The sequence below is a fragment of the Paenibacillus assamensis DSM 18201 genome (genome assembly GCF_000422445.1).
In the GTDB taxonomy this organism is placed as follows: Bacteria; Bacillota; Bacilli; order Paenibacillales; family Paenibacillaceae; genus Paenibacillus_B; species Paenibacillus_B assamensis.
Genome location: NZ_KE383837.1, coordinates 1 through 230,686, shown reverse-complemented (window position 1 = coordinate 230,686; position 230,686 = coordinate 1). Strand labels below are relative to the sequence as shown.

Here is a 230,686-nt window from a genome sequence, read left to right as displayed (position 1 = left end):
AGCTGCTCGTGCGTATATGATTTTCCAAGCGCTGGGTAGCCATGGTGAAGTTGTGAAGACCACACCTCCTGCTCATGAGATTGAACAGGAAAATTTCGACACCGGCTTCTCTATTTTCTTTGTGTCAGGCTCTGGTGTCGAGCAAGTAAAGAAAGATATTGCTTCTATTTCCGAGGTAGAATCAGTTGAAATCCAGTTGCTCACGATTGAAGATGTGAAGAACTGGAATGACATGAAAGATGCTGAGTCGCAAGCGAAGCAAGAAGTAGCTGCAGCGTCGGCTGAAGTTGCGGCAAACAGTGCCGTAGCAGAAAGCCCTGCTGATAAGTCCACAGATGAACAGAAGGCTAATCGTTCGACTCAGTCGGGTAGCAGTGGGAATAAAGCTGTACAAAATCGTACCATTCGTGTAGATATTGAGCGTTTAGATGTGTTGATGAACTTGCTCAGTGAAATGCTTATCGATCGTGCGCGCTTGGAGGATCTTGCAGTAGACATTAAACGTACGGATCTAACAGAGACGGTCGAGCATCTTGCTCGCATAAGCACTGACTTGCAAAGTATCGTATTGAAGCTGCGTATGGTTCCGATTGATGTTGTATTTAACCGCTTCCCACGTATGATTCGTGACTTAGCACGCTCATTGAACAAAAAGGTAGACTTTGTCATTACAGGAGCGGATACAGAGCTGGATCGTACAGTGATTGATGAGATTGGAGATCCGCTTGTTCACTTGCTTCGTAATGCTATCGACCATGGTATCGAATCCATTCAAGATCGTGTGGCAGCTGGAAAGCCAGAAACAGGAACTTTGAATTTACGTGCCTATCATAGCGGAAATCACGTGTTTATTGAGATTCAAGAAGATGGTAAAGGTATAAACCGTGAAGCCGTTCTGAAGAAAGCAATCAATAACGGGTTAATTGATGCAGATAAAGCAGCGAACATGACAGATGAACAGGTGTACCAGCTTCTGTTTGCCTCTGGGTTTAGTACAGCAGAGCAAGTTTCAGATATTTCAGGACGTGGTGTAGGACTAGATGTTGTAAAAACTAAAATTACTTCACTCGGTGGACATGTTGTTGTGCAGTCCAAGCCGGGTCAAGGAACAACGTTTATTGTTCAGCTTCCATTGACGCTGTCTATCTTGTCGGCAATGCTGTTCCGTCTAGGTGATGAGAAGTATGCGATTCCATTAACTTCTATTGTTGAGACAGGATTAGTTCGTAAAGAAGAGATAAGACGCGTGCATGGCGGGATGCGCATGATTGATTATCGTCAAGGTGTCATTCCTTTATTGTCTTTGAGCTCTATGTTTGGTTGTTCTGGGTATTCTGACTTTGAGGAAGATGAAGTGGAAATTATTATTATCCGTAAAGGTGATAGTGTGGCAGCTCTTGCTGTGGATGACTTTATTGGACAAAGTGAGATTGTACTTAAACCACTTGGAAACTATTTAAAATCTGTACAGGGCATTTCTGGTGCAACGATATTAGGAGATGGCCAAGTCGCACTTATCGTAGATCCTAACGCACTACTCAAATAAGCAAGGAGGAATCATGATGGCAGAAGAGATAAAAGTAGTCGTCTTTAAGCTAGCACACGAAGAGTATGGTATAGAGGTAGAGAAAGTAAAAACAATTGAGCGGATGATGCCGATTACACGTGTTCCGAAAACATTCACCTTTATCAAGGGTGTTGTTAACTTGCGAGGCGTAGTTGTCCCAGTTATGGATTTGCGTGGTCGCTTTGGTCTTCCCGAAGCAGATTACGATGATCAGACTCGTATCATTATTGTGAACTCACATGAAATGGAAGTCGGATTTATTGTAGACGGTGCAAGTGATGTCATCGATATGAATGCAGAGCAGATTGAGGCTCCACCAGAAGTAGTTGGCGGGGTAAAAGCGAAATATTTGCGCGGCGTAGCCAAAATTAACGATCAACGTTTGCTCATCATGCTGAATTTGGCTGAAGTGTTGAATCGAGATGAAATTATTAAGTTAGAAGAGCTAGAGGCTTAATTACGTGCAACTTTACGAGAGCCTAGGCGAATTTAAGCTGGATGTATTGAAAGAAATCGGGAATATTGGTGCCGGGAACGCCGCCACGGCCCTTTCCCGACTTCTGAATCGTCCAGTAGATATGCAAGTTCCAAAAGTAAGAGTGCTGCCTTTTGAATGCATTGCAGATGAAGTAGGCGGTCCTGAGCAAGTCGTAATTGCCATTTATTTTCGCGTCGAGGGAGAGGTTCCTGGACATCTCTTCTTTATTTTTGAGCAAGAGCCTGCAAAAAGATTGCTTTCTTATCTAGTGAATATGAACGACAACAAGGATTTGGACTTCTGTGATATGGAGATCTCAGCTCTTTCCGAAATCGGAAACATTTTAGCCGGGTCGTATCTATCATCTTTAGCTGACTTTACGAAACTAGCCATGAGTCCGACAGTTCCTCAGCTGGCGATTGACATGGCAGGTGCTGTTCTTAACTATGGACTGATTCAATATGGTGAAATGGGAGATAGCGCATTGCTGATCGATACAAAGTTTCTTGAAGGTTGCGAAGAGATACAAGGAACGTTCTTCCTGATCCCAGATCCAGACTCCTTTTCTAAAATATTTACAGCATTGGGAGTGCCGATCGAATGATAGAAGAGTCCACCGTAGTAAAAGTCGGAATGGCTGATCTTAATGTTTGCCGAGAAGGTTCTTTGCGCACCACGGGACTTGGCTCATGTGTCGGATTGACCTTGTACGATTCCATTAGCAAAGTAACCGGAATGGCCCATGTTATGCTGCCTTCATCTGAAATTGCTAGAGAAGGCAAGCTGAATATGGCCAAATATGCAGATACAGCGATTCCAGAATTAATTCGCCTTATGCAGGAGCAAGGTGCGATCGTCAATAGATTAAAAGCTAAAATGGCTGGTGGGGCTCAAATGTTTGCTTTTTCTTCCAATAACGATATGATGCGGATTGGTCCGAGAAATGTGGAATCCTGCAAGCAAGTTCTCGATCATTTCTCTATTCCCATCATTGGTGAGGATACAGGCGGCAATTATGGCCGTACCATTGAAATTCGCTGTGAGGATGGTATTTTGAATATTCGCAGTGTACAAAAAGGAACGAAGGAAATTTAACATGGCTGGATCATTACGTTGGAATATTGTTGGCGGAATAATAGGCTTCCTTATAACAACCTTTGCTGCTTCGATGACAAATCCTTTGTCAACGAGCATCGTTCGTGGGGTAATCGGTGGTGTAATATGGTTTGGACTAGTCTTCGGGTTTCGTTGGATTGCACAAATGCTGCTGCGGGGAAGTGATCAAGGCGATCATAATGTTCAGGCGATGGAACGTTCATCAGATACGGCACGTGGACAAAATATCGATTACACAACACCAGATGAGCAAAACATTCATGCAATTTTAACATCTTCACCAGTTGAAAGCAGTTCTTCGACGGCACATTCAGACCAAGCTGTGGAGTTTACACCGATGAACCCACCTAAGCTAGTCACTAAGCCGCCGCTTAATGACGAACAATTGGCTCAAGCCGTTCGTCACCTGACACAAAAGTAAGGAGGCTGAATGTCGGTGAGCGTGCAAAAAATAACCCAATGTTCGCATTATGAGTTATGGCAAGCGTGGAAAGAGCGCGATAATGTAGATGCAAAAAAACAGCTCATAGAGTTGTATTTGCCTATTGTGGATTTTGTATCTAATCGAATGGCTGCAGGATTGCCGCGAAGTGTATCTAAAGACGATCTTGCCAGCAATGGGGTAATGGGCTTAATAGATGCTATTGAGAAGTTTGATTACAGCCGCGGGCTTCAGTTTGAAACATATGCATCTTGGAGGGTACGTGGAGCAATCTTGGATGGCCTACGCTCAGGAGATTGGGTTCCCCGCTCTGTTAGAGAAAAGGCTAAAAAGATTGAGGAAGCTTATCAACACCTTGAACAAAAATATTTACGTACGGTAACAGAAGAAGAAGTGAGCGATTATTTAAATATATCTGGACAGGATTTTCATACGATGCTTCAGGATGTTTCTGTCATGTCTCTTTGTTCATTGGAAGACCCGATCCGCGAGGAAGATTCTGAAATGCGAATCTCTTTGTTGGTTGATGAAAAGGCTAAAAATCCTGAGTTTAAAGTGAATGAACATTATTTGCATCAATGCCTTGTTGAAGGAATTGATAGATTGACAGAAAAAGAGCGTACGGTTGTGTCTCTCTTTTATTATGAAGACTTATCTCTAAGTGAAATTGCAGAGGTTATGAGCCTATCACCTTCGCGGATTTCACAATTACACTCGAAAGCTATCATGCGATTGCGTTCGGTACTTGATAAGCATAAGACTATGCTGCTAGAATCGTAGCGTACGTATGTCATTTGGAATATATGTATAGATAAGTTTACATAGGATACAATTAGTTCGCTAAATATATGGAAAGGGGAACGACTATGAGCACCGTGGATATGTTGGCGCAATATATGGACGTGACTTTGTCTGAAGATAAAATGAGCGCATATGTGCATGTTTTGAAGCAGGATGACCCTCTTGAATGTACGGTAGATGATGTAATTATTTATCTCCGGAGTCATCAGGTGAAATACGGCATCAATATGGAAGTGCTTCGCGAGATCGTTTCCCAGCCTGAACTGTATGCAAAAACGTCAACGTTGGTTGCGAGCGGAAAATTGCCGGTTCCAGGAAAAGACGGCAGCATCAGAGTTCTAATTAATGTTGAGGAAGGGGACTCACGTCCCCTGGAGCAAGAAGACGGTTCAGTAAATCTTAAAGAACTCAAACAGCTGCAAAATGTAGCGAAAGGTCAAAGAATAGCCGAGTTGGTCCCACCTCTTGCCGGGATTCCAGGAATGGATGTTACAGGTGAAGTTGTAGATGGGAAAATGGGTAAAGAGGCTCGTTTCAAGATTGGTAAAAACGTTGTTGTCGTTGAAGAGGATTGTGCTATGTATGCCGCAATTGACGGTCTCATAAGCAAGACAGATGGCGACAAGATGAATGTGTTTCCTGTATTTGAGGTCAATGGAGACGTTGATTATCGGACAGGAAACATTGACTTTATCGGAACCGTTGTCATTCGTGGGAACGTGTTGACTGGTTTCAAAGTTAAAGCAGCAGGTGATATTCGTGTCTATGGTGGCGTGGAAGGTGCTGTGCTGGAGTCGCAAGGATCTGTTGAGGTATCAGGCGGTATTATTGCAGGAAATAAGGGGAGTGTTAATGCGAATCACACGATTAAATGCTCTTTTATTCAGGAAGCGAACGTAACTGCTGGATTGGACGTAATAGTATCTCAAAGCATTATGCATGCTCAAGTTAGAGCGGGGCGTGGTGTCTTCTGCAAAGGGATGAAAGGTCTTATCGTTGGCGGACTGATTCAAGCTGGTGAACGGGTGGAAGCTCGCACGATAGGCAATACGATGTCTACAGTAACGACGATCGAAGTTGGAGTACTGCCTGATTTGCGAAACGAGCTGAACCAGTTGCGTGCGAATCTGAAAGTATGCTCAGACAATCTTGAGAAAACAGAGAAAGCATTGCGTATACTTGATCAGCTTGCATCAGTCGGACAGCTAACAGATGAAAAGCTTGTTATGCGCATTAAGCTTAATGCAACAAGGAAGCAAGCTACACAAGAAAAATTAAATATTCGGGACCGAATACTTGAAATTGAAAGAAAGCTTGAGGAAACAAATGTGTCTCTCGTACATGTCACACAAACGATATATGGGGGATCCAAAATCGTTATAGGACGTTATACACGATACGTTAAAGATGCTTGTAAGCGCGCTACATTCCAAATTGTAGATGGGGAAGTTGGCATGTCCTCCATGTAAGCAGCAAACAATTGAGGTGAGGTTATGAATCTAAAACCCGTTGAATTGCAGGTGGCAATACCGCGTACACAAGAAGTGTCAACGATTCAGAACCAGATGCAGCATCGTCCTGGTACTGAGCAATCTATGCTCAATCATCATGCTGCTAAGCAGATTGAAATATCTCGCCAGCGAGGGGAAGAAGTGGATGCAACGGCGGATGGTCGTATTCGTGATGATGGACAAAATGGAGCACATAAAGGGGACGATAAGTCTAGGCAGCAGCGTTCTGCCAGCCAAAGCGAGAATCAGGCTGAAACGATTGCAGCTGAGCACCCTTACAAAGGGAAACATATTGATTTTTCGGTTTGAACACAACGCCGCTGCTCTATGATGAGTTTGCGGCGTTATAGTTATAATAAAGGTATTTTCGGCGGATTTAGAGGAGGACACTAATGGAACAGCCATGGATTTATCTCGTACTATTAGGGGCAGTTATTATGCTCGTTGGCTGGAAAAAACCTGCTCGCAGCAGCGATGAAGCACAGTTCTCCAAAAATGTGGAAGCAACATTGGAACATTTCATTCACGAAGTTGGTGAAGAGAATGAAAAAGTGCTTGCTGTAGTTGAACAGTTGAAGAAAGAAAATGATTTGCGATTTAACGCTGTTCGTCACCGTATGGATGCACTAGAAGCTTCATTGTCTCAGGCTGAAGAGCGTGCATGGCATGCGGAGCAAACACTTGCTCAATTTCGTCGTGAACAAACATCGCTGCCACCTGTGAGTACAACTGAAAATTTGTCTTATACTACAAATGCAGCTATTGATAGTGAACAGGTAGTTTTGGCACCAGAACACGATATGGCAAGTGAACGTGAAGCGAATCAACTCCAAACAGCACATCACTCGATTCGCAGCCGCTATGAACAATTGTTTGCACTTGTAGATGAGGGGAAGTCCAATCAACAGATTGCTGATGAGTTACAAATGAATCGCGGTGAAGTCGAGCTTATCCGCCAGCTGAGTCAACAGGAGAGTGAGCGGCGTGTTTAAGGATCGTACCTTTTTAATCGGTTTAGGAGCAGGTGTCATCATTGGTGCACTATTGCTACAGATTATGTTGGTTGGGCAAACCGTGAGTACAGAATTGACAGAGCAGCAGCTTGTACGAGAAGCGGATCGCCAAGGATATGACCTTGTGCCTAAAGGTCCAGTGCTTCCTTCTGAAAAAAATGCCAATCATTCTGATAAAGGCGAAGCTGCTAACAAATTAACCAGTAAGAACCAAGGAGAGTCCACGAACTCCAATCAAGTCAAGTCTGGTTCTAATGCTGACAAAAACAAAGCAGAGGGTAATACGATAAGTGTGTTCATACCAGCAAAGTCTACTTCCGATGATATTTCCAAATTGTTGGAGACAGCTGGGGTCGTTAAAGATGCTACTGCTTTTCAACAATTTTTGCAGCAGGAGAAAAAGGCTCGAAGTTTGCGTACTGGCAAGTTTCAATTTATACTTCCTATGACAGAGCAAGAAGTATTGAAAACATTATTGAAAGCTCCGAATGGTTAGTTTAAATAGATGATAGATGTAAAGTGAAAATGGTTGCAACGTTATACACAATATGATATATTAATTGACGGTGTTAAAACACACGCCGATTAATTTTGGCAAGGGTGCTTTCTGTCGTGGGAAACTGTGCGGGAAGTCTTGTCAGAAGATGACATTGGCGGAGGAAAACGAACCAATTAGGAGGTGTAGTGAAGATGGCAGTTATCTCCATGAAACAGCTTTTGGAAGCTGGCGTACATTTCGGTCACCAGACTCGTCGCTGGAACCCAAAGATGGACAGATATATCTTCACAGAACGTAACGGTATTTATATCATTGACTTGCAAAAGACAGTGAAAAAAGTCGAGGAAGCTTACAACTTTGTAAAATCCCTTGCAGCTGACGGCGGCACAGTGTTGTTCGTTGGTACTAAGAAACAAGCACAAGATTCCGTTAAAGAAGAAGCGGCTCGTGCTGGTCAATACTTCATCAACCAACGTTGGTTGGGTGGTACATTGACTAACTTCCAAACTATTCAAAAACGTGTTGATCGTTTGAAGAAGCTTGAGGCTATGGAAGAGGACGGTACTTTCGCAGTACTTCCTAAGAAAGAAGTTATCTTGCTCCGCAAGGAGAAAGATCGTCTTGAGAAATTCTTGGGCGGTATCAAGCACATGAAACAATTGCCTAGCGCATTGTTCGTAATCGACCCACGTAAAGAGCGTATTGCTGTTGCAGAAGCTCGCAAATTGGGTATCCCAATCGTAGGTATCGTTGATACTAACTGCGATCCGGATGAAATCGACTACGTTATCCCTGGTAACGACGATGCAATCCGTGCTGTTAAATTGTTGACTGCTAAAATGGCTGATGCAATTATCGAAGCTAACCAAGGCGAAGAAACAACAGCTTAAGCATAAGAATTGGATGAACAAAGGGTGGTTGAAAGGTGATTCACCTCTCGCCGCCCTTTTTTTAAAGGGAATCGAACTCTAGGTCTTCGTTACATAACGAAGCTAATATTGTGTTGGAGGTAACTAACATGGCAGTAAATGCGAGTGCAGTAAAAGAACTACGTGAGAAAACAGGCGCTGGTATGCTTGATTGCAAAAAAGCGTTGGAAGAAGCTAATGGTGATATCGCAAGAGCAAGCGAAATCCTTCGTGAAAAAGGATTGGCTGCTGCAGCTAAAAAAGGCGATCGTATCGCTACAGAGGGTGTAGTACAATCTTACATCCATGCTAACGGTCGTATCGGCGTATTGGTTGAAATCAACTGTGAAACTGATTTCGTTGCAATGACAGATCAGTTCCAAGCTTTCGCAAAAGACATCGCAATGCATATCGCAGCTTCTGCTCCGAAGTTCGTTCGTCGTGAAGAAGTATCTGCTGATGAGATTGAGAAAGAAAGAGAAATCTTGAAAGCTCAAGCACTTAACGAAGGCAAGCCTGAAAAAATCGTTGAGAAAATGGTTGAAGGCCGCATCAGCAAGTACTACGAAGAGTTCTGCTTGATGGAGCAATCCTTCATTAAAGATCCAGACAAAACAATCGAAGATCTTCTTAAAGAAAAAATCGCTACAATCGGCGAAAACATTTCTATCCGTCGCTTCGTTCGTTACGAACTTGGTGAAGGTTTGGAGAAAAAACAAGATAACTTTGTTGAAGAGGTTATGGCACAAGCTAATATGTAATTTTCGTTCGAAAATACATGGCAAGCAAGCCTTAAGGCTATCAACAGGCACGCTGAAAAGTTGGGACACATTGTGTTCCTTCTTTTTTAGCGGTCGTTATGGAAAGTGGAGGGTATACATTGAAGCAACCGGTTTATAAACGCATCGTATTGAAAGTTAGCGGTGAGTCGTTGGCAGGCCAGGCTGGATATGGCATCGAATCGGATATGATCAATTCTATCGCTGAGCAAGTGAAAGAGGTTGTTGAGCTTGGCATAGAAGTAGCTATCGTCTGCGGCGGTGGAAACATTTGGCGTGGAATTGCAGGAAGCGAGAAAGGCATTGATCGTGGCACAGCAGACTATATGGGTATGCTTGCAACTGTAATGAATTCTCTAGCTTTGCAGGATGCATTAGAGCAAATTGGCGTGCCTACACGTGTTCAAACATCGATTGCTATGCAGCAAATTGCTGAGCCGTATATTCGTCGTCGTGCCATTCGTCACTTGGAGAAGGGTCGAGTGGTTATTTTTGCGTCAGGTACAGGAAACCCGTTCTTCTCGACGGATACGACTGCAGCTCTACGTGCTGCGGAGATCGAAGCAGATGTCATCCTAATGGCTAAAAACAAAGTGGATGGCGTATACTCAGCAGATCCATTTAAGGATGCAACAGCAGAAAAATTCGATCAGTTGACTTACTTGGAAGTGTTAAACCGAAATCTTGGTGTTATGGACTCAACAGCTACTTCTCTGTGTATGGACAATGATCTTCAACTTGTTGTGTTTAATATCACAGAAAATGGTAACATTAAGCGAGTCGTGCTCGGTGAGAAGATCGGTACTATTGTAAAAGGGAGTGTAGACTAATGCCGCAAGCAGTTAAGAAAAATGCAGAAGAGCGTATGGAAAAAGCGATTGGTGCACTCAAACGTGAACTGTCATCACTTCGTGCAGGTCGCGCAACTCCAGCTTTGCTTGATCGTATTCAAGTTGAATATTACGGTGCAATGACGCCTGTTAATCAGCTTGCTAACCTCAATACACCAGATGCTCGTACGTTGATGATTCAGCCATGGGATAAATCTTCTATTGGTGCGATTGAGAAAGCAATTTTGAAGTCCGATCTTGGATTAACTCCAGCGAATGATGGACAAATGATTCGTATTACAATTCCTGCTCTAACAGAAGAGCGCCGTTTGGAGCTTGTAAAGCAAACGAAGAAATATGGTGAAGAAGCTAAAGTAGCTGTTCGCAATATTCGTCGTGATGCGAACGATGATATCAAGAAGATGGAGAAGACAGATATTTCTGAAGATGAGTCTCGTCGCCATCAAGATGATGTTCAAAAGCTTACAGACAAGTACATAGTCGAAGTTGACAAAGTACTTGCTGCAAAAGAAAAAGAAATTCTGGAAGTGTAACGTTCTAGACAACAGTGACTTGATACCCCTCCACACGGTGGGGTTTATTGTCTTTTTATTCGAACCCGACAGTCATAAGGGCTTCGACGTCAGTATGTTATCACCGGGTTGGAGGAGACGGAATGATTAAGCGATTCCAAGCGTGGTTGAAGCGACGCGAAACTAGCCATAAGCCTTTGCACGTTTCTAAAGACAATGTCCCAGAACATGTAGCCATTATTATGGATGGCAATGGACGCTGGGCGAAGCGCCGTGGATTGCCTCGCGTTGCTGGCCATCATACCGGCATGAAGGCTGTCAAACATGTTACGATAGCTGCAAATGAGTTGGGTATCAAAGTACTTACGATGTATGCATTTTCAACAGAGAATTGGAAAAGGCCGAAGGATGAAGTTGAGTTTCTAATGAAACTGCCTCAAGAATTTTTGGCCGTTGAACTAGATGAGTTAATCAAAGAAAACGTTCAAGTTCGGATGATGGGACATCGGGAACAGTTGCCTGAACATACACGCAAACCCTTAGAAGAAGCAATTGAACGGACGAAGCACAACACTGGCCTTATTCTTAATTTCGCTTTAAATTATGGCGGACAGCGTGAATTGGTTGAAGGTGTTCGTGAAATCGCAGCTGATGTATTAGCAGGGCGAGTACAAGTGGACCAGATCGATGAGCAGATGATTTCTGCGCATCTTTTAACCAATAATTTGCCTAATCCTGATTTGCTTATTAGGACGAGCGGAGAAATGCGTCTGAGTAACTTTATGTTGTGGCAGTTGGCATATAGTGAATTTTGGTTTACTGATGTGCTATGGCCAGACTTTACTGGGGAACACTTGAAGGAAGCGGTAGCCGAATACCAAAATCGTCATAGGCGGTATGGCGGACTACAATAAGTTGGAGGACGAGTCTATATGAAACAGCGCATCATGACGGGAGTAATCGCCGGATCGTTCTTTGCAGTGCTGGTTTACATTGGTAGCTTACCTTATGAAGGATTGCTTATCGCCCTGGCGTTAATTGGATTTTACGAATATGCTCGAATGCTTCATAAGCAGCCGTTTGATTTGATATCACTCTTAGGATATGGTTTAGTTTTATTGCTAACCGTCCCATGGTCTCGCTGGGGGATCGAACTTACCTGGTCACCGGATATGATTTTGTGGCTGTTTATGTTTATCGCATTATCTATCACGGTCATTAGTAAAAATCGCATTACGATCCAAAATGCTGCTGTCGTATGGTTCGGAGCATTTTATGTTGGTTTTGGATTTAAATATATGATCGTGATTCGAAATGAAATAGAGCACGGATTGTTTTGGACGATACTGCTATTTGCTGCAGTTTGGGCTTCCGATATTGGTGCTTATTTTGTAGGTAAAGCGATAGGCAAGCATAAATTATGGCCGGCTATTAGCCCTAACAAAACAATTGAAGGTGCTCTTGGAGGCGTGCTTGTATCTATAATTGTATGCTTGATTGGTGCTTTCGTGAACCCAGACATGATGTCGATTACGCAAGCAGTAATGGTTGGCTTGACCGTTTCTCTTGCGGGCCAAATGGGTGATTTGATCCAGTCGGCATACAAGCGAGTACAAGGGGTTAAAGATTCTGGGAATTTACTTCCAGGACATGGTGGTGTACTTGATCGTTGTGACAGTTGGTTAATCGTATTCCCATTTGCGTACTTCATAGGTGTTGTTTATTAATAAACAACACAACATCATTTATAACGCGGCAACATAATGAATAGAGGTGTTTCATGAAACGGATCGCTCTACTAGGTTCCACAGGTTCGGTTGGAACTCAAACGTTAGATGTGGTAGCGCAGCACCCTGAGCAATTTCAAATCGAAGCAATGGCTGCTGGGCGGAACATTGATTTGCTATTGCAGCAAGTGAAGCAATTTCGTCCAAAGCTAGTATCGGTACAGGACAAGGCAACTGCTGATGCGATTCGGATTCATCTGCCAGAAGGAACGGCACTGACATATGGTGATGAAGGTCTAATCGAGGTAGCTTCTGTTGCTGAAGCGGACACGGTTGTTACCGCAGTGGTAGGAAGCATCGGATTGAAGTCTACGTTAGCTGCTATTGAACAAGGCAAACAGATCGGTTTGGCTAACAAGGAAACACTTGTCACAGCTGGACATCTTGTCACAGCGGCGGCTCGCAAGCATAATGTAGCTTTGTTACCGATTGACAGTGAACATTCAGCTATATTCCAATGCCTAAACGGAGAATCCATGCGTCATTTGCGCTCGATTACGTTGACAGCATCGGGAGGTAGCTTCCGAGATAAAGGAAGAGAAGAACTTAAAGATGTAACCGTAGAGCAAGCATTGAACCATCCTAACTGGTCTATGGGTGCTAAAATTACAATAGATTCTGCTACAATGGCGAATAAAGGTCTAGAAGTCATTGAGGCACACTGGTTATTCGACATTCCTTATGAGCAAATTCAAGTACTCATTCATCCAGAAAGCATTATTCATTCTTTCGTTGAATATGTCGACGGTTCCGTTATTGCGCAGCTTGGGCTGCCTGACATGCGCGTACCTATCCAATATGCATTGACATATCCCGAACGGCTTGAGCTGAAGGGTCCGTCACTAAGCTTGGCTGAGATTGGAAAGCTTCATTTCCGTGAAATGGACATGGGGCGTTATCCGATGGTTCGTTATGCGTATGAGAGTGGACAAGCAGGCGGTACGGCAACGACCGTGTTTAATGCTGCTAATGAGGTTGCGGTAAGTCGCTTCCTCAAAGGGGAGATTGGTTTTCTGGATATTGAACGCATTGTAGAGAAAGTACTGTCCAATCATCAAGTCCATGCCGAGCCTTCCTTAGCTGAAATTGAAGATGCTGATGGAAGAGCAAGAGCTATTGCGGCTAGCTTGCCTCCAGTCGAATAACTTGCATACCATTCTAGGACAATGGATTCTCTTGTGCGATGATGGAGAATAATGATAATGTATAGGTTATACGCGTCCCGCAACGCTAAAGGAGGATGTTACGCTTGCAAATGGTGCAGATAGTACTGTCTTCAGTACTCGTTTTTTTCATCATCGTAACGATACATGAGTGGGGTCATTTCATATTTGCGAAGCGTGCTGGTATTCTTGTGCGGGAGTTTGCAATTGGTTTTGGACCCAAAATTTTTGCATACAAGAAGGGTGAAACTCGCTATACGCTAAGACTGCTTCCAATTGGAGGTTATGTCCGAATGGCTGGCGAAGATCCCGAAGTTGTAGAAATTCAGCCAGGACAAACGATTGCGATTCGCATCAGTGATGGACAGGTAAAGAAGCTGTATGCTGATCAACTCGATATGAGGAAAAATGTTATTCGAGGTGAGATTGTTAGCATTGATTTAGAGCATAACCTAAATCTTACGCTAGCGGTTGATGGCGAACAGCATACGTATCAGGTACATCCGCAAGCACTTATCGTAGCACGTAATCAGGACACTCAAATTGCTCCCCGCAATCGCCAGTTTGGCGGCAAGACCGTAGGTCAGCGTGCGTTAGCCATTTTTGGCGGACCATTAATGAACTTCATTCTTGCGTTTTTCTTGTTTGCTGCCCATATTTTGATGGTAGGCATCCCATTGGAAAATCCGACTTACGTCAAAGTAGGTAATATCAAAGAAGATATGCCTGCTGCTAAAGCAAATATCCAAGAAGGCGATATCATTGAGAAGATTAATGGCGTCGCAATTGGTGGAAATGCTGAGAAGCTTGTGAAAATGACAGCTGAATCAGAAGGTAAGCCGATGACGTGGAGCGTATTACGAGGAACTGAGCGTTTTGAAGTGACATTGACTCCTGTAAAATTAGAGGGGCATGAGGGTGGAAAAGTCGGTATTTCACCTATTCTTCCAACTCGTTCGCCTTCGTTTACAGAGACGTTCCAGCATGCTGGGACTTCCATGGTTAATATGACGAAGTTAATATTCGATGGTTTCAAACAGTTAATATTCGGGCAATTCAAGCTCGATGACTTAGGTGGACCTGTAAGAACATTCGAAATAACAGGTCAAGTTGCCAAACAAGGAATTGAACAACTTACATTATGGACAGCCATACTAAGTTTGTACTTGGGTATATTCAATCTTCTTCCAATTCCTGCATTGGACGGAAGTCGTCTCGTGTTTATTGGAGTTGAGGCATTGAGAGGCAAGCCAATTGATCCGAACCGTGAAAGTATGGTTCACTTTGTCGGCTTTGCGATGCTTATGATGCTTATACTGGTTGTTACTTATAATGATATATTACGACTATTTAAAAGCTAATATTTGTGACGTCATTGGCGGGACTACATCGGTTTACTAAATCATTATTTATTTTCCGATCATAGTACATGATGTACCTCGCTAATGCACAGATTCAGGAGGAACTTATCCGTTATGTCTAAGGAGAAGCAGTTCGTATCGGAAATTACACCACAGCAAGAAGATTTCTCTCGCTGGTATATTGATGTTATTAAAAAAGCAGAGCTGATGGACTACTCCCCAGTTCGCGGTTGTATCGTATTTCGTCCAGATGGATTCGAGATTTGGGAACATATTCGTGAGGAATTGGATCGTCGTTTTAAGGAGACAGGTCACCGCAACGCTTACTTCCCGATGTTCATTCCTGAGAGCTTCTTCCAAAAAGAGAAGGAGCACGTAGAAGGGTTTAATCCAGAGCTGCCATGGGTTACGGAAGCAGGCGGAGAGAAGCTTGAAGAGCGTCTTGCCATTCGTCCTACATCTGAAACGATGATTGGTCATATGTACTCCAAGTGGATTCAATCTTATCGTGATCTACCAGTACTTATTAACCAATGGGCGAATGTTGTTCGTTGGGAGAAGCGCACATTGCCGTTCCTTCGTACAAGTGAATTTTTGTGGCAAGAAGGCCATACGGCACATGAAACGGAAGAAGAAGCGCGTCATGAGACGATGCAAATGCTTCAAATTTATAAAGAATTTGTTGAAGACTACTTGGCGATTCCCGTAATCGTTGGTCAGAAAACACCTTCTGAGAAATTCGCGGGTGCAGTAGATACGTATTCGATTGAAGCGATGATGAAGGACGGACGTGCTGTACAAGCAGGTACTTCTCATTACTTGGGAACAAACTTTGCTGTCGCATTTGATATTCAATACCTTGGCCGTGAAAATACGATGGAATACGTGCACACTACATCTTGGGGCGTAAGTACACGACTTATTGGCTCTATGATTATGGTGCATGGTGATGATCGTGGATTGGTATTGCCTCCTAAGGTTGCACCAACACAAGTGGTTATTATTCCAATCGGTCCAGCGAAGTTGCGTGATCAAGTAGTAAGTCGTGCAGATGAGTTGTTTGCTGAGTTGAAGTCAGCAGGGGTTCGTGTTCGTATGGACGATCGTTCCGACGTGTCACCTGGTTGGAAGTTCAATGAATACGAAATGCGTGGTGTTCCGGTTCGTCTTGAAATTGGCCCTCGTGATATGGAAAATGGTGTATGTGTACTCGTTTCCCGTGTTACAGGTGAGAAGCGAATCGTTGAGCAATCGAAGCTGACGGAAGAAGTGCAGAAGATGTTGAATGACGTTCATGGTGAAATGTTCAATCGTGCACTAGAGTTCCGTCAAGAGAACTTCTATTCTGTGAATACAATTGATGAAATGAAAGCTTCCATGGAAGAGAAACGTGGCTTCACATTGGCTGGATGGTGTGGTTCTGACGCTTGTGAGAATCAAGTCAAGGAAGAAACAGGTGCTACTAGCCGTAACATTCCATTTACAGTAGATGAGCATAAGTCTTCCTGTCTAGTTTGTGGAGAGAAGGCTAAACATACCGTTGTATTTGCACGCGCATATTAATTACAATACTAATAGTTGATAAAGATGAAATGGCTTTCGATGCGGGAGCATCCCTCGGCAATCCGAATGATGACTCCTAGCGAAAGCCATTTCTGTTCTATAGATTAGACAGGAGGTGGACTTCATGACGGATCGTAGACAACGTTTTGAGCTGCTAATGAAGCAAGCCGAACTGCCGCCCGAACTTATCCAAACCTTTTTTCAAGATGGACATATAGATCGTGTAGAAACTAGCCGTTCGAATCGGGAATGGACGATCCACATCGAAAAGTCAACGGTCGTACCACCAGAAGCGTACCGAACATTTTGTTTGAAAATCCAAGATAAAATGTCTCATATCGCGAAGATAAGAATCATTTTTCACTATGAAGAAGTGGTTTCTTATCAAGAAGTGGTTGAATCCTATTGGCAGCTATTCATGGAGTGGGTGAAGCGTGAGGTTGCTTCTGTGAACGGATGGCTGCACAGGGCGCATATCGAAGTTGAGTCTGATCTTCTTCGGATATTATTAGCCGAAGAAACTTCATTGGAATTGGCTAAGAAGAAGCAAATTGATGAATACGTCAAGCGCTTCTACGATACGTATTTCTCACGCCAATTGCGTGTACAGCTTCAGATTGGACAGCAGGATAAAGAAGTGGTCCAAGAATTCCAAGCGAAGCTGGTTGAAGAAGAACGGAAAGCTGTTCAGCGTATGATGGAAGAAGCTGCATTGGAGTCTGTCGATCAAGCAGCTGAACCAGGGGTTGTGCCTGATCGTCTGCAATTCGGCTATGAAGTGAAAGATCAACCAATGCCCATCATGGACGTACAAGATGAAGAGAAGCGTGTCACCCTTCAAGGTATGGTATTCGGTTTGGAAACGAAGGAACTGCGGAATGGTAATACGTTATTTACCTACAATGTAACTGACTTTTCAGATTCCATGCTCATCAAGATGTTTGCTAAGTCAAAAGAAGATGTACTTAAGCTCAGTCTTTTATCTAACGGAAAATGGGTTAAAGTTCGTGGTCGCGTCGAGTATGACCGTTTTATGATGACACCAGAGCTTGTTATGCTGGCGTCTGATTTGCAAGAAGTAACTGCTCCTCCAGAACGTCAAGATAACGCAGAGGAGAAGCGGGTAGAATTCCATTTGCACACAACGATGAGTACGATGGATGCTGTTACTTCGATAGATAGCTATGTGAAGCAAGCTGCTAAGTGGGGACACAAAGCAATTGCTGTAACGGATCATGGCAATGTTCAATGTTATCCTGAAGCCGCTAAGGCTGCGAAAAAGCATGGTGTCAAAGTGATCTACGGTTTGGAAGCAAATGTGGTCAATGATAACACGGAAGTCGTAATGAATGCAGAGCCTCGCAGCTTAAAAGATGCAACCTATGTAGTGTTTGATATTGAGACAACGGGTCTTTCGGTATCGAATAACAAAATAATCGAGATCGCGGCAGTAAAAATGCAGGACGGTAAAGAAATCGATCGCTATGCTTCCTTCGTTAATCCGCATGAACGTATTCCATACAACATCCAGCAATTGACGAATATTACGGATGATATGGTGCAGGACGCTCCTGAAGTGGATGAAGTCCTGAAGCAATTCGTGGCGTTTGTGGAGGACGACATCCTTGTCGCTCATAATGCTCGATTTGATATGGGCTTTGTACAGCATAATTTGAAACAGCTAGGGATGGCTGAACTGTCTAATCCTGTATTGGATACACTTGAGTTAGCAAGATTGATTCACCCAACACTCAAAAATCATCGTCTCAATACGTTGGCAGACAAGTATAAAGTATCGCTTGAAAATCATCATCGTGCGATCGATGATACGATTGCATTGTCAGGTGTATTAGTCGGATTACTGCATGATGCGCATTCGATTCGCGGAATTGAGATGTTGGATCGTCTGAATGATTATGTTGGTCAAAATTTAAAAAATACACGTCCATTCCATTGCAGCATTTATGCATTGAACGACGTGGGTAGAAAAAATTTGTACAAGCTTGTTTCGTCATCACATACGGAGTACTTCCATCGTGTAGCATGTATTCCAAAGCGTAAACTTATTGAACATCGTGAAGGGCTGCTTATAATTTCTGGCTGCGAGAAAGGCGAGTTCTTTGAGGCTGTGCTGAACAAGTCCCGAGAAGAAGCTGAAGAAATTGCGCAATTTTACGATGTGCTGGAAATTCAACCACTCACAATGTACATGCATCTTGTAGATAAGGGGCTTGTAGGTGCGCCTTCTGATATTGAGCAGGCGATACGTAAAGTATGTGATATTGGAGATAAGTTCGGTAAGCCAGTTATAGCGACTGGTAACGTTCATTATTTGAATCCACGGGACAAAATGTTCCGTGATATTACGATCCATGGTATTACTGGCTTTAGTCCGCTCAAAGACCAAAAGAAACCGGACGCACACTTCCGTACGACGACAGAAATGCTGAAGGAATTTGAGTTCCTCGGTGCTGATGTGGCAAAGCGAGTTGTAATAACGAATCCGAATGAATTGGCAGATCGATTTGAAGCATTGAAGCTGTTCCCTGATGAGTTGTTTACGCCAATTATTGATGGTGCAGATGAAGAAATGCGCAATACTTGCTATGAGACAGCAAAAAGTATATATGGTGAGCCTGTACCGGAAATTGTCGTAGCACGACTTGAGAAGGAACTTGAACCGATTATTAAATTTGGTTTCTCCGCGAACTATTTGATCTCGGAGCGACTTGTAAAAAAATCAAATGCAGATGGTTACTTGGTTGGTTCCCGTGGTTCCGTAGGTTCATCAGTCGTTGCGACATTCCTGGGTATCTCTGAAGTTAACCCACTGCCACCACATTATGTATGCCCTAATGCCGAATGCAAGCATAGCGAATGGATTACAGATGGCAGCGTGCCAAGTGGCTTTGATTTGCCTGATAAGGAATGTCCGAACTGCAGCAGTCGTATGAAAGGTGAAGGACAGGATATTCCGTTCGAAACGTTCCTTGGATTTAAGGGAGATAAAGTTCCCGATATCGATTTGAACTTCTCTGGTGAATACCAACCAATTGCTCATAATTACACGAAAGAGCTGTTTGGTGAGAAAAGTGTATTCCGAGCAGGTACGATCGGTACGGTCGCAGAGAAAACGGCATTTGGTTTCGCGAAAAAATACGAAGAGGATTACCATAAAAAATGGCGCGGTGCAGAAGTAGCTCGGCTTGCATCGGGTTGTACGGGTGTAAAACGTAGTACAGGTCAGCATCCGGGCGGTATCGTTGTTGTGCCAGACTATATGGAAGTTGAAGATATTACACCTGTTCAATTTCCTGCAGATGATCAAAATGCGGAATGGAAGACTACGCATTTCGATTATCACGCTTTCGATGCCAACTTGCTGAAACTTGATATTCTTGGTCACGATGATCCGACCATGATGCGGATGCTGCAAGATTTGACTGGATTTGATCCGACCAAAATCCCGATGAATGACCCGAAAGTAATGAGCCTGTTCAACTCAACGAAAGCGCTTGGTGTTGAGCCTGATCAAATACGTACACCGGTTGCGACATATGGTATACCTGAGATGGGAACGCGATTCGTTCGCCAAATGCTTGTCGAATGTCAACCGAGTTCTTTTGCCGATTTGCTGCAAATATCAGGTTTATCCCATGGTACAGGGGTATGGCTAGGAAATGCTCAGGAACTTATTAAAAGCGGTATATGTACGATCAAGACCGTGATCGGTTGTCGTGATGAGATTATGCTGTTCCTTATCTACAAAGCGGGCATGGATGCAAGTCTAGCCTTTAAGATTACGGAGAATGTACGTAAAGGTAAGGGACTTTCGGAAGATTGGATTAACGAGATGAAGCGCTGCAATGTACCACAGTGGTATATTGATTCTTGTTTAAAAATCCAGTACATGTTCCCGAAAGCCCACGCGGCTGCCTATGTTATTTCAGCAGTGCGCTGTGCCTACTACAAGCTGTATCATCCGATCGAGTTCTACGCCACGTATTTCACGGTTCGTGCGGAAGACTTTGATATTGAGCTGCTTTGCCAAGGCTATGAGGCCATCAACCGTAAAATTGATGAAATCGAAGCGAAAGGCTTCCAAGCACTTCCGAAAGAGAAGAACATGCTTCCTGTTTTGGAAATGGCTTTGGAGATGACGGCTCGTGGTTTGAGCTTTAAGTCCCTTGATCTTTATCGATCAGATGCAACGATGTTCTTAGTGGATGGGGATTCGCTAATTCCACCATTCTCTGCGATGCAGGGTATCGGTGAGAACGCGGCACGCAACATTGCGGCTGCGCGTGAAGGTGATGAGTTCTTGTCCATCGAAGATTTTCAACAGCGGTCGAAAGCGTCAAAAACGATTATTGAGCTGTTAACACAGATGGGCTGCTTCCGCGGATTGCCTGAGACGAACCAGCTGTCGCTGTTCTGACACATTGCTTTTTCGTGATTGTTTATGCTATAATTCTTTTGGTAATCATGTGGATACAGCCGTTGAGAAGAGTGGGGAAACCCACTCTTTCATATTTACATCCGGTCTTTTTTTGATGATATGCCAATTTGTGTTAACAATTGGATAGGTATTGTGATGTGAATGAAACGGAGTTAACCATATATTTGAAAAAGACATACCTAGTGTAACGGAGGTACAAAGCTTGAGCACACCGAACATCAAATCGGTAGTAGAAAACATGTTGCAACCTTATTTGGATGAGCATCAGTTCGAGTTAGTTGACATTGAATATGTCAAAGAAGGAAGCAGTTGGTTCCTGCGAGTGTTTGTGGACAAGGATGGCGGGATCGATATTGAGGACTGCGGTCGCATTAGTGAATATTTGAGTCTGCAATTGGATGATAATGACCCAATTACAGATGCTTACTTCCTAGAAGTATCTTCTCCTGGCGCAGAACGTCCGTTGAAGAAGCCGAAGGACTATGAGAAGTCGATTGGCAAGCATGTCTTCGTGACTACATATGAGCCTGTTCAAGGCCTTAAAGAGTTTGAAGGTACGCTTGTATCCTATGATGGAGAAACAGTCGTCGTACGAGTTGGCAAGAAAGAATATGAATTGTCTACATCCAAAGTAGCCAGCGCTCGTTTGGCTATTGTGTTCTAAGATTAATATGTAATTTTCTTTACGTACATGAGTACATGATGAAGCCGTTTCGCGGCTGAAAGGGGGAGCTTACCGCATGAGTATTGATTTTATTGAAGCGTTGGCAGAGATTGAGCACGAAAAAGGAATTGCCAAAGAAATATTGATTGATGCGATTGAAGCTGCTTTGATCTCCAGCTACAAGCGCAATTTTAATGCAGCACAAAATGTTCGTGTGGATATTAATCGTACAACGGGTGTAATCAAAGTATATGCCCGTAAGACGGTCGTAGATGAGGTTATGGACCCTCGACACGAAATTTCGCTGCATGCATCCCGTGAAGTGAATCCGAACTACCAGATTGATGACGTCTGTGAGATTGAAGTGACCCCACGCGAGTTCGGTCGTATTGCAGCACAGACGGCTAAGCAAGTTGTAACACAGCGTATTCGTGAAGCAGAACGCGGACTCATTTATCATGCGTTCGTTGATCGTGCTGAAGATATCGTAACAGGTATCGTGCAGCGTCAAGATACGCGCAACGTATTTATTGATTTGGGCAAGGTGGAAGCTGTTCTTCCTCTGAACGAAATGATGCCGAACGAGAAGTTCAAACACGGTGATCGTGTTAAAGCATACATTACGAAAGTAGAGAACACTACAAAAGGTCCTCAAATTATTTTGTCCCGTACGCATCCAGGATTGCTCAAGCGTCTGTTTGAGTTAGAAGTTCCTGAAATCTTCGAAGGTGTGGTAGAGATTAAGTCTGTTGCGCGCGAAGCGGGTCAACGTTCTAAGATTGCGGTTTATTCCCGTAATCCAGAAGTAGACCCTGTAGGCTCCTGTGTTGGACCTAAAGGTACACGCGTACAAACGATCGTGAACGAACTTCGCGGTGAAAAAATCGATATCGTTCGCTGGTCTGAGGATGTAGAGGAGTACGTAGCGAACTCGCTTAGCCCTTCTAAGGTAGTAGAAGTTGATGTACGAGAAGTTGAGAAGATGGCACGTGTAATCGTCCCTGATTACCAATTGTCGCTTGCAATCGGCATCAAGGGTCAAAATGCTCGTCTTGCAGCTAAGCTAACAGGCTGGAAGATCGACATTAAGAGCGAGTCCCAAATTGGCGAAGTTATTGCTGCTGAGTTGGAAGCCGAAGATCTTGCGAATGAGCAAGAGCGTTTGGCTGCTGAACAAGGCTTCGAGCCAACGGAGTCGTTTGAACAAGAAGAAGCTCTAAATGAGAGCGATGAAGAGATTACAGAAACTCAGCAGACACAAGAGTAATTCTTGTAAACAAGTTCTCATTGTACGCTGAAGGGCAAGGGGGTTCAGTCATGAAACCGAGAAAAGTACCGCTGCGCAAATGCGTTGCTTGTCAGCAAATGATGCCCAAAAAGGAGCTTATCCGCGTTGTCAAGACTCCCCAAGATGAGGTTCAAATCGACTTGACAGGCAAGAAGTCAGGGCGGGGTGCTTACTTATGTGGAAAGCTAGCTTGCTTCAAGCTGGCACATAAGTCAAAAGCTCTTGACCGTGCGCTTAAGCAAGCGGTGCACGCTGATATATATCAACAATTGGCGCAGGATTTCATCCGCGTCGAAGATGATTTTCTCGCTAACAAGGAGCGAGATGAAAATGAAGAATAGAGTCCTGTCTCAACTTGGCTTGGCGCAACGTGCTGGCAAGCTAGTATCCGGAGACGACATTGTGTTTAAAGCAATACGAAATAGTCAGGCTCGATTAGTATTCGTTGCAGGTGATGCATCTGAGAACACAAAGAAAAAGTTCAAAGATAAATGCAGTACCTACAATGTTCCACTTGTTATTGGATTTACCCGAGATGAGCTTGGAGAAAGTATAGGTAAACTAGACCGAGTGATATTGGGGGTAACCGACAAGGGCTTCGCGAGCTTGATGCATAACGGGCTGATAACTATGTCGGAGGTGGAGTATATTGGTGAAACAAGGGAAGGACAATAAGGAAAAGTTAAGAGTTTACGAATATGCAAAATCAATCAACATGAGTAGTAAAGAAATTATTACGATTCTTAAACGACTTAATTATCCTGTAAACAATCATATGAGTGTAATGGAGACTGATGCTGTGGGTAAAGTAGAGCAACATTTCAAAGACGTAAAGGCAAATGCACAAGCTAAGAACGAAGGAACACCGGCTAAGCCACAAGGTGAAGCACAAGTAAGCCAATCTGCTGGAGCGGCTTCTGAGGCGCCACGTGGTGGCGAACAACAGCGCGAGCGCACTGGCGGACAGCGCAGTGAAGGTTCCCGTTCTCATGAAGGACGTCCAGCGCGTGATGGTCAACAAGGAGGACGCCCGTTCAATCGTGAAGGTGGCGACCGTCCTCGTGGCGACCGTCCACAAGGTCAAGGCCGTCCACAAGGCCAAGGTGGATATAACAGCGGTGGTCAAGGCCGTCCGCAAGGTCAAGGACGCCCGCAAGGCCAAGGTGGATATAACAGTGGTGGTCAAGGCCGTCCGCAAGGTCAAGGACGCCCGCAAGGCCAAGGTGGATATAACAGTGGTGGTCAAGGTCGTCCGCAAGGTCAAGGACGCCCGCAAGGCCAAGGTGGATATAACAGCGGTGGTCAAGGTCGTCCGCAAGGTGGAGGTCAAGGTGGTCAAGGCGGATTCCGTGGTGGCCAACAAGATCGTCGTCCGGGTGGTGCACCAGGCGGTAACCGTGGTCCAGCAGCACCTGCTCCAGCTCGTGCAACAGTGGATAAGCCGCAACCGGCTCGCATGAACCAAAATCCCAAAGGCAATCGTTTCAACGAGCAAGATGATCGTCGTGGCGGTGCTGGCAAGAAGACTCAAGGATTTAATCGCTTTGATGATAATCGCAATCGCGGTCCTAGAGGCAAAGGCAGAGGCAAAGGCCGTAATGATAAAAAGGTTGAAGTTCGCGAGAAGATCGATAACACACCTAAGAAAATTATTGTGCGCGGCACAATGACGGTTGGGGATCTAGCTAAACTTCTTCACAAGGATGCTTCTGAAGTAATTAAGAAGCTACTACTTATGGGCGTTATGGCGACGATTAACCAAGAGGTTGATTTGGATACAATCCAGCTTATCGCTGAAGAGTTCAAAGTTGAAGTTGAATTGAAACTTCCTGTACAGGAAGATCCGTTTGAAGAGCAAGAAGAAGCAGACGAGGAAGCGAAGCTTCAATCTCGTCCACCAGTTGTAACAATCATGGGTCACGTTGACCACGGTAAAACAACGCTTCTTGATGCGATCCGCAAAACAAATGTAACAGGCGGCGAGGCTGGCGGTATTACGCAGCATATCGGTGCTTATCAAGTAGAGATTAACAATAAGAAAATTACATTCCTTGATACGCCAGGTCACGAAGCGTTTACGCTTATGCGTGCACGTGGTGCACAAGTTACGGATATTACGATTATCGTTGTTGCAGCTGATGACGGTGTAATGCCTCAGACAGTAGAGGCAATTAGCCACGCGAAGGCTGCTGGCGTTCCAATTATCGTAGCGGTTAACAAAATTGATAAGCCAGCTGCTGACGTAGATCGCGTCAAAACAGAATTAATGGCATACGAGCTTGTAGCCGAAGAGTACGGTGGAGATACTATCTTCGTTAATGTATCTGCTAAACAACGTACTGGCCTAGAAGATTTGCTTGAGATGATTCTTCTTGTATCTGAAGTAAATGACTTCAAAGCTAACCCAGACAAATTGGCTCGCGGTACAGTTATCGAAGCAGAGCTTGACAAAGGTCGCGGTTCTGTAGCACGTATTCTTGTACAAAGCGGTACACTTAAAGTCGGTGATGCATTCGTTGCAGGCACATGCTTCGGACGCGTTCGTGCCATGGTTAATGACCGTGGTCGTCGACTCAAAGAAGCAGGTCCTTCCACGCCTGTAGAAATTACAGGTTTGACGGAAGTTCCACAGGCTGGCGATGTATTCATCGGATTCGAAGATGAGCGTAAAGCTCGTTCGATTGCAGAGAAGCGTTCCACTACACTTCGTGAGAGCCAATTGGGTGCAAACACGCGTGTTACGTTGGATGACTTGTTCAAGCATATCAAAGACGGTGAAATGAAAGAACTTAACGTGATTATTAAAGCTGACGTTCAAGGCTCTGTAGAGGCGCTTCGTGGTTCCTTGCAGAAGATTGAAGTTGAAGGCGTACGCGTTAAAATCATTCACTCCGGCGCAGGTGCGATTACAGAATCTGACATTATCTTGGCGACAGCATCTAATGCAATTGTCATCGGATTTAACGTCCGTCCTGACGCTCAAGCTCAATTGACTGCTGATCAAGAAAAAGTTGACGTGCGTATGCACCGCGTTATCTACACGATCGTTGAAGAAATTGAACAAGCGATGAAAGGTATGTTGGATCCTGAGTACAAAGAAGTTGTACTTGGTCATGCTGAAGTCCGCAACATGTTCAAGATTGGTAAAGTTGGTACAATTGCTGGTTGTATGGTTACTTCTGGTAAGATGGTTCGTAACGCAGAAGTGCGCGTCATTCGTGAAGGTATTGTTGTCTTCGAAGGCAAGTTGGACTCTTTGAAACGTTTCAAAGACGACGCGAAAGAAGTCGCACAAGGTTACGAATGTGGTATTATGTTCGATAAGTTCAATGACCTCAAAGAAGGCGACATTATCGAAAACTTCCAAATGGAAGCAGTTGAACGTAAGTAGGTATTAAATTAATTAAGCCCTCACAGAGAAAAAGAGGTGAAGTAAGATGGCAAAAGTTCGTACTGGTCGTGCGGGAGAGCAGATCAAGAAAGAATTGAGCATGCTTATCCAAACGGAGTTGAAAGATCCGCGTATTGGATTTCTAACAGTGACAGGTGTTGAAGTTACGAGTGACCTCTCGTTAGCTAAAGTATATTTGAGTGTACTTGGTGATGATGAGGCACGTGACAACTCACTTAAAGCATTGGAGAAGGCTAATGGATTCCTTCGTACTGAACTAGGCAAGCGAATTCGTTTCCGCCATACGCCTGAGCTTGTATTCAAGCTTGATTCTTCGATTGCATACGGCAGCAACATCGAGCGTCTCTTATCGGAGATTAAAGATGGAGATAAGCCTGATGAGCAATAAGGAAGCTGATTTCACTCAGGAACAATCACAAAATAACGGCAAAGTTCTGTCTTCTGCGAATAACCATTCGCAGGTAGATGGGGCTCTGCCGTCTTCCTATGCGCACGATCTTGATCGTGCGCTAACGTTTATTCAGGAACATGATCAATTTCTAGTCGTTGCACATGTAAATCCAGATGGAGATGCGATAAGTTCTACGGTCGCAATTGGGTGGTTGTTATCGCAATGGAATAAGTCATATACAATGGTCAACGCGAATGAAGTGCCGAATAAGCTGACGTTCTTGACTAGAGCAGATGAGATACAAATAGCGGAGGAAGGTCATCTGGATCAAACAGAACCATTTCAGGCGGTCATTTGTGTAGATTGTGCTGACTATGCAAGGATAGGTAGCATATCGAATTGGGTAGCGCCGAGTGCTAACATTTTGAATATCGATCATCATCCTACAAATGATCGTTATGGTGATGTTGCGCTTATTCGAGAAGACGCGGCAGCTACAGCAGAAATTTTATTTGATTTGTTCGTACGGGGCTCAGTTCCATTGTCAACTGAAATCGCAACCATTTTGTATACGGGGCTTTTGACCGATACAGGAGGCTTCCGCTATAGCAATACGACACCACATGTGATGGAAATTGCATCTAAGCTGCTTGCTTTCGGTGTGAAAGGGAACGTGATTGCTGAACGTTTGCTAGAAGCGATTTCGAAGCCGCAGATGGATTTGATTCAACGTGGTTTGAGCAGATTGAGCTATGCAGCCGATGAGCAAATTGCTTGGCTGTACATTACTCCAGAAGATATGCAGCAAACAGGTGCTTCTAACGAGGACCTGGAAGGATTAGTCAACTATCCGCGAAATATTGAAGGAGTAGAGGTTGGCTTGCTGTTTAAAGAAGTCGTGCCTGGAAGAGTCAAAGTGAGCATGCGTTCAGCAGGTGAGGTAAATGTAGCTGCGATTGCCCAAATATTCGATGGCGGCGGGCATGTTAAGGCTGCGGGGTGCACTGTGCATTTGCCGTTGGAAGAAGCAATTCAAGCAGTAGTAGAGCAGGTGAAACAAACGTTATGACACAATGGAACGGCGTGTTGTCGGTGTGGAAGCCAGAAGGATGGACTTCGCACGATGTAGTTGCAAAAGTACGAGGGATCTTAAAGGAGAAGCGTATTGGGCATACAGGTACGCTTGATCCGCAAGTAACAGGAGTTCTTCCGCTTTGTTTAGGCAGAGCAACGCGTATTGTAGAATATTTGCAAGAACAGCCAAAGCAATATGAAGCGGTCATTTGTTTTGGTAAAGCAACGGATACGGAAGATAGCACAGGTGAGATCACGGACACTGCTGATTGTTCTCATTTGACAGAATCTCAAATCCGTGAATCCATTCTTTCTTTTGTAGGTGAGATTGAGCAAACGCCTCCTATGTATTCTGCCGTTAAGGTGAATGGAAAGCGATTGTACGAGCTCGCTAGAGAAGGAAAGGTCGTTGAGCGTAAGTCGAGAAAAGCTACGATACATGATATTTCTATCCTTGAATGTCTAGGTGTTGGAACGAGTGAACCTACTGTTCGATTCCGTGTAACTTGTTCAAAAGGAACGTATATCCGTACGTTGTGTGTCGATATTGGGCGCTCGTTGCAAGTACCTTCTACGATGGGGAAGCTTGTACGTACATTATCTGCAGGACTTGAAGAGAAAGACAGCTTGACGATTGAACAAATTCAACATGCTGTGAGTGACGGTTCATTAGAAGAGCATTTGATTTCTATTGAAAAGGCTGTCTCCTTTATCCCTTCGATCCAAATCCAAAATGAGTATGCGTCTTATGCGACGCAAGGCAAGGGAATTCCTTTCCGCGCATGTTCGTTTACACCTTTGACGCAGCAGTTGTATCGATTGCATGATGAACAAGGAACGTTCTACGGATTATTTCAAGTTCCAGAAGGTCAGTTTGCATTACGGGCAGTAAAAGCATTTCTTCCATCCTAATAGGGTTGTAGTCTGCTAGTCATCAGATGTATAATGAGTACGGTTGGCTGATGTGTAACATAGCCCTTAATTGCTCGTATGCGTCCTGATGACGCTGAACTTGTGAATAGAGGAACAACCCCTAGAACTGGATGTAGGAGCTCGATGACATATGGAAACGATAGCTTTACAACATATATTGAATGATTCGGCTTGGCAGCTGCATTCACAGCCACAAGTTGTTGTGCTAGGGCACTTCGATGGACTTCATACCGGGCATATTCATGTAATAGAGCGTGGCCTTGCATATAGTCGAGAGCATAATATCCCACTTGGAGTTATGACGTTTCATCCTCATCCCAAATACGTATTTGGAAGACAAGGCTATGAACGATATTTAACTCCGCTTGCCGAGAAAGAGCGTCAGTTAGTGAAGCTTGGAGTCGATTTTATGTATGTCGTTAATTTCGATCTTGAGTTCGCACGTATTTCGCCTCAACAGTTTGTTGAAGCATTGTGCAAGCTGAAGGCTCAGCATGTCGTATGTGGATTTGACTATCGTTTTGGCTTCCAAGGTGTCGGTACAGCTGAATCGCTGCGTGAAATAGGAAAAGATTGTTTTTCTGTCGATATCGTTGAACCGTTTGATGATAAAGGACAAAAGGTGAGCAGTACCCGTATTCGCGCATGTCTAGATGATGGAGATATGGTTCAAGCCAATCACTTGCTTGGCCGTCCATATTCGATTACAGGTACGGTGGTGCACGGTGAAAAGCGGGGACGCACGATTGGATTTCCAACCGCTAACGTAGATCCGGCAGAGCCGTATTATATTCCGCGTTTAGGTGTGTATGCAGTACGTGTTCAAGTGCGTGGCGAAATGTATGATGGCGTGCTTAGCATAGGCTTGAAGCCTACTTTCCACAGTCATATACTAGCTCCGATTATTGAAGCTCATTTGTTTGACTTTGATGCGGATATTTATGATGAAACGTTGACCGTATCGCTGATTGCGTATTTGCGTTCAGAGAAGAAATTTAATGGTATACAGGAATTAATTGAGCAGATCACACGAGATGCTGAGGATGCACGTGCAGTGCTGCGAGGCTAATTGGCATGAAGCAGGTGCTCTGATTAGTGTCCTGAAATTGTTGAGTTTACTTTCTCTTATAATGATGCTATACTAATATCGTTGTCTACGGACAACACTTGTCCATTGCTTGGTTGCTTGATCTCACCATCGGTAACGAGGCTGTTGGAATACACTATGAATAATGAAATTGGAGGTGAATAGGATGGCATTGTCTCAAGAACGTAAGCAACAGCTTATCGAAGAGCACAAGACTCACGCTTCTGACACGGGTTCCCCGGAAGTTCAGATCGCTATCCTTACGCAAAACATCGTTAATTTGACTGATCACTTGCGTACGCACAAGAAAGATCATCATTCCCGTCGTGGTTTGTTGAAAATGGTTGGTCAACGCCGTAAGTTGTTGGCTTACTTGAAAAACAAAGATGTTAAGCGTTACAGCGCATTGATCGAGAAACTCGGTTTGCGTCGTTAATAGCTCTAACCCAAGCAGCCTGGTTGTATATCGCCGCCGTGAGCGGCATGCAACTGGGTTGCTTTTTATCGTATAGTCAAATTTATTTACATACCTATTTTTAGTTCTGACTGAATGAATGCTAGACAAGCTGAGATTTATCGTGTCTCTGGATGAGAGACGGTTTTTGCAGCGTAAAGCAGGAAATAATGTTACACGTACAGAATTGGAGTATGGTTATACATTAAGGAGGGATTCCATGCATCGCATCGAGATGGACCTCGGCGGAAGACCGCTTGTACTGGAGACAGGACAGTTGGCTAAGCAAGCTAACGCGGCGGTAACTGTTCGTTATGGCGACACAGTTGTATTGTGTACCGTCACAGCGTCCAAAGAACCGAAAGACCTAGATTTCTTCCCGCTAACGGTCAACTATGAAGAACGTTTATATTCAGTAGGTAAAATTCCTGGCGGATTTATTAAGCGTGAAGGAAGACCAAGTGAGAAAGCTATTTTGGCAAGCCGCCTCATTGATCGCCCGATTCGTCCATTGTTCCCGGAAGGATTCCGTAACGATGTTCAAATCGTCGATCTTGTGATGAGTGTGGATCAAGACTGCCCGCCTGAGATCGCAGCAATGATCGGTACTTCTGCTTCCTTGGCGATTTCTGATGTTCCGTTTAACGGTCCAATCGGAGGCGTTATCGTTGGTCGTATTGATGGTCAATTCATCATCAATCCTACGGTTGAGCAAGAAGAGAAGACTGATCTTCGTGTTGTTGTAGCGGGTACGAAAGACGCTATCATGATGGTAGAAGCTGAAGCAAATGAAGTACCTGAAGAAGTAATGCTTGAGGCTATTCTATTCGGTCACGATGAAATCAAGAACATTGTTGCTAAGATTGAAGAATTTGCAGCAATTTCAGGAAAAGAAAAGATCGAAGCGAAGCTTCATGCGGTTGATGAGGAAGTGAGCGCGGCAGTACGTGCATTCGCTCAATCTCGTCTAGTTGAAGCTATTCGCATTCAAGAGAAGCATGCTCGTCAAGATGCTATTGATGCTATTAACCAAGAAGCAGCTGAGCACTTTGAGCATCTCTATATAGAGCAACCTGAAAAAGTGGATGATGTTAAAGAGACATTGTACGATATCGTTAAAGAAGAAGTACGCCGTCTTATTACTCATGACAAAGTACGCCCAGATGGTCGTCAATTGAACGAGATCCGTCCAATTGAAAGCCAAGTAGGCTTGCTTCCACGTACACATGGATCAGGTCTATTCACACGTGGTCAAACACAAGCACTTAGCATTTGTACACTTGGAGCGCTTGGTGATGTGCAAATTCTTGATGGTGTTGGTACGGAAGAATCGAAGCGTTTCATGCACCACTATAACTTCCCGCCGTTCTCTGTTGGTGAAGCAAGACCGCTTCGCGCGCCAGGACGTCGTGAAATTGGACATGGTGCGTTGGGTGAGCGTGCATTGAGCAAAGTGATCCCGAACGAGGTTGATTTCCCATACACCATTCGTCTCGTTTCTGAGTGCCTTGAGTCCAACGGTTCCACATCTCAGGCTAGTATTTGCGCAAGTACATTGGCAATGATGGATGCTGGCGTACCGATCAAAGCTCCAGTGGCAGGTATTGCAATGGGTCTAATTAAAGATGGAGATCATTTCTCTATCTTGTCTGATATTCAAGGTATGGAAGATCACCTTGGCGATATGGACTTCAAAGTTGCAGGTACAGCTGAAGGTGTAACAGCGATTCAAATGGATATTAAGATTGACGGTATCAACCGCGATATCTTGTCTCAAGCGCTTGCACAAGCGAATGAAGGACGTATGTATATCCTTAGTAAAATGCTGGAAGCTATTCAGCAGCCGCGCGAATCATTGTCTCCGTATGCGCCTAAAATCTTGACGATGCAAATTAACCCAGATAAGATTCGTGATGTTATCGGCGCAGGCGGTAAAGTCGTTAACAAAATTATCGAAGAAACTGGCGTTAAGATTGATATCGAACAAGATGGCCGTATTTTCATTGCGTCTCCTAGCCAAGAAGCTAACGAACGTGCTCGTGATATTATTGAGGGTATCGTACGTGAAGTTGAAATCGGCGAAGTGTACACAGGTACGGTTAAACGTGTTGAGAAGTTCGGTGCTTTTGTTGAAGTACTTCCTAATAAAGAAGGTCTTGTTCACATTTCCCAACTTTCTACTGAGCGTGTGGCAAAAGTAGAAGATGTTGTGAACATCGGTGACAAGATCGAAGTTAAGGTTGTTGAAATCGATCAACAAGGACGCATTAACTTGTCCCGCAAAGTGTTGTTGGAACCAGCTAGTGAAGCAGGAACAGCAGTTGTTTCAAGCTCCAGTTCCCCAGCTGCTCGACCTCCACGCCCTGAAGGTGGTCGTAGACCGAATGGACAAGGCCCTCGTGGACCACGTCCAAACCAAGGCGACAATCGTTCAGATCGTTCGTAATATCATTTGCCTGTTAAATGAATTACTTAGTAAGAGCCAGATGAATCTGGCTCTTTTTTGTTTTCAGTAAAGTTTAAGGGAGGAAAGGTAGTAAAAACTATACATTTCGTTCACCCTATATGGATAGTTGTTTTGCTATATCGAATAGAACGTTCCAAAGATGCATAGAATGGAACGGATCCATATGGACAACCATCAAAGGGGTGACCGAGTTGAACGCAACGAAACAAAAGTGGATTGTTATCGGCTTTACTTGTATGATCGCTTGGATTATCGTAGATTCCACCGGTGCAAGTAAATATGTGACAGAGCATAAAGCTCGTCTAGTTAATAGCGATGCGTTTCAGATGAGCAGTAATTTAGATGAAATAGACGTAGACGAATTGCGTCAACGAATTAAAAAAGCGGCCGAGGAGCAGCGGGAAGCACCTATAAATGCCCGTGTAGATCGCGTATGGAAAGCTGTACCTGGTTATAACGGACTTGAAGTAGATGTGGAGACATCTTACGAACATAATAGGAAGCTACCGAAAGGTTCCCCATTAAAGCTTGTATATCGAGAAATGAAACCAGAAGTAACTTTGGCGGATTTACCTGTGGAGCCAATTTATAGAGGTAATGAAAATAAAGCGATGGTTGCGTTTATGATTAACGTAGCTTGGGGGAATGAACATATTGAGCCCATCTTGAAAACATTGAAAGAGCACAAAGTGAAGACAACTTTCTTTTTAGATGGCTCATGGGTTCGCCGTAACCCTGAACTGGCGAAGCGTCTAACGGAAGAAGGACATGAGATTGGCAATCATGCCTATACACATCCGAATATGGCACAGCTTAGTGAAGGTCGGCAGTATGTTGAAATGGAAAAGACAGAACGTGAAATAGAAAAGCAGCTCGGGAAGCGCAGCAATTGGTTTGCACCGCCTTCAGGCTCGTTTAACAGCCTTACCGTAAAGACGGCACAACAATTGAAGATGCGTACGGTGCTGTGGAGTGCGGATACGATTGACTGGAATACCCCAAATGAACCCAGTACAATTATTCAACGTGTAAGGCCTAAGTTGAAGCCTGGAGTGCTCGTGTTGATGCATCCGACAGCTGCGACAAGTCAAGCGCTGCCTACATTTATTCGTATGGCAAGAGAACAGAAGCTTGAGCCAGGTACCGTCAGTGAAGTGCTGTCTGAGAAGCGGGTTATTTCAAAAGCAAATCGGGAATAAGTTGAGGAGATAGCACTTTTTTGATAGGATAAGGAGTGCATTGAATTGAGTTAAGGAGGAGCTACTGTTGGAAAAAGTGCAGCTGCGAAACGGCCTGCGTGTCGTTTTAGAGAAAATTCCGACCTGCCGTTCAGTTTCGTTCGGCATCTGGGTGAAGACTGGATCGCGCAATGAGGATGAGACGACGAACGGTGTTTCTCATTTTATAGAACATATGTTATTTAAAGGTACAGAGCGATATGATGCAAAGTCTATTGCTGAAGCATTCGATGGAATAGGTGGACATGTAAATGCATTTACTTCCAAAGAATATACCTGTTACTACACGAAAGTGCTTGATGAGCATTTGCCGATTGCTGTAGATGTTCTTTCCGATATGTTTTTCCGGTCACAAATGGCTGAAGAGGAATTACATAAAGAAAGAAACGTGATTCTAGAGGAAATATCGATGTATGAAGACACGCCTGATGATCTTGTTCATGATTTGTTAACTCGTGCAGCGTATGGTTCCCATTCATTGGCTTATCCGATATTAGGTACGAGAGAGCGATTAGACGCAATGACTTCTGCTGATCTGAAGCACTATATGAATCAGCACTATACGATCGATAATACGGTTATAGCCGTTGCGGGAAATATTGATGATTCGATTATTGAATTGCTTGAGCGTCATTTTGGTGACTTCCAAGTTGAGGGTCAACCGTTAGCAGTGGAAGCACCAACGTTTAAGAGTGATTTGTTGTTCCACCAGAAGCAAACGGAGCAAAATCATATTTGCATGAGCTTGCCAGGTTGCTCGATGAATGATCCTAACTTGTACGCGATGGTGTTGCTGAATAACTTTATCGGCGGGGGAATGAGTTCACGATTGTTCCAAGAGATCCGTGAGAAGCGCGGTCTAGCTTATTCGGTTTATTCCTATCATTCTTCGCATATTGACAGTGGTTTGTTTACGGTTTACGCGGGAACAGCACCGAAGCAGACTAATGATGTGTTGGAACTTACGCTTGAAGTACTGCAAGATGTTATGGTTAAAGGTTTATCGGACGAAGAATTGCGTAAGGGCAAAGAACAGTTAAAAGGCAGTCTTATTTTAAGTTTGGAAAGTACGAGCAGCCGGATGACACGTCTAGGCAAAAATGAACTCATGCTAGGAAGACATTACACATTAGATGAAATTATCGCTCGCATTGAGGCAGTGACACAAGATGATGTGCGTGAGATTGTTAAGAACATGACATCTCAGCCATTTGCAGTGTCTATGGTAGGTAACAATGACGCAGCGATTGCAGCATTCAGGAGGGATAGTCTTGTCCAATAACAGTTACGAAGTTCAAATCAAAAAATTACCAGGCAATGAGGATATTCCTCTTCCACAGCAAATGTCAGAGCTTGCAGCGGGTTTTGATCTGCATGCAGCAGTAGAGGAATCAGTTGTATTAGCTCCGGGTGAGCGTATGCTTGTACCAACAGGATTTGCGATGGCTCTTCCGCCGCAATTGGAAGCACAAATTCGTCCGCGCAGCGGATTAGCATATAAAAATGGAATTACATGCCTGAATTCGCCTGGTACGATTGATGCGGACTATCGCGGAGAAGTAAAGGTGCTCATTATAAATCATGGTAAACAAGCGTTCAAGATTGAGCGAAACGAACGTATTGCGCAAATGGTTATTCAAGAAGTACCTCGCATAAAGCTTGTGGCTGTAGAGGAATTGTCCGATACAATCCGTGGTGAAGGCGGTTTTGGTCATACGGGTACGAAATAATGTGGCTATGCCCTCGTATATTTTATAACATGAATCAGACGACTGCTTCTTTGTGAAGCAGTCGTTTTTTGCATTTTGGAGTTGTTTGATTCTAAGCACCCTTTCTGGGCGCTAGCATATGATGTTTTAGATGTGCAAGCGGCAAGTTAGAAAGGAGTGATTCGCAACCATGTTGACCGGCGTTCATGTCGTGTTCTTAGGTGGCGATGCCAGACAGATCGAAGTCTTTCAGAAGCTGTCGGAGCTGGATGCAAGTGTGACACTAGTAGGATTTGACCAACTGTCAAATCCGTACCATGGCATTCAGCGCAAATCGCTATCTCTTGAGTTGTTGAGAGATACAGATGCATTGGTGCTGCCTGCGGTTGGTACGGATGAAGATGGCCGAGTGCACGCTATATTTACTTCTGAAGAATTAACATTAACTGAAGAAGATATCGCAGCGCTTCCTAAACATGCAGTTATATTTACAGGCATGGCTAAGCCATATTTAAGTAAACTGTGTGCGAAATATCGCATTACGTTGTTAGAATTATTCGAACGCGATGATGTCGCTATATACAACTCGATACCGACTGCTGAAGGTGCTGTCATGATGGCGATACAGCATACTGACATTACGATTCATGGTGCAGAAATAGTCGTGCTTGGATTGGGTAGAACAGGATTTACACTTGCACGTACGCTGCTTGGACTTGGTGCACGAGTAAAATTAGGAGTACGCAGACCAGAGCATTTCGCAAGAGGGGTAGAGATGGGATGCGAGCCGTTTTATTTGACTAATCTTGCGCAGCATGTGTCTCAAATCGACTTGCTTTTTAATACGATACCGACTATGATAGTCACAGCACAGGTCATATCTCAAATGCCAAACCGTGCTGTACTTATTGATTTGGCGTCGAAGCCAGGCGGCATTGATTTCCGATTCGCGGAAAAGCGCGGCATTAAGGCAATGCTTGCTCCAGGACTTCCCGGTATCGTTGCTCCCAAAACAGCTGGTCGTATTTTGGCGAACAGTATCAGCGAATTGCTGAATGAAGTGACGCGAAGTCGGGGGGATGGCCAATGAGTTTGGATTTTGCCGGAATTACCGTAGGCTATGCTTTGACGGGTTCACATTGTACTTTTGATGAAGTGATGCCCCAAATTCAACGATTCGTTGATCTTGGCGCACGAGTTATTCCGATTGTTTCGACTACTATATTAACGACAGATACACGATTTGGTACATCTAATCATTGGCAGAAACAGTTGAAAGATATTACTGGCAATGATATGATCACTACAATTGTTGAAGCGGAACCGCTTGGGCCATCCAAGCTGCTGGATGTGTTGGTGATCGCACCATGTACGGGCAATACGACTAGTCGATTGGCAAATGCTATCACGGACAGCCCTGTCCTTATGGCGGCTAAGGCGCAAATGCGCAATCAGAGGCCTTTAGTATTAGCGATATCGACCAATGATGGTTTGGGCTTGAATGCGGCGAACATTGCGAAATTGTTAGTAGCCAAACATATATATTTTGTACCTTATGGTCAAGACAATCCTGTTCAGAAGCCAAATTCTTTAGTGGCGCGGATGGAATTGATTCCTGAGGCGTGTGCAGCAGCACTGGAAGGTAAGCAACTGCAGCCGCTCATTATTGAGCGCTTTCAGTATACATGATAAGTCGCAAGGAGCGTGAAGACCCCGGTCCTCACGCTCCTTTGTGCTCCATATACGGAACAGAGGGGAGAAACAACAGATGTCGAATCAGAAGCAATTTAACGTTGCAGTAGTGGGTGCTACTGGAGCAGTAGGGGAACAGATCTTAAAGCTATTAGAACAACGCAAATTCCCGATCCGTAACTTGAAGCTGTTGTCTTCGGCTCGTTCAGCAGGCAAAACCGTTATATTTAACGGAGTAGAACACACGATTGAGGAAGCAAAGCCTGAGAGTTTTGAAGGTGTTGATTTTGCCTTGTTCAGTGCGGGAGGAGATGTAAGTCGTGCGTTGGCTCCGGCAGCTGTTGAGCGTGGTGCAGTGTGTATCGACAATACAAGCGCATATCGTATGGACCCAAATACACCGCTAGTCGTTCCAGAAGTGAACGCGGATGTTATTAAAGACCATAATGGAATTATTGCCAATCCAAACTGTTCGACAATTCAAATGGTAGCGGCACTTAAACCTCTCTATGATCGTTATGGTATTTCCCGCATTATCGTATCTACGTATCAGGCTGTTTCTGGCGCAGGTAGTCATGCGATTAATGAGATGCTACGTCAAACGAAAGAAGTATTGGAGGGACGTGAAGTCGAGGCAGATATTTTGCCAGTATCTTCACTGCCTGTTAAGCATCAAATAGCATTTAATGCAGTACCGCAAATTGATAAGTTTCAAGATAACGGCTTTACGTATGAAGAAATCAAGATGATTCAAGAAACGAAAAAGATTATGGGCGATGACGATATCCAAGTAACAGCAACATGTGTACGCATTCCTGTTGTCTATGGTCATTCGGAATCGGTATATGTGGAACTGAAGCAAGAGTTCGATATAAACGAAGTACGGCAACTGTTAAGTGATGCACCTGGAGTTACCCTCCAAGATGATATCGGAACGCAGACGTACCCGCTTGCGACAGATGCTGCTGGCAAGCTTGATGTGTTTGTGGGCCGTGTACGCCGTGATTTGTATCATCCATTAGCGTTAAATATGTGGATCGTATCTGATAACTTACTCAAAGGCGCTGCTTGGAATGCGGTTCAAATTGCAGAGCATTTGGCATCGGAGCGGCAGGAATAGGCAGGTTGCTCCTGCCTTTTTTGCGTGTTCTAATACGGTCAGTCATCTAGTTGGAGGAATGTTACATGCGTATTTTAGTTCAAAAATTCGGGGGAACCTCATTATCTACCCCTGAGGCAAGACAACGCGTTATTCATCATATACGGCGAGAACTGGAACAAGGCTATCGCCTTGCAGTTGTCGTGTCTGCGATGGGGCGTCGTGGTGAGCCATATGCAACGGATACCCTGCTTGAATGGACTGCGAACAACGGTAACGCATTGCCATCACGAGAGCAGGATTTATTGTTGTGCTGTGGTGAAATTATTTCAGCGACTACGTTGTGCAGTTTACTTCAGGCAGAAGGAATTGCATCAACTGTATTTACTGGTGCTCAAGCGGGCTTCAAGACTGACGGTCATCATGGTAATGCTCGTATTTTAGATGTAAAACCTGATCGGGTTCGTGAGGCGTTGGAAAACAATCAGGTTGCTATCGTTACGGGATTCCAGGGACAAACCGAGAACGGTGATTTTACAACGTTAGGCCGCGGAGGTAGTGATACATCTGCTACTGCGCTTGGAACGGCATTACGTGCTGAAATGGTTGATATTTATACAGATGTTAATGGAATTTTAACTGCAGATCCAAGAGTCGTTGAAGACGCGAAACCATTATCTGTAGTTAGTTATGCTGAAATATGCAACATGGCTCATCATGGCGCCAAAGTTATACATCCGCGTGCGGTTGAAATTGCTATGCAAGCGCGTATTCCTGTACGTGTGCGCAGTACGTTCTCCGATGAGGAAGGTACGCTTGTTACTCACCCTGAATGTTTTAATCAAGTACAGGATGGCATTGTTGATCGTTATGTAACGGGTATTGCATATGTAAGTAACGTTACTCAAATTACAGTTGAGGCTCAAGAAGGTGCGGTTGACCTTCAGCTTCATGTATTTAAGGCGATGGCACACAATCAGATCAGTGTTGATTTTATTAATGTTACCCCTTCTGGGGCGGTATATACGGTATTTGATACAGACGCACCAAAAGCACTTGAAGTGCTGCATGAAATGGGATATGCGCCAAAGTCCTTGTCTGGATGTGCGAAGGTTTCCGTTATTGGCGGCGGAATAAATGGTGTGCCTGGTATTATGGCTCATATCGTTGAAGCATTGACGAAACAAGAGATACAAATTCTTCAATCTGCGGATTCGAATACGACGATTTGGGTATTAGTGCGGAAAGAGGATATGGTTCGTGCTTTACGAGCATTGCATGCTAAGTTTGAACTTCATCGATAGGCAGATTTCATGTGCGCGATGACATAGATATATAGAAAATGAGAGGCTGAGGCTTTTTTATAAGGAGGTGTTCATTATGGATTTTGGCAGATTAATTACGGCTATGGTAACGCCATTCCATAATGATTTGACAATTGATTGGGAACAAACAGGCAAGCTTATAGACTATTTGATCGAGGAGCAGAAGTCAGATAGTCTAGTGGTAAGCGGCACAACAGGTGAATCCCCAACGTTAACCGATGAGGAAAAAGTACAATTATTCCAATTTGCTGTGAAGCATGCACGTGGACGCGCACGCATTATAGCAGGAACTGGATCCAACAATACAGCGCATTCCATACATCTGACACAGCAAGCAGAGGCAGCGGGAGTAGACGGAGTTCTGCTTGTCGTGCCTTATTATAATAAACCAAGTCAAGAAGGTATGTATCAGCATTTCAAAGCCATTGCGGGCGCAACAAAGCTCCCAGTTATGCTTTATAATGTACCTTCACGTACAGTGGCTAGCATGAGCGTAGATACAACATTGCGTTTGGCTAATGATGTCCCGAATATTGTAGCTACTAAAGAATGTGTATCTATTGACCAAATGGCTGAAATTGCTGCTAAGGCACCTGAGCAATTTAAGGTGTACAGTGGTGATGATATTGCGACATTACCAGGACTTAGTATTGGTATTTACGGTATTGTAAGTGTAGCAAGCCATGTCATCGGTTCTGAAATGAATCAGATGATTGAAGCATTTATTCAAGGTCGTAATCAAGAAGCACTCGAACGGAACAATAAGCTTACTCCTGTGTTCAAAGGATTATTTAGCTGTCCACATCCAGTTCCTAATCCAGTTGCAGTTAAATACGCATTGAATTTGCAAGGTATAGCAGTAGGTGGCGTGCGTTTACCGCTTGTGCAAGCAACGGAGCAGGAACAACAATTTATCAAGCAATTGCTGGATTCCAATCGCTCGTAAATATATATAATAAAAGAAAGCAGCCATGGCTGCTTTCTTTTTATTTTTTCCAACAGCAGTATACATAAAAATTGTGCCGTCAATTATCGATATAAGGAACGCGAAGCTGGGCATTACTTGATAGGATTCAGGGGATTCTATAGGCCAATAAAAACGCTTGCTTGTGTTTTTCTCACACGTTCATGTATAATGAGTTACAAGTGACTGGGTGCGGTATATTTTACAAAAGAAAGAAGTTCATTGGTGCGACGGCCAACTGAATATAGGAGGTTAAGATTGACATTGTCGAAGAAGAACAACTCGGATAAACTATTAATTTTTGCATTGGGCGGCGTGGGTGAAATCGGTAAGAACATGTACGCAGTTCAATATGGCAATGACATCGTCGTTATCGACGCAGGGTTGAAATTCCCTGAAGAAGATATGCTTGGAATTGATATTGTTATTCCAGACATTTCATATTTAACAGAGAATCGTGATAAAGTAAGAGGAATATTGATTACGCACGGACACGAAGACCATATTGGCGGCTTGCCATATGTATTGCGTCACTTGAACGTTCCTGTGTATGGTACTCGTCTAACACTTGGTCTTATCGAGAGCAAGCTTAGAGAAGCTAACCTTCTTGGAGAAACCAAACGCATCTTGATTACAGCTGATTCTGAAGTGCAGTTAGGATGCATGCGTGCGAGCTTCTTTAAAACGAATCACTCAATCCCAGACTCAGTTGGAGTATGTTTAGATACTCCTGAAGGGGCTGTTGTACATACGGGTGACTTCAAATTTGACCATACACCTGTTAATGAGCAATACGCTGATCTTCACCGAATGGCTGAAATTGGTAAAAAGGGTGTACTAGCCCTATTGTCAGACAGTACAAATGCTGAACGTCCAGGCTTTACGCCTTCAGAAAGCAGCGTTGGTGTTGAACTAGAAAATATCTTTAGCAAAGCTCAGCAGCGCGTCGTTGTTGCTACATTTGCTTCTAATATTCATCGTGTTCAACAAGTTATTGATGCTGCATATGCAACAAACCGCAAGCTGACGGTAGTAGGAAGAAGTATGGTGAACGTCGTCTCCATTGCTTCAGAGCTAGGCTATTTGCACATTCCTGACGGAATGCTCATTGAACCTGAAGAAGTAAACAAGATGTCTGCTGATCGTGTAGCCATTTTGTCGACAGGAAGCCAAGGAGAGCCGATGTCTGCACTGACGCGTATGGCGCGTTCTACGCATCGTAAAGTAGACATCCTTCCAGGTGACACAGTTGTAATCGCAGCAACGCCAATCCCAGGTAACGAGAAATATGTTGGTCGTACAGTTGATGAGCTGTTCCGACTAGGTGCAAATGTAATTTATGGCGGATCCATGTCTGGTGTTCACGTTTCTGGACACGGTAGCCAGGAAGAACTAAAGCTAATGATCAATTTGATGAAACCAAAGTACTTCATCCCAGTTCACGGTGAATATCGCATGCTTCGTCATCATGCTAAATTAGCAGAATCAGTTGGCATTGAACCAGAAAACATCTTTATTACAGATATTGGTGAAACAATTGAAATCCAGAATGGAGTTGCTCGTCGCGGCTCTAAAGTACCATCTGGCTATGTACTTATAGATGGTCTTGGAGTCGGAGATGTGGGTAATATTGTTCTGCGCGACCGCAAGCTGTTGTCACAAGACGGTATTCTCGTCGTCGTCGTTACATTAAGCAAGCAGGATGGTACAATTATGTCTGGTCCAGATATTATTTCACGTGGATTTGTTTATGTTCGTGAATCAGAGGGTCTACTCGATGAAGCGAATCGTATTGTTACATCCACGCTGCACCGTCTTATGAATGAGAACGTCAATGAGTGGGCTTCACTTAAAACGCATGTGAAAGATGCTCTTGGTCGTTTCTTATACGAACAAACACGGCGTCGTCCGATGATACTTCCAATCATTATGGAAGTATAATAATTGCTACAACTATTATATCGTGTGACCTTAGGTCGCGCTCATGTCACTGAATCCAGTCCTTTGCCTACCCGGCAAAGGACTTTTTTAGTTTTGTTCGCTTATAATTTCTACTTTTATCGTTTTTCCTAGGTAATTGTTATGCTTTTAGCACATTACTTCAACAAAACAATTATAAATATGCTGTATAACGATAAAGTGCTCTACGCAAGCTAAACGTGTATTCCCAGACTGGAGGGAGAAGCTTGACTAAAGCACAAGATTTTTCAAATAATAGCGAAAATGAAATGCAAGCTAATTTACATTTTCCATTTATGCATAGATGGAATTTGGATTCATTAGAAGGATGGCTGCGTCAGGATGAGCCGCCACAAGGATCACCACCAGAAGCACCTTTGAATAAAGAAGCTCCACCTGCTATCCAAACGATACAGCAACTCGGAACCGCATCGATTCCGAATCCGGGCGAATCCAATATATATTGTCTGAACATTATTGGTCAGATTGAAGGACATATTGTGCTTCCTCCTCAAAACAAAACGACTAAGTATGAACATATTATTCCGCAGCTTGTTGCAGCAGAACAAAATCCTAAAATTGAAGGTATTTTGATTATGCTGAATACGGTCGGAGGAGATGTTGAGGCAGGGTTAGCTATCGCAGAGATGATATCGTCATTGTCGAAACCAACGGTTACGCTTGTCCTAGGCGGTGGGCACAGCATTGGTGTTCCGATTGCAACGTCAGGGCAGGCATCCTTTATCGCAGAAACCGCGACAATGACTATACATCCGATTCGTCTGACAGGACTAGTTATCGGCGTGCCGCAAACATTTGAATATTTGGATAAAATGCAAGAGCGGGTCGTTCGATTTGTCGTTGCACACTCAAACATTTCAGATCAAACATTTAAAGAATTAATGTTTAAAACAGGAGAGCTGACTCGCGATATTGGAACAACGATTATTGGACCAGAAGCGGTAAAGCATGGGCTTATCGATGAAATTGGTGGGCTTGGTCAAGCGCTTAAGCGGTTGAATGAACTTATCGAAATGCGGAGGGTTCCTTCAGGTGAACAAACTACAGCTGTACAGACATTGGGAAATGACACGATGCCACCGCCAGTTCCTCCAACATTTATATAGGGGGGATGTTAATGACTCTATATACTGTAATACCTGAAGAAGAAATATTCAAAAACGAGTCTCAGGAGCAGGCACAGCAAATATTCCACGAAATGGTGTGGGAAGGGCGATTACTGCTTGTCCAACGCCTTAATGATGATTATGTTCGCGTAGAAAGAATTTTGCAGCCATGTGGGATACAAGACTTTTTACATCCTGCTTTTCAACCAGGGACTGTTCTACAAATAAATAATATGTAAAACTTCATTATAAATAGCGTAGATTGAAAAGAACGATTAAGCTTCGGTTGTTCATGATAACTACGCTATTTATAATGTCACCAGTCACCATATGATTATGAAGCAGATGACGGCGAACATAGTAAGAACGGTTGTTCTGTGATATAATGGCATGTGGAGGTGACAACAATTGGCCCGAAGAAAACGTAAGAAGCAGTCTTTAAGCAAGAGCTTGAAATTTGAAATATACGGTATATTGCTCATAACGAGCTCTGTCATTGCGCTTTCCGGCGGAGCAGCCTTCGGACGAGCGTTGTCCAAGCTGTTCGGATTACTGCTTGGAAAGTTTTATTTTGTAATACCGCTTGTCCTTATTTATGTAGGCTTAGCTGTGATGATCAAACGGCAATGGCCTGCTGGTTGGAGCGCAAGAAAGTCAGGATTGTTAATTATCCTTATCGGATTCACTATGATGAGCACGATGAGTGCAGTGGAAATGCGACTGCTTCCAGTAGCAGACGACATTAGCGCGGGAAGTATATTTCAAGCAATACATAACACGATGAAGGAAGAACTAATTACGGCTGCCGAAACAGGAACGGCTAGTGACATGTGGAACAAAGACATAAGCGGCGGGTATATAGGGGCAGCACTATATTGCCTCGTTTTTGCATTATTTGGGGCGTTAGGGACGAAGTTGTTAATAATCGTACTATTTATAATCGGCTTTATGCTGGCCACCCAATTATCGTATGTGGAGCTCGCTCAACTGATGCGCACGCAAATTAAAAAACTAATGAAGACGATACATAAGCAGCGCAAAGCGCGCATCAATGAGCGAAAAGTTCGTGAAGCTGAAGAAAAGAAGAGAGGCTCTGCTAAGAACGATAACATACCTGATTTCTCTGATGATGAAGATATCGAAGAATATGGCCCTCCACGTAAAGCATCTAAAACACCCGTGTTCTTTCAATTATTTGGCGACAGACGTAATGTCTCTAATGAGGAAGAGCTGATTGATGCGGATGATGAATGGTTAGACCGTTCGTTGAAACGAAAAGGTAAGCGTACGAAGGCCGATACTACGGTTGAAGCAGAATGGACGGATGTGTCCAACTTTGATGCGGACGCAGATGCACGTACTGTACGGAAAGGGCAGCATACAAGTACATCTGATCGTATGAGCACCGCCAATAACTCCATATTGGAAAATGAAGCGGAAGATCGTAACGGGCCATTGTTCCGAGACTTTATGTCTCCTGATTATGACGGTTGGAGCCCCGCTTCTGCTGACGAATATATAGGTACGCAAGATGATGTAGATGAAGATTGGAATATTGACCTAGATGCTGTGTCTGACGAGAACCAACATACAACAGCTGTGGTCGCTTCTACATCACCTTCATTGCCGCAGCTTCCAGCAGCAGGAGATGAAGGTTCTGCGGCATTAGATATAGTGGATGGTGTGCAGCAAAATAGTACTCCAACTGAAGAAGAGATTGTACTTCCAGTAAAACCACCCGTTAAGCCGTATAAATTGCCTAACTTCTCTTTACTGGCCAAACCACAAGGTGGCGGTAAAGGAGGAGAACAGGCCGACTTCATGCAAACTGCTCGTAAGCTTGAAGCTACATTGGAAAGTTTCAGCGTTCGAGCTAAGGTATTGGAAGTAGTTCGGGGACCTGCAGTTACTCGCTATGAAATTCAGCCTGACATCGGGGTTAAAGTAAGCCGTATTGTTAGCTTGTCTGACGATATTGCACTGGCGCTAGCCGCTAAAGATATTCGGATGGAAGCGCCTATCCCTGGTAAGTCTGCGATCGGTATTGAGGTGCCTAACAATGAAGTGTCTATCGTCACCATGCGCGAAGTTATGGAAACACCGACATTTGTAGATGCAAATTCGAATATAACGATTGCGCTAGGGCGCGATATATCAGGTGCTCCTATTATAGGCAATTTAGCACGAATGCCTCACTTGCTTGTTGCAGGTGCTACTGGATCAGGTAAGTCGGTTTGTATTAACGGGATTATCACAAGTATTTTGTACAAGGCCAAGCCTGACGAAGTTAAGTTCCTCATGATTGATCCAAAGATGGTTGAGTTAAATGTGTATAACGGCATTCCGCATTTGTTGGCTCCCGTCGTAACGGATCCTCGTCGCGCATCATTGGCGTTGAAGAAGATTGTAGTGGAAATGGAAAAGCGATATGAGCTATTTTCCAAATCTGGTACACGAAATATTGAGGGATACAACAATTTGGTTGGGGATGACAAAGAGAAATTCCTGCCTTACATCGTTGTTATTGTGGACGAGTTGGCTGATTTAATGATGGTTGCTGCAAATGATGTTGAAGATGCAATCTGTCGCTTAGCCCAAATGGCACGTGCAGCAGGTATTCATCTTATTATTGCGACGCAAAGACCTTCTGTTGACGTTATTACTGGCGTTATCAAAGCCAATATCCCGTCTCGTATTGCATTCGGTGTATCATCACAAGTGGATTCACGTACCATTCTTGATATGGCTGGTGCGGAGAAGCTTCTTGGTCGAGGGGATATGCTGTACCTTCCTATGGGCTCTTCCAAGCCACAACGGGTACAGGGCGCATTCTTATCTGATCAAGAAGTAGAATCTGTCGTGTCATTCTGTCGAGATCAAGGAACAGCGGAATACAATGATGATCTAGTACCGGAAATTGATGACCTTGCCTCATTTGATGGAGAACCGGTTGATGAATTGTTTGAGCAGGCTGTTACGATCGTGCTTGAAGGGCAGCAAGCGTCTGCGTCGCTATTGCAGCGCAGATTGCGAGTTGGATACAACCGTGCCAGCCGTCTTATTGAATCGATGCAGATGCAAGGTATTATTGGGCCTCCTGATGGAAGTCGTCCACGAGAAGTATTGATGACCTTGGAGCAATATCAACAGACAAAGATGTCTTCCTAAAAGACGTGTATAGAACATAATCCGTTATCTCATAATAAAGTTGCCAATACTGTCAAACCAAGAGCGAAAGAGGTAACGATGATGAGAAAACGGATAATCTGGATTACCGTCTGTATGGTATGCATCCTGTTCGGGGCTTATCAGTATACACATTTGTCAGATAGTACGGCTGCATTTAGTGGAGCCCAATTGCAATCTGGCTCTAGAGGACAAGACGTAACAGAGTTACAAGGACGACTTGCCTTTTTAGGATACTACTATGGCAAAGTAGACGGTGTGTTTGGAAGCAAGACGCAAGGTTCTGTAAAATGGTTTCAATCACAGTTCGGACTGAAGGTTGATGGAATTGTAGGTTCGAAGACACGTGCCAAATTAGTTAAGGCAACGAAAAATTGGAGTCCATCATCCAATACTGCAAAGCCGCCACAATCATCAACAGGAAAGCCTAAGTCCAAGCCAAGCGGTTCTAATAACCTAGGTTTAACTGAAAACGACTTGAAGTTGATGGCAAATGCGGTTTATGGAGAAGCACGCGGTGAGCCATATGAGGGGCAAGTAGCTGTAGCAGCAGTTATTATAAACCGCATCAAGTCACCGAGCTTTCCAAATACAGCATCAGGTGTCATTTTCCAGCCTCGTGCCTTTACAGCAGTTGCCGATGGTCAAATATATTTGACACCTAATGAAAAGGCGCGACAAGCTGTGCAAGATGCAGTGGATGGATGGGATCCTTCTGGCGGCTGTCTGTACTATTTTAATCCAGTAACAGCAACATCCAAATGGATATGGACGCGCCCTCAAGTTAAGACAATTGGCAAGCATATCTTTTGCATGTAGAATCGTGTCAATGATGCCCATGTAGATGAGATATCGAGATTTCGTTAGGGCTTGGGTACATTCATAAACATGAGCGCAGCAAGAGCTGCATGATAACGAAATAAACATACATTTCACGAGCGAAGAAGCGGTTGGCCTAACGGCACTGCTTCTTCCTTTTGTATAATTCGTTATTTAGAAGTAAGATATTGATAAGTTAACAACATGCATATACTGAGAGTAAGGATATAATGTAAAGCTAACAACTTGATGTAAGGACAATTAGCTGACAGAGAAAAGGAGATTGCCTATCGTGAAGGTTCGCCAACAAGCATTTGAACGAGGTGTTGTGAACGGTATTCGTATCCATGTAATGCCGAGTAAGCGATTCAAAACATTTGCCATCGGTGCCTATATCGGTATTCCCTTAAAGGAGGAGACGGTTACAGCTGTTGGCTTGACGCCATTCGTATTGAGACGCGGCACAACTTCTTTACCTGAAACGATCCAGTTCCGTGAACGATTAGATGAGCTATATGGAGCGGGATTTGGCTTTGATGTATATAAGCGTGGAAATTATCAAATTGTACAGTTTCGAATGGACATCATAAATGATGCATTTGTGAATACGACAAAACCGTTATTGGAGCAAGGTTTTCAATTTTTAGGTGAAGCCATTACAGCTCCTGTCGTGGAACAAGACAAGTTTCGGGATAAATATGTTCAAGAGGAAAAAGAGACGGTGCGCAAGCGCTTGGAGGCGATCGTAAACGATAAAATTCGTTATGCCCAAGAACGATGCCTAGAAGAGATGTGCAAGGATGAACCTTATCGTCTACATCCACTTGGCAGCCGTGATGAAGTGAAGAAGGTAGAGTCGAAGAGCTTGTATGATACGTATAAATGGTGGCTTGAGCATGCAAGCATCGATATTTATGTAATTGGCGACACGGATCTACTGACTGTACAATCGTATGTAGAAAAGTATTTTCAAGTGCATCGTACACAAGATGTAGCTTATATTCGATCATTGTCAATTCCGGGGACAGGTGAGCCTCGTTATGTTACAGACAGACTAGATGTTACACAAGGAAAGCTTAATATGGGGCTACGCACAACAATAACGTACCATGATGATAAATATCCTGCTGCGCTTTTATATAATGGAGTACTTGGCAGCTATCCACACTCCAAATTATTTATCAATGTGCGCGAGAAGAACAGTCTTGCTTACTATGCTTCATCTCGCTTCGATGGACATAAAGGTATTTGTACGATTCAGTCAGGCGTTGAATTTGACAAGATTGAAAAAGCTTCAACGATTATTCAAGAGCAGTTGGAAGTCATACGTCAGGGACGTATTGAGTCATTAGAGTTAAGTCAAACGAAAGCGATGATTGCTAATCAATTAAGAGAAATTGATGATTCTGCTTTTGAGATGATAAGCTTTGATTTCAATCGTGTGCTATCTGGAAGAGAAAGAACAACATCTAGCCTAATTGAGGAGTTAGGTGACGTTACTGCTGATGAGATACAGACGGCGGCAGCGACATTTCATCTCGATACGATTTATGTCTTACGCAATCGGGAGGAAAAGAAGTGATGAATAAGCGGGAGTACAATCGTATTCAAGAGACACTTTACTATGAGCGTATGGACAATGGCTTAGATGTTTATGTTTTACCAAAGCCAGGATTCCAGAAGACATATGCGACGTTTTCTACTCGATACGGTTCCATCGATAATCATTTCAAGGTAGAAGGTGAAGAGCCTGTTCGCGTACCAGATGGGATCGCACATTTTTTAGAACATAAAATGTTTGAGGAGCCTGAAGGAGATGTGTTCACTTCCTTCGCCCAGCAAGGCGCTTCTGCAAACGCCTTTACCACATTTGATCGGACGGTTTATTTATTTTCAGCTACGGATCAAATTGAGAAGAACATAACGACTTTGATTGATTTCGTTCAAAATCCTCATTTCAGCGTGGAAAGTGTGGAAAAGGAAAAAGGAATCATTGAACAAGAGATCAATATGTACCGCGATAATGCGGATTGGAGGGCGTACTTCGGACTTATAGAAGCGATGTACCAACGCTATCCGATCTATATTGATATCGCAGGTACGGTTGAATCTATCCAGGAAATTACGAGAGATACACTTCTACAGTGTTACCATACCTTCTATCACCCTTCCAATATGATGTTGTTCATTGTAGGTGGTGTGGAGCCAGAGCAGATGTTTGAGTTAGTGCGCAGCAATCAGGCAGCCAAGTCTTTCCCGAAACAAGGGGAAATTGAACGTTACTTTGATGAGGAGCCCCTCCAAGTGCGAACAGCTCGTAAAGTAACAAGCTTGCCTGTATCGATGCCGAAATGTTTGTTTGGGTGTAAAGAAGACCGTCCAGGCTTGGAAGGAAAGGCACTGCTAGAGCATGAACTGGCAACACGCATTATGTTGGATCTTATGCTGGGCAGCAGCACGAAGCTTTCCCAGTCGCTTTATGAAGAAGGGCTAACTTCAGATAATATAGGATACGAATATAATTGTGATACAAACGCTGCTTTTACGATCATTGGAGGAGAGACCAAAGATCCCGATGAGCTCATAGAGCGAGTCAAGGAAGCCATTGAAGCACAGAAAAAAGAAGGATTTTCTCATGAAGCATTCGAACGGACACGAAATAAGCGTATTGGAACCTATATGCGATTGCTAAATTCACCGGAATCGATTGCAAATGATTTCACAAAGCATACGTTTCGCGGGACTGATTTGTTTGATATACTGGATGTATACGAGCACTTAACGTTAGAACAAATCAATCAACGTTTACAAGATCATTTCAATTGGGAGCAGTTAGCTGTCTCCATTGTGGAACAGAAGACAGAACAATGATTCGGCAACAGCGACATAACATCTGGGCGTACTTCACCTATGCGGGAGTACGCCTTATGTATGTGGATATAGGGAGAAGGAGAACTGGATGATGAAGGCTTTATCAGAGACGACCGTTCTAATAACAGGTGGGAGTAGAGGAATAGGGGCTGCTACTGCTGAACGTTTCGCGGCAGAGGGAGCACGTATCGCAATACACTATCATCAGGCTCATGAGGCTGCAAATGAAGTGGCACGTCGTTGTATGGCAAGAGGCAGTGAAGTTTTGACGGTTGCAGCAGATATTCGTAGCAGAGAACAGCTGATGCGGATGAAAGAGCAGCTAGATATACATGGTTTTGCACCGGACATACTTGTTAATAATGCGGGCAGTTCCACATATGGTCTTTTTACGGATGTGACAGATGAAGAATGGGAGGACTGCATGTCCGTCAATCTCAAAGGTCCGTTCAGATGTACACAGCTTTTTGTGCCGCATATGATTCGTCAGCAGTATGGACGTATTATTAACGTGTCCTCGATATGGGGAGTGACAGGTGCATCTTGTGAGGTGCTGTATTCAACAGCCAAGGGCGGTGTTAACGCTTTTACAAAAGGACTTGCTAAGGAGCTTGCCCCGTCGGGTATTACGGTCAATGCGGTTGCTCCTGGAGCTGTTCAGACAGACATGCTATCTCACTTAGCGACAGAGGATAAGGCTGCGCTTGAGACCGAGATCCCTGCCGGCCGTTTAGGTACGCCACAGGAAATTGCTTCATTGATTTATTTTCTTTCCTTGCCTGAGTCCGCCTATATTAATGGGCAGATTATTAGTCCAAATGGTGGCTGGCTTACGTAATCGTTAGGACTTGATGGTGTCAATCACTGCTTCGGATTTAAGACAAGGAATCTTCATGACATGCATAAGATCTCGGGGTTCGCACATATTACAAATGCACAATGTTTTCCCCATTGATTTCATTGCAGGTCAGGAGGTATACAATATGTCATCTGTATTAGAAAACTTCGAATCGTGGAAGAAATTTCTTGGTGAGCGTGTTCAGCAGGCGAAGAAAGTAGGTCTCAGTGAGGATACCATTTCTAAACTCGCTTATGAGATTGGCTCCTTCTTGGATGAAAAAGTCGATCCTCAGAATGAACAAGAACGTGCGATCAAAGAACTATGGGACGTAGGAGATGAGCAAGAAAGAAAGACGATAGCCCGTCTAATGGTCAAGCTTGCTCAGCACAATCAATGACACAACTGAGCGGACAGAAGCGAAAAAAGCTATCTGGCCGCTCTTTTTCCACTGCCCCATGAATACGTGCTCACAATCTGTTATAATAAGGTCATTCTACCTTGAAGAGTAATATTTCATCTATAAATTATAATTTTCGTTAATTTTCGACAAGGTCTGTGGTATTTATGTCTCAATTATTGTAGAATGGAAGCGGATAACGCAGAATGGGGTTGTGTTATGGAGTATAAGCAGTGGTATATGGAGTATAAAATACATAAAAATCGTCCCGGTTTATTAGGTGATATAGCCTCCTTGCTCGGGATGTTGGAAGTCAATATATTGACGATAAATGGCGTTGAAGGCAAGACAAGAGGAATGCTGCTCCAGACGGATGACGATGAGAAGATTCAGCTTATGGGACAAATGATGAAGAAAGTAGACAATATCACCATTACTGCACTTCGACAGCCTAAGTTAGTTGATATTTTGGCTGTTCGTCATGGCCGCTATATTGAACGGGATTGCGATGATCGTAAGACATTTCGATTTACGCGTGATGAGCTAGGATTGCTTGTCGATTTTCTTGGTGAAATCTTCAAACGAGATGGTCATCAGGTTATAGGATTGCGTGGAATGCCGCGTGTGGGTAAGACGGAATCCATCATAGCTGGCAGTGTATGTGCGATGAAGCGTTGGACATTTGTGTCGTCCACATTGCTTAGGCAAACTGTGCGCAGCCAAATGTCTGAAGAGGAAAGTCAGCCGAATAATATATTCATTATCGACGGAATCGTGTCTACGATTCGTTCCAATGAGAAGCATGAATTACTTCTGCAAGAAGTTATGAATATGCCTTCGACGAAAGTAATCGAACATCCCGATATTTTTGTTCGGGAGACGCATTATGACTATGATCTTTTTGATTATATTATTGAGCTACGCAACACACCTGAAGAAGAAATTACGTATGAAACGTTTACGCTGAATTATAACGATTTATAATATATAAATAGGAATCATAACAAGCTCGGATATTATTAGATGTAGGAGGTGAGAATGTGTCAGAACTTGGGCAAATGCTTAAAAAAGCTCGACTCGAAAAAGGATTATCTTTAGATGACGTACAAGAAGCAACAAAGATTCGCAGACGATATTTGGAAGCAATCGAAGAGGGAGACTATAAGGTTCTTCCAGGTTCGTTTTATGTACGGGCGTTTGTAAAGACATATGCAGAAACGGTCGGATTGAACCCGGATGAAATTTTACAATATTATCGAAATACAATGCCGGTGGAAGAGCAGGAGCAGCCTGTCGAGCCGATGATTCGAAATAAGCGAAAAGTACAACATAGTGAAGGTTTTGGAAAATGGGCAACAACACTATTAATGTGGTCATTTGTCATATTAATACTGGTAATTCTCTATATTGTTGCGAATCAGGCTTCCAAAGGCGATGAATCGAAAAACATCGATAATACCAATGTTACAGACGAGTTTAAGAAGCCTGAAGAAAATACAGGAGATGCAGAAAATGGAAGCGGTGGCGCTACAGAGCCGACACCACCAACTGAACAAGAACCTGTAACTGAACCAGAGCAGTCGCAAGAGCCGCTGATTGTTCAGGAAAGTTCAACTTCACGTATGAATACGTACGTCGTAGCAGCACCTAGTGAACAGCCATTAAAGGTTGAAATTAAGGGTGTGGGCGGAGATAGTTGGCTTGGCGTGACTGAACGAGATGAGAATGGTAAGAAACTATTCTGGAATACGCTTGAAAATGGTAAGTCAGAAGTTGTTGATATGACAGAGCAAGGTGTTAATATTCGTACGGGACGAGCTGACCTTATTGAAATTATTGTGAATGGTCAAGTTCTTGATGACGGTGATAAAACGAGTTCGAAGACGATACGGGTTAGAGTAGTATCTGAGGAGGAAGCTAAGCAACTTCAAGAACAGGCAGGGACCAACAATACAGGGACAGCCAACGAGACACGATAGCTTTATGACGAACTGCTGATTTCTTACTGAATAGATGAATCGTCATTTTATGTTCCGTTTTGAAGCATATTTGATGTGGCTTCGGAAAGAATAGAACTGCGGCGAGTATTCTCATGAACAGTGAGGTGTCAATTATGGCGGTTAGTTGGATTGTAGCAGCTATTGGTGTTGTCGTCAGCTTGTTAGGGTATTATTTGACGCCTAGTGCATGGGGGTACGGGATTATGGGGTTCGGTCTAGCGCATGTTCTTCTAGGCATATTGGACATGTTCCGAGCACCTTCTCGTGCCCGATATTAACGCCGTACAATCGGATGAAAGCACCGGGGCATTCCTAACACGCAATTGCGCGCAGAGGGATGCCCTTGTGTTGTTATAGATAAAGAAATGAAAGTTAAGGAGGCATACATATGGCTGATTATTCATTTGATATTGTAAGTAAGACGGATTTGCAAGAAGTAAACAACGCCATTACGCAGGCTGAACGAGAAATTGCCACTCGATTTGATTTTAAAGGCAGTAAAAGTGCGATGACTTTAGAAAAAGAGGAACTCGTACTTGTATCAGATGATGATTATAAGTTAAAAAGTTTGATTGATATTTTAGAATCCAAGCTAATTAAGCGTGGAGTATCTATTAAAAACATGGATTTCGGCAAAGTTGAACCAGCTTCAGGTGGTACAGTACGTCAGCGTGTTCGTTTAAAACAAGGAATTGAACAAGATGTGTCTAAAAAGATTAATGTACTAATCCGTGATTCGAAGCTTAAGGTAAAAAGCCAGATTCAAGGTGATCAATTACGGGTAACAGGAAAAAATAAGGATGATCTTCAAGCTGTTATGAAATTGCTGCGTGAAGCAAATTTACCATTGGATTTGCAATTTACTAACTATCGCTAGCACTCCATAGATTTATTTCTTAGGTATATTTATTATATCATTTTTGAGATAGTGGCCATGAAGAGGAAGCATGCTTGTTTTGCATTTTGACTATATCATTTGCTCTGTATTATACTTATTAAGAAAACTTAATAATTACAGAGGTATATTACGATTCAAATAGAGGTATGTTTGAATTGTATTACCATAATGGGAGATGCATTTATGTCAGACAAGCATACAATCATGGCATTGAAACAATCGGTCATTACACATGCACATGAGCTTTACTTGGCCGGGGAGGGTGTTTAGTTGAATCTGGCTAACAAGATTACATTGGCGCGTATTTTTCTCGTTCCAATCATGATGTTCTTTTTACTGGTGAACGTTGATTATTTCCCGCCGATCCGCATAAACGAATTTTATATTACGTACAACCAAATAATTGCTGCGCTCATTTTCATTATTGCTGCGAGCACGGATGGTTTGGATGGATACATAGCGCGCAAGCGCAAAATGGTAACCAACCTAGGCAAACTGCTTGATCCACTGGCTGATAAGCTGCTTGTTGCAGCTGTTCTAATCTCACTTGTGGAAATGGGTAAATGTGATGCGTGGATTGCTGTTGTTATCATTAGTCGTGAATTTGCTGTAACTGGCTTGCGTCAAGTTGCTTTGCTTGAAGGCAGTGTTGTTGCTGCGAGTAAGTGGGGCAAATGGAAGACGGCTATCCAAATTACAGCTATCATTGCGATGTTGTTGAACAACTTCCCGTTTGCGTTTATTGGCTTCCCGTTTGATGTGATTGCAACATGGGCAGCAGCGCTGATTACGGTCTATTCAGGAATTGACTATTTTGTAAAGAATAAAAAAGTGCTGCGTCTCTCTTAGCACTGAAAGATTGGCAGCAGGCATAAGCTCAGTATATTTTGGGCAGCCTGCTGCCTTTGATATATGTGGGATAAATACAAGGTTCGTACCTATAAAATGATGGTGGTGGGCGTAAGATGAAAGCGGAGATGATAGCCGTAGGAACGGAATTGCTGCTCGGTCAGATCGTAAATACGAATGCACAGTTTTTATCGCAGCAGCTTGCCCTGTTGGGTATAGATGTGTATTACCAGACGGTTGTGGGAGATAATCCACATCGCATGAAAGAAGTCGTTGATACGGCACGAAAACGGGCGGATATCGTTATTTTAACAGGTGGGCTTGGGCCAACCATGGATGATATAACGAAGGAAGTTGTAGCGGAGCTGCTAGGACGAGATATAAGCACTCACAGACCGGGTTTAGAAAAAATTGAGAATATGTTCCGTGAGCGCGGTATTCATATGGTCGAGAGTAACAAGCGTCAGGCAGATTCAATTGAAGGGGCATTCCCACTGGACAATGAGGCAGGTCTTGCGATTGGCAACGCAGTTATTGCTGATGGTACTGTGTATTTGCTTCTGCCTGGACCGCCAAAAGAAATGAAGCCTATGTTTCTAAATGTTGCGGTTCCGTGGCTGAAGCAGCACGTGCTTCAGGATGAGCAAGCATTGTACACCCGTATGTTGAAATTTGCTGGTATTGGTGAATCAAACTTAGAAGAGCAATTGAAAGATTTGATAGCTGGACAGACAGATCCTACGATTGCTCCTTATGCAAAGGAAGGCGAAGTGTTGATTCGATTAGCGACGAAAAGTGATTCGCAAGATGAGGCTAATCGTAAATTGGATCAGTTAGAGTCGCTTATACGATCACGGTTGGAATCCTATATTTATGCAGTTGCGGATTTGCCTCTTGAGAGTATTGTTGTAGATTTGATGACTGCGCGTGGATTAACGTTGGCATCGGCTGAGAGCTGTACAGGTGGATTGTTTGCTGAAACGGTTACATCTGTTTCTGGGGTAAGCGCGATGTACCTCGGTGGAGTTGTCACCTATACGAACGAGATGAAGCATCAACTGTTAGGTATTCCAATGAACGTATTGGAAGGTGAGGGTGCTCCAGGTGCCATTAGTGAACAAACCGCAGCGTTGATGGCTGAGGGTGTGCTGGAGCGTACGAACGCGGACATGGCCATTTCGATTACAGGCGTTGCAGGGCCAACCGAATCCGAAGGGAAGCCTGTAGGGCTCGTATATATAGGCATTGCTGAACGTAATAAGAACACGGTAGTTGAACTTTTAAAAATAAATGGTAATCGAGAGATGGTTCGAGTCCGTGCTGTTAAAACAGTATTGCATCGATTGTGGAAAATGTTAAAGCAGTAGGATATTGATTAAAAGCCATCTATCTCGCGGCTAGGCGTGTGTTGTATGCGTGTGGTAGTTGGGGCGATGTACCGCTTGTTATTCGCTCTAAGTGATCGTATAATAGCTATACGTTCAAAAAGCGGAGGAACCGCAATGTGCCAGGTTTGTTGGTGCGTTGCGGTTTTTTGTATATTGACGCTTTCGCGCAATTTTAATAGTCTAATTGACTGTAGATTATATGGTTGAAGTTGGAAGGGGTGGGTAGAAAAAAACGAATGTATGTTCGAAAAAATGCTTGTGCATCGTCTCGAAAAAAGGTATGATAAGAGTACAAAATGAATGAAGGATGTGAGTGTGTGTCAGATCGCAAAGCAGCATTAGAGATGGCATTACGTCAAATAGAAAAGCAATTCGGTAAAGGTTCCATCATGAAGTTGGGCGAATCCAACCATATGCAGGTTGAGATTGTACCAAGTGGATCTTTAGCGTTGGATATAGCGCTCGGCACAGGTGGACTTCCTCGTGGGCGTATTGTTGAAGTGTACGGACCGGAATCTTCAGGTAAGACGACTGTTGCATTGCACGCGATTGCTGAAGTGCAGAAGACTGGCGGACAAGCTGCGTTTATCGATGCGGAGCATGCGCTTGACCCGTCCTATGCTAATAAGCTCGGTGTTAATATTGATGAACTGCTTCTGTCCCAGCCGGATACAGGGGAGCAGGCTCTAGAGATCGCGGAAGCGCTTGTTCGCAGTGGCGCTGTTGATATTATCGTTATCGACTCTGTTGCGGCACTTGTTCCTAAGGCTGAGATCGAGGGTGACATGGGTGATTCCCACGTTGGTCTTCAAGCTCGTCTTATGTCTCAAGCTCTTCGTAAGCTTTCTGGTGCGATTAGCAAGTCGAAGACGATTGCTATCTTCATTAACCAGTTGCGTGAGAAGGTTGGCGTTATGTTCGGTAATCCTGAGACAACTCCGGGTGGTCGTGCATTGAAGTTCTATTCTTCCGTACGTTTAGATGTTCGTCGCGTCGAGACGATCAAGCAAGGTAACGATATGGTTGGTAACCGTACACGAATCAAGGTTGTGAAGAACAAAGTAGCTCCTCCATTCAAGCAAGCGGATATCGATATTATGTACGGTGAAGGAATTTCCAGAGAAGGCAGCATCGTCGATATTGGAACTGAGATGGACATCGTTCAAAAGAGTGGTGCTTGGTATTCCTATGAGGGCGAACGTCTAGGTCAAGGTCGCGAAAATGCGAAGCAATTCTTGAAAGAGAATGTGGAGATGTCAGTCAAGATCGAGAACCTTATTCGTGAGGCTAGCAACTTAACTACGGTTATTCCTCCATCTTCTCAGGACGAAACTGATGAGGATGAAGAAGAATTGTTGGCGCTTGATGCTGAATAATTGGATGATGGACAAGCACCTTACCAGACGGTAGAGGTGCTTGTCTTTGTTGTAGTTGCCGCGTTATTTGTATGAGAAGCGCCTTCCTTATTGCGGTAGGTCACAAAATAGCCGATGAGGGGGATATAGATGCAGCAAGATGAGACGATAATAGTAAAAGTTCAGCTAGATGAAAAACAGCGCAATCGCTACGTCATTTTTTTTGAGCATGCTGCGCCAATTAATGTGCATGAAGATACGATGGTGAAGTATCGCCTTACGAAAGGCTCAGAGGTGTCCATTTCCTTTCTAGAGGAGATCATACGGGCGGATGAGCAGCACAAAGGCTATATACAGGCGTTGACCTATTTACAGCGCAAGCCTCGTACACGAATGGAAATGGCTAAGTATTTGCAGCAAAAAGAATACGATGATGAAACGATTCCAATCGTATTGGACCGATTGGAGCGTGAATGGCTTGTAGATGATGCTGCATATGCGGAGCAGTGGGCAGAGCAGCGAATTACTCGACATAGCAAAGGTAGTCGCTGGATTCGACAGGAGCTAAAGCAAAAAGGCGTGCATGAGAATCATATTCGCACAGCCATCGAGTCTATTGATCCTGAGCAGGAATGGGAAAGTGCAGTCGGAGCCGCTGCAAAGAAGTGGCGTCAAACGCGTGGTGAAACGTATATTCGTAAGAATAAAGTTGCAGCCTACTTAGCAAGAAGAGGTTTTTCAAGCGAAATGTCGCGTAAGGCAGCTCAACAGGTGGCTGATGAGTCAGTCAGAAACGATCAAGGTGAAGAGACTTGGTAAAAGAGAAGTTGAGCTTTGCTTGACAATATCTTTTCCTGAATAATAAAATGAACATGTATCTTTATTTTCACGAAATCAATTTCCCCTTCCAGAAGTTGATTTTAGCTGATTCATTTCGCCAATGTCATAGTTCCGATTGTCACTATGTAGGGGTGATGATCGTGTGTGCGAATGCATGCAATTTTGCCGACATCTTAGGGGTGCCGGTCGATCCATGAGTATGAATCAATTGAAACTGTAACAAAAACAAATGAAACCTGTCCCAAGCAGTGCTTGGAGTAACCAACGGGGAGGTGAGGCAATGAACGTCAACATTTGGCTCGCAATCGTTCTCGTTGTGGCTGCATTGTTCTTGGGGTTTGGAATCGGTTATCTGATTCGCAAATCGCTGGCGGAAGCGAAAATAACGAGTGCTGAGCATGCTGCGGAACAAATCGTGGATAACGCACGTAAGGAAGCGGAGGCACTAAAGAAAGAAACAGTGCTTGAAGCAAAAGACGATGTCCACAAAGTTCGCACCGAAGCGGAGAAAGATATCCGTGAACGCCGGAACGAAATTCAACGTCAAGAAAGACGAATCGTACAAAAAGAAGAGTCGTTGGATAAAAAGTTAGATTCGCTCGAACGTAAAGAGGAACAACTAGCTAACAAAGAGAAGCAGATTGAAGAGACACAAGAACAAGTTGAGCGCATCCATCAACAACAAGTTTCGGAATTGGAGCGCATATCGAATCTGTCCATGGAAGACGCTAGACAGATTATTTTGACGAATGTCGAGCAAGAAGTTCGTCATGAGACAGCACAAATGATTAAAGAAATCGAGCAGCAAGCTCGAGAAGAGGCGGACAAGCGCTCACGTAATATTATTACGCTAGCAATCCAGCGCTGTGCGGCTGACCATGTGGCTGAAACTACGGTATCTGTCGTTGCTTTGCCGAACGAAGAGATGAAAGGCCGTATTATCGGTCGTGAAGGACGTAACATTCGCGCATTGGAGACGCTTACGGGTATTGATCTAATTATCGACGATACTCCAGAAGCGGTTATCTTGTCTGGGTTCGATCCAATTCGTCGTGAGATTGCTCGAACATCACTTGAGAAGCTGGTTGCAGACGGACGTATTCACCCGGCACGTATCGAAGAGATGGTTGACAAATCACGTAAAGAAGTGGATGAACGTATTCGTGAATACGGTGAACAAGCTACATTTGAAGTGGGCGTGCATGGTTTGCATCCTGACTTAATTAAAATTCTTGGTCGCCTCAAATTCCGTACAAGCTATGGACAGAATGTACTTAAGCATTCCATGGAAGTTGCGTATCTAGCAGGGTTGATGGCTGGAGAGCTTGGTGAAGATGTAACTCTTGCTAAGCGTGCAGGCTTACTACACGATATCGGAAAAGCGTTAGATCACGAAGTAGAAGGATCTCACGTAGAGATCGGTGTAGAGCTGGCGAAAAAGTACAAAGAACATCCTGTCGTTATTAACAGTATTGCATCCCACCATGGTGATTGCGAAGCAACATCGATTATCGCAATGCTCGTTGCTGCTGCAGATGCATTGTCTGCTGCAAGACCGGGAGCTCGTCGCGAAACGCTTGAAACATACATCAAACGACTGGAGAAGCTTGAAGATATCTCTGAATCGTTCGAAGGTGTTGATAAATCGTACGCGATTCAAGCTGGACGTGAAGTTCGTGTCATGGTACAGCCTGAGAAGATTGATGATACGGAAGCGTATCGTCTTGCTCGCGAGATTACGAAAAAAATCGAGAGTGAACTGGATTATCCGGGGCACATTAAGGTTACAGTTATCCGCGAGACTCGAGCGGTGGAATACGCCAAATAATAATAGACGTATAGGACTTGGAGAAGTGGCCGCGTCGGCCACTTCTCCGTTTGTTAAGGAGGACTTGTTTCCGATGAAAGTATTGTTTATCGGTGATATTGTGGGCAACACAGGGCGCAAAGCAGTGAAGACGCTGCTTCCCGAGTTGAAGAGCAAATATAACCCACATATTATCATTGCGAATGCGGAAAATGCAGCAGGTGGGCGTGGTGTGACTGCTGCAATTATTAAAGAATTCGCCGATCTCGGTGTACATGGTTTTACGATGGGAAATCATACTTGGGATAACCGTGATATATTTGAATGGATTGATGAAGAGAAGCGTGTCGTTCGTCCGGCTAACTTCCCTCCAGGAACACCTGGAAGAGGAATGACGACGATTAAGGCGAATGGGAAAGAACTAGTCATTGTTAATCTTCAAGGGCGAACGTTCCTGCCTGCAATCGACTGCCCTTTCCGTACGGCAGACGAGTTGTTAGAGCGTGCAGGTAAGCAGTCCAAAGCGATTCTAGTCGATTTTCATGCTGAAGCGACTTCTGAGAAGATCGCAATGGGCTGGCATTTGGACGGCAGAGCATCTTTCGTTGTTGGTACACATACGCATGTGCAAACGAACGACGATACGATTTTACCGAATGGAACAGGCTATTTGACAGACTGCGGAATGGTAGGTTCCAAAGAAGGCGTACTTGGCATGGAGCGCGATGCGGTGCTTCGCAAGTTCAAGACCCAACTACCTGTTCGTTTCACAGTATGTGAAGGCAAATGGCATTTCCATGCTGTCCTTGTTGATATTGATGATTCAACAGGAAAAGCGGTGCGTATTGAAAAAATTCGTATCCGCGAAGACGAGTGGATTATGAGCTAGTATTATGAATATTTCGAGAACCTTGGCTGTATACATGCTATAAGCAGCTAAGGTTCTTTTTGTGCTTGCCCAAGTTAGTCGGAGGTTCTTCTTCGGTCAATTGGGGTATAGGGATATATTGGTGGTATTTTTAGCCTGTTTACGAATATGTTGTAATAGTGGAATCAACCATTATTCCCGAGGAGGTACTTTCATGGAAGTATTAAAAGTTTCAGCAAAATCCAATCCAAATTCGGTAGCTGGTGCGTTAGCAGGGGTTTTGCGTGAAAGGGGAGCGGCCGAACTGCAGGCGATTGGTGCAGGTGCTTTGAACCAAGCAATTAAGGCGGTCGCCATTGCACGGGGATTTGTTGCGCCTAGCGGTGTAGATTTGATTTGCATTCCGGCATTCACCGATATTGTCATTGATGGTGAGGATCGTACAGCAATCAAATTAATTGTAGAGCCAAGATAAGAGAGGATGTAGGCAACTAAGATGGAAACTGCGAAGAGAACGTACTAACCTGTTTACGCTGTAAGCAGGTTTTTTGCTGTATATTTTTGTAGAGGGAAACCTTGTATACATAGTTAGGCACAGCTTATATACACGAAGATGCCTAGATTACTGGAATAGGCTATAATGAAAGGCAGCGATAGGAGACAGATGGCAGAGACAGAAGGGATGAGAATCGCATGAAACATACAAAAATCATTGATTTCCATTGTGATGTACTTTATAAAATGCTTTATGAGAATAAGGTTAACTTTGAAAATGCAGAATTAATGGATATTACACTGCCACGATTGAAGAAAGGCCAAGTTGGCATGCAAGTATTTGCGCTTTTTTTAGAAGCAGCTCCTTTAATAGGACCTCCCCGGTTTGCCCAAGTGCTGCGTGCAATCGATTTGTTCCGTGAGCAGATTGCTGTATTGCCAGAAATGCATTGGGTGAAATGGAAGGAAGATTTGGAGATGCTAGAGCAGGATCGTTCATTGATCGGCTCTATTCTCTCTCTAGAAGGAGTAGATGCGTTAGAAGGGGACATGGTATATGTTCGTACACTGTTTGAACTAGGTGTACGGTTTATCGGCTTATCCTGGAATCATGCCAACTGGGCTGTAGATGGAGCAGGAGAACCACGTTCTGGCGGGTTTACGACAGAAGGGTGGCAGTTAGTTGATGAATGTGATCGATTAGGAATTGTGCTCGATGTGTCACATTTAAATGAACGTGCATTCTGGGAGTTGATGGACGGGACAACACGACCAGTTATTGCTTCGCATTCCAACTGCGCGTCTTTGCAGCCGCATCCTCGCAATCTGACAGATGATCAGATTCGTGCCATCATTGCACGGGACGGAAGAATAGGTGTGACTTATGTGCCGCTATTTGTCGCAGAAAAAGAACTTGTCACGATAGAGGACTTGCTAGGGCATATCGATCATATTATTCAATTAGGTGGAGAGAATCATCTGATGCTTGGCTCAGACTTTGATGGCATTGATGACAAAATTCAAAACTTAGAGCATGCCGAGCATCATCCAAACTTACTTGCGATGATTGAGCAGCGCTATGGCAGCGCAGTCATGAACAAAATTGCATATGAGAACGCAAATAGGTTCCTTAGAACTTATTTGCCGCAGCGGGTATAGCAAAATAATATTTTTTACCTATCACAACTTTGCATCGTACTTATCTCAAGGTGCTATGAGCGAAGATGGGAAAACGCTTGCCTTTTACTAAGACTGGACATAGAATGATTATGACTCAGGCCAATAAGCCATTGCCAACTATTTAATAGTTACAAGATGCGTAAATGATGTGTAACATGGATAGGCAGTATTTTCGAGTCACCTTAAAGGAGTGGGCGAGCTTGATTAGTCAATTGTCGTGGAAAATCGGGGGTCAGCAAGGGGAAGGTGTGGAAAGTACAGACCGGATCTTCTCTACTGCATTGAATCGTCTAGGTTATTACTTATACGGTTACCGACACTTTTCATCGCGTATTAAAGGCGGACATACCAACAATAAGATTCGTATTAGCACGAAGCCTATTCGTGCCATTTCAGATGATTTAGATATTCTCGTTGCTTTTGATCAAGAGTCCATTGATCTGAATGCACATGAACTGCATGATAACGGCGTTATCGTTGCAGATGCGAAGTTTAATCCAGTGGTACCTGAAGGTGTCACTGCAAGATTGTTTGCAGTACCAATTACAGCGATCGCTGAGGAACTTGGAACATCTCTTATGAAGAACATGGTAGCGTCTGGCGCGTCATGGGCTTTATTAGGCCTGCCTTTAGAAGTGTTCAATAGAGCGGTTGAAGAAGAGTTCGGGCGTAAAGGCGCAGCTGTTGTAGAGAAAAACATTGATGCAGTTCGTCGTGGGGCTGAGTTTGTACTAGAACAAGCGGGCGGTCCTTTGGATGAGTTTCAGTTAGAGCCTGCTGATGGTAAACAGAAGCTATTTATGATCGGTAACGATGCAATGGCACTTGGGTCATTGGCAGCAGGTTGCAGAATCATGTCTGCGTATCCAATCACACCGGCTTCTGAAGTTATGGAATATTTAATTAAAAAACTGCCGAAATTCGGTGGAACAGTTGTGCAGACAGAAGACGAAATTGCAGCAGCAACGATGGCTATCGGAGCTAACTATGCAGGTGTTCGTACGATGACGGCTTCTGCTGGACCGGGTCTTTCCCTGATGATGGAAGCTATCGGTTTAGCAGGTATGACAGAGACGCCGCTTGTTATTATAGACACACAGCGCGGAGGGCCAAGTACAGGCTTGCCAACGAAGCAGGAACAAAGTGACGTAAATGCGATGATCTATGGTACACATGGAGAGATTCCAAAGATTATTATTTCTCCAAGCTCCATTGAAGAGTGTTTCTACGACATGATCGAGGCATTCAACTTATCGGAGCAGTATCAATGTCCAGTTATCGTGTTAACTGACTTGCAGCTCTCCTTGGGCAAGCAATCTTGTGAAATGCTTGACTACAATCGTATTGTCATCAATCGTGGCAATTTAGTATCGGATGTGCCGCCGCTGGAGACGCATGCGCAGTTCAAACGTTACGAGTTTACGGAGGATGGCGTTTCACCTCGTGTTATTCCAGGTGAAAAAGGCGGACTTCATCACGTGACAGGTGTAGAGCATGATGAGATTGGACGTCCATCTGAGAGTTCAATCAACCGCAAGAAGATGATGGATAAGCGTCTTTCCAAGTTAGACAACTTGCAGATTACGAATGCGATTCATGTAGATGCGTCTTACGAAGAGCCAGAACTGCTTATCGTAGGAATGGGATCTACTGGCGGTACAATTGATGAGGCTCGTGTTCGACTTGAGCAAGATGGCATCAAAACGAACCATATTACGGTTCGGCAAATTTATCCGTTCCCGACAGAGCTGTTCAAGCCGTATGCGGAACGAGCAAGCCAAATTGTTGTTGTGGAAAATAACGCAACAGGCCAATTGGCGGATCAAATTAAGCTTAATGTAGGATGTTCGGAGAAAGTTCGTAATATGCTCAAGTACGACGGAACGCCGTTCCTACCAAGCGAAATCTATTCCCGAAGCAAGGAGTTGGTGTAAGATGGCAACGTTCAAAGAGTTTCGCAACAATGTGAAGCCGAACTGGTGCCCAGGCTGCGGTGATTTCTCGATTCAAGCAGCGATTCAACGCGCAGCGGCCAACGTAGGCTTGGAGCCTGAACAACTAGCTGTTATTTCAGGTATCGGCTGTTCAGGTCGTATTTCAGGATATGTGAATGCCTATGGATTCCATGGTATACACGGACGTGCATTGCCGATTGCACAAGGGGTAAAGCTTGCAAATCGTGATTTGACGGTTATCGCCTCTGGTGGTGATGGCGATGGATTTGCAATCGGTATGGGACATACCGTGCACGCGATTCGTCGTAATGTGAATATCACTTATATCGTTATGGATAATCAGATCTACGGGCTTACAAAGGGGCAAACTTCTCCGCGTAGTGCTGTAGGTTTCAAGACGAAGAGTACACCGGAAGGTTCGGTAGAGACAACGCTAGCACCATTGGAGATTGCATTGGCGGCTGGAGCGACATTTGTGGCTCAGTCGTTCTCAAGCGACCTGAAGCAGCTGACATCTTTAATCGAGCAAGGCATTAATCATGAAGGATTCTCTTTAATTAACGTGTTCAGTCCTTGTGTCACATTTAACAAAATTAATACGTATGACTGGTTTAAAGAGAACATCGTAAACTTGGCGACGGTGGAAGGCTACGATCCAACGAACCGAGTGATGGCTATGACGAAGCTGATGGAAACGAATGGAATGATTACAGGACTTATATATCAAGATACTTCCCGTCGTTCGTACGAGAACTTGGTACCTGGCTTCTCCCAAGAGTCTCTCGCACATCAGGATCTGACTTTGTCTCCGGATGATTTCAATAGCTTGCTTAAAGAATTTAAGTAATAATAAATAAATTCAATTAATTGTTAAAAAGGCATATGTCGAAAGATGTATGCTTTTTTTATTTTCATAGTATAATAAAAGTTGGTATATGAACTAGAGAGACAAGCGAGAGGTGGAAGAAACATGAAAACTGTACCAGTAGGCGTTTCCGGTCGTCATATTCATCTAACACAAGAGCACATTGAGGCACTATTTGGACCAGGTGCTCAACTAACAGAATTCAAAGCATTGTCCCAGCCAGGACAATTCGCAGCAGTAGAAACAGTAGAAGTTATCGGACCTAAAGGTTCCTTCAATACAGTACGTATTTTGGGACCAGCTCGTCCAGCATCCCAATTGGAAATTTCTCGTACGGATTCCTTCGCTTTGGGCGTAAAGGCACCTGTGCGTGAATCTGGCGCTATCGAAGATACACCAGGTATTACGCTTAAAGGCCCACATGGTGAAGTAGTATTGGACAAAGGGGTTATCGTTGCTGCTCGCCACATTCACTTCCATACATCTGATGCAGAGAAGTGGGGCATTCAAGATAAGCAGACGTTACGTGTACGCGTAGGCGGAGAGCGTGGCGTTGTATTTGAAAATGTACTTGCTCGTGTACATCCAACATTTGCATTGGACATGCATATCGATACAGATGAAGCGAATGCTGCTGGTGTTAAGAACGGCGATACAGCTGAAATCATCGACTAATAAGCATTTTAAACGGTCCCTAAGGGGCCGTTTTTTAATTTCCTGCAACGTCCTATCTTGGAATCGAATAGAAATCAATGGTATAATATTCTGGATTGTGTTTCGAACTCATTGTGAGAACAAATGAATGATGATTGTAGACAAAATTATAAATAAAAAAGGAGTGACCAAGAGGATGAGCAAGGGGAAGGATTACGCTAAGTATTTTGACTTTTCTCAGGCCAAAGTCATTTCAGAGGATGAGAACGGCAAGAAGATTCGTCTTCATGGCCGTGAAATTTATATTATGTCAGAACCGAATCAGCGTCAAGAAAAGCAGCGTGGTAAACAGGACATACAGGTGCATTATGAAGATGCGGTTCCTGAAAATCTGCGTGAGATTGGCAATGGTAAGCGCTACATCATTTATACGTTTGGCTGTCAGATGAATGAGCATGATTCAGAGACGATGAGTGGATTGCTCGAACAGATGGGTTATGAGAAGACAGAGGATCGCAAGGAAGCGGACATCATTTTATTAAATACATGTGCGATCCGTGAAAATGCTGAAGATAAAGTGTTTGGAGAATTAGGGCATCTCAAAACATTGAAGCTTGAGCGGCCTGGACTTATACTTGGGGTGTGCGGCTGCATGTCTCAAGAGGAAAATGTCGTGAACCGCATCATGAGTAAGCATCAATTTGTTGATATAATATTTGGAACTCATAATATACATCGTCTGCCGTTCCTCGTCCGTGATGCGCTGTTCAATAAAGAAATGGTTGTTGATGTATGGTCTAAGGAAGGCGACATTATCGAAAACCTACCTAAGAAGCGTTCGGGCATGCGAGGATGGGTCAATATTATGTACGGTTGTGATAAGTTCTGTACCTATTGTATCGTACCGTATACGCGAGGTAAGGAACGGAGCCGTCTGCCAGAGGATGTAATTGCAGAAGTTCGAGAGCTTGCACGTCAGGGCTATAAAGAAATTACATTGCTTGGTCAAAATGTAAATGCGTACGGGAAGGACTTCATTGATAGAACGTATACGTTTGGGCACCTTATGGATGAGATTCGTACGATTGATCTTCCGCGTATTCGTTTTACAACCTCCCATCCACGTGACTTCGATGACCATCTCATTGAAGTGTTGGCTAAGCAGGGGAATCTAGTGGAACATATTCATCTTCCTGTTCAATCGGGCAGCAGTGCAGTGTTGAAGAAGATGAGCCGTAAGTATACACGCGAGCATTATTTACAGCTTGTACATAAAATTAAGGCGGCCATTCCGAACGTATCGTTGACGACGGACATTATTGTAGGTTTCCCAGGCGAAACCGACGAGCATTTTGAAGAGACGATGTCGTTAATGAGGGAAGTGGAATTTGAACAGGCGTTTACGTTTATTTATTCGCCGCGTGAAGGAACACCAGCAGCTCAGATGGAAGACAACGTGCCTATGGAAGTGAAGAAGGAACGATTGCAGCGTCTAAATGCTTTAATGAAGGACTTTAGCCGCAAAGGCAATGAGAAATTGCTCGGTGAGACGGTAGAGGTGCTCGTTGAAAGTGAAAGTAAAAATAATGAACTCATCTTATCAGGCCGTACTCGTACCAATAGGCTCGTTCATTTTGCAGGTTCAGAAGAGCTGATTGGTCAGTTTGTACACGTGGAAGTGACAGATATTAAATCTTTCTATATAAAAGGCGAGCTTGTCACAGAAAAGATGCAGATGAGTTCTTAAAAATGATAACAGCATCAGGTACAATGAATAAGGAAGATTGTACCTGTAGATGGGGGAGATTGAGGTGTCACAGCAATCCAAAGAGAAACAGAGTCAGCTAACAGCAAAATCAGCATGTGGTGTGCCTAAGTTCGAAGCTGCTGAAGTGCTTGTGCGTGAAGATATTATGCAGAAGGCAAAACATTTGGCCGAGCTAATTTGCACGACAGAGGAAGTTAAACAGTATCAGGAAGCAGAGAAGTTGATTCAGAAGCATGAACAAGTACAGAAGACGATCGCGATGCTTAAAAAGAAGCAGAAAGAGATTGTTGCCTTTGAATCCTTCAACAATACAGCTATGGTCGAAAAGATTGAAGCTGAATTGGAATCATTGCAAGATGAGCTTGATAATGTTCCACTTGTCGTACAGTTCCAGCAAAGTCAAACGGACGTGAATTATTTGCTCCAGTTGATTATGGGCGTTATCCGTGACTCTGTTTCAGAAAAAATCAATGTAGAAGCAGGTCGTGCTGATGATCCTGAAAGCTGCAGTGACTAAGAAAAGGGCTTGCCGCGTATTGTGCGGTTAAATAGTTGCACGTGCGTAGTAAGACATATCTTTTAAAATAAGACGAACGAAGAAGCATGCCATCTCACCTATCGTAGTGAGCGGGATGCTTTTTTTTGTATATGCACAGAAATAAATATTTCATAGGCGAATTTATAAATATCCGCATAACATACAATTATAAAGGTCATCATCTAAGCTGCTATATGTATACTGCAAGCTACTTCAGCACGTCTTCTACAGGCGAATTCATTCAATCTGTCCCTCTATTCAATCGTAAAGATGATGACATGTTGTCTCTATTCAGATGTGAGAGGGAGGGACGAAGATGGATGTTTCAAGGCCTTGGCTGCAGCATTACCCAAGTGAAGTAGCACCCTCGTATGAATATCCCCAAATAAATGCAGGGCATATGCTTGTCCATGCGACAGAAACACATCCTGACCAGTATGCATGTTCATTTATGGGCTACAATCTTACCTATAAGAAACTGCTTAGCTCGGCGTATCAATTTGCAAATGGGCTGGAACAGCTAGGGGTAAGCAAGGGCGAGCGTGTAGCTATTATGCTTCCGAATTGTCCCCAGATGATGATTGCTTACTTCGGTACGCTCCTTTACGGGGCAATTGCGGTAATGACGAATCCGCTCTATAAGGAAGGGGAACTCACCCATCAGTTGAATGATGCAGGAGCGTCGGTACTTGTTACGTTAGACTTATTTATGGAGCGGGTGTCAAGAGTAAGAGAAAAAACATCTCTAAGAACGATAATCGTTGCTTCGATTGCCGAGTATTTGCCATTTCCCAAAAATATATTGTACCCATTAAAAATGAAGAAAGATGGTCAGTCTACCGTTGTACCGACTGGTGATGACATCTATCGCTTTAAACGCTGGCTGCGTACTTGCAGCTCTACGCCTGTCCTCGCTGAAGTAGATGCACAGGAAGATGTCGCTATCCTTCAGTATACAGGCGGCACGACAGGTATTGCTAAAGGCGTTATGCTGACGCACTATAATCTGGTGGCCAACACGGTGCAAAGCTCGCAGTGGTTTTATCGTGCTAAACGAGGCGAAGAAGTATTTTTGGCAGCGCTTCCTTGCTTCCATGTGTTCGGTTTAACGGTGCTGCTGCATCAATCGGTTTATAACGCAGGCAGGCTTATTTTATTGCCTAGGTTCGAAGTGAAACAAGTGCTCCAGCAAATTGAAAAATATAAGGTAACGATATTTCCAGGTGCGCCTGCGATGTACAATGCCATTATTCATGACGCTAATCATTCATCATATCAATTGCACACGATTCGAGCTTGTGTTAGTGGTGCATCTCCGCTGCCGCATGAGGTGCAGGAAAAGTTTGAACGAATGACAGGTGGACGGCTTATCGAAGGGTATGGATCAACCGAGACATCGCCTGTTAGCCATGCCAATAATATATGGGGGTATCGCAAATTAGGCTCCATTGGCATACCTTATCCCAATACAGATGCGATGATTGTAAATTCAGATACAGGAGAACAAGTTGAAATTGGGGAAATAGGGGAGGTTGTTGTCCGCGGCCCACAAGTGATGAAAGGGTATTGGAAACGGCCAGAAGATACAGCAGCTGTCTTAAAAGAAGGATGGTTCTACACGGGAGACTTAGGTAGAATGGATGAAGAGGGATTTTTCTATATCGTAGATCGTAAAAAAGATATGATTAATGCTAGTGGATTTAAAGTATACCCTCGTGAAGTTGAAGAAGTGTTATATGAACACCCATCGATTAAGGAAGCAGTTGTTATCGGTGTACCGGACGCCTATCGCGGAGAAACGGTAAAAGCATTTGTCATCTTGGATGACAAGGCGACGGGTGTAGATGAAGACGCGATTAAACAATGGTGTCGGGAGCGAATTGCTGTTTTTAAAGTTCCGCGGATTGTGGAGTTTCGAACGCAGCTTCCAAAAACGATGATCGGGAAAGTGCTGCGGCGTCAGTTAGTAGCAGAAGAGGCAGCTAGGAAGCAGCCTGAGGGTCCTTCTGAACCACCAAAGGATTGACGGTCATCTACATGCGTATAGATGCTATGGAGGTCTTTAAGCCTGGTTAGAAGCTGTGTACAGTAGGAGTGGACATTCAAGTTGATTGCAAGGGACTTCATAGGGTAATGTTTACTTAAAAGCAAACAAAAAATTTGTAGCCGTGTTTGCAGTCAATCGTTCATTGAATTGTAGTTACGGTTAGTAATGTGCGGTTGACTGTAAACGGAACTATCATCATAGGTTGGTAGCTCGTCATCTTGGCAAGGGGGATAATAGAATGGAACACCTAGACTATACGAATGAGAACGATAACAATAGCATGTTGGAGGGAAAGAACGGATCAGAGATGTTCATATCTCATGAAGATTGGGCTGCACTTGAAAGGAAGGCAGAGTCAACCTTTTGGGGGTTTCTCGGTTGTAAAGTTGTTTCGATAACAGAAGAAGAGACGGTTATTGGCTTGGAAGTAGGACCACATCATATGAATATGTTGGGCATTGTGAATGGTGGGGTGTCATCTTCACTGTTGGACAACTCGATGGGGATGATGGCTGGTGCATTGCGTCCGGACTACAATATGGTTACGAGCAACTTGAATATTCATTTTGTTGCTCCACTGAAAGGTCCTGTCATTACGACACATGCAAAAGTTTTGCATAGCAGCAAGCGAACGCTAACTTGTTATGCTGAGGTGCGTGAAGCAGACGGTACAGTAGGCGCAATAGGCACGGCTACGTTCCGCGGTATAAAGAAATAAGATTGACTTTTTAATCATATTTGTCATAATGGCTGTACAAGTTGGAAGCCTATGTAGAAATGGGGAGAAGAAACATGACAAAAGCGTTGATTGTCATTGATTATACAGTAGATTTCGTAGATGGTAAGCTGCCTTGTGGAGAGCCGGCTATTGCGATTGAAAAGCCGATTACAGAACTTGTAGAGCAATTTGTAGCCCAAGGGGACGAAGTAGTCATGGCAGTCGATATCCATGATGAGCAGGACCCTTACCACCCTGAGACCCAATTATTCCCTCCTCATAACATTAGAGGGACAAGCGGTCGAGACTTATATGGCAGCCTTATGGATGTGTATGAGCAGCATAAAAACCGCATTTATTGGATGGACAAAACTCGTTATAGTGCCTTTTGCGGGACAGACTTGGATATGAGATTAAGAGCTAGAGGCATTCAGGAAGTTCATTTAGCAGGAGTATGTACGGATATTTGTGTGCTTCATACTGCAATTGAAGCTTATAACTTAGGTTATAAGATCGTTGTTCATGAACGTGCAGTTGCTACCTTCAATGGACAAGCCCACGTATGGGCGTTAGAGCATTTCCGCAATTCGCTAGGTGCTACTACCATCAGCTAGCTTCGACGATAGACACAAAAGGATAGGAGTAGTGGTGCGCAATGAATCACTCAATGGCTTTACATACAGATAAATATCAAATCAATATGATGTATGCGCATTGGAAAAACGATACCCATAACCAGCACACGGTATTTGAAGCGTTCTTTCGCAAAATGCCATTTGGCAATGGCTATGCTGTATTTGCTGGTTTAGAGCGCATTATTGAATATATGGAGCAGCTTCGTTTTACAGATGACGATATTGCTTATTTGGGTGAACAGGAAGAGCAGTATGATGCAGCATTTTTGGAGGAATTAAGAAATTTCCGCTTTAATGGTCATATCGATGCTGTAAAAGAAGGGACACTCGTATTCGCTAACGAGCCGCTTGTACGTGTGGAAGGCCGTGTGTTTGAGACGCAGTTGATTGAGACGGCCTTGCTTAACTTTATGAATTTCCAAACGTTAATTGCTACAAAAGCTTCGCGGATTAAGCGAGTGGCTAAACATGATATTTTAATGGAATTCGGAACTCGTCGTGCACAAGAGGCAGATGCGTCCTTATGGGGAGCTAGAGCAGCTTATATAGCTGGTTTTCATGCGACATCGAACATGTTGGCAGGCAAGCGTTTCTCGATTCCTACAAAAGGTACGCATGCGCATGCTTGGGTCCAAAGTTTTACAAGTGAGCAGCAAGCTTTCGAATCATTCGCGAACGCACTTCCTGATCAAGTTACACTGCTGGTGGATACGTATGACACACTTCACAGTGGTATACCGAATGCGATCCAAATCGCGAAGCAATTGAGTGAAAAAGGTAAAAAGCTGCAGGGAATTCGATTAGATAGTGGAGATTTGGCATATTTGTCGATCGAAGCACGTAAAATGTTAGACGAGGCTGGCTTGTACGATGTACGTATTGTTGCCTCGAATGATTTGGATGAGTATACGATTGCAGACTTGAAGGAACAAGGGGCTCGGGTAGATAGCTGGGGCGTTGGTACACAGTTGATTACAGCAGCTGATCAGCCTTCTTTAGGTGGCGTGTACAAGCTTGTGGCGCGTGAGATTAATGGACGACTAGAGCCGACGATCAAAATTTCTGCTAATCCTGAAAAGGTTACTGCTCCGGGGAAAAAGGATGTATACCGTATTATTCATCCGAAGAAGCAAAAAGCGATTGCAGATTATGTGTGTTTGGCATCAGAGTCAGACGTAGAGCGTAAGCAGAAGCTGAAGTTGTTTGATCCGCTTCATCCATATATTCATAAATATGTGGATCAATATGAGGCGGAAAAGCTGCTGAAGCCGATTTATCGCTCGGGACAACTTGTGTATGAACGTCCACTGCTAGAGGAGATTCGTGCCTATCATGAGCAGCAGATCAATCTGTTCTGGCCGGAGCATTTGCGCAAAAAGAATCCTGAGCCATTTCATGTTGACTACAGCACGAAGGCTTGGCAGCTGAAACGAGATATGATAGAAATGTATGTGCAGGAAAAGGAAAAGCTTCGATTGATGCGACAAGAAGAATAGCTAATTGGAGAGAGGATGGGAAGGATGAACGGAAACGAAGCGTCAGTAACGACACGTAAGAGTGAAGTGTGGACTCCAGCACATGGGTTCACAGGTGGTATTGAGGGTCCAGCTTGTGACAGACAAGGCAATCTATACGCGGTTAATTATGCTCGTGAAGGGACGATCGGGCGTGTTACGCCTGACGGCTCAAGTTCTATCTTCCTAGAATTGCCGAATGGGAGTATCGCGAACGGTATTCGTTTCACCCGAGATGGACGGATGCTGATGGCGGACTACACGAAGCACAACATACTTCTTTATGATTTTGCATTTCAGAAACTATCTGTATTTGCGCATGAACCACGTATGAATCAACCGAATGATATTTGTATTACCGCGCATGATATTATCTTTGCAAGTGACCCAAAATGGGCGGATAACACTGGTCAGCTGTGGCGCATTATGCCGCATGGTCAGGTTACCTTGTTGGAAGCAGGCATGGGGACGACGAATGGAATAGAAGTTGGTCCGCAAGAAAATGTGCTGTACGTAAATGAATCTGTTCAACGCTGTATTTGGGCCTATGACTTAGCGGCAGATGGTTCGATTTCTAACAAGCGCTTGTTTGCTCAATTCAGTGATTTTGGACTAGATGGCATGCGCTGCGACATCGATGGAAACTTGTACGTTGCACGCTATGGAAAAGGTACAATTGCCATCCTCAATCCATCCGGTGTGTTGATTGAAGAAATTCAGCTGCATGGCAAAAATCCAACGAATGTAACGTTCGGTGGAGAAGATGGTCGTACTGTATATGTTACTGTACAGGATCAAGGCAATGTAGAGCGATTCCGAGCAGATCGCCCAGGCCGCTGTCGTCGCTTGTTTGGGCTTGTATAAGGGTAACATAGGATTTAAAAAGCAAAGAGCAGAGAGCCTCCTTACAATGGCTCTCTGCTCTTATTATTTCTCGGGAAAGCGCAAGAATAGTCATAAAGCGCTCTTCATCGCAAAAATAGACATATAATAGGCATGTTTATGCATGATGAAGCTGGACGATGTCGAAAGAGAAGAGGCTCATTATCTGCTCAGCCCTATTTAATTAGGGAAGACAGTATGAATCGCTTTTTTCAATACGTCTGCCGAGTGATGGAACTTTTCAAGTTCTTCTTGGTCCAGGTTCAGTTCTACGACTTGTTTAATACCTTCGCGTGAAATGACAGCTGGAACACCAATGTATACGTCATTCAATCCATATTGACCTTCCAGCAATGCAGATATCGACAAGATGCTGTTCTCATTGCGCAGGACGGCTGTCGTTAGACGTGCAAGTCCCATTGCGATACCATAGTAAGTAGCGCCTTTACGTTCAATAATATGATACGCTGCATCTCGTACATTTGTAAAAATTGTATTCAATGCATCTTGACTTGGCTTGCCATGAGCGTGTATATAATCTTTTAGGGGCTGACCACCGATATTGACATGGCTCCAAACAGGCAGCTCTGTGTCACCATGCTCACCCATAATATAAGCATGGACATTGCGTGGATCCACATTCAGTTCTGAACCAAGCTCAAATCGCAAGCGGGCACTGTCTAAGATCGTACCTGAGCCGATTACACGATGTGCAGGTAATCCTGAATATTTCCATGTCGCGTACGTAAGCACGTCAACGGGATTGGTAGCTACGATGAAAATACCATCAAATCCACTTTGCATAACAGCGGTTACGATAGACTTAAATATCGCCGCATTTTTCTCAATGAGATCAAGACGGGTTTCGCCAGGCGCTTGATTAGCACCTGCGGTAATGACTACGATATCGGCATCTTTGCAATCGGAATAATCACCAGCCCAAATGCGCATATTGCTCGAAAAGGACAAACCATGATTCAAGTCCATGGCATCGCCTTCAGCCTTTTTATGATTAACATCAATAATGACCAGTTCAGAAGCAGCTCCTTGGTTGAGCATGGCAAATGCATAGCTAGCGCCAACAAAACCAGAACCTATAAGAGCGACTTTAGCAACTTTATTTGTTGGATTCATCGGGTACACTCCTTTTATGTAATAGATTCAAACGATAGTGCTCTAACAATAACAAGTATAGCGGGTTTTATTTGCGACCCAATTATACAATAACCACTCCACAGGAAATTGATTCATTTTAAATGTTGAATAGGGGTGGGGGGTATGATATAATTCAAGTAAAGGTGGTGAATAGGAAGGCTATGACAGAAAAAGACCTAGAGCAAACAGCGGAAGATCAAACATCGTGTTGTTCAGCTGATACGGTGTGTGCTGGCCACCAAGAAGATGGAGTGCGTAAGAGCCATCATTCTGCAGAAACGAAACAAAAGCTTGTCCATCGCCTTAATCGAATTGAAGGTCAAGTACGAGGCGTTAAATCTATGATTGAGCGTGACGTGTATTGCGATCAGGTGCTGCATCAGATTGCCTCGATTCAGTCAGCGCTTAATTCCGTAGGTAAATTATTATTAGATGGTCACATCCGATCATGTGTCGTCGAACGACTTCAAGCTGGGGAAGAAGAAGTGATAACTGAGCTGCTCACGACCATGAATAAATTGATGAAGTAGACGACAATCATTATTTTGAGGAGGACAACACAATGAGTCAAGTAACTTGGAAAGTAGAAGGAATGTCTTGTGGTCATTGCAAGGCTGCTATTGAGAAAGCAGTAGCAAATGAAAAGGCGACAGCTGAAGTTTCTTTGGCAGATAAGCAAGTAACGATTACGTATGATGAATCAGTTGTTTCTTTGGATAAAGTTCGTGAAGCAATTGAAGATCAAGGATACGACGTTGTTTAACTTTCATAATAATGGATATCATTTAAGGAAGTATCGAATTTGATGATTGTGTATTTAGATTGATGCTTTATTATAGTAACGGATGACTCTCTACTCTGCTTTTCAGTGGGATGGGGCTCCATGCGGCTTGCTCTCGCTACAGTTTATATTTGCGGAGACAAGCCTTTTTTGTGCAGGCGGGCAGTAGACTCGTGGTGAGAAGGAATCGAATGAAGCGTTGAAAAATATGACTGAGGCAGTAGCAGCTGCATGTAAAAAACTTGCTGATGCATCTGCAAAACCTTCTTATTCATAACGTTCGCATTTATTAACTTGTTTGCCTTACCTAAAATAAATGCTATGATTATAAACCCGCCTGATAGCTGTAGGTGGGTTTATTGTTGTCCATAAGGCTTTAAATGATAGTGCTGCATTACTTTGAGATTCGTACTGCAAAGTTGCGCTGAGTCAGCGTAATGCTAATCTAGTATGATTGATTCCGATTTGAATCACATAATAAAGAACATACAGATTGACTACTTGCTTGCAGCGCAGAGGGCGTATACAATAAGGTACGGTTCCATCATTTTCGAGCGAGACAACAAATTAGGCAACGAGTGAGTATCTATTTTCAAATGAAACGTTTAATAAGGAGGTAGCTGTGAATTTGGGAGCACGCGTACTTAAGACAGGAATAGCAGTTACCTTAGCACTGTATATTAGTCAGTTATTGCATTTCCAATCTCCGGTCATAGCTGCTGTGGCAGCTATTTTTGCCATTCAGCCATCCATTTATCGCTCTTGGCGACATTTCCGTGAGCAGCTGCAAGCGAATACGCTTGGGGCGATTCTGGCGTTGTCAGCGGGAATGATCGTTTCTAATGAGCCATTTGCCATAGGGGTCGTTTGCATCGTTGTTATTGTCATTTGTCTGAAGATGAAGATGGAAGACACGATAGGTTTGACACTGGTTACGGTTATTGCCGTGATGGAAGCATCGAGTGAGTGGCAGTTCGCCCTAGATCGATTTTCACAAGTGTTAATTGGTATTGCTTGCGCTTGCCTGATTAACATTATTGTGATGCCTCCACGTCCAAAAGAGCAGTTTAACAATCAGATTCAATCTGTATTTAATCGTCTATCGCTGCTGCTTCGTACCGTCATTTCCGACGAGATGAAGGAGCAAGCATTCAAGGCGGAAAAGGATGAACTGGAGAAAGCTGTATCGACATTGACTGATAAATATAAGCTCTTTGAGGAAGAGACGAAGAAGCTTCACAAGCCTAAATATCGATATACGCGTCAACTGGTTGTATATAAGCAGCTCGTGCACACGCTTCGTACGGGCTTGGATGTGTTGGAATCGATCGACGAGCATTATTTTCAGTCACCACGGACAGAGGCAATCGATAAGCTTTTTGATGAGCATGTGGAAGCGTTAATGAAGGGACATGAATTTGTTCTTCTCAAGCTGCAGGACAAGGTAAAGCCGGAAAGTACCGAAATCGAAGACATGCAGCTTAAGATGGATGTGTTTCTAAATGATATGATCAAGCATAGTTCGGACGAAGAGGCTGGTATGCAGCGTTTAGCACTTGTAGCATCATCGATGTATCGGTATGGATTCCAAATCAGTCGTTTGGATCGACTCGTGGGGCATGTGGAGCCGACTCAGGCGAACAAGCCAATTCCTTCTTGGTGGAAAACTTGGTTCAAGAGTAAGGATAGTTAAAGAGGTAACCGAATCGTATTACTGGCAAGGGTCTCTGCTGTCCGTTGAACAGTTCAGAGATCCTTTTTTATTTTGCGTCGTGGATGATTGTAACTAAAATAAGGCAACATAGCGATGACATCATCTTGGAAGGAAGAGGGCTATGCAGACGGAGCGCTTTTACCAGCAGCGTCTAGATGAATGGGTGGAGGAAAGTCGGAAAGAAGCCTACAAAGGACGGGTTGCTGAATATATACCTGGCTTGGCCGCGGCTCCTCAGCATGCGTTAGGCATTGCACTATGGGGAACAGACGGGCAGTTTTTTCAATCCGGTGATACGGATTTACACTTTACGATGCAAAGCATATCGAAAGTATTTTCATTGCTGCTTGCATTGATGGATAGTGGAGAAAAGGCAGTATTTCAGAAGGTAGGTATGGAGCCCACAGGAGATGATTTTAACTCCATTTTGAAGCTGGAGCTTGTTGATCCTGGTAAACCGTTTAATCCATTTATTAATGCAGGAGCGATTGTAATTGCTTCACTTATTCATGGAGAGGGGCCAGATGAAAAGAGTGAAAGATTGCTGCAATTTATTCGACATTTGGCTCATGATAATCGGTTAGATTATAACGAGGCTGTATATGAATCTGAACGAGAAACGGCCCATCGCAATCGTTCTATCGCGTATTATTTGAAGGATAACGGTGTACTGGAAGATGACGTAGAAGAGACGTTGGAAGTGTACTTCCGCCAATGTTCGATCGTTGTAAATTGCAAGCAGTTAGCTCATATGGCGCTTGTGCTTGCTTCTGATGGCGTAGATCCTGTAACGAAGCAGCAAGTGATTCCACGTCGCTACATACAAATAGCTAAGTCATTTATGGTTACTTGCGGCATGTATAATGCGTCTGGTGAGTTTGCCATTGAAGTAGGACTCCCAGCGAAAAGCGGTGTGTCAGGAGGTATCTTGTCTGTTGTTCCTGGAAAATGGGGTATCGGTATCATCGGGCCTGCATTGAACAGTAAAGGGAACAGTGTGGCCGGCGTACAATTGCTGCGGTGCTTATCTAAGGATTGGGATTGGAGTATTTTCTAAACATACACGAGAGAACAATTACATTACATCAATCTGTATACTGCTTCTGCAAAAATAATAGCGGTAGTCCAAGTTTATTGGCCTACCGCTATTGTATTATCATTTTATTTCTTTTCACTTAACCATGCAGCCAATTGAGCAATCTCTTCATCTTTCAATTGCCCCTCAAAAGCAGGCATGCTGCCTTTACCGGCATGTATAAGCTTGTAAATAGCTTCCGTATCCATCTTGCTGCCTACTTTATTAAGAGGTAGACCAATTCCACCTTCCAAATTACCGCCATGACAAGACAAGCAGCTTTGCTTGTACAACGCTTCTGCTTGAGCAGCATCTAATGTGACCGCTGGCATCTCTGGTCCTTTCGGGCCGCCTTTAGCCAATGGCTCATCTGGATGGACAACCTTCTCCATCATAATGAAGACAGCGGTTGCAACAGCTGCTAGCAAAAGATAAGCCATAATCCATTTCTTAAGATGATTAACCATGAACATTCTCCTCCTGATATGCTTGTATAGGCTTACTTCAAAAAGTCTCGCAATGAATTGCTTTGTCATCTAAGGTGTGTGATATCATGCTGGATAAGTATGTAATCGAATCTCCTAATTTATAAATTAGGGATCCGCGGTACAAGATGATGATTAGAGCTATTGCTAACTAGTTAGGTAGATGTCAGCTCTAGTTAGAATCCTGTTGTATGGCTTGTGCACCTCATATAATAACGCGAATAGAAGTCAAATCTAGTTGTGTAGGAGAGAGAGACAGTTGCCTGCGTTAGCGTCTAGGAGGCGTTGATGTACCAAACCATTGTATCGTATACTTGCACCATACTAGAGTCTACAGAGTATGACATGTATAGAATGCAAGTGAATTGCTATATCAATAATATGGAAAAAGTAAGCCAACGAATATATAGTATCACAGCTTTATGAATAGTGACAAAGATTATATTACATAAGCAAGAAATTCAAGGGAGGAACAGCAATGATCCAAGTTGGGTTGGCAGGATGGGGCGATCATGATGAGTTGTACCCAATAGGGATGAAAAGCACTAGCAAGTTAGGTCGGTATCATGAACATTTTGCAGCGGTAGAGTGCGATAGCACCTTCTATGCCGTACCTTCGCAACAAGTTGTTCACAAATGGGTAGACCAGACTCCGCCTAATTTCCACTTTATAGTGAAAGCTTACCAAGGGATGACGGGTCATCGCAAGATGGATTCCGCATTTACATCGAATATTCACATGTTTGACACATTTAAGCAGGCAATTGCTCCTATGATAGAGGCTAATAAGCTTGCTTGTGTCTTATTTCAGTATCCCCCATGGTTTAAATGCGAACGTAACCATGTAGATATTTTACGGCGAACTCGTGCTTGGATGGGGGAAATACCTGTAGCGCTGGAATTCCGCCATCAAAGCTGGTTTCGAGGTGACATGCGAGAGAAGACGCTGGAGTTCATGCGTGAGGAGAATTGGATTCACAGCGTATGTGACGAACCCCAAGCGGGGGAAGGTTCCATTCCTGCGGTTATAGAGGGGACACATGCTGAGATGACGATGGTACGTATGCATGGACGGCATATAGCCGGATGGGTAAATGAGGCTAGCAGCGATAATTGGCGAGAAGTGCGGTACTTATACAATTATAATGTAGATGAGCTGCAAGAGTGGGTAGGGCATGTTCGACAGCTTGAGCAGCACGCTAAGCACGTCATTGTCATTTTTAATAACAATTCAGGTGGACATGCTGCGGGGAACGCGAAACAGTTTATGCAGTTGCTAGGACAGCAAGCAGCGCCGATGGCTCCACGGCAAATATCATTGTTTGATTAGTTCAGAAACAAAAACAAAAAGACAACCCTCTGCACGGAAGGAGTGGGGGCATCCCATGCAGAGAGTTGTTGATTAACTACATTTGCTCCGAATATTTGACGAGTTCGTCAACGAGCAAATTAGCGGAAATTATGTTACCTGAAAGATTCCAGATGACTTCATCAACTTTGAACGTTTTCTTGTTCTTAGCAACTTCTAGTTGTTGGAAGAGTGGGTCTTTCATCCATTCTTCTTGTTGTTTTGTTCCAAGCTTCTCTTCTGTGAAGTCAGCGTTGAAGTAGAACATGATGTCTCCGTCCATGTCAGCCATACGCTCTTTCGTTACAACTTCCATGAACTCATCTTTATCTTGTGCTGCTGGACGAGCGAATCCTAAGTCTTTCAAAATAACACCAGAGAATGTATCGTTCATGTAAATACGAACTTTTTCAGGTACGAAGCGTACCATGGATACTTTTGTGGACAATTTGTCGCCGATTTTTGTTTTTGCTTCAGCAACTTTATTATCGTATTTCTTCATTTCCTCTGCGCCTTTATCTATCAAGTTCAAAGCTTCAGCGTAAAGAGTGAAGTTTTGCTTCCAGTCACCTGCAAGATCCTCGGATACTACTGTAGGAGCCATTCCTTGTAATTGAGAATAAATTTTCTCATGACGAACTTTGTTTGCAATGATTAGGTCTGGTTTCAAGCTTGCGATTAGTTCCAAGTTAGGCTCGGATTCTTCACCTAGCTCAGTTACACCTTGCAATTGGTCTTTCAAGTGTGGGAACCATGTATCACCTAAACCTGATTTAACTGCACCAACAGGCTTTACTCCAAGTGCCAATGCAGCTTCAGTTGCTTCATTTGTAAGAACAACAATGTTTTTCGGTGTGCCTTTGATTTCAGCTTCACCCATAGCGTGTTTCACTTTACGCACTTCATCTGTTGTAGGCGTTTCTGTAGCTGCAGGAGCTTCTGTGCTCGTCTTAGGTGCAGCTGGAGTAGTCGTTCCACTGTCTTTTGCGCCGCAACCTGCTGCGATCAATGCAATCACGCAAGCTAACATGATAGGCAGAAAACGAAGTTTGAACTTAGATCTGTTTGACTGATTTGAAGACATGTTAATAACCCCTCCGATTGATGTATGTAGTCCCTCTTCTAAATGATAATGATTATCATTATCTCGTTACTTATTATCAGTTAAGTTGGGGAAGTTTGTCAATCATTATTTATAAACTTTTTATAATTGCTTTCGATTTTGAAGCAGCAAATAGATAAAGAACGGAGCTCCAAGCACTGCTGTAAATACGCCTGCTGGAATTTCTGTAGGCTGAAACAGCAGGCGGCCGATATAATCTGCACCGACTAATAGCATGGCGCCAATGCTAGCTGAGAGCGGAATGAGCCAGCCATGCATCGGCCCAATTAAGCTCCTTGCAATATGGGGTGCAATTAAGCCGACAAATGCAATTGGTCCAGACATCCCGACTGCGGAGCCAGCTAGTGCGACACTGATGAAGAGTATAAGCAGGCGATAGCGCTCAACGGATTGACCAACGCTGCTAGCTGTCGCATCACCTAGCACTTGTGTATTTAGATGACGGGTCATAAAAAAAGACAAGCTCATAAATACGACAAACCAGGGCAGCAGTGTCCATACATAATCCATCGAGAGACCATACACACTGCCTGTCATCCAAGTAATGATCTGCGTAGCTAAGAAGGATGGGCCTGCTAAAAGCATATACATCGTAATGGAACCAGCAGCTGTAGAAATACCTAATCCGATCAAGATGAGTCGATAAGGTGATATTCCATCTTTCCAAGCGAACAAATAAATGAGTACCGCTGTCACCAGCGCCCCGGATATCGCTACGAGCGGCAGCCAATGAATGCTTAACGAACCGCTTGTTAAGGTTATAAAAGTAACAGCAGCAGCAGAACCGCCGCCATTAACACCCAACAGTTCGGGAGAAGCAAGTGGATTGCGAATAACCGCTTGCAGCATGAGACCGGCAACGCCTAAGGATGCACCAATCATGAGAGCCATCAGCAGTCTAGGAAGACGCAGGTTCATAACGACCATTTCATATGTAGGATTGTCCACGCCTAATATAAGTACAGCAAATACATCTTTCATAGGAATGTACATGCTGCCAAAAGAGATGCTAGCTATTGAAAGCACAAACAAAGCGAGCATTGCAATAATCGTAATCATTAACCCGCGGGCATGAATTTGGAATGAGAAGCGGGAAGACTTTCCACGCAGTGTAATATACTTCATCGCAGTATTTTCCTCCTCGCAATTACAATTAGGAACGGTACGCCAAGGAATGCGGTAATAACGCCTACAGGTACATATTCACCGCCAAGTATGAAGCGGGATACCGTATCTGCCCCTACTAATAGAATAGCGCCAGCGATTGCGCAATAAGGGAATAACCAAGCATGATCTTGACCTACTAGAGAACGGCACATATGCGGAATCATCAAACCGATGAAAGCGATAGGGCCAGCCAAAGCAACTGAGCCGCCAGCAAGCAGAATGACCGTAAATAAACAGCAAAACTTGACGAACAACGTACGCTGTCCGAGTCCTTTAGCAACGTCATTGCCCATCGCCATAACATTTATGGCCCGAGCCAGCACAAAAGCTAGAATGAGACCGATAGCAATATAAGGAGCAATCGACGTCCAATGTGCCATCGTGCGTCCTGATACAGAGCCAGTTAGCCAAAATAAAGCTTGGTCCATCGTAAAATTGTCATATACCATAACACCAGAAGTAACTGAGGAAGCAAGTGCAGTAACAGCTGAGCCTGCCAGCGTAATGCGAATAGGCATATTGCCTTCCGATCCAATTGAGCCGATTGCCATTATAAATATAGCAATGACGGTAGCACCTATAAATGATACCCAAATCACTTCTTGTGTGCCCATATCGATCCGTAATAAGCTTATGGCTAGGACGATAAACATCGCCGAACCCGAGTTGATCCCGAGGAGTGAAGAATCAGCTAGTGGATTACGTGTCATCGCTTGCAAAATAGCCCCAGCTATTGCAGAAGAAGCGCCCACCGTGATCGCAATGAGCGTTGCGGGCAGTCGTACCGTTTGAATGAGCAAATGCTCTCTTGAGTTATCAAATGCTGTGAAAGAATTCCACATCGTTGCTAGTGTAAAGCGTTCCAAGCCAAACATCAGGCTGCATAGAGATGCTGAGCCGAGCAGGGCAATACCTAGCAGAAGGACGATCCATTTGGAGCGCGTGCTTGCCAAAATACTCATTATGAAATTCTCCTTTATAAAGTTAAAAAATTAGCAAAATTTATGGATAACATTCTCATTGTAAAAAGTCGGATCATTGCTGTCAATGAAATTGATTCTCAATATTAATGAGGAGGCTAAACAAAATGGAATTTCAGGATCAGGAGCTAGTTAAAGTTACTAGATTGAGGGCTAAATAAATAGTTGACGTTGGCCATACATCCTGATATTCTATTTAAATATATTTTAATAGTCCCTTGTATAAGTTCGCGAATAAGGCGTGGACGTTTCTACAATGCTACCGTAAAAAGCTTGGCTACAAGGAGATATCGATAAACCGTATTTATCTCGATCGTTGTACGACCGTTTGGCTGTATGGCAGCGTGTATATTGTTGTATTGAATCTCTTAGTGATCAAGCTTTGACCTTATTTCCGTTTTAGGATGGACAGGTCAGAGCTTTTTTTGTGCCGTTTTTTTAGAATAGCAATGGGTGCGAGGGGCATGATCGTAGAATAGCAATCATCAGGAGGCGCAGCATGAAATCATTTTTTGAGTTCGAGCAACGAGGGACGACGTATCGAAAGGAGATTATGGCAGGTGTGACAACCTTTTTGGCCATGGCCTACATTTTGGTTGTCAATCCACTTATTTTAAGCGATGCGGGTATGGATAGGGATGCTGTATTTACAGCGACTGCGTTGACTGCCATTTTCGGTTCACTGCTCATGGGTGTGTTGTCAAACTATCCAATCGGCGTTGCTTCCAGCATGGGGTTGAACTCATTCTTTACGTATTCTGTCGTGATTGGTATGGGCATTCCATGGCAAACGGCATTAACAGGTGTACTCGTATCGAGTGTCCTTTTTATTATTTTAAGTGTCATCAAAATTCGTGAAAAAATTATTAACGTCATTCCTGAAGATTTGAAATATGCCATTGCGAGTGGGATTGGATTTTTTGTTGCCTTTATGGGCTTGAAAAATGCGGGCATCATCGTAAGTAGTAAAGATACTTATGTTACGCTTGGCGATTTAGGTTCGCCACCCACGTTGTTGGCCTTGTTCGGCTTTATCGTAATGGTGGTTTTGCTTGTCCGCAATGTGCATGGAGGCATTTTCTACGGCATGGTCATTGCAACCGTAGTAGGGATGGTGTTCGGCATTATTGATATGCCTGAGCAAATTGTAGGCTCTATCCCGAGCTTGGCACCAACATTCGGTGTAGCATTCGATCAATTGTCAGCTACCTTTACTCCTGAGTTGCTAGTGGTTATCTTTACGTTCTTATTTGTAGGTTTCTTTGACACCGCGGGAACGTTGATTGCGATTTCGACGCAAGCAGGGTTTATGAAAAACAACCAAATTCCGAAAGCCGGTCATGCACTTGTTGCAGACTCCACAGCTTCGTTGTTTGGTGCTGTAGTTGGAACAACGACGACGGCTTCGTGTATTGAATCGTCAGCAGGTATTGCAGCGGGAGGACGTACCGGATTTACCTCGGTTGTTGTGGCAGGTTTGTTCACCTTGGCGCTGTTCTTCTCACCGCTATTGTCTATCGTTACGACAGAAGTTACAGCACCAGCACTTATCCTCGTAGGCGCGATGATGGCATCGCAAGCTCGCTTTATTAAATGGGAGAAGCTCGATGTTGTCATTCCAGCATTCGTTACGATTGTGGCCATGCCTCTTACATTTGGAGTGGCGACGGGTATCGCACTTGGTTTCATTTTATATACGGTTATTAAAATGGCTAAAGGTGAGTTTCGTTCTGTGCATCCGATTATGTACGTGCTGACGGTGATGTTTATCGCTTATATTGGCTATGTGGCTTAGAAATTAAATAAAGGTATTAGGGTTTGTAGCTATTGTACATTCATAGTAAGCTGCTCCATTCATCGGACATGATGAGTGGGGTGGCTTTTTTTTGGTTGTGTTTATGATTCATGCGGTCGATGAGTGAGGATTGAAACAGAAAGTTTCCAAGTTTATACTTAAAAAAGAAGCTGGTAGAATATTCTTTTGTGAGGTTGCAATCGTTTAATGGAGTTTTGGTATGGAAAGGGAGAGCGTTATGAATTTATCAAGTGGTCCAGATCCTCAGGAGCGGGTTAAGGCACTACGCATCAAAAATAATGTAAGATTGAGCATATTTTTCTTCATTATGTTTCTTATATTCTCAATCCTGATTATTCGACTCGCAGTCGTACAGTTTATTGAAGGTCCAGAATTAAGCAAAGCCGCAGTTCAGATCGGAACAAAGTCGCTCGACCTCGTCTCGATACGGGGAACGATCTATGATGCTGCTGAAAAAGAGATTGCTTATTCGCTGCCAACTCAGTCCTTGTATTTTCGAATGGAGAAAACCTATAAATCGGAGCAAGATGAAGAAGTCTTGAAGTTAGCTCAAGAAATCAAGACTGCATTCGATAAGAGCGGCATTCAGCAAAGTAAACCGATGACGCTGGAACAAATTATTTATGCGATGGATGTAAAGGGGAAGCGAACATTAGGTATTTACCCGCGGCAATTAAAAACCAATTTAACTAAGCAAGAAACGGCCTATTTTATGGAACATAGAAATGAATTCCCAATGCTAGAAGTAGTGGAAGAAAACATAAGGCAGTATGATACGACTCCAATCGCTCCTCAAGTTGTCGGTCATATGAAGAAATATAAAGGTATTTCCAATAACCTGGCACGCTATCCCTATTTTGAAAAGTTGGCTGTAGCAGAAGAAACGAAAAATAGTTATTTGGCCAGCGAAGAAGTTGGGGTTGCTGGACTAGAGTATATGTATGAATGGGCATTGAAAGGAAAGAATGGGGCGCGAGAATACCCGGTAGATGCTCAAAATCGGATAATCGGTGCGGGAAAAATAACGAAGCCTATACGTGGACATAACATCCATATGACGATTCATCCTGAAATTCAGAAACAAACACAGCAAGTAATGATTGATCATTTGAAGAAAATACGAAATTCATCCAATAAATATGAGTATGCACCGAATGCGATTACGGCTTATGCCGTAGCCATGGAAGTGGAAACGGGCAATATTGTTGCGATGGCGAACCATCCTCAGTATGATCCGAATATTTATCAGGAGGGGTTAAGTGAAGAAGAGTTTAAACAGTTGGGATCTAATAATTTAAATGGAACAGTACGTGAAGTTGCACAAGACTATGGGGATAAGAAGGAGAATTGGCGACATCCTTCCTCTCTATTATATTTGGGATCGACGATGAAGCCGCTTACAATTCTTATTGGTCTCAAGGAAGGGCTTATTTACCCAAATACTACTTATCCTGATACAGGAGTAACTTATATTGGACGTCATGGCAGGCAAACCCCAATTCATAATGCAAGTAGAAAAGCTAATGGTGTCGTAGATACGCGAGAAGCTTTAACGAAATCCTCCAATACATTTATGATAGAGAAGGTTGGAAATCCGCTGTATAAGAGATATGGCAAAGAAAAAGGTCTTAAAATATGGGATGACTATATGAAAGCATTTGGATTAGGACAGACAACAGGAAGCGGTTTCCCCGGAGAATCGCCTGGCATCAGCGATTATATGCAGGAAGGGCAGTCTGGTCAATCATCATTGGCTTACGCTTCCTTTGGCCAGCAAGGTAAATATACAGCATTGCAGCTGGCTCAATATACAGCTACGTTGGCGAATCGAGGCAAGCGGGTGAAGCCGCAGTTCGTATCTCATATAACAGATGCAAATAAAAAAGTAGTCAAACGTTATGGTAGAGAAGTGCTTAGTACGATTGAATTTGACGAAGCGCATTGGGACGTTATTGAAGATGCCATGTTGGCTGTAAGCGCACAGGGGTTCCAAGATGCACCTTATACAGTAGCAAGAAAGACGGGAACGTCTGAGCAGGACGTATACGGTGGCAAGCGTGTAGAAAATGCAGTGTTTATTGCTTATGCGCCTGTAGACAAGCCAAAGCTGGCAGTTGCGGTTGTCGTTCCAGAGGGTGGGTATGGAAGTTATGGAGCTGCTCCAATAGCAAGACAAATCTTTGATTCGTATCATAGCGTATATGGACTGAATAAATAAAATAGGATAATAGATGAAGAGAAGCCACAGGGGCAGGAGAATCCTGCTCTGCTGTGGCTTACAGAGAGTGAGTATTGTTGGTAATTCACTTAACGCTTATCCACTTGAGGCTATTATCTGCGTTTGCGTCTGAAGCCACAACATGGATTTGGATTGCAACCAGTTCCGATGCCGCCAACGCCAGGGCCTGGGTAGCCGCCATTCGGGAAACCGCCATTTCCGGGGAATCCAGGTCCTGGTGGCAATGTTGCACCGCCTACAGTTGTTTCGTTGTACGTCCAGATGTGTTTAGGAATGGGTACAGTGTGCACCTTATTAATAATTTCTACTGGATGGATAACAGGTACAACTTGTGGCTGGTAACAGTTATTAATTTGTTTGATAGGTGGACATACGATAGGCTTTACTTGCGGGTAACAATCATGGCGAGAAGACATACCAACAACTCCTTTTCAGTGATGATACAATATATGGATGATGCTTGTAGAAGGGTTGTTCGTTTGCCCCGATAGCTGCAGAGGTTTTGAAAAATGGGGAATATACCCTCACATAGTGAAAAAAATCACTAGAGACTTGATTATCGTTTGCAGATTCAGTATGATGATGAGTAATATTTTCTGGTAAAAGGTGGGATTGTCTTGTTCTCCATTAGACAAGGGTCAAACACGTTAGTAATTGTTCTCCATGAAATATATGGCCTTAATCGGCATATGGAGCATGTATGCAAACAATGGCATGACGCTGGGGTAGATGTGATATGTCTCGACCTTTTGAATCGTGAACCATTTGAAGCAGATCAAGAACAAGAAGCTTACCAATACTTCATGCAGCATGTCGGCTTTGAACGTCCAGTAGAAGAAGTGCTTAAAGTGGTATCGAGTTTGCGTCATGAATACAGTCAAATAGGTTTGGTCGGGTATAGTGTAGGGGCAACGATTGCATGGCGATGCAGCGCCGAAGGCAACATGGATCGTGTCATCGCGTATTATGGCTCGCGCATTCGAGATTACGTGGATCGCGTTCCTTTATGTCCCTCTTTACTTATATACGGTCAGGAAGAACCTTCATTTGATGTGGCAACGTTGGTATCTCAAGTACAGCAGCATCATACAGCGCATGTATATGTCTCCGAAGGCAGCCATGGATTTGCGAATCCATATGCAGTAACCTATAACCGAAGATCGGCAGAATTAGCTTGGGAACAAACAGAACGCTTCATGAATCAAGGACAGATTGGATAGACGGGCTAGCCAAAACGATGCAAATCAGTGTATATTGTGCATGTACGCCTGTCGTAGAGGCTGGAGATAGTGTGGTTCAACTGGAGGGATTCGACATGCAGCGATGGAAAAGCGATTGGACAAACGATGATTCTATATATCATTTTACGGGCTGGGATTTGGGCACATTAGCAAAATACGGAGGAATGCAGGAATTTCCTCTGCCTTGGAATTACGCTCATATCGTGATGCCCCGATTGCGTCAAGTAGACAGCTTGCTGGATATGGGGACAGGGGGGGGAGAGTTCCTTAGCAAATGCACACCGCTGCCTGCATGTACATATGCAACAGAAGGATATGAACCAAATGTTGAGGTGGCTAGAACGTTGTTGGGGCCGCTTGGGGTAAATGTTGTTCCGTTTAGTGACGACGAGCATATTCCAATTCCTTCTGAGCACTTTCAGATGATTATAAACCGTCATGATTCATTCAACGCTTCTGAAGTTGCTCGTATGCTTAAGAAGGGCGGAACATTCGTCACACAGCAGGCTGGTGGGCACAATGATTTGGAATTTAATGATTGGCTTGGAGCTCCCTATCCAGATTTTATTGATTGGAACTTGGATACAGCTGTGAACAATTTGAAGCAAGCTGGGTTAATTATTGAAGAAGCAATGGAAGTTGAGGTCAAGACCAGATTTTATGATATTCGAACGATTATTGCTTATCTTCAAGTTGTATCAGGGTGGCAAATTCCTGACTTCTCCGTCATTACGTATGAAAAAGAATTGCGCAAACTTGATGAGCGTCTAGTTATGGAACGCTATGTAGATACAACTTGCCATCGATTCCTAGTAATTGCCCGCAAACCTTAGTTCTTCATGAGTAAGCATAGGTATAATACTACCTTGATGTATACGTATTTACATCTTGTAAGTCAAAAGATCGAGTGAGGAGGTAGCTCCTCAATTCGATCTTTTTGTTGTTTTACAAGGGTTCCAAGTAACTTGATAGGCTTATTGGAATAATTTATAATACAAGCGAGGTACTAAAAAAACCATTATAGTTTTCTGATTTATATTAAGTGGCGATAAGGGGGAGTTTGATGCGTAAGCGAATTCTGGCATGTTGTTTGGATTTGTTAGCTGTGAGGGGGTTGAAGTTTACAACCGTTGAATTAGCAAATTCATTAGGTATAAGTAAGCGAACGCTGTATGAGCAATTTGAATCGAAAGAAGCGATCATTGCTTGCTTAGTGGATGATGCTATCGAAGAAGTTCATAAGCATGAATGCGAAATATATGCACGTGATGACTGGAATGCAGTACAGAAACTGTACGCGTTATTGTCCTTTGTTCCTAGTGGGCTTCTTATTGGCAATCCTCACGTGCTTGAAGATTTAAAGCGTTACGCGCCCATGCAATGGAACAAGGTGGATCAGTTGCTGCTTCATGAATGGTCAACGATTACAAAAGTGTTAGAGGACGGAATAGCATCAGGTGAGTTTCGGAGCGTACATGTACCTGCTATAGTACAGGCAATGCGTGGAGCCTCTGCAGCGATATTTGATCCGAGGGAAGCACAGCATGTTACTTTTTCATTGCATCAGGCCGTTGAGACAATGACAGATGTGTTTGTACAAGGATTGATACAAAAGGTGGATACGAAATGACCAGATCATCAGTTGCTTCACTAAAGGTAATGTGGATCTTATTTTGGATGACCGACGTAGGTTTTATTTTATATTGGACGAGCACAGCTTTTGGACTTATACCGCCTGAATATGCATATAACGACTATACTAATCCAATCCTCGTCGCTTGGAATTGGTCATTTGCGCCAATTGATATTGTTATTTCGGTAACAGGATTGATTAGCATTTATTTATGGAGAACGAAACGTCCGCAGTGGAGCATTTGGGCTCTCATATCGCTGGTCTTAACGAGCGCATCTGGGTTGATGGCCATTTCTTACTGGGCGATACGCGGCGAATTTGATCTGTTGTGGTGGCTACCCAATCTTTTCTTGCTGCTCTACCCGTTGTTGTTTGTGAGAAGTGTTGCCTTATCAGTGTCTGGAAATAAAACCCTCGCGCGACTATAATAGTAATACATGGTCTTAAGGAGGAAGAATCGGTGAAGAAATGGTTGTTCATATTTGTTGTAGCTTTGGCATTAGTAGGATGCACAGGGGATACAGATGATGTGCAAACGTCGCCATTAACATTCAGCATTTCTGACACGACTTTAGAGCCAGGAAATAATAAAGTAGGTTGGTTTTTTAATAAGCCAGTGGAGTATTTTTATAACAAAGTAATGAAGGTAGTCGCTACACATGAACGAACGGATCATTCCGTTGTCCTACTGGATGGCCATGGAATGGTGTACCATAGTCCTGATAATACGGCTGACAAAACCCTCGTGCCTTCGATGTTAAACTTGCCGGATACAGGCCGATGGAAACTCGATCTATATGTGAATGATATTTCATATGGTCATATTATGATTGATGTGGAGCAGCATGAGGAAAGAACTCTTCCAGTTGCTCAGCTTATTTGGGCCGATCGATATAAATGACGGGTGTGTTCATATAAATGGGAGTGCTGTTCTTGTTTGGGAATGCAGCAGGAATGGCTTTTTTCCATGTCATGCTAAGAAACTTTTGTGCGTGTGGTGCGTAGTGATTGACAGTGTATGGGCATTCTTATAAGCTCTAATTCGTTGGGTATGACTATAGCTTTTGAAATTCGACATGATTTGTATAATAATAGAGGGTGAGAAGCTAGCAACCTACCTAGTTGACCATGAACGAATAGAGACAACCTTCCCGATACGATAATGATATAGAAAGTAGAGGAGAACGATGCAGAATCAATGGATAGCCGATCGTTATGAAATAAATGGAGAAATTATGCAATCTGATGATGGAGTCTGGTACCGTGCGTTAGATACTTCTCTTAACCGTGAAGTGTTTATTTTGCTAATTCGTCCAGAGGCTAGATCGTATTCAGAGGCATTTCCGCAATTATTTAGCGAAGTAGGACATGTAAGCAATGAATCTTTTCTTCAAATATTAAATGCAGGTACGAATGAAGAGCAGCGTTATGTCGTATTCCATGCTCGTAAAGGAATGCCGATGTACCAATACGCAGAGCGCCATGCAGTTAAGCTGCAAAAGACGCTGCGCTGGGTACAAACAGCAGGTGAGCTGTTGCTTCAAGGTGAGCGTTCCGGGCTGCCTTCTTTCTCCGTAAGCTTCGATAATCTTTGGATTACGGATAACGATGAGATTCTTGTTATGAATTATTGGAAAGAGGCTGTAGGCAGTCGCACTGGTCCAGTTGGTCTGTCCCAGCTGTTGTATCAACTTTCTACTCTGCATGCATTAGCACCACGTCAGTATGATATATACGAAAGTCGCGTTCAATCTATATTGAAGCATGAGCTGCCAGCTCAACGTGACGCTGTGCTGGCACTAACGAAGCGTGTATATGAAAGTGATGTTGCAGTAAGTGAGTATGTACATACGCTCGAAGAGATACGTGAGCGTCCACATTCGCTTGTGAAGCCAGCAGCTCCTATTGCTCCTATCATAGAAGCGTATGAAGAGGTGAATGACGAGCGTCAGCCGTATACGGAACCGACTTCAGCATCTGCACCTTTAGCAGCTTCCGAACCGCCTGTGCCACTCAGTCGTACGAAGACTAATCATGAAACAAAAGTGGATCAACGCAGCAATCATTCGGCAGCTGAGTTGCGTAATAAAGTGAAAGCAGAAGAGTCTGCGTTGTCACCTGAAGAACGTTCCGCATTTGAGCATAAAGAATCTCGCAACGACCGCTTTAAGGTTGGCATTATGATAGCAGGAATTGCACTATTCTTTACGTTACTTGCAGGAGCCGTTATATGGGCGAACTCACTAACGAGTGACGATACGGTGGCAACTACGCCGTCTACCGAACAGCAGCTAGAACCAAATGAACCAGGTAGCGAAGAAACCGCACAGCCGGACAATTCTGCTAATAGGAATGAAACGAATGAGACAACAGATACACAAGAGCAAGATACGAATACATCGGATCCAAACAACGGCGGCACGACTGTACCGTCGGAGGAGACGGAAACGGTTCCCACACCTGACACCAATAATCAGGAACCACCTGTGGTACCAGATGTGAATCAGAACGAGCAGCCGACTACAGAAACCGATAACAATGGTGTTCAGCAGCCAGATCCTACAGTGCCTACAGATCCAAATAATCCGAATGGCGCTATCGTACCTCCAACAGGTGAGAATAATACTCCTTTGGATCCAAATCGTCCACAGCCAGAATTACCAGCTGAGGGTACAGCACCAAATCTAGTCGGATTGACACTGGAAGAGGCTGAACAGCTTACTAAAGAAGCAGGTCTCAAATATTCCTTCTTTAAAGAGAATCATGAAGGCGGTGAACCAAACACCATCTTCAAGCAGGAGCCAGAAGCGGGTGCTGCAGTGAAAAAAGGGGACCGCATTACGTTCTATGTTGTCCGCAAGGCTAATTAATCTTTTATGCTAGATGGACTTAACCTTGATGCGTTTACCGCATGGCTGCAGTCACTAGGTACATGGGCGATTGCAGCCAGCTTATTATTAAATATTGTGATCAGTGTGGCTGGGGTAATCCCTAGCATATGGCTAACAGGAGCGAATGTGATAGCTTTTGGCCCTGAGCTCGGATTTGCGGTCTCCTTGATAGGGGAGACATTGGGTGCTGTTTCGGCACTCATGTTGTATCGCCGGGGATTATCCCGTATTCCTGCGATACAACAACAGCGCTGGGCGTGGTTGCAGCGGCTTCATCAATATGGGAGGGTGAAGAGGGCTTGTCTTGTACTCGTTGCTCGATTCATTCCTTTGGTACCATCAGGTGTGGTTAATGCAATTGCGGCATTGTCAACGATGAGTATGTTAGACTTCACGTTAATGACGATTATAGGTAAAGCACCTTCGATATGGATAGAAGGCGTACTAGGCAAGGCGATGTACTCCAATAGTACCATATTTCACATTGTGCTAATTATGGTTATTATTGCCTTGATCGTTGGGTGGGTACGACGTAAACCATCTTAGTTCGAATATCAAAGATAGCACCGTTCGTACCCAATGATTTGAGTACGAACGGTGCTATTTTAGTTTGGAAATAAAAAAGCCAACAATGACGATTGCTAGCCCTGCCCATGTTTTCCATGTCGGTACTTCTTGCATAAACCAGTACCCTAGTGCAATGCAGACGACGATTTCAATACCTTTGGATGCAGTTAAGACGAACGTCAATTGTCCAATCGCTTTGTAGCCGAACTTGATCCCATAGCCGATCGCCAAGCTTGCTAGCCAGAACAAGGGGAGGACAGCAAGCTGATATTTTACAGTGGGCCATAAGGCAGGATCAATGTGTTTTGTTTGATAAGCAAATATCGCATTTACGATAAATAGCCCTGCCAATAAGCTGCTTACGCTGTAAATATAAAGCACAGAGACAACACTTCCTTTGCTTTTCCAAATTCATGGTCTGCATAGTTTCCCTAAGGAAACAAAGTGTTATGCAAGCAACTTGACTATGCCAGTCTATAGGCTAAGAAAGAAGGCGCGGAAATGTAATCGTAAATGTTGTACCTATGCTTTCATGACTCTGTACGTCAATAGTGGCTTGATGCATATCAACGAGTTTAGCTACGATAGCTAATCCTAAGCCGCTGCCACCGTATTGCCTAGAACGGGACTTCTCAACTCGATAGAAGCGTTCAAAGACGTAAGAGAGCTCGTCTGGTGGTATGCCTTGACCTGTATCGATGATCGTTATTCGAATCTGCTCCGTACCTGTTATTACACGGATCGATACATCTCCGGCCTTCGTATATCGTATGGCGTTGTCTAGTAAATTCAACATGATTTGTTCCAAGCGTACGGGATCTCCCCATATGTATGGATGCGGCTCGGCTGCAAACATTTGCAATTGAAGGCCTTTTTGCTCCGCCATATGCTGAACCTTTAATAAGGAACTTTGGCAAATGGTGTTCATGTCAACTTGCTCAGGCAACAAGCTGAACTGACCTTCTTCCATTTTTGTAAGATCAAATAAATCTTGAATGATACGATTAAGCCGCTTGGCTTCATCTGCAATGATCCCAATGTATTGCTGCTTTTCTTCCTCTGTCTCATACCACTCTTGCTGAATCACTTGTGCATAGCCTTCCAAATACGTTACAGGTGTCTTCAACTCATGAGAGATGTTAGCGATGAATTCGTTGCGCGAATCACGATATCTTTTGAGCTCTTCTGCCATATGATTGATTGCATGTGCTAAGCTTCCTACTTCATCGTCAGAGAGAACCTCTACACGCGTCTCTAGCTGTCCCTCAGCGATTGCACGAGTAGCATCAGCCATCTGGCGCATCGGCCTAGATATACGTCTAGAAAGCCAATAGATGATGCCTGCTGCTGCAGACATAATTGCAATGACGGCAAGATATAAAATTTGTCGATGACTTTGAAGCATTTCTTCTGTATCTGTAAGTGAGTTCAATATAACGATACTACCTTGTAGGCTGCCGTTCGTAATCATAGGGACACCAGTTATAGTGTAGCTCGTTTTATCGATTGTAATATTTTTTTCTAGTTGATTTCCTGCTTGTAGTGTTCGTATATATTCGTCTGTTAAAAAGACAGGATCGATCTCATGATGATGTTTGGATCTAGCTGTAACCTTACCTTGGCTATCGAGCACGAACAACGTAACACGAGTGAAATCTGCCATCGTTTCGAGGGCATCCATTTTTAGCGATGTATCGTTACTAATCATACTAACGAAATGGAGCGCGAGCTCGTTCATTTCTTTATGTTTCTGCTGATAGGTATGTGATACGACCAAGCGATCCATCAGCAAAGCTGTGGGCAGGAAGAGCAACAGAAAAACAGACATAATCGATATTCCTATTTTCAAATCAATTCTATTTCTCATCAGCGGTCCCTTTGGCATTGAAGCGGTATCCAATCCCCCATACCGTTTGAATAGGATTGTAGCCTAACTGAGCCTGCTCCATTTTCATTCTTACATTTTTCACATGGGTATCTACAGAACGAGAATCTCCGTCATAGTCTAATCCCCACAAATGTTCAATCATCGTCTCCCGATCGTAAACTCGTTGTGGGTGAGTGGCTAAAAGATGCAAGACATCATATTCTTTCGGTGTAAGTTCCATAGGTAGTCCATTTGCAATCACTTCACGGCTCTCTTCGTAAATGATGAGTTGGGGAAAATGCAATGCTTTGTGATGAACTTCTTGCGCTGCCAATTGGAAATGTGAGCGCCGCAGTAGGGCTGTTATTCTGGCGATGAGTTCATCAGGCTCGAAAGGCTTGGCTAAATAATCGTCAGCTCCGATGGATAGTCCGTTGACAATATCTTTCTTGTCTGAACGAGCAGTGAGCATGATGATAGGGATACTCATCGTCTGCCGTATACGTTGAACGACTTCCCAGCCATCTATATTTGGCATCATAATATCAACGATGACGAGATCGAATGATTGCTCTTTAAGCCTGTTTAGCGCATGTTCACCATCAGGACTTTCCTCAACGAAATAGCCATTTCTCTTCAAGTGAATCCGTACTAAATTGCGCATATTTGCTTCATCATCGACGATGAGGATTCGATAGGTTTGTAAAGAGGGGATCATCATTATTTATTATTTCCTCCTAGATATCAGCAAAAGCATTTATCTCATTCATTATATAATTGTACAAGTTGAAAACCAATCGAAACGATATAAAGCATTTTTATTTCCGCCTATTGGTGGTATCGCTATCCTAGTGGTTTGTTTAGTGATTGCCTTTATTGTTTACCTGTTGGGAGAATTTTTAAATGAAAAAATTGCTAAGTTGGAAGCAAAGAGAAGTGAACGACGGAATCATACATATTTGGTTATACCTCTATAACATAAAAGAAACCCATCAAGGGAGCATGCATGCGTCCACTTGATGGGTTGTTTCATTGTGACTACCAGTCCCAGATCAACGTCCACAGGGAACCGAAGATCGTGATAAGACTAACAACCACTGCATAAATGATATTGATGTAAAGCGTGTTTCTATCTTCTTTTGATTCGTTAACGTGCATGAACATGAATAACTGCACGGTAGCTTGAATGACAGCTGTAGAAACTAGAATGACCATGCCCATTGCATAGGACATATCTGTATACACAACTAGCAATGCGACTAACGTCAAGACGAGAGAGAAGATAAATCCCATCACGTGACCGATAGGGAACAGTCGTTTCATCATGATCACATCAGTCCTTTCAGATAGACGAAGCTGAAGATAAAGATCCAGACAACATCTAAGAAGTGCCAGTAAAGCGAGAAGATGAATGATTTATTCGCTGTTGTTTCATTCAAACCTTCACGTTTCAACTGGATCATGATCGCGATTCCCCATAGGAGACCAAATGTTACGTGAGCTCCGTGTGTACCGAGCAATACGAACAAGCTAGAAGCAAATGCACTCGTTTGAAGCGTCAAGCCTTCATGAACATAAGTGTAGAATTCATAAATCTCGATACCCAAGAACGCTGCACCAAGCAATAGAGTAATGCCCATGAACCACATCGTTGGTTTTATCAAACCTTGACGCATGGCGTGAATCGCTAGACCACAAGTGAAACTACTTGTTAATAGAATGAACGTTTCTGCCAAAACTGGCTCAAGTACGAAGACATCGGCAGCTGTAAGGCCAGATCCTGTACGCGTCCAGAGTGTGAAATACGTTAAGAACAAGGTAGCGAAAAGTACGATTTCCGCGCCTAAGAAAATCCAAAAGCCTGTTATACGGAAGCGGTTTTCTTCGTTCCGGTATTCAAGAGGCAATGAGTTGTCTATTTTCATACCGAATCACCTCCATAGGATTGTTCCGTTTTCTTCACTTCATCAACTGGAATATAGAAGCCATGATCACGCTCGAACGTACGCATTGCAAGCAAGATAAGAACCCCGATACCTGCTACAATGGCAGACTTCCACATGCTGAATACCATGAAGAATCCCCAGAAGAAGAAGATTGCGCCAAGAATAAACGGTTGACCGTTGTTGCTCGGCATATGAATTTTTTCTATCTTATCTTTGAAGAGAGAACGTTTCTCTTTCTTCGCGAAGTAGAAAGCATCAAGACGATCAACTTCAGGAACGACAGCAAAGTTGTAAACCGGTACTGGAATATGTGTTGCCCATTCCAACGTACGTCCTGCACCATCCCATACATCGCCTTTTGTCTCGCGTGGTGCGTGACGGAAGCTCCAGATGATGTTGTAGACCAACATAGCAAAACCAATCATCAGACCGACAGAACCAATTGTTGCAATTAAGTTCAGCGGACCGAAGCCTGTTTCAGCTGAATACGTGTATTGACGACGTGTCATACCGTCCAGACCCAAGAAGAAGAGTGGAAGGAACGTCACGTTGAATGAAATAGCAATTGTCCAGAACGCTGCTTTACCTTGACGCTCATCAAGCTTGAATCCAGCGATAAGCGGGAACCAGTAGTACATACCAGCGATAACCGCGAATACGGTACCTGGAATCAATACGTAATGGAAGTGAGCAACCAAGAACATCGTGTTGTGGTACTGATAGTCAGCACTTGCCATTGCAAGCATAACACCCGTTACGCCACCCAAAGTAAAGATAGGGATGAACGCTAATGAATACATCATTGGCGTCGTAAACACAATCTTACCTTTGCGTAATGTGAACAACCAGTTAAATATTTTAACACCTGTCGGAACAGCAATAAGCATCGTCGTAATAGAGAAGAAGCTGTTAACTGCTGCGCCTTGGCCCATTGTGTAGAAGTGATGGACCCAAACTAAGAATGACAAGAGAGAGATGACAGCCATACTTGCTACCATTGATTTGTAGCCGTATAGGTTCTTTCTAGAGAACGTAGAAATAATCTCACTGTAAATACCGAAAGCAGGAAGTATAACGATATATACTTCAGGATGTCCCCATACCCAGAACAAGTTAGCCCATAGCATATCCATACCGCCATTGGTCATCGTGAAGAACTGACTACCGAATAGGCGATCAAACATCATTAAAGCAAGTGCTACTGTTAATACAGGGAATGCGAATACGATGATGATACATGTAATAAGTGTAGACCAAGTAAACATTGGCATACGCATAAGCGTCATACCAGGTGCACGCATCTTCAAAATCGTTACGATGAAGTTGACACCTGTCATCAACGTACCAAGACCTGCAATCTGAAGTGCGATTGCGTAATAGTTATTACCTACACCTGGACTAAACTCTGTACTTGCTAGTGGGAAGTACGATGTCCAACCAGCATCAGGTGCTCCACCAACAACGAACGCGATATTATAAAGCATTGCACCGAAGAAGAACAACCAGAAGCTGACTGCGTTCAGACGCGGGAATGCTACGTCGCGTGCACCGATTTGCAACGGAATAACGACGTTCATAATACCGATAATAAATGGCATTGCCATGAATAGAATCATGATAATACCGTGTGCAGAGAATATTTCATTATAGTGCTGAGCGGTCAAGAATTTCATCTCTGGTGCTGCCAGCTGCATACGAAGCATCAGACCGTCAGCGCCACCGCGGAATAGCATGACAAGCGCGGAAATAATATACATAACGCCGATTTTTTTATGATCGACAGTTGTTAACCATTCTCTCCATAGATAGCCCCACTTCTTAAAGTAGGTCAAGCCAGCAACGATAGCGATGGAGACTAAGACGATACTTACAACGGCGCCAATAATTAAAGGATCGCCGTGCTTGAGTCCGTCAACGATAAACTTATCCCAATTCATTCCTGTTAACTCCTTTCGTGAAGTGATGGCTCTTAGTGGTTCGAATGATCCTCAACTTCGGTTTCTTCATTATGCTGCTCACCATGACCTTCATGGTGTTCATGATTGTCAGATTCATTCTCATCTTTTTGACCAGGTTTCTTGAAATGGCTAGAATGATCTTCTGGAGCTGGTCTAAATTCAAGATGCGTATTAGAGAAGGATTCACGTCCAACGAATTCAGTTTTGAGTAGTTGATCGTACTTTTCCTCTGTTAATGGAGGAGCCGTCTTCTTCACATCATTTACCCATTCATCGAATTCTCCTTGGCTCATTGCAAGAACTTCAAATTCCATTTTTGCGAATCCTTTACCGCTGAAGTTACTGTTCTTACCCATCATGGAACCTGGCGTATCAGCAACTAGGTTAAGCTTTGTTACCATGTCTGACATGGCATACTTCTGTCCGCCCAACTGAGGGATCCAGAAGCTTGTAATTGGACCGTAAGAATACAGTCTAAACTCAACATTTTGTCCGGTAGGAATGTTCAGGTAGTTAACCGTTTCAATCCCTTGTTCCGGATAGCTGAAGTGCCATTTGTAATTAGATGAAGCTGCGTAAACGATTAGCGGCTTTTGATTCTCGTAACCCGCTGGAGGTTTTTCAACAGCGATGGTAGATTTGACAGTTACGACCGACAAAATGGAAACGATAATAATCGGTATAAGTGTCCAAGTAATTTCAAGCTTTAAGCTACCTTCATCATGTGGTGGCTCATAGTCTGGACTGCTGTTACTTGCACGATATTTAACCAATATGATGGTGAACAGTGCAAAGACTACGACTAGAACTCCAGCCATCATGAGAACGGAGAAAATAATCGTTTCCGACAACAACGCCGCAGCTGGTCCTTTCGGATTCAGTACAAGTAGTTCACTCGTACAGCCGCTTAGAAGGAATGTTAACAGCGTCAAGATGACTAATAACGATCCTTTCTTTTTCATTAAGGTACCCCTTTCTGTTTGATGCATTTTGTTGATGCATGTTTGTCAATTTTGATGTGTAACCACATCTTCAATGAGAGAACGTTAACATTATCGATCACGAATAATGTTGACGATTGCCATGTGATAGTTGAGATAGACATCAATAACGTGGCGATTGTTCATAAGTTGTACGACTCTCATCAATATCTTCATCACTGATAATACATTCTAAAAGGTAAGTTGACGATGTTTTTACAGGAAAGACACCTAATTGTCACAATTTTTATTCAAAAAAACTCCATATTTCCGACAAATTCCTTATTTTAGATGTAAAATCTGTTAATTAGTATAAATAATGCACTTTCAAGAAATCGATATACAGATTTAGGAAGTGGTTTTACATAAAAGGAACAATTGTGTGATTTATTTTCCTACACGGAATCTACACAAATTAAGGGTATCGTAAAGAGCATAGTCTTGTTAGGAGGTAATGTCATGAAAGTACATCGTTCAACGAAAGCTGTAGCTATGCTTTTGTTCACTATTTTGTTTCTAAGTGCTTGCACATCCCAAAAAGAAGCACAGCCAACAAGTGAAGCAGGGAAGAGCGTGACTGAAGTCATAGCACCTTGGATTGCTACAAAAAATACAACGCGGATCAACTCTTCACATCCAGTGGAGTCCGCCGTACTCGTATCTAAAACATTGTGGCCTGCCACCGCAGACGATAATCGACCTGGCGCTGTCATCCTAGCTCCAATAGAACGGTGGGGGTCCGCGTTGGCCAGTTTGGATTTGGTTCATCATCCTAATAACGGACCACTGTTATATATGGATAAGAATGGTGTTCCCCAAGCTACTATTGATGAAATAAAGCGATTGAAGCCAATTGGTATTGGACAAGCTAAGGAGCAAATCATTGTTATTGGAGAGAGTTCACAGAAAGTAAAAGATCAATTAAGTACAGCAGGGTTTAAAGCTTCATATGTGTCAGGAAATGATGATGCTGAAATTGCGGCACAAATTGATACACTGTATACGAAAGCTTCAGGTTCACAGCCCAATAGTGTTATTGTAGGCTCACTGGATAATCCAGCGTATACCATTCCAGCGGGTAACTGGATTGCGCATATGCCCGAGCCACTGTTGTATGTAACAAAGAAAGAGATACCTCAAGCAACAGTAAAAGCATTGGAGAAGCGTAATGGCAAGGCAAATATATATATTATCGGACCTGAGTCTATTGTATCTGCTGACTTAGAGAAGAAATTGAAGCAGTATGGAACCGTAAAGCGAATCGCTGGTAAAAACCCAATTGAGAATTCTATTGCTTTTGCTAAATATAAAGATGAATCAACAGGCTTTGGCTGGGGAATTACGACACCGGGACACAACTTATCTTTTGTTCCTGCTGGCAATGATTTGTTGGCCATATCAGCAGCACCATTTTCTCATCTTGGGAAACATGCGCCGCTTATATGGACAGAGAAAGATAAGATGCCTAACTCGGTGATGGATTATGTCATGACGTTACAGCCTAAATATATGGAGACACCTACAGAAGGACCCTTTAATCATGCTTGGATTGTAGGGAATGAGAAGGATATCAGTCCTCAAGCGCAAGGGGAAATAGACAGCATGTTGGAGATTGTATCTGCAAGTGGTAAAGGACATGCTGACCATGGCAGCGCAGGATCAGAAAATACGTCTTCAAATAAAGATGAAGATGAGACTCCATCTGAAAATAACCATGGTGGTGCTCATCACTAATAATAGGATATAAGCGAGATTGGACAAGCTTTAAGCTCACCTGACATTGTTAGGTGGGCTTTTTATTATGCCCTGTGTAAGGTTCCAAATAGAGGTGAAGCAACTAGCTTTTAATATCTCGTTCCATAAATTGACTTGGGTTGGCAACCAGATTATGATATATTTTATAAGTTCTATTTCTGGATATTGATGGGAGAAGGTTGTGTGAATGAGGTGAAAAGATGGTAAATGAATCGAGATCTTGGTCGACGGTTCCAAGATATGCAAAGCGGTTCATGTGGGTTGTTACACTTGTTGTCGGACTTTTGTCTTCACTCATCGTACTTGGATACGGTGATTATTTTTATTTAGGCAATCCTGAGCGTCCAGATAACGATGACGTGAAATATTTGCATACTGCTCGAGTACTAATCAATGAAGGTGTGCTTTCTTACAACACGAGTGATCAACCTAGTACCTACATTATGCCTGGCATGCCTTTTGTCATTGCTGCTTTTATGCTTGTTTTCGGTCAAGGGGATGAAGTGGTCATTGCAATACGACTATTTCAATGCCTTTTGCAAGCACTATGTATTCCGTTTATTTTCTGGCTGGCTTATCGTGTATTTACCGTGCGAACAGCGTTAATTGCAATTGGAATTAGCGCTATTTATTTGCCTGATTACTTCGCATCAGGTGTTATTTTATCGGAGAGTGTCTTCCGTACCATCTTCCTTCTACTAATTATCGTCATGATGGTTGCGTTAGAGAAACGTCGTACAAGCTGGTATTTGCTCGTTGGCTTACTTGTAGCGATTGCTGCCTATTTTAAACCGCATTCAACGCTGCTGCCCGTTCTATTTTTATTGTTCTGGTGGAAACAGCGTTATACGTGGAAGGAAATGATGAAGTATACGGCAGCAATGGGGCTAGTGTTCGTCATTTTGTTGTCACCGTGGTGGATTCGCAACGTTGTTACGTTCGATAAATTCGTAGTATTTACGGAATCATCAGGGAATCCTTTTTTATTAGGAACATTTATTAATTTCCAAGAGCCTGATGCTGACTTTTACAAAGAGTACCCAGAACATAAAGATGTGCTTATGCTTGGATCTGATAATCAGTTGAAAGAAAGAGGATACGATATGCTTGCGTATCATTTGAAACATAATCCACTTCTTTTGCTCTACTGGTTCACGATAGGGAAAGTAGGGTCCCTGTATATCTTGGCCTATTATTGGAAGCCACTTCTGGGTATAGAAATGATAGTGGCACATATATTCCAAGTTATTTTGCTTATCATTGGCGTTTCAGGTGTAGGTATGACGCTAAGAAAGCTAAGGCAGTGGCCTAATGCGGGTATATTGCTCGCTTCACTGGGCTATTTCAGCTTTATCTATATTCCGTTCGTAGCATTTTCACGGTATGGATATCCGAATATGTTCCTGCTCATTATTTTTGCTGCGTTCTTCATCGACAGAATGTGGGCAGCTCAATATGAGAAAAAGATGAAGCAAAAGACACGACATCATTCTGTAAGTGGAGGTTCGTAGTATGAAAGTTCTCGTCATCATTCCTGCTTATAATGAAGAAGCAACGATACATCATGTCATCGATGAGCTTCGAAACTATATGCCCGAAGTAGATGTAGTTGTTATTAATGATGGTTCTACTGACCGTACAGCAGAAATTGCTGAGCGGGCAGGGGCTAAAGTGTTTACTGTTCCTTACAATGTAGGAATCGGGGGCGGTATGCAAATTGGCTATATGTATGCACATCGAATGAATTATGATTACGCCGTGCAGATGGATGCGGATGGTCAGCACTGTGCCTCAGATCTGCCCAAACTAATCGAACATGCTAAGCATCATGATCTTGTGATTGGCTCTCGATATGTGGAGGAGACTTCGTATCAATCATCAAAAATGCGAAGAATCGGCATGATCTTCTTTTCAAACATCATTACTTGGATTACCAAGCAGCGCATTACGGATACAACTAGTGGCTATCGCGTAGCAAACCGACGTGTCATTGCTTTGTATTCATCATACTACCCGACGGATTACCCTGAAGTGGAATCCATCGTTTATTTGAAACGAAAAGGCTGTCGAATTTCGGAGGTGTCAACGGAAATGCGTGCTCGTTTGGGCGGTAATTCTTCGATAACTCCATTACGCTCGGTCTACTACATGACAAAAGTAACGTTGGCTGTACTGATGACTGCGTTACGGTACGAGAGGTGATAGACCGATGAGTATTTATGTACTATCAATAGTAGTTTCCGTACTGTTTCTAATCGGAATATTAGAATTGGTGCGGCGTCAGAAGTTAAAAGAACAGTACTCATTACTATGGATTGGGTTTAGTGTGTTTCTGATTATCGTATCCATCGATGTGCGACTTATTGAGAACATATCGCTCTGGTTGGATGTAAAGTATGCGCCTGCTTTATTGTTTCTGTTTGGCTTGCTGTTCTGCTTTGCGCTTATAATTCATCTCACGGTTGTCATTACAAAGATGTCGAAGCAATTACTTCGATTGACGCAAGAGATTACCATATTGCGAGAACGAGGTGTGACGGAGCGCGATCATGATTAATTATTTAATTTTATTTGCCAATATTATATTACTCGTTACAGGTCAAATTTTGTTCAAGCTGGGAATTGAGAAGGCTGGAGGATTAGTTTGGAACAAAATCATAACTTCTTGGTATGTTATTGGCGGCTTGTCTCTGTACGGTATTGCTACAATTTTATGGTTTGTTGTGTTAAGTAGATTGCCGCTAAGTGTAGCATACCCGCTGCAAAGCATTTCTTATATACTCGGAATTGCAGCAGCCTTCTTTATTTTTAGTGAACCTGTATCACCAACAAAATGGGTTGGGGCGGTGGTTATTCTCATTGGCGTTTATTTGATAGCGAAGTAGCTGATTGATTATGTAATGGGAACAGCTTCATACTCGAACACAATTCCATACGGAATGTAGGAGAGGCCGCAGCTTACTTAAACTAGGAGTGAACGTATGACGTCTTTTTTTAGTATGGATTTTAAAACGAAACGAACATTATCGATTATGGCCTTATTTGTATTTTTATTATCGTCTTTCTTTGTACTGGCGCACCACAATTACTTCTTACTAGGTGATTTGCACAACCCTAACAATGATGACGTAAAATACTTACATAGCGCAAGAGTATTATTAAATGAAGGAACACTCGTATATAACTCTGGAAATGAGCCGTCTGCGTTTATTATGCCAGGAATTTCGATTATACTGGCGGGCTTTATGGCTGTATTCGGAGAAGGTGATGGGGCAATTATTGCTTTTCGTCTTTTTCAATGTATGCTGCAAGCCATATCGATATTTCTTATCTTCTTTATTGCACGCTATACGTTTAATACACGTACCGCATATATTGTCTGTGGTATTAGCATGTTTTACATGCCGGATTATTTCTCTTCAGGTGTTATTTTGTCCGAGACGATGTTCCGTACGGCATTGCTGCTGCTCGTGTGCATCATTATCGTAGCTGTAGAGTCTGGCAAGACATCTTCGTACATATGGATTGGAGTTATCGTTGCATTTCTGGCTTACTTTAAGCCGCATGCTACGCTTTATCCAGCTATATTACTTATTCTATGGTGGATGAACAAAGTGCATTGGCGGGATATGGTACGATATACATTCATAATAGCAGGTACCTATATGGTATTATTGGCGCCATGGTGGATACGCAACATGATTATATTTGACCGTTTCATCTTGTTTACCAATTCAGCAGGCAGCCCATTTTTGCTAGGCACTAGAATTAACTATCAATTGCCGCCAGCGGGCTTCTTCGATGCTTATCCACAATATGATCCGAAGACGATATTTGCAGGTTCAGATGGTTCAGCAGTAAGCAAAGGGTTGGACATTTTAAAATATGGATTTGTTTATGACACTTGGAATTATGTCCATTGGTATACGATCGGCAAGCTGCACAACTTGTACAATATCCCATACTATTGGCGCCCAATATGGCCAATTAGCCGTTCATTTATGAACGTGGCACAAGTGATATTGATGAGTATTAGTGTTATGGGTATGCTGTGGGCCTTCATTCGTATACCTTTCACAAGAATGCTGCCTGTACTGCTGACGTTCGCTTACTTTACTGCTATTTATATGCCGTTTGTGGCGTTCTCACGTTATGGATATCCTACCGTTATCTTCTTATTAATGTTTGCCGCTTTCTTTGTTGATCGACTCCTTGCAGTTGTGCGCAATAAGTAATGACAATACAAAGGAACATATGTAATAAAAAGGGGAAGAACCTTCTCATTCACAATCGATTTTGTGAGGGAAGGTTCTTTTTTTGAAGGTAATCACGTTTTTCGCGTTTTAAAGCAGGGGCCTTATAGGAGAGATATGATAGGTGCCGTTAGCACATGGGGAGAAGCTAACAGCTAGAGGTGAAGGCGTATTAAATAAGATGACAAGCTGCATAGTGGCCGTATCCATGATGGCGGAGGAGTGGCGTTTCTTCCCGGCACCTGGACTGTGCCAATGGACAGCGGGTATGGAACTTACAGCCTGCCGGCGGATTTACTGGGCTAGGTGGATCTCCCTGTAATACGATGCGTTCACGTTTCGCCCGTGGATCTGGAATAGGTACGGCAGATAGTAGTGCTTGTGTATAAGGGTGAAGAGGCCTGCTGAAGCATTCATCTCGTGGACCTAGCTCGACTAACGAGCCTAAGTACATTACCCCGACACGGTTGCACAGATGTTGAACGACACTTAAATCATGAGAGATGAATAAATAAGTTAAGCTGCGCTGTTCTTGCAGCTTGCGGAACAAATTAATGATTTGAGCCTGTATGGAAACATCAAGCGCGGAGAGTGGTTCATCCGCAACAACAAAATCAGGATTTAAAATAATCGCCCGGGCGATTCCGATACGTTGACGCTGACCACCGGAAAATTCATGCGGGTAGCGGTCCATATGGTAGCTGGACATGCCGCATAATGCCAGCACCTCTGCTACCCGTTCAGCAACCTCTTCCTGTGAACATAATCCGTGTTGGATTAATGCTTCTCCAATCGCGTCACCAATGCGAATCCGAGGATTTAAGGAACTGTACGGATCCTGAAAAATAAATTGCAGCTTCGGTCTCAATCGGCGCATATCTGACTTAGATAGCTCATGCAAATCTTGTCCTTGATATTGAACGGTACCATCAGTCTTATCACTTAGACGAAGCAGCGTTCTGCCAAGTGTACTTTTGCCGCTGCCTGATTCGCCAACTAATCCGAATGTATCGCCTTTATTTATAACAAAGCTCACATCGTCCACGGCTTTGACATGGCCGTTTGTACGCTGAAGCAGCCCTGTTTTCACAGGGAAATACTTTTTGAGCCGATCAACGACGATTAGCTGCTGCTGTGTGCTTGGTACCATCATGAGCCGCCTCCTTTTCAATCAGCCAGCACGCTAATTTATGACCTTCACCAACCGTTTGCAAATGTGGTCTGCTTGATCGGCATTTGCTAGTTGCATAATCGCATCGTTCATAAAAGGAGCAGTAATCCCCGATTTCCAGCGGATGAGGAACTTGGCCAGGAATCGAATACAATGTCTCTTTGTGACTGTGTAGAACGGGCTTGGAACGAAGCAAGCCTTGCGTATAAGGATGCTTCGGGTTATCGAATAGTTCAATGACGGGTGCTTGCTCTACGATCTTGCCAGCATACATGACGATGACATAGTCAGCCATCTCCGCGACAACGCCTAGATCATGTGTAATAAATATGATGGACGTACCATGCTCCTTTTTAATACGCCGCAGCAAATCAAGAATTTGGGCTTGAATCGTTACGTCTAGTGCAGTAGTAGGTTCATCTGCAATAAGCAGTTGAGGACGGCAAGCGATCGCCATCGCGATCATCATACGCTGGAGCATACCCCCACTTAATTCATGCGGATACGCATCGAGCATCGATTCTGGACGTGCAATGCCGACTGAACGAATCAGCTCAATGGCTTTTGTTATTGCTTCCTTTTTCTTCAAGCGCAAATGTTCCTGCAACGGTTCTATCAATTGTCTACCGATGGTCAAAACAGGATTAAATGAACTCATCGGCTCTTGAAAGATCATGCTCAATTGATTGCCACGAAGCCGACGTAGTTGTTGTTTGTTCAATTTGTTCAATGATTGATCGGCCAACCTGATATCACCTGTAACTTGACAACCCTCTGATTCTGCCAATAAACCCATTAGAGCAAGTGCAGTTACGCTTTTGCCGCATCCTGATTCTCCGACGATACATACCGTCTCGCCAGCTTTCACTTGAAAGCTAATATCGTCGACCGCTTTCACCGTTCCGCCAGCTGTAGGGAAGTGAACTTGCAGTTGCTTGACTTGCAGTAGTGCTTCATTTGCTAGTGCATGCTGTAAAGGGAGATTCATATCCACTACCGCCTTTCCTGCTTCGGATCAAGTGCATCTCTTAATCCGTCACCGAATAAATTGATGGCGATGACGGTGGCGAAGATCGCTAATCCTGGCGGAATCCAGAGCCATGGGCGTTTCTCAAAATCAATAAGTGTATTTGCTGCATCAATCATATTTCCCCAAGTAGGTGTGGGAGGCATGACACCAAGCCCGAAATAGCTGAGTGTTGACTCGCTAAGAATGGCGCCACCTGTACTTAATGTAGCTACAACAATAAGAAGCGGGAAAATATTTGGCAGCAAATGCGTGAAAAGCTTGCGTCGATCGTTTAGACCAAGTGCTTCCGCAGCTTGCATAAAGTCTCGTTCGCGTAAACTAAGCAATTCTCCGCGAACGAGGCGTGCTAAACCCGGCCATCCGACAACACTCAGCATTAGCATAACGATATATAGTCGATAGTCGGTAGGCACTTTCCATTCCGACAAGATGGCCCCAATAATGAATAGCAATGGCAAGTTTGGTATTGTCATTAGCAGATCGGCAATTCTCATAATGATTTGATCAACGATTCCCCGATAATAACTTGCGATGGCACCAAGTACAGTCCCAATGACTACGGATAGAATCATCGAAACAAGTCCAACAGTGAGCGATATTCTTCCTGCTTGCAGCAGCCTTGTTAATACGTCGCGGCCAAGATGATCGGTACCTAGCCAATGTGCAGCACTTGGTGCCTGATTCATAACAGCCAAGTTTACTTTCCCTGATGCATAGGGAGAAAACAGGGGAGCAATAAAGCATGCGGCAAACATCACGATAATAAAGATGAATCCGAGCATAGCCGTTCGATTGCGGCGCAGTTTTTGTATCGACTGCCGCCATAACGATGATCGTTCGATAATGGCAGTAGGTTGTGCAGGGGATATCGTTTGCTCAGGAGCAAGCTGTTCAATGGCTGTAGACATCTCTCATACTCCTTTCTATAGTCGTACTCGTGGATCAGCCAGTCTGTACAACAGGTCAGAAATAAAGGTTCCAATTACGGTAAGTATCGCAATTAACATCGTGAAGCCCATTAGCAGCGGATAATCACGCATCGTAAATGACTGCATGTACAATTGCCCGATGCCAGGCCAGTTGAAAATTTTCTCAATGACAATGGAACCACCGAACAGTGTTGGCAATTCAAATCCGATTAAAGTGATAGCTGGCAGCATAGCATTGCGCAGGGCATGGCGATACAATACGATTCGTTCTTTCAAGCCTTTAGCACGAGCTGTACGCACATAATCTTGTTTCATCGCCTCAAGCATATGAGAGCGGAAATAGCGGGTCAGTGACCCTGTTCCGAGCAACGTAACAATTAAGACGGGCAGGATCATATGCTCTGCTACTTCTATAATATAAGCCCAACCTTCCGCATTGCTTCCAGTCGTAATCATTCCTCCTGGAGGCAGTATGCCTGCATCAACGGCAAACAGCTTAATAAAAAAGAGCCCAATGAAGAACGAAGGAATCGACATGGCCGCAAATATAAAGATCGTGACGCTCTTGTCAAAAATAGAGTGGGACTTATAAGCACACAGCACGCCCGCTACAACCGCGATAAACCATGTAAGAAAGGTGGATGCGGCTGCGAGCAGGAAGGAGTTCCAAATGTAATGGTTAAACAGTGTCATAATTGGCTTCTGATGCTGTAAAGAATAACCAAAGTCGCCTTCCAGTACATTGCCAAGCCATGCTGTATATCGTTCGACGAGCGGCTTGTTAAACCCATAAATTTCACGCAGCTCTGCTTTGCGTTGTTCAGTCATATTCATATTGTTGTCAACGTAGTCACCAGGTGTTAGTGCATATAGAAAAAAGATAAGCATGGACGCACCTAACAGCGTCAGCAGCATATAGATGATTCGGCGTATGACGTAAGTGCTCATGAAGATGCCTCCTGTTAGTAAGGTAGGGACGGTACCGCTTAGGTATCCGTCCCATTCCTTTCTTATTCAATGCTTGTCAGCGGTAGGCTCGTTGCGATTCCGCGGTACGGATTCGGATCTAACCCTTTGATGCGAGAGTTGTAAGCGTATAGTAGCTTAGAATAGCTGTAGAAAATATAAGGCGGATCTTCATTCAGCTCTTGATACAGCTTTTTGTAAACTTCTTTTCGCTTTTCAATATCAAGTGTGCTGATGCCCTCTTTAATCAACTGATCGACTTTTGGATTAGAGTAGCCCTTAGCTTCTTCTGTCGTAAATCCAGATACGCCGCTATGTGGATCTAGAAGCATTGGGGTAGAGAAGGAAGCCAAGTCATAGTCGCCGCCATCTACTTTTGCGAGCAAAGCGTTAAAGTCGGCAAATTGTTCCGGTTCAAATTGGATGCCTATAGCAGAGTAGTTTTCTTTGGCGATCGCAATTAATGCATCAGATCCTTTGGATTTGGAAGAAAGATAGCGAATGACAAGCTTCTGGCCATCTTTTTCGCGTATGCCGTCACTGCCTTCTTTCCAGCCTGCTTCATCGAGCAGCGTTTTTGCTTTTTCAGCATCGTAATGGTATGGATTAATTCCTTCTTCCGTGTACGACCAAGAAGTAGGGGAAGTAGGAATATTAGCAACTTGTGCAGAACCTTGGGATACCCCTTCAACAATGGTTTTACGATCTAGTCCGTAGATGAGTGCTTGGCGAAGCTTTTTATCTTTGAAATACGGTTTCTTGTGGTTAATAGAAATGTAGCCGTAGGCGCTTGATGTGTTTAACTTGAGGTTGAGGAAGCCTAGTTTTTGCAGCTTATCTAAATTGTCTTGCGTAGCGGAAAACGCTGCATAATCCTGTTCTCCTGTTTCGATAAATTGGAATGCATCGCCTTCGGTTGTTTTGTAAATAAAGCGTTCGATCTTAGGTTTACCTTTGAAGAAGTGCTCATTGGCCGTGAAGCGAAGTTCTTGACCTGGTAAATGCTTATCCAGCTTGTATGGACCGGCGCCTACTGGCTTCGCGTGAAGCTCTCGAATGTATTCGAGACTGCCGAATTTGTAGTCTTTTCCGTAATAGGCTTTGGAAAGAACTTGGCCGCCTAATGTAAGCAGTGCCGTTGCATTGACTTCATCGGTTTCAATTTGAATCGTTTGCGGATCAATAACTTTAATACCAGCAACGGACGTAGCTTTTCCTTCTTTATAAGCTAAGCCGCCTTTAATATGGCTTGCAAAAATATCTGTTCCGCCATCATAGTTTTTGTCATGCAGGATGGTGAGTGTAAAGGCAACGTCTTCGGCAGTAAGTGGAGATCCGTCACTGAACTTCAAATCTTTATTTAAGTGGAATTTATACGTAAGCTGGTCTTTGGAAATCTCCCATTTATCAGCAAGGTAAGGTACGATTTTCCCATTCTCGTCAACCGTCACGAGTGGAGCAAACAGCACGGAAGCAACGTTTCCGTCATATCCACTTTGATGGAAATGGGGTGTGAAGGCACCGCTTGGTTCTGTCAGACCAGCAATAAAGGTGTCATTGCGCTTTTTTGCGGATTCCGGCAGCTTAGATGGGTCGGAGGCTTGAATAATACCAGTCCCCAGATCGGTCACTTTTGTACTCACTGCTGCTGATGTATTTGTTTGAGCAGTCGAGTTAGCAGTTCCGGCATTTGAATTGGCTGCCGCAGAAGGCGCTGAAGATGCGCTTGGCTTCGATTCATTAGATGTGCAAGCTGTGAACAGCATGGATGAAGCCAGCAGCACGATGAATAGGGATAGTACTTGTTTTTTCATAGGACATCCTCCTTTTGATGAACAACTCGTTCGTTGATGTTAGCAATGTTATTTTATTCCGATTGGAAAAGTCAACAATAGGCCGACATGTTGTTATTTTGCATAAAAGTAGCAACGTCAACTATTATGAAAGCGAATTCAATAATGAATGTGAACGATTTCCATCGGGTTGCTGAAGATGGCTTAGCTTCATTTCGGAAAGAACAATTGCAGCCAATATTCGGGGATATATAAAAGAGGCTATCTCCGAAGCCAATGTACATGACTTTGGGACAGCCTCTTTTCAATGAAAGATGCACAGGTGCAAATTCACGATGCCTAAGGTTGTGCGCTAATTGGCACAATTGTTGTACAGCTTACAGGAACACGAAGTAAATAACAGCTGCCAACACAATGCGATAAATTGCGAATGGAACGAGTTTAACACGATTGATAAGCTTCAAGAAGAAGCGAATCGAGATCAAAGCAAATATAAATGCGCTAATAAATCCAACGATGAAAAATGGAAGAGCGTCAATCGTGAAGTACTTCCAGTTCTTCAATAAGGACAATCCGCTCGCACCAAGCATAATCGGAATGGCCATAATAAAGGTGAAGTCAGAAGCAGCACGGTGGCTCATTCCTAGCAATACACCACCAGAAATTGTCGATCCAGAACGAGAGAAGCCAGGCCATAGGCCGAGACATTGGAACAATCCAGTTCCAAGTGCCTGCTTATACGTGATCTGGTCAACTGTTTCCGCAGAAGGTCGCTTCGGACGAGCATAGTCTGCAATAATCATCAATACAGCACCAATAACGAGTCCAATGAGTACCGTTTCAACCGAGAATAAATACTCATCAATGTAATCCTCGAACAATACGCCTAGCACACCAGCTGGGATTAAACCAACTAATACTTGAGCAAGCGTTAGTTTTGGTCCATTTTCTGCACCCGGCATATTTTTCTTCAAGCCGAGCAAGTTCAAGATCCGATCTTTAAATACGACTACAACGGCTAGAATCGAACCGAGCTGAATGACGACTTTGAAGGTATTCGCCACCGGCGGAGAGAATAACTCTTTAGAATGAAGTAAAAAGTCATCTACTAGTATCATGTGACCTGTAGATGAGACTGGGGCGAATTCCGTCAAGCCCTCTACAATGCCCAGTATAAATGCCACAAATAATTCCCACAAATTCAACAATGTCACGCTCCTACATCACGAGATAAAAGTTCACATAGGCACTATTATACTGTTTTTTTTACAGAAACGGTAGTGATAGAAAGGATAGCTAACAATTGTATGAGATTGGTAATGGAAGAGGGGGATAATACGGATAGTAGAGATTTTTTTCGGAATCTGAACAGAATTCGTGGACATTTGTCATTATAGCGCCTACAATGTTGCTAATGAATGATCATGTCGCAGTATGTTCTCTACAAAGGGGATGTCCTATGGAACAGATTATTGAAGTAAAACAACTTACGAAAGCGTTTACTTACTACAAGAAAGATACTGGTATTATCCACTCGTTTAAAAATCTTATTCACCGTAATACACTAACTAAAATGGCTGTTGATCATGTAAGTTTCTCTATCCGTCAAGGAGAAATGGTAGGGTTTCTTGGTCCAAATGGGGCAGGGAAGTCAACCACTTTGAAAATGCTTTCGGGTATTCTTCATCCAACTGGTGGCTCCGCAACGGTTATGGGTTATACTCCATGGAAACGACATAAAGACTTCAAACAGCAATTCTCCATCGTCATGGGACAAAAAAGTCAACTTTGGCCAGACCTTCCTGCAGCAGATTCCATCTACTTAAACAAATGCATTTACCAAGTTGAACAAGATAGTTATCAACGAACGCTAGACGAACTAACTGAAATGCTAGGTGTCCGAGATCTATTGCATGTTCAAGTTAGAAGATTATCGTTAGGTGAACGGATGAAATTGGAACTGATCGCATCCTTAATCCATCGTCCGAAGCTGCTCTTTTTGGACGAGCCAACGATTGGTCTTGATTTACTTGCTCAAAAAGCAATCCGGCAATTTTTACGACATTATAATGAACAAACGAATGCGACTATCATATTAACAAGCCACTATATGAAAGATATCGAAGATCTTTGTCCTAGAGTCATTCTGATCCAAGGTGGTCGTATCACATATGATGGAGAACTTCAGCAAGTTAACGCTGAATATGGTGATAAACGCATTATGAAACTACAATTCCATGAGCATGTTGAGGGAGCGAGACTGCTGCCATTTGGAAATGTACTGCATCATGATGGTACAACAGCAGTAATTGAATTAGATTCTGCCAATATTGCAGATTCTTCACGTCAGTTGTTGGAACTGCTGCCTGTCTCGGATATGCTAATCGCTGAGATCGGTGCTGAAGAAGGCATTGAGGCTTTATTTCAGAGGCAGTCATGAAAAATACCAACCAATATACTGTCATATTTCGCTTCGGCCTCCAGCATGCGTTGGAATATCGCTCGAACTTTTTTCTATCTCTCATTAGTGCATTCGTTCCAGCGGTCGTACAATATTATATTTGGTCTACTGTCTATCGGAGTTATAGCGATTCAACTTTGTTTGGCTATTCCTATGAGCAGATGATCGCCTATACCATTCTAGCGGCAGTAGTATCCAAACTTGTCATGACAAATATGGAGCATGCGGTATCCAATGATATTAAGACAGGGGGTTTGAATCGTTATTTGATTCAGCCAATCAGCTATTTTGGCTTTCGCCTTTGTCATTACTTCGGTCAGAAGCTGCTCTATATAATTGGCTTTATCGTCATTATTACGCTCATCCTCTTCGTTTCACCAGCATCCCGTCATCTAGAGCACGAGCCTGAACGAATCGTTATTTTTATCTTATCGATCGTCATGGCAATGGTTATTAGCTTCCTTCTTTCTTTCGCTGTTTCTGCCATTGCATTTTGGCTAGCTGACATATCCTATTTCTTCGTTGTAACGTCTTTAGTTATTAATATTGTCAGTGGAGGGATGTTTCCTCTTGAGTTATTTGGTGAAGGTTTCCGATCCGTTATATCCGTACTCCCGTTCTATTACATGATTTACTGGCCAGTAAATGTGTGGACAGGCATTATACCGGCTTCAGAGTTATGGCTAGGTTTGCTGATACAGCTAGTCTGGAGTGTGGTGTTGGGTGGTGTGGCTTATACAAGCTGGAAGCTGGGATTCAAGCGATATTTGGGTTTAGGAGGTTGAGCGATGATACATTGGTCAGAAGTGAAAAGGCATTTGCACATCCTCCGTCTTTTTGTCAAATACTCGCTAATGAGTCAAATGGAATATCGCTTTAACTTCATTACAGGCATTGTAGCTGAGGTTGCATTTCTTATTGCGAAGCTGTTATATGTATTACTCGTTTTCAAAACGAATCTTCATATTGATGGTTTGTCACCCGATGTGATATTGATGTTTTTGGGCGTTCATTTTGTTTTTACAGGTATTTATATGGGGTTCTTTTTTCAAAACTTCTTACTACTAGGCCAAACGATACGCGGCGGCGCACTTGATATGATGATGACCAAGCCTATATCGCTTCAGTTTCTAGTATCCTTACGACATATCGATTTAGGGATGGCATTTCCTAATGTAATAACAGGCATCGTGTTAATTACAAAAGGCTGGAATGCATCTTCTATAATGTGGACGTGGGAGACAGTGGTTGGCTTTATCGTCTTTTTGCTCGTCGGTGTTATATTGACCTATTGTCTTATGATCATTCCTTCGCTCTTGTCCTTTTGGTTACTAGACACAAGTGCAGCAGCCGAAATATCGTATGCGTTATGGGATGCCAACAATATGCCGGCTAGTCTTTACCATCGCGCTATTCAGCATATTGGAACATTCATACTGCCGTTTTTCTTGATTACAAACTATGGTCCATTGTTTGTATTGGGAAAGCTATCGGCGCTCCAGTTAATTTGGGCCTTGGCAGCACCGGTGTTGTTTTTCTTCCTTATTCGAACCGTTTGGAAATACGCACTTCGTCAATATAACAGTTCCAGCTTATAACTTGTCTAGTGAGCGACTAACCAATATGCAGCAGCATTTCGATGGAGGTGTATAGAAGGATGACGAGCTACATTGCAGAAAACCCTCTTCATTTGGTTAAGCCAGCTTCATCCATCGCACTGTGGTATGCCAACATGAATGATGACCAGAGGTGGAATACGAGCAAATATTTCCCTGTCTTACACGATCCCGTGCAAGCCAAGCTAGTCATTCAGCAGGAGCAGCAGTTGCTCTGGATTGCTGAGAGCGAAGATACAGTGTTGTTCCATCATCAGCCTGAAGATGAATTTGTAGCTTATGTTGAAATGGTGCGAGGACAAGGAACGCTGCCACATATTCAGATGTTGCATCTCGGAGAATCAGATTTCGACGCTGTACAGCATAGTCAGGATAAGGAGCTTATCCTTCTTCCTTTTCTATTAACGGAGCAAGTACGACAATGGTCACACGAGAAAGGCTGGAAGTTGCGCTATGACGATGCTGATTATGTTCGAAGGCTAAATGATAAATATCAGGTTCGGAGATTTGTCGAACAGAATGGCTTTGCTGTTACTAAGGGCTATTTTTGCCATACGCCTGAACAGTTAGAAGAAGCTTATCATATGATTCGAACGCAAGGATTTACTCAAGCGGTACTCAAATCCCCATACGGTTCATCTGGGAAAGGTTTATCTGTCATCGATAGCGAGTTGGCATTTCATAAGCTGCTTGCTTTTATTCGTAGGCGGGCTGCTGCGTTTGAGCTTTTGCTTGAGGCGTGGCACCCGATCAGACGTTCCTTGAATGCCCAAATTTCTATTCAGCCTAATGAAGTACATGTGCTGGCGATTACAGAGCAGCGCATTCAGGAGCGTGGAATCTACGTAGGCACGGACTATGCGCCGCAAATCTCAGCAGCACTGCGAGAAACTTATGAGAACGAAATGCTCAGATTAGGTCATCTGCTTCAGCAGCAAGGATATACAGGGGTAATTGGCGTAGATTCGATTGTTGATGAATTAGGAGATTTGTATCCGATAATCGAGATTAACGGCCGATTTACGCAAGTGACTTATTTGCTGCCATTTGTGGAGTCTCAACTTCATACGTATGCTTTTGTTGAAAGTCGATATATAAAGGTAGATGCCGAGCGTAAGTATACATTTTCCGAAATGAAAGCAGTACTTGATGAGGCACTTAAGCCGGATATTCGTCACCGCTACGTTATCTATACGTATGCTGCTTATCAACATGCTGAACGATGGCATTATAGAGTGTTCCTTCTGTTTTTGGGACAAGATGCTGATTCCTTTCATCAAATGATTGCTCGTTTTGAGCGGTTTACACTTGCTTCTGTGGAGGGAGTGGAAGGAAAATGAGTGCATTTGTTACGTTGTTAAGCGCAGCGAATTCCTTAGGTATTTATGTTCCAGCCAAGCTGCTCCAGCATCAGCTGCGAGCGAGAGGGCTGCAAGTTCAAATAGAAATGTTGGAGCAATTGTATCCAACGGTGACGCGTGACAGCATCCCTCGTTACCGCAAAGCTTTCCACCAAAGCTTTCGAGTCGCAAAGACAGGCTATCACTTGGCAAAAAATCTGGGCGATACGTTGGAGACTTCTAAAGTAGAGGTGTTGCTTTCTAAATGGAAGGATGAAGGCAGAAAGCATTTCATTGTGATGACGGGCTTTTGGATTCCTGTTATTGAGCGTTATAAGGAGATAATGAGTAACACGTCTTCTCTTACAATCCAATTGATACGACTTGATGCAGGAGAATCTGCCTCTTATGCCGTGCATAAAGGGCTCGGAGATGATTATCGCAATGTATGGATGTTCGAAGGGAATGAGAAGCAGCAGTTGTGCCGGCAGTTAATGGTAAGCAGTGAAGCACCATTACCATTTGAGTCGCGTGCTGATCGCTATACGATTCATGGTGGTGGGTGGGGAATTGGCACCTATCAAACGATAATCGATCCAGCACGCCAACAGCAGCTTGCATTAAATGTAATCGCTTACTATGTGGATGACATTCCTAATCATCGCGATCTTCATCGCTACTATATGATCGATCCGAAGTGGAATCCTTGGGACATCGACGAACATGGTGATCATCGTTTCCCACCATTTGCGGAAGTTAACGAGCAAGGGACTGTTGAGTTTGAATCAAGCAGCAGCCGCGCTTATCCCGAAGTATTCGATCTTATTCGCAACAGTCGTGCTGTTATTAGCAAGCCAGGTGGTGCGACTTTAGTAGACTCTTTATCTGCGGCAACGCCCATTATCATGTTGGAACCGTTCGGTAGCCATGAGGAAGCGAATATGAAACTATGGGAATCTGCAGGATTCGGCATTCGTTATGAGCAGTGGAAGGAAGCAGGGTTTTCAATTGATTTGTTAAGAGAATTGCATGACAACTTATTACGAGCACGCGAAAAGACGGTAGATGTTGTAGAAGAACTTATTGTCAGTTTACACGTACCAATAAACTAAATAATCCCCTGTCAGCGGCGTAAGATTAAGCAGCCATGAAAGGAGGTGAGGATGAAAGAGACTGCAATTCGGATGTGACGTAGTATCGTTCGTTGACTTGTCAGTAACATGTAGTTCAACCAACCTACTTTTATGATGAGGAGGAGATACGAGATGGCAATCCAGATAAACAAAGAAGGGATACCGTCTGTAATCAGCACGTCAACACCTCGATGGATATGGCTCCAATTGTTGGAAGCATGCAACTTGCGCTGCAAAATGTGTTATGAATGGGGCGATAATGGTGCTTATAAAGAAAGGCCAGTACTTGCTCAATTAGACATCAATGTTGTAAAGCAAATTATCGAGGATTGCAGTCACGCGAAGCCGTACTATGATTTGTTCGGTGGAGAGCCTTTAATGTACAAGCATTTTGATGAGGTGCTTGAAACGTTAAAGTTTTATGGCAGTCAGGTGGCCTTTCCTACCAATGGCACCTTGCTGGAAAAGAAAGCGGAGATGATTATCGAGCATGGGGCTCATCGTGTCTGGGTTTCTATGGATGGTCCAGAAGAAATCAATGATGCGCAGCGGGGCCCAGGTGTATTTAAGAAGGCTAGACGGGGCATTGAGAAATTATTTGACTTGAGGGAAGCGAAAGGCTTGGAGTTTCCTAAAGTAGGAATTATCTTCATCATTACCCCATTAACGTATATGCACGTTGAGCGGTTGTTCTTCGAGCACATTGACATTAAGAAGCTGGATCATATTAGTCTTGAATTCCAGTCCTTTATTACTCCTGAAGATCATGTGGAATACCGCAATATTTTGAAAAACAACTTCAATCTAGACACGAACGCGCAAGTTTCCAATGGATTCGTTCGTCCATTGTCTGAATTTAGTCAGATGGACAAGGCGGAGTTATCTCGCCAAGTACGAAATATCGAGCGCTACTGCCAAGAAAACGGTGTCTACTTCAATGCCTACCCTCAAAATATGACCGAGGATACGATCGACCTTTATTTCAGCGGCAACAGTCATGAATTGTCGCATGCGAAGAAGCGGTGTGAGTTTCCTTGGCTCAGCACGGAAATTAATGCGCGCGGCGATGTTACCTCTTGCCATGCTTTCTACGACCTTACTTTAGGAAATGTATATGAAGAGCGCCTTTTAGACATTTGGAAAGGGCCTCGCTACAAGGAGTATCGCAACTACTTGAAACGCAATTCGTTTCCGATTTGCCAAGCGTGCTGCTTGAATTTCAAAACGAAGACGGAGAAATAAGATGAGTAGTATACAGATCGATGGTGTCGGTGTTCTTCGTATTGGCGTGCTTGGATGTGCTCGGATCGTGGGGCGAGCGCTGATTCAACCTTTACGAAGTGTGCCTAATTTAACGGTTCATGGGATTGCTAGTCGTTCTCTTGAGCGTGCTCAGCAATTTGCTTCGAAGTATGTCATACCTCATGCGTACGGCAGTTATGAGCAGTTGTTAGCTTCACCAGATATCGATGTGGTCTATATTGCTTTGACCAATGAGCAGCATGTGGAGTGGGTAATACGTTCTTTGCAAGCAGGCAAGCATGTGCTGGTTGAGAAGCCAATGTGCCTGACGATGAAAGAGTATGACCGCATTGCAGCGGAACAATTACGAAGCGGTCTTTACGTATTGGAAGGTGTTATGATCCAACATCATCCATGGCAATCGACAGTGAAAAGGTTTGTTGATTCTGGTGAGTACGGTGAGCTGCATGCCGTGGGCATGAATCTCAGTGTTAGAGTGGAACGAGAGGGAACGGATGATTATCGTATGTATCCAGAGCAGGGCGGTGGAGCTTGGTATGATTTTGGTACGTACTGGCTTCAAACGCTTCAAGCTATTGTTGGATTGAATATGGCACAAGTTGAGGCTAGTTCTGATTTTGATGGGCCTAATCGTACAGATTGGACATTTCGAGCAAAGGCAACGTATGAAAATGGCTTGGAGGCTACTTTTAAAGGCTCGTTTGAGGAGCAATATGAGGCGAGTGTTGTGTTTCAATTCGAGCACTGCAAAGTTGTGCTGCAAGATATTTTCCGCCCAGGTATTGCGCCTTGTAAGCTGGCGATACATGTAGAGCGCATTGAAAGTGGAGAGGTTGAAAGCATAGCATTTGAGAAGCAGTCCTATTTTTCGAATCAATGGAAGTATTTTGGTGATGTCATTATAAACGGAATTACTAGTGATGCTTTCATTCAGACAGGTGAAAGAGTGAAGGTTCTCGAGCAGCTATATAAACAAGCTCGAATGCTATCAACGACAATCGTTATCGATTAGGAGGAGTCAAGATGAATGAGAAAATTATTACTATCTTAAGTGAAGTAAAAGAAGATCCATCACTATTGCAAACGCTGCAGCCAACTTCAGATATTGTAAATGACGCGGGTCTTGACTCTTTGCAGATGATTAACTTTATGCTAGCGATAGAAGACGAGTTTGATATCCAAATTGACTTTGATACGTTCGACTATGATCATTTATCGTCCATTGAAATTTTTTCAGCTTTCTTACGAGTATCAAAGGCGGCTCAACCACAGACCTAGAGAGATGGGCTGCTTATAATACGTAATCTTCGGAAGGAGGAAGACGGTGCAACCACGTACGCATGTCAAATTTGACCGAAATACGTTTCAAAATGTAAAACGAACGATTCGAAATATGTCGGTGTCTAGAAGAGCACAGCGGCATGATCCTACTTTTGCGCTGGATGTGCCAGATGATATCGGCATTAAGCTGAACAATGGCTGTAACTTACGCTGCAAGCATTGCTTTGAATGGAACAGTGATGGCTATCATCATGATATGTCACGAGAAGTGAAAAACGCAGAAATTGAGTTTGATTTGCTACGCCAATTGTTAAAGGATACGCAGCATCGGAGTTCACGCTTATTTCTATGGGGTGGTGAACCGCTGTTCTATACCAAATTTGAAGCACTAGCAGATTATTTAGCAGAAGATCCTCGTACGACTACGATTTGCACGAATGGATTGCTTATTAAAGATAAATTAGATTCGATCCTAAAAATATCAGAAGGCCTTACATTGCTGATCAGCCTTGAAGGATTTGAGGCAGAAAATGATGCGATTCGAGGTAGAGGAACGTTTCAAAAAGTCGTTGAGCAAATGAATATGCTGCTCGAATTGCAAAAAGCAGGCACGTATAAAGGCCGAATTTCGATCAGCTTGACGATTAACGATGCCATGATCGGGAAGTTGTATGACTTTATGGAATATTTTGAGTCACTAGGCATTGATACCGTATATTTTGTATTCCCTTGGTATATTCCAGAAGATGTTGCCAACAAAATGGATGATTACTATCGCGAGCGCTTCAATTGGCTTGAAGCGGCAAAAATGCAGCAGCGATATAGTTGGCATTCCTTCACATTCCGCGTGTCTGAAGCCAATATCGAGCCGCTGCAAGAAGAGATGAAGCGGATCAATGCGCGAGTGTGGGACAGTCGTATACGTTTCCAACCGGCACTTGAACCAGCAGAAGTGAGAGAATTTGTACTTGGTTCTGAAAAACCTGCCATGAAACGAACACAATGTTTATCCATTTCGAATCGCATCGACATTATGCCGGATGGCAAGGTCAATCCGTGCAAGTTCTTCCCTGAATTTACGCTTGGTGATTTGAGTAAAAATGATCTCCAAGATGTATTCCACAGTGATTCATTCCGACGTCACCGTGAAGTGCTGGGTGAAGGATTAACTCCTGTTTGCTCCCGTTGTGTCCTACTGTATAACCATGGTAGATAAACGGTTTGTCCAAGAGGAGGAGTTAGACGATGACAACCGAAACCGTTCATATTTCTGCGTGGTCTTTGTACCAACCTGATATTGTGCCCATCCGTAATGTGATACGGCAGGCAATAAGAGAGGGGTACGTCTTTACGAGGGACGAGGTGGACTTCAACAAAGAGGGTATATATACGGTTGCGATGGAGAATCATTTGACTCATCTTCAAATGATTGAGCGAGTAGTAGAGCCACTAATTGAAAGATGCAGACAAGAAGGGACTGCGATAGCGGAAATATGGTTCGCCCAAACTTCGATGGTTGCGTGGCATGATCGTAACTTTTTTAAATCAGTATTAGCACGGTGGGGGCTAGAGCATGTACCGATTTATGCATTAGAGGAGTATTCTTGCTCTAGCTTCCATTCGGTGCTCAAAAATGCAAAAATAATGCTTGAGCATGCTCCCAACCAAGCCATCCTATTTATCGGCTGTGATAAAGGAAGACATCCACTTGATTACGTAACGGATTATGTGTTCGTTGGCGATAGTTCTGCAGCCTGTCTGATTGAATACGGAAAAGGAACACATCAGCTTCTTGCCGTAGATTCGAAGCATGATAAAGTCATCTACGATAATGATGAAGAGAAGATTAAGCAGGCCTATCAATTGTACTATTTGCATATTAGGCAATTTATAATCCGAATGATTAAGCAGAACGGATTAAAGGTTGAAGATATTAAACTTGTACTTTGCAACAACATGCCCAACTTCGTATGGGAAACGGTGGCTCGGACTACAGGCATTCCACTCACTAAATTTTATAGACCTTCCTTGCATACTGGCTGCCACATGACGAATTCAGATGTTCTATTTAATTTAGAGCATGCTGTAACGCACGAAGCAATTGCTCCTGGAGACTATTATTTCTCTTTAACAACGGGGACGGGCGGAAGCTTCGGATGTGCGCTGCATCGGTATTGTCCACCCAATCATTCTGATGAGATGCAGGGGGATTACTAATGGTGCAAGAGCTTTCCTCACGTTTATTTCTAAGCGATCTTTCCATAAAGAAACCTAGTAGCTTTAAGACATTTGAGCAGTGCGACGAAGCGATGGAATACGAACTCGATAAGATGGCTAGTGAGAGGGAGCATTTGTTCCAAGCATCAGGGGTTCCGCCTTTATGGCCTCCAGCTGCGGACGGTCATATTCATGCGCATCATTCTAGTTCTAGCAATACAAGCGGATCTATGGTAGCAACGATAGCTGCCCCTGTTCTCGTACCAGCCTTTCATGAACAGCCGTACGATGCAATAGGTGAGGAGGCCGTTCAATCGGGGCGATATAATGACGCATCCTATTTGTGCTACTGTCATGAAACCGTTGTTCCAGCTATCATTTATATGCCTGGCTTTCAGCTTGCACAAGCGCTGGGGCATGCACGTACAGTTCCATTAGCGATTGGTCAGCATGGCAGTCTAGCATGTATTTTAGGTTTTCGATGGCTGGAACGCATGCTGCTGAATGATAACTCAAGTCACGCGGTGCTTGCGATTATTGACCAGACGGTCTATCCATTCAGCAGACGTCATTGGAATGGATATTTGAAAGCTGATCTGGCTATGTGGTGTCGTGTATCCTCGCAGGACGGTGAATTTGAAGTGCTGTCCTATGAGAGCAAGCCTGCTTATCTAGCAACCGATATGTTTGATTGGACAAGCGAAGATTACGACCAAGCTATTCATGGCTTAGTACAACAATTAGAATTGTCGATGAATCAGGGATTATATATGCAGTCGGATCTCCTAATTGTACAGCATGTCTCTTCAAAATGGATAAGCCAGGTTGAGCGTATAGCTGCACAAACAGGTATCTCTCTCTATCAGAGATCAGAATGGACAGAAGTGAACGGCCTTGGAAGTGATCCCTTTTTGACGCTTCAAGAAGCTGTTGCGATGGGTGTATTTGGACATGGTCAAACTGCTTTGCTCGTCTTTGCTAGTGTTGATTATGGAATAGGGCTCGTACGCATAAAAAGGAATATTGAAGCAACTGGCAATGAGTCGTAAATGTGTAGGTTCCATCACTCCTTATAGAGGGGCATGATAAATGAAACCTAATGGCAGCCATGGAATTCATAGTACAAGAGCTACAAAAGCTACAAGAGCTTATTTCAACCACAATGCGGCTAACCGCTTGTGGTTTTTTGTTGCTCATTCATACAAAATTATCTAATACAAAAATTACAATTTACAAAACTTTTGGACGTTTTATGCATCTAACAGGTATACTCATATTTATGTGTAAACGTGGATTCTAGATGGCAAGGTGATGTTAGTTATGTTAGTAGAGAGATGTAAGAGTATATCTATACTGACAAAATGAATCTCGAATTACATAACCGTGGAAAATAGATTATAAATTGGATGGTGGTAGCTGAGGACATGATTTATACAGACTGGCTATACTGGTTATTCGTACTTGCAACCGTAATTTTATTTTATGTTGTGCCTTATCGAGTAAGACCGTACATCTTATTCGCAGGTGGAGTTACATTTTATACGTATTATGCAGGCTCCTTTATATTCTTGCTTTTAAGTGAAGTCATGATAGCACTGCTGCTCATTTATTGGGCGAGTAAGAAGTCTAACAAATGGATATACCCAGCAGCTATTATAGGGACTGTCTTTGTACTAGGTTATTTTAAATATAGCGGCATGCTAATTGAAACCTTGCAGGAGCTATTTTCGTTTATGAATCAGCCGTTTCTACCATCGGTAGAACAATTGATTTTGCCCTTAGGTATTTCTTATTTCACATTTGAGTTAATTCATTATTTGGTGGAGCGCAAGCGAGGCAATCTTCCTGAACATAAGCCAATTGGATTGCTGGCGTTCATCTTCTTCTTCCCGACGATGGTAGCAGGTCCAATTAAGCAGTTCCAAGTATTCTTTCCGCAGTTGCAGGCTCGCTTCCAATGGGAGAATCTCCCGATTGGTATTGGGCGTATCGGAATTGGGTTATTTAAGAAACTTGTTCTAGCAGAGAGTATTAAGGTCCTAGCAGCACCTATTTATTCGGAGACTGGAATCGCACAGTCAGATCTGTCTACACTGTGGATTGCACTTGTTGCTTATACATTCGTCATTTATTTCGACTTCTCAGGGTATTCAGACATTGCGATCGGTACGGCTCGATTGTTCGGTATCGTGGTACCGGAGAACTTCCGAAACCCATATATGGCACGCAGCATTGCGGAATTTTGGAATCGTTGGCATATCTCGCTCGGGGCATGGTTGACACGTTATGTGTATTTCCCGCTTGGAGGCAGCCGAGTATCGCAGCCACGCGTGTACGTTAACTTGATGTGCACGATGACGGTATCAGGATTATGGCATGGTGCAGCATGGAACTTTGTCGTTTGGGGAATGTTCCACGGGGTCATGCTTTGTATTCATCGATTCTTTATCAAACAAGTTAAGCCCAAGTTCCCGCCTGTTCCAAAATGGTTGAAACCTGGGACTACCGTATTATCGATCGGGATTACGTTCTTTGGCGTCACGATAAGTAGGGTCTTTTTTGTTTTACCAATTTTAGCAGGATGGGATTTAACACTGCGGTTGTTCGGTTTTAAATAATCATTCTACATTTCGTTTGTTTGTTATGAAGTCACATGCTGTATATACAAGTAGAACACGTAAAACAATGGACTAAAGGAGTGAATGTTAAGAAATGGGTAACTTTTTTCCCTGGAAGTCGCTGTCGGTGTTGATGGTATCCATCGCAACGTTAGGTGTTGTTGGCATTAATCAGTGGGCAACGCCTATCGTCGAGGATATGCAAAAGGAAGTTGTGAGCCATGCGAAAAAGGAGCTGCGTGTACCTGCGTACGATTCTATCGTCTATATGCCGCTCTGGATCGAGCATTTAAAGGAGCAGCCTGATAATGGCCGACAAAAAGTTGGTGTGTTTGGCCCATCCACCGTATTTGGTACGACGGTGAAGGAAGGTAAAAATACGACTGCAGGTGTACTGCAGCTGCATATGAAAGATAAAACGGTTTATAATCTAGGACTTACAGGAGGCCGCTTCACGGAGACATACGCCATTCTTGCATCGATGATCGATGAGATTGATTATGTCGTCTATGAGGTGAACTATGGTATAGCTGTCGTTACTGAAAATGAGCCGGATGTTATGGTGTATCCGACGATGGTTAGTAAGCTTGGCCAAAGCATTCCTAAAGATTGGCTGGATGAATTTCCTGCTAAAAATAAAAGCTCTCTGCCGAGCGATGCGCATAACTGGATGACAGCAAATGTATTGAATAACTGGACGCTGTTCCATGATCGTGATGCGATTAGCTATAAGTTTTTAAAAACACGTACGCCGATGGAGAAACTTCGTCGGGAAGTGAAGAAGCAGCAGGATGCGAAAAAAGGGGTCAAACCTGAACCTGCTGTATCTCCGTATCGTGCCTATGATTCATTTAGCAATACTTATAAGGCAAAGGTGGATAAACATTTCAAGTCTCTCTATACATGGAAAAAACCATTTGACCCCAATAATAGCTTCGGCTTATTCATGATGGAGAAGACGTTGGATTTGCTTAAAGAAAATAATAAGAAAGCTGTCTTCTATTCAGCACCGCTGGACAAGTCGCTAATTACGAACCGCAAGCTGCTTGATTGGAAAGATTACAATAAAGTGATGGGTTCTTACAAAAAGCTGATTGAATCTCGTGGATATCCGTACATTGAATTCAACGGTGGTACGAATGTTGTAGACCATAAATACTATCACGATCCTTCGCATATGACGGATGCTGGTAATAAGCTGTTTGGCGAAATTCTATACAAGAGGTTGAAAACATATGGAATTACCAACAAGTAGTAGGGTAGAAAAGCATAAGACCAAATCATTGCCTTTAGGTCAACAGATAGCACGCTATTTGCTACTAGGACTTGTTACACTTGCTGGTGCTGCGACGATGATTATCGTTGTATTAGGTATATTGTTCTTCTCAGGCGAAACAACGGAATTTATTTATATGAATTTTTAGTAGATTGATTATAAATTAGTTGTCATTCAGAATGATTCAGAAAAGCTTGTGGCGTATAACGCTGCAAGCTTTTTTTGTTAATCAGTTATCGAGTCCATTCCATAATGCTTGGGGTAACATACGCTTCAATGAAGCTCGCACCAATAAGCAGAATTATCATAATAACCAACAATAAGCCGATTCTCGTACCTTCTCGTTTCCAATCAACACGCTGCTTAAGTTTAACGAAGCGGGCTGCCCATACTAGCGGCTTCAATCCTATTGCACCGGCTATCAACAGTGCAGGAATTTCTAATATGCCGTGAGGAAGTAATCCTGCCAAAATGGTTTCGACGGAGCTAAAGGAAGTGGCCAAGACGGAAATAAACCCGATCATAATTCCGTTAAATAGCAAAAACATAATGGTTGGAACGGATAGGAGAAGGCCGCTAGCAGCAATAATGAGTCCAGTTACGATATTGTTATAGGCTAGCGTATACCATTCAGGAAACTGTGGATTATAGTACGTTTTTGGATCGATATTGACATAGTTGCCAAGTGTAATGCCGAGCACCAAACCTGCTGCTAGAAACAAAGCAGCTAAAATAAACCGTTTCTTTTCTTCCTGCCATACTTGTTTAAGGTTGATTTTCATGCTGGTTTTCACCCCATGCTGTTATTTAATAATTACATTTACATAACTAAACATAAGTAAAAGTACACCTAAATCTATCAGGTGTACTCGTATACGGAATTAAAGAGCGATAGCAGTATCGATAAGACCGAAATTGATAAGTGTTTCTAAAAGTCCTCTAACGAACTCAAGCTGCGGAGGAAGAGCTCCTGTATTGATAAGGTTCTCGATAATTTCTTTTGCTACAGAAAGGTCAACACCAAGTAAAGAAGAAACATCAATCATCATAATTTTGCACCTCCTTTTCTGTGGAACTAACACCAATCTATGAGGACTCTACTAGATTGGTTCCAAATATAAGCAGCTCGTCCCATACATTTGGATATGTTGTCCATGTCATATTGGACAAGTATCAGCAACAAAGATGACGAGTGAAAGAACGGTTCTAATAGACGGGTTTCCCGTTTATTTTCATGTATCGAACATGAAGCAGTGGAGAAGTATGTATGAAATTGGCAGTGAAATTTCGGGGAATTTATGCTAATATCATTTTTGTTCACGTTAGAAGAACAAGTGTATTCCTACAAGAGACAAATTAATGATTTTTCCATGAATAGAACATGCTAAGGAGATACAGTTATGAAACGAATTGGACTTTTTATGCGCATTGTCATTGCTATAGCCCTTGGGATTGGGCTTGGGCTAGTTGCACCGGATTGGTTTATTCGCATCTTTGCTACCTTTAACAAAGTGTTTGGCAACTTTTTAAGCTTTATTATTCCACTTATTATTATTGGATTTATTATTCCTGGTATCGGGGAATTAGGGCGTGGAGCGGGGAAGTTAGTTGGGTTAACAGCGCTTGTTGTCTATATGTCAACAATTGTTGCAGGCTTCTTGGCTTATTTCGTTGCTGATGCAACGTTCCCGACGTTGCTCAGTTCCTCGAATGCTGCTCAAGCGAATCACAGCACGGGACAAGAGCTGTTGACGAGTTATTTTGAGATAGGAATGCCTCCTGTATTTGATATTATGACTGCCTTGCTGCTTGCTTTCTTGATCGGAATTGGTATTACGGCCGTTCAGGCAGATGGATTGATGAAAATATCGCTTGAATTGAAAGAGATTGTTGGTAAAGTTATTTCCACGATTATTGTACCGCTCTTGCCAATCCACATTGCAGGTATTTTTATGAATATGACGCAGGCGGGCGAAGTGGCGATGATTTTACAAGTATTTATTAAAGTGTTTGCCATTATTTTAGTGCTGCATTTGGTTATTCTCATCTTGCAATTTTCAGTTGCAGGGGCTCTAAATAAACGGAATCCGTTTCGCATGCTGCGTACAATGGTGCCGGCGTACTTTACAGCACTAGGTACGCAATCATCAGCAGCGACGATCCCGGTGACTTTAAAGCAGGTAAAAGAGCTGGGTACAGATGAAGAAGTCGCTGACTTTGTTGTTCCATTATGCGCAACGATTCATATTACTGGATCTACGATTACGTTGACATCAGTGTCTGCAGCAATTTTGCTCTTAAATGGACATACGCTTTCGCTTGAGGTGATGCTGCCATTCATTATGATGCTGGGCATCACAATGATTGCTGCTCCAAGTGTACCAGGCGGTGGGGTGATGGCTGCCTTAGGGCTATTTACATCCATGCTCGGATTTGATGATGCGATGATTAGTTTGGCGATTGCGTTGTATGTCGCACAGGATAGTTTCGGAACAGCAACGAATGTCACGGGTGACGGTGCAATTGCGCAAATTGTTCATTACTTTAAGAAAAAGAATAAATGAACAGCTCCTTCAAATTCATAAGGTAATTATTATCTAGTTATCGTGCACGTATTGCATGATAACTAGATTTTTTTATGTGAATGATAGAGCGGGGATGTTGACGGAAGGAATATTAATTACGTTTCATCACAACACTTTATACTGTTTTTGATGTGGCAGCAGTTGCTTCCGTATCCTGTTCATTTCTGGCTGTGCCTTTGTTCAGCATCATAATGCCGATAACGACCAGAAGTAAGGCAACCATTTTCAACATACTAATTTCTTCTTGAAAAAAAATAATACCGAGGATAACAGCAAGTGCAGTGCCAATCCCTGACCAAGTCGCATAGGCAGAAGAAAGCGGTATCGTTTTTAACGAGAAGCTCAAGAAAGTGAATGCCGCGAAATAACATACAGCAAACGCTAGTGTAGGATAGATGGCTGTAAATCCATTAGATAGTTTCAGCATCACAGTGCCCACAGCTTCTGTAATAATGGACAAAGATAAGTAAAAGATACCTCTCATAACTCGAACTCCTTACGTAAATAGCATTATTTTGTCATATTCAATAGTACAAGACCCGTTACAAGCAGTACGATGCCGATAACACCTGTACGGTTAATTCGCTCTTTAAAAAATAGGACGCCAACTAGTACGGTTAAAATGGTTCCAAGTCCACTCCAAGTAGCATATACAGGGCCCAGTGGTAGAAACTGTAGTACGTTAGAAAGCAGGTAAAAGCAAAGTCCATAACCGACGACTACGCCTGTGACAGGCAGCACTCGTGTAAATCCGTTGGATAGTTTGAGCATAAAGGAGCCGAATACTTCAAACACAATTGAAAAAAACAATAATACATAAGGCATTACGATGATTCCTCCCTCAGTAACTTCATCATATAATCGTACACGCTCTGCTGGTCCTCCTTAGTAACGGGACATAGTTGGAACATAGATGAGAACCACAGTCCATCACATAAAGTGCGAAGCACGACAGACTTTTGCTTGGATAAGCCTTCTTGTTCCCAAGCGTGATGAAATCGCTCATATTCTTCCGCCCACAGATTCAACAGATCGGAATGGTTTGCAATGGTCGCTAACAGACTTGAGTTCACGAGCAGAAAGTCGGGATCAGCGGACGCTTTCATCGTTGCTTGTAAATAGGCTTGGCTATAGGGAATGCCCGATTCCAACTCCGCCTCAATCATGTTGCGGAAGCAGGCGATAACATGGATGTTTAATCCTTTTATTAATTCGTCTTTGCTAGGGAAATGATAGAGCAGACCGCCTTTGCTAACGCCAGCTTCAGCTGCTACAGCGTCAAGTGTTAGTTGATTTGCCCCTTTGGAGGCGATAACTTGAGAAGCTGCATTCAATATCTGTTCACGTTTGGACATGTTTGCAACCACCTTACTATACCGTCTGGACGGTTTACTTTCTGTAATTATAGATGGTATGGCGAGTAAATTCAACTTACATACGTTGATTGATGTTCTGTATGTAATCGTTAGTTACTTGGTGTTAGTTGCTATCTTAATAATAGTATGGTACTTTAGAGAAACAAGTTGATAGGAGGGCTCGAGATGAAAATTGAAATTTGGTCGGACTATATGTGCCCATTTTGTTATATTGGGAAGAAACGATTAGAAACAGCGCTGCAGCAATTTGAGCATCGAGATCAAGTGGAGCTAACGTATCGCAGTTTTGAGTTGGACCCACATGCACCCCGTGATTTGAATCAACGTGTAGTAGAAATGTTGGCGGCAAAATACGGTATGAGCTTAGAGCAGGCAAGTGCGATGCAAAATCAGGTTGCAGCGCAAGCTTTGACGGTCGGCCTTACGTTTAACTTTGACACGATGATCCATACCAACACTCGTGATGCTCATCGACTTACTCGTCATGCTTCGGATAGAGGTAAGGGAGCTCAAATGACAGAACGATTATTTAATGCGGCATTTACGGAGTCTCTACATGTAGGTGACCGTAACGTCTTAACGGATTTGGCGGTTGAAATTGGACTGGATCGAGCAGAAGTTACACAACTGTGGGAATCAGATGCTTATGTACAAGAAGTGCTAGCAGAAGAGCAGCGTGCGCAAGCGATGGATGTCCGCGGTGTTCCATATTTCTTGGTGGATGGGAAGCTTGCGGTTTCTGGTGCACAATCAAGTGAGCGTTTTGCAGAGGCGTTACAATATGCGTGGCAGCATCGTGAGCAATCTAATGAAGTCTCATCTAACGAGGATGCTTCTGGTTCTGGCTGTGTTGATGGAACTTGCTCTATATAACAATTATAATAAAAAGTATCCTAATGCCCTTAAGTGGGACTAGGATACTTTTTTTGCATTTTACTTGTAATGATATAGCATCAGTCGAAAATGTATGTCGCTGTGAGAAGCTAGAAGCTAGGCATACGTACAGAAAATAGGAGTGAGCATATGGTCCTGTCAACGAATGTTCCTAAAGAAGTAGATGCGCTGCTTTGTGCATACCAGAAGCAGATACTAACTACACTTCCTAATCAAATCTATGGTATCTATTTATATGGATCGATTGCATTGAACGCATATGATTCTACCAACAGTGACATAGACATCATCGTTCTATTGCATGCTAGCCCAATAGAAGCAGGTAAACAAACGATTACCCACATTCATCAATCACTAGCATCAGTCAGTTCCTTAGCGAAACGAATAGACGGTATGTACATTCCTGTTGATTATCTAGGCAAACAAAATGATGATGTTTCACCCTATTTGTATGTTACGGATGGTAAAGTACGTCTAGGGAAGTGGGATCTAAATGCAATAACATGGTGGATGTTGAAACAATATGGCATTACGATTTACGGACCTGAGAGTAAGGAACTCAACATCGATATTAGCTGGGACGATGTTATCCAGACATTGGACTATAATCTCAATCATTATTGGAGGCGAAAATCAAACGGCAGATTGCCGTATATGCTGGATGATGTTCGTGCAGACGCAGTATGTACGATGTGTAGAATTATGTACAGTCTAGAACATCAACACATTGCCGCTAAAGTTGAAGCAGTACAGTACGTTATGAACAAGCTCCCAGAGAAATGGCATCCATTGCTATTGGAAGCCATCGCTGTGCGTGAGGGACATCACAAACCTCAATCGATTGTGACTCGGTGGGCTCGAGCTAAGCAAACGCAAGCGTTCCTCCGCTTGATGATCGCTCAAAGCTCCCAAACCTATTTATATAAGTGATGCATGTTGGAAGATAAACAAAAGGATAGGTATAGCTCGGATAGCTGATCGTAATTTAAAAGTGCGGTATTTCCACAGTGTGAGTAGGCGAGATAGTTTCGAAGGTTAGCCTGAATAACTTAATGCAAGGGTGTGCCGCTAGCGTAATTACGGTGTGTCACTTTATTTTGATGACTTTCCACTGTTGGCTGTTTTCTTATTAAAGGAAAATGTTAATAGCCAAATTACAATAATGACATAACCAATCGTAACGAAAATCGACCATAATTGACCTTCGCGCAATTGTTCAAACCAATACTCGAACTCATTTCCATTTCGCCCGATGCTGTTGATTAGCGACACAGCGGGTACTAGCATGGTGATGGCCGCTACAACGATAGAGAAAATAGTGTTTTTTTTGCGGATAATACTAATGACGGTTGTTACGAGGGTGATAAATAAAAAGCCGTAATAGACCATCCACACCCAAGATGGCAATGTCTGCATATGCATTTCTTACTCCTACTCCTTTTTAGACATCATTAGCTAAAGAATGCTTTATTAGCTCGTGTCTTATTTATTTGTGTAATCTAAAGCCTATTATAACTAACTTTTTCCATAACGGAAGCACATTTTTAAAAGTTACGCTATTTTTCTATAAAAGTTGTAAGTTTTTTTGACATTTTTGCATAGATAGTGAACAGATCATATGAAAATTCATATACATGTCTTGGATAGAATCGTAGATTATATCTGATGTGGAAAATGGAAGAGAGGCTTAGGAAGATGGTGTAATACCTGGGTTTGTTGCCAACAAGGAGCAAGTAAAGCGAGCGTGCAGTTCTTCATCAACCTGTTCAAACATGCATGCTCGCTAATTTTTATAAGTCTATTTGTATGAAGATTATAATCGAATTGACTTCTTATACAACGGATAGAACCACTTTACTCCGCGTGGGGTTAACGTATCAGCCACCAGGTGTGATACATATCCGAGCACAGACACGGCCATAATGCCTTCAATTTGAAGCTGCTGTTCTAATCCATAGCCTATCATCCCCCAGAAGATGACCGCCCAAATCGTATGCGTCAATCCTCGATGACTCAGCCACGGTGCCCAAGCTACAAACAGTCCGAAGCCAATAAGCCAGTACATGTGGCTCTGCCAGCCAATGAACATTAACACAGCCCCTATCAGGCTGACGATGGCGTTGCGAATAATACCTTCCTTCGTGATAAAACCAAGTAAGAAAATAATAAATGCGCCCATCGCCCATTCCATACTTACATGCTCGTTTATCACGTATTGATAAGCAAGACCAGCAACGAGTACAGCACCAAGCCATACAATCGACTCGCGAATCCAACGTGATAACTGCCCAATTCGTCTGCTTAATAGACTTGGTCCGTCTAGATCTGCACTTAAAGCCGAAAATGCTGATATCGCTACATATAAGCCTGCACTCTTAAATGAGAATGGAAAATAAGCAGCAGCACCCATGCCGATCGTAACGCCAATTGCTAAATGGGTTGTTCCTTTCATACTTCCTCCTAATATGTACTTACAATAAATTGATCAATAAACATAAACCAAACATATGTTTGTATAGAGTATACATGTATTTATGATTGTAAACAATGGATGAGGTTGTAAATTGTGATTTTAAAAACGAGGTAAATGGATCATATTCATGATTTACAGGGTGAATGTACATTTTTAAACCTAAAATTGTAACAGATTCGACAAAAGAGTTGATCTTTTGTGTGAAAAAGGAAATAATAGGGGGGTGAAAGTAGAAAAATAAGATTACAAATCTGTGCTTTAATATGTTAAATTATATAGGTATGTGCCTAACAACTAGAATATCTTTGAGGGGGATCATCCTTGGATTGGCAAGACATTATTTTTAAGTTTGTTGGTGGATTGGGCTTATTCCTATTCGGGATAAAGTACATGTCCGACGGATTGCAGAAGTCGGCAGGGGACAAGATGCGTGGGCTATTGGAGCGCTATACTTCGAACCCGGTACTTGGATTGTTGGTCGGTGTTGGCGTTACAATCCTCATTCAGTCTTCATCAGGAACGACTGTAATGGCGATTGGACTAGTTAATGCGGGTCTAATGACGCTGCGACAAGCAATAGGTGTAATTATTGGAGCGAACATTGGTACGACGATGACTGCATTCATTGTGGGTATTAAGATTGATGCTTATGCACTGCCTATAATTGCAGTAGGTGCAATTTTCCTATTCTTCTTTAATAAGAAAAAGTTGCAGTACATAGGCCAAGTTATTTTTGGCTTCGGTACACTTTTCTTAGGCTTGTCATTAATGGGAGGCGGGGTAAAACCGCTTAGTAAGCTTCCTGTCTTTACTGACTTTATGATTCAGCTTCAGGATCAACCAATTTTGGCACTATTAGTTGGTACTGTATTCACTGTTATCGTGCAAAGCTCCAGCGCAACGATTGGTATTTTGCAAACGATCGCTGACGAAGGCATGATTAGCTTGATGGGGGCGCTTCCGATCTTGTTCGGTGACAACATCGGAACGACGATTACAGCAGTTCTTGCTTCTATTGGAGCGACTGTAGCTGCAAAACGTACTGCACTTGTGCATGTTATCTTTAACGTGCTAGGTTCAATCATTTTCATGCTATTACTTCCATTGGTCCACAGCGTTGTATTGTGGCTCGGTGAAGGTGTAAACGTTCGTATGCAAATTGCTTATGCACACGGAATCTTTAACACAACGAACGCGTTGCTCTTCTTGCCGTTCATTCCAATTTTGGCGTGGATTGTAACTAAGGTTATTCCAGGCAAATCACAGGAAATTGAGTTCAAAGCAATCTACTTGGACGAAAGATTGTTGGCAACTCCAGCAGTAGCATTTGGACAAGCTCAACATGAAATTTTGCGCATGGGTCAGTTCGCACGCGAAACATTAAATGACTCTACGAACTTCTTCTTTAGCAGGGACGTTAAGCTTGGCGAACTTGCTCTGCAGAAAGAAGCGCTAATTAACGAATTGAACCGTAAAATTACGGACTATATGGTGAAAATCAATCAACAGAATGGATTGTCCGAGGGTACATCTGAAAGAGCATCAGGCTGGTTCCAGTTGATTAATGATATTGAACGTATCGGCGATCATGCGGAAAATATCGCTGAATTGTCCGAGTTCAGTATGAATAAGAAAGTTGACTTGTCTAACGAAGCAAGCTCAGAGTTGAAAGAAATGACTACACTTGCGGATAAGACGGTGGAAAGAGCTCTATTTGCCTTGGAGCATACAGATGCTCAAGCTGCGCAGCAGGTATTGGATTATGAGCGTGAACTTGATCAAATGGAGAAGAAATTCCGTAAAAATCATATTCAACGTTTGAATCAAAATCAATGCTCGGGCAGCTCTGGAGCTGTGTATCTCGATATCCTCAGCAATCTTGAGCGTGTTGGAGACCATAGTAAAAATATTGCTCAATTCGTTATGCACGAAAAAGAGTAGTTGAAGAAATAAATAAAAAGCGTCGATCATTCTTGAAAAAGAGTGAGCGGCGCTTTTGTCATTCTGCTAAAAAGAAATGATACATGATAACAAGTTAACTAAAATAAACCGAAATTATGGCTCTTCGGTTCTGCTATGCGTAAGGTTCTGATTACTTCTTATTAGATCGTTTCTGAATCTCTTCTGTTACAACAAAGGCGAGCTCTTCGTTGCCGAACAGAGAGAGTACGGCAAGTACGGTATCATCGGGAATATCGCCGGCCTCTTCCTTGGATACGGTCAGTCCCATTGCTTGCTGAAGCAAGTGATTTTCTTCTTGCTTCGGGTAGGCTTTTTGATATAACGCCACAGGGTCGAGATTGTGATTAATACACCATTGTGCAAAAACAAGAATCATCATGTTCTCTTCCTGTTGGTACGTACGGATAATTTGTTCTTCCATTTCTTTCGTGTTCATTGATAAATCTCCTAACAATAAGGTAATATGGGTTCATTCATTATAACGAAGGAGCAGGTGGTATACAATGATTATTAACAACAAGATAAAAGCCGCTGAAGTTCAATTGATAGGTATTGACGGAGAAGATCTTGGGATCGTACCAACTTCTGAGGCGCTTGCAATGGCCAAAAAACTGAAGGTAGACCTCGTTTGTACATCGCTGATGAGCAGCCCGCCGCCATGTAAGTTAGTACGTGCTGGAGCGGTAAAGGAAGAAGCGCAGCAAGCTCGTAAACGTGAGCAGAAGGCAAAAGTGAAAGAGATCCGTTTAACCCCTCAAATTGAAGAGCATGATTATGAGACGAAGAAACAGCAGGCAGAACGTATTTTACGAGCTGGAGATGCTGTTCTTCTCGTTGTTCGTATTTCGGGTAAGGAAGGCGAAAAGGCGAAAAAGTTGCTTGAAGAGCTACTGCGTGATCTGGCATCGATCGGCGTGAAACAATCGGGCATTCAATTAAGTGGTAAGCAAGCAGTTGTGCAAGTGAATCCAATCGCATGAATGTTTTAGTTGCAGATGCTCGATGGGAAGGTGAAAGCCTCCTGCACAAAGCAAGAGGCTGCAAATAACAATATGAAGTCTCGACACTGAAAAGTTACTTTGCAGGTACAGGCACAGGTGCTGGAGCGATTGGAAGCTGAGGAGGTGCCATTAGTTGGTCTAGACTTGCGAATTCATACCCTTGTCTATGGGCTTCATCAATAATTCTGCCTAGGGCTGCTGCGTTATCTTTCGATATAGAGTGAAGCAGAAGGACTGCACCTGGATGCAGCTGTCTAACGACATTGTCATAGGCATACTGAGCTCCGCGTTGTTGATTGACATCCCAATCTTTATAAGCGATGGACCAAAATACGTTGGTATAGCCTAGCTTATGACTAAGGGCAAGCGTACGCTCGTTAAAGATTCCGCGTGGTGGACGAAGATAGCGCATTTGCTTCTGACCAGTTACAGCCGCTACCGCTGTTTTCACTTTCTCCAATTCTTCGGTGAGACGAGTATCCGAAACTGTAGTCATATCTGGATGGCTCCATGAATGGTTACCAATGAGATGGCCTTCGGCAATCATACGTTTAAGCAAGTCAGGTTGTGTTTCAATGTAATGGCCTGTCACGAAAAAAATGGCAGGTACTTTTTTTGATTTAAGCGTATCGAGTATGTTGGCGGTTAGTCCATTTTCATAGCCATTATCGAAAGTAAGATAAAGTGTCTTGGAACGAGTGTTTCCTAGGAAAACGGAGCCGTGTTTTTCGATAACTCCTTTAAAGCCTTCCTCATCAATGGAAGGTAGCTGACCGTTCTTGCTCTTTTTGAACCCGAAATGGAACGTCGGGCTATTGGCAGCTTGTACAGTAACTCCGTATGCAGCACTCAAGATGGCGATTACCAACAAAGCTGAAAAATAACGTTTTAGCATAGATAACTCCTTATAATATAGTGCCGTTATGTGCGGTTATTGTATTATTTGTAAATAGCCTGCGTTTATTCATAAACGTGGATGTTTACGACTTTCTTGGCGCTTTTGGTGAACTTTTCTTTGAGGATCCGAGTGCTTAAGCAATTCAGATACCGTTACAAACTGATAGCCTCTCCTTTTTAATTCAGGCAAGATTAATTCAAGAGCTTGTGGGGTCTGGGTACGCCCGTGTACATAATCGTGGAACAGAACAATATCGCCATTGCGTGCATTGTTCAGTACCTTGTTTTTAATTTTGTTAATGCCAGGCAAATCCCAATCTCTCGTATCTTGATGCCAAGACCACATGATGCATTGCAACCCTTGTCGTTTGCTCGTATCGACGATAAGATCATTGTAATTCCCACCGGGTGGTCGGAACAGAGTAGCTGTTTGTCCTGTAGCGGTGTGAATGGCTTGCTGGGTCAGCTGGATTTCTTTAAGGATAAGACTGTGCGATGATTTACGATTGAAATAGATGTGATTATACGTATGATTGGCAAGCTCATGACCATCTTCGACGATTTTTTTGGCGAGCTGAGGATATTTGGCTACGCGTTTGCCAAGGACGAAAAATGTACTTTTTACATCGTATCGCTTCAAAATATCCAAAATAGCCACGGTCTGTTTCGGATCAGGACCATCATCGAACGTGAGTGCCATCATTTTATGTTCTGTCTTTGCCTCCCATATAATTGAGCCTTGTTGTTCGTATTCTTGCCGACTTCTCTTGTTCGGAGTTAAAAATGCTGCTTGAGTGGCAATAATGAAACACAATAGGAGCAGGAGCCAGTATCCTGATCGTTTACGCATACGTATCACCTTATGTTTTGATTAAGTATTAAAACACCAACAACGGCATTCTTGAGAAATGAGATGCTTGAATTCTCCATCTATTGTGTGACCACTAGTAATCATTTAATCTGGATGATGATGGTAACTTGTTTGCAATGAAACGAATCATTCCCAAATTGAAAAAAATTCGTTATAATAATGAATAGAGCTTAACGGAGAAAAATTAAGCTACTATATATTCGTATTGAATATGGATCTTCAGGGCAAGGTGAAATTCCTTACCGGCGGTAAAAGCTGTTAGACAGCTCAAGCCCGCGACTCCCTGCGTTTACGTAGGGACTGACTTGGTGTGAATCCAAGGCCGACGGTTAAAGTCCGGATGGGAGAAGATCGCATAAGCGTTTCGCATGACCAATTGAATATTTTAGGTCTATTGTTGAGATCAGCTTATATCGAGTCATTTCATGACAGATAAGCGATGTTTGTCCTCTTCAGCTAAGATCCTATATTCAACGACCCAGGAGGTTATTGAATATGGACACGCATGCATTGGCTGATCAGCGGAGTACATTCTCAAGCAAAGGGGTGTGGCTCGTTGCACTTGGGGCCGCCTTTTGGGGATTAGGACCGCTGTTCCGCGTACTTGTGTTGGAGTATTTAACATCCACACAAATCGTATTGTTGGAGCATCTTGTATTGTTGGTGTTTGCCGCACCCATCGTGTGGAAACATCGAGCAGAGTTAAAAGGAGCCAGCTGGAAACATTGGTTTGCTTTACTCTTCATTTCGTGGGGAGGCTCTGTTGTTGCAACTATTATGTTTACCGAAGCATTTGCAACAGGGAATGCGAACACGGTACTTCTGCTGCAGAAGCTTCAGCCGCTATTCGCAGTAATACTGGCACGCTTTCTTCTTAAGGAAAGGCTGCCAAATCGATTTGGTTATTTATTAGTTGTAGCACTTATCGGAACGTATTTGCTTACATTTGGTTGGTCATTGCCGCAAGGTGTGATGAACGATGTTGTTGGTGTCAGCAGTTTACTGGCATTGGGAGCTGCATTGCTTTGGGGTGGATCGACGGTTATGGGACGGTTTATGCTCGACAAAATGCAATATGAAACCGTTACGGCACTAAGATTTTTATTGGCGCTCCCCTTGTTATTCGTCTTTACTTGGTCAGAGAATGCGAGCTGGAACGTACCGCCTGAACAGTATGGATCGATTACGTTCTATATTATTTTGCAAGCAGTGCTGCTAGGATTGTTCAGTATTTTGCTTTACTATCGAGGCTTGTCAGAAACGAAGGCATCCTATGCTACGTTGGCGGAACTGTCATTCCCCCTAGTTGGTATGATGATGAACTGGATTGTTTTCAACCAAATGGTTACATTTGCACAATTAACAGGCTTTGTCCTTATCTGGATTGCGTTATTTTACGTATCTAGACAGCAATAGGGGAGCCATTTATATGGATAAATATAAACAACGAAGGAGAGCGAATTGCTCTCCTTTTTGCATGGTCTCGAAAAATATCCGATCATTCGCGGTGTGCTATGTAGATTGGATTTACGAAAATAAATAGATTTGTCCATGCTTGCGGACGTGCAATTTGGAGTTCTCATCTCAATATACATATAGATGATCGTATGATGTTCATCGCATGAGATAGCGGTGAAGGGAGGTTTGGCGATGCCATTTGTACAGCGGTTCACCGTGACAAGTGCGGGTGCGCTCACATTCACAGGGAACGCTTTGTCTTTATCTAAAATAAACAATCAGCTGCTGCCTGGAAATTTAGATGCGTCAGGTGCTTTTATTACGACCAATACGGGACTAACCGCTCCCGGTTGGTTCCCAGGTACAACGCTCAACTATACGCAAAACTCTTCTGCAGCTGTGTTAAGACTTCCTGCTGGGAGTACCATTGAATATGCTGAACTGATATGGTCAGCGAACTATTCATCGGGAGTAGGCAATGTAACACCTAACATTAATGATCCGATTCAATTTACCACTCCTCAAGGAACTTTTACAATTTCACCAGAAACCACCTTCGACAATGTAAGTCCTCTCAATCCTTCCACTAGGTGGTATACACATAGTGCAAATGTAACGTCGCTCGTTCAGGCCGGAGGAGCTGGGACATATATTACGGGAAGTGTGCCTGCTTTTATATCTGCATTTGATAATCAAACTACACATTCCGGTTGGACATTGGCGGTGTCCTATCGTAATTCTGCTTTGCCGTTTCGTAATAAGTCGATATTCGTAGGGCAGGATTTAGTAGGGCTCACCATAACGAACGTAGATATTACTGTATCTGGGTTTTCATCGCCTACAACTGGAAATGTAACAGGGCGTATTTTGCTGTCAGCGCATGACGGAGACCCATTTGCTGGCGGGGATATTGTACGCTTTGGGCCAAATACATCTAACTTGGTTACGTTATCTGGCCCTAATAATTTAGTAAATAATTTTTTCCAAGCTCAAATTAACAATGACTCTGGTAATTTGGATACCGCAGGCACATTTGGGACGCGGAATGCAGTAGCGGGCGATCCTGGCTTTTATACAACTGGGTCTCGTTTGGCCTATGATATTACCAATGTAGATGGTTCGGCAGGTTTATTTAATTCACAGACGTCTGGTGTGCTTCGTATTACTACGTCAGCTGATGTTATCCTACCGAATGGTATCGGCATACAAATTGATGTCAACCAACCTTTATTATCGATTGATAAGACGAGTAGTACTTCAGCTGCACGAGAAGGGGACATTATTACTTATACTGCCGTGATTACAAACAGTGGTGCTGCTAATGCAGACAACGTTATTTTCACGGATCCAATTCCAGCGGGAACAACGTTCATTCCTAACACGGTAACTATAGATGGTGGACCACCGCAAACAGGGCTAAGTCCTATAGCAGGCATAAATTTAAGTACGATTCCTGTTGGCGGGAGCAGAACGGTAACGTTCCAAGTACAAGTAAATACAGGTGGAGTACCGCCACAAATATCGAATACATCCAGTGCTACATTTACCTTTATAAGCGTCCCTGGAGGGCCAGTGCTTGCAGGGGATGTCGTATCGAATGAAGTAATCGTTAATTTGATTGCTGTAAGTATTACAAAGACAGCCACTCCTACGTCCGCGCTTCCAGGTCAAGATGTGCTTTATACCGTGACGGTATTTAATACCGGTGGGGCGACATTAACCAATGTGAGAGTTACGGATGCCACGTTGGGATTGAACGAAACGCTATCTATGTTAACTCCTGGGAATGGGGTAAGGTTTGAGATCAGCTTTACTATACCCCCGGGAACACCAGCTGGATCAATCATTGTGAATCGAGCAGCGGTCGTTACAAATGAAATATCGGATGAGGCATTTTTCCAAGTTAATGTGTTAGCAGCACCATCATTAGCTATTAATAAAACGGCAGACCGAACGATGGCTGCACCAGGGGATACGATATTTTATACCATAGAAGTGTCCAACACAGGAAATAGCACACTTACGAATGTAAGGGTAGTAGACTCCTTATTAGGCATCGATACGCTTGTAGGGACTTTACTTCAAGGGGAGAGCCAGTTCGTATTCGGAGAATTCACAGTTCCAATTGGGTCATCTGGTACGATAACAAATACGACAACGGCAACTTCAGATGAAACAACAGCGGTCAGTGACAGTGAAACGGTTATGATTACTCCACAGCCATCTCTGTTTATACGCAAGCGTGCCTTGGAGCCAGAGGTGGAAGCAGGTTCAGCAGCCATGTTTGAGATCGAATATGGTAATGCTGGCAATGTTACTTTAACAAATGTAGTTGTGTCCGACCCTCAATTAAATATTAACGAAGTCGTGCCAGTCCTCGAACCTGGAGAAGCATTTATAATAACTGGGGCGCTGGATATTCCATTCGGTACGCCACCAGGTACGGTTATTACCAATACCGTTACGGTATCTTCCGATCAGATTGGGACACAAACCGCTCAAGCGAATGTAACCGTTACGCAACCCGCTTTTCCTATTATAGAACTAAGCAAATTTGTTGACCGTGAGACTACAGCTCCTGGGGAAACGATAACCTATACGATTATTATTTCAAATACAGGCTTTATCTCATTGACGAATGTTAACTTAATTGATCCGCTATTAGGTATTAATCAAGTTATCCCAGAAATATTGCCGAGTGACTCGTTTATTATCGAATCAGACTTTTTTGTCCCGTTAGATACACCGGATGGTTCCTCCATCGTTAATACAGCTACTGCTACTTCGGACCAGACACTCCCTGTGGAAACAACTAATATACTCCCTGTGCAGTCGATTTTCGGATTGGACATTACCAAAACCGTTGAGCCAGCGACAGCTCTTCCTGGTGACGAAGTTCAGTATACCATTGTCGTTCGAAATACAGGGAATCGCACACTTAGCAATGTTCGTATTACGGATCCGATTGTTGAACTGGATACTGTCGTGGACAGCTTAGTGCCTGGTGGAGAAATAGAAATCACATCTTTCTTCACGATTCCAGCGGGAACCCCAATTGGTAACTTTGAAAATACCGCTACAGCTTCTGCGGATAATGTGACTACACAGAGCTTCACTGCAAACGTGGAAATAGGCGCCGCTCCAGATTTAACGATTACGAAGACAGCAGATCAGACTAGTGTCGTGCCTGGTGCTACAGTGACGTATACAATTTTGGTTACCAACTCAGGCAATGTACCTCTGTCTAATGTCATCGTTCAAGATCCGCTGCTCGGTATCGATCAGACGATTCCATTATTAGCGAGCGGGGCTGAGCAAACGATTACGCAGACGTTCCTGATTCCGGTTGCTACACCAGCTTTAACTGTATTTTTAAATACGGTAACTGCTTCTTCCGACCAAACGGCTCCAATTACAGCTCAAGAAAGAATTATTGTAGAGCCGATTGTAGGCCTTCAAGTTAGCAAGACTGTATCACCAACAGAAGCTGCACCTGGAACGCCAGTGGAGTTCTCCATTACAGTCAGCAATTTGTCAGCAGTCACGCTTACTAATATTTTAGTGAGCGATCCGCTTATCGGATTTACACAGACGATCCCTTCACTAGCACCAGGAGCTTCTCAAGTATTGTTGGTTCCATTTACGATTCCGAGCGATGAATTGCCAGGATCTTTTGTCAATACGACAGAGGCTTTTGCAAATGAAACAGACACTGTAACTGGAACGGCCTCTGTAGCGATACTGCCAGTATCTTTAATAACGATAGCAAAAGTACCTTCTCAAGCTGTGGCGGTGCCAGGAGAGCCTATTACGTATACGTTCCAGATTACGAACAGCGGCAACACAGATATTACGAATGTTAGAATTACAGACCCACTGCTGCAACTTGATAATAATATAAGTATTATTCCAGTCGGCACAACGATTGAGCTTGTCATCCCATTTGATGTTCCACGGGACTTTACAGGAACATTGCTAACCAATACAGCAACGATTTCTTCCGACCAAACGGCTGCACAGCAAGTAGAAGCATCGATTGAAATTATTCCAGACCTCACGGTACAGTTCACGAAGGTAGCAGATCGTAGTGTTGCGTTGCCGGGAGAGCGGGTCAATTACACGCTGACAATAACGAATTCGTCGACTTTTACATTAACGAACCTCAGGTTGTTTGATCCTGTTATTGATATTGAAGAGCAAGTGACTCGTTTGGAGCCAGGTGCAACGTTAACGTTTAGTGCTTCCTTCATTATTCCGTTAAGTACGGAAGCGGGGACGGTTATAGTTAACGAAGCCATCTTCTTGTCAGATGAAACTGTAGTTCAGCGTGCATCTGCAAGTGTAACTGTAGGAAGTAGTCCGCAGCTCGTACTTACCAAAACGGCTTCCAAACAAACGGCTATGCCAGGGGAGCGGATCCAATTCAGACTTCGGCTGCGCAACACGGGCAATGTTCCACTAACGGGTGTTGTCGTAACCGATCCGCTGCTTAATATTCGTGTCGAAGCGAGGGCGCCTATTGGTCCTGGTGAATCAAGAGAAGCAATTGTTCCTTTTACAGTCCCAAGCAATGCGGTAAGCGGTTCGACAATTACGAATACATTAAATGCAACCTCCAACGAAACAGGGCTTGTGAGTACGTCGGTTTCTGTCAATGTCGCAGCGTCACCATTACAAGTTGTAAAGTCGGCTAATCGTAAGTCCGTTGTTGAATGCGAGATTGTGACGTACACGATTCTTTTGAGAAATACAAGTTCCAGCATAATCAGCGGCATAACCGTAACAGACAATATTCCTGCTGGTTCCACATTTGTAGTAGGCAGCCTTAAGCTTAATGGATGTCCGGTCACGAATCAGCAGCTAGAAACGGGAATTACGATCCCAGACTTGGCCCCTGGGCAACAGGCTGAAGTGACGTTCAAAGTAAAAGTGGAGCCAATCAAAAAGTCCAAGGTAACTCAGCTTGTGAATCAGGCTGTTGCACGATTTACATTTAGGGATCCACAAGGAAGAACGATTACAACCAGTACACAGTCTAATCAGGTTATTGTTGCGATTAAAGAAGAGCAGGAAGAATAAATAACGGTATGAAACTAGTGGTTTATATCGTCAGAAGCTGTCTCAAGAGCAGTCATCTTGATGGCGCAGCAGCCCGTTTTTGAGCAGCTATGATTACAAATGACAAAATGGCGGTACAGTGCGTAGTTGCTGTATCGCTATTTTGTTATTGGTATTTGTGCTTTTTAAAACGCTTTAACAAACAATTTTTAAGATAAACGCTTATATTTTAAATGATGTTGAGTTAATAAGAGATTGGAGTCGAGTGGTGGAATGATGGCCTCACTACACATTTCGAGTAGATAATCGTTTCCTTAAAAACATATTGCAATATCCGATAGAAACTACTACTAAAATGGTAGAAAAAATGGAAATAATTCCATGAAAGCTTGGCAATTTGGTGAAAAATGAGGGAAATACCAGTGAGAAGATTCGATGTCGTTCAAAGAGAATTAGTTAAAGCGTTTGAAGAAAGAAAGAGTTTAACCGATCAGAAAGTGGTATCTTTAAGCCAAGAGTTGGACGACCATATTGTGACCCTACAAAAATTAAAGCAGAAGTCTAGTTGTTCAAACTTGGTGGCGAACAAGTTGCAAGAGCGCTGCTAAAGCTGAGGATCGCTACTCCTATTCAAAATGAGCAATCAAGTACATCGTAAGTTATATGTATATAAGTTAACTTGCACACAAGTTGGAATGGGAGGCTGGGGACGATTTTCATATCATTTGATGTTTAGCCAGTAAATGCGCATGTACATGCCGTTTGCTGGCTTATTCGTCTAGTGGTATGGAATGTAAACTTTTCGTATGAAAACATCTACTTGCGCCCATCTTATGAACTGTGGAGGTGATTATAATGGCGGGAAGAAATAGTAAGCCCAAAAATAATGGACCAGCTTCAAGCCCTAGCCGTATCGAGCAATTTGGAGATAAGCTTGCTGATGAGAGCGGGTTCAAACCAAAGCGTGAGGGCAGTTAGCGCAAACATCTGAAACAGGTTAAGTCATGTTGCGTTTTACATGAACGAGGCAATGAAGGATAGCGGCTTTTAACAAAATTCTGCTATCCTTTGCTTTTTTAATGAGTTGTTGCAAACACTCTTGTCTTGCGCAGAAATAGTTCCCATTTTATACGAAGAGACATTTAAAAAGTACTTTGTCGTATAATGAGAGCTGTCTCTTATCCTTTGTGTATGCTTAATGATATCTTTTTTAGCTATAAAATGGCGTAGTGAAAGGATAAAGTTCCGTATATCTGTTGACCTGAGGTTTATAAATGAAAGGGTAACAGTTTCTAGAGAGGTGGTTGGCTTTGTCAAAAGGAAAGTCACTATATTCATTACTAGCGTTGATTTCATTCGGCATCATCGTTTATGTTTCCTATATCAATTTTATTTATGATCCGCAAGCAGAGAAATTTTTAAGTCATAAAGAAGGGCTTAAGCGTCCGCTTCAGCTTCCGCTATGGTTGAACGTGATGTATGTGCATGTTGTGTTTGCTTGTATGGCACTTGTGACCGGGCTGCTGAATTTCTCGACAAAGTTGTTGCATCGTTACCGTAAGTTTCATCGCGTGAACGGTTATGTTTATGTCGTATCCGTATTTATGGTCGCTTTCACGTCAGGATATATGGCGCCTTATTCGACCGGCGGTAAGGCGAGCAGCGTCGCATTCAATATGCTGAATATTATATGGCCCTTTATGACCGGAATGGCAATTATAAGTATTCGAAAAAAGAGACTAATTCAGCATCGCAAGTGGATGATTCGCAGTTTTGCTTATTGTTTTACGAATACGTCTATACACTTGATTACATTTGTTATTCATAAAGGGTTGGGTTTCGCCTATGTGAACAGCTATACGATAAGCATTTATTGCTCCCTTATTATTCTTCCTATTTTAGCGGAAATCGTGATTAGAGTGACACTGCCACGTACAAAACAAACTTCTCATTAAAAATAAAGCTCTCCTGCGTGTTTCGTGACTTTTCCTCTGAGCAGTTATAAAATGGAAGTTGGAGATTGTCTCTACTTTACTTTACGAATGTACACCATTGAGGGGGAGTATGATGAAAGCTGTAGTGGTGGAGCAATATGGCTCTGCAGAACATATGAAATATGTTGACATGGATCTACCTTCTTTTCACTCCAAACAAGTGTTGGTTCGTGTTCGCCGTACCTGTGTAAATTTCGCCGATATTAAAGCTAGACATGGGAACAAGGGGAAAGGTACGCTTCCCTTCATTCCCGGACTAGAGGCTATGGGAGTTGTTGAACAGGTTGGGACAGAGGTGACCTCTGTACGGGTGGGCCAGCGAGTTATCTCTTTTCCGCACAATGGGTCGTACGCACAATTTATCGTGGCTGATGAGAATTTAACTTTTGCTGTTCCAGATAATATTGATGATGATGTTGCAGGTGCATGCGGCATTGTTTCCTTACTTTCTTACAAACTGCTGACCGAAATAGCTCGTATCAAGGTAGGAGAATCTGTACTTATTCATTCTGCTGGTGGTGGTGTTGGGACTACAGCTGTACAAGTTGCTAGAGCATTAGGCGCGGCCAACATTTTCGGAACGGTAGGCAGTGTACATAAAATAGAAGCAGTCAAAAGTGCGGGTGCTGACCATGTATATCAATATGATTCCGAGGACTACATCGAACAAGTGAAGCAGCTCACAGCTGGTCGAGGCGTCGATATCATCTTGGATTCCGTTGGTGGAGAGGTAACAGAACGAAGTGTGGAATATCTTGCTCCGTATGGACGGCTAATTGTATTCGGCAATTCCTGTGGGAAGTATGGGAAACTGAATACGAAGGATTTCCATGCTAGCTGTCGCTCTGTGCTCGGATATAGCTTTGGTACGACGAGGAAAGAACGACCTGAAAGCTTACGTGAAGCAGCGGCGCAAATATTTCGACTCTTTGAACAAGGGAAGTTGGATATCAACATCGGCAGCCGGTTTTCCTTGCAGGATGCCGCACTTGCGCATGAATTAGTTGAAAGCAGAAACAGTACGGGGAAAGTGCTATTAGTGGTAGATTAGCACATTACAATAGATGGTTTCATACAGCGTTCCTTATATAAAGAGAGGAGGAGCAGGAGAATTGTCTAGAAGGCTGAAAAGGTTGAGACAACTGGTTCGTTCAGTCAATAAGGCTTTAAGTGCTTCATGAGTGAAGCTCCTGCGCATTATTATGAATATCATTTATATGGATACGAAAGAGATTCAAGCAGAAGATGTTTCGCGTGTATTCGAAACGTCGGGCATTAATAGGCCATATCAGGACTTTGATAGATTGAAACGAATGATTGAGAATTCGGACATTGTTATTACTGCGTGGCATGAGGGGAAAATGATTGGCATGGCGCGAGCGGTAACGGATTATTCGTACTGCTGCTATTTATCTGATTTAGCAATAGACAAGGATTATCAAAAAGGTGGTATTGGAAGGAAGCTCGTCGATCTTGTTAAAGAGAAGATGGGTGAGGAATGTTCATTGGTATTGTTATCGGCACCAGGTGCTATGGACTATTATGAAAAGCTTGGATTTAGTAAAGTAGATAATGCTTTTGTCATAAAAAGAGTAAAATAGTACAAATAATTAGACGTGTACATAATAGAAAAATGTGTGGTAAAATATGTATCAACCATCACGGTATCGTTTACTGCATCCTGAGCCTTAGAAGTGGAAATCTTGCTATCCTAATTCTAAGGCTTTTTGAATTTTCATCCACCTGATGTATGGATATAAAGGGGGAATTCAATGAAGAAATATATCTTGCTAGGGATAGCCTTGTTAACTCTACTCGTTGTTGCAGGATGTACAAAATCACCATATCCACAGGATGATGCTTATCATGCTCAATGGGACTACCCGTATATGTATGCGGGACAAGGTCTAGAGACTGCACGTACAGAGCAAGGCCATTATTTTTTGTTCAATAATTTCATTTATTTTATGAAAAATGATAGCATGAAACCGCAGCTTATTGATACGCGTACTGAGGGGAAATGTACAGAAAGTCCAAACCGAAGCAATTGCTTAGCGTATGTAGAAAGAACACATCAGGCAATTGAGAGATGGAATACTCATTTTGAACCGCCACGTTATATGCAGTACTATGATTCTAAATTATATGTGCTGGAAAACAAATTTAATCCCAAACAAGAGCATGAGCATTCGACCTATACGTGGCAACTAACTAGCAGGGACGTCGACGGCAGCAACCGTGAAGTAGTGAAGACATTTGAAGCTCCGCCAGATTCGTTAGCGCTGCATCGCGGTTATCTCTATTATTCAATCTGGGAAAAGAATAAGGATGGTGCTGAGCAAGTTAAAGTGCTGAAGTCGAAGCTTGAGAAACTCGACAAGGAGCCAGAAGTTATTTATAGCGAAACGGATAACATTCTTTCAGTTACGACCATCACTCCACATGGGAATCAACTGTATTGGACGATCCTCACAAAAGATAATTATAAAATACAGCGATTTGATTTGAATAAGGAAGAAATAAAGACTCTTTTTGATCGAAAAGATGGCAGCTATAACTTTTTACTAAGTATTTCTGAGGATAGACTTTACTTCTCTTATTTATATCGAAAAATGGAGGACACAAGGTCTCACAAATTGTATTCATCTGATCTTCAAGGCAAGAACATCGTAGAGGAGCAGAACGAATATCCGCCTGTCTTTTCGCATATGTACAAGGACAAAAATTACTCTTATATTCATCCCTCGGCAGGCTATGTTCGTTCTAACAAGATGGATGTGCCGCTCACCTTAGCGATTTTTAAACAAAATAAAAAAATTCATCAAGTGGATATGTCTTCATTACCACCAGATACTGAACTTGTCGCTGGTGATGAACGCTATATGTTTATGCGAATCAATAAGGGAACCAACAGCTCGCTATTATATTTGGATAAAAGTCAAATTGAATCTGGACAAGCTGTGTTCAAGCTACTGCTAGGAGTTGATCCTGCTTTGGTGAAATAGACGGTTTAAGACGGGTTACACTATCACTTTACTATTAGGAGATCAATCACATGAGTGCACAATTTGAAGCGGTTCAAGCAACGATACAAGATTTAGAGGCAGTAGCTGAAATATTTGATCAATATCGTATATTTTATGGACAACAGTCGGATGTAGAGCAAGCTCGCACGTTTTTATTTGATCGATTTGAACATCGTGAATCTATTATTTTTATCGTAAGAGATAAAGGTACTGCTGTAATTGCTGGTTTTACGCAGCTTTATCCTATGTTCTCTTCTATTTCCATGGAGAGGTCTTTACTATTGAATGATCTGTATGTGAGTGAAACGTATCGCAGACAAGGCATAGCACAGCTGCTGCTGGATGAAGCGAAGCAATATGCTAAGTCGATCAAAGCGAAGGGGCTTGAGTTATCCACTGCGATTGACAATAAACAAGCGCAGCGTTTATATGAGCGTAATGGATATGGCCGTGACGAAGAATATTATCATTATTATCTAGGTGTAAAAGGAAATGACGCTGTCTAATACAAAGGATTTATTAGATAGAGTAGAGGAATGCGTGTAGGAGGATGGTGCAGGCAGTGGTATTATTTCAAGAACAAGAACTATCGATTAGGCAGCTTGAGCGTGGTGATGTTGATTTACTCGTGAAATGGTTATCTAATCCCGCCGTGCTCATGTACTACGAAGGCCGTGATCGTCCGCATAATACAGAGATGGTTGTAGAAAGTTTCTTTGGGGATCAAGTGTCAGAAGAGGCACGTTGCATCATCCAATATGAATCCAAGGACATTGGATATATTCAGTTTTATCCAATTGATGAAGAAGAAATACAGAAGTACGGGTATGAGTCGTACCATGGTCAAGTGTATGGAATGGATCAGTTTATTGGGGAAACCGATTATTGGAATCGTGGGATCGGCACGCGTCTCGTTCGAGCAACAGTGGCGTATCTCATTGCACATAAAGGTGCAACCAAAATCGTCATGGACCCGCAAGTTCGAAATGAACGCGCATTAAGGGTTTATGAGAAAGCGGGCTTTTCAAAGAAAAAACGACTAGAGAAGCATGAATGGCATGAGGGAGAAATGGGAGATTGTTGGTTGATTGAATATGATGCGTAACAATCTCTTATACAGGGAGTAAGTGAAGGATCGTCCATTGGGGACGGTCTTTTTTTTGATTTGGATACTGCTTATGTAAAGGGACTAGCATGTTAGCTCGAACGATGCTAGTCCCTATTTTTATCCGTACAAAGGTGAAATGACTACTGCAGCTGCCATAAAGATGGCACGTTTGCAGGTTCCCAACCTACGAGTGACGTATGCGGCTGACGACATTTATAGACGGCTCCGTTGTAAGAAACGAGGGTACCTGTTGTATAAGCTGTATTCGGTGCCCATGCTGGAACGGTTGGTTGAGAAGTAGTCGTACCTGTCACCGTGCTTGCTGTTGACTGGTTGCCCGATGCATCTAACGCAAACACATTAAACGTATAGGTGGTGGATGGGGTAAGACCTGTGACGGTGTAAGAAGTTGTTGTGCCCGATACAGTTGCGACTAAAGTTGTGCCGTTATAGACACGGTAGTTGGTTACACCGATATTGTCTGTGGAAGGATTCCACATGAGCTGAATGCTATTGCCTGTCGGCGTTCCCATAACATGCAGATTGCCTGGTGCAGTAGGTGGCGTATTGTCTGGTACGAGCGGATTCGTCGTGACGGTAATGCTGTTGCTATCCGGGGACAGATTGCCTGCGGCATCAAATGCTTTCACTTTTAGCGTATAGGCTGTATTTGGAGTTAATCCCGTAACATTATAGTTTAGGGTACTGCCGGAAACGGTACCTACTAGTGTGGAGCCTGAGTAGACATTGTATCCCGTTACCCCTACAGCATCTGTAGATGCACTCCAAGTTAAGGCGATGCTATTCGTTGTTTTGGATGGGGATGCTAATGCTCCAGGAGCAGTAGGTGCAGTTGTATCGACTGGGTTGGAACCTCCAAAGTTTACATCGATTACATTATAGAAGGCATTGCCTGTATCCGCGATTTCCCAAACGGCTAGAATGACATGATAACCCGAGCGAGAAGGTACATTACATGTGTCGGTATAGGTGGCAGGTGGCTGAGTGCGATTGTAAGGGACGTCACAGAATGGTGTTAGATCGAAGGAGTTACGGCTAAGTGCGGCATTTGGATTCCAGTTCGGCTTTGTAATATAGTATTTCCAACTTGCAGTTGAATGTCGTGCGGTAAGTGTCCATTTAAATGTGTTCGTACCAGAAGAGATATTTACTTTCGCCCAGCGAGTGGAAGATTGCTCATCCAGCTTCGGGAAAATACCGCCTGCGCTGGCTATTTTGCCATCGGCAGGACCAGCCGCGGGGAATCCTTTAGGTGCTTCCAAGCTTTGCGGCTCATATATAATCGCGCCACAATCTGTATTCTGTCCAAGTTTACATAGATAGGCTCGGCTTGCTGGACCATCGACATAACCGTGCGCGGAAGCTTGCTGCGTAAATAGGGTGAAAGCAAGCAAGGCAACAATGGCAGCACCACAGCTAATAAGAAGATGTTTCAGGGTGAAGCGGGACATGCTAAACGATTTGTACATAAAACTACCTCCTTGTAATATGGGTTTTGCTAATTTTGATGATTAGTTTGATCACTCCTCCTTTCCACAACAACATTCTATTGAACAAGGTTGCATAATATGAGGGCAATTTGAATATTTAAGTCAAAAGCTTGTACCCAAAATGATGGGAGTCGACGAAAAGTTTCGTATAACGAGTAAAAAAGTAGGAATCTACTTTTGTGTGAAGTGTATTTCGAGCTGAAAGGGTGAGAGTGTACAAATGATTCATTTTGAAAGAAAGAGCGTAGGGATCGTTGGACTCTATCTAACGTGATAGAAGAAATGATAAAAATAATCGAATGTTGTAGCCTTGGAATGAGAACGTACATATCCTTTTCCAAGGCAATTTTAGTTACATATGTCGATCTCTACGGTCTACTTGCTCTGCTAATTGCATGAGCAGCTTCATGCCGTCTTTGATCTGCTGTTCATTTATATACGAATAACTTAAGCGAATCCACGATTGTAGCTCCTTAGACGGATCACATATTGATCCGGGGACAAAGGAGATGGAATGCTCGATACTCTTAGCTAACAGCCGTTCCAAACACAGTGTTTCTGGCAGTTGAATCCACAAATTAAGGCCTCCGTCAGGGCTGTCCCATTTCCAATTCGTTATCGCAAGTGCTTCTTCCATGACCGTTTTGCGAATGTTTAATGCAGTTCGAAGCTTGATAATATGCTGCTGGAGACGCTCGGACATAAAGTAGTGCAGAAATATCTTCTGATTTAACAGCGGGGTACCATTGTCTGCTAATGACTTGACCGTAAGAAGATGCTTCATAATGGACGGCTGGCAGCAAATAGCGGCAATCCGCAGTCCAGGTGCAATGTACTTACTAAAGCTGCAAATATAAATGACATAACCTTCTGTACTGTACGAAAATAAGGGCAGAGGAGGCTTATGCTGAAAGTAAATATCGTGCATCGGATCATCTTCGATTAGTAAACAGCGATACCGTTCCGCGAGCTCAACGAGTTCCTTCCGCTGTTCGGCTGGCACGGTGTAGCCAGTAGGGTTGTGAAAAGTCGGATTGAGGTAGAACAAGCGCGGCTTGAACTGTTTCATATAAGCTTCTACTTGCTCCAAATCATACCCATACGAATACATATCAATCGGAATAATTTGCGCTCCCTGATTCCTGAACATATCAATGGCAGCACTATATGTCGGGCGTTCCATGAGAACCACGTCCATCGGTTGGACAAGCATCCGTGCTAACAAATCAATCGCTTGCTGGGAGCCTGATGTGATCATGATGTCATCTTGAGTGAGGTGAAATCCGTATTTGTTGGTGAAAAACCGAGACAGTGACTGCCGCAGCTCTTCATCTCCTTGGGGTGTAGAATAGGTGCTGAGCATTCTCGGGTAGCGTTCAACAATATCCAGCATAGATTCAGAAAAATACCGGTTTGGCAGCAAGCTAGGATCGATTAGCGCATACGAAAATTGATAGTTTGCAGGAACGCGATGAATTTCGGATAGATGGCTTTTATGTACGTAAGAAAATATGATAGGACTTTCCAAATTGTCGAAAGGCATCGTGACACCTGGCTGAACATAATAGCCCGACTTGTCTTTGACATACACTTTTTTTTCATCTTTAAGCTGTTGAAATGCTTTGAATACGGTTAATCGGTTAACCTTCATTTCTTCTGCAAGCGTGCGAACCGATGGCAGCTTATGATGTTCAGGCCATTCCCCGCGTTGAATTCGATTCCATATATATTCGTATACAAGCTTATGCAGCGGCTTGCCTTGTGAGCGGTCTAGCTCGATAGAGCTCATTGTGGAGTACCTCCTTATGTATTGAACTTTTAATTTGCTTGCACGTATCAAATCTGTTCTATTTCATTCAAACTGTTCTATTCTTGCCTCATTATAATGGTGTCAAGAAGTGTACTGTCAAGGAGGTATTAGAATGATTATCGTCCATTTTATTTTCATGTGCATTATATTTGGAACGACTTTTTTGGCGATTAAGGTAGGTGTAGATGCGGGTGCTCCTCCATTCTTTTCAGCAGGTAGTCGATTTGTGTTGGCAGGTTTGCTCATTCTTATATGGATGACTTGGAAAAAGAAAGCGAGCTTTTCGCTGCTGCTGCGCAAAGAAATGTGGTTGATTGGTCTAGGGCTCACGTCGGGCACTTTTTCCTTGCTCTACTGGGCAGAGCAGTACGTGAGTTCAGGAACAGCTGCCATTCTTTCCGCAACAGCTCCAATTGTCATCATAGTGCTGCAGTTTGTAATGTATCGTGATCGTGTGGAGCGTAGAAAAATAGTCGGCTGCTTCATCAGTTTGGCAGGGGTAGCTATGCTCGTTCTTCCTCAGGTATCACTCGGTTCAAATAGGTTGTGGCTGCTAGGATGTATAGCTATTTTACTAGGACAGCTTTTTTATGCAGGTGGAGCGTTGTATTCTAAAAAAGTGATAAGCCGTTTTTCCGACACTTCGCCGATTGCTCAAAATGCTGCTCAAATGTTTTGTGGTGGTGTTATGATGCTTGTATTGTCTGTATGCAGCGAACGCGTTCATCTGGAGTCGCTCCTATCCTTGCAAGTGGTTGGTTCCCAACTGTATTTAATCATCATCGGGTCTATGGTGGGGCATACGATTTTTTATTGGCTTGTCGCAAATACGAATCCGCTGTTTCCATCGATGTGGCTGTATATTTCACCATTTATTGCAGTTGGAATCGGGGGTGTTCTCTATAACGAGGCACTATCCATCTATACGATAATAGGAGCTGTGTTAACGATTGTAGGACTCGTAGTTGTGAATACTGGGCTGCTCGGTGCTCGTAAGAAGGAAACATTTTTCGCTAAAGAGGTATCTCCAGAAAGAGCTGACCGCGGATTATCCAAGGGATAACGTTTCTTAATAGGAAGGGATTTACATTTTCGACAGTACAGCTTGGGGAGTTGCTAGTATGTTGCTGCTGTTTGTGGGAAAATTATCAGTAGTTGATACACCTATAAGGGTGTTATTAATGGTAAATAAGTAGTAAATAAGTTGAAGGAGGAATACGATTGACCAATCTGTTTGTTGTACATCATCAAATTGTTATCGAGGCTCCAGCTTCTGCAATCTGGGAGGTGCTGGTTAGTCCGGAATATATGAAGCAGTGGGATGAATTGCCTGAGGGATATGGCAGTGATCCACTTGAGCTTGGAAGCATTATTAATTGGGAGGGGTATTCTCAGCTGACTGTAGTGGAGTTCGCACCACTACAGCGTCTGCGGCTGGCACTGTACGTCCCCAAGTGGCCGCTTCCTGCGGAGCATTATAATATCGGCTATACATACACGCTTTCACGGCAAGGTGAACACAACTTGCTAACCGTAGAGATTGGGGATTTTGCTGCCATTCCACAGGGGGAGTCCTATTACGAGGAATCAGTCAAATTCGCCAATTCGTCTTTGCAAAAAATAAAACAATTAGCAGAACAAATTACGCGTTGATAAGTATAAGCGTGGTAATGCAGACTGCATAAAGGGCATTTGATAGTTTAACGATCAAATGTCTTTCTTTTTTTACAACCATTACTTAAGTAGGGAGGCAATTCATGAAGTACTTTCCATACGATATGTATATTGCCCAAAATACGGAGACAACGAGTGATGAACAACTAGAACAACTGGAACGGCAATGGCTGCAGAATGGTAGACAATACGGTGAAATCTATCAATCGCTATCTGAACGGCTACCAGAGGAAGTGCATCGTTATTTCAGCAAATTGGGATTCCATGATTACCGTTTGTTAAAAGTGGATATCGAACATGAGAGTCTCCTTCGATCGAATGCCCATTTCACACTAGCACGTAATGGTGACGATATAGCAAACCGTGCACAATGGATGCTAACGCTCGAAAATATTTCCTTCTTTCAATTTGAACATCATAACTACGACAATCCCAGACCAATTATGCATCCTGAGATAGACGACTGGTTGTTCGAAGAGTTTACCTCAGTCGACGATACTACGATATCATTAGAAGTTTTATTTGGTTCTGGCGGCAATATCCGCATTCATTTTCCTGATAAATCGATACGAATCGAACGTATCAAGTGAGCTGTTGGTTCTAAATGTACATAGGAAAACATGTATAGGGAAGCTTCTGTAAGCTGAAGTTTCTCTATTTTTAGTATGAAAAAGAAAATGAGCCGGAAACAAACATCCTTGATTTTCCATTATTCTCAGTGTACTATGTATCTAGAACACTAAGTCAATAATACGAAGGAGAAGGGGGATATCCATGTCACATACATTTCAGCATTCACAGCCGATCTACACCCAGATCATGGATATATTCATCCAGCGTATATGCAGGGGGGAGCTCAGGCCTGGCGACAAGCTGCCATCGGTAAGAGATTCGGCAGTTGAAGTAGGCGTAAATCCAAATACAATTCAACGCTCCTACATGGAGATGGAGCGACGCGGCGTAGTCGAGACTAAAAGAGGGCAGGGCACTTTCGTGACAACGGACATAGAATTGTTGGAGCACCTGCGACAAGAACTCGCCCGCAATCAAATTTTACTTTTTCTTCAAAGTATGAAACAGCTAGGGTATAGTTCACACGATATTATGAACATGATTAATTGCAGCATGCATACAAAGGAGGACACCAAATCTTGAGCTTAATTACTTTTGAGCAGGTCCACTATAAGAAGGTGCTCCACGATTTGAGTTTCTCGGTACCGCATGCAGGCATTATTGGCCTGATCGGGGCAAACGGTAGTGGCAAATCAACTTTACTTCATTTGATTGCTGGCTTAGCACGTCCATCACAAGGTCGTATTTGCTTAAACGGGCAGATGATTAGTCGACATAGGAGAGAACTAGTTGCCTTCTCACCTGAGCATGAATGGCTCTATCCGTTCAATACCGTACAGCAGTCTATTCGGTTGGCAGCTGGATTGAATACAGATTTTCAGAATGATAAGGCAGAAGCACTCATGCACCGTTTTCAATTGGATGGGAGTAAGCGGGTGGAACAATTGTCCAAGGGTAACCGAGCGAAGTTGCAGGCAATTTTGACGTTAAGTCGCTCAGCGCCGTTGCTAATTATGGATGAACCGCTTTCAGGGCTCGATCCTATCACGAGGGAGCATCTTCTTGAAATGATGGCGGAGCACACGGAATTAGAGAAACAATCCATTATTGTGTCTACTCATGAAGTGGCAGAGATAGAGCTGTATTTGGATCACTTAATCTTTTTGCAAGAGGGGAGATTACTCGTTTCTGAAAATGTAGAAAACCTTCGTGAATCAAGAAACATGAGTGTGCTAGATGTCATGAGGGAGGCCTTGTTGTGAGCGGCTATAAATATTTATTGCTTAAAGATTTTCGCCAGTCGAAAACTAATTTCATGCTATCTTTTGTAGTGCTGCTCATTTTGCAGTTTGGATGTTTTCTCTTAGCACATGGGGTTGACCCCGGACTTGCGACGGTTCTTTCTATATTTGTCACATATTTAAGTGCGTTCATACTGCCTATTTTGTATATTCAATCTTTACAGTCTGAATGGAAATTCCATAGCGTTTATTATTGGATCAATTCATCGCACGCGGGTTATCCCGTTCTGTTGTCAAAGCTGATTGTTGCTGTATTGCAAACTGTTCTTATCATGGCAATATCCTCTGCTACTACGCTGGGTATTTATGCATATGAAGCCTACGTCATTGGTAGAATGGATAATATCTCGAAGTCTTTGAAAATGCTGATTGTTGAAACATACCGATTGGATGCTATTTTGTTATTGTATGCGATTATAATCAGCTTAGGATTTGGATGTCTATTTCTTGCAAATAAAGCAGTACGTTATGGAGCAGTGCCGTCAATCTTATTTTTAGCAGCTGTTTTGGTTGTAAATATCGCATCCATTCTTGGTAGGTGGTTTGAATGGATGTCATTTCGATTACCGTTAGGTATTAGCTTGGTAAACGATAGTTTGCGAGCAGAATATACGACATATTCGTTAGGTGGTTTACTTTTTCTTCTTGTAATTGCCTACACACTATTAGCCGTGAGTAGCTGGTTGCTGAAGCGAAAAGTTCAAGTCTTCAAATAATCCATGAGCCTATCTATCTGAGTCTACTTCCTCATAAACCTCTTAGAGAGACCCAATTTTAAATTAAACATCTCATTTTAAGAGGAGTTTACTTCTAAACTTTTCTTTCCTACACAGCATCATTCAAACTTCCGAATCAGTCTTTATCAACGTAGTTATCGTTTTCATACTTCATTTGATTTAACCCCCTGAAATTACATTCATACTTACTAACTCAACTTAGAACTATCGTTACATGATCATATAGAAAAACAATGATTGATGTACTTTTGAAGCTTAGAGCGGTCTCTTTAGACTGTTACTTAGGAGAGGAGAATGATTGTAAGATGGAGCTGGTAATTAATCAGGTGAGCAAGCAGTATAAAGGGGATTTTTGGGCACTGAAGGATTTTAATTTAAAGCTTGAGCCTGGTGTACTGGGTTTGCTTGGCGAAAACGGAGCTGGAAAATCAACGTTGATGCGGATTATATCTACCATCACAGACGCTACAAATGGTACGGTACTTTGGAATGGTGAGGATATTTCAAAAAAGCCTAACGATATCCGCAGAGTGCTAGGCTATTTACCACAGGATTTCGGGGTATATCCGAATCTTAACGCAGTGGAGTTTCTGGAATATATTGCTGCGATCAAAGGAATTAGTCAGCGGACAGCCAAAAAGCGTATCGATGAGCTGCTGCAGCTTGTCAATCTTACGCATGCCTGCAAAAGGCCGATCGGCGGATTTTCTGGCGGGATGAGACAGCGCGTGGGGATTGCCCAAGCCCTTCTCAATGATCCGAAAATTCTCATCGTGGATGAACCTACAGTAGGGCTAGATCCAATCGAACGCGTACGTTTCCGTAACCTACTGTCTGATTTGTCGGGCGACAGAATTATTATTTTTTCCACACATATCGTCTCTGATGTAGAAGCGACCGCAGGGAATATCGCTATTATTTCGAAGGGAAGGCTTATGCATCACTCGGATCCAGATACATTACTGCGGACAGTAGAGGGCAAAGTGTGGGAAGTTATCGTATCTGATCAAGATGTTCAAACGTTACGAAAACAATGGATTATTAGTGGTACAATTCGCAGTGGTAAAGGCATGCAGGTGAGGATTGTATCGGATACTAAACCTGCACCTGATGCAAGACTCATTACACCGGCTATGGAAGACGCCTATTTATACTGCATTTCTGACAGCCGGGGAGGAAGCCAGAATGACTAGCTTTCGTTCTCTTTTTCACATCGTCCGAGCAGACTTTTATGAACGCACTCGGAGTTACGGGTTTCTGGTAACGATTGTTCTCACGATTCTTGCTGCCTACTTCTTCGTTCCGTTCACGGATGCTCGATATGGTGTAGTAATGATTAATGAGCATCGTGGTATCTACAATTCTGCATGGATAGGTTCCACTGTAGTTATGTCCACCGTTACAATTCTTAGCCTTATAGGGTTTGCACTCGTTAAAAATGCTATAGACAGAGACAGGTTGACTCGTGTTGGACAAATTATTGCTACAACCCCAATCAGCAAGTTGGGCTATCTGTTTGGAAAGTTTGTCAGCAACTTTATTATTCTAGCAATTATCGTGCTCATTGCTTTCCTTGTGTCGATTGCTATGCAGCTAATCCGAAGTGAAGATACAACGATCCGAATTTTGGATATGCTACTGCCATTCATTCTGGTTGCACTGCCTGTCATGGCGATAGTAGCTGCGCTTGCTGTACTGTTTGAAGCGACACGTGTGTTAAGTGGAGGAGTTGGTATCATTGTTTATTTCTTCCTATGGTCGCAAATTTTTCTGAATTATGGGGTAACGGTTCAGATAGGTAATCTCGCTCTTAGCAGTCCGATGGGGCTGGAAGTTTTCTATGATAGTATGATAGAGACGTTTAGAGAACAGAAAAATGTTACAGGTACTGTCGAGAAGGCGGATGGCATTATTGAGCTAGATCGACCATTGGAAACCTTTGTTTGGAATGGCGTCGACTGGTCTGCTGAAATTGTAGCAGGACGCATGGCATGGGTCGTCATTGCGCTTGCGGTGGTATTGCTCACGGTACTTGTATTTAGAGGGTTTGATAAGGTGATGGCTAAAGAATCCTTCGATCTTTTCCGCATCTTTAGAAGGAAAGGTAAAGGAAGTAAGGATGAAGGTTGGGATTCCAGTGGTGGATTGACGGCTAAGACGCTTACTAGTATATCGCTTAAGTTCAGTTTTTTTAATCTCCTTCGCTATGAACTATGGCTCATGCTAAAAGGGCAAAAGTGGTGGTGGTATGCAGTCGCAATTCTCTTTATAGTTGGAGATTTGCTGTTGCCGCTTGATATAGTTAGAAGTATGTTGGGACCACTAACTTGGGTATGGCCGATTCTTATCTGGTCATCCATGGGGGTACGCGAGCTGCGTAACAATACTCGGGATATTGTGTTCTCTAGCATGAATCCCCTGGAGCGACAGTTGCCAGCTACTTGGTGCGCGGGCTTTATTATTGCACTTGGAACAGGAATCGGTTTAGGTATTAAGTTACTATATGAAGGTGATCTGGGATCATTATTCGCCTGGTTCGTCGGGGCTATGTTCATCCCTACCCTAGCACTTTCTCTAGGTATATGGACTCGATCTAATAAGACTTTTGAAGTAGTCTTGTTGGTGCTTATGTTTGTAGGAGTAATGAACCAGTTACAGGTCTTTGATTTTATGGGTAGCATGGAATCATCTGTACAGAAGGGTATGCCGATTATTTATTTGGTTATAACCATTATTTTGCTCGTGGCTGCTGTATTAGGGAGACGGAACCAGATTCAGCGCTAAGCGATGCGCATCATTTACCTTGGTGGATCATTGAGTAATGTTCTTTGTAACTGCAGGTAGAAGATGATAAAAATACAAATTGGCCGAAGTAGGACAGAAGTCATGTTCTATTTCGGTTTTTTTGTATTTTGTCACTTTTAGAAGATAAAGAGGGGACTAGAAAATAAGACTTGGAAACTATACCTTTTATCCTTGTTATCCCATATATTTTTACAAGTATAACTTTTCCGATTCCGTGTCAGTATATCAAGAATAATACGAGATGCTGTAGTATTTCTAAATAGATAGGCGGCTTATCATATTCGCTAACTACCTCGACGTGGCCACCCTTACTTTCATCCAACACGTACTACATTCCAACTATTAAATCCATTATTTTTCAATAATTACATATAAGTGTAATTAAATGAGGGAGAAATGATAGATATGCACTTTTTTTGGCGTGATTTTCTATCATCCCAATGCATCCTTTGTTGGAGGAGGAACTTGCGGTGAAAATGGAAGTGGAAAAACAGTACTTTGAGTTAACTCATGCTCAGAAGCGAATCTGGTATATGGAGAACATTTATAGTGGATATGCTTTTCATAATTTGTCCTTTCTGGTGCGGTTTCAAGGTTTGATTAATGAGGAACTACTTGAGAAGGCGATAAATCAGTTTGTCGCTCAACATCCAGCGATACGGTACCGAATACGTGAGATCGATGGTGATGTGCGGCAGTATGAAGAATCCTATAAGCCGTTTGCGGTTGAACGAATTAATTTTGAAGATTCGCATGATCCACCTTCAGCTTTTACGAATTGGGCCCATCTAGCAGCCTCACAACCATTTTTATTAACCGAGGAGCCGTTGTACCAATTTGCAATTGCCCGACTTAGTGAAAGGGAAAGTGGTATGTACGTTAAAATACATCATATTGTGGGGGATGGATTTTCTTTTCAACTCATTGTTGATCAGCTGTATTCCGTGTATGAGCAATATGTAGTTAGCGGTAATGCCAAGCAGATAGAAATTGCTAATTACTTGGATTACATCCAACAAGAGAAATTGTATTTGGATTCTGGCCGATTTGAGAAAGATAGGGCGTTTTGGTTGGAGCAATTCACGATATTGCCAGAATGGACGGCAGCGAGTTCGAATCATCTAGAAGGTCGCCGCCTGACATTTTACTTAGAGCCTGACTTAACGAATCGAGTTAAAAAATGGGTTCATGATCGGAATTATTCAATTAACACGTTGTTTACATCGTTATTTCTGATTTACCACCATAAATTTTACGAGCAACAAGACCTCCTGATAGGCACCCCGGTATCTAACCACACGATGAAATTCAAGCAAGTATTTGGAATGATGACCAGTACAATGCCGCTCCGGCTTCACATCGACAACGAAGCTATTTCGTCCACTGCATTTATTGAAAAGGTGGATCGACAACTCCAGAAATGTTACAAGTATCAAAAATACCCCTACGATCTACTCGCCAATGCATTGGAATTAAAGAAGAATGACATTGAGCAATTACTGCCCTTCTCAGTAAACTACTATCATTTTCAACTTAATAAGGATATAGACGGAATACGTACTATACCGCAGGAAATTTACTCCGGCTCACAAATTTATGCGCTTCAACTTGTTATTTCAGACTGGCACCCAGAACGAGGGATTCAGTTGGACTACGATTTTAAAGTGGAAAATTATAACGAAGCAGAGATCGCCTTACTGCATGAGAGTATACATACTTTGTTAGAACAAGTATTGGAAACACCAGATCAGAAGTTGGCGGAATTGAAGCTTCTGAATAAGCAACGTGAGGATGAACTGTTATACAACTGGAATAGTCGGGTACGTGAATATCCAAAGGATCGCACAGTTATACAGTTGTTTGAAGAACAGGTGCAGAGAACCCCGTTCAGAATTGCAGTTGAATGTGATGGTACCGTGCTTACTTATGAACAGTTAAACCAACGGGCTAACCGAATGGCTTCTTATTTACGAAAACGGGGGATTACGCGCGAAAAATTGGCTGCTATTCTGGCCGTGCATTCCATTGAAACGGTTACTGCTATGCTTGCTGTTCTTAAGGCAGGAGGAGCCTATGTGCCTATTGATCCTGTTTATCCAGTTGAACGGGTTCAACATATGCTTGATACTTCTTCTGTTGCAATCCTGCTAACGGATCGTGACGTAAACGCTGAGATTGCGTATGACGGTCCGATTGTTAGATTAGACAATAGCGACTTGTTTGAGTCAGAGACAGATAGGGACATGGCGAGTGTAAATGTGGCAAGTGATCTTGCCTATGTCATATTCACTTCAGGCTCTACTGGTAAACCTAAAGGTGTGATGATTGAGCATCAAGGACTGACGAACTATATCTGGTGGGCTAAGCAAGTTTATACCGATACGGAAAGTATTGAAGTATTTCCACTCTACTCATCTCTAGCTTTTGATCTTACGGTTACGTCGATTTTTACACCACTTGTTGCCGGTCACAAAATGATAGTTTATCGCGAAGATGAGCATGAATTTGTTTTATACCGGATAATGAAAGACAATCTTTGTACGATAGTGAAGCTTACACCATCCCACCTAGGATTACTTAGAGGCATGCCGTTTAAGCAAAGCTCAGTGAAGACATTCATTGTAGGTGGAGAAGACTTGAATGTCGCATTGTGTCAGCAAATTCATTATCAATTCAACAGCAATATTCGCATTTTTAATGAATATGGCCCTACGGAAACGGTAGTAGGTTGCATGATTCATGAATTTAGTCCAGATAAGGATACCGATGCATCTGTGCCGATAGGTGTTCCAGCGGACAATGTGCAGATTTACGTCTTAGATAGGAAGATGTATCCGGTAGCTATTGGGGCATCAGGAGAAATGTATATATCCGGAGATGGTGTTGCACGCGGCTATATGAACAGGATGGATTTAACGGAGGAACGCTTTCTTCTAAATCCATTCATCCCAGGCCAGCGAATGTATCGGACCGGTGATTTAGCAAGGTTAAGTGCAGATGGTAAAGTTCATTACCTCGGTCGTACAGACCATCAGGTCAAAATAAGGGGATACCGAATAGAACTGGCTGAGATTGAGAAGCAACTGTTTCAGCATTCAGTAGTTAATGACGCTGTAGTGATTGATCTAGAGAGTGAAGACGGCCGCAAATGGTTGTGCGGCTATATTGAACTACGAGATGAAGATAGTCTAGTGATGGGCAATTCGGAAAAGACGGCCGCGCTGGATAGTGAACTTCGCAGCTGTTTGTCACTTGAACTCCCGCAATACATGATTCCACAGCAATTCGTGTATGTAACGGAAATTCCGCTCACATTAAATGGGAAAGTAGATAGATCCCGTTTGCCAAAGCCTATCGTTATAGGCGGGGAAAAAATGCTGGATGCTCAGACACTACAGGAAAGGGACTTGCTTAGCGTTGTGCAAGATGTACTTGGCAGCTGCGAGATAGGGATGGGGCATAATTTTTACCACGTAGGTGGAGACTCAATTAAGGCGATTCAAATCTCAGCCAAGTTAGCAGAACTGGGATATCGGCTAAAGGTAAAAGATATGCTATCTATACCGCTGTTCATGGACATGATGCATAGGATGGAACTTGTTACAGTGTCGAGGCTTTCCGAGCAACGTCCGTGTACCGGTACAGTGTTGCCTTTACCTATTACATCATGGTTTTTTGCTCAAGCCATGGAGGAGCCGCATTATTATAATCAATCCTTTTTATTACATCTAAAATACCCCGTAAAAGCTGAACAACTGCGTATGTGGTTGAAGCTGTTGATTACTCACCATGACAGTTTGCGTTTAAATGTCAATCATCAGATGGAACTCTTTTATAACGAGAAACATCTGGAACAGGATCTTGTTGATACGCTTCATGTAGCTGATTTGAGTCATCTATCGCAACAGCAAAAGGTGGCTGCCATCGAGGAAATTAGTGTCGATTTAAAATCGACGTTTGATTTGCAGCATGACTTGTTGATTCGTGGTTGTTTATTCGAGCTAGGTAACGATCAGCAGAGATTGCTACTTACTGCACATCATCTTATTATCGACGGTGTTTCGTGGCGAATTCTTTTGGAGGATCTGAAGCGATTGTTCGAACAGTATTCTGCTGGGCATGATCCTAAACTTGGGCCTAAAACAAGTTCGTATCAGCAGTGGGCAGAGGGCATGAATCTAATCCATACTGAATTACATCACTCTGAATACGGCAATCCCGATGAGTGGTCAGAACATCTATACCCGTCTGTTCAGATTCCCCTCGATATAGAGGAGGAAGTGACGCCTTATGATGTCAAAGATACGTTTCGTATCGAATTGAGCGAGAATGATACAAAACTACTATGTACAGATGCGAACAAGCCTTATCAGACTCGTGTCTTGGAATTGCTGCTATGTGGGCTAACTCGTTCTTTAACACAATGGACAGGTACTGATGAAGTCGTGATCATGCTGGAAGGACATGGACGAGAAGAAATTATAGAGGGCATCGATCTGACCGAGACAGTTGGATGGTTTACAACAATGTATCCCGTTCGGTTTTTGCGTACTGAGGAGGGCTTAGCTTCGCAAATAAAATCGTGCAAGGAGCAGTTGCGAAGCATTCCTCATAATGGGTTTTATTATGGAATTCATCGTTACATGCCTCCTGTTACGTTTTCGCTAGCAGAGGAAAGACAACTCGTACGATTTAATTTCTTAGGGGAACTTGACCGAGCACTCCGTACCTCTTATTTCGACATAGCCGCTGAGAGTCATGGACCAGATGTAGGACGGAATAACTCGCTAACGTGTCTTATTGATATAAATGCCTATATTACAGGCGGCAATCTTCAGATTGAGATTACCTACACGACAGGGCAGTTAAGGCAGGATACCATCTCTTATTTTGCAAACAATCTGAAGATGTACCTATTGAATATTATTGAGCATTGTATTCGTACAGACCAGATTGAATTCACACCTTCTGATTTCGAGTCTGTACGCATCTCGCAGGAAGATCTGGACTCGCTGTTTGAGTAAGGAATCGTTCAATAGAGGAGTGTTAATGTGAAATACCGGAGTTTTTTTAAAAGAGTCTTACAACTTGTTGTTACTCTACTTCTTTGTGTGATGGTGTTAGCGGGAACAGGTTATCAGGTATCGGCCAATGCGGTATCAGGTGCACTTCTTTCACAGGATGTTAAAAATAATATTGAGCACGAAGTAAAGCGATTTATGGATCAAGGACAGATTCCTGGAATGTCGGTTGTAATTATTAAAGGGAAGGACATTGTATACAGCAATGGATTTGGGTTTGCAGATGTTGAGAATAAACGCCCTGTTACGAAGGACACATTTTTCGAACTCGGTTCCACAAGTAAGGCGTATACAGCACTTGCTGTGCTAAAACTTGTAGAAAAAGGGAAGATCAATCTGAAGGAATCGGTCGATTCCTATATTCCATGGCTTACTTTTACTCACAAGGATTCTCGTGTTTCGGTAACCATTGAACAACTTTTGCATCATACAAGTGGTGTTCCATTCCAGACTATCGACGATATTCCAGTTTCAGATGAAAACGATGCGCTTGAGAAGACGGTTCGTAAGCTTGAGGGAATAGAGCTTGACCATAAGCCTGGCAGTCGATATTTGTATGCGACAATAAATTATAATGTTCTGGCATTGGTCATCGAGAAAGTGACAGGGCAGAGCTTCGAAACCTATATGTATAGCGAAATTTTTAACCCGCTAGCTCTTAATCAAACCTATCTTTCTCGGAAAGATGTGCCTGAAGGTGGAATGGCAACTGGCTATAAGATGCAGTTTTTAGACGCTGCAGCCTATGATGCGCCTATATATCGTGGTAATACAGCAGCTGGCTATATGATTTCAAATGCTAGCGATATGGCCAAGTGGTTACAAATTCATCTAGGAACGTCAACGTTGAGTAAAGAAGAGCAGAAGCTGATTAAGCTTTCTCATGTGCCGAATCGGAGTATTCAACCTAATAATGACGGATCATCCTATGCGATGGGTTGGTCCGTTTATCAAGATGGTGGCGGTGAGTTGTCCCATGATGGAAGTAACCCAAACTATTCCTCCTATGTCGGTTTTCGGCCAGAAGAGCAGGTGGGGGTTGCTGTAATGGCCAACCTCAATTCTACGTATACGATTGCCGCGGGACAAAGCATTCTGAACGTCATGATTGGAAAAGCGCCAGTAGAACGGGCAAGTGACATGTTTAAAGATGTTGCTCAGACATCAACTGCTGTAACCATAATTGTGATGCCGCTAGGTATTCTAACGATAGTATTTTTCATAAGGTCAATCATGGAAGTGATTACGGGACGACGCAGGTGGAAAAGTAGGGGATTGAACGGTGTGGTCGCTATGTTAGGCTCTATTTTGTTATTAAGCCTATTTAGCTATTGCTTATATCTTGTTCCTAATGTGATGTTCTCTGGTTTGTCTTGGGAGTTTGTGCGGGTATGGGCACCAGATAGCTTTTTTTATGCGATTTTAGGGATATGGACTTCAGGGATCGTGTTCTGCGTATTTTCACTCTTTACTTACTTCCTACCAAAGTCGAATGACAAAGCTATTTTTAATTTAACGGTTTTGAGTATATTCAGCGGGTTAGGCAATGCATTTATCATTTTCACTATTAATTTGGCTTTAGGAAGTAATCAGCGTGAATTTCAGAGTGAATTATTTATGTTTTTCTTGTTCGGTATTGTTGTTTACATTGTTGGCCAGCGCATTATTCGAACCAACCTTGTTTCCATTACGAATGATATCGTCTACAACAAGCGAATGGAGTTGATTGGTCGTATTCTGAAGTCCCCCTTCTACAAATTTGAAGAAATTGAAGGTGGAAAAATACATGCGGGATTGAACAATGACACGGAAACGATAAGCGATTTTGCAAATACCTTCATTACCGGTATTACCAGCTTGATTACACTCGTTTGTTGTTTTATTTATCTTGGCCTGATTAACTGGATCGGACTTCTTGCAGCGCTAGGCATTATTGCACTATGTGTTGGCCTCTATATAGTGGTCGGCATGTCTGCAAACAAGCTGTGGGGAGAGACGCGTGATATTCAAAACGTGTTCTTTCGTTATATTAACGACCTCGTTCAAGGCTTTAAAGAGTTAAGCATGGATCGGAGAAGACGGAAAGAATTTCACTCCGATATTCAAGAAAGCTGTGCAATTTATCGTGATAAGCGTAAGCAGGCCGAGTATAAAATTGCCAATGCATTTGTAATCGGTGAGCTGCTATTTACTTTAGTGGTCGGGTGTATTGCTTTCCTGTTCCCATTAATGTTTCAAGCAATTGAGATGGATGCGGTACGGAGCTATGTCTTTATCTTTCTCTATATGATGGGGCCGATCCACTCTATTTTAAATGCTGTGCCAAATGTAATTCAAATGCGGATAAGCTGGAATCGAATTAATGATTTGATTAAAGAAGTATCTGCGGTAGAAAACCTTGAATCAGAAGCTAATAAATCAGCTCAAGTTGGAGCTGTTCACATTGAAATTCGTGATATGTACTACAAGTACGGCGGGGAAAATGGAGAAAGCTTCTCGGTCGGCCCAATCAACTATGATTTCTATTCGAATGAAGTCGTGTTCATTACGGGAGGCAATGGAAGCGGGAAATCGACGGTTGCCAAGCTGATAACAGGCTTGTATGTACCAACCTCAGGGGAAATTTTATTAAATGGTCGTTCGGTGTCGCCTTCTGAGCTTGGCAATTGCTTTTCAACGATCTTCAGTGATTTTTACTTGTTTGAGAAGCTTTATGGTGTAGATATACAAGCGAAACAGGAAGATATTGAAAGGTATTTAAAACTGCTTAAGATCGAAGAAAAGGTGAACGTACAGGACGGGAAGTTCAGTACGATTAAGTTATCGACTGGGCAACGGAAACGGCTTGCGCTGCTGCTTAGCTATTTAGAAGACAAGCCTGTCTGTTTATTTGACGAGTGGGCGGCTGATCAGGATCCAGAATTCCGCATGTTCTTCTATGATTCCCTGCTGCCTGAGCTGAAGCAGCGCGGCAAGTGTGTTATTGCCATTACCCATGACGATCGATATTTCGATTTGGCTGACAAGATGATGAAGATGGAGTTCGGTAAGGTGACTGAGATGGAGACTGTCACCGCTTAGAAGAGTTAGCTGGACAATCAATTTGTTTTCTTGGGGGAGGTTCTGGATGATGGCAGTCATGAAGTTGGATAAGACGAGTGTAGAAAATATTTTACCACTGACGCCAATTCAGCAGGGGATGCTGTTTCACTATCTAAATGAGCCATCGAGCGGGCATTACATAGAACAACTCAGCTTGAATATGCAGGGAACGATCGATGTGCCTCGTTTGAAAGAGGCATGGCAATTTGTGTGCGCTAGCAATGAAATGCTGCGGACGGTTTTTCGTTGGGAAGGGTTGGATAATCCCCTTCAAATCGTATTGAAACATAAAGAGCTGACAGTAACGGTACATAACTTCTCGAATGATACAGGAGATCAGCTAGAGCGAAAGGTGCAAGAGCTAAGGGAAGCAGACCGTGCTAAGAAGTTTGATCTGCAGCAAGAGGTCATCCGTTTAGCGATTTGTTTGAAAAGCAAACAGAGCTGTGAGTTGATTATTACGAATCATCACATTATTTACGATGGTTGGAGTACGGGGATTTTACTTCGAGAATTTTTAGATAGTTATGACAAATTGGTTAGCGGGAGGGTTCCTGAACGGCCCGTTCATAAAAGTGAATATAAACAGTTTGTCCAATGGCTAACTACCAAGGACAAAAATGAAGGGCTACGATATTGGCGTACCGTGACAGAACAAATAGACAGCCGTTCTTTACTTCCGCAGGATGGTGTAAAGAAGGAGCACGCTACTGTTGCAGAAAGTGAGAATCGAAAGGCTGTATACATTTTTAATTGTGCGAATGATGGGAATGTGGCAGTAGAGAAGTTGGCTAGACGCTGCGAGGTAACTCCTGCGGCGGTCTTCTATACGGTGTGGGGATTGATGCTTGGCCGATATAACCGTCAGCATAATGTTCTGTTTGGTACGACGGTATCAGGGCGAACGAGTGAAATAAAGGGTATTGAGCATTCGGTGGGCCTTTACATTAATACGCTTCCTTTGCGTGTATCTTGTTATGAGGGTGACCAGTTGCTGGATGTGGTTAGAAGGGTTCATAACTGTCTCATTGAACGTCAGGAGTACGAATATGTCTCCCTACAGGATATTGTAACGAATCAATTAGAAACAGGTGCTGACCTATTTCAATCCATTGTCGTTATTGAGAACTATCCATTAGAACGCGTATTAAATGAGAAAAGCCGTGCAGTACGCATTGCTTCTTACCATATGCATGAGTGGACACATTATGATTTTGCTGTTCAGATTAATAGTTTGGAGTCTGATCGCTTAGAAGTGCAATTTACTTATAACGAAGCGCTTTTTAGCAAGTCAACAGTTGAGCGGTTTGCTGGACACTTCCGGCATATACTCCAGCAGCTCATCGCTCATCCCCAGCTAGCTGTGTCCGAATTGGAGCTTGTACAGGATGAGGAAAAACAAGAACTGTTGGAGGGATTCAGTCGTGGAATCGCGAGTAATTGGGCGGCTTGTGAGATGGGGCACGAACCGTGCATTCATGCCGAATTTGAGCGGCAGGAGGCTATGTCAGAGCATAAGCTTGCTCTCGTCTATTCAGACGGTAGTCTCACGTATGGCGAGGTGAACCGACGAGCCAATCAACTTGCAAGGCAGTTGCAAGTGCGTGGCGTCACACAGGGTGATGTGGTAGCGGTTAGAATGCAGCGCAGCCCTGAAATGATCATAGGATTGTTGGCGGTTCTGAAGGCAGGTGCTTCTTATCTCCCTGTATTGCCAGATTTCCCGAAAGAACGTGTCGCTTATATGCTCAGTGATAGCGGCTCTTCACTGCTTCTAACTCATCTTGCGGTTCCTTATCTGGATCATGTGGCAGAAGGAATAGACATCATTTATGCGGATGATATGTTGTTGTACGAAGGAGATAGCTCTAATCTCGGAGTTGCCGTCAAGGGGCATGACCTGGCTTATATTATTTATACTTCGGGCTCGACGGGCTTACCTAAGGGTGTTGCTGTAGAGCATAGAAGTGTACATAACACGCTGCAGGCAATGGAGCGCTTATGCCCGCTAGGGGAGCATGATACTTTTCTACTGAAGACCACATTTACGTTTGATGTGTCTGTATGTGAACTGTTCGGTTGGTTTCAGGGTGGAGGCAGGCTTGCGATATTGGACCCGGGGGGAGAAAAAGAACCTTCGTTGTGGATGGATGCTATACGTGCTTTCAATGTCACACATGTTAACTTCGTACCTTCGTTGTTAACATTTATGATGCAGGAGCTAACGGACAAACAGCTCGAGCGTTTACGGTCGCTTCGCTACATACTAGCTGCAGGAGAGGCACTCAAACCGGCCTTGGCAGAAGCGGTCCAGAGCCGTTTGCCCCATGTACGGCTGTTCAACTTATATGGACCGACCGAAGCGGCTATCTATGCAACCTATTATGAGGTAACAACTCCACAGCTGTCTTCCAGCGTACCAATTGGCCGACCATTGGACAACATGCATATTTATATATTAGATCATGATGGAAAACTTTGTCCTAAAGGTGTACTGGGAGAGTTGTGCATAGCAGGGGTTGGTGTGGCTAGAGGTTACTTGAATCGGAATGACTTGACATCAGCTGTGTTCAAAGAAGATCCATTTAATCAAGCAAGGCGCATGTACCGGACAGGAGATTTGGCCAGATGGCTTCCGGATGGCGTGATCGAGTATGCAGGCAGGACGGATCATCAGGTTAAAGTACGGGGATACCGCATTGAACCGGGAGAAATTGAAGCTTGTCTTGTATCCCATCCGACGATTCAGGAAGCCGCCGTTGTACATCGTGTGAACAACCGGGGAGAAACGTATTTGTGTGCATTTTATACTGCCAATTTAGCGCTCCAATCGAGTGATATTCGTGGCTATATCTCAAGCAAATTGCCTGTATATATGGTCCCAGCCTATTTGGAGCAACTGTCAGTGCTACCGCTGACACCAAGCGGAAAAATAGATCGAAAATCGTTGCCAGAGGGAATTGTCCAATCTGGGACGACAACTCAATTTGAGTCTCCAACGAATGATATCCAACAAATTCTTATACAGGTATGGGAGGAAGTGCTCGGTGTATCTGGTATTGGAATCGGTCACTCTTTTATAGAATTGGGCGGGGATTCAATTAAAGCGATGAAGGTTGCTTCCCGGCTACTCAAATACAAGTACCAGCTTGAAATTAAATATATTTTGCTGTATCCGAAAATTAGAGAATTAAGTCTTTATGTCACAAGTGTAAAACAAATGGTTATTGAAGAAGCGCAGGCAGGCGCGGTTAAATTGATGCCGATTCAGCAATTGTTTTTCGAACGGATAAAGACGGACCGTCATCATTTTAACCAATCTTTTATGTTGTTTTCGGATGCAGGCTTAGATGCATCTTTGCTGCAACAGGCACTGAATGTGCTGACCGAACAGCATGATGCGCTGCGAATTGTATTCCGCATTTCGGATAGCAAGGTGGAACAGATCAACAGGCCGATAGACAGTGGCGGATGCGATTTTGCAGTAGTGAATCTTGCTGGAGGGTCTGATATTGAGTCGAGAATATCAGCGCTGGCTGACGAGTGTCAATCCAGTATTGATTTGCAAAATGGTCCGCTCATGAAAGCGCGGTTGTTTAAAACCGATGAGGGTGATCATTTACTGCTCGTTATTCATCATTTAGTTGTAGACGGAGTTTCATGGCGTGTAATTGTTGAGGATCTGGCGACTGCCTATGGTCAGCTTGCTGAAGGTAAAGCTGTCGATCTTGGAACGCGCAACACATCTTTCAGACAGTGGTCAGAAAGCTTGCATGCCTATGCGAAATCGGACCAATTAAGAAAAGAAATAGACTACTGGCGAACGCTAGAAGAAATGTCCGTGGCGCCATTATCGATTATAAACCGTACGGGACGTTCGTCGAACCGCATATGTGATACAGAAGTGCTGACGATTAGACTATCCGAGGAATCAACGAGCTCCTTATTGCAAGATGCGCATGCTGCCTATCATACACAAGTGGATGATTTCCTAATTGCAGCGCTAGGTACGACATTCAAGCGGCTTACGGGTCAAGAGAGATTGCTTCTTCATCTGGAAGGCCATGGTAGGCAAGAGGTAATCAAGGGTGCGCAGATACATCGTACCGTAGGTTGGTTCACTTCTATGTACCCAATCATTTTAGATATGTCCAACGTCGATTTTTCGCAGGATGAGGCATCCTTGTCAAGTCATATTCGGGCGACGAAGGAAATGCTTAGACAGATTCCTCATAAGGGAATCGGCTATGGGGTTCTGAAATACCTATCTCCTTCTGAAATCAAGGAGTCGATCCCATTCCAGCTGCAGCCGGAAGTCAGTTTTAACTACTTAGGACAATTTGATCAAGATTTGCAGCAGGGGCCGTTCATATTATCGCCCTTGCCAACAGGCCGAGAAGTGAGTGCTAATCTGGAAAGGGAAGCAAGCTTGGAAATTTACGGGATGGTGAAGGAAGGCCATCTCGTGTTGAACTGGGTTTATAACAAAAATCAAATTTCCGCTGATGTGATGCAGCAGTTGACTGACAGCTACCTACAGGAACTGCAGCATTTGCTTGAGCATACGCGAAAGGTGACCAAGCCCTGCTATACACCGTCTGATTTTCCTTACGCATCGCTCAACATGAGTGAGCTAGATGGGCTTACAGCGAAATGTTCGAGCCGGGAGCAGGAAGTGGAGAATCTGTACACCTTATCTCCGCTGCAGGAGGGATTGCTTTTTCATGCTCAGTTAGACACGGACTCACATGCTTATGTACAGCAAATTGCATTCCGCGCATCAGGTGTTCTACATGTGAACCAACTGGATTGGTCCTTACAACAGCTTTTTGCGAGATATGAAGCACTGCGGACACAGATCGTGCATGTTGCAGTAACACGTCCTCATCAAATTGTGCTAAGACAGCAAGTGTCTTCAGTTCGTGAAGTGGATGTAAGTCATCTCGCAGAGGAGGCTCGTGAACAAGCTATTTCCGATTATATGAACAAGGATAGAGACAAAGGTTTCAAACTGGATCAGGAACCACTGCTGCGCGTGACTGTATTTCTATTGGGCAACGAAAGTTGGCATTTATTATGGACGTACCATCATATCATCATGGACGGTTGGTGCGCAGCTTCGCTGTTTAAGCAGCTGTTTACATTGTACAGAGAAGGACCGCAAGCGGTGCTTGAACCTGTTGCTCCTTATTCTCGTTATATGGAATGGTTAACGAGTAAAAACAAGGAAGATGCACAGCAATTCTGGAGAAGTTATCTTGCTGATTATGAGGAGCGAGCGAGCTTCCCACGCAGAGTACAGCCTTCTGTCTCTTATGAGAGACGTGAACTGCAGCTGCTGCTTACAACAGAGTTAACGCAGGCATTGGAGAAGACGGCTTGCGCTTATCATACTACGCTGTATACGGTCATTCAGGCAGTATGGGGCACTATGCTGCAGCGCTACAGTGGCAGTAGAGATGTTATATTTGGCTCAGTCGTATCTGGACGTTCACCTGAGGTTGAAGGGATGGAGTATATGGCAGGTCTATTTATTAACACCGTGCCAGTACGTGTCCGAATGGAGAAAGGCGAGCGGTTCAGTGATATGTTGGATCGGCTGCGTCGAATCAATGCAGAAGCCAGTGCTTATGAATATTGTCCGCTTGCTGACATTCAAGTGTTGGCTTCGTTCAAGCAGGAGCTATTTAATCATCTTCTTATTTTTGAGAATTATCCATTAGATATGGAAACCATCCAAGGGTCAGATGCTTCTGGGCGACTGCAGATTCACGATGTGCAAGTTGTAGAACAAACTAGCTATGACCTAGATGTGACTGTTATTCCGGATGAGCATCTTTGCATCAAATTTAGTTACAACATACAAGTATATGATCATGAATTTATAGAGCAGTTAGCAACTTGTTTTCAAAATTTGATTGAGCAAATAACTGCGCATCCAGAACGGGTTGCAGATGATTTAGAACTGATGACAGCTGCAGAGAAGACGCGGCTGATAGAAGCCTATAACGAAACCGATGCTGAGCTTCCAACGCACCCAGCACATGAATGGTTCGAGGCCCAGGTTGCAAATGGGCCTGAACGAACGGCTGTCCGATATAACGGAAAAGACATCTGTTATGCGGAATTGAATGCACGCGCGAATCAATTGGCTCGCTATTTGCTGGCGCAAAGGTCAGAGCGGGAAGAACTGATAGCCATCCTAATGGATCGTTCGCCAGAGATGCTGGTTGCGATTGTTGCCATTTGGAAGGCGGGCGGCGCTTATGTGCCGGTTGATCCAGGGTATCCAGCTGAACGGCAGCGGACGATCCTTCGAGAGTCAGGCGTTCGCTTTATAGTCGGGGATGCTGCTGGGGTGAGCGGTTTGGAGTGGGGGACGGACGAATTGTCTGTGCGAGTCATTCTGCTGGACCAGGAAGCGGAGGCTATTGCGCAGCAATCGGCAGATAATTTGGGCTTGCCTGTGCAGCTTAGCCAGTTGGCCTATGTCATCTATACGTCAGGCTCAACGGGCATGCCGAAAGGCACGATGATTGAACATGCGGGTATGCTCAATCATATTTTGGCCGAGATCGAGGAGATGCAAATTACCGCGGATACGGTATTGGCTCAAAATGCAAGCCACTGCTTTGACATCTCGGTATGGCAGTTTGTCGCGGCATTAACAGTAGGTGGAGTAACGGCGATTTATCCGAACGAGCTCGTGCTGGAGCCTGTGCTGTTTACAGCACAGATCATTCGTGACCAGGTCTCGATTTTGGAAGTCGTCCCCTCCTATTTGTCCGTCATGATGGATTATATGGAAGCGGCAGGTGTGCGTCCGACCGCCCTTCATTATTTAATGATTACGGGAGAAACGGTGAAGCCCGCGATGGTGCGGCGGTGGTTCGAAATCTGCCCGGACATCCGTATGGTGAATGCATACGGGCCTGCGGAGGCAGCGGACGACATCAGCCACTATGTGATGGACAAGCCACTGGAAAGCGACCCGGTACCGATCGGGAAGCCGATTCGCAACATGCGAATCTATATCGTAGACGATCAGCTGCAGTTGTGCCCGATCGGCATGGTAGGAGAAATATGCGTTTCCGGTGTCGGGGTGGGACGCGGTTACTTGCGTGATCCAGAGCGGACAGCGTCGGTCTTCCTCGAAGACCCGTTCCGTGAGAAGCGTGGTGTGCGGATGTACCGCACGGGTGACTTGGGTCGACGGCTGCCAGACGGCAACATCGAATTTTTCGGACGGAAAGATTACCAAGTGAAAATTCGGGGCTTCCGTATTGAGTTGGGTGAAATTGAAGCGAGGCTGGCGGAGTATGAGCGAGTGAAAGAAGCGGTCGTACTGGACGTGGAAGATGAACAAGGAATGAAGCAGCTTGCCGCGTATGTGACATTTGCTGGAGAAGGAAAGCCAGAAGCAGAGGAATTGAAGGGGTATCTGGCGTGTCAACTGCCAGCTTATATGGTGCCTGCTTCCGTGCAAGTGCTGGATGAGCTGCCGCTGACCCCGAACGGGAAGATCGACCGCAAGGCGCTGCCGAAGCCAGAGCTCGGTTTCGGGTCGATGGCAGCGGGAGGCGCGCCGCAGACGGAGACAGAACGTGAACTGGCATCCATATGGCAGGAAGTATTAGGAGTAGTGGAAGTGGGCCGAGAGTTGTCGTTCTTCGAGGCGGGAGGCCATTCATTGAAGGCGATGACACTCGTATCGCGCATTCATAAGGAATTGGATGTTGAAATGCCGCTGCGAGAAGTATTTGCTCGCCCGCAGCTGCATCGACAAGCTGCATATATCGAGCAAGCTGCTCGTGAGACGTATAGTCATATCCCACAGGCACCGAAACTTTCATACTATCCTGCATCGTCCTCGCAAAAGCGTCTATTTGCCTTGAGCCAAATGGATGATTCAGGGATGAGTTACAACATTACGATGACCTATACGCTGTTAGGACAGCTCGACATCGATAGGCTGCAGCAGGCATGGAAGCAAGTTCTAGTGCGTCATGAAGCGCTGCGCACCTCATTTGCCTATTTAGATGGTGAACTGGTACAGCGGATTGATGATCAGGCTGGTTCTAATATTGAGCTTATGCAGATTATAGATGCTCCAATGGCAGGTTTGGTTGAAAATACGAATCAAGAACCGCTTATTGATAAGCAAATTCAGGCTTTCTTTCAGCCTTTTGACTTACAGACAGGACCGCTTGTCAGAGCTGGATTGATGCCCCTTTCGACAAATGAGCATATATTGTTGATTGACATTCACCATACGATCGCAGACGGCACCTCGTTGCCTCTTATGATGCGGGAATTATGCGCCATATATGAAGGAGAAGTGCTTTCAAACGTTTCGATTCATTATAAAGATTATGTCTACTGGCAGCAGAAGGAAACATTTCAGCGGGCTCAGGCGAAGCATGAATCCTATTGGCTGAATGAATTAGCGGGAGAGCTTCCCGTTCTTGATTTAGTCACAGATTATCCAAGGCCTGCAGCACGAAGTTTTGAAGGTGATCATGTTAGATTTGGGCTTGATGAGGAGTTGACTAACGGATTGCGCAGTTTGGCCAGTGAAACCGGAACAACTTTATATACCGTTCTGCTCGCTGCATTCAGCGTACTATTGTCGAAATATACGGGGACAGAAAATATGTTGATTGGTTCTCCTGTTGCTGGTAGAACGCATACAGATCTGGATCAGATGGTCGGGATGTTCGTGAACACAGTGGTAATACGGAGCCAGCCTAATATGGAGCTGACCTTCCGTGAATTGATTAGCCAGGTGCACAACTATGCCATGCATGCTTTTGAACATCAGGACTATCCATTTGAGCAGTTAGTGGACAAGCTAGGTCTGCAACGTGATGCGAGCCGCAATCCGATATTTGATGTGCTGTTTATTCTTCAAAATGTGGATCGCAGCAGCCTTGTAATGGGGCCAGTGACTGTGGAACCGTATGATTATTTACATCGAACTGCCAAATTTGATTTGACGCTCTTTGCTGCTGAGGAACATGAAGGCATCAGCGCAGGTTTCGAATACTGCTCAAAGCTATTTCATCGGGACACGATGGATCGGATGGCTAAGCACTACAAGCGGCTGCTTAACGGGATCGTAAATAGTTCAGGTAATGAAAGACTAGCTCTCCTTCATCTAATGACGACGGAAGAACGTGTCAGCATAACAACCGAATTCGCAACGAACCGTTATGCGATACAGGGATCATCGGTTATACATCAGCGGTTTGAGGAGCAGGCGCAGGTTCGACCTACGCATACTGCAATTTATTACAAAGATCAGGCATGTACCTATGGGGATCTTAATGCTAGAGCCAATCAGCTGGCACGGAAGATACGGTCAAGCCATCTTATTTTCCGTAAGGCTAACCAGAGTTACATTGAGGGGGATGGATTACTCGTTGGCATTATGGTGGACAATCCAGTTGATCGGATTACAGCTGTACTAGCCGTCCTCAAAGCGGGATTTGCCTATGTTCCGATTGACCCTTCCTACCCTCAGGAGCGAATCGCGCACATGGTCTTAGATAGTGGTTTGCAGCTCATTCTTTCTGATGTGAAAGATGTGAACGAACTTCTGCCTCAAGGTGTAGAAGTTTTACCACTTCAACTCATACAATCCGCTGTGGAAGAGACAGCAAACTTAGATCTAGACGTGCAAGCCGATGACCTTGCTTATCTAATCTATACGTCAGGTTCGACAGGACAGCCGAAAGGAGTAGCGATCAATCACAGCAGTCTCGTCAACTTTATCGCTTGGAGGACAGAGGCTTATGAAATTGGGGCAGACGATTGTAACTTACAGTTGATCTCCTTCTCCTTTGATGGTTATGGGGCCAATCTGTACACCGCGTTAATGACAGGTGGCAGCCTAGTGGCTGTGGATGATGGTCAGAATAAAGATTTCAACATCATTGTCCAATATGTTATTCGATATGGAGTTACTTCTTTTAGTGTCATCCCTTCCATGTATCAGGCGCTTCTAGATTTTGCAAAGCCGGGAGATTTGGAGCAGCTAAGGAGAGTTGTACTTGCTGCAGAACGGCCGAGTGATGAGTTAATTGCTAGAAGTCGGCGTATGCTTCCGAGAACGCTGCTTATTAATGAGTATGGACCAACGGAAAATACGATTGCAACAACGGCACAGATCGGTATAGACGTCGGGCGGACGGCAGTTATCGGCAGACCCGTTGGAAATCATGAAATTTATTTGCTGGACCGGGCTGGTTTCCCAGTGCCTATCGGCATTCCAGGTGAGTTATATGCGGCGGGTCCAGGGCTTGCAAGAGGTTACTGGAAGCGACCAGAGATGACAGCGGAGAAGTTCGTTGTGCATGCAGAAACAGGTAAACGTATGTACCGAACGGGTGATATGGGAAGGTGGATGAAAGACGGTTCTATTGAATTTTTGGGTAGACTCGATGAGCAGGTCAAGATCCGAGGCTTCCGAATTGAACTGGAGGAAATAGCAGCTCGTTTGCGGATGCATCCGACTGTTGTTGAGGCGGTTGTCGCTGACCGCAAAAATGCAGCGGGACAACTCTACTTGTGCGCTTACATTGTCCCGAATGCAGGGGCAGACCAACAGGGTGATTTAGAGAAAAGTTATACAGTCCAACCTGCTCTGGCATCGGCATATAAGTCATTCTTAGCTAAGGCGCTGCCGGATTATATGATTCCTGCTTACTTTATGCATTTGGAGAAACTGCCCTTAAGCCCGAATGGGAAGCTCGCTCGGAAGGAGCTACCTGCACCAGATATGGAAAGGGTGGCGTCTGAGCTGTACGAAGCTCCGAGAACGGAGATGGAGATGAAATTGGCAGAGATCTGGCAGCAGGTGCTGGGCATTCCAAGAGTAGGCATTCGTGACCACTTTTTTGACCTTGGCGGGGATTCAATCAAAGCCATTCAGGTATCTTCTCGCCTGCATCAGCAGGGATTTGTGTTGGATATGAAGCATTTGTTCCAGCACCCTGTACTTACACAGCTTGCACTGTATATCAAGCAAGATGGAGAGTTGAACAGTCAAGAAGAAGTCGTTGGTGAGACAAATCTAACAGCGATACAGCATTGGTTCTTCAGCCAACAGTTCAATGAAATGCACCATTTTAATCAGGCGATTATGCTGTATCGAAGCAGCGGATTCGACATAGATGTATTGAGGCTGGCTTTGACTGCAATTACGAAGCATCATGATGCATTGCGAATGGTATTTAAGCGGGACGGGGACAGATGGACAGCTAGGAATCGAAGTGTGGAAGAGGGAGATTTGTTCATCCTGAATGAATTCGATACGAGTGGAACGAGGGAAGCGGAGCGCAGGTCCTTCATTTTACAGCATGTCGATGAAGCGCAGCGAAGTTTGAATTTGGAGGAAGGGCCTTTATTCCGGCTTACATTGTTTAGGACGGTTGAGGGTGACCATTTGCATCTTGTTGTTCATCATCTTGTGGTCGATGGTGTATCTTGGCGAATCTTATTGGAAGATTTGGCAACTGCTTATACACAAGCTGAACGAAGGGAGTCAGTCCAACTGCCTGCCAAAACAATGTCTGTAAAGGAGTGGGCCGGCAAAGTTTATGAATATGCTGAACATCCTATGCTGCTGAAGGAAATTCCTTACTGGCAGGAGCTTGAGGACGGATATTCAGGGACGATCCAAGTTGACGGCATATTCGGCCAGAGACGGCCAGAAGAGCAACTTGAAGTTGTGATGGAATGCACGTTGGAGGAAACGGAGCAGCTGCTGAAGCACATACACCGGACGTATAACACGGAGATAAATGACATTTTACTAACCGCATTGGCGCTAGCTTTCTATCAGTGGTCAGGCAATGTAAAGACGCTCATCCATCTTGAAGGACATGGTAGAGAGAAATTAGATCGCGCGTACAATATATCTCGAACAGTTGGCTGGTTTACGGCTCAATATCCCGTTTTACTCCATGCAAGCCGGTTGGAAGATGTAGGGTACGTGCTGAAGTCGATTAAAGATAGCCTACGTAAAATCCCCAACCGCGGAATAGGATATGGGCTGTTAGAATATGTGACGCCTTTAGAGTTGCGGAAAAAATTGCAGTTTGGATTGCAGCCTGCTATTAGCTTCAACTATTTGGGACAGACGGATCAAACGATAGACTCTGAGGTGTTCACCATGTCGGAGTTCGGAAGCGGTACGAATATCAGTCCCCATGCCCGCAAGCTTTATGCGATGGAATGGACTGGCATGGTAGTCGATGGAAGGCTACGAATGACGGTCAGCTATAGTAGTGATGAGTTTCACCAAACTTCGATTTCTAAGCTTTTAAATCTCTATCATCATCAGCTGAAGAATATCGTGAATCACTGTTTAGGGAAATCTGGCACAGAAGTGAGTCCATCAGATTTGGTATACAACAAGTTATCGATTGATAAACTTAGCCAAATTAGTAGTTTGCTCAATAAAAAACTAAAGTAGGTGAAATGAAGTGGATGACGTACAGATTAAAAATCTTTACCCGCTGACACCAATGCAGGAAGGCATGCTTTTTCATTCCTTACTGGATCAGGATCATCCCGCCTATCACCAGCAGATGACATTAACTCTAAAAGGCGCTATTCATCTTTCTTATATGGAACAAAGCATGAACCATCTTATTGCGAAATATGACGTGCTTCGGACTGTATTTTTGGTAGAGAATGTTGAGCAGCCGTTGCAAGTGGTGCTGCAGCAGCGGAATCTCACATTGATAACAGAAAATATTGCTGCTCTTCCTAAAGAAGAGCAGCAAGCCTTCATCCTTCGTTACGAGGAGAAAGATCGCTTAGAGGGCTTTGATTTAACGCGTGATTTGCTTATTAGGGTTTCTGTGCTACTAACGGGTACGGACGAATGTGTGATGATATGGAGCTTCCACCATATTATTATGGACGGTTGGTGCATGGGTATCATTTTGGATGACTTCTTCAAATGCTATGAAGCGCTTGTAGAAGGACGGCCTGTAAGGGAAGAGGTCGTTTACCCATACAGCGATTATATGGAATGGCTGCTGCAACAGGACCAAGACAGGGCGAGAGCATATTGGCAGAAGCGTCTAGCTGGTTATGAGCAGCAGGCTGTTGTGCCGGCTATGCGGCAGGATTTAACGGATCGGACGTATCGGGGCGATGTCCATGATCATTTACTTCCTGAATCGTTGACGAAGAGGTTGGAGCATCTCGCGCGAGAAGAGGGAGTAACGCTGAGTACAGTGATGCAGGCGTTATGGGGCATCCTGTTGCAAAAGTACAATTACAGCGATGATGTCGTGTATGGAACGGTCGTATCTGGTCGCCCAGCATCTTTGCCCGGTGTTGAGCGAATGGTTGGATTGTTCATTAATACCATCCCAGTCAGGGTACAAAGCACGTCAAAGCAGTCATTTCACGAGCTGCTTCAGTCTATCCAAGAGCAGTCACTTACGTCCAATCAGAGCTCCTTTTTCCCTTTGGCTGAAATACAAGCAGATTCGGTACTGCGAAATTCGCTTATCCAGCATCTTGTTGTGTTTGAGAATTACCCGATTGATGAGGAGATGGATAGCAAATATCCACAACTAGGCTTTGAAATCATGTCTGTCCGCGTCTTTGAACAGACAAGTTATGACTTTAACCTAATGGTTGTTCCTGGCAAGCGTCTCAAGCTTTCCTTTAATTATAACAAAGCTGTTTATGACGATGGATTTATTGCGGCTGTCGGGGGACATATGGAGAGGCTTGCGGAAGCGGTTGTCAGTAACCCGGCTCAAACGATTCAAACTATTGAAATGATTACAACAGCAGAAGCTGAAAAGTTGGCTTCATTTAATCATACTTCTCACGATTATCCATTGCATAAATCATATATGGAATTGTTTGCTGAATCCGTAGCACTTTACGGTGAGCGGCAGGCACTGGTATTCGACAATTCGGCTCTCACTTATTACGAGCTTCACCGAAAAGTGAATCAACTTGCCGTTCAATTACGAAAAAGAGGCGTGAATCGAGAAAGTATTGTCGGTATTATGGTTGATCCGTCTCTTGAAATGATTGTTAGCGTATTAGCGGTATTGAAGGCAGGAGGAGCATTTCTACCCATTGATCCAGGCTACCCATTAGATAAGGTACAGTATTTTCTAGAGGATAGCGGTGCAGCAATCTTGCTGACGCAGAGCCATTTTATAAATACAATCCCGTCCCATGTTACTTCCATCAACCTTGAAGATGAGCAGCTGTATAGCGGTGCGGACAATGAAACAGTACTGCCGATCGTCAATATACCGCATGACTTGGCTTATGTCATTTATACATCTGGATCAACGGGTTTGCCTAAAGGTGTAATGATTGAGCACAGTGCACTTGTAAATCTTTGCTTTTGGCATAACAACGAGTATAAGGTTACGCCGGAAGATAGGACGGCCAAATACGCTGGTTTCAGCTTTGATTGCTCTGTATGGGAGATATTCCCTTACTTGATTTGCGGTGCCTCCATCCATGTTCTTCATAAAGATATCCGACTTGATGTTGGCAGGCTGAATGCGTATTTTGAAGCAAATCGTATTACCATTACTTATTTACCAACTCAATTTGCGGAGCAGTTCATGAAGGTTCCTAACGGATCTCTGCGCATCTTATTGACCGCGGGCGACAAGTTGAAGCAGTATGTACCGCAGACGTATGAATTAGTCAATAACTATGGACCTACAGAAAATGCGGTTATCACCACGTACTACTACGTAGATCGACAGCAAGAAAATATTCCGATTGGTATACCGGTGCATAACCATAGAGTTTATGTGCTAGACAAAGGTGGAAAAAAGGTGCCTATCGGTGTGCCTGGCGAGCTGTGTGTTTCGGGAAGCGGCCTTGCTAGGGGTTATTGGAACAAGCCTGAATTGACGGCTGAGAAATTTGTTGTCAATCCATATGAGCCAGGGGAACAAATGTATCGAACAGGTGATTTAGTGGCTTGGCTGCCTGATGGCAATATTCAGTATTTTGGCCGAATGGATCAGCAGGTCAAGATCCGCGGTCACCGGATTGAAATAGGGGAAATTGAAACACAGTTGATGCAGCTTTCAGAAGTGCAGGATTGCGTAGTTGTAGCGACAAGAGATGATTCCGATCAGGTGTATCTCTGTGCGTATATTGTTGGTCAGTTGGAGGGTGTTTCCTCTGATATGCAGGGGATTCGCCAACAGCTTGTAGACCGACTTCCGGATTATATGGTGCCTGCGGTCTTCATGGAATTAGAGAGGATTCCTGTGAATGTCAACGGGAAAATCGATCGTAAAGCTTTGCCTAAACCAGTCGCCAACCTGTTGACTCATTATGAGGAACCGCTTGGTGAATGGGAGGTTCGTATAGCAGAGCTGTGGAGCAAGGTGCTCGGTTTATCGAAAATTGGACGTCAGGATCATTTTTTCGATATTGGTGGTCACTCGCTTAAGGCGGTCATACTCGTAACAGAAATGCAGCAGGCTTTTGATATCCCTATCCACATTCGAGATATTTTCACTACTCCTACGATTAAAGAACTAGGGGAACTGTTGACTGAACGCGAACGCAAGAAATCTGGCTTGAAGTTCGAATGTATTTCATCTTCGACAGTAAGGCCGTACTATCCACTCTCATCTGCACAGCGGAGAATGTATGTCTTGAGCCAGCTGGAAGGCGTTGGTGCTAGCTATCAGCTGCCAGGGGCCCTGCTGCTTGAAGGAACGTTTGTATCTGAAAGGCTGGAACGGGCTATACAGCAGTTGTTGGAGAGGCATGAAGCGCTGAGAACTCGCTTTGCTCTAGTCGATGGGGAGCCAATGCAGCAAATACTGTCGTCTGTATCGTTCCAACTGTCAGTCCATGACTTTTCTTATGCTTCAAATATGACTGGTGAAGAAACGTCGAGACTTATTCAATCTTATATGGAGTCAACATTTATCCGGCCGTTTAATTTGGGTAGTGCCCCGCTAATGAGGATGGAACTGTTGAAGGTAGATGATAACAGGCATGTACTGCTTTACGACATGCATCATCTTATTACGGATGGGACGAGTATTACGCTGTTTGTCCGAGATTTTATGCAATTATATAACGGAGATACGCTTGCTCCGCTCCAACTGCACTATAAAGATTATGCTGTATGGCAGCATGACCAACTTGCTAGTGGTGCGTATGACGAGGACGGAGCGTATTGGTTACATACATTCGCTGCAGGGATTCCAGTTTTGCAGCTGCCAACGGATTTGACCAGACCTGCGATTCGTCGATTTGCAGGCGGCCGCACATGGTTCATGGTGGATAAAGAGGTAACGGATCGACTTGAGAAGTTAGCCGCAAACACGGGATCAACCCTTTATATGGTGCTACTAACTGCCTATCATCTATTGTTAGCTGGTCATAGTGGACAGAGGGAAATTGTAATAGGCACACCAGTTTCGGGACGGACACATGCAGATATGCATCAGATGTTGGGCATGTTCGTTAATACGTTGCCGATTATTACCGTGTCCCATACGGACCAAACGATCCGTGAGCTGCTGCTGCAAATCAAGGAGCTTGTCCTCGCTTCGCTGGAACATCAGGATTATCCATTTGAAGAATTGCTGCATCGTTTGAATGTAGAGCGGGATACTGCTAGGAATCCACTGTTTGATACGATGTTCGCGCTGCAGAATATGGATGAAGAAGACTTGAAGATAAACGGTGTTGAGGTCACGCCTCTTCAAATCAAGGCTGACGTGGCCAAGTGCGATTTGACTTTAATCGGTACACAAACACCAACTGGTCTAGTGTTTGAGCTGGAGTACAGCACGGATCTGTTTCAAGCAGATACGATGGAACGTTGGGCAGCTCATTTTCAAAACCTATTACGCCTCATTGCGACCTATCCAGATACTGCGCTATCGGATGTAGACATCATACCTGCTGAGGAGAGAAAGCTGCTTATACATGATTTTAACGCTACGGCCTATAAGGTAGAGGATAAACTGCTGCATGAACTCTTTGAAGAGCAGGCAGCTCGCATACCTAATGCCCCTGCATTAATAGACAACAGTCAGCAGCTGACCTTTGGCGAACTGAATAATCAGGCGAACCGATTGGCCCGCTTACTTCGTAGTCAGGGGGTCGTACCAGGGGAAATTATAGGGGTTTCAACGGACCGAACAGCAAATGTAGTTATCGCCATACTTGCTATTATGAAGTCTGGTGCGGCATATTTGCCACTTGATCCAGGTTATCCTGCGGAACGTTTGCGTTATTTCGCTGAAGACAGCAGGATACGAATGATTGTGTCCAACCATGACGATGCGTCAACCTTACTGCCATCTACTGAATGCCATATCATTGATATGAGGGAACATCATACGATAAATAGCTTTGAGGGCAGCAATTTGTCAAGTGTAAACCGTTCAAGTGATTTGGCGTATGTGATTTATACTTCTGGTTCTACTGGTAGACCGAAGGGCGTCATGATTGAACATCGGAGCATTTCTGCTACGCTGCAATGGCGTCAGGGTCTCTATGCGTTTACTAACAGAGACATGGCGTTAGCCATTTATCCTTATGCATTTGATGGCTTTGTAATAGGATGTTTATCACCATTGTTTGGCGGCGCGACTGTAGTTGTGCTGGACGAGCGTGAAGTTAGGGATCCACTAAGGATAAAGGAGAAGCTCATATCGCATCAGGTTACTCATTTTATGTGCATACCTTCCCTTTATGCAGGTATTCTTGACACCTCAGAACCAAAGGATCTTGCATCCTTGCGTATTGTAGCACTTGGTGGAGAAAGGCTAACCACTGCTGTAGCTAAAGCGCATTATCACTCTTGTCCAAACGTCAAGCTTGTGAATGAATACGGTCCTACCGAAAACAGTGTGACTTCGACGCACCTCGTACTTACAGGTAATGAGAATGAGATAACGATTGGTCGGCCGAATGGTAATATGCAAGCTTTCATTCTTGATGAAAGCCAGCATTTACTGCCTATCGGTGTACCAGGAGAACTTTGTGTGAGTGGTGTAGGTCTAGCAAGAGGGTATTTGAACAGAAATGATTTGACGAGTGAGAAATTTATAAATCATCCTTTCCGAGCAGGTGAAAGATTGTATCGGACAGGCGACATGGCACGATTTAGGTCGGATGGAAGCATTGAGTATTTGGGCCGTATTGATCATCAGGTAAAAATACGTGGATATAGAATTGAACTTGGCGAAGTGGAGGAAGCATTACTGGCATGCCCTGGTATTCAGGAAGCAGTTGTAATAGATAGAAAAGGTGATGACGGAACGGCTTACCTTTGTGCCTATATCGTAGCTGAGGGGCATAAGGGAACGGTGAGTCTGAATATCAGTGACCTGCAGAATGGACTATTGAAAAGTTTGCCGCATTATATGGTGCCAACCCGATTTGTACAGTTGGACAACATTCCACTGTCACCAAGCGGTAAGGCAGATCGACAGGCATTGCCTGCACCTTCGGAACATTCTAATAATAGTGATTTGTTTATGGCCCCTGAAGGGGAGCAGGAGCTGCTGCTTGCTGAATTATGGACAGAAGTGCTTGGAGTTGAGCGAATTGGACGTGATGATAACTTCTTCCAGCTAGGTGGTGACTCTATTAAGGCGATTCAGGTGTCTTCTCGTTTGTATAAAGCGGGGTATGCCATGGAGATGAAAGAGTTGTTTCAACAGCCAGTGCTGAAACGATTTGCAACTACTCTCTCGAAGGTGGTAAAGCGGGCAGAACAAGGTCCTGTAACGGGTGAAGTGCCGTTGACACCGATTCAGCGTTGGTTCTTTGAACAGCAATTTACAGATGCACACCATTTTAACCAATCGATTTTGTTGTTCCGTTCGGAGCGGTTTGAGCCAGCACAGCTTTATACCGTAATGATGAAGCTTACTCAGCATCATGATGCGCTTCGCTCTGTGTTCCACATGTCGACTGATAAACGTGAACCAATCCAGATTATTCAAGACCTTATTGGGGAGACATTTGGATTTGAAGTTATAGATGTGAGGTCGGAATCGAATCCGAAGTTACGGATGGAGCAAATCATCGAAAGGGCGCAGAGCAGTTTTCATTTGAGTGCTGGTCCGTTGGTGAAGATGGTACTGCTGAAGGCTGGAGAGGGCGACCATTTGTTGTTCACAGCGCACCACCTTATTGTCGATGGTGTATCCTGGCGAATCCTGCTTGAGGATTTCAATCAACTTTATCGCCAAATACTTGCGGACGAGCCACTCGCCTTGCAAGAGAAGACTTTTTCATATAAGGAATGGTCCAATGCACTTGCACAGTATGCGCGTACTAGCCAGCTGCAGTGTGAGACCGCCTACTGGCAAGAAATAACGGGGATAACGGAAAAGCTTCATCCTGAGTTTCAACAAGAGCAACCTGCTAGCGTGAACCTGTACCGTACAGCAAAGAACTTGACGATTGCGCTTCGTGAGGAAGATACGAGCAAGCTTCTCCGACAGTCGCCTCGAGCTTACAACACGGAAGTGAATGAGTTGTTGCTAGCTGCTTTGAGTTTAGCTATGCGAGACTGGATCGGAGCACAGAAAGTACTAGTTACACTTGAAGGCCATGGTAGGGAGAAGATTCAAGACGGTTTGAATATTTCCAGAACGGTTGGGTGGTTCACCAGCACATTCCCGGTACAGTTGGATTTGTCGGAATGCAGCACGATTGCCGATACCATTCAAATCACGAAAGAAAATATTCGAAAAATTCCTGAGCGTGGCATTGGTTATGGTGTATTGCGTTACCTTTCAGACGTATCAGACATAGCTTTTGACCAAGCGGATACAAAAAGTTATCAGCATGCGTATCCTTCCATAAGTTTCAACTATCTTGGCCAATTCGATCAGGAGATCCAAAGTGAATTGTTCGAACTTTCAGACCTTTCGGTGGGTCCGCTAATCAGTCCTAATATGGAGCGGATGGCTGATCTGGAGTTTATCGGAATGGTTATGGATGGGCAGTTAACTTTCTCTCTGACCTATAACGGTCTGCATGATGAGGAAGGGACAGCCAGTCGTTTAATTGGACTTTTCATGCATCAATTGGAGCAAATCATCGACCACTGCAACCAAATATCACATACCATACAAACGCCTAGTGATTTTGGTTGCTATGATATTAGTTTGCAGCAGTGGGCGGATATACAGAGAGTCGGAGCAGCGCGCGGAGGAGAGATTATTGATCTTTACCCGCTGGCGCCTATGCAGGAAGGTATGCTGTTCCACGCATTGAAGGATGCTGATTCTCTAGCTTATGTAGAGCAGCTGTCCCTCCAGCTGTCTGGACAGCTGAATGTGCAGACATTAAAACGAACTGTTGCTTCATTATTCGAACATCATGACGTACTTCGAACGATGTTCCTTTATGAAGGATTGAATCGGCCTTATCAAGCCGTACTAAGCTGTATTGAGCCAAATATTCATGAGATAGATTTAATGAACCATTCTATACAGGAGCAGGATGCTATTCTTGAGCGCCTTAAACAGGATGATTTAGCAAGTAGATTTGATCTCCAGCATGACGCGTTGGTCCGCTTAACTGTTATTAAGCTAGCCGAGGATCGTTGGAGCATGCTCTGGACTCACCATCATATATTGATGGATGGTTGGTGTATTGGCTTGTTATTCGAGGACCTATTCAGCTGCTATGAAGCATACTTGAACGGTATTGAGCCGGAATGGGTTGAGCGACAGCCATACCGTTTTTACCTCAATTGGCTGAAGGGTCAGGATCAACAAGAAGCAGTAACGTACTGGAAAAATCGTTTGGCCGGTTATGAGCAGCCTGTGACACTTCCGAAGTCCTCTCGCGGTCGTAGAAACGGTTACGAGCAGGAAAACGTCAGCTTTACGATGGAACGGAGCTTGACATCGGAGTTAAATAAGTTGGCGAAGGTTAATGATGTAACGTTGAATACCGTCGTACAAACGGTGTGGGCCAGTGTGCTGCAGCGTTATAACGATACAGAGGATGTTGTGTTCGGAACCGTTGTTTCTGGAAGACCACCTGAGATTAACGGCATTGAAGATATGATCGGACTTTTCATCAATACGATCCCAGTTCGCTTCCGATTTTTAGGACAAAGCTTTGCTGATCTGCTTCAAGAGGCCAAGCGGTCTGCCCTTCATGCGATGCAGTATGACTATTTGTCTCTAGCCGATATTCAGGCACAAAGTCCGCTTAAGCATCACTTGTTCGATCATATTTTGGTGTTTGAGAATACACCGGTTCATGAGGCTGCTAGTTCGTTAGGTGAGCAGAAGCGTTTGGGGTTCACCGTCACGAACGCTGAGATGTATGAGCAGACCAGCTATGATTTTGATATTACCGTTGGCCCTGGTGAAGAGCTATTTGTTAAGTTCAGCTATAATGCCTGTGTCTATGATAGAGAGTTAGTTGAACAGCTTGCACGACACTTTAAGCAGCTTGCCGAGCAGGCTATAGCACAGCCAGATGTTCCGATAGAAAGGCTCGAACTGTTAAGTGCTAAGGAGAAAAAACTGCTGACAAATGACTTCAATGCACGCAAGGAACCTATCAATATAAATGAGACCGTATCGAAGATGATCGAGCAGCAGGCTTCCCTAACACCAGATCGGGTCGCCGTTGCATATGGAAAGGAACATGTAACTTACGAATCTATAAATCGATCTTCCAATCAACTGGCGCATTATTTGCAAGCAAGTGGAGTAGGGCATGAGACGCTAGTAATTGTGCTTATGGATCGATCACCGCTTATGATCGAGACTATCCTCGCCATTTGGAAAGCCGGAGGCGCCTATATTCCGATTGATCCGGAATACCCTGTGTCACGCAAGCTTTCGATTATGAAGGAATCTAGAGCGCAGTATATGGTTACCACTTCTGCTTATATGGCTGATCTGCCAGTAGAAGAATTGACAGATGTAACATGTGTGCGACTGGATGTGGAAAAGTTTGGTATTCTAGCTGAATCTGCGCATAATGTTGAGCCGCTGCATACAGGAGAAAGTCTGGCTTACGTCATATATACATCTGGCTCAACAGGAAAGCCAAAGGGGGCTATGATTGAGCATGCGGGCATGTTGAATCATATTGCTGCTGAGATTGAGGAGATGTCGCTCAATGAGCAGTCTGTGATCGCACAAAATGCAAATCACTGCTTTGATATTTCCGTTTGGCAGATGTTCGCTGCGTTGACGATCGGCGGTACAACCGCAGTTTATGCGAATGATGTGATCTTGGAGCCAAGCGAATTCCTGCAACGGATCGCAGAAGATCAGGTCACCGTGCTAGAGGCAGTTCCTTCGTATTTAGCCTTGTTCATGGATGAATTAAGCCGTAATCCGGATTGTAAGCTGGCACTTCAGTATTTAATGATTACAGGAGAAACGGTCAAGCCGGCGATGGTGAAACAGTGGTTCGAGATATGTCCTGGTGTGTGTATGGTCAATGCATATGGTCCAGCGGAAGCAGCAGATGATATTAGCCATTACGTTATGGAAGAAGCACCTGCCCATGATCCGATCCCGATCGGCAGCTCGATTCGCAATATGAATATGTATATCGTGGATTCGAGATTTAGGCTTATGCCGATCGGCTCGATAGGAGAAATATGCGTTTCTGGAATAGGTGTCGGACGCGGCTATTTGAATGACGAGGAGCGCACGCAAGCCGTCTTTATGGAAGATCCGTTTACAGAAGAACAGGGAGTGCGTCTTTATCGGACAGGTGACCTTGGTCGATGGCTTCCGGACGGTACGATTGCATTTTACGGTCGAAAAGACAATCAGGTGAAAATCCGAGGTTATCGTGTGGAGCTAGGAGAGATCGAAGCACAGCTAGTTGAGCATGACCGTGTCCGAGAAGCAGTAGTATTGGATGCGGTGGATCATCTTGGGGGCCGTTACTTGTGTGCTTATATCGTAACGGAAGTAGACGTTAGTGTAGCTGATTTACGCAATCATGCTGCGGGGCTGCTGCCTGATTATATGGTGCCTGCTTTATTCTTGTTTATCGATGAGATGCCATTATCTCCTAACGGCAAAATCGATCGCAAAGCACTTCCGCAGCCTAGTGAACTACCGGGCAGTGAATTAAAGTGGCATGATTCAGAGGACGTTTTGATTTCGGATACAGAGTTGAACTTGGCGAAAATATGGTCAGTAGTGCTAGGAGTGGAATGGATTAGCCGTGAGCATTCCTTTTTTGAACTTGGCGGACATTCACTGAAGGCTATGACACTGACCGCACAAATTCGAAACCAATTATCAGTGAATGTAACGATTCGAGATATTTTTGCACATCCGACATTAAAAGAGCTGGCAGAACTGATTGACGGAAAAGAAGTCAGCAATGCAGTTAGCATCAAGTCGATAGAAGAACGGGTCTACTATCCTGCTTCGTCTGCACAGAGACGAATGTATATAGCAAGCCAGATGCCTGGAGCAGAATTAAGCTATAATATTCCGCAATTTACGTTGATAGAAGGCAGCTTCGATGAAGGCCGACTTCAGCTGGCGTTGAAGGAGCTTAGTAGAAGGCACGAGGCTCTGCGCACCTCCTTCACACTCGAAAGTGGAGAAGTGGTCCAGCGCATTCATGCAGATGCTGTGTTACATCTGGAAACGTATTGCTTAACCTACGACTCGTATCCACTCAACATGGATAAAGCGATACAATCTATCATTCATTCGTTTGTTCGTCCGTTTGATCTTACCATGGCACCATTGGCACGGGCTGGAATTATTCGGATGACAGAGGATAAATCGCTGTTGATGCTTGATATCCATCATATTGTTTCGGACGGAGTGACATCTGGTTTGCTAGCAAGTGAATTTGCAGCTCTTTATCGTGGAGAGGTACTTCCACAGCTGAATCTTCAGTATAAAGATTTTGCTGTCTGGCAGCAGGAACAGTTGGGCAGTGAAAACTTTGATAAGCAGGAACGATACTGGTTGGAGCAGTTGAAAGGGGAAATTCCTATACTACAGCTTCCAACAGACTTTATACGACCAGTTTACAAGAGCTATGAAGGGGATAGGCTGGATTTTGCGGTGGATGAATGGCTAACCTCAGCGATCCGGATGCGGTTAACTGAATCGGATTCGACTTTATTTATGTATTTGCTGGCAGCTTTTCATGTTCTGTTATCCCGCTATTCTGGGCAGAATGACTTGGTTATAGGCTCTCCGGTGGCAGGAAGGCAATACGCTGGATTAGAACGAGTATGCGGTATGTTCGTTAATACGCTACCTCTTCGCAGTCGTAGTTTCGAAACGGACACATTCATAGATTTATTGATGAGGATAAAGGAGTTAGCGCTTGGCGCATATGAGAACCAAGACTATCCTATTGAGGAATTGCTATCGAAGCTGAAGCTGGCGGCTGATCCTGGGCGCAGCCCGTTGTTTGATGCTGTACTAGTTATTCAAAATTTAGATGAGCCGGAAGTGGAGCTTGGATCTGTTGCGTTCCGTCCTTATTCAGTAGAAAATAAAACATCTAAATTTGATGTGACCCTTCTTGCTGTTGAAGAAGGTGGCAAACTAAGCTTCAGTCTGGAATACTGTACAGCATTGTTTGAGGAAGAGACGATGCGGCAGTTGGCAAGTGATTATCAGCATATTCTTCAAATCGCAACAGAAGATCCGTCGGTCAAGCTTAATGACATTCGTCTTTCAGAAGTTCCTATACAGGAGGAAAGAGCGATAGTCGGTGACATTGTGTTCGAGCTGTAATGTTGAGGAGGGGCCATCATGTATAAAGCGCAAGTGTCATCCCGGACAATGAAGCGGGATAAAATCCGTAAGGACCTGACCTACTGGCAGGATCGGTTGGAAGACGGCCCCGTATTTAGCTCCATACCAGGTGATAAGCCGCGATCCCAAGATGCAAAGCGGATGATGGAACAATTTGCGGATCGCATTCCGCCGGGAGTGGCGTCTAATATAATCGCTGCAGCCAAACAATCAGATGCAGCAATGTACATGATTCTTCTATCGGGAGTTACCTGGTTGCTTTCCTATTATGGCGGAACGAACGATGTAGTAGTGACCATGCCAGCTTTTCGGAACTTAAGAGACGACTCAATTGAGGTGTCGTTGCCGTGTATTCCACTGCGGATCTTGGTAGAGGGGCAACTGACCTACAGGGAATGGCTAATGAAGAACCGAAGTCTTGTGATGGAAGCGGATGAATATAAGAACATTCCGTTCTCGATGGTATTGGATCTTCTGGGTAATGATCACAAAGAGGGACGTCCTGCTTGGAGTACAGCTGTTTATTTGGACGGTCTGCACCAACCGGATTATTTAACTTCGGTTGACTCGGAGCTTGTATTTGGCTTTCAAGCTGAAGGCGATGGCATCTCGCTTTGCCTCAGCTATAACGCTGATATTTACAGCAAAGCGTTCATGACGCAAATGATGCGACACTTGTGGCGTTTCTATGAAGCTGCACTTGCCGATCCATCTGCACCGATCGGTCAAATTGAAGTGATTGATGATAAAGACAGACAGCATCTGTTGTATGGATACGATAAGCTAATGACGCCATATCCCGATCATTTGACGCTGCATGAACGTTTTGAGGAGCAAGTGGAGGCTTGTCCGGATCATATTGCACTCTCCTATGATGGCCGTGTCATGACCTACAAAGAACTGAACGAACGATCGAACCGCTTGGCTTGGACGCTGCGCGCTCATGGGTTAGTCGCAGAAGAGCTTGTTGCCGTCATCATGGATCGATCTGAGAACATGATTGTCGCTATGATGGGCATTCTAAAGGCCGGAGGAGCTTATGTACCGATCGATCCCGATTATCCTGCCGATCGAATTTCCTATACTTTGCAGGATAGCGGCGTTTCCTATCTAATAACGGAAGGCAATCATCTACCGCAAGAGATCGCTTTTGAAGGTACCATCATTAATCTGGTTGCTGAGGAGCAGTTAGATACTCGCTGCAGCAATCCTCCATCTACGAATACGCCTGATCATTTGTGCTACATCATTTATACGTCAGGTACAACAGGCAACCCCAAGGGTGTCATGATTGAACACCGAAATGTAATCCGACTCCTATTTAATGACTCTTTTGCTTTCGATTTCAACAGCCGGGATGTGTGGACACTGTTCCACTCCATTTGTTTTGATTTCTCAGTATGGGAAATGTATGGTGCATTACTTTACGGTGGCAAGCTCGTCATCGTATCCAAGGAAACTGCAAGAGAGCCGCAACAATTTATTGAGTTGGTTATGAAGGAACAAGTAACGGTACTGAATCAGACACCAACGGCATTCTATTATTTCGTGGAAGAATTGAAACAATCGAATAGTTCCTGTAATCATGACTTTGCGCTGCGCTATGTTATTTTTGGTGGAGAAGCATTGAAGCCAGCTATGTTAGAGCCTTTCTCACAGCTCTATCCAGCTACGAAACTTGTAAATATGTATGGCATTACCGAAACAACCGTTCATGTCACGTATAAGGAATTGACAGCGGCTGATATTGCAAACAATGCAAGCAATATTGGCGAGCCCATTCCAACTCTTGCAGCCTATATTATGGACGAGCAAGGTAGGCTGGTTCCTGCTGGCGTAGTCGGGGAGTTGTATGTCGGTGGAGCGGGAGTGGGCAGAGGGTATTTGAATAAAGGCGAGCTGACAGCTCAGAGGTTCGTGAAGCACCCATACAAGCCTCAAGAGCGCTTGTACCGCACAGGTGATTTAGCGAAAATACGGCTGGATGGAGATATGGAATATTACGGCCGTATCGATCATCAGGTGAAAATTAGAGGTCATCGGATTGAGCTTGGCGAGGTAGAGGCCGTATTCATGCGTCATCTTTCCATCAATGAAGCATTCGCAGTTGCAGCTAATGACGCGGGTGGCCAGACACATATTTGCATTTATTATGCTTCCGATGAAGATATAGGATCTTCGAATATGCGGCGATATGCGGCACAGTATTTACCAAGCTACATGGTGCCCTCCAGCATGATTAGATTGGATCATATTCCGCTAACGTCAAATGGAAAAGTTGACCGCCGCAAGCTGCCCGATCCATTCACCCGAAGTGATGAGGCGGACAGCTTCACAGAGCCGACGAATGAGAAAGAGACGATCCTTTGCGGATTGTATCAGCATTTATTTGGTCTGGAACGAGTCGGAATAACGGACAGTTTCTTTGAGCTTGGAGGCGACTCTATACGAGCTCTTCGACTCATAAGCAGCATCAATGAAGCGCTTGGCGTGCAGCTGCAGATCAAAGATTTATATATGCATCCCGTCATTTGCGAGCTTGCCGCGCATTTAGGTGGAGACAGCTTGGATGAGCAGAACTTGCGTCTGAAGGAAGCGTCGGATGAACTGGAAAAGATGAAGCTTGCGATTATCAATAATCCGATGTTAGTAACCAGTCTGCCGAAGGACTGGAAGGATGTATTCCCAATGAGTGATATTCAGGCAGGAATGATCTACGATAATTTGCGGCATCCAGAAGCGGCGAACTATCATGACCAGATGCCGTTTCCGCTCGATGACAAACGATTTGATGCGGTTCGTTTACAGGCTGCACTAACGGGGATGACTGCGAAGCATGATATTTTACGTACGGTGTTTGATATGCAGTCCTTTGATCAGCCGATGCAAATTGTGCTTTCCGAATTTAAGCCTAAAGTCGAGTATGTACATTTGTCCGGACTTGAACCAACGGAACAGCAAGAACGTATTTCCGCCTATATGCAGGAAGACCGTAGTCGTGGTTTTGAACTACATCGTCCGTTATGGCGGACATGCATCTTTCAGTTAAATCAACAACAATATGTTTTATTATTCATCTGCCATCATGCCATTCTTGACGGTTGGAGTGTGGCGGCATTTGCAACCGAACTGATGAATGCATATTTTGCCCTGAAGGACAGGCAAGGAGCAGGAGGTTCCTTTAAGCCACTGCAAAGTTCTTATAAAACATTTGTAACCGATCAGCTTGCGATTAAGAAGGACCCTGCAATCAAAGCGTATTGGTCTGCGGAATTGGATGGATACAATCGCTTGCAGCTTCCAGTGCGTGAAGGTAAGAAGCCTGTGCGAACGGAGTTTTATGAGTACACATTGAGCAGCGAATTGAGTGGTGAGCTTTCGGCGCTTGCCACGCGACAACGTACTAGCTTGAAACATATTTGTTTTGCTTTGTATACCGCAGTGATGAGCTTGATGAGCAGGGACAACGATATACTGGTCGGTATGGTTGAGCATAACCGTCCTGCAAGTGAAGATGCGGAAAAGATGCTCGGGTGCTTTTTAAATACGCTTCCTGTTCGATTGAATATCGGAGTGAATGATACGTGGAAAGACATTTTGAATCGGACTGATGTCAAGCTTAAGGAATTGAAGCATTACGGGCGCTTGCCATTGGCGGAAGTGATGAAAGTGGCAGGAGTTGTATCTGGTGATGGACAGCCGTTATTTGATACCTTTTTCAACTATATAGACTTTCATATTTACAATCATTTAGATCCGAAAGCGGCAGTGCAAAATGACAGCGGTGTTCAAATAGAGGGCTATGTTCGAAATGATATCCTGTTGGATTTCACAGTGGTGCATTACAAGGGAGATATCAAACTTAGTTTCATGTACCGTACAAGCGTATTCTCTCAAGCAGATATGGAGCGTTTGTCAGAGAATTTTGAACGTGCTGCAAAGCTGGCGGTGTACGAGGAACATGCTCTGTTTCAAAAAGAAGCTCTGCTAGCTATAGTTGAAGCTGAGATGCTGTTGAAGATGACGGCTGGTTCTGAAATCGATCAGAAAGATGAACGAACCGTTGTAGCTATGTTTGAGCAGCAGGCACGCCTTCAGCCTCGAAATACAGCCGTGGTTGATGGAGAACACGCTATCACGTTTGCAGAATTGAACGAAGAAGCAAATAAAGTGGCTCGTGCGTTACGGGCACGACATATTGGCCGTAGTGATCGTGTCGCACTTGTATTTGAAGCAGGAACTCAATTGGTAACCGCCATGCTGGCTGTTCTAAAAATCGGAGCCGCATTCGTTCCTGTAGATCCATCAAATCCTGCTGAGCGTGTATCGTTTGTAATAAAAGACAGTGGAAGCAGGGCCGTTTTGACATCAGAAGGGATGCTATCGGGTATTGATACGAATGAAATGAATGTATTGGATTTCACATCGTTGGTTACAAATCATGAGCGCATAAATGATGAATGTGAACAATCCATCATGACAGATGTGCAACCTCAATTGGAGGATCCTGCTTATATTATTTATACATCGGGTACGACAGGCTCACCAAAAGGTGTTGTTGTTAAGCACGGTGGATTAGCTAACTATGTAAATTGGTTTCTTCGCAGCTCTGAAGCGGGCAGCGATGACCGTACAGCGCTTTTGTCCTCATACAGCTTTGATCTAGGATATACGGCATTGTTTCCTGCTCTATGTGGAGGAAGCTCGCTCTATATGCCATCGAAAGAAATATATAGCGATCCTGAAGCACTGCTGCTCTTTTTGGAAGATAAGGGAATTACCTTTACAAAGTTGACGCCGTCCCTCTTTGGGACGCTGGCACAGAGCCATCAATTGCAATCCAGTCATCTTGATGCGCTTAGGCTGATTGTTATTGGCGGAGAGGCCGTTCAGCCAAGCGATGTGGGCCGTTTCCATGAAATTTTCCCGCGAGTAAAATTTATGAACCACTATGGTCCTTCAGAAACGACAATTGGCTGTGCAGCAGGATATATTCCATTTGATCAATGGGAGTCTTTTGAGGGACAGCCTGTACTTGGAACCCCAATTGACCATACGCGAATTTATGTACTTGATGCCAATCAGCAGCCTTTACGTGCGGGTGTGATTGGGGAAATGTATATCGCAGGTGCAGGATTGGCTGAGGGGTATTTGGACAAGCCTGATTTGACGGCTGAGCGGTTCATCGCAGCACAGGTGTTTGGTAGATCTGAGCGATTGTATCGAACAGGAGACCTTGGCAGCTATACCACAGCAGGAGCGATTGTTTTCCATGGACGTGCTGACGGGCAGGTCAAAATACGCGGTTACCGTGTAGAACCGAGCGGCATAGAAGCTAAGTTGCTCACCTATGAAGCGATTGTGGAGGCGCGGGTTGTTCCGTATCCCGACAAGGAAGACCGAGTGGCGCTTACCGCTTACGTGGTGGCGAGTGAGAGTATATCTATGGCACAGCTGCGCAACTGGTTAGCTGAATCGCTGCCGGATTACATGGTTCCTGCCAGCTTCGTATTGCTGGAACGAATGCCGCTCACAGCAAATGGCAAGCTCGATCGGCGAGCACTGCCTGCACCGGATATGAGTAGTGTGGTTAATAGCACCGTGTACACACCGCCTCGCAATGAGCTGGAAAAGACACTAGCTCGCATTTGGAAGCAAGTCTTAGGTGTTCAAACACCAGGCATCCATGATCATTTCTTTGAACTAGGTGGCGATTCCATTAAGGCGATTCAAGTATCTTCTCGATTACATGCGGAAGGACTTCGTATCGAGCTGAAAAATGTGCTCAAACACCCTACTATTTCGGGGATGAGTAGACATATCACCAAAACAGATCGAACGATTGAACAAGGTCCAGTCGAAGGCGATATAACATTTACACCTATTGTGAAGCGGTTTATGGAGCAGCCGGAAGAGGTGAGGCATCATTACAATCAGTCTGTCATGCTTCATTTCCGGGATGGAATTTCTGCGGACAGCGTAAGGCGCATTTTCGATGAGTTGACGCGCCATCATGATGCATTAAGAATTGTGTTGTCTTCGTCCCTAGGAGAAAGAGAAGTCCGCCTGTATAACAGGGGGGTGGGAACAGACTGTAGTGATTTTTATCGGTTGATTATTCGCGATTTGCGTCATGTGGATGCTCCCGCAGATGAAATTAGTAAAGAAGCCAACCTGCTTCAGGAAGGAATTTCACTTTCAGAAGGTCCTTTCGTCCAACTCGGTTTATTCCAGACGTCCCAAGGTGATCATCTGCTAATTATTATTCATCATCTTGTTATTGACGGTGTATCTTGGCGTATATTATTCGAAGATATTTTGAAACTGTATGAACAAATTACAACACATGATGCGTTACGGCTGCCGAAGAAGACGGATTCCTTCCTGTATTGGGCAGAACAGCTTTCGGCTTATAGCCGAAGCAAGCCGTTTACGAATCAGGCTGCATACTGGAATGCGCTAAGCAACGAAACGTTTGGCAAGCTTACAACCGACTATGAGTCGACAGATAATAAAGTGCGCGATACGCGAGCCATTTCTGTTCAATTTTCCGAGGGAACTACGATGAAATTGTTGAAGCAGTCACATCATGCATACGGTACCGATACGAATGATCTGCTGCTTGGTGCGCTTGGGCTAGCGTGCAGGGATTGGTGCGGTATGGAATGGCTATTGGTTGAACTGGAAGGGCACGGTCGTGAGGATATTGGTCGTGATATTAATATTAGCCGTACTGTTGGCTGGTTTACAGCTGCTTATCCGGTTGCGTTGGAGACAGGCGGAGCATTAAATGAAGGCGGCCACATAGAACTATCCACTTATGTGAAGCGTGTAAAAGAACAGCTGGGAAAAATACCGGATAAAGGTATTGGATACGGTGTGCTGAAGTATTTGACTTCTGCAAGTCCAATGGAACGACAAGTCGCTCTTCTGCCAGAGCCGGAAATTAGCTTCAATTATTTAGGTCAATTTGATCAGGATGTTGAGACAGGTGTGTTCAGTATCTCTTCGTACGTCATGGGCAGTCCCGTTCATCCAGACATGAATAGACGGAATAAGTTGGATATTACCGGCATTATTACTGGTGGCAGGTTGGAGATCGCGGTTCATTACAACAAAGAAGAATATGAGGAATCAACTATGCAACGATTTGCTGATTTCTATACGCGACGTCTTGAACAGTTGATTGATCACTGCATAGCGAAAGAAACACCTGAAAAAACACCAAGCGATTATGGAAGTTCTCTATTGTCTATTGCCGAGTTAGAATTAATCGAACAGCGTTATCCGGATATGGAGCAAGTCTATCCTCTGTCTCCCATGCAATCTGGATTGTTGTTTCACTCGATGATGAACTCCGAATCAGCAGCTTACTTTGAACAGTTTTCCTTCGTATTGAAGGGGAAACTTGATTTTGAGAAATTTGAACAAAGCTTTAATGAAGTGCTGCGCAGGCATGATATTTTCCGAACAGCTTTCATGTACGAAGGAATTGCAGTTCCTCATCAAATTGTGCGAAGACACCAGGATAACCCAATAAAGCTTCTGGATATCCGGGATATGGATGCTGTAGAACAATCGGATTACTTGGGCCGTGCCAAGCAGATGGATCGTGTGCAGGGGTTTGAGCTTAGTGAAGGAAGGCTCATGCGGATGACGCTATTGCGTACCTATGATGACGTTTATCAAGTGCTGTGGAGCCATCATCACATCGTCATGGACGGTTGGTGTATGGAAACAATTACTAATGATTTACTGAGCGTATACGGCTCATTGCTTATAAATAAGCCGATCATGCTGGAGCCAGCGCAGCCGTACGCGAATTATATCCGATGGCTTGAAAATATCGACAAACCAGAGGGGCTCACTTATTGGAAAGGTTATTTGGATGGTTATACTCGCCAAGCGTCACTGCCTCGTACGCGCAGGAACGTTGGCAGCTATTCGAAACAGGAGTATGTGTTGACCTTTGACAAGGAGATAACTGATCAGCTGGAACGGCTTGGTCGGAAGCAGCGTGTAACACTGTATACGATCTTGCAAACGATGTGGGGATTAATCTTACAGCGATACAATGGCACAGATGACGTCGTATATGGATCAGTTGTATCTGGGCGGCCTCCTGAACTCAGTGGAATCGAGACGATGGTCGGATTATTTATTAATACGGTTCCCGTACGGATTCAGACAAAGGAAAGCCAATCTTTCTCAGCGCTGCTTGAGCAAATACAAGAAGCATCCATTGCTTCTAAAATACATGAGTTTATACCGCTTGCAGAGATTCAAGGTATGTCTGCGCTGAAACAGGATCTAGTAGATACGATTATCGTATATGAGAATTATCCGGTAGGTCAGCAGATGGAACAGGCAAGTGGCGAGGACGCAATTGGTCTTTCCATTACAGATGTGGAAGTATTCGAGCAAACTAACTATGACCTTGATTTGACAATTATTCCAGACGAATGCTTACAAATAAAATTTACCTACAATGCTTCTGTATATGACGACAGCATAATCAAACAAGCTGCTAGAGGTTTATTGCAGCTTGCTTATCAAGTGACAGTGAACCCGGGCGTACAGATAGAAGATATTCATGTACTGGATCCTGCTGGGAGAACTGAGATTTTACATTATTCCAGAGGAAAGCGTGTAAGTTACTCGCTTGAACAGCCAGTATACCGATTGTTTGAACACCAATCTGTCTGTCATCCTGAACAAACTGCTGTACTGTTCGGAAAAGAACGGACTAACTATCAGTCGCTAAACAGAAGCGCCAACAGACTTGCCCATTATTTGATGAGCTTGGGGACGAAGAAAGAGGAATTAGTTGCTGTGCTGCTCGACCGCTCCCCACGGATGATGGAAGCTTTTCTTGCTATATGGAAAGCGGGAGGAGCCTATGTTCCAATTGACCCGGAATATCCCGTTGCTCGTCAATTAACCATTCTTCAAGAATCAGGAGTAAAGTTTGTCATCACTTATTCTTCCTATGCAGAACTTCTGGGACAAATGGATGTGTTGAGTGATGTGAAATGGGTACTGCTGGATCAGCTTGCTGAGGAACTAGTTAAGCAAAAAGTAGATAACGTAAAACGGGAGGTATCGGGAAGCGACCTTGCGTATGTTATTTATACGTCTGGCTCGACGGGTACACCGAAAGGGACAATGATTGAACATGCAGGCATGCTTAATCATATGTTGGCAGAAATTGATGAGCTTGAAATCGCTAAAGGGACCGTGTTAGCACAGAATGCAAGCCATTGCTTCGATGTTTCTGTCTGGCAATTTTTCGCCGCGCTACTCGTTGGAGGAACAACGGCTATTTATCCAAACGAGCTTATTATGGAACCTAACCGTTTCATAGAGCAGCTTGGTCACGACAAAGTAGAAGTATTGGAGGTTGTGCCATCCTACTTGGCAGTGATGATGGATGTTTTTGAAACAGCCGGATGTCGACCAGAGGCTTTGCGGTACTTAATGATTACCGGAGAGACCGTAAAGTCGGCAATGGTAAAGAGATGGTTTGAATTGTGTCCCAACATACCTATGATTAACGCCTATGGCCCTGCTGAGGCATCTGATGATGTCAGCCAGTATGTCATGACAGGATTGCCAGACACCGAACATATTCCTGTAGGAAAACCTATAGCTAATATGAACTTGTATGTTGTGGACGAGCAGTTGAGATTATCTCCGATAGGTGCGATAGGTGAAATTTGCGTTTCAGGTATTGGAGTTGGTCGAGGATACTTGAATGATTCGATGCGAACGGAAGCTGCATTCATGGAGGACCCTTTTGCAGATGAGTCAGGTATTCGACTATATAGGACGGGTGATCTTGGTCGTTGGCTTCCGGGAGGTACGATTGAATTTTTTGGACGCAAGGATTATCAAGTGAAAATACGCGGCTTCCGTATTGAATTAGGCGAAATTGAAGCGAAGTTGGCAGCACACAAAGGTGTGCGTGAAGCTGTGGTAACGGATTTCGTAGACAATCAAGGCAATCAGGCGCTCTGTGCTTACATTGAGCTTCGAGACAGGAGTATAGAAGTAGAAGTTCTCAATGTTGAAGCTTTGCGTAGTTATCTCGCTCAGGAGCTTCCAGATTATATGATCCCTGCTGTCATTATGTATTTAGATCAGATGCCTTTGTCGCCTAATGGTAAGGTTGACCGCAAAGCATTGCCTGTGCCGGATGAAGAGCTCGACATGCATTACAGCGACTATGAAGCTCCTAGAAATGATATTGAACATGCATTATGTGCGGTGTGGTCAGACGTGCTTGGTATGGAGAGCGTCGGCATCCGAGATCATTTTTTCAGCATCGGTGGAGATTCAATCAAAGCGATTCAAGTTGTATCGCGTCTATACAACTATGGTTTGAAGCTAGAAATGAGGGATTTGTTTCAGTATCCGCAAATTGCGCAATTAAGTATGTATATGAAAGAGGCAAAGGAAGTTATCGATCAAGGTCCCGTTCATGGAGAGATTCGCTTGACTCCAATTCAGCAGAGTTTCTTCGAGGTGGGGCATGCAGAGCCAAGTCATTATAATCAATCCATTATGTTATATCGGGCTGAAGGCTTTAACGAACAGGTACTCAGGAATGCTTGGTTGGAGATTGTAAGACATCATGATGCACTCCGGATCGTTTTCCGTAAGGAAAGCACCGGTATAAAGGCGTATAACCGAGGGATAGAAAAGGAAGACCATGAATGGTTTGACATGCAGGTTTATGAGATTGTTGACGATGAGAGACAAGAAACGACTATCCACGATTTAGCGGAGACGATGCAGCGGAGCATGAACTTGGAAGAGGGGCCGCTTGTAAAGCTAGGACTCTTCCAGACAAGCAAGGGAGATCATCTACTAATTGCTATCCATCATCTAGTAATCGACGGTGTTTCCTGGCGTATTTTGCTAGAAGATCTGGAGCTCACGCTGAAGCAGCAGGAACAGCTAGCCCAAATTAAACTCCCACATAAAACAATCTCGTATCAACGGTGGTCAGAATTGCTGGAAGCCTATGGGAAGGGCAAAGAGATGCAAGCGGAAGTGGCTTACTGGTGTGAACAAGACCGCTTCCGTCTGCCTGAGTTGCCGCGTCTGACCAACTTAAAGAAAACGAGGTTACTAAAAGATTCATCCATTATACAGCATTCACTGACTACCGAGCTGACTCAATCATTGCTGACATCTGTCCACCACGCGTACAACACCGAGCTGAATGATTTACTTCTGGCTGCACTCGCTGATGCGCTTACGAAGTGGAATGGATCGACGATGAACAAGATAGTGATGGAAGGCCATGGTCGGGAAGAGCTGCTGCCAGAAATGAATGTGAATCGAACAGTCGGCTGGTTTACCTCGGAGTTTCCGTTACTGCTGGAAGGACAGGCAAGCGAAAGCCAAGCAGAGCTTGGTCTCAGAGTACGAAAAATGAAAGAAGCGCTGCGTAAAATTCCGAATAAAGGTGCTGGATACGGCATATACCGACAGCTTTGCAGGAATGGAACGATCGAACAAAAGGCATATCCTACAAAGCCGGACATTGTATTTAACTATCTCGGACAGTTCGATAATGATCTATCCACGAGTATGTTTGAACCGTCAGTCTATTCGGGTGGCCACGAATCTAGCGGTGAAAATCGAAGCGAATATGCGTTGGATATTGCAGCAGTGATAGAGAATGGACGGTTGCAAGTTGCGGTTACGTATAATCGGAATGAATTCAAAGAGGAAACGGTGCGAACACTTGCGGATGCCTATCTGCAGCAACTGGAAGTGTTGATTTTGCACTGTCAGCAGCAAACGGTCACAGAGCAAACACCTTCAGATGTTGGGTATGATGAGCTGTCTATAGAACAGTTTGATGAGCTTACTGCGGAGCTTGCTGATTTGCTGAACGATTAATGTTTGAATCTTTAGCTACATGACAAGTTGTAGAGCTGACATAGGCCGCTGTCGGGTGCATCGATCAGATGCGCCCGCAGGGCACAAGAAAGGCAGGTGCTGATGGTTATGGCAAGCAAAGTGGATATTCAGAAGATTTACCCGCTTACGCCGATGCAGGAAGGCATGCTGTTTCATTCTATTAAGGATTCAAATGGAGCCTATGTAGAACAGCTGATTTTTGAAGCTGTAGGATCTTTGAATATTTCTTACATGGAGCAAAGTTTCAATCGGTTAATTGAACGTCATGAGGTATTGCGTACCGTGTTTAAATACAGCAAGGTTGAGCGGCCCATCCAGATCGTACTGCGCGAACGACAAGGACGAATTCCATATGAATCGATTGCTGAGCTGGAAGAAGAAGCGCAAATGGGCATTATCGAGGCTAGAAAACAACGAGATCGGACAGACGGTTTTGATTTGACCCGAGACATTCCGATGAGAATTACTGTACTTCAGACAGGTCCTGATCGGTATAGGGTCATTTGGAGCTACCATCACATCATGATGGATGGCTGGTGTTCCAGTATTTTGTTTAAAGATTTTTTGGAATTCTATCGTCAATGTGAGCGTGGATATGAATCCCAGCTTGATCCCGTTTATCCTTACAGTGCGTACGTGCAATGGCTAGAGCGGCAAGACGTGGAGGAAGCGAAGTCATTTTGGGCTGACTATTTGGAAGGGATTGAAGAAGCTTCACATGTACCACCTCAGCGTGTAAGCTCTGGTTGCTATGAGCATGGGGAGTTTGAATATCGTCTAGACAAGGGGCTCACGGCTCAACTGGATCGTTTGGGAAAGGAACGCGGTATTACGTTGAGTACGGTGGTTCAATCCATATGGGGAATTCTGCTGCATCGATATAATTTCACGGACGATGTTGCGTTTGGTTCCGTTGTCTCTGGAAGACCTCCGGAGGTACAAGGGGTTGAACATATCATCGGTCTGTTCATTAATACGATACCTGTGCGAATTCGAATAAACAGAGCTGAACCGGTTGTGCACATGATGCAGCAATTACATAAAGATTTGCAGCAAGCACAACAACGTGCGTATGTATCACTCGCAGATATTCAATCTTTGTCGCCGCTAAAGCAAGATTTAATTAACCATATCGTCGTGTTTGAAAATGTGCCCGGGAACGGGAGTAGTGGTGACGAAGAAGATGATACTGCTTTGGAAAAGACTTTGGTTGACTTTGAAACTAGCGATTTCGAAATGAAGTATCAAACGAACTATGATTTTAATGTGATCATTCATCCAGGCGATGAGTTGTCCGTTAAATTTGTCTATAATGCAGCCTGTTATGACTATGATTTTGTCTATCGAATGGGTGGACATTTCGAAACGGTAGCCCGTCAGCTTGCCAATGATCCAGAGATGCCAATTGGTAACGTTATCCTTGTCTCCAATGAAGAAACAGAACAGCTAGTGCAGCAGTTTAATCATACGACAGCAGCATTTCCTTATGAGAAAGTAATTCAGGAGTTATTTGTAGAACAAGTATTTTTGTACTCAGATAAGCCTGCACTTGTGGAAGGCGAAAAAACGTGGACATATCGTCAGTTGGAAGAGGATAGTAATCGAATTGCCCATCTGCTTCGTACGAGAGGTGTTGCATCGAACCAATTGGTAGGAATCCTTGCGCCTCGTTCTGCGGAAATGGTTATTGCATCTTTGGCAGTGCTCAAAGCTGGCGGAGCTTACTTGCCAATAGATCCGGCTTATCCGGAAGAGCGTGTACGCTATATGCTGCAAGATAGCGGCACTCCTATCGTACTGGTGCACAGTTCATTGGATCGTCAGCAAATAGCTGACTTGTACGGTAGAGAAGAGCCTGGTTATAACATAGACATTATATCTCTGTTGGCTGAAGATTGTTCTAATCATTCACACTTGCCGCTAGTTACCATTAATCATCCGACCAACATGGCTTATGTCATGTACACCTCAGGTTCAACCGGTAAGCCCAAAGGGGTCATGGTTGGGCACCGCAGCGTAGTTCGTCTTGTGAAAAATACGAATTATGCGGAATTCCGTCCTGGCGGGCGAATTTTACAAACCGGTGCTGTAGCTTTTGATGCTTGTACCTTCGAAGTATGGGGAGCTTTGTTGAACGGAATGGCGCTGTACATTGTAGATGAAGCAGTCATCTTGAATGCTCACAAACTCGAGCAAACCATACATTCCAGCGGCATCACGACAATGTGGCTGACATCGCCCTTATTTAATCAGTTATCCAGCTTCAATCCAACGATGTTTCGAGGCATGGAACAACTAATTGTAGGTGGAGATGCATTGTCTCCAGTGCATGTACATCGTGTAATGGATTGCTGCCCGGAGTTAACTGTCATTAACGGCTATGGGCCGACGGAGAATACGACATTTTCGGTTTGCGGCCGTGTGTGCAGTGATGATCGAGCGTCTATCCCGATTGGCTATCCGATTAGCAACTCGACTGCTTACGTCTTGGCTGAAGGGTTACAATTACAGCCTATTGGGATAACAGGCGAGTTATGCGTCGGCGGTGAAGGCGTGGCGCTCGGATATTTGAATAACCCCGATCTAACTCGAGAAAAGTTTGTAGAAGATCCGTTTCGCCCTGGTCAAATGATGTATCGTACAGGTGACTTGGCACATTGGCTGCCTGATGGAAGGCTGGCTTACATGGGACGTATGGATAAACAGGTGAAAATTCGAGGTCACCGTATTGAAACGAGTGAAATTGTGCATCATCTGCTTCAGCATCCGGTTGTATGTGAAGCGGTTGTGATCGTCCGGAAAAATGAAGATGTTGACAATGATCTAATTGCCTATTTCGTAGCTTCCGACCAACTTTCCGCTGCAGAGCTTAGGGTATTCTTGAAAGAATCACTGCCAACCCATATGATACCTAGTGGTTTTATAAATGTGGAGCGGCTGCCGTTAAACCGTAACGGCAAGATTGATGCAAGCTTACTGCCTGAGCCATCTGAATGGCTATCGCATCATGCTGCTTATGAAGAACCGCAAGGAGAGACGGAGATTGGGCTGGCTGCAATTTGGCGAGAGCTGCTTCGAGTGGAATCGGTCGGCAAAAATGACGATTTCTTCGCACTAGGTGGACACTCACTAAAAATCACGCAGCTTATTGCGAGAGTGCAAAAAGAGTTTCAAGCAGAGTTGTCCGTACCAGCTGTCTTTGCTGCACCGCAACTGCACCAGATGGCGCAGATCCTTCATTCTGCTTCTTCTGCTGCCAACCATGCAGGAGCCATTCTACCAGCTAATGAGAAAGAGTATTATGCTGTTTCTGGTGCTCAACGTTCTCTACTTTCAGTCCAGCAATATATAGGTGAAAGTCATGTGTACAACATACCGATCGCTCTACTGATTCGCGGGAAACTAGATATAAATCGTTTCCGCCAAGCGCTGGCACGGATTGTGGATCGTCATGAAGCGTTCCGAACATCCTTTCACTTTATGGATCAAGGGCCAGTGCAGCGCATTCATTCGAACGGCACCATTGAACTCGAGTTTAGGAAGATTCATTTTGCAGCGGATGAGGAGCAAGTGGAAGATAAATTGCGGGAGCTGTTTGTGTCCTTCGTCCAACCGTTCGATGTGTCGCGTCCTCCATTGCTGCGAGTAGAGCTCGTTCAGTGGCAGGAGGACCGCTATTTATTCATGTGCGATATGCATCATGTCATCTCAGACGGGACATCGTTAAGTATTTTCATGGATGAACTTGTAGCGCTGTATAAGGGAATGCCGCTTGAACCTATAAAGATTGGGTACAAGGATTATTCGGAATGGCAGCAAGGTCAGATTGCACTGGAAGCATACAGGCGGAAAAGGAATTACTGGCTCGGGGCGCTTTCTGGTACACTGCCTCGCCTTGAGTTACCAACAGATTATGAGCGACCGCCCGTACAGGATTTTCGGGGCGCACGGGTGGATATGGTTATTGGGCCGGAATTAACAGAAGCGGCAAATCAGGCAGCAGCAGCACATCATACAACACTGTATATGCTACTGCTTACTTGCCTGCACGTCTTGCTGCATCGCTATACCGGTCAAGAGGATATTATTATCGGTTCACCAGTAGCAGGGAGAACGAATGATGACCTAGCGTCTGTTATCGGCATGTTCGTGAACACCATCGTGATTCGCAGCCATCCGTCAGGTGGGAAAGCTTTTGACCAACTGCTCAAAGAGGTGAAAAATCATACGATCAACGCATTAGAACGTCAGGATTATCCTTTCGAGGAACTGGTTAAAGCATTGAAACTTCCGCGGCGAGCGGATCGAAGTCCGCTGATCGATGTCGTCTTCGTACTGCAGAATATGGATAGGGGATCTCGTTCTATCAATGGGCTAGTTATTGAGCCGTTGTCACATGACATAGGCATCTCCAAATTTGATTTGACGCTGCAAGTGTTGGAGCACGAAGGAGAATTGCACGTAAGTTGGGAATATGCCGCTTCATTGTTTAAAGAACTTACGATTGAGACGATGCACGGGGATTACATCGCTATTTTGGAGCAGGTTTGTAGCGACTCAAATAGGAAGATTGGCGCTGTTTCTTTAACGGGAGCACGATCGACAGGCATAATCAATCAGACTCTGACGGAGGATGTCTTGTTCCAGTTCTAGGCACAAAATTATTAAATGGTAGGTAAAAAGCCAATCGGTAAGGAGGCAGACATGAGCGTAATGGATCGACTTGCGTACAATGTAATGCTTTCCGATTCTAGGTTTGAAGCGGAAAGAAATTACTGGCTTAACCAATTGGAAGGAGAATTGCAGTTCGGGAAATTCCCCAACGACTCTTATGAAGAGGTTGGGACTGTACAAATGAAGTCCGAGCGATATCATTTCGACTCACATCTTTCCAAGCGGATCAATGAATTATGTGGTGGTTCACAAGCAGGCTTGTACATGATATTGACGGCGGGTGTTGTTTACTTGCTGTACAAGCATACGGGCAATGACGAACTGACTATTGGTATGCCGGTATTTCGCCAAGCGCAAGCAGCAGACAATGAAGGTCATTTGCTTGCACTGCGGGCGATCATGGAGCAAGACGACAGCTTAAAAAGTTTGTTGGGCCGAATGAAGGAACTAGTTATGGAGGCGGATAGGTACCAGAGCTTGCCGTTTGCGGCGATTGCTGTATACAAGCAGCAGCCTTGGGGTGCGGAGCAGTATTTCCATACCGTTACTTCCCTGCATTCCATTCATCAGGAACTACCGGAGGGTGAAAAAACGGATTTGCATGTTCGCTTCCATGCATCTAGTGTGGAAGATTTGCTAATGGAAGTCTCATTTAATAGTACGATGTACGATAAAGAGACTATAGATCGAATCGCAGTGCAACTGCAGCTATTACTTGAGGGGGGGATTGCCGCTCCTGACCAGTCACTTGCTGCTGTTGAACTCGTCACGGTGGAAGATAAAATGCGACAGCATCAGCAGTGGCGTGAAAGCAATGTCGGGTACCCTACATCGGCAACGATTCACGGCTTGTTTAAAAAACAGGCGGTACAGTACCCAGAGCGAACTGCCGTTCAATTTGGAGATAGAGAGATGACCTACCGTGAGTTGGATATTCAATCGGATCAATTAGCGGTTAAACTGCGGAGTCTTGGTATTTCCCGTAATCGACTAGTCGCTGTCGTTCTGGACAGATCCATGAATATGGTGATTACGGCACTGGCGATCCTAAAAGCTGGCGGTGCGTATGTTCCGATAGATCCTGACTATCCGGTCGATCGGATTGCCTACACGTTGGAGGATAGCGGTGCAGAAGTACTCGTCACACAGCGCCACTTGAAGGAACAGTTTCGTTTCGCAGGAGAACGATTAACGATAATCGAAATAGATGCGCCAGAACACATCCAAGAACTTCGAAATACGGCACAACATGAATGGGATGAAACCAGCAAACCGGAAGACTTGGCTTATGTCATCTATACCTCAGGTACAACGGGCAAGCCCAAAGGGGTTATGATCGAACATCGAAATGTTGTACGGCTTCTGTTTAACGACCGTTTTCCATTTGCTTTTAATGAACATGACGTGTGGACCATGTTTCATTCCTTCTGTTTTGATTTCTCCGTCTGGGAAATGTACGGAGCACTGTTGTACGGTGGGAAGCTAGTAGTAGTAAGCAGAGAAGATGCTCAGGATCCTACGGCATTTCTACAACTGCTCGAACGTCAAAAAGTGACCGTTCTTAATCAAACTCCTTCAGCTTTTTATCGGCTCGTGGATCAGATTAATAATGCTGCGCATAAGAAAGCTCCGCCCCTTCAAGTTAGATACGTTATTTTTGGCGGCGAGGCGCTTAATCCGAAGCTCCTTCAGCCGTGGAAAGAAAGTTATTCGTGTACTCGTCTTGTAAATATGTATGGTATAACAGAAACAACGGTACATGTAACGTTTAAGGAGCTCGCAGATGTAGATGTAGGAACGTCTCGCAGCAATATAGGTAAACCCATTCCGACACTTACGGCCTACATTATGGACGAGTATCTTAACTTGCTTCCTGTAGGGATGGCTGGTGAATTATGTGTAGGCGGGCTTGGCGTTGCCAGAGGATATTTGAATCAACCAGAGTTGACTGCCGAGCGATTCGTGAACAATCCGCTTCGACTTGGTGAAAGACTATATCGTTCAGGTGATTTAGCAAGAATGCTTCCTAATGGTGATATTGAATATTTGGGCAGGCTGGATCATCAGGTGAAAATTCGCGGCTATCGAATTGAGCTAGGTGAAATTGAAAACCGACTGCTGCAGCATCCTTCTGTAAATAAGGTAGTTGTGCTGACCCGAAATGACCGGGGGCAGCCTGACATTTGCGCGTACTATACGGCTGATGAGCGAATGTCAGCGCCTGAACTAAGAGATTATTTAGCGGGACTGCTGCCGTCGTATATGATCCCAGCCCATATGATTCAAATTGGCGAAATTCCGATGACCGTAAACGGAAAAGTGGATCGGAAGGCGTTGCCAGAGCCACTTGGCATTGAGTCGACGGACGAGCAGGTTGACCCGCGTAATGATTTAGAAGCAAGGCTTGCAGTACTTTGGGCTGAGGTAGCTGGAACTAAGAAGGCGGGAGTTACAAGCAGCTTCTTCCATTTAGGAGGAGACTCCATTTCAGCCATTTCGCTGATTAACAGGGTTAATCGTGACTTTCAGGTTCAACTGCAAATGAAAGACTTATATTTGCATCAATCGGTGGCTGAATTTGCTTTCATTCTGCAAGAGCAGTTGGATAGCAATACGGCATTGGCATCCCTAATGGAGAACAAGGAAAATGTTGATTCAACCGCTGCATTTGGGGGTGCTCCATCAGTAAAATGGGCTGAACAGGAACTAAATAAGCTTAAGCAACGAATTTTCGACGACCCGACGCTGCGCGCATTTTTGCCTGAAAATGTTGAGGATTTATATCCTATGAGTGATATTGAGCGTGGAATGGTTTATTACGCGATGATGCATAGTGGAGAAGGGATGTATCATGACCAATTCATCTATCATTTCTCGGATGACCGTTTTGAATTCGAAACATTTTTAAAGGCTCTTCGGTTGTTGGTGGACAAACATAGTATTTTCCGAGCGAGCTTCAACCTGCGTAATTTTGATACGCCTATGCAAATCATTCGCCGAGAGGTTCAGCCTGACGTAGAATGGGCAGATGTGAGTGAATTGCAGCGCGCTGAGCAGGAAGAGCGAATTCGTCAAGTTCTAGATCATGATCTTATGAAACCATTTGTAGTGAGCGAAGCCCCGCTATGGAGAATTAAGTTATTTAAAACGGCTGCCGATCAGTTTTGCATGTGCTGGATTTTCCATCACGCTATTTTGGATGGATGGAGTAATGCTTCATTTATAACGGAGCTTTCCAACACGTATTTTAGACTTAAAGTGGACCCTGCCTATAAGCCGGAGCCACTCCGCAGTGATTATCGTGCTTATGTGGCAGAGCAGTGGGCACTCAAACAGGACTCTTCTATCCAAGGTTTTTGGAAGGAGGAATTGGCTGACTACAAACGTCTTCATTTGCCGAGTCTCCCAGAAGAGGGTTTGAACGATATACTTGGTGCAGAATGGATCGATTTAAAAGTGGAAGAGGAGTCACAGGAACAACAAGGAACCTATACGCTGGCACTTGATGTCGATCTTCTTCACCGTCTTGCGACTGTTGGGAAGCAGGAGGGAATTAGTCTAAGAACCTACTGCTTTGCTGCCTACGCATATATGCTTAACATGCTGACTTATGAAAACGACTTTATCGTAGGTCTCATTGAAAATAATCGCCCAGTATGCGACGATGCCGAACGCTTGCTTGGCTGCTTCTTAAATACAGTTCCAGTTCGTATGCGTATGGAGCACGGAATGACATGGGGCGATTATGCTCGTGGAATAGAACAAAAGCTGGTCAACATGAGGCATTATGGAAGACTACCGTTGTATGAAATTTTGAAGTCGATTGGCGATACATCCCAAGATGAAAATCCACTGTTTGATACCGTCTTTAACTTTGTTGATTTCCATGTGTATGAAGAGATGGATCATTTCAGTCGAGTAAACGATACATTGGCGGTACAGGGACAGGAAAAAACGAACACTTTATTTGATTTTTCTATACTGAACACTTTCCAACAATTTGCTGCCCATATCATTTACGACACTTCACGCATACTGCAAGGACAGCTGAAGTTAATGGTCGGCTACTTTATTGAGACGCTACGCGCGATGGCGGAGCAGCCGGACAAACAAGCTCGTAAGGAGGATATATTATTACCTGCTGAACGTAGGAGGCTCTTGCAAAGCTTTAACGCGACGCAACTGCCATATCCGTCACATGCTTCATTTCCTGTTTTGTTCAGGGAGCAAGTGGAGGCAGGACCTGAGCGCATCGCAGTACGGAGCGGTGATGGAGAGTGGTCTTATCGACAGCTTTACATGCAAGCAGCTCGGACAGCCGCCGATTTGAATGCAAGAGGCATTGGCCGGGGACAGATTATTGGACTAATGTGCTCACATTGTGCAGAAACCGTGATCGGTGCATTATCGGTTATGATGGCAGGGGCAGCCTTCGTTCCAATCGATCCAGAATATCCGCGGGATCGTGTTGAACATATGCTTCGCGACAGCGGGGCTAAACTAGTGCTTGCTCGACGAAAAGAAGAGATTGTTTCACTACATGGTGATGTAGAAGTAATTCTATTAAATGCTACAGCCCTGCAAACAGACACTGATCTTTGGGACGAGTCTCCTATCCATTTTCCGCTTGTGACTGACTTGGCCTATATTATTTACACGTCTGGTTCGACAGGCAAGCCAAAAGGGGTAATGGCAGAGCATCGAGGTTTAGCGAATTTGAAGTCTTACTTTGAGCAGAAGCTGAACATCACGCGAGAAGATCGTATTATCCAGTTCGCAAGCAGCTCGTTTGATGCTTCTATCTGGGAAATATCGATGGCCCTATTGACAGGAGCATGTCTTGTTATTCCTACGAAAGATATCATCATGAATCCCTCACAATTTATTGCTTATTTGAATGAAGAACGAGTAACAGTAGCAACACTTCCCCCAACTTATCTACAGCAGCTTGAGCCGAATTCTATCAAGAGTTTACACATACTCATTTCCGCGGGATCAGCCATTTCACCAAAGCTAGTGAAGAAGTGGAGCTCGCAAGTTAACTATTACAATGGCTATGGTCCAACGGAGACAACCGTGTGTACAAGCGTATGGCCGTTTGAGCCATCAACCTTTGACCTTGAAACGGTACCAATTGGCAGACCAATTGCAAATACGGAAGTTTATATTTTGGATGAACTTGGCCAACTTCAGCCGATGGGCATTCCTGGTGAATTGTGTGTGGCGGGTGAGTCACTAGCCCGAGGGTATTTGAATCGTCAGCAACTGACGGATGAGAAATTTATACAACCTGAGATTCATGGTTCACGCAGAATGTACCGTACAGGTGATCTGGCATGTTGGCTGCCAGACGGCAACTTAGTTTATATTGGCCGAATCGACCATCAAATCAAAGTTCGTGGCTATCGCGTCGAGCTTGGAGAGATAGAAGCTTGTCTGACAGCATTGCCTCAGCTTAGGGAAGCAGTAGTCGTTGATCGGGAAGACGAGCAGGACAATTTGTACTTGTGTGCCTATTATGTCGCTGTGGAAGAAGTGATAGTAAGCGCGATTAGGCAGCATCTAGCAGAAACACTCCCGAATTATATGATTCCAAGTTATTTTATACAGCTTGATAAAATGCCGTTGACACCTAACGACAAGGTAGATCGCAAGGCGCTTCCTGCGCCAGAACAAATGGTTCAGGCTGCGGCAAGCAGCAGCTTGACAAAAGCCCAATCCGTAATGGAACAGGTGCTCGCAGCTGTTTGGCAAGAGGTGCTTGGATGTGTCGACGTCGGGACAGATGCTCATTTCTTTGAACTTGGTGGAGATTCAATAAAGGCGATACAACTTACAGCCCGACTTCAGGTTCAGGGTTTGGAGTTGAACGTTCGTGATTTGTTCCAAAATCCGACCATTCGAGAAGCGGCAACTTATATTCGAACAATCGAAAGGCAAGTTGATCAATCACCAGTTCAAGGTGAATATGCGCTCACTCCTGTCCAGAAATGGTTGTTTGAGGAGCATCAAGAAGAGCTGCACCATTTTAATCAATCCATCATGCTATATAAGCCGAATGGATTCAATGAAACGGCACTTGGGCAAGTACTGTCCCATATAGCGCAGCATCATGATATGTTACGGGCGGTGTTCCGCAAAAAAGAGGGAGAAGTCTATGGTTGGCTTCGTGATGTGGATGAGCCGAATGTGTATCAATTTGATGTTCATGATCTCATGGCATTGGATGACCCAGGTCACTATATCGAGGAACAGTCCTCTAAGTTACAGCGGAGCATGAACCCAGAAGAAGGTCCTCTTTTCAAAGCAGCGCTTTATCGGACTGGGAAAGGCGATCATTTGCTCATTATCGTTCATCATTTAGTAGTGGATGGAGTGTCTTGGCGTATTTTGCTTGAGGATATGGTAGACGCCTATGATCAGGTTTTAGGAGAAGGAGAAATCCAGCTTCCTGCCAAAACGGAATCCTTTCAAGTTTGGTCACAAAAACTGCAAGCTTATGCTGTTTCTAAGGAGCTTCTTAGGGAAATAGATTACTGGCTTGGACTTGAGGCAGAAAATAGTAAGCCTTTGCCGGGTCGGAAGCCGTGTCCATCAAATGGTGTCGCTGATAGTGATGAAGTTGTAGTGACGCTGGATGAGGAGCAGACGACACAACTGTTACATCAGGTTCATCATGCCTACAACACGGAGATGAACGATATTATGCTGACCGCGTTCGGCCTCGCTTTACAGGAATGGACGGGAGAAGACAAATGGTTGCTGCAGCTAGAAGGACACGGCAGGGAACCGCTTCATCACCCTATAGCGCTTGGCAGAACAGTAGGTTGGTTCACATCGGCATTTCCCGTTTTGTTGGATATGGAAGCGGGAACAGGTGCAATGAATGAGCAACAACTGCTCTCCTATCGAATTAAAAAGGTGAAAGAAAGACTGCGGCAAATCCCAAGTAAAGGGATGGGGTACGGCATTCTGAAATATATCACTCCGCGTGAGTTGACAGCGCCTCTTCAATGGCGGATAAATCCTGAGATTAACTTCAATTACTTGGGGCAATTTGACACTGCTCGTGAGGAAGCTGGTATTTTGGCCTCTCCATATGCGATGGGAGAGATGGTTAGTCCTCGTTTTGGACGTCCGGCTGTATTGGATATGACAGTCATGATTACAGGAGGTCGGCTTGCTGCAGCAATCAATTACAATCGTTACGAATATGATGCGGAACAGATTCAACAGTTGATTACATCATTCCATGGACATCTGTTGACCATCGTTGAGCACTGTGCTAGCCGACAAGGCACAGAGCTGACTCCGAGCGATCTTGGCAATTCGAAGTTGTCATTGGAAGAAGTAGAAGATATCGAGGATTTCTTTAACAATTTATAGGCAGAGGTGGTAGCGGATATGTCCACAAAGCTGGAGATTCAAAATATTTACCCGTGTACACCGCTTCAAGAGGGTATGCTGTTTCATTCGCTGCTCGATCAACAATCACAGGCTTATTTTGAACAGACGACATTTCATTTGTCTGGAAGCTTGAATATCAAATGGTTAGAGAGAAGTTTTAATGAGCTTATCGAGCGGCATGACATTTTACGGACTAACTTTATTCACGAGAAGACAAAAACGCCCCAACAGGTCGTTCTGAAGAAAAGACAGTTACAGGTGCAAACGAAGGATTTATCCGGCTTTGGTGAAGAAATGAAGCAATGGAAGTTGGAGGAGTTCAAGCGTAAGGATAAGGAGTACGGCTTCGATCTTTCCCGTGAACTTCTAGTCCGCATTTCGGTTCTGAAATTGGATGAATTACGAAGTGTACTTATATGGAGCCATCACCATGTTCTGATGGACGGTTGGTGCATTGGCATCATTATGAAGGAGCTTATGCAACTGTATCAAGCTTGTGGAGATAATCGGTTGGCAGAGCTGGAAAAACCGGTTCCGTATAGAAGGTTCGTGGAATGGCTGGACAAGCAAGATCGGGAACAATCAAAGCATTTTTGGCGTGATTACTTGGCCGGTTATGAGCAGCTCGCTGCTCTTCCACGCAAGACGGAGGCATTGAGCACGAACAACGGTGCTGCCCAGCAAGAAGAGGTATCGTTTCGATTAACGGTGGAGCAGACAAGCGGGCTGCAGCAGTTAGCTTCTTCGCAACGTGTCACGCTAAATACGGTTATTCAAGCACTGTGGGGTGCTCTGCTTCAGTACTACAATCGTTCGGATGATGTCGTGTTCGGTTCCGTCGTTTCCGGCAGACCGTCAGACATCCTCGGCATTGAGCATATGGTAGGTCTGTTTATCAATACGGTTCCTGTACGTGTTCAGGGCAGAGCAAAGTCTTTTGCAGCACTATTGCACGAAGTACAGGCAGCTTCGGCGGCTTCGGAGAGTCACCATTATTATCCGTTGTATGACATACAAGCAGAGAGTTTGCTGAAGCACCGTCTAATCAACCACATTGTTGCCTTTGAGAACTATCCAATTTCTGAGCAGATTGAAGAGTCAAATCAGGGGACGGATACAGGTTTTATTATTGATGATATCGAGGTCTTTGAGCAGACGAGCTATGATCTGACGGTGGCGATTGGTCCAGGAACATCCCTATTTGTAAAGATGAGTTTTAACCCACAGGTATATGAGCGGGTCTTCATTGAGCGAATCGGGGGACATTTCCAGCAGGCTGCAGAAGCCGTCATCACTGAGCCAGATGTGTTGGTTGCTGATATTCCTATTATTACGTTGGCTGAAAAAGAGGAGATCTTACTTCACTTCAATGCGACTAGCAAAGATTATCCTCGCAATCAAAGCATTCCGGAGCTATTTGCCGCACAAGTGGACATTCATCCACAGGCCAATGCGATACTTTGGCATAATGGCCAGCTGACCTATAGGGAGTTGGATGAGGCTAGCAATAAAGTCGCAGCCGCATTATGGAAACGAGGAGTAAAAAAAGGGAATACGATCGGGCTGTTAGCTGATCGGTCTGCAGTAGCGGTCATTGGCATGTTGGGTATTTTGAAGGGGGGTTGTGCTTATGTACCCATTGATCCGAATTATCCGTCAACACGGATCGAATACATGATTCATGACAGCAATATTAGCTACATGATTTTGGCAGCTGATCGTGAAGATCTATCTTTTGCTGGCGAATCCCTGTCTGTTAAGACAATCATAGCAGATGAATTAGAGTACGTCCCGAATGAATCTTTTTCAAACTTGGCAGAAGCGCAGCACCTTGCTTATACGATGTATACGTCAGGTACAACGGGCGTGCCTAAGGGTGTCATGATTTCGCATCGCAACATCGTCCGTTTAGTGAGGAACATCGATTATGCCACATTGCAGGCAGGTGATCGACTGCTGCAAACGGGAGCTGCTGTATTCGATGCCAGTACTTTCGAAGTATGGGGGACGCTCTTAAATGGTATGACGCTTTGCTTGACGGATGAGGAAACGTTATTGGACGCTGGTAGGCTAGAAGACGCTATCCGAGATTATGAAATAACGACGATGTGGCTAACCTCGCCCCTGTTTAACCAACTGTCTCAGGAAAGACCGGGTATGTTTCGTAGTATGAAGCAACTGCTAGTCGGAGGGGATGCGTTATCTCCTGTTCACATTAATCGTGTAAGACGGGAATGCCCGCAGTTGGCCATTATTAATGGATACGGCCCAACAGAAAATACAACGTTCTCGGTTTGTGGTCTTGTGGACAAGGAGTATGCGCGCAACATCCCAATCGGCAGACCAATAACAAACTCAAGCGCCTATATTATGGATCGTTTAGGAAGACTTGTACCGATCGGCGTACCAGGGGAGCTTTGTGTTGGAGGAGATGGTGTAGGTAAAGGTTATTTGAACCGTGAGCAGCTTACAGCGGAGCATTTTACGCCTGATCCATTTTGCTCGGACAAGATGATGTATAGAACTGGGGATTTAGCTCGTTGGCTGACAGACGGGAGGATTGAATATTTAGGACGAATCGATCAACAAGTTAAAATCCGTGGGTTCCGAATCGAGCCTGGTGAAATTGAGACCCGCATGTTGAAACATTCAACCGTAAAAGAAGCTGTTGTTATGGTTAGGACGAAAGCGGTGTCCTCAGAACCATCGGCAAACGATAAGTATTTATGTGCATATTATGCCGGTTGGGAAGAAGTAACAGCGGCAAAATGGCGAGAATGGCTTGCTGAAAGTCTGCCAGATTATATGATTCCCAGTGCCTTCGTCAAACTGGAACAACTACCGTTAACACCAAACGGCAAAGTAGATAAGACGGCTTTGCCGGAGCCTCCGGAAGGAAGTGGTTCACATCTCTCTTATGAGGAGCCGACAAGTAAAACGGAATTAGAACTTGCAGCCATTTGGCAAGAGGTGTTGGGTGTTGCCCGTATTGGTCGTGGGGACAGCTTCTTTGACCTTGGCGGACATTCGTTGAAGGCTACCCAGCTAATCCAGCTCATTCATAAACGGATGCAGGTTCGACTCCCGTTGCGACTCGTGTTCCAGACGCCAACCCTTTCCCAGATGGCTGGGTTGTTGGAAAAAGGAAATATCGAACAGCTGCGGACGATCCCATTGGCGGAAAAAAGAGAGTGCTATCCGGTATCATCTGCCCAAAAACGGATGCTCATGCTTCAGAAATTTGAATCCGCGCAGGCAGCTTACAATGTGCCGAATGTCTATGAACTAAAAGGGCCACTTCAAGCGAATAAGTTGGAGGAAGCGATTCGAAGATTGATTGTCCATCATGAAGCACTGCGAACTTCTTTTCCACTTTTCAATGGTGTGCCAGTACAGCAAATACACTCGGATGTTCCATTCTCATTATTGGTCCATCATGCCAACGAGCAAGAGGTGGAGGAACGGGTTCAAGCATTCATTCGCCCATTTGACCTAAATGCGGCACCGTTAATGCGTGCAGAACTGCTACTGATCGGGGAGCATCGCCATGTGCTCATGATCGATATGCATCATATTATTACAGATGGCATGTCGCAAAGCTTATTCATGGATCAATTAGTAGCTTGCTATGAAGGGAAAGAGCTTGTTACTGAACGGCTTCACTATAAGGATTATGCCGTATGGGAGCAAGAATGGCTGCAATCAGAGGATATGTTTAAGGCGGAGCAATTTTGGCTGCAGCGTTTTAGCGGTTCAATGCCAGTACTGGAACTTCCGTATGATGAGACACGGCCATTAACATACCGTTTTGAGGGAGATCGTCTAACCTTCCAACTTAGTGAGAGCCTGTCTGCTTACATTCGTAAAAGGAGTGCAGATGCTGGCACAACCTTATTTATGATACTATTGTCGGCCTACCATGTGCTGCTCGCGAAATTATCGGGTCAAGAGGACATTATTGTAGGTTCCCCAATAGCTGGGCGTAGTCATCCAGACTTAGAAACGGTCATAGGCATGTTCGTGAATACTCTTGCATTCCGTCTTTATCCAAATGCGGAGAAATCGTTCAGCTCCTTCCTAGAAGAAGCAAGAGAACATATCATGGAAGCTTTTGAACATCAACAACTGCCATTTGAGTATGTAATCGAGAAGCTGAGCTTGAAGCGTGATGTCAGTAGAAATGCGTTGTTTGACACAATGTTCGTTCTGCAGAACATGAATCGGGGGACAGGTATAGCAGAGAAATTATCTGTAGAGCCCTATGCGTTTGACCATCCCGTTGCTAAATTTGATTTGACGCTAAGCGCCATTGAGAATGACCAAGACGGTACGATCGGATTCAGCCTTGAATACAGCACAAAACTGTTTCACAGAGAGACGGTAGAGAGGTTCGCTGGCTACTATACACGTATATTGGAACAAATTGCGTCTAATCCTGACGTGCAGCTGCAACATATTGAACTCATATCAGCGGAAGAGAAGCACAGCTTGTTATACGGATGGAACCAAACAGCGGCTAATTATCCGCGAGAAAAGACCATTCATGGAATATTCGAGGAACAAGCTGCGGCTTGGGGAGACCGGGTTGCCTTAATACATGAAAGCACGCGGATGACTTATCAGGAGCTCAACGGAAAGGCGAATGCATTGGCGCATCGACTACGGACTAATGGTATAGCACGAGGTTCCATTATTGCTGTTATGATGGAACGTTCGGCAGACATGGTTATGACACTTTTGGCAGTGCTTAAGGCAGGCGGTGCCTATCTGCCAATAGACCCGACATATCCATTAGAGCGTGTGCAGTTCATGTTAGAAGACAGTGGTGCGGCATGGCTGCTGGCAGATGAATGGAGGGTCGTGCCAGCCACTTTTACTGGGCAAGTGTTGACGCTTAATGGCGATTATTTTGCATCAAACCACCATTTAAATGATCGGAATCAGAGCCGTGATCAAGAGGTCGCGACCAATGCAATCGTTTATGCAAATCTTGATTCTATCAATGAACCTACAGATGTGGCCTATATCATTTACACGTCAGGGACTACGGGCAAGCCTAAGGGTGCGATGCTTGAACATGGCAATGTGGTGCGGCTGGTGCACAATGAACGAAATGTGTTCGCTTTTAATGAGCGTGATGTATGGACGATGTTCCATTCGTATTGTTTTGATTTCTCGGTATGGGAAATGTATGGAGCGCTGCTGTACGGAGGGACATTGGTAGTCGTTCCAAAGGAAACTGCAATCAATCCGAAGGCATTTTTGCAGTTGCTTGCCGCGGAGAGCGTTACGGTGCTTAACCAAACACCAACAGCGTTCTATCATTTGCTGCAGGAGGATGCGAGACATAAGCGTCAGCTCGCGTTAAAGTATGTGATTTTTGGCGGAGAAGCCTTGAACCCATTGCAGCTTAAGCCGTTTCATACACGCTATCCAGAGACGAAACTGATTAATATGTACGGTATCACGGAGACGACAGTACATGTCACGTATAAGGAAATTACACAAACAGAAATAGAGGGGAATTCGGCGAATATCGGAACACCACTACCGACACTAACAGCATACGTGTTGGACAATCAGCTGAAGCCAGTTCCAATTGGTGTGACCGGTGAGTTATTTGTTGGCGGAGAAGGTGTGTGCCGTGGGTATTTGAATAGACCAGAACTGACCGCGGAGCGCTTCTTGAACAGTCCGTTCGTTCCAGGAGAGCGGCTGTACAAGTCAGGCGACTTGGCGAAACGTTTGCCCCAGGGGGAATTGGTGTATATGGGACGGATTGACCACCAAGTCAAAATCCGTGGACATCGTATTGAGCTGGCAGAAGTAGAAGCAGCACTACTGCGACACGAAGGGTTACAAGAGGCAGTTGTGGTCGCTCGCAAGGATGAGGATGGACAAGCCTATCTGTGCGCTTACTATACAACAGCGGCGAGAATTGAACGGAGCGCTTCTGTGCTGAGAAACGATTTGAAGTCGGTCGTTCCGGACTATATGGTTCCTTCCTATTTTATTCAATTGGACGCGGTACCATTGACGAGTAATGGAAAGGTGAACCGTAATGCACTTCCTGAGCCGCAGGCATATACCCTGACAGTTGCAGCCTATGTCGATCCACGCAATGAAATAGAAGAAGTATTGGTTGCAATCTGGCAAGATGTGCTGGATACAGAACGCATTGGCATTGAGGATGATTTCTTTGAGCTTGGCGGAGATTCGATCAAGGCGATACAAGTGTCTGCGAGACTGCACGGTTATGGTTACAGCATGGAGATGAAGGATTTATTCCGTTTGCGTACGATTGGCTTGCTGAGTGATTATGTAACACTTAATGTGAAGCAAATTGAACAAGGCATTGTAGAAGGAGAAATTCCGCTTACACCAATCCAGCACTGGTTTTTTTCACAACAGTTCACAGATGCACATCATTATAATCAGTCGGTTATGCTCTACGATCCAGAAGGGTTTGATGAGAAGATTCTACATCGGGTATTCCGGGAATTGGTTCTTCATCATGATGCGCTGCGAATCGTGTATAAGTCAAATGGAAGTAAAAGCATTCAGCTAAATCGTGGTGCTGACGGATCGCTGTGTGAACTATTGATATATGACCTATGCGACAGGATTAATCCATCGGATGAAATCGAGCAACTTGCAGGTCGTGTACAATCCAGCCTTAACATAGAGCAGGGTCCTTTGGTCAAGCTTGGTTGGTTCAAGACTGCCGAAGGCGATCATCTGCTCATCGTGGTTCATCATCTTGTGGTAGATGGGGTTTCTTGGCGGATTCTGCTTGAGGATTTGAAGCTAGGCTTGGAGCAGGCTGGTCGGGGAGATGAGATTATGTTCCAACCGAAAACTCATTCTTTCCGGGATTATGCCCAGCAACTCATGATCTATGCAAGGAGCCGCAAAGCGCTTAAGGAACGTGATTACTGGCTCCAAGTCGAGCAGGCAGAAATTATTCCGCTGACTGGCGGTAATTCCGCAAAGACGAGAGGCAGCAGGAAAATAGCAGAGACGGCATTTTTGGAACTTTCCACTCAGGATACAGATACACTTCTGAAGCGGGTGCATCGTGCTTACAACACAGAAATTAATGATGTGCTGCTTACAGCGCTGGGACTAACTTTCCAGCGATGGAAAAGCATGGACCAAATTAAGATTAACTTGGAAGGACATGGACGTGAGCAAATATTGGACGGTATGGACATAACCCGTACGGTAGGCTGGTTTACGACGATGTATCCGGTCATTATTGATACACATGTTCCAATGCCTTGCAATCAAGATGAGAAACTGTCCTATGCCATCAAGCGGGTAAAGGATAACTTGCGAAGAATTCCGAACAAAGGAATCGGGTATGGCATTCTTGCTTACCTATCTGATGGGCATCTTCTGCCGGCAGGTCGAACAAGGGTGTTGCCCGAAATAAGCTTCAACTACTTAGGTCAATTCGATCAGGACGTCCAAGGACGAGGCCTATCCGTGTCATCTCTGTCTATGGGCCATTCGTTAAGCCCTGAAATGGAGCGCGCGTATGCGCTTGATATCAATGGAATGGTAAGTGGCGGACAATTGACCCTATCGTTTAATTACCACCCTGAACAATTTTCCGAATTAGAGATCAACCAACTGATCACTATGTACAAGGAACAGTTGTTGCTTGTAATCGAACACTGTGTATCAAAGGAAGACTCCGAGCTCACAGCATCAGACTTCACGGGCAAGGATATGTCGCTAGAAGAGCTTGGAGACATTGAGGATATCATTCGTTTACTCTAAATGATTAGGTGGTTGGGATATGGTCAAGAAGCCGGAGATTCAGGACATTTATTCGTTGTCGCCAATGCAAGAAGGTATTTTGTTTCATGCCATGCTGGATAGCAAATCAACGGCCTATTTTGAACAGATCGAATTTGACATAGCTGGCGAAGTTGATGTGGAACTTGTGGAAGAAAGTATGAATGCTGTCATAGCCCGTCATGATGTATTTCGCACTGTATTTGTGACAGACAAGGTGAAACAGCCTCGGCAAGTGGTATTGAAAGAACGGCCTATTACCGTTCACTATGAGGACTGGGTTGCATTAAGCCAAGACGAGCAGCAGGAGAAATTATGCCAATTTAGAGCGGCAGATATGGCAAAAGGGTTTGATCTGGTTAAGGATCCATTGATGCGTTTAACCGTGTTCAAGCTTGCAGCAACGTCGTATCGCTGGATATGGAGCCATCATCATATTGTGATGGACGGCTGGTGTGTCAGCATCGTTATGAAGCAGTTTATGGAGTATTATCAGCTGAAGAAGCAAGGTCTTCTTGTACCACGCTACAAAGCAGTACCTTATAGCAGCTATATTGCTTGGCTCGGGGAACAAGACAAGGAAGAAGCGTTGAGTTACTGGGGGCGTACTCTATTTGGCTATGAACAAGGAACATCGTTGCCGAAGGTGGCGCAGATTGGAACTGCTGGCGGTTACCGCCAGCAGACGGTCAGTTGCAGCCTGTCAGAGGCAACGACAGCATCGCTGCATAGGCTGGCAAATGCCAGCCAAGCAACGATGAGTACGGTTGTTCAATGTATTTGGGGAGTTTTATTGCAAAAGTATAATGGCACGGCGGATGCAGTCTTTGGAGCAGTTGTGTCAGGAAGACCTTCCAGCATTGCTGGGATTGAAAATATGGTCGGTCTGTTTATTAATACGATTCCGGTTCGCATAAAGGCGGAAGGTGATCATTTTGCTGAACTCGTCCGACGTGTTCAGGAGTCAACGCTAGAGGCGGAAGCCTACAGCTTTGTACCACTGTACGATATTCAAAATCAAACAGAGCTGAGACAAAATCTAATTGATCATGTTCTCGTCTTTGAAAACTTCCCCGTTCAACAGGAACTGGAGGGTTCGTCAGAGGAAATAGGATCGGACTTTCAAATTTGCGGCTTCCATGCCTATGAACAGACTAACTACGATTTTGATATAACGGTAGCTCCAGGTGAAGGATTGACCTTTCAATTTAGTTTTAATGCTAATAAATATGACCCGTTGTATATAGAGCAGGTGGCGATGCATGTAGAGCATATTGCGAATCAGGTAGCTGCGAATCCGAATGTGGCAGTGGCGGCAATTGAACTCGTTACGGTTGAAGAAAAGACGCGGCTGATAGAAGCTTATAACGAAACCGATGCTGAGCTTCCAACACAGCCAGTACATGAATGGTTCGAGACCCAGGTTGCAAATGGGCCTGAACGAACGGCTGTCCGATATAACGGAAAAGACATCTGTTATGCGGAATTGAATGCACGCGCGAATCAATTGGCTCGCTATTTGCTGGCGCAAGGGTCAGAGCGGGAAGAACTGATAGCCATCCTAATGGATCGTTCGCCAGAGATGCTGGTTGCGATTGTTGCCATTTGGAAGGCGGGCGGCGCTTATGTGCCGGTTGATCCAGGGTATCCAGCTGA

167 protein-coding genes and 2 riboswitches (1 of these 169 cut by a window edge) are annotated in these 230,686 nt (G+C 43.9%); of the genes, 136 read left to right on the top strand and 31 right to left on the bottom strand.

The window, feature by feature from the left end; all coding sequences use genetic code 11:
• From H580_RS0115330 to H580_RS0114980, 70 genes are all read left to right on the top strand, one after another.
• Positions 1-1,546, top strand: the 3' portion of a protein-coding gene (locus tag H580_RS0115330; RefSeq protein WP_028595558.1) for a chemotaxis protein CheA. Its footprint begins 548 nt before the window's first position; 1,546 of the gene's 2,094 nt are visible here — the last part of the coding sequence; the start codon falls outside the window, past its left edge; its stop codon occupies positions 1,544-1,546.
• Between the two features lie 16 nt (positions 1,547-1,562).
• Positions 1,563-2,024 carry a chemotaxis protein CheW gene (locus tag H580_RS0115325; RefSeq protein WP_028595557.1) on the top strand — a complete coding sequence of 154 codons (462 nt, stop codon included), beginning with the start codon at positions 1,563-1,565 and terminating at the stop codon, positions 2,022-2,024.
• Positions 2,025-2,028: 4 nt separating this feature from the next.
• The gene (locus H580_RS0115320; RefSeq protein ID WP_028595556.1) at positions 2,029-2,649 is read left to right on the top strand and encodes a chemotaxis protein CheC; all 621 of its coding nucleotides are present in this window, start codon (positions 2,029-2,031) and stop codon (positions 2,647-2,649) included.
• On the top strand, positions 2,646-3,140 hold the full coding sequence (locus H580_RS0115315) for a chemotaxis protein CheD (protein WP_028595555.1): 495 nt from the start codon (positions 2,646-2,648) through the stop codon (positions 3,138-3,140). The genes H580_RS0115320 and H580_RS0115315 overlap by 4 nt, the downstream gene beginning before the upstream one ends.
• Before the next feature lies 1 nt (position 3,141).
• Positions 3,142-3,582, top strand: a complete 441-nt coding sequence (locus tag H580_RS0115310) for a hypothetical protein (protein ID WP_028595554.1) — start codon at positions 3,142-3,144, stop codon at positions 3,580-3,582.
• 9 nt (positions 3,583-3,591) lie between these two features.
• Complete coding sequence (locus H580_RS0115305; RefSeq protein ID WP_225445422.1) at positions 3,592-4,383, top strand: FliA/WhiG family RNA polymerase sigma factor; 792 nt, start codon at positions 3,592-3,594, stop codon at positions 4,381-4,383.
• Positions 4,384-4,469: 86 nt separating this feature from the next.
• Positions 4,470-5,873, top strand: coding sequence for a flagellar assembly protein A (locus H580_RS0115300; protein ID WP_028595552.1), 1,404 nt, complete (start codon positions 4,470-4,472; stop codon positions 5,871-5,873).
• A gap of 24 nt (positions 5,874-5,897) precedes the next feature.
• Positions 5,898-6,224 carry a hypothetical protein gene (locus H580_RS0115295; protein ID WP_028595551.1) on the top strand — a complete coding sequence of 109 codons (327 nt, stop codon included), beginning with the start codon at positions 5,898-5,900 and terminating at the stop codon, positions 6,222-6,224.
• A gap of 83 nt (positions 6,225-6,307) precedes the next feature.
• Positions 6,308-6,907, top strand: coding sequence for a response regulator transcription factor (locus H580_RS0115290; RefSeq protein WP_028595550.1), 600 nt, complete (start codon positions 6,308-6,310; stop codon positions 6,905-6,907).
• On the top strand, positions 6,900-7,424 hold the full coding sequence (locus H580_RS24445; protein ID WP_036605357.1) for a hypothetical protein: 525 nt from the start codon (positions 6,900-6,902) through the stop codon (positions 7,422-7,424). The genes H580_RS0115290 and H580_RS24445 overlap by 8 nt, the downstream gene beginning before the upstream one ends.
• 194 nt (positions 7,425-7,618) lie before the next feature.
• Positions 7,619-8,317 (top strand): 30S ribosomal protein S2, encoded by a 699-nt coding sequence (gene rpsB / locus H580_RS0115280; protein ID WP_028595549.1) that lies wholly within the window; start codon positions 7,619-7,621, stop codon positions 8,315-8,317.
• Positions 8,318-8,445: 128 nt separating this feature from the next.
• Positions 8,446-9,096 carry a translation elongation factor Ts gene (tsf, locus tag H580_RS0115275; protein ID WP_028595548.1) on the top strand — a complete coding sequence of 217 codons (651 nt, stop codon included), beginning with the start codon at positions 8,446-8,448 and terminating at the stop codon, positions 9,094-9,096.
• 119 nt (positions 9,097-9,215) lie between these two features.
• A complete protein-coding gene (gene pyrH, locus H580_RS0115270; protein ID WP_028595547.1) occupies positions 9,216-9,944 on the top strand; it encodes a UMP kinase in 729 nt (242 codons plus the stop codon).
• Positions 9,944-10,498: a ribosome recycling factor gene (gene frr / locus H580_RS0115265; RefSeq protein ID WP_028595546.1), complete on the top strand. Its 555-nt coding sequence runs from the start codon at positions 9,944-9,946 to the stop codon at positions 10,496-10,498. Before pyrH ends, frr begins: the two co-directional genes overlap by 1 nt.
• A 122-nt stretch (positions 10,499-10,620) precedes the next feature.
• Positions 10,621-11,391 (top strand): undecaprenyl pyrophosphate synthase, encoded by a 771-nt coding sequence (locus H580_RS0115260; protein ID WP_028595545.1) that lies wholly within the window; start codon positions 10,621-10,623, stop codon positions 11,389-11,391.
• Positions 11,392-11,409: 18 nt separating this feature from the next.
• Positions 11,410-12,204: a phosphatidate cytidylyltransferase gene (locus H580_RS0115255; RefSeq protein ID WP_028595544.1), complete on the top strand. Its 795-nt coding sequence runs from the start codon at positions 11,410-11,412 to the stop codon at positions 12,202-12,204.
• Positions 12,205-12,257: 53 nt separating this feature from the next.
• Positions 12,258-13,409, top strand: coding sequence for a 1-deoxy-D-xylulose-5-phosphate reductoisomerase (locus H580_RS0115250; RefSeq protein WP_028595543.1), 1,152 nt, complete (start codon positions 12,258-12,260; stop codon positions 13,407-13,409).
• Between the two features lie 104 nt (positions 13,410-13,513).
• Positions 13,514-14,788, top strand: a complete 1,275-nt coding sequence (gene rseP / locus H580_RS0115245; protein WP_028595542.1) for an RIP metalloprotease RseP — start codon at positions 13,514-13,516, stop codon at positions 14,786-14,788.
• Between the two features lie 114 nt (positions 14,789-14,902).
• Positions 14,903-16,351, top strand: a complete 1,449-nt coding sequence (proS, locus tag H580_RS0115240; RefSeq protein ID WP_028595541.1) for a proline--tRNA ligase — start codon at positions 14,903-14,905, stop codon at positions 16,349-16,351.
• A gap of 124 nt (positions 16,352-16,475) precedes the next feature.
• The gene (locus tag H580_RS0115235; RefSeq protein ID WP_028595540.1) at positions 16,476-20,789 is read left to right on the top strand and encodes a PolC-type DNA polymerase III; all 4,314 of its coding nucleotides are present in this window, start codon (positions 16,476-16,478) and stop codon (positions 20,787-20,789) included.
• A gap of 223 nt (positions 20,790-21,012) precedes the next feature.
• Complete coding sequence (gene rimP, locus H580_RS0115230; protein ID WP_028595539.1) at positions 21,013-21,474, top strand: ribosome maturation factor RimP; 462 nt, start codon at positions 21,013-21,015, stop codon at positions 21,472-21,474.
• Between the two features lie 76 nt (positions 21,475-21,550).
• Positions 21,551-22,741, top strand: a complete 1,191-nt coding sequence (gene nusA, locus H580_RS24440; protein ID WP_084509274.1) for a transcription termination factor NusA — start codon at positions 21,551-21,553, stop codon at positions 22,739-22,741.
• A gap of 50 nt (positions 22,742-22,791) precedes the next feature.
• On the top strand, positions 22,792-23,103 hold the full coding sequence (gene rnpM / locus H580_RS0115220; protein ID WP_028595538.1) for an RNase P modulator RnpM: 312 nt from the start codon (positions 22,792-22,794) through the stop codon (positions 23,101-23,103).
• Positions 23,093-23,437: a L7Ae/L30e/S12e/Gadd45 family ribosomal protein gene (locus tag H580_RS0115215; RefSeq protein WP_028595537.1), complete on the top strand. Its 345-nt coding sequence runs from the start codon at positions 23,093-23,095 to the stop codon at positions 23,435-23,437. Before rnpM ends, H580_RS0115215 begins: the two co-directional genes overlap by 11 nt.
• Complete coding sequence (gene infB / locus H580_RS0115210) at positions 23,412-26,153, top strand: translation initiation factor IF-2 (protein WP_028595536.1); 2,742 nt, start codon at positions 23,412-23,414, stop codon at positions 26,151-26,153. The genes H580_RS0115215 and infB overlap by 26 nt, the downstream gene beginning before the upstream one ends.
• A gap of 46 nt (positions 26,154-26,199) precedes the next feature.
• Positions 26,200-26,562 carry a 30S ribosome-binding factor RbfA gene (gene rbfA / locus H580_RS0115205; protein ID WP_028595535.1) on the top strand — a complete coding sequence of 121 codons (363 nt, stop codon included), beginning with the start codon at positions 26,200-26,202 and terminating at the stop codon, positions 26,560-26,562.
• Positions 26,552-27,634 carry a DHH family phosphoesterase gene (locus H580_RS0115200; RefSeq protein ID WP_084509272.1) on the top strand — a complete coding sequence of 361 codons (1,083 nt, stop codon included), beginning with the start codon at positions 26,552-26,554 and terminating at the stop codon, positions 27,632-27,634. The genes rbfA and H580_RS0115200 overlap by 11 nt, the downstream gene beginning before the upstream one ends.
• Positions 27,631-28,551, top strand: a complete 921-nt coding sequence (gene truB / locus H580_RS0115195; RefSeq protein WP_028595533.1) for a tRNA pseudouridine(55) synthase TruB — start codon at positions 27,631-27,633, stop codon at positions 28,549-28,551. The genes H580_RS0115200 and truB overlap by 4 nt, the downstream gene beginning before the upstream one ends.
• 151 nt (positions 28,552-28,702) lie before the next feature.
• Entirely contained in the window at positions 28,703-29,641 is a 939-nt protein-coding gene (locus H580_RS0115190; protein ID WP_028595532.1) for a bifunctional riboflavin kinase/FAD synthetase, read from the top strand.
• 184 nt (positions 29,642-29,825) lie between these two features.
• Entirely contained in the window at positions 29,826-30,095 is a 270-nt protein-coding gene (rpsO, locus tag H580_RS0115185; protein ID WP_028595531.1) for a 30S ribosomal protein S15, read from the top strand.
• Positions 30,096-30,333: 238 nt separating this feature from the next.
• On the top strand, positions 30,334-32,559 hold the full coding sequence (gene pnp / locus H580_RS24435; protein ID WP_084509270.1) for a polyribonucleotide nucleotidyltransferase: 2,226 nt from the start codon (positions 30,334-30,336) through the stop codon (positions 32,557-32,559).
• Positions 32,560-32,762: 203 nt separating this feature from the next.
• Positions 32,763-33,779 (top strand): polysaccharide deacetylase family protein, encoded by a 1,017-nt coding sequence (locus H580_RS24430; RefSeq protein ID WP_425414134.1) that lies wholly within the window; start codon positions 32,763-32,765, stop codon positions 33,777-33,779.
• Positions 33,780-33,846: 67 nt separating this feature from the next.
• Positions 33,847-35,100, top strand: a complete 1,254-nt coding sequence (locus tag H580_RS0115170) for a M16 family metallopeptidase (RefSeq protein ID WP_028595530.1) — start codon at positions 33,847-33,849, stop codon at positions 35,098-35,100.
• Entirely contained in the window at positions 35,090-35,548 is a 459-nt protein-coding gene (gene dut / locus H580_RS0115165) for a dUTP diphosphatase (protein ID WP_036605352.1), read from the top strand. Before H580_RS0115170 ends, dut begins: the two co-directional genes overlap by 11 nt.
• Before the next feature lie 169 nt (positions 35,549-35,717).
• Complete coding sequence (gene dpsA / locus H580_RS0115160) at positions 35,718-36,617, top strand: dipicolinate synthase subunit DpsA (RefSeq protein ID WP_028595528.1); 900 nt, start codon at positions 35,718-35,720, stop codon at positions 36,615-36,617.
• A complete protein-coding gene (locus H580_RS0115155; protein ID WP_425414133.1) occupies positions 36,614-37,216 on the top strand; it encodes a dipicolinate synthase subunit B in 603 nt (200 codons plus the stop codon). The genes dpsA and H580_RS0115155 overlap by 4 nt, the downstream gene beginning before the upstream one ends.
• Positions 37,217-37,295: 79 nt before the next feature.
• Positions 37,296-38,339 (top strand): aspartate-semialdehyde dehydrogenase, encoded by a 1,044-nt coding sequence (locus H580_RS0115150; protein WP_028595526.1) that lies wholly within the window; start codon positions 37,296-37,298, stop codon positions 38,337-38,339.
• 65 nt (positions 38,340-38,404) lie between these two features.
• Positions 38,405-39,622 carry an aspartate kinase gene (gene dapG, locus H580_RS0115145; RefSeq protein ID WP_028595525.1) on the top strand — a complete coding sequence of 406 codons (1,218 nt, stop codon included), beginning with the start codon at positions 38,405-38,407 and terminating at the stop codon, positions 39,620-39,622.
• A gap of 76 nt (positions 39,623-39,698) precedes the next feature.
• Positions 39,699-40,589: a 4-hydroxy-tetrahydrodipicolinate synthase gene (gene dapA / locus H580_RS0115140; protein ID WP_028595524.1), complete on the top strand. Its 891-nt coding sequence runs from the start codon at positions 39,699-39,701 to the stop codon at positions 40,587-40,589.
• A 282-nt stretch (positions 40,590-40,871) separates the two neighbouring features.
• Entirely contained in the window at positions 40,872-42,548 is a 1,677-nt protein-coding gene (locus tag H580_RS0115135; RefSeq protein ID WP_028595523.1) for a ribonuclease J, read from the top strand.
• A gap of 314 nt (positions 42,549-42,862) precedes the next feature.
• Complete coding sequence (locus H580_RS24425) at positions 42,863-43,693, top strand: ClpP family protease (protein WP_051217538.1); 831 nt, start codon at positions 42,863-42,865, stop codon at positions 43,691-43,693.
• Positions 43,694-43,704: 11 nt separating this feature from the next.
• Positions 43,705-43,932 (top strand): YlzJ-like family protein, encoded by a 228-nt coding sequence (locus H580_RS0115125; RefSeq protein WP_036605350.1) that lies wholly within the window; start codon positions 43,705-43,707, stop codon positions 43,930-43,932.
• Positions 43,933-44,101: 169 nt separating this feature from the next.
• Complete coding sequence (locus H580_RS0115120) at positions 44,102-46,861, top strand: FtsK/SpoIIIE family DNA translocase (RefSeq protein ID WP_028595521.1); 2,760 nt, start codon at positions 44,102-44,104, stop codon at positions 46,859-46,861.
• Positions 46,862-46,942: 81 nt separating this feature from the next.
• The gene (sleB, locus tag H580_RS0115115; protein ID WP_028595520.1) at positions 46,943-47,698 is read left to right on the top strand and encodes a spore cortex-lytic enzyme; all 756 of its coding nucleotides are present in this window, start codon (positions 46,943-46,945) and stop codon (positions 47,696-47,698) included.
• 292 nt (positions 47,699-47,990) lie between these two features.
• Positions 47,991-49,280 (top strand): EF-P 5-aminopentanol modification-associated protein YfmF, encoded by a 1,290-nt coding sequence (yfmF, locus tag H580_RS0115110; RefSeq protein WP_036605349.1) that lies wholly within the window; start codon positions 47,991-47,993, stop codon positions 49,278-49,280.
• Entirely contained in the window at positions 49,280-50,569 is a 1,290-nt protein-coding gene (gene yfmH, locus H580_RS0115105) for an EF-P 5-aminopentanol modification-associated protein YfmH (RefSeq protein ID WP_028595518.1), read from the top strand. Before yfmF ends, yfmH begins: the two co-directional genes overlap by 1 nt.
• Positions 50,570-50,660: 91 nt before the next feature.
• A complete protein-coding gene (gene ymfI / locus H580_RS0115100) occupies positions 50,661-51,407 on the top strand; it encodes an elongation factor P 5-aminopentanone reductase (RefSeq protein WP_028595517.1) in 747 nt (248 codons plus the stop codon).
• 145 nt (positions 51,408-51,552) lie between these two features.
• The gene (locus tag H580_RS0115095; protein ID WP_028595516.1) at positions 51,553-51,807 is read left to right on the top strand and encodes a DUF3243 domain-containing protein; all 255 of its coding nucleotides are present in this window, start codon (positions 51,553-51,555) and stop codon (positions 51,805-51,807) included.
• A gap of 219 nt (positions 51,808-52,026) precedes the next feature.
• Positions 52,027-52,791 carry a DUF3388 domain-containing protein gene (locus H580_RS0115090; protein WP_028595515.1) on the top strand — a complete coding sequence of 255 codons (765 nt, stop codon included), beginning with the start codon at positions 52,027-52,029 and terminating at the stop codon, positions 52,789-52,791.
• 56 nt (positions 52,792-52,847) lie between these two features.
• Positions 52,848-53,786, top strand: coding sequence for a helix-turn-helix domain-containing protein (locus H580_RS0115085; protein ID WP_028595514.1), 939 nt, complete (start codon positions 52,848-52,850; stop codon positions 53,784-53,786).
• Positions 53,787-53,920: 134 nt separating this feature from the next.
• Entirely contained in the window at positions 53,921-54,085 is a 165-nt protein-coding gene (locus H580_RS26420; RefSeq protein WP_169449374.1) for a hypothetical protein, read from the top strand.
• 110 nt (positions 54,086-54,195) lie between these two features.
• A complete protein-coding gene (locus H580_RS0115075) occupies positions 54,196-54,684 on the top strand; it encodes a YajQ family cyclic di-GMP-binding protein (RefSeq protein ID WP_028595513.1) in 489 nt (162 codons plus the stop codon).
• Between the two features lie 291 nt (positions 54,685-54,975).
• Positions 54,976-55,554, top strand: a complete 579-nt coding sequence (gene pgsA, locus H580_RS0115065; protein ID WP_028595512.1) for a CDP-diacylglycerol--glycerol-3-phosphate 3-phosphatidyltransferase — start codon at positions 54,976-54,978, stop codon at positions 55,552-55,554.
• A 116-nt stretch (positions 55,555-55,670) separates the two neighbouring features.
• On the top strand, positions 55,671-56,921 hold the full coding sequence (locus H580_RS0115060; RefSeq protein WP_028595511.1) for a competence/damage-inducible protein A: 1,251 nt from the start codon (positions 55,671-55,673) through the stop codon (positions 56,919-56,921).
• Between the two features lie 338 nt (positions 56,922-57,259).
• On the top strand, positions 57,260-58,318 hold the full coding sequence (recA, locus tag H580_RS0115055) for a recombinase RecA (RefSeq protein WP_028595510.1): 1,059 nt from the start codon (positions 57,260-57,262) through the stop codon (positions 58,316-58,318).
• Positions 58,319-58,447: 129 nt separating this feature from the next.
• The gene (locus H580_RS24420; RefSeq protein ID WP_036605347.1) at positions 58,448-59,116 is read left to right on the top strand and encodes a regulatory protein RecX; all 669 of its coding nucleotides are present in this window, start codon (positions 58,448-58,450) and stop codon (positions 59,114-59,116) included.
• Between the two features lie 301 nt (positions 59,117-59,417).
• Complete coding sequence (gene rny / locus H580_RS0115045; RefSeq protein ID WP_028595509.1) at positions 59,418-60,965, top strand: ribonuclease Y; 1,548 nt, start codon at positions 59,418-59,420, stop codon at positions 60,963-60,965.
• Positions 60,966-61,038: 73 nt separating this feature from the next.
• A complete protein-coding gene (locus H580_RS0115040; protein ID WP_028595508.1) occupies positions 61,039-61,833 on the top strand; it encodes a TIGR00282 family metallophosphoesterase in 795 nt (264 codons plus the stop codon).
• A 193-nt stretch (positions 61,834-62,026) separates the two neighbouring features.
• Entirely contained in the window at positions 62,027-62,287 is a 261-nt protein-coding gene (locus tag H580_RS0115035; protein ID WP_006286829.1) for a stage V sporulation protein S, read from the top strand.
• A 218-nt stretch (positions 62,288-62,505) separates the two neighbouring features.
• Positions 62,506-63,465 (top strand): dipeptidase, encoded by a 960-nt coding sequence (locus tag H580_RS0115030; protein ID WP_028595507.1) that lies wholly within the window; start codon positions 62,506-62,508, stop codon positions 63,463-63,465.
• 221 nt (positions 63,466-63,686) lie between these two features.
• Entirely contained in the window at positions 63,687-65,420 is a 1,734-nt protein-coding gene (locus H580_RS0115025) for a 2-oxoacid:acceptor oxidoreductase subunit alpha (protein ID WP_028595506.1), read from the top strand.
• Between the two features lies 1 nt (position 65,421).
• The gene (locus tag H580_RS0115020) at positions 65,422-66,288 is read left to right on the top strand and encodes a 2-oxoacid:ferredoxin oxidoreductase subunit beta (RefSeq protein WP_028595505.1); all 867 of its coding nucleotides are present in this window, start codon (positions 65,422-65,424) and stop codon (positions 66,286-66,288) included.
• Between the two features lie 123 nt (positions 66,289-66,411).
• Positions 66,412-66,981 carry a phosphate propanoyltransferase gene (gene pduL, locus H580_RS0115015; protein WP_028595504.1) on the top strand — a complete coding sequence of 190 codons (570 nt, stop codon included), beginning with the start codon at positions 66,412-66,414 and terminating at the stop codon, positions 66,979-66,981.
• A gap of 175 nt (positions 66,982-67,156) precedes the next feature.
• Positions 67,157-68,707 carry a tRNA (N6-isopentenyl adenosine(37)-C2)-methylthiotransferase MiaB gene (gene miaB, locus H580_RS0115010; protein ID WP_028595503.1) on the top strand — a complete coding sequence of 517 codons (1,551 nt, stop codon included), beginning with the start codon at positions 67,157-67,159 and terminating at the stop codon, positions 68,705-68,707.
• 64 nt (positions 68,708-68,771) lie between these two features.
• Complete coding sequence (locus tag H580_RS0115005) at positions 68,772-69,245, top strand: YlbF/YmcA family competence regulator (RefSeq protein WP_245583575.1); 474 nt, start codon at positions 68,772-68,774, stop codon at positions 69,243-69,245.
• Positions 69,246-69,582: 337 nt separating this feature from the next.
• Positions 69,583-71,292 carry an AMP-binding protein gene (locus H580_RS0115000; protein ID WP_028595501.1) on the top strand — a complete coding sequence of 570 codons (1,710 nt, stop codon included), beginning with the start codon at positions 69,583-69,585 and terminating at the stop codon, positions 71,290-71,292.
• Positions 71,293-71,551: 259 nt separating this feature from the next.
• Positions 71,552-72,031: a PaaI family thioesterase gene (locus H580_RS0114995; protein WP_245583574.1), complete on the top strand. Its 480-nt coding sequence runs from the start codon at positions 71,552-71,554 to the stop codon at positions 72,029-72,031.
• A gap of 74 nt (positions 72,032-72,105) precedes the next feature.
• On the top strand, positions 72,106-72,645 hold the full coding sequence (locus H580_RS0114990) for a cysteine hydrolase family protein (protein WP_051217485.1): 540 nt from the start codon (positions 72,106-72,108) through the stop codon (positions 72,643-72,645).
• A 41-nt stretch (positions 72,646-72,686) separates the two neighbouring features.
• Positions 72,687-74,162 carry a nicotinate phosphoribosyltransferase gene (locus H580_RS0114985; RefSeq protein ID WP_028595498.1) on the top strand — a complete coding sequence of 492 codons (1,476 nt, stop codon included), beginning with the start codon at positions 72,687-72,689 and terminating at the stop codon, positions 74,160-74,162.
• A 24-nt stretch (positions 74,163-74,186) separates the two neighbouring features.
• The gene (locus tag H580_RS0114980) at positions 74,187-75,044 is read left to right on the top strand and encodes an SMP-30/gluconolactonase/LRE family protein (RefSeq protein WP_028595497.1); all 858 of its coding nucleotides are present in this window, start codon (positions 74,187-74,189) and stop codon (positions 75,042-75,044) included.
• 198 nt (positions 75,045-75,242) lie between these two features.
• Here H580_RS0114980 and H580_RS0114975 read toward each other — a convergent pair whose 3' ends face one another.
• Positions 75,243-76,196 (bottom strand): L-lactate dehydrogenase, encoded by a 954-nt coding sequence (locus tag H580_RS0114975; RefSeq protein WP_028595496.1) that lies wholly within the window; start codon positions 76,194-76,196, stop codon positions 75,243-75,245.
• 182 nt (positions 76,197-76,378) lie between these two features.
• Between H580_RS0114975 and H580_RS0114970 the strand changes: the two genes are divergently transcribed.
• From H580_RS0114970 to glsA, 4 genes are all read left to right on the top strand, one after another.
• Positions 76,379-76,747 carry a metal-sensitive transcriptional regulator gene (locus tag H580_RS0114970; protein ID WP_028595495.1) on the top strand — a complete coding sequence of 123 codons (369 nt, stop codon included), beginning with the start codon at positions 76,379-76,381 and terminating at the stop codon, positions 76,745-76,747.
• A 32-nt stretch (positions 76,748-76,779) separates the two neighbouring features.
• Positions 76,780-76,980: a cation transporter gene (locus H580_RS0114965; protein WP_028595494.1), complete on the top strand. Its 201-nt coding sequence runs from the start codon at positions 76,780-76,782 to the stop codon at positions 76,978-76,980.
• A gap of 640 nt (positions 76,981-77,620) precedes the next feature.
• Entirely contained in the window at positions 77,621-78,691 is a 1,071-nt protein-coding gene (locus H580_RS0114960) for an FUSC family protein (RefSeq protein ID WP_028595493.1), read from the top strand.
• A 142-nt stretch (positions 78,692-78,833) separates the two neighbouring features.
• Positions 78,834-79,769, top strand: coding sequence for a glutaminase A (gene glsA / locus H580_RS0114955; protein WP_028595492.1), 936 nt, complete (start codon positions 78,834-78,836; stop codon positions 79,767-79,769).
• A 104-nt stretch (positions 79,770-79,873) separates the two neighbouring features.
• Here the strand turns inward: glsA and H580_RS0114950 are convergent, their stop codons facing one another.
• On the bottom strand, positions 79,874-80,254 hold the full coding sequence (locus tag H580_RS0114950; RefSeq protein ID WP_036605343.1) for a c-type cytochrome: 381 nt from the start codon (positions 80,252-80,254) through the stop codon (positions 79,874-79,876).
• Between the two features lie 496 nt (positions 80,255-80,750).
• On the opposite strand from H580_RS0114950, the gene H580_RS0114945 reads away from it, so the two are divergent.
• A complete protein-coding gene (locus H580_RS0114945; RefSeq protein WP_028595490.1) occupies positions 80,751-81,602 on the top strand; it encodes a DUF72 domain-containing protein in 852 nt (283 codons plus the stop codon).
• Between the two features lie 76 nt (positions 81,603-81,678).
• On the opposite strand, the gene H580_RS0114940 is transcribed toward H580_RS0114945, so the two are convergent.
• The 3 genes from H580_RS0114940 to H580_RS0114930 form a co-directional block, all read right to left on the bottom strand.
• Positions 81,679-82,704 carry an ABC transporter substrate-binding protein gene (locus H580_RS0114940; protein WP_084509266.1) on the bottom strand — a complete coding sequence of 342 codons (1,026 nt, stop codon included), beginning with the start codon at positions 82,702-82,704 and terminating at the stop codon, positions 81,679-81,681.
• A gap of 120 nt (positions 82,705-82,824) precedes the next feature.
• Positions 82,825-83,868, bottom strand: coding sequence for a FecCD family ABC transporter permease (locus H580_RS0114935; protein WP_036605341.1), 1,044 nt, complete (start codon positions 83,866-83,868; stop codon positions 82,825-82,827).
• Positions 83,865-84,872 carry a FecCD family ABC transporter permease gene (locus H580_RS0114930; protein WP_036605339.1) on the bottom strand — a complete coding sequence of 336 codons (1,008 nt, stop codon included), beginning with the start codon at positions 84,870-84,872 and terminating at the stop codon, positions 83,865-83,867. The genes H580_RS0114935 and H580_RS0114930 overlap by 4 nt, the downstream gene beginning before the upstream one ends.
• Positions 84,873-85,088: 216 nt before the next feature.
• A riboswitch (purine riboswitch) is annotated at positions 85,089-85,190 on the top strand.
• 199 nt (positions 85,191-85,389) lie between these two features.
• Between H580_RS0114930 and H580_RS0114925 the strand changes: the two genes are divergently transcribed.
• Entirely contained in the window at positions 85,390-86,685 is a 1,296-nt protein-coding gene (locus H580_RS0114925; RefSeq protein ID WP_028595486.1) for an NCS2 family permease, read from the top strand.
• A gap of 238 nt (positions 86,686-86,923) precedes the next feature.
• A complete protein-coding gene (locus H580_RS24415) occupies positions 86,924-88,924 on the top strand; it encodes a peptidoglycan D,D-transpeptidase FtsI family protein (RefSeq protein WP_036605431.1) in 2,001 nt (666 codons plus the stop codon).
• Between the two features lie 113 nt (positions 88,925-89,037).
• Here H580_RS24415 and H580_RS24410 read toward each other — a convergent pair whose 3' ends face one another.
• Positions 89,038-89,361 carry a hypothetical protein gene (locus H580_RS24410; RefSeq protein WP_036605337.1) on the bottom strand — a complete coding sequence of 108 codons (324 nt, stop codon included), beginning with the start codon at positions 89,359-89,361 and terminating at the stop codon, positions 89,038-89,040.
• A 201-nt stretch (positions 89,362-89,562) separates the two neighbouring features.
• Here H580_RS24410 and H580_RS0114910 point away from each other — a divergent pair, with 201 nt between their 5' ends.
• The 7 genes from H580_RS0114910 to H580_RS0114880 all read left to right on the top strand — a co-directional run bounded on the left by H580_RS0114910 (position 89,563) and on the right by H580_RS0114880 (position 95,256).
• Complete coding sequence (locus tag H580_RS0114910) at positions 89,563-90,165, top strand: dienelactone hydrolase family protein (protein ID WP_036605335.1); 603 nt, start codon at positions 89,563-89,565, stop codon at positions 90,163-90,165.
• A gap of 95 nt (positions 90,166-90,260) precedes the next feature.
• On the top strand, positions 90,261-91,019 hold the full coding sequence (locus H580_RS0114905; RefSeq protein WP_028595484.1) for a class I SAM-dependent methyltransferase: 759 nt from the start codon (positions 90,261-90,263) through the stop codon (positions 91,017-91,019).
• A gap of 230 nt (positions 91,020-91,249) precedes the next feature.
• Positions 91,250-91,816 (top strand): TetR/AcrR family transcriptional regulator, encoded by a 567-nt coding sequence (locus H580_RS0114900; protein WP_028595483.1) that lies wholly within the window; start codon positions 91,250-91,252, stop codon positions 91,814-91,816.
• On the top strand, positions 91,813-92,247 hold the full coding sequence (locus tag H580_RS0114895) for a DUF5360 family protein (RefSeq protein ID WP_028595482.1): 435 nt from the start codon (positions 91,813-91,815) through the stop codon (positions 92,245-92,247). The genes H580_RS0114900 and H580_RS0114895 overlap by 4 nt, the downstream gene beginning before the upstream one ends.
• Before the next feature lie 32 nt (positions 92,248-92,279).
• The gene (locus H580_RS0114890) at positions 92,280-92,720 is read left to right on the top strand and encodes a hypothetical protein (protein ID WP_028595481.1); all 441 of its coding nucleotides are present in this window, start codon (positions 92,280-92,282) and stop codon (positions 92,718-92,720) included.
• Between the two features lie 286 nt (positions 92,721-93,006).
• A complete protein-coding gene (locus H580_RS0114885) occupies positions 93,007-94,689 on the top strand; it encodes a Stk1 family PASTA domain-containing Ser/Thr kinase (protein WP_028595480.1) in 1,683 nt (560 codons plus the stop codon).
• A 6-nt stretch (positions 94,690-94,695) separates the two neighbouring features.
• Positions 94,696-95,256, top strand: a complete 561-nt coding sequence (locus tag H580_RS0114880) for a TVP38/TMEM64 family protein (protein WP_028595479.1) — start codon at positions 94,696-94,698, stop codon at positions 95,254-95,256.
• Positions 95,257-95,310: 54 nt separating this feature from the next.
• Here the strand turns inward: H580_RS0114880 and H580_RS0114875 are convergent, their stop codons facing one another.
• The 7 genes from H580_RS0114875 to qoxA all read right to left on the bottom strand — a co-directional run bounded on the left by H580_RS0114875 (position 95,311) and on the right by qoxA (position 102,010).
• Positions 95,311-95,658 (bottom strand): hypothetical protein, encoded by a 348-nt coding sequence (locus H580_RS0114875; protein WP_028595478.1) that lies wholly within the window; start codon positions 95,656-95,658, stop codon positions 95,311-95,313.
• A gap of 100 nt (positions 95,659-95,758) precedes the next feature.
• Positions 95,759-97,144 (bottom strand): sensor histidine kinase, encoded by a 1,386-nt coding sequence (locus H580_RS0114870; protein ID WP_028595477.1) that lies wholly within the window; start codon positions 97,142-97,144, stop codon positions 95,759-95,761.
• A complete protein-coding gene (locus H580_RS0114865; RefSeq protein ID WP_245583573.1) occupies positions 97,134-97,865 on the bottom strand; it encodes a response regulator transcription factor in 732 nt (243 codons plus the stop codon). The genes H580_RS0114870 and H580_RS0114865 overlap by 11 nt, the downstream gene beginning before the upstream one ends.
• 317 nt (positions 97,866-98,182) lie before the next feature.
• Positions 98,183-98,467, bottom strand: coding sequence for a cytochrome aa3 quinol oxidase subunit IV (gene qoxD, locus H580_RS0114855; protein ID WP_028595475.1), 285 nt, complete (start codon positions 98,465-98,467; stop codon positions 98,183-98,185).
• Between the two features lie 5 nt (positions 98,468-98,472).
• Positions 98,473-99,069: a cytochrome aa3 quinol oxidase subunit III gene (gene qoxC, locus H580_RS0114850; protein ID WP_028595474.1), complete on the bottom strand. Its 597-nt coding sequence runs from the start codon at positions 99,067-99,069 to the stop codon at positions 98,473-98,475.
• The gene (gene qoxB, locus H580_RS0114845) at positions 99,066-101,027 is read right to left on the bottom strand and encodes a cytochrome aa3 quinol oxidase subunit I (protein WP_028595473.1); all 1,962 of its coding nucleotides are present in this window, start codon (positions 101,025-101,027) and stop codon (positions 99,066-99,068) included. The genes qoxC and qoxB overlap by 4 nt, the downstream gene beginning before the upstream one ends.
• A 32-nt stretch (positions 101,028-101,059) precedes the next feature.
• Positions 101,060-102,010, bottom strand: a complete 951-nt coding sequence (gene qoxA, locus H580_RS0114840; RefSeq protein WP_028595472.1) for a cytochrome aa3 quinol oxidase subunit II — start codon at positions 102,008-102,010, stop codon at positions 101,060-101,062.
• Positions 102,011-102,487: 477 nt separating this feature from the next.
• On the opposite strand from qoxA, the gene H580_RS0114835 reads away from it, so the two are divergent.
• From H580_RS0114835 to H580_RS24405, 6 genes are all read left to right on the top strand, one after another.
• Entirely contained in the window at positions 102,488-103,762 is a 1,275-nt protein-coding gene (locus tag H580_RS0114835) for a cell wall-binding repeat-containing protein (RefSeq protein WP_157282931.1), read from the top strand.
• 221 nt (positions 103,763-103,983) lie between these two features.
• Entirely contained in the window at positions 103,984-105,294 is a 1,311-nt protein-coding gene (locus tag H580_RS0114830) for a glycosyltransferase family 39 protein (protein ID WP_028595470.1), read from the top strand.
• Between the two features lies 1 nt (position 105,295).
• Positions 105,296-105,985 carry a glycosyltransferase family 2 protein gene (locus tag H580_RS0114825; protein ID WP_028595469.1) on the top strand — a complete coding sequence of 230 codons (690 nt, stop codon included), beginning with the start codon at positions 105,296-105,298 and terminating at the stop codon, positions 105,983-105,985.
• Between the two features lie 7 nt (positions 105,986-105,992).
• Positions 105,993-106,340, top strand: coding sequence for a DUF2304 domain-containing protein (locus H580_RS0114820; RefSeq protein ID WP_028595468.1), 348 nt, complete (start codon positions 105,993-105,995; stop codon positions 106,338-106,340).
• Positions 106,333-106,668 carry an EamA family transporter gene (locus tag H580_RS0114815; protein ID WP_036605332.1) on the top strand — a complete coding sequence of 112 codons (336 nt, stop codon included), beginning with the start codon at positions 106,333-106,335 and terminating at the stop codon, positions 106,666-106,668. Before H580_RS0114820 ends, H580_RS0114815 begins: the two co-directional genes overlap by 8 nt.
• 96 nt (positions 106,669-106,764) lie before the next feature.
• The gene (locus H580_RS24405) at positions 106,765-108,018 is read left to right on the top strand and encodes an ArnT family glycosyltransferase (RefSeq protein WP_036605427.1); all 1,254 of its coding nucleotides are present in this window, start codon (positions 106,765-106,767) and stop codon (positions 108,016-108,018) included.
• Between the two features lie 190 nt (positions 108,019-108,208).
• Here H580_RS24405 and H580_RS0114805 read toward each other — a convergent pair whose 3' ends face one another.
• The 6 genes from H580_RS0114805 to H580_RS0114780 form a co-directional block, all read right to left on the bottom strand.
• On the bottom strand, positions 108,209-109,189 hold the full coding sequence (locus tag H580_RS0114805; protein ID WP_028595466.1) for an ABC transporter ATP-binding protein: 981 nt from the start codon (positions 109,187-109,189) through the stop codon (positions 108,209-108,211).
• Positions 109,149-110,195, bottom strand: a complete 1,047-nt coding sequence (locus H580_RS24400) for an ABC transporter ATP-binding protein (protein ID WP_051217535.1) — start codon at positions 110,193-110,195, stop codon at positions 109,149-109,151. Before H580_RS24400 ends, H580_RS0114805 begins: the two co-directional genes overlap by 41 nt.
• Positions 110,196-110,200: 5 nt before the next feature.
• A complete protein-coding gene (opp4C, locus tag H580_RS0114795) occupies positions 110,201-111,145 on the bottom strand; it encodes an oligopeptide ABC transporter permease (RefSeq protein ID WP_028595465.1) in 945 nt (314 codons plus the stop codon).
• A 15-nt stretch (positions 111,146-111,160) separates the two neighbouring features.
• Positions 111,161-112,114 carry an ABC transporter permease gene (locus H580_RS0114790; protein WP_028595464.1) on the bottom strand — a complete coding sequence of 318 codons (954 nt, stop codon included), beginning with the start codon at positions 112,112-112,114 and terminating at the stop codon, positions 111,161-111,163.
• 62 nt (positions 112,115-112,176) lie between these two features.
• Positions 112,177-113,946 carry an ABC transporter substrate-binding protein gene (locus H580_RS0114785; protein ID WP_028595463.1) on the bottom strand — a complete coding sequence of 590 codons (1,770 nt, stop codon included), beginning with the start codon at positions 113,944-113,946 and terminating at the stop codon, positions 112,177-112,179.
• A 356-nt stretch (positions 113,947-114,302) separates the two neighbouring features.
• On the bottom strand, positions 114,303-115,130 hold the full coding sequence (locus tag H580_RS0114780) for an undecaprenyl-diphosphate phosphatase (protein WP_028595462.1): 828 nt from the start codon (positions 115,128-115,130) through the stop codon (positions 114,303-114,305).
• 254 nt (positions 115,131-115,384) lie between these two features.
• On the opposite strand from H580_RS0114780, the gene H580_RS0114775 reads away from it, so the two are divergent.
• The 14 genes from H580_RS0114775 to H580_RS0114710 all read left to right on the top strand — a co-directional run bounded on the left by H580_RS0114775 (position 115,385) and on the right by H580_RS0114710 (position 129,278).
• The gene (locus H580_RS0114775; RefSeq protein ID WP_028595461.1) at positions 115,385-116,365 is read left to right on the top strand and encodes an ABC transporter ATP-binding protein; all 981 of its coding nucleotides are present in this window, start codon (positions 115,385-115,387) and stop codon (positions 116,363-116,365) included.
• Positions 116,362-117,171, top strand: a complete 810-nt coding sequence (locus H580_RS0114770; protein ID WP_028595460.1) for an ABC transporter permease — start codon at positions 116,362-116,364, stop codon at positions 117,169-117,171. Before H580_RS0114775 ends, H580_RS0114770 begins: the two co-directional genes overlap by 4 nt.
• 3 nt (positions 117,172-117,174) lie before the next feature.
• Positions 117,175-117,984: an ABC transporter permease gene (locus H580_RS0114765; protein WP_028595459.1), complete on the top strand. Its 810-nt coding sequence runs from the start codon at positions 117,175-117,177 to the stop codon at positions 117,982-117,984.
• Positions 117,985-118,043: 59 nt separating this feature from the next.
• Positions 118,044-119,342 (top strand): ATP-grasp domain-containing protein, encoded by a 1,299-nt coding sequence (locus tag H580_RS24395; RefSeq protein WP_051217484.1) that lies wholly within the window; start codon positions 118,044-118,046, stop codon positions 119,340-119,342.
• Entirely contained in the window at positions 119,339-120,454 is a 1,116-nt protein-coding gene (locus tag H580_RS24390; protein WP_051217483.1) for a hypothetical protein, read from the top strand. The genes H580_RS24395 and H580_RS24390 overlap by 4 nt, the downstream gene beginning before the upstream one ends.
• 153 nt (positions 120,455-120,607) lie before the next feature.
• The gene (locus H580_RS0114750; RefSeq protein ID WP_084509260.1) at positions 120,608-121,717 is read left to right on the top strand and encodes a radical SAM protein; all 1,110 of its coding nucleotides are present in this window, start codon (positions 120,608-120,610) and stop codon (positions 121,715-121,717) included.
• A gap of 1 nt (position 121,718) precedes the next feature.
• On the top strand, positions 121,719-122,750 hold the full coding sequence (locus H580_RS0114745) for a Gfo/Idh/MocA family protein (RefSeq protein WP_051217482.1): 1,032 nt from the start codon (positions 121,719-121,721) through the stop codon (positions 122,748-122,750).
• 11 nt (positions 122,751-122,761) lie between these two features.
• Positions 122,762-123,016, top strand: a complete 255-nt coding sequence (locus H580_RS0114740; protein ID WP_028595456.1) for a phosphopantetheine-binding protein — start codon at positions 122,762-122,764, stop codon at positions 123,014-123,016.
• A gap of 46 nt (positions 123,017-123,062) precedes the next feature.
• Complete coding sequence (locus H580_RS0114735) at positions 123,063-124,235, top strand: radical SAM protein (protein ID WP_028595455.1); 1,173 nt, start codon at positions 123,063-123,065, stop codon at positions 124,233-124,235.
• Positions 124,236-124,264: 29 nt separating this feature from the next.
• Positions 124,265-125,236, top strand: coding sequence for a 3-oxoacyl-[acyl-carrier-protein] synthase III C-terminal domain-containing protein (locus tag H580_RS0114730; RefSeq protein ID WP_028595454.1), 972 nt, complete (start codon positions 124,265-124,267; stop codon positions 125,234-125,236).
• Positions 125,236-126,285: a hypothetical protein gene (locus H580_RS0114725; protein WP_028595453.1), complete on the top strand. Its 1,050-nt coding sequence runs from the start codon at positions 125,236-125,238 to the stop codon at positions 126,283-126,285. The genes H580_RS0114730 and H580_RS0114725 overlap by 1 nt, the downstream gene beginning before the upstream one ends.
• Positions 126,286-126,660: 375 nt before the next feature.
• Positions 126,661-127,854, top strand: coding sequence for an MBOAT family O-acyltransferase (locus H580_RS0114720; RefSeq protein WP_028595452.1), 1,194 nt, complete (start codon positions 126,661-126,663; stop codon positions 127,852-127,854).
• Between the two features lie 94 nt (positions 127,855-127,948).
• Complete coding sequence (locus H580_RS0114715; protein WP_028595451.1) at positions 127,949-129,109, top strand: SGNH/GDSL hydrolase family protein; 1,161 nt, start codon at positions 127,949-127,951, stop codon at positions 129,107-129,109.
• Positions 129,090-129,278 (top strand): hypothetical protein, encoded by a 189-nt coding sequence (locus H580_RS0114710; protein WP_028595450.1) that lies wholly within the window; start codon positions 129,090-129,092, stop codon positions 129,276-129,278. Before H580_RS0114715 ends, H580_RS0114710 begins: the two co-directional genes overlap by 20 nt.
• An 85-nt stretch (positions 129,279-129,363) precedes the next feature.
• Here H580_RS0114710 and H580_RS0114705 read toward each other — a convergent pair whose 3' ends face one another.
• Entirely contained in the window at positions 129,364-129,912 is a 549-nt protein-coding gene (locus tag H580_RS0114705; RefSeq protein ID WP_028595449.1) for a stage II sporulation protein M, read from the bottom strand.
• Positions 129,913-130,011: 99 nt separating this feature from the next.
• Complete coding sequence (locus H580_RS26230; RefSeq protein WP_157282928.1) at positions 130,012-130,179, bottom strand: hypothetical protein; 168 nt, start codon at positions 130,177-130,179, stop codon at positions 130,012-130,014.
• A 351-nt stretch (positions 130,180-130,530) separates the two neighbouring features.
• On the opposite strand from H580_RS26230, the gene H580_RS0114695 reads away from it, so the two are divergent.
• Entirely contained in the window at positions 130,531-131,694 is a 1,164-nt protein-coding gene (locus H580_RS0114695; protein ID WP_028595448.1) for a dicarboxylate/amino acid:cation symporter, read from the top strand.
• Between the two features lie 136 nt (positions 131,695-131,830).
• Here the strand turns inward: H580_RS0114695 and H580_RS0114690 are convergent, their stop codons facing one another.
• The 3 genes from H580_RS0114690 to H580_RS0114680 are packed head-to-tail and all read right to left on the bottom strand — an operon-like array spanning position 131,831 to position 133,070.
• Positions 131,831-132,199 (bottom strand): DMT family transporter, encoded by a 369-nt coding sequence (locus H580_RS0114690; protein ID WP_028595447.1) that lies wholly within the window; start codon positions 132,197-132,199, stop codon positions 131,831-131,833.
• Positions 132,200-132,225: 26 nt separating this feature from the next.
• Positions 132,226-132,540: a DMT family transporter gene (locus tag H580_RS0114685; RefSeq protein WP_036605328.1), complete on the bottom strand. Its 315-nt coding sequence runs from the start codon at positions 132,538-132,540 to the stop codon at positions 132,226-132,228.
• Entirely contained in the window at positions 132,540-133,070 is a 531-nt protein-coding gene (locus tag H580_RS0114680; protein WP_028595445.1) for a TetR/AcrR family transcriptional regulator, read from the bottom strand. The genes H580_RS0114685 and H580_RS0114680 overlap by 1 nt, the downstream gene beginning before the upstream one ends.
• A 186-nt stretch (positions 133,071-133,256) precedes the next feature.
• Between H580_RS0114680 and H580_RS0114675 the strand changes: the two genes are divergently transcribed.
• Together H580_RS0114675 and H580_RS0114670 are read left to right on the top strand one after the other, a co-directional pair.
• Positions 133,257-133,964 (top strand): DsbA family oxidoreductase, encoded by a 708-nt coding sequence (locus tag H580_RS0114675; RefSeq protein WP_028595444.1) that lies wholly within the window; start codon positions 133,257-133,259, stop codon positions 133,962-133,964.
• Positions 133,965-134,114: 150 nt separating this feature from the next.
• Positions 134,115-134,915, top strand: a complete 801-nt coding sequence (locus H580_RS0114670) for an aminoglycoside adenylyltransferase domain-containing protein (protein ID WP_036605327.1) — start codon at positions 134,115-134,117, stop codon at positions 134,913-134,915.
• 162 nt (positions 134,916-135,077) lie between these two features.
• On the opposite strand, the gene H580_RS0114665 is transcribed toward H580_RS0114670, so the two are convergent.
• Positions 135,078-135,401: a hypothetical protein gene (locus tag H580_RS0114665; RefSeq protein WP_157282925.1), complete on the bottom strand. Its 324-nt coding sequence runs from the start codon at positions 135,399-135,401 to the stop codon at positions 135,078-135,080.
• A 397-nt stretch (positions 135,402-135,798) separates the two neighbouring features.
• Positions 135,799-136,437 carry a metal-dependent hydrolase gene (locus tag H580_RS0114660; protein ID WP_028595441.1) on the bottom strand — a complete coding sequence of 213 codons (639 nt, stop codon included), beginning with the start codon at positions 136,435-136,437 and terminating at the stop codon, positions 135,799-135,801.
• 342 nt (positions 136,438-136,779) lie between these two features.
• On the opposite strand from H580_RS0114660, the gene H580_RS0114655 reads away from it, so the two are divergent.
• Positions 136,780-138,399, top strand: coding sequence for a Na/Pi cotransporter family protein (locus H580_RS0114655; protein WP_028595440.1), 1,620 nt, complete (start codon positions 136,780-136,782; stop codon positions 138,397-138,399).
• A 151-nt stretch (positions 138,400-138,550) separates the two neighbouring features.
• Here the strand turns inward: H580_RS0114655 and H580_RS0114650 are convergent, their stop codons facing one another.
• Entirely contained in the window at positions 138,551-138,856 is a 306-nt protein-coding gene (locus tag H580_RS0114650; RefSeq protein ID WP_028595439.1) for a hypothetical protein, read from the bottom strand.
• 67 nt (positions 138,857-138,923) lie between these two features.
• Here H580_RS0114650 and infC point away from each other — a divergent pair, with 67 nt between their 5' ends.
• Positions 138,924-139,400, top strand: a complete 477-nt coding sequence (infC, locus tag H580_RS0114645) for a translation initiation factor IF-3 (RefSeq protein WP_028595438.1) — start codon at positions 138,924-138,926, stop codon at positions 139,398-139,400.
• A gap of 94 nt (positions 139,401-139,494) precedes the next feature.
• Here the strand turns inward: infC and pdaA are convergent, their stop codons facing one another.
• Positions 139,495-140,316: a delta-lactam-biosynthetic de-N-acetylase gene (gene pdaA, locus H580_RS24385; protein ID WP_036605325.1), complete on the bottom strand. Its 822-nt coding sequence runs from the start codon at positions 140,314-140,316 to the stop codon at positions 139,495-139,497.
• Positions 140,317-140,385: 69 nt separating this feature from the next.
• Entirely contained in the window at positions 140,386-141,168 is a 783-nt protein-coding gene (locus tag H580_RS24380; RefSeq protein WP_051217481.1) for a polysaccharide deacetylase family protein, read from the bottom strand.
• A 232-nt stretch (positions 141,169-141,400) separates the two neighbouring features.
• A riboswitch (FMN riboswitch) is annotated at positions 141,401-141,545 on the top strand.
• A gap of 139 nt (positions 141,546-141,684) precedes the next feature.
• Between H580_RS24380 and H580_RS0114630 the strand changes: the two genes are divergently transcribed.
• The 10 genes from H580_RS0114630 to H580_RS0114585 all read left to right on the top strand — a co-directional run bounded on the left by H580_RS0114630 (position 141,685) and on the right by H580_RS0114585 (position 153,830).
• A complete protein-coding gene (locus tag H580_RS0114630; RefSeq protein WP_084509258.1) occupies positions 141,685-142,605 on the top strand; it encodes a DMT family transporter in 921 nt (306 codons plus the stop codon).
• Between the two features lie 234 nt (positions 142,606-142,839).
• Entirely contained in the window at positions 142,840-147,726 is a 4,887-nt protein-coding gene (locus H580_RS0114625) for a DUF7507 domain-containing protein (RefSeq protein WP_028595436.1), read from the top strand.
• A gap of 386 nt (positions 147,727-148,112) precedes the next feature.
• Positions 148,113-148,313 carry a Spo0E family sporulation regulatory protein-aspartic acid phosphatase gene (locus tag H580_RS27045; protein WP_084509256.1) on the top strand — a complete coding sequence of 67 codons (201 nt, stop codon included), beginning with the start codon at positions 148,113-148,115 and terminating at the stop codon, positions 148,311-148,313.
• Positions 148,314-148,560: 247 nt separating this feature from the next.
• Positions 148,561-148,683: a hypothetical protein gene (locus tag H580_RS26820; protein ID WP_281167980.1), complete on the top strand. Its 123-nt coding sequence runs from the start codon at positions 148,561-148,563 to the stop codon at positions 148,681-148,683.
• A gap of 332 nt (positions 148,684-149,015) precedes the next feature.
• The gene (locus H580_RS0114610) at positions 149,016-149,660 is read left to right on the top strand and encodes a DUF2306 domain-containing protein (protein WP_028595435.1); all 645 of its coding nucleotides are present in this window, start codon (positions 149,016-149,018) and stop codon (positions 149,658-149,660) included.
• A gap of 112 nt (positions 149,661-149,772) precedes the next feature.
• A complete protein-coding gene (locus tag H580_RS0114605; protein ID WP_028595434.1) occupies positions 149,773-150,750 on the top strand; it encodes a quinone oxidoreductase family protein in 978 nt (325 codons plus the stop codon).
• Between the two features lie 130 nt (positions 150,751-150,880).
• Entirely contained in the window at positions 150,881-151,300 is a 420-nt protein-coding gene (locus tag H580_RS0114600) for a GNAT family N-acetyltransferase (RefSeq protein WP_342663193.1), read from the top strand.
• Positions 151,301-151,471: 171 nt separating this feature from the next.
• The gene (locus H580_RS0114595; protein WP_028595432.1) at positions 151,472-152,704 is read left to right on the top strand and encodes a hypothetical protein; all 1,233 of its coding nucleotides are present in this window, start codon (positions 151,472-151,474) and stop codon (positions 152,702-152,704) included.
• Between the two features lie 50 nt (positions 152,705-152,754).
• A complete protein-coding gene (locus tag H580_RS0114590; protein ID WP_028595431.1) occupies positions 152,755-153,231 on the top strand; it encodes a GNAT family N-acetyltransferase in 477 nt (158 codons plus the stop codon).
• Between the two features lie 44 nt (positions 153,232-153,275).
• On the top strand, positions 153,276-153,830 hold the full coding sequence (locus tag H580_RS0114585; protein ID WP_211224414.1) for a GNAT family N-acetyltransferase: 555 nt from the start codon (positions 153,276-153,278) through the stop codon (positions 153,828-153,830).
• 143 nt (positions 153,831-153,973) lie between these two features.
• Here H580_RS0114585 and H580_RS0114580 read toward each other — a convergent pair whose 3' ends face one another.
• Both H580_RS0114580 and H580_RS0114575 read right to left on the bottom strand, forming a co-directional pair.
• The gene (locus H580_RS0114580) at positions 153,974-155,323 is read right to left on the bottom strand and encodes a lytic polysaccharide monooxygenase (RefSeq protein ID WP_084509254.1); all 1,350 of its coding nucleotides are present in this window, start codon (positions 155,321-155,323) and stop codon (positions 153,974-153,976) included.
• Positions 155,324-155,696: 373 nt separating this feature from the next.
• Positions 155,697-157,133 carry an aminotransferase-like domain-containing protein gene (locus H580_RS0114575; RefSeq protein ID WP_051217480.1) on the bottom strand — a complete coding sequence of 479 codons (1,437 nt, stop codon included), beginning with the start codon at positions 157,131-157,133 and terminating at the stop codon, positions 155,697-155,699.
• A gap of 133 nt (positions 157,134-157,266) precedes the next feature.
• Here H580_RS0114575 and H580_RS24370 point away from each other — a divergent pair, with 133 nt between their 5' ends.
• The 17 genes from H580_RS24370 to H580_RS0114490 all read left to right on the top strand — a co-directional run.
• Positions 157,267-158,217, top strand: a complete 951-nt coding sequence (locus H580_RS24370) for a DMT family transporter (protein WP_051217479.1) — start codon at positions 157,267-157,269, stop codon at positions 158,215-158,217.
• 158 nt (positions 158,218-158,375) lie between these two features.
• On the top strand, positions 158,376-158,807 hold the full coding sequence (locus H580_RS0114565) for an SRPBCC family protein (protein ID WP_028595427.1): 432 nt from the start codon (positions 158,376-158,378) through the stop codon (positions 158,805-158,807).
• A 104-nt stretch (positions 158,808-158,911) separates the two neighbouring features.
• Positions 158,912-159,418, top strand: coding sequence for a hypothetical protein (locus tag H580_RS0114560; RefSeq protein WP_028595426.1), 507 nt, complete (start codon positions 158,912-158,914; stop codon positions 159,416-159,418).
• A 184-nt stretch (positions 159,419-159,602) separates the two neighbouring features.
• Positions 159,603-159,983: a GntR family transcriptional regulator gene (locus tag H580_RS0114555; RefSeq protein ID WP_028595425.1), complete on the top strand. Its 381-nt coding sequence runs from the start codon at positions 159,603-159,605 to the stop codon at positions 159,981-159,983.
• Positions 159,980-160,663, top strand: coding sequence for an ATP-binding cassette domain-containing protein (locus H580_RS0114550; RefSeq protein ID WP_051217478.1), 684 nt, complete (start codon positions 159,980-159,982; stop codon positions 160,661-160,663). The genes H580_RS0114555 and H580_RS0114550 overlap by 4 nt, the downstream gene beginning before the upstream one ends.
• Positions 160,660-161,418, top strand: a complete 759-nt coding sequence (locus tag H580_RS0114545) for a hypothetical protein (protein WP_028595423.1) — start codon at positions 160,660-160,662, stop codon at positions 161,416-161,418. Before H580_RS0114550 ends, H580_RS0114545 begins: the two co-directional genes overlap by 4 nt.
• Positions 161,419-161,744: 326 nt before the next feature.
• Positions 161,745-162,632 (top strand): ABC transporter ATP-binding protein, encoded by an 888-nt coding sequence (locus H580_RS0114540; protein WP_028595422.1) that lies wholly within the window; start codon positions 161,745-161,747, stop codon positions 162,630-162,632.
• Complete coding sequence (locus H580_RS0114535) at positions 162,625-164,223, top strand: ABC transporter permease (protein ID WP_028595421.1); 1,599 nt, start codon at positions 162,625-162,627, stop codon at positions 164,221-164,223. Before H580_RS0114540 ends, H580_RS0114535 begins: the two co-directional genes overlap by 8 nt.
• A gap of 497 nt (positions 164,224-164,720) precedes the next feature.
• Positions 164,721-169,268, top strand: coding sequence for a non-ribosomal peptide synthetase (locus H580_RS0114530; protein WP_028595420.1), 4,548 nt, complete (start codon positions 164,721-164,723; stop codon positions 169,266-169,268).
• A gap of 27 nt (positions 169,269-169,295) precedes the next feature.
• Positions 169,296-172,406 carry a cyclic peptide export ABC transporter gene (locus H580_RS24365; protein ID WP_036605321.1) on the top strand — a complete coding sequence of 1,037 codons (3,111 nt, stop codon included), beginning with the start codon at positions 169,296-169,298 and terminating at the stop codon, positions 172,404-172,406.
• A gap of 46 nt (positions 172,407-172,452) precedes the next feature.
• Positions 172,453-184,905, top strand: a complete 12,453-nt coding sequence (locus H580_RS0114520; RefSeq protein ID WP_028595419.1) for a non-ribosomal peptide synthetase — start codon at positions 172,453-172,455, stop codon at positions 184,903-184,905.
• A gap of 10 nt (positions 184,906-184,915) precedes the next feature.
• Complete coding sequence (locus H580_RS0114515; RefSeq protein ID WP_028595418.1) at positions 184,916-197,191, top strand: non-ribosomal peptide synthetase; 12,276 nt, start codon at positions 184,916-184,918, stop codon at positions 197,189-197,191.
• An 18-nt stretch (positions 197,192-197,209) separates the two neighbouring features.
• Positions 197,210-209,125, top strand: a complete 11,916-nt coding sequence (locus H580_RS0114510; protein WP_028595417.1) for a non-ribosomal peptide synthetase — start codon at positions 197,210-197,212, stop codon at positions 209,123-209,125.
• A 108-nt stretch (positions 209,126-209,233) separates the two neighbouring features.
• Entirely contained in the window at positions 209,234-213,799 is a 4,566-nt protein-coding gene (locus tag H580_RS0114505) for a non-ribosomal peptide synthetase (protein ID WP_028595416.1), read from the top strand.
• Between the two features lie 51 nt (positions 213,800-213,850).
• Positions 213,851-221,206, top strand: coding sequence for a non-ribosomal peptide synthetase (locus tag H580_RS0114500; RefSeq protein WP_028595415.1), 7,356 nt, complete (start codon positions 213,851-213,853; stop codon positions 221,204-221,206).
• Positions 221,207-221,224: 18 nt separating this feature from the next.
• Entirely contained in the window at positions 221,225-229,012 is a 7,788-nt protein-coding gene (locus tag H580_RS0114495) for a non-ribosomal peptide synthetase (RefSeq protein WP_028595414.1), read from the top strand.
• A gap of 19 nt (positions 229,013-229,031) precedes the next feature.
• The coding region (locus H580_RS0114490; RefSeq protein WP_028595413.1) for a condensation domain-containing protein at positions 229,032-230,686 on the top strand (1,655 nt) is incomplete at its 3' end.

Bases quoted from the DNA above. Each gene is read 5' to 3' on its own strand.
- H580_RS0115325 (WP_028595557.1), top strand. From the start codon at position 1,563: ATGGCAGAAGAGATAAAAGTAGTCGTCTTTAAGCTAGCACACGAAGAG.
- H580_RS0115315 (WP_028595555.1), top strand. From the start codon at position 2,646: ATGATAGAAGAGTCCACCGTAGTAAAAGTCGGAATGGCTGATCTTAAT.
- H580_RS0115310 (WP_028595554.1), top strand. From the start codon at position 3,142: ATGGCTGGATCATTACGTTGGAATATTGTTGGCGGAATAATAGGCTTC.
- H580_RS0115305 (WP_225445422.1), top strand. From the start codon at position 3,592: ATGTCGGTGAGCGTGCAAAAAATAACCCAATGTTCGCATTATGAGTTA.
- H580_RS0115300 (WP_028595552.1), top strand. From the start codon at position 4,470: ATGAGCACCGTGGATATGTTGGCGCAATATATGGACGTGACTTTGTCT.
- H580_RS0115295 (WP_028595551.1), top strand. From the start codon at position 5,898: ATGAATCTAAAACCCGTTGAATTGCAGGTGGCAATACCGCGTACACAA.
- H580_RS0115290 (WP_028595550.1), top strand. From the start codon at position 6,308: ATGGAACAGCCATGGATTTATCTCGTACTATTAGGGGCAGTTATTATG.
- rpsB (WP_028595549.1), top strand. From the start codon at position 7,619: ATGGCAGTTATCTCCATGAAACAGCTTTTGGAAGCTGGCGTACATTTC.
- tsf (WP_028595548.1), top strand. From the start codon at position 8,446: ATGGCAGTAAATGCGAGTGCAGTAAAAGAACTACGTGAGAAAACAGGC.
- frr (WP_028595546.1), top strand. From the start codon at position 9,944: ATGCCGCAAGCAGTTAAGAAAAATGCAGAAGAGCGTATGGAAAAAGCG.
- H580_RS0115260 (WP_028595545.1), top strand. From the start codon at position 10,621: ATGATTAAGCGATTCCAAGCGTGGTTGAAGCGACGCGAAACTAGCCAT.
- H580_RS0115255 (WP_028595544.1), top strand. From the start codon at position 11,410: ATGAAACAGCGCATCATGACGGGAGTAATCGCCGGATCGTTCTTTGCA.
- H580_RS0115250 (WP_028595543.1), top strand. From the start codon at position 12,258: ATGAAACGGATCGCTCTACTAGGTTCCACAGGTTCGGTTGGAACTCAA.
- proS (WP_028595541.1), top strand. From the start codon at position 14,903: ATGTCTAAGGAGAAGCAGTTCGTATCGGAAATTACACCACAGCAAGAA.
- H580_RS0115235 (WP_028595540.1), top strand. From the start codon at position 16,476: ATGACGGATCGTAGACAACGTTTTGAGCTGCTAATGAAGCAAGCCGAA.
- nusA (WP_084509274.1), top strand. From the start codon at position 21,551: ATGAGTATTGATTTTATTGAAGCGTTGGCAGAGATTGAGCACGAAAAA.
- rnpM (WP_028595538.1), top strand. From the start codon at position 22,792: ATGAAACCGAGAAAAGTACCGCTGCGCAAATGCGTTGCTTGTCAGCAA.
- H580_RS0115215 (WP_028595537.1), top strand. From the start codon at position 23,093: ATGAAGAATAGAGTCCTGTCTCAACTTGGCTTGGCGCAACGTGCTGGC.
- rbfA (WP_028595535.1), top strand. From the start codon at position 26,200: ATGGCAAAAGTTCGTACTGGTCGTGCGGGAGAGCAGATCAAGAAAGAA.
- H580_RS0115200 (WP_084509272.1), top strand. From the start codon at position 26,552: ATGAGCAATAAGGAAGCTGATTTCACTCAGGAACAATCACAAAATAAC.
- truB (WP_028595533.1), top strand. From the start codon at position 27,631: ATGACACAATGGAACGGCGTGTTGTCGGTGTGGAAGCCAGAAGGATGG.
- H580_RS0115190 (WP_028595532.1), top strand. From the start codon at position 28,703: ATGGAAACGATAGCTTTACAACATATATTGAATGATTCGGCTTGGCAG.
- rpsO (WP_028595531.1), top strand. From the start codon at position 29,826: ATGGCATTGTCTCAAGAACGTAAGCAACAGCTTATCGAAGAGCACAAG.
- pnp (WP_084509270.1), top strand. From the start codon at position 30,334: ATGCATCGCATCGAGATGGACCTCGGCGGAAGACCGCTTGTACTGGAG.
- dpsA (WP_028595528.1), top strand. From the start codon at position 35,718: ATGTTGACCGGCGTTCATGTCGTGTTCTTAGGTGGCGATGCCAGACAG.
- H580_RS0115155 (WP_425414133.1), top strand. From the start codon at position 36,614: ATGAGTTTGGATTTTGCCGGAATTACCGTAGGCTATGCTTTGACGGGT.
- H580_RS0115150 (WP_028595526.1), top strand. From the start codon at position 37,296: ATGTCGAATCAGAAGCAATTTAACGTTGCAGTAGTGGGTGCTACTGGA.
- dapG (WP_028595525.1), top strand. From the start codon at position 38,405: ATGCGTATTTTAGTTCAAAAATTCGGGGGAACCTCATTATCTACCCCT.
- dapA (WP_028595524.1), top strand. From the start codon at position 39,699: ATGGATTTTGGCAGATTAATTACGGCTATGGTAACGCCATTCCATAAT.
- H580_RS24425 (WP_051217538.1), top strand. From the start codon at position 42,863: ATGCATAGATGGAATTTGGATTCATTAGAAGGATGGCTGCGTCAGGAT.
- H580_RS0115125 (WP_036605350.1), top strand. From the start codon at position 43,705: ATGACTCTATATACTGTAATACCTGAAGAAGAAATATTCAAAAACGAG.
- sleB (WP_028595520.1), top strand. From the start codon at position 46,943: ATGAGAAAACGGATAATCTGGATTACCGTCTGTATGGTATGCATCCTG.
- yfmH (WP_028595518.1), top strand. From the start codon at position 49,280: ATGAATAAGCGGGAGTACAATCGTATTCAAGAGACACTTTACTATGAG.
- ymfI (WP_028595517.1), top strand. From the start codon at position 50,661: ATGAAGGCTTTATCAGAGACGACCGTTCTAATAACAGGTGGGAGTAGA.
- H580_RS0115095 (WP_028595516.1), top strand. From the start codon at position 51,553: ATGTCATCTGTATTAGAAAACTTCGAATCGTGGAAGAAATTTCTTGGT.
- H580_RS0115090 (WP_028595515.1), top strand. From the start codon at position 52,027: ATGGAGTATAAGCAGTGGTATATGGAGTATAAAATACATAAAAATCGT.
- H580_RS26420 (WP_169449374.1), top strand. From the start codon at position 53,921: ATGGCGGTTAGTTGGATTGTAGCAGCTATTGGTGTTGTCGTCAGCTTG.
- H580_RS0115075 (WP_028595513.1), top strand. From the start codon at position 54,196: ATGGCTGATTATTCATTTGATATTGTAAGTAAGACGGATTTGCAAGAA.
- H580_RS0115060 (WP_028595511.1), top strand. From the start codon at position 55,671: ATGAAAGCGGAGATGATAGCCGTAGGAACGGAATTGCTGCTCGGTCAG.
- H580_RS24420 (WP_036605347.1), top strand. From the start codon at position 58,448: ATGCAGCAAGATGAGACGATAATAGTAAAAGTTCAGCTAGATGAAAAA.
- rny (WP_028595509.1), top strand. From the start codon at position 59,418: ATGAACGTCAACATTTGGCTCGCAATCGTTCTCGTTGTGGCTGCATTG.
- H580_RS0115040 (WP_028595508.1), top strand. From the start codon at position 61,039: ATGAAAGTATTGTTTATCGGTGATATTGTGGGCAACACAGGGCGCAAA.
- H580_RS0115035 (WP_006286829.1), top strand. From the start codon at position 62,027: ATGGAAGTATTAAAAGTTTCAGCAAAATCCAATCCAAATTCGGTAGCT.
- H580_RS0115030 (WP_028595507.1), top strand. From the start codon at position 62,506: ATGAAACATACAAAAATCATTGATTTCCATTGTGATGTACTTTATAAA.
- H580_RS0115020 (WP_028595505.1), top strand. From the start codon at position 65,422: ATGGCAACGTTCAAAGAGTTTCGCAACAATGTGAAGCCGAACTGGTGC.
- pduL (WP_028595504.1), top strand. From the start codon at position 66,412: ATGAAAACTGTACCAGTAGGCGTTTCCGGTCGTCATATTCATCTAACA.
- miaB (WP_028595503.1), top strand. From the start codon at position 67,157: ATGAGCAAGGGGAAGGATTACGCTAAGTATTTTGACTTTTCTCAGGCC.
- H580_RS0115000 (WP_028595501.1), top strand. From the start codon at position 69,583: ATGGATGTTTCAAGGCCTTGGCTGCAGCATTACCCAAGTGAAGTAGCA.
- H580_RS0114995 (WP_245583574.1), top strand. From the start codon at position 71,552: ATGGAACACCTAGACTATACGAATGAGAACGATAACAATAGCATGTTG.
- H580_RS0114990 (WP_051217485.1), top strand. From the start codon at position 72,106: ATGACAAAAGCGTTGATTGTCATTGATTATACAGTAGATTTCGTAGAT.
- H580_RS0114985 (WP_028595498.1), top strand. From the start codon at position 72,687: ATGAATCACTCAATGGCTTTACATACAGATAAATATCAAATCAATATG.
- H580_RS0114980 (WP_028595497.1), top strand. From the start codon at position 74,187: ATGAACGGAAACGAAGCGTCAGTAACGACACGTAAGAGTGAAGTGTGG.
- H580_RS0114975 (WP_028595496.1), bottom strand. From the start codon at position 76,196: ATGAATCCAACAAATAAAGTTGCTAAAGTCGCTCTTATAGGTTCTGGT.
- H580_RS0114970 (WP_028595495.1), top strand. From the start codon at position 76,379: ATGACAGAAAAAGACCTAGAGCAAACAGCGGAAGATCAAACATCGTGT.
- H580_RS0114965 (WP_028595494.1), top strand. From the start codon at position 76,780: ATGAGTCAAGTAACTTGGAAAGTAGAAGGAATGTCTTGTGGTCATTGC.
- glsA (WP_028595492.1), top strand. From the start codon at position 78,834: ATGCAGACGGAGCGCTTTTACCAGCAGCGTCTAGATGAATGGGTGGAG.
- H580_RS0114950 (WP_036605343.1), bottom strand. From the start codon at position 80,254: ATGGTTAATCATCTTAAGAAATGGATTATGGCTTATCTTTTGCTAGCA.
- H580_RS0114945 (WP_028595490.1), top strand. From the start codon at position 80,751: ATGATCCAAGTTGGGTTGGCAGGATGGGGCGATCATGATGAGTTGTAC.
- H580_RS0114940 (WP_084509266.1), bottom strand. From the start codon at position 82,704: ATGTCTTCAAATCAGTCAAACAGATCTAAGTTCAAACTTCGTTTTCTG.
- H580_RS0114935 (WP_036605341.1), bottom strand. From the start codon at position 83,868: ATGAAGTATATTACACTGCGTGGAAAGTCTTCCCGCTTCTCATTCCAA.
- H580_RS0114930 (WP_036605339.1), bottom strand. From the start codon at position 84,872: ATGAGTATTTTGGCAAGCACGCGCTCCAAATGGATCGTCCTTCTGCTA.
- H580_RS0114925 (WP_028595486.1), top strand. From the start codon at position 85,390: ATGAAATCATTTTTTGAGTTCGAGCAACGAGGGACGACGTATCGAAAG.
- H580_RS24415 (WP_036605431.1), top strand. From the start codon at position 86,924: ATGAATTTATCAAGTGGTCCAGATCCTCAGGAGCGGGTTAAGGCACTA.
- H580_RS24410 (WP_036605337.1), bottom strand. From the start codon at position 89,361: ATGTCTTCTCGCCATGATTGTTACCCGCAAGTAAAGCCTATCGTATGT.
- H580_RS0114905 (WP_028595484.1), top strand. From the start codon at position 90,261: ATGCAGCGATGGAAAAGCGATTGGACAAACGATGATTCTATATATCAT.
- H580_RS0114900 (WP_028595483.1), top strand. From the start codon at position 91,250: ATGCGTAAGCGAATTCTGGCATGTTGTTTGGATTTGTTAGCTGTGAGG.
- H580_RS0114895 (WP_028595482.1), top strand. From the start codon at position 91,813: ATGACCAGATCATCAGTTGCTTCACTAAAGGTAATGTGGATCTTATTT.
- H580_RS0114885 (WP_028595480.1), top strand. From the start codon at position 93,007: ATGCAGAATCAATGGATAGCCGATCGTTATGAAATAAATGGAGAAATT.
- H580_RS0114880 (WP_028595479.1), top strand. From the start codon at position 94,696: ATGCTAGATGGACTTAACCTTGATGCGTTTACCGCATGGCTGCAGTCA.
- H580_RS0114870 (WP_028595477.1), bottom strand. From the start codon at position 97,144: ATGAGAAATAGAATTGATTTGAAAATAGGAATATCGATTATGTCTGTT.
- H580_RS0114865 (WP_245583573.1), bottom strand. From the start codon at position 97,865: ATGATGATCCCCTCTTTACAAACCTATCGAATCCTCATCGTCGATGAT.
- qoxD (WP_028595475.1), bottom strand. From the start codon at position 98,467: ATGAAACGACTGTTCCCTATCGGTCACGTGATGGGATTTATCTTCTCT.
- qoxC (WP_028595474.1), bottom strand. From the start codon at position 99,069: ATGAAAATAGACAACTCATTGCCTCTTGAATACCGGAACGAAGAAAAC.
- qoxB (WP_028595473.1), bottom strand. From the start codon at position 101,027: ATGAATTGGGATAAGTTTATCGTTGACGGACTCAAGCACGGCGATCCT.
- qoxA (WP_028595472.1), bottom strand. From the start codon at position 102,010: ATGAAAAAGAAAGGATCGTTATTAGTCATCTTGACGCTGTTAACATTC.
- H580_RS0114835 (WP_157282931.1), top strand. From the start codon at position 102,488: ATGAAAGTACATCGTTCAACGAAAGCTGTAGCTATGCTTTTGTTCACT.
- H580_RS0114830 (WP_028595470.1), top strand. From the start codon at position 103,984: ATGGTAAATGAATCGAGATCTTGGTCGACGGTTCCAAGATATGCAAAG.
- H580_RS0114825 (WP_028595469.1), top strand. From the start codon at position 105,296: ATGAAAGTTCTCGTCATCATTCCTGCTTATAATGAAGAAGCAACGATA.
- H580_RS0114820 (WP_028595468.1), top strand. From the start codon at position 105,993: ATGAGTATTTATGTACTATCAATAGTAGTTTCCGTACTGTTTCTAATC.
- H580_RS0114815 (WP_036605332.1), top strand. From the start codon at position 106,333: ATGATTAATTATTTAATTTTATTTGCCAATATTATATTACTCGTTACA.
- H580_RS24405 (WP_036605427.1), top strand. From the start codon at position 106,765: ATGACGTCTTTTTTTAGTATGGATTTTAAAACGAAACGAACATTATCG.
- H580_RS0114805 (WP_028595466.1), bottom strand. From the start codon at position 109,189: ATGATGGTACCAAGCACACAGCAGCAGCTAATCGTCGTTGATCGGCTC.
- H580_RS24400 (WP_051217535.1), bottom strand. From the start codon at position 110,195: ATGAATCTCCCTTTACAGCATGCACTAGCAAATGAAGCACTACTGCAA.
- opp4C (WP_028595465.1), bottom strand. From the start codon at position 111,145: ATGTCTACAGCCATTGAACAGCTTGCTCCTGAGCAAACGATATCCCCT.
- H580_RS0114790 (WP_028595464.1), bottom strand. From the start codon at position 112,114: ATGAGCACTTACGTCATACGCCGAATCATCTATATGCTGCTGACGCTG.
- H580_RS0114785 (WP_028595463.1), bottom strand. From the start codon at position 113,946: ATGAAAAAACAAGTACTATCCCTATTCATCGTGCTGCTGGCTTCATCC.
- H580_RS0114775 (WP_028595461.1), top strand. From the start codon at position 115,385: ATGGAACAGATTATTGAAGTAAAACAACTTACGAAAGCGTTTACTTAC.
- H580_RS0114770 (WP_028595460.1), top strand. From the start codon at position 116,362: ATGAAAAATACCAACCAATATACTGTCATATTTCGCTTCGGCCTCCAG.
- H580_RS0114765 (WP_028595459.1), top strand. From the start codon at position 117,175: ATGATACATTGGTCAGAAGTGAAAAGGCATTTGCACATCCTCCGTCTT.
- H580_RS24395 (WP_051217484.1), top strand. From the start codon at position 118,044: ATGACGAGCTACATTGCAGAAAACCCTCTTCATTTGGTTAAGCCAGCT.
- H580_RS24390 (WP_051217483.1), top strand. From the start codon at position 119,339: ATGAGTGCATTTGTTACGTTGTTAAGCGCAGCGAATTCCTTAGGTATT.
- H580_RS0114750 (WP_084509260.1), top strand. From the start codon at position 120,608: ATGGCAATCCAGATAAACAAAGAAGGGATACCGTCTGTAATCAGCACG.
- H580_RS0114745 (WP_051217482.1), top strand. From the start codon at position 121,719: ATGAGTAGTATACAGATCGATGGTGTCGGTGTTCTTCGTATTGGCGTG.
- H580_RS0114740 (WP_028595456.1), top strand. From the start codon at position 122,762: ATGAATGAGAAAATTATTACTATCTTAAGTGAAGTAAAAGAAGATCCA.
- H580_RS0114730 (WP_028595454.1), top strand. From the start codon at position 124,265: ATGACAACCGAAACCGTTCATATTTCTGCGTGGTCTTTGTACCAACCT.
- H580_RS0114725 (WP_028595453.1), top strand. From the start codon at position 125,236: ATGGTGCAAGAGCTTTCCTCACGTTTATTTCTAAGCGATCTTTCCATA.
- H580_RS0114720 (WP_028595452.1), top strand. From the start codon at position 126,661: ATGATTTATACAGACTGGCTATACTGGTTATTCGTACTTGCAACCGTA.
- H580_RS0114715 (WP_028595451.1), top strand. From the start codon at position 127,949: ATGGGTAACTTTTTTCCCTGGAAGTCGCTGTCGGTGTTGATGGTATCC.
- H580_RS0114710 (WP_028595450.1), top strand. From the start codon at position 129,090: ATGGAATTACCAACAAGTAGTAGGGTAGAAAAGCATAAGACCAAATCA.
- H580_RS0114705 (WP_028595449.1), bottom strand. From the start codon at position 129,912: ATGAAAATCAACCTTAAACAAGTATGGCAGGAAGAAAAGAAACGGTTT.
- H580_RS26230 (WP_157282928.1), bottom strand. From the start codon at position 130,179: ATGATGATTGATGTTTCTTCTTTACTTGGTGTTGACCTTTCTGTAGCA.
- H580_RS0114695 (WP_028595448.1), top strand. From the start codon at position 130,531: ATGAAACGAATTGGACTTTTTATGCGCATTGTCATTGCTATAGCCCTT.
- H580_RS0114690 (WP_028595447.1), bottom strand. From the start codon at position 132,199: ATGAGAGGTATCTTTTACTTATCTTTGTCCATTATTACAGAAGCTGTG.
- H580_RS0114685 (WP_036605328.1), bottom strand. From the start codon at position 132,540: ATGCCTTATGTATTATTGTTTTTTTCAATTGTGTTTGAAGTATTCGGC.
- H580_RS0114680 (WP_028595445.1), bottom strand. From the start codon at position 133,070: ATGTCCAAACGTGAACAGATATTGAATGCAGCTTCTCAAGTTATCGCC.
- H580_RS0114675 (WP_028595444.1), top strand. From the start codon at position 133,257: ATGAAAATTGAAATTTGGTCGGACTATATGTGCCCATTTTGTTATATT.
- H580_RS0114670 (WP_036605327.1), top strand. From the start codon at position 134,115: ATGGTCCTGTCAACGAATGTTCCTAAAGAAGTAGATGCGCTGCTTTGT.
- H580_RS0114665 (WP_157282925.1), bottom strand. From the start codon at position 135,401: ATGCAGACATTGCCATCTTGGGTGTGGATGGTCTATTACGGCTTTTTA.
- H580_RS0114660 (WP_028595441.1), bottom strand. From the start codon at position 136,437: ATGAAAGGAACAACCCATTTAGCAATTGGCGTTACGATCGGCATGGGT.
- H580_RS0114650 (WP_028595439.1), bottom strand. From the start codon at position 138,856: ATGAACACGAAAGAAATGGAAGAACAAATTATCCGTACGTACCAACAG.
- infC (WP_028595438.1), top strand. From the start codon at position 138,924: ATGATTATTAACAACAAGATAAAAGCCGCTGAAGTTCAATTGATAGGT.
- pdaA (WP_036605325.1), bottom strand. From the start codon at position 140,316: ATGCTAAAACGTTATTTTTCAGCTTTGTTGGTAATCGCCATCTTGAGT.
- H580_RS24380 (WP_051217481.1), bottom strand. From the start codon at position 141,168: ATGCGTAAACGATCAGGATACTGGCTCCTGCTCCTATTGTGTTTCATT.
- H580_RS0114630 (WP_084509258.1), top strand. From the start codon at position 141,685: ATGGACACGCATGCATTGGCTGATCAGCGGAGTACATTCTCAAGCAAA.
- H580_RS0114625 (WP_028595436.1), top strand. From the start codon at position 142,840: ATGCCATTTGTACAGCGGTTCACCGTGACAAGTGCGGGTGCGCTCACA.
- H580_RS27045 (WP_084509256.1), top strand. From the start codon at position 148,113: ATGAGGGAAATACCAGTGAGAAGATTCGATGTCGTTCAAAGAGAATTA.
- H580_RS26820 (WP_281167980.1), top strand. From the start codon at position 148,561: ATGGCGGGAAGAAATAGTAAGCCCAAAAATAATGGACCAGCTTCAAGC.
- H580_RS0114605 (WP_028595434.1), top strand. From the start codon at position 149,773: ATGAAAGCTGTAGTGGTGGAGCAATATGGCTCTGCAGAACATATGAAA.
- H580_RS0114595 (WP_028595432.1), top strand. From the start codon at position 151,472: ATGAAGAAATATATCTTGCTAGGGATAGCCTTGTTAACTCTACTCGTT.
- H580_RS0114590 (WP_028595431.1), top strand. From the start codon at position 152,755: ATGAGTGCACAATTTGAAGCGGTTCAAGCAACGATACAAGATTTAGAG.
- H580_RS0114585 (WP_211224414.1), top strand. From the start codon at position 153,276: ATGGTGCAGGCAGTGGTATTATTTCAAGAACAAGAACTATCGATTAGG.
- H580_RS0114580 (WP_084509254.1), bottom strand. From the start codon at position 155,323: ATGTACAAATCGTTTAGCATGTCCCGCTTCACCCTGAAACATCTTCTT.
- H580_RS0114575 (WP_051217480.1), bottom strand. From the start codon at position 157,133: ATGAGCTCTATCGAGCTAGACCGCTCACAAGGCAAGCCGCTGCATAAG.
- H580_RS24370 (WP_051217479.1), top strand. From the start codon at position 157,267: ATGATTATCGTCCATTTTATTTTCATGTGCATTATATTTGGAACGACT.
- H580_RS0114560 (WP_028595426.1), top strand. From the start codon at position 158,912: ATGAAGTACTTTCCATACGATATGTATATTGCCCAAAATACGGAGACA.
- H580_RS0114555 (WP_028595425.1), top strand. From the start codon at position 159,603: ATGTCACATACATTTCAGCATTCACAGCCGATCTACACCCAGATCATG.
- H580_RS0114540 (WP_028595422.1), top strand. From the start codon at position 161,745: ATGGAGCTGGTAATTAATCAGGTGAGCAAGCAGTATAAAGGGGATTTT.
- H580_RS0114535 (WP_028595421.1), top strand. From the start codon at position 162,625: ATGACTAGCTTTCGTTCTCTTTTTCACATCGTCCGAGCAGACTTTTAT.
- H580_RS0114530 (WP_028595420.1), top strand. From the start codon at position 164,721: ATGGAAGTGGAAAAACAGTACTTTGAGTTAACTCATGCTCAGAAGCGA.
- H580_RS0114520 (WP_028595419.1), top strand. From the start codon at position 172,453: ATGATGGCAGTCATGAAGTTGGATAAGACGAGTGTAGAAAATATTTTA.
- H580_RS0114510 (WP_028595417.1), top strand. From the start codon at position 197,210: ATGTATAAAGCGCAAGTGTCATCCCGGACAATGAAGCGGGATAAAATC.
- H580_RS0114505 (WP_028595416.1), top strand. From the start codon at position 209,234: ATGGCAAGCAAAGTGGATATTCAGAAGATTTACCCGCTTACGCCGATG.
- H580_RS0114500 (WP_028595415.1), top strand. From the start codon at position 213,851: ATGAGCGTAATGGATCGACTTGCGTACAATGTAATGCTTTCCGATTCT.
- H580_RS0114495 (WP_028595414.1), top strand. From the start codon at position 221,225: ATGTCCACAAAGCTGGAGATTCAAAATATTTACCCGTGTACACCGCTT.